233 protein-coding genes, 1 tRNA gene, 2 pseudogenes and 2 riboswitches (2 of these 238 cut by a window edge) are annotated in these 221,955 nt (G+C 74.5%); of the genes and pseudogenes, 135 read left to right on the plus strand and 101 right to left on the minus strand.

What is annotated here, in order from left to right; all coding sequences use genetic code 11:
- From GA0070603_RS02700 to GA0070603_RS02750, 11 genes are all read left to right on the plus strand, one after another.
- Positions 1–170, plus strand: the end of a protein-coding gene (locus tag GA0070603_RS02700) for an MCE family protein (RefSeq protein WP_091306528.1). Its footprint begins 1,075 nt before the window's first position; the window shows 170 of its 1,245 coding nt (coding positions 1,076–1,245); the start codon falls outside the window, past its left edge; it ends in the stop codon at positions 168–170.
- Entirely contained in the window at positions 167–1,615 is a 1,449-nt protein-coding gene (locus GA0070603_RS02705; protein ID WP_244282364.1) for an MCE family protein, read from the plus strand. The genes GA0070603_RS02700 and GA0070603_RS02705 overlap by 4 nt, the downstream gene beginning before the upstream one ends.
- Entirely contained in the window at positions 1,612–2,844 is a 1,233-nt protein-coding gene (locus tag GA0070603_RS02710) for an MCE family protein (protein ID WP_091306531.1), read from the plus strand. Before GA0070603_RS02705 ends, GA0070603_RS02710 begins: the two co-directional genes overlap by 4 nt.
- Positions 2,841–3,632 carry an Rv1363c family protein gene (locus GA0070603_RS02715; RefSeq protein WP_091306534.1) on the plus strand — a complete coding sequence of 264 codons (792 nt, stop codon included), beginning with the start codon at positions 2,841–2,843 and terminating at the stop codon, positions 3,630–3,632. Before GA0070603_RS02710 ends, GA0070603_RS02715 begins: the two co-directional genes overlap by 4 nt.
- Before the next feature lie 17 nt (positions 3,633–3,649).
- Positions 3,650–4,150, plus strand: coding sequence for a hypothetical protein (locus tag GA0070603_RS02720; RefSeq protein WP_091306538.1), 501 nt, complete (start codon positions 3,650–3,652; stop codon positions 4,148–4,150).
- A gap of 36 nt (positions 4,151–4,186) precedes the next feature.
- Entirely contained in the window at positions 4,187–4,393 is a 207-nt protein-coding gene (locus GA0070603_RS02725; protein WP_091306543.1) for a hypothetical protein, read from the plus strand.
- Entirely contained in the window at positions 4,390–6,036 is a 1,647-nt protein-coding gene (locus GA0070603_RS02730; protein WP_091306547.1) for a serine/threonine-protein kinase, read from the plus strand. The genes GA0070603_RS02725 and GA0070603_RS02730 overlap by 4 nt, the downstream gene beginning before the upstream one ends.
- 53 nt (positions 6,037–6,089) lie before the next feature.
- Complete coding sequence (locus GA0070603_RS02735; RefSeq protein ID WP_091306555.1) at positions 6,090–7,085, plus strand: hypothetical protein; 996 nt, start codon at positions 6,090–6,092, stop codon at positions 7,083–7,085.
- 73 nt (positions 7,086–7,158) lie between these two features.
- Positions 7,159–8,124, plus strand: coding sequence for a mechanosensitive ion channel family protein (locus GA0070603_RS02740; protein WP_091306558.1), 966 nt, complete (start codon positions 7,159–7,161; stop codon positions 8,122–8,124).
- A gap of 186 nt (positions 8,125–8,310) precedes the next feature.
- Positions 8,311–9,675 (plus strand): MFS transporter, encoded by a 1,365-nt coding sequence (locus GA0070603_RS02745; protein WP_091306560.1) that lies wholly within the window; start codon positions 8,311–8,313, stop codon positions 9,673–9,675.
- 60 nt (positions 9,676–9,735) lie between these two features.
- Positions 9,736–11,592, plus strand: coding sequence for a transketolase (locus tag GA0070603_RS02750; protein WP_091321438.1), 1,857 nt, complete (start codon positions 9,736–9,738; stop codon positions 11,590–11,592).
- Between the two features lie 40 nt (positions 11,593–11,632).
- Here GA0070603_RS02750 and ligD read toward each other — a convergent pair whose 3' ends face one another.
- Complete coding sequence (gene ligD / locus GA0070603_RS02755) at positions 11,633–12,598, minus strand: non-homologous end-joining DNA ligase (protein WP_425270403.1); 966 nt, start codon at positions 12,596–12,598, stop codon at positions 11,633–11,635.
- 123 nt (positions 12,599–12,721) lie between these two features.
- Here ligD and GA0070603_RS02760 point away from each other — a divergent pair, with 123 nt between their 5' ends.
- Both GA0070603_RS02760 and GA0070603_RS02765 read left to right on the plus strand, forming a co-directional pair.
- Positions 12,722–13,111, plus strand: a complete 390-nt coding sequence (locus tag GA0070603_RS02760) for a DUF2267 domain-containing protein (protein ID WP_091306564.1) — start codon at positions 12,722–12,724, stop codon at positions 13,109–13,111.
- Positions 13,112–13,184: 73 nt separating this feature from the next.
- Positions 13,185–13,979: a maleylpyruvate isomerase family mycothiol-dependent enzyme gene (locus tag GA0070603_RS02765; protein ID WP_091306567.1), complete on the plus strand. Its 795-nt coding sequence runs from the start codon at positions 13,185–13,187 to the stop codon at positions 13,977–13,979.
- Positions 13,980–14,022: 43 nt separating this feature from the next.
- Here the strand turns inward: GA0070603_RS02765 and GA0070603_RS02770 are convergent, their stop codons facing one another.
- The 3 genes from GA0070603_RS02770 to GA0070603_RS02780 form a co-directional block, all read right to left on the minus strand.
- Positions 14,023–14,412: a VOC family protein gene (locus GA0070603_RS02770; protein ID WP_091306570.1), complete on the minus strand. Its 390-nt coding sequence runs from the start codon at positions 14,410–14,412 to the stop codon at positions 14,023–14,025.
- Entirely contained in the window at positions 14,409–15,101 is a 693-nt protein-coding gene (locus GA0070603_RS02775; protein WP_244282365.1) for a hypothetical protein, read from the minus strand. The genes GA0070603_RS02770 and GA0070603_RS02775 overlap by 4 nt, the downstream gene beginning before the upstream one ends.
- 223 nt (positions 15,102–15,324) lie before the next feature.
- On the minus strand, positions 15,325–16,050 hold the full coding sequence (locus tag GA0070603_RS02780; protein WP_244282366.1) for a FadR/GntR family transcriptional regulator: 726 nt from the start codon (positions 16,048–16,050) through the stop codon (positions 15,325–15,327).
- Positions 16,051–16,223: 173 nt separating this feature from the next.
- On the opposite strand from GA0070603_RS02780, the gene GA0070603_RS02785 reads away from it, so the two are divergent.
- The 8 genes from GA0070603_RS02785 (at position 16,224) to GA0070603_RS02820 (ending at position 23,884) form a co-directional block, all read left to right on the plus strand.
- Positions 16,224–17,477 (plus strand): ABC transporter substrate-binding protein, encoded by a 1,254-nt coding sequence (locus GA0070603_RS02785; RefSeq protein WP_208862788.1) that lies wholly within the window; start codon positions 16,224–16,226, stop codon positions 17,475–17,477.
- Between the two features lie 74 nt (positions 17,478–17,551).
- Positions 17,552–18,499, plus strand: coding sequence for a carbohydrate ABC transporter permease (locus GA0070603_RS02790; protein WP_244282367.1), 948 nt, complete (start codon positions 17,552–17,554; stop codon positions 18,497–18,499).
- The gene (locus GA0070603_RS02795; RefSeq protein ID WP_091306581.1) at positions 18,496–19,311 is read left to right on the plus strand and encodes a carbohydrate ABC transporter permease; all 816 of its coding nucleotides are present in this window, start codon (positions 18,496–18,498) and stop codon (positions 19,309–19,311) included. The genes GA0070603_RS02790 and GA0070603_RS02795 overlap by 4 nt, the downstream gene beginning before the upstream one ends.
- 5 nt (positions 19,312–19,316) lie before the next feature.
- Complete coding sequence (dgoD, locus tag GA0070603_RS02800; RefSeq protein WP_091306585.1) at positions 19,317–20,465, plus strand: galactonate dehydratase; 1,149 nt, start codon at positions 19,317–19,319, stop codon at positions 20,463–20,465.
- Positions 20,466–20,467: 2 nt separating this feature from the next.
- Complete coding sequence (locus tag GA0070603_RS02805; protein ID WP_244282368.1) at positions 20,468–21,091, plus strand: bifunctional 4-hydroxy-2-oxoglutarate aldolase/2-dehydro-3-deoxy-phosphogluconate aldolase; 624 nt, start codon at positions 20,468–20,470, stop codon at positions 21,089–21,091.
- A gap of 34 nt (positions 21,092–21,125) precedes the next feature.
- Positions 21,126–22,079 carry a sugar kinase gene (locus GA0070603_RS02810; protein ID WP_091306591.1) on the plus strand — a complete coding sequence of 318 codons (954 nt, stop codon included), beginning with the start codon at positions 21,126–21,128 and terminating at the stop codon, positions 22,077–22,079.
- Between the two features lie 40 nt (positions 22,080–22,119).
- Positions 22,120–23,349, plus strand: a complete 1,230-nt coding sequence (gene manD, locus GA0070603_RS02815; RefSeq protein ID WP_091306594.1) for a D-mannonate dehydratase ManD — start codon at positions 22,120–22,122, stop codon at positions 23,347–23,349.
- Positions 23,339–23,884, plus strand: coding sequence for a gluconokinase (locus tag GA0070603_RS02820; RefSeq protein WP_091306597.1), 546 nt, complete (start codon positions 23,339–23,341; stop codon positions 23,882–23,884). The genes manD and GA0070603_RS02820 overlap by 11 nt, the downstream gene beginning before the upstream one ends.
- 43 nt (positions 23,885–23,927) lie before the next feature.
- On the opposite strand, the gene GA0070603_RS02825 is transcribed toward GA0070603_RS02820, so the two are convergent.
- Positions 23,928–24,347 carry a YchJ family protein gene (locus tag GA0070603_RS02825; protein ID WP_091306601.1) on the minus strand — a complete coding sequence of 140 codons (420 nt, stop codon included), beginning with the start codon at positions 24,345–24,347 and terminating at the stop codon, positions 23,928–23,930.
- Positions 24,348–24,368: 21 nt separating this feature from the next.
- A complete protein-coding gene (locus tag GA0070603_RS31050; RefSeq protein WP_139131790.1) occupies positions 24,369–24,944 on the minus strand; it encodes a histone H1 in 576 nt (191 codons plus the stop codon).
- Positions 24,945–25,157: 213 nt separating this feature from the next.
- Between GA0070603_RS31050 and GA0070603_RS02835 the strand changes: the two genes are divergently transcribed.
- On the plus strand, positions 25,158–25,778 hold the full coding sequence (locus GA0070603_RS02835) for a DsbA family protein (protein ID WP_091321446.1): 621 nt from the start codon (positions 25,158–25,160) through the stop codon (positions 25,776–25,778).
- A 51-nt stretch (positions 25,779–25,829) separates the two neighbouring features.
- Here GA0070603_RS02835 and GA0070603_RS02840 read toward each other — a convergent pair whose 3' ends face one another.
- Positions 25,830–27,305, minus strand: a complete 1,476-nt coding sequence (locus GA0070603_RS02840; protein ID WP_091306608.1) for a PhoX family protein — start codon at positions 27,303–27,305, stop codon at positions 25,830–25,832.
- 146 nt (positions 27,306–27,451) lie between these two features.
- Positions 27,452–28,228 (minus strand): SGNH/GDSL hydrolase family protein, encoded by a 777-nt coding sequence (locus GA0070603_RS02845; RefSeq protein ID WP_091306611.1) that lies wholly within the window; start codon positions 28,226–28,228, stop codon positions 27,452–27,454.
- Between the two features lie 79 nt (positions 28,229–28,307).
- Here GA0070603_RS02845 and GA0070603_RS02850 point away from each other — a divergent pair, with 79 nt between their 5' ends.
- Complete coding sequence (locus tag GA0070603_RS02850; RefSeq protein WP_091306613.1) at positions 28,308–29,306, plus strand: phosphotransferase family protein; 999 nt, start codon at positions 28,308–28,310, stop codon at positions 29,304–29,306.
- A 4-nt stretch (positions 29,307–29,310) separates the two neighbouring features.
- On the opposite strand, the gene GA0070603_RS02855 is transcribed toward GA0070603_RS02850, so the two are convergent.
- The 3 genes from GA0070603_RS02855 to GA0070603_RS02865 form a co-directional block, all read right to left on the minus strand.
- The gene (locus GA0070603_RS02855; RefSeq protein ID WP_091306616.1) at positions 29,311–30,423 is read right to left on the minus strand and encodes a magnesium and cobalt transport protein CorA; all 1,113 of its coding nucleotides are present in this window, start codon (positions 30,421–30,423) and stop codon (positions 29,311–29,313) included.
- A 75-nt stretch (positions 30,424–30,498) separates the two neighbouring features.
- Positions 30,499–31,149, minus strand: coding sequence for a class F sortase (locus GA0070603_RS02860; RefSeq protein ID WP_091306619.1), 651 nt, complete (start codon positions 31,147–31,149; stop codon positions 30,499–30,501).
- An 85-nt stretch (positions 31,150–31,234) separates the two neighbouring features.
- Positions 31,235–31,723 (minus strand): hypothetical protein, encoded by a 489-nt coding sequence (locus tag GA0070603_RS02865; protein ID WP_091306622.1) that lies wholly within the window; start codon positions 31,721–31,723, stop codon positions 31,235–31,237.
- A gap of 368 nt (positions 31,724–32,091) precedes the next feature.
- Here GA0070603_RS02865 and GA0070603_RS32535 point away from each other — a divergent pair.
- A pseudogene (locus GA0070603_RS32535) lies at positions 32,092–32,250 on the plus strand (DUF6767 domain-containing protein); the annotation flags it as partial.
- Positions 32,251–32,354: 104 nt separating this feature from the next.
- Here the strand turns inward: GA0070603_RS32535 and GA0070603_RS02870 are convergent.
- Complete coding sequence (locus tag GA0070603_RS02870) at positions 32,355–33,179, minus strand: ArsR/SmtB family transcription factor (protein WP_091306625.1); 825 nt, start codon at positions 33,177–33,179, stop codon at positions 32,355–32,357.
- A 167-nt stretch (positions 33,180–33,346) separates the two neighbouring features.
- Positions 33,347–34,201 (minus strand): helix-turn-helix transcriptional regulator, encoded by an 855-nt coding sequence (locus tag GA0070603_RS02875; RefSeq protein ID WP_208862789.1) that lies wholly within the window; start codon positions 34,199–34,201, stop codon positions 33,347–33,349.
- A gap of 129 nt (positions 34,202–34,330) precedes the next feature.
- Between GA0070603_RS02875 and GA0070603_RS02880 the strand changes: the two genes are divergently transcribed.
- Entirely contained in the window at positions 34,331–36,022 is a 1,692-nt protein-coding gene (locus GA0070603_RS02880) for an AMP-binding protein (RefSeq protein ID WP_091306627.1), read from the plus strand.
- Positions 36,019–37,626, plus strand: a complete 1,608-nt coding sequence (locus GA0070603_RS02885; protein WP_091306631.1) for an AMP-binding protein — start codon at positions 36,019–36,021, stop codon at positions 37,624–37,626. The genes GA0070603_RS02880 and GA0070603_RS02885 overlap by 4 nt, the downstream gene beginning before the upstream one ends.
- Before the next feature lie 3 nt (positions 37,627–37,629).
- Here the strand turns inward: GA0070603_RS02885 and GA0070603_RS02890 are convergent, their stop codons facing one another.
- Positions 37,630–38,139, minus strand: coding sequence for a DinB family protein (locus GA0070603_RS02890; protein ID WP_091306633.1), 510 nt, complete (start codon positions 38,137–38,139; stop codon positions 37,630–37,632).
- A gap of 140 nt (positions 38,140–38,279) precedes the next feature.
- Between GA0070603_RS02890 and GA0070603_RS02895 the strand changes: the two genes are divergently transcribed.
- Positions 38,280–39,566, plus strand: coding sequence for a vanadium-dependent haloperoxidase (locus GA0070603_RS02895; protein WP_091306640.1), 1,287 nt, complete (start codon positions 38,280–38,282; stop codon positions 39,564–39,566).
- A gap of 37 nt (positions 39,567–39,603) precedes the next feature.
- On the opposite strand, the gene GA0070603_RS02900 is transcribed toward GA0070603_RS02895, so the two are convergent.
- The gene (locus tag GA0070603_RS02900; protein ID WP_091306648.1) at positions 39,604–40,950 is read right to left on the minus strand and encodes a nicotinate phosphoribosyltransferase; all 1,347 of its coding nucleotides are present in this window, start codon (positions 40,948–40,950) and stop codon (positions 39,604–39,606) included.
- Positions 40,951–41,040: 90 nt separating this feature from the next.
- The gene (locus GA0070603_RS02905; RefSeq protein ID WP_091306651.1) at positions 41,041–41,562 is read right to left on the minus strand and encodes a pyridoxamine 5'-phosphate oxidase family protein; all 522 of its coding nucleotides are present in this window, start codon (positions 41,560–41,562) and stop codon (positions 41,041–41,043) included.
- Between the two features lie 154 nt (positions 41,563–41,716).
- Here GA0070603_RS02905 and GA0070603_RS02910 point away from each other — a divergent pair, with 154 nt between their 5' ends.
- Together GA0070603_RS02910 and GA0070603_RS02915 are read left to right on the plus strand one after the other, a co-directional pair.
- Positions 41,717–42,583 carry a hypothetical protein gene (locus GA0070603_RS02910; RefSeq protein WP_139131791.1) on the plus strand — a complete coding sequence of 289 codons (867 nt, stop codon included), beginning with the start codon at positions 41,717–41,719 and terminating at the stop codon, positions 42,581–42,583.
- 64 nt (positions 42,584–42,647) lie between these two features.
- Positions 42,648–43,916 (plus strand): MFS transporter, encoded by a 1,269-nt coding sequence (locus tag GA0070603_RS02915; RefSeq protein WP_091306658.1) that lies wholly within the window; start codon positions 42,648–42,650, stop codon positions 43,914–43,916.
- Between the two features lie 6 nt (positions 43,917–43,922).
- On the opposite strand, the gene GA0070603_RS02920 is transcribed toward GA0070603_RS02915, so the two are convergent.
- Positions 43,923–44,990 (minus strand): Gfo/Idh/MocA family protein, encoded by a 1,068-nt coding sequence (locus GA0070603_RS02920; protein ID WP_091306661.1) that lies wholly within the window; start codon positions 44,988–44,990, stop codon positions 43,923–43,925.
- 91 nt (positions 44,991–45,081) lie between these two features.
- Between GA0070603_RS02920 and GA0070603_RS02925 the strand changes: the two genes are divergently transcribed.
- On the plus strand, positions 45,082–46,341 hold the full coding sequence (locus GA0070603_RS02925; protein WP_091321456.1) for a lycopene cyclase family protein: 1,260 nt from the start codon (positions 45,082–45,084) through the stop codon (positions 46,339–46,341).
- On the opposite strand, the gene GA0070603_RS02930 is transcribed toward GA0070603_RS02925, so the two are convergent.
- Together GA0070603_RS02930 and GA0070603_RS02935 are read right to left on the minus strand one after the other, a co-directional pair.
- Positions 46,326–46,907, minus strand: a complete 582-nt coding sequence (locus tag GA0070603_RS02930; protein WP_091306665.1) for a dihydrofolate reductase family protein — start codon at positions 46,905–46,907, stop codon at positions 46,326–46,328. The two genes, GA0070603_RS02925 and GA0070603_RS02930, sit on opposite strands and share 16 nt — an antisense overlap.
- 82 nt (positions 46,908–46,989) lie before the next feature.
- Positions 46,990–48,102, minus strand: a complete 1,113-nt coding sequence (locus GA0070603_RS02935; protein ID WP_091306667.1) for a serine hydrolase domain-containing protein — start codon at positions 48,100–48,102, stop codon at positions 46,990–46,992.
- Between the two features lie 68 nt (positions 48,103–48,170).
- On the opposite strand from GA0070603_RS02935, the gene rnhA reads away from it, so the two are divergent.
- The 3 genes from rnhA (at position 48,171) to GA0070603_RS02950 (ending at position 50,213) form a co-directional block, all read left to right on the plus strand.
- Positions 48,171–48,647, plus strand: a complete 477-nt coding sequence (rnhA, locus tag GA0070603_RS02940; RefSeq protein ID WP_091306670.1) for a ribonuclease HI — start codon at positions 48,171–48,173, stop codon at positions 48,645–48,647.
- A gap of 88 nt (positions 48,648–48,735) precedes the next feature.
- Positions 48,736–49,959: a cytochrome P450 gene (locus tag GA0070603_RS02945; RefSeq protein ID WP_091306674.1), complete on the plus strand. Its 1,224-nt coding sequence runs from the start codon at positions 48,736–48,738 to the stop codon at positions 49,957–49,959.
- Positions 49,956–50,213, plus strand: coding sequence for a ferredoxin (locus tag GA0070603_RS02950; RefSeq protein WP_425270404.1), 258 nt, complete (start codon positions 49,956–49,958; stop codon positions 50,211–50,213). The genes GA0070603_RS02945 and GA0070603_RS02950 overlap by 4 nt, the downstream gene beginning before the upstream one ends.
- 12 nt (positions 50,214–50,225) lie before the next feature.
- On the opposite strand, the gene GA0070603_RS02955 is transcribed toward GA0070603_RS02950, so the two are convergent.
- The 3 genes from GA0070603_RS02955 to GA0070603_RS02965 form a co-directional block, all read right to left on the minus strand.
- Positions 50,226–50,486 (minus strand): hypothetical protein, encoded by a 261-nt coding sequence (locus tag GA0070603_RS02955; RefSeq protein ID WP_091306676.1) that lies wholly within the window; start codon positions 50,484–50,486, stop codon positions 50,226–50,228.
- A 36-nt stretch (positions 50,487–50,522) separates the two neighbouring features.
- A complete protein-coding gene (locus GA0070603_RS02960; RefSeq protein ID WP_091306679.1) occupies positions 50,523–50,759 on the minus strand; it encodes a preprotein translocase YidC in 237 nt (78 codons plus the stop codon).
- A 114-nt stretch (positions 50,760–50,873) separates the two neighbouring features.
- Positions 50,874–51,761 carry a pentapeptide repeat-containing protein gene (locus GA0070603_RS02965; RefSeq protein WP_244282676.1) on the minus strand — a complete coding sequence of 296 codons (888 nt, stop codon included), beginning with the start codon at positions 51,759–51,761 and terminating at the stop codon, positions 50,874–50,876.
- Positions 51,762–52,022: 261 nt separating this feature from the next.
- Between GA0070603_RS02965 and GA0070603_RS31375 the strand changes: the two genes are divergently transcribed.
- Positions 52,023–52,631: a hypothetical protein gene (locus GA0070603_RS31375; protein ID WP_091306684.1), complete on the plus strand. Its 609-nt coding sequence runs from the start codon at positions 52,023–52,025 to the stop codon at positions 52,629–52,631.
- A gap of 45 nt (positions 52,632–52,676) precedes the next feature.
- Here GA0070603_RS31375 and GA0070603_RS02975 read toward each other — a convergent pair whose 3' ends face one another.
- Positions 52,677–53,087, minus strand: coding sequence for an SSI family serine proteinase inhibitor (locus GA0070603_RS02975; RefSeq protein WP_091306686.1), 411 nt, complete (start codon positions 53,085–53,087; stop codon positions 52,677–52,679).
- Between the two features lie 407 nt (positions 53,088–53,494).
- Between GA0070603_RS02975 and GA0070603_RS02980 the strand changes: the two genes are divergently transcribed.
- From GA0070603_RS02980 to GA0070603_RS03000, 5 genes are all read left to right on the plus strand, one after another.
- Complete coding sequence (locus GA0070603_RS02980) at positions 53,495–54,526, plus strand: ABC transporter permease (RefSeq protein WP_091306689.1); 1,032 nt, start codon at positions 53,495–53,497, stop codon at positions 54,524–54,526.
- Positions 54,527–54,586: 60 nt separating this feature from the next.
- Positions 54,587–56,332, plus strand: coding sequence for an ABC transporter substrate-binding protein (locus GA0070603_RS02985; protein ID WP_091306692.1), 1,746 nt, complete (start codon positions 54,587–54,589; stop codon positions 56,330–56,332).
- Between the two features lie 62 nt (positions 56,333–56,394).
- On the plus strand, positions 56,395–57,384 hold the full coding sequence (locus tag GA0070603_RS02990) for an ABC transporter permease (protein WP_091306695.1): 990 nt from the start codon (positions 56,395–56,397) through the stop codon (positions 57,382–57,384).
- 14 nt (positions 57,385–57,398) lie between these two features.
- Positions 57,399–58,463, plus strand: a complete 1,065-nt coding sequence (locus GA0070603_RS02995) for an ABC transporter ATP-binding protein (protein ID WP_091306698.1) — start codon at positions 57,399–57,401, stop codon at positions 58,461–58,463.
- Positions 58,460–59,464 carry an ABC transporter ATP-binding protein gene (locus GA0070603_RS03000; protein ID WP_091306702.1) on the plus strand — a complete coding sequence of 335 codons (1,005 nt, stop codon included), beginning with the start codon at positions 58,460–58,462 and terminating at the stop codon, positions 59,462–59,464. The genes GA0070603_RS02995 and GA0070603_RS03000 overlap by 4 nt, the downstream gene beginning before the upstream one ends.
- A 9-nt stretch (positions 59,465–59,473) precedes the next feature.
- Here GA0070603_RS03000 and GA0070603_RS03005 read toward each other — a convergent pair whose 3' ends face one another.
- On the minus strand, positions 59,474–60,280 hold the full coding sequence (locus tag GA0070603_RS03005; RefSeq protein WP_091306706.1) for an SDR family oxidoreductase: 807 nt from the start codon (positions 60,278–60,280) through the stop codon (positions 59,474–59,476).
- A gap of 76 nt (positions 60,281–60,356) precedes the next feature.
- Here GA0070603_RS03005 and GA0070603_RS03010 point away from each other — a divergent pair, with 76 nt between their 5' ends.
- The gene (locus GA0070603_RS03010; RefSeq protein WP_091306709.1) at positions 60,357–61,775 is read left to right on the plus strand and encodes an RtcB family protein; all 1,419 of its coding nucleotides are present in this window, start codon (positions 60,357–60,359) and stop codon (positions 61,773–61,775) included.
- Positions 61,776–61,782: 7 nt separating this feature from the next.
- Here GA0070603_RS03010 and GA0070603_RS03015 read toward each other — a convergent pair whose 3' ends face one another.
- On the minus strand, positions 61,783–62,211 hold the full coding sequence (locus GA0070603_RS03015; RefSeq protein ID WP_091306713.1) for an archease: 429 nt from the start codon (positions 62,209–62,211) through the stop codon (positions 61,783–61,785).
- A gap of 70 nt (positions 62,212–62,281) precedes the next feature.
- On the opposite strand from GA0070603_RS03015, the gene GA0070603_RS03020 reads away from it, so the two are divergent.
- On the plus strand, positions 62,282–62,665 hold the full coding sequence (locus GA0070603_RS03020) for a hypothetical protein (protein ID WP_091306716.1): 384 nt from the start codon (positions 62,282–62,284) through the stop codon (positions 62,663–62,665).
- An 84-nt stretch (positions 62,666–62,749) separates the two neighbouring features.
- Here GA0070603_RS03020 and GA0070603_RS03025 read toward each other — a convergent pair whose 3' ends face one another.
- Together GA0070603_RS03025 and GA0070603_RS03030 are read right to left on the minus strand one after the other, a co-directional pair.
- A complete protein-coding gene (locus GA0070603_RS03025; RefSeq protein WP_091306719.1) occupies positions 62,750–63,490 on the minus strand; it encodes a B3/B4 domain-containing protein in 741 nt (246 codons plus the stop codon).
- Positions 63,491–63,499: 9 nt separating this feature from the next.
- Positions 63,500–64,114 (minus strand): LysE family translocator, encoded by a 615-nt coding sequence (locus tag GA0070603_RS03030; RefSeq protein ID WP_091306723.1) that lies wholly within the window; start codon positions 64,112–64,114, stop codon positions 63,500–63,502.
- Positions 64,115–64,143: 29 nt separating this feature from the next.
- Here GA0070603_RS03030 and pdxR point away from each other — a divergent pair, with 29 nt between their 5' ends.
- Positions 64,144–65,625 carry a MocR-like pyridoxine biosynthesis transcription factor PdxR gene (gene pdxR / locus GA0070603_RS03035; protein ID WP_091306726.1) on the plus strand — a complete coding sequence of 494 codons (1,482 nt, stop codon included), beginning with the start codon at positions 64,144–64,146 and terminating at the stop codon, positions 65,623–65,625.
- A 72-nt stretch (positions 65,626–65,697) separates the two neighbouring features.
- Here the strand turns inward: pdxR and GA0070603_RS03040 are convergent, their stop codons facing one another.
- Complete coding sequence (locus tag GA0070603_RS03040; RefSeq protein ID WP_091306730.1) at positions 65,698–66,681, minus strand: helix-turn-helix transcriptional regulator; 984 nt, start codon at positions 66,679–66,681, stop codon at positions 65,698–65,700.
- A 44-nt stretch (positions 66,682–66,725) separates the two neighbouring features.
- Between GA0070603_RS03040 and GA0070603_RS03045 the strand changes: the two genes are divergently transcribed.
- Both GA0070603_RS03045 and GA0070603_RS03050 read left to right on the plus strand, forming a co-directional pair.
- Positions 66,726–67,202 (plus strand): hypothetical protein, encoded by a 477-nt coding sequence (locus GA0070603_RS03045; RefSeq protein WP_091306733.1) that lies wholly within the window; start codon positions 66,726–66,728, stop codon positions 67,200–67,202.
- Positions 67,202–67,657 (plus strand): hypothetical protein, encoded by a 456-nt coding sequence (locus tag GA0070603_RS03050; RefSeq protein ID WP_091306735.1) that lies wholly within the window; start codon positions 67,202–67,204, stop codon positions 67,655–67,657. The genes GA0070603_RS03045 and GA0070603_RS03050 overlap by 1 nt, the downstream gene beginning before the upstream one ends.
- Here the strand turns inward: GA0070603_RS03050 and GA0070603_RS03055 are convergent.
- A complete protein-coding gene (locus GA0070603_RS03055) occupies positions 67,641–68,312 on the minus strand; it encodes a TetR/AcrR family transcriptional regulator (RefSeq protein ID WP_091306738.1) in 672 nt (223 codons plus the stop codon). The two genes, GA0070603_RS03050 and GA0070603_RS03055, sit on opposite strands and share 17 nt — an antisense overlap.
- A gap of 114 nt (positions 68,313–68,426) precedes the next feature.
- On the opposite strand from GA0070603_RS03055, the gene GA0070603_RS03060 reads away from it, so the two are divergent.
- From GA0070603_RS03060 to GA0070603_RS03070, 3 genes are read left to right on the plus strand one after another with little or no spacing between them, the layout of a single operon-like run.
- Complete coding sequence (locus tag GA0070603_RS03060) at positions 68,427–69,923, plus strand: flavin-containing monooxygenase (protein ID WP_091306742.1); 1,497 nt, start codon at positions 68,427–68,429, stop codon at positions 69,921–69,923.
- Positions 69,924–69,939: 16 nt separating this feature from the next.
- Positions 69,940–70,833: an SDR family NAD(P)-dependent oxidoreductase gene (locus GA0070603_RS03065; RefSeq protein ID WP_091306745.1), complete on the plus strand. Its 894-nt coding sequence runs from the start codon at positions 69,940–69,942 to the stop codon at positions 70,831–70,833.
- Positions 70,830–71,693, plus strand: coding sequence for an alpha/beta fold hydrolase (locus GA0070603_RS03070; protein ID WP_091306749.1), 864 nt, complete (start codon positions 70,830–70,832; stop codon positions 71,691–71,693). The genes GA0070603_RS03065 and GA0070603_RS03070 overlap by 4 nt, the downstream gene beginning before the upstream one ends.
- On the opposite strand, the gene GA0070603_RS03075 is transcribed toward GA0070603_RS03070, so the two are convergent.
- Together GA0070603_RS03075 and GA0070603_RS03080 are read right to left on the minus strand one after the other, a co-directional pair.
- Positions 71,650–72,813 (minus strand): low temperature requirement protein A, encoded by a 1,164-nt coding sequence (locus GA0070603_RS03075; RefSeq protein ID WP_244282370.1) that lies wholly within the window; start codon positions 72,811–72,813, stop codon positions 71,650–71,652. The two genes, GA0070603_RS03070 and GA0070603_RS03075, sit on opposite strands and share 44 nt — an antisense overlap.
- A gap of 49 nt (positions 72,814–72,862) precedes the next feature.
- The gene (locus tag GA0070603_RS03080; RefSeq protein WP_091306753.1) at positions 72,863–73,753 is read right to left on the minus strand and encodes a glycosyltransferase family 2 protein; all 891 of its coding nucleotides are present in this window, start codon (positions 73,751–73,753) and stop codon (positions 72,863–72,865) included.
- Positions 73,754–73,820: 67 nt separating this feature from the next.
- On the opposite strand from GA0070603_RS03080, the gene GA0070603_RS03085 reads away from it, so the two are divergent.
- The 3 genes from GA0070603_RS03085 to GA0070603_RS03095 all read left to right on the plus strand — a co-directional run bounded on the left by GA0070603_RS03085 (position 73,821) and on the right by GA0070603_RS03095 (position 76,963).
- Positions 73,821–74,921 carry a CapA family protein gene (locus GA0070603_RS03085; protein ID WP_091321462.1) on the plus strand — a complete coding sequence of 367 codons (1,101 nt, stop codon included), beginning with the start codon at positions 73,821–73,823 and terminating at the stop codon, positions 74,919–74,921.
- A gap of 66 nt (positions 74,922–74,987) precedes the next feature.
- Positions 74,988–75,656, plus strand: a complete 669-nt coding sequence (locus GA0070603_RS03090; protein ID WP_091306757.1) for a GntR family transcriptional regulator — start codon at positions 74,988–74,990, stop codon at positions 75,654–75,656.
- Positions 75,653–76,963 carry an MFS transporter gene (locus GA0070603_RS03095; RefSeq protein ID WP_091306760.1) on the plus strand — a complete coding sequence of 437 codons (1,311 nt, stop codon included), beginning with the start codon at positions 75,653–75,655 and terminating at the stop codon, positions 76,961–76,963. The genes GA0070603_RS03090 and GA0070603_RS03095 overlap by 4 nt, the downstream gene beginning before the upstream one ends.
- Here GA0070603_RS03095 and GA0070603_RS03100 read toward each other — a convergent pair.
- Positions 76,956–77,375 carry a hypothetical protein gene (locus tag GA0070603_RS03100; protein ID WP_091321464.1) on the minus strand — a complete coding sequence of 140 codons (420 nt, stop codon included), beginning with the start codon at positions 77,373–77,375 and terminating at the stop codon, positions 76,956–76,958. The two genes, GA0070603_RS03095 and GA0070603_RS03100, sit on opposite strands and share 8 nt — an antisense overlap.
- Positions 77,376–77,508: 133 nt before the next feature.
- Between GA0070603_RS03100 and GA0070603_RS03105 the strand changes: the two genes are divergently transcribed.
- Together GA0070603_RS03105 and GA0070603_RS03110 are read left to right on the plus strand one after the other, a co-directional pair.
- Entirely contained in the window at positions 77,509–78,597 is a 1,089-nt protein-coding gene (locus GA0070603_RS03105) for an S-(hydroxymethyl)mycothiol dehydrogenase (RefSeq protein ID WP_091306763.1), read from the plus strand.
- The gene (locus tag GA0070603_RS03110; RefSeq protein ID WP_091306767.1) at positions 78,594–79,223 is read left to right on the plus strand and encodes an MBL fold metallo-hydrolase; all 630 of its coding nucleotides are present in this window, start codon (positions 78,594–78,596) and stop codon (positions 79,221–79,223) included. Before GA0070603_RS03105 ends, GA0070603_RS03110 begins: the two co-directional genes overlap by 4 nt.
- 29 nt (positions 79,224–79,252) lie before the next feature.
- Here the strand turns inward: GA0070603_RS03110 and tsaA are convergent, their stop codons facing one another.
- From tsaA to GA0070603_RS31380, 3 genes are read right to left on the minus strand one after another with little or no spacing between them, the layout of a single operon-like run.
- Positions 79,253–79,663, minus strand: a complete 411-nt coding sequence (gene tsaA, locus GA0070603_RS03115) for a tRNA (N6-threonylcarbamoyladenosine(37)-N6)-methyltransferase TrmO (protein WP_091306771.1) — start codon at positions 79,661–79,663, stop codon at positions 79,253–79,255.
- Positions 79,660–80,595, minus strand: a complete 936-nt coding sequence (locus GA0070603_RS03120) for a sensor histidine kinase (RefSeq protein WP_091306775.1) — start codon at positions 80,593–80,595, stop codon at positions 79,660–79,662. The genes tsaA and GA0070603_RS03120 overlap by 4 nt, the downstream gene beginning before the upstream one ends.
- The gene (locus GA0070603_RS31380; protein ID WP_139131792.1) at positions 80,592–81,887 is read right to left on the minus strand and encodes an MEDS domain-containing protein; all 1,296 of its coding nucleotides are present in this window, start codon (positions 81,885–81,887) and stop codon (positions 80,592–80,594) included. Before GA0070603_RS31380 ends, GA0070603_RS03120 begins: the two co-directional genes overlap by 4 nt.
- A 167-nt stretch (positions 81,888–82,054) precedes the next feature.
- Here GA0070603_RS31380 and rho point away from each other — a divergent pair.
- The 5 genes and pseudogenes from rho to GA0070603_RS03150 all read left to right on the plus strand — a co-directional run.
- Positions 82,055–83,161, plus strand: a pseudogene (gene rho / locus GA0070603_RS03130) (transcription termination factor Rho); the annotation flags it as partial.
- 11 nt (positions 83,162–83,172) lie between these two features.
- On the plus strand, positions 83,173–83,637 hold the full coding sequence (locus GA0070603_RS03135) for a VOC family protein (protein WP_091306785.1): 465 nt from the start codon (positions 83,173–83,175) through the stop codon (positions 83,635–83,637).
- A gap of 45 nt (positions 83,638–83,682) precedes the next feature.
- Positions 83,683–84,774, plus strand: coding sequence for a DUF3626 domain-containing protein (locus GA0070603_RS03140; protein WP_244282371.1), 1,092 nt, complete (start codon positions 83,683–83,685; stop codon positions 84,772–84,774).
- A 218-nt stretch (positions 84,775–84,992) separates the two neighbouring features.
- Positions 84,993–85,751, plus strand: coding sequence for a hypothetical protein (locus GA0070603_RS03145; protein ID WP_091306788.1), 759 nt, complete (start codon positions 84,993–84,995; stop codon positions 85,749–85,751).
- Positions 85,752–86,200: 449 nt separating this feature from the next.
- Positions 86,201–86,779, plus strand: a complete 579-nt coding sequence (locus GA0070603_RS03150) for a hypothetical protein (protein WP_091306792.1) — start codon at positions 86,201–86,203, stop codon at positions 86,777–86,779.
- Positions 86,780–86,826: 47 nt separating this feature from the next.
- On the opposite strand, the gene GA0070603_RS03155 is transcribed toward GA0070603_RS03150, so the two are convergent.
- The 3 genes from GA0070603_RS03155 to GA0070603_RS03165 form a co-directional block, all read right to left on the minus strand.
- Positions 86,827–88,449, minus strand: a complete 1,623-nt coding sequence (locus GA0070603_RS03155) for an alkaline phosphatase D family protein (RefSeq protein ID WP_091306795.1) — start codon at positions 88,447–88,449, stop codon at positions 86,827–86,829.
- A gap of 93 nt (positions 88,450–88,542) precedes the next feature.
- Complete coding sequence (locus GA0070603_RS03160; protein ID WP_091306799.1) at positions 88,543–89,997, minus strand: MFS transporter; 1,455 nt, start codon at positions 89,995–89,997, stop codon at positions 88,543–88,545.
- A 71-nt stretch (positions 89,998–90,068) separates the two neighbouring features.
- Entirely contained in the window at positions 90,069–90,305 is a 237-nt protein-coding gene (locus GA0070603_RS03165; RefSeq protein ID WP_091306803.1) for a hypothetical protein, read from the minus strand.
- A 149-nt stretch (positions 90,306–90,454) separates the two neighbouring features.
- On the opposite strand from GA0070603_RS03165, the gene GA0070603_RS03170 reads away from it, so the two are divergent.
- Entirely contained in the window at positions 90,455–91,621 is a 1,167-nt protein-coding gene (locus GA0070603_RS03170) for a geranylgeranyl reductase family protein (RefSeq protein WP_091306806.1), read from the plus strand.
- Here GA0070603_RS03170 and GA0070603_RS03175 read toward each other — a convergent pair.
- Positions 91,608–92,642, minus strand: coding sequence for an NAD(P)-dependent alcohol dehydrogenase (locus GA0070603_RS03175; RefSeq protein ID WP_091306809.1), 1,035 nt, complete (start codon positions 92,640–92,642; stop codon positions 91,608–91,610). The two genes, GA0070603_RS03170 and GA0070603_RS03175, sit on opposite strands and share 14 nt — an antisense overlap.
- Positions 92,643–92,741: 99 nt before the next feature.
- Here GA0070603_RS03175 and GA0070603_RS03180 point away from each other — a divergent pair, with 99 nt between their 5' ends.
- Entirely contained in the window at positions 92,742–92,933 is a 192-nt protein-coding gene (locus GA0070603_RS03180) for a hypothetical protein (RefSeq protein ID WP_212835723.1), read from the plus strand.
- 63 nt (positions 92,934–92,996) lie between these two features.
- On the opposite strand, the gene GA0070603_RS03185 is transcribed toward GA0070603_RS03180, so the two are convergent.
- Entirely contained in the window at positions 92,997–94,787 is a 1,791-nt protein-coding gene (locus tag GA0070603_RS03185; protein WP_091306815.1) for a bifunctional metallophosphatase/5'-nucleotidase, read from the minus strand.
- 201 nt (positions 94,788–94,988) lie between these two features.
- Between GA0070603_RS03185 and GA0070603_RS03190 the strand changes: the two genes are divergently transcribed.
- On the plus strand, positions 94,989–95,891 hold the full coding sequence (locus GA0070603_RS03190) for an SDR family oxidoreductase (protein ID WP_091306818.1): 903 nt from the start codon (positions 94,989–94,991) through the stop codon (positions 95,889–95,891).
- Positions 95,892–95,916: 25 nt separating this feature from the next.
- Here GA0070603_RS03190 and GA0070603_RS03195 read toward each other — a convergent pair whose 3' ends face one another.
- Both GA0070603_RS03195 and GA0070603_RS03200 read right to left on the minus strand, forming a co-directional pair.
- Positions 95,917–96,570 (minus strand): nucleotidyl transferase AbiEii/AbiGii toxin family protein, encoded by a 654-nt coding sequence (locus GA0070603_RS03195; protein WP_091306821.1) that lies wholly within the window; start codon positions 96,568–96,570, stop codon positions 95,917–95,919.
- Complete coding sequence (locus GA0070603_RS03200; protein ID WP_091258112.1) at positions 96,567–96,893, minus strand: hypothetical protein; 327 nt, start codon at positions 96,891–96,893, stop codon at positions 96,567–96,569. Before GA0070603_RS03200 ends, GA0070603_RS03195 begins: the two co-directional genes overlap by 4 nt.
- 425 nt (positions 96,894–97,318) lie before the next feature.
- On the opposite strand from GA0070603_RS03200, the gene GA0070603_RS03205 reads away from it, so the two are divergent.
- The 12 genes from GA0070603_RS03205 (at position 97,319) to GA0070603_RS03260 (ending at position 111,068) form a co-directional block, all read left to right on the plus strand.
- Positions 97,319–97,906, plus strand: a complete 588-nt coding sequence (locus tag GA0070603_RS03205) for a hypothetical protein (RefSeq protein WP_091306824.1) — start codon at positions 97,319–97,321, stop codon at positions 97,904–97,906.
- 412 nt (positions 97,907–98,318) lie between these two features.
- The gene (fdh, locus tag GA0070603_RS03215) at positions 98,319–101,642 is read left to right on the plus strand and encodes a formate dehydrogenase (protein ID WP_244282372.1); all 3,324 of its coding nucleotides are present in this window, start codon (positions 98,319–98,321) and stop codon (positions 101,640–101,642) included.
- A complete protein-coding gene (locus GA0070603_RS03220; protein ID WP_091306832.1) occupies positions 101,635–102,678 on the plus strand; it encodes a 4Fe-4S dicluster domain-containing protein in 1,044 nt (347 codons plus the stop codon). The genes fdh and GA0070603_RS03220 overlap by 8 nt, the downstream gene beginning before the upstream one ends.
- The gene (gene nrfD, locus GA0070603_RS03225) at positions 102,675–103,997 is read left to right on the plus strand and encodes an NrfD/PsrC family molybdoenzyme membrane anchor subunit (protein WP_341864925.1); all 1,323 of its coding nucleotides are present in this window, start codon (positions 102,675–102,677) and stop codon (positions 103,995–103,997) included. Before GA0070603_RS03220 ends, nrfD begins: the two co-directional genes overlap by 4 nt.
- A gap of 44 nt (positions 103,998–104,041) precedes the next feature.
- Positions 104,042–105,331, plus strand: a complete 1,290-nt coding sequence (locus GA0070603_RS03230) for an L-lactate MFS transporter (protein WP_091306836.1) — start codon at positions 104,042–104,044, stop codon at positions 105,329–105,331.
- Between the two features lie 60 nt (positions 105,332–105,391).
- Positions 105,392–105,487, plus strand: a tRNA-Sec gene (locus GA0070603_RS31385).
- A gap of 16 nt (positions 105,488–105,503) precedes the next feature.
- On the plus strand, positions 105,504–106,796 hold the full coding sequence (gene selA, locus GA0070603_RS03235; RefSeq protein WP_091306839.1) for an L-seryl-tRNA(Sec) selenium transferase: 1,293 nt from the start codon (positions 105,504–105,506) through the stop codon (positions 106,794–106,796).
- A gap of 2 nt (positions 106,797–106,798) precedes the next feature.
- Positions 106,799–108,562 (plus strand): selenocysteine-specific translation elongation factor, encoded by a 1,764-nt coding sequence (selB, locus tag GA0070603_RS03240; protein ID WP_091306842.1) that lies wholly within the window; start codon positions 106,799–106,801, stop codon positions 108,560–108,562.
- A 29-nt stretch (positions 108,563–108,591) separates the two neighbouring features.
- Positions 108,592–109,293, plus strand: a complete 702-nt coding sequence (locus GA0070603_RS03245; RefSeq protein WP_091306845.1) for a hypothetical protein — start codon at positions 108,592–108,594, stop codon at positions 109,291–109,293.
- Positions 109,294–109,338: 45 nt separating this feature from the next.
- Positions 109,339–109,536 (plus strand): hypothetical protein, encoded by a 198-nt coding sequence (locus GA0070603_RS03250; protein WP_091306848.1) that lies wholly within the window; start codon positions 109,339–109,341, stop codon positions 109,534–109,536.
- Entirely contained in the window at positions 109,536–110,813 is a 1,278-nt protein-coding gene (locus GA0070603_RS03255; RefSeq protein ID WP_091306851.1) for a hemolysin family protein, read from the plus strand. Before GA0070603_RS03250 ends, GA0070603_RS03255 begins: the two co-directional genes overlap by 1 nt.
- A 69-nt stretch (positions 110,814–110,882) precedes the next feature.
- On the plus strand, positions 110,883–111,068 hold the full coding sequence (locus GA0070603_RS03260) for a hypothetical protein (protein ID WP_091306855.1): 186 nt from the start codon (positions 110,883–110,885) through the stop codon (positions 111,066–111,068).
- 18 nt (positions 111,069–111,086) lie between these two features.
- On the opposite strand, the gene GA0070603_RS03265 is transcribed toward GA0070603_RS03260, so the two are convergent.
- A complete protein-coding gene (locus GA0070603_RS03265) occupies positions 111,087–111,743 on the minus strand; it encodes a hypothetical protein (protein WP_091306857.1) in 657 nt (218 codons plus the stop codon).
- Between the two features lie 126 nt (positions 111,744–111,869).
- On the opposite strand from GA0070603_RS03265, the gene GA0070603_RS03270 reads away from it, so the two are divergent.
- Positions 111,870–112,088 carry a hypothetical protein gene (locus GA0070603_RS03270; RefSeq protein WP_091306860.1) on the plus strand — a complete coding sequence of 73 codons (219 nt, stop codon included), beginning with the start codon at positions 111,870–111,872 and terminating at the stop codon, positions 112,086–112,088.
- A gap of 1 nt (position 112,089) precedes the next feature.
- Here the strand turns inward: GA0070603_RS03270 and GA0070603_RS03275 are convergent, their stop codons facing one another.
- From GA0070603_RS03275 to GA0070603_RS03285, 3 genes are all read right to left on the minus strand, one after another.
- Complete coding sequence (locus GA0070603_RS03275; RefSeq protein WP_091306864.1) at positions 112,090–112,563, minus strand: hypothetical protein; 474 nt, start codon at positions 112,561–112,563, stop codon at positions 112,090–112,092.
- Positions 112,560–112,769, minus strand: coding sequence for a phosphatidylethanolamine-binding protein (locus tag GA0070603_RS03280; protein ID WP_091306867.1), 210 nt, complete (start codon positions 112,767–112,769; stop codon positions 112,560–112,562). Before GA0070603_RS03280 ends, GA0070603_RS03275 begins: the two co-directional genes overlap by 4 nt.
- Before the next feature lie 63 nt (positions 112,770–112,832).
- Positions 112,833–113,714, minus strand: coding sequence for a universal stress protein (locus tag GA0070603_RS03285; protein ID WP_091306869.1), 882 nt, complete (start codon positions 113,712–113,714; stop codon positions 112,833–112,835).
- 127 nt (positions 113,715–113,841) lie between these two features.
- Here GA0070603_RS03285 and GA0070603_RS03290 point away from each other — a divergent pair, with 127 nt between their 5' ends.
- The 15 genes from GA0070603_RS03290 (at position 113,842) to GA0070603_RS03360 (ending at position 125,614) form a co-directional block, all read left to right on the plus strand.
- Complete coding sequence (locus GA0070603_RS03290) at positions 113,842–114,588, plus strand: SAM-dependent methyltransferase (protein WP_091306872.1); 747 nt, start codon at positions 113,842–113,844, stop codon at positions 114,586–114,588.
- 124 nt (positions 114,589–114,712) lie between these two features.
- A complete protein-coding gene (locus GA0070603_RS03295; protein ID WP_091306875.1) occupies positions 114,713–115,900 on the plus strand; it encodes a PP2C family protein-serine/threonine phosphatase in 1,188 nt (395 codons plus the stop codon).
- 47 nt (positions 115,901–115,947) lie between these two features.
- Positions 115,948–116,418, plus strand: coding sequence for a MarR family winged helix-turn-helix transcriptional regulator (locus GA0070603_RS03300; RefSeq protein ID WP_091306879.1), 471 nt, complete (start codon positions 115,948–115,950; stop codon positions 116,416–116,418).
- A gap of 306 nt (positions 116,419–116,724) precedes the next feature.
- Complete coding sequence (gene clsA, locus GA0070603_RS03305; protein ID WP_091306882.1) at positions 116,725–117,363, plus strand: cardiolipin synthase ClsA; 639 nt, start codon at positions 116,725–116,727, stop codon at positions 117,361–117,363.
- Complete coding sequence (locus GA0070603_RS03310) at positions 117,360–118,310, plus strand: DUF881 domain-containing protein (RefSeq protein ID WP_091306885.1); 951 nt, start codon at positions 117,360–117,362, stop codon at positions 118,308–118,310. The genes clsA and GA0070603_RS03310 overlap by 4 nt, the downstream gene beginning before the upstream one ends.
- On the plus strand, positions 118,307–118,639 hold the full coding sequence (locus GA0070603_RS03315) for a small basic family protein (RefSeq protein ID WP_007071104.1): 333 nt from the start codon (positions 118,307–118,309) through the stop codon (positions 118,637–118,639). Before GA0070603_RS03310 ends, GA0070603_RS03315 begins: the two co-directional genes overlap by 4 nt.
- Before the next feature lie 10 nt (positions 118,640–118,649).
- On the plus strand, positions 118,650–119,573 hold the full coding sequence (locus GA0070603_RS03320; protein WP_091306888.1) for a DUF881 domain-containing protein: 924 nt from the start codon (positions 118,650–118,652) through the stop codon (positions 119,571–119,573).
- A 57-nt stretch (positions 119,574–119,630) separates the two neighbouring features.
- On the plus strand, positions 119,631–120,011 hold the full coding sequence (gene gcvH / locus GA0070603_RS03325; RefSeq protein WP_091306890.1) for a glycine cleavage system protein GcvH: 381 nt from the start codon (positions 119,631–119,633) through the stop codon (positions 120,009–120,011).
- Between the two features lie 217 nt (positions 120,012–120,228).
- Positions 120,229–120,681 carry an oxoglutarate dehydrogenase inhibitor Odhl gene (odhI, locus tag GA0070603_RS03330; protein ID WP_007071101.1) on the plus strand — a complete coding sequence of 151 codons (453 nt, stop codon included), beginning with the start codon at positions 120,229–120,231 and terminating at the stop codon, positions 120,679–120,681.
- A 50-nt stretch (positions 120,682–120,731) separates the two neighbouring features.
- A complete protein-coding gene (gene ftsR / locus GA0070603_RS03335; protein WP_187399492.1) occupies positions 120,732–121,433 on the plus strand; it encodes a transcriptional regulator FtsR in 702 nt (233 codons plus the stop codon).
- A 230-nt stretch (positions 121,434–121,663) separates the two neighbouring features.
- The gene (locus GA0070603_RS03340) at positions 121,664–122,128 is read left to right on the plus strand and encodes a bifunctional nuclease family protein (protein ID WP_073833177.1); all 465 of its coding nucleotides are present in this window, start codon (positions 121,664–121,666) and stop codon (positions 122,126–122,128) included.
- A 210-nt stretch (positions 122,129–122,338) separates the two neighbouring features.
- Entirely contained in the window at positions 122,339–122,917 is a 579-nt protein-coding gene (locus tag GA0070603_RS03345) for a MerR family transcriptional regulator (protein ID WP_091306895.1), read from the plus strand.
- 470 nt (positions 122,918–123,387) lie between these two features.
- Positions 123,388–123,777 carry a group I truncated hemoglobin gene (locus tag GA0070603_RS03350; protein WP_091306898.1) on the plus strand — a complete coding sequence of 130 codons (390 nt, stop codon included), beginning with the start codon at positions 123,388–123,390 and terminating at the stop codon, positions 123,775–123,777.
- A 2-nt stretch (positions 123,778–123,779) separates the two neighbouring features.
- On the plus strand, positions 123,780–124,931 hold the full coding sequence (locus GA0070603_RS03355) for a globin domain-containing protein (RefSeq protein ID WP_091306901.1): 1,152 nt from the start codon (positions 123,780–123,782) through the stop codon (positions 124,929–124,931).
- A complete protein-coding gene (locus GA0070603_RS03360; protein ID WP_091306905.1) occupies positions 124,928–125,614 on the plus strand; it encodes a DivIVA domain-containing protein in 687 nt (228 codons plus the stop codon). The genes GA0070603_RS03355 and GA0070603_RS03360 overlap by 4 nt, the downstream gene beginning before the upstream one ends.
- Before the next feature lie 105 nt (positions 125,615–125,719).
- Here GA0070603_RS03360 and GA0070603_RS03365 read toward each other — a convergent pair whose 3' ends face one another.
- Complete coding sequence (locus GA0070603_RS03365) at positions 125,720–126,376, minus strand: NAD(P)H-binding protein (protein WP_091306909.1); 657 nt, start codon at positions 126,374–126,376, stop codon at positions 125,720–125,722.
- 116 nt (positions 126,377–126,492) lie between these two features.
- Between GA0070603_RS03365 and GA0070603_RS03370 the strand changes: the two genes are divergently transcribed.
- Positions 126,493–127,353 (plus strand): NAD-dependent protein deacetylase, encoded by an 861-nt coding sequence (locus GA0070603_RS03370; protein WP_167544475.1) that lies wholly within the window; start codon positions 126,493–126,495, stop codon positions 127,351–127,353.
- A gap of 66 nt (positions 127,354–127,419) precedes the next feature.
- A riboswitch (glycine riboswitch) is annotated at positions 127,420–127,518 on the plus strand.
- A gap of 73 nt (positions 127,519–127,591) precedes the next feature.
- Positions 127,592–130,414, plus strand: coding sequence for an aminomethyl-transferring glycine dehydrogenase (gcvP, locus tag GA0070603_RS03375; RefSeq protein ID WP_091306912.1), 2,823 nt, complete (start codon positions 127,592–127,594; stop codon positions 130,412–130,414).
- Positions 130,415–130,505: 91 nt separating this feature from the next.
- Here gcvP and GA0070603_RS03380 read toward each other — a convergent pair whose 3' ends face one another.
- Positions 130,506–130,706 (minus strand): DUF5999 family protein, encoded by a 201-nt coding sequence (locus tag GA0070603_RS03380; RefSeq protein ID WP_091306916.1) that lies wholly within the window; start codon positions 130,704–130,706, stop codon positions 130,506–130,508.
- 90 nt (positions 130,707–130,796) lie between these two features.
- On the opposite strand from GA0070603_RS03380, the gene GA0070603_RS03385 reads away from it, so the two are divergent.
- The gene (locus GA0070603_RS03385) at positions 130,797–132,026 is read left to right on the plus strand and encodes a chorismate-binding protein (protein WP_208862791.1); all 1,230 of its coding nucleotides are present in this window, start codon (positions 130,797–130,799) and stop codon (positions 132,024–132,026) included.
- Positions 132,027–132,035: 9 nt separating this feature from the next.
- Here the strand turns inward: GA0070603_RS03385 and pip are convergent, their stop codons facing one another.
- The gene (gene pip / locus GA0070603_RS03390) at positions 132,036–132,983 is read right to left on the minus strand and encodes a prolyl aminopeptidase (RefSeq protein WP_091306923.1); all 948 of its coding nucleotides are present in this window, start codon (positions 132,981–132,983) and stop codon (positions 132,036–132,038) included.
- Positions 132,984–133,033: 50 nt separating this feature from the next.
- On the opposite strand from pip, the gene GA0070603_RS03395 reads away from it, so the two are divergent.
- Entirely contained in the window at positions 133,034–133,522 is a 489-nt protein-coding gene (locus tag GA0070603_RS03395) for a MarR family winged helix-turn-helix transcriptional regulator (protein ID WP_091306928.1), read from the plus strand.
- A 27-nt stretch (positions 133,523–133,549) separates the two neighbouring features.
- Here the strand turns inward: GA0070603_RS03395 and GA0070603_RS03400 are convergent, their stop codons facing one another.
- Together GA0070603_RS03400 and GA0070603_RS03405 are read right to left on the minus strand one after the other, a co-directional pair.
- The gene (locus tag GA0070603_RS03400) at positions 133,550–134,356 is read right to left on the minus strand and encodes an ABC transporter permease (RefSeq protein WP_208862792.1); all 807 of its coding nucleotides are present in this window, start codon (positions 134,354–134,356) and stop codon (positions 133,550–133,552) included.
- The gene (locus GA0070603_RS03405) at positions 134,353–135,312 is read right to left on the minus strand and encodes an ATP-binding cassette domain-containing protein (protein ID WP_091306932.1); all 960 of its coding nucleotides are present in this window, start codon (positions 135,310–135,312) and stop codon (positions 134,353–134,355) included. The genes GA0070603_RS03400 and GA0070603_RS03405 overlap by 4 nt, the downstream gene beginning before the upstream one ends.
- 73 nt (positions 135,313–135,385) lie before the next feature.
- Here GA0070603_RS03405 and GA0070603_RS03410 point away from each other — a divergent pair, with 73 nt between their 5' ends.
- Together GA0070603_RS03410 and def are read left to right on the plus strand one after the other, a co-directional pair.
- Positions 135,386–136,174, plus strand: coding sequence for a TetR/AcrR family transcriptional regulator (locus GA0070603_RS03410; RefSeq protein WP_244282373.1), 789 nt, complete (start codon positions 135,386–135,388; stop codon positions 136,172–136,174).
- Positions 136,175–136,184: 10 nt separating this feature from the next.
- Complete coding sequence (gene def / locus GA0070603_RS03415; protein ID WP_091306940.1) at positions 136,185–136,694, plus strand: peptide deformylase; 510 nt, start codon at positions 136,185–136,187, stop codon at positions 136,692–136,694.
- 53 nt (positions 136,695–136,747) lie between these two features.
- On the opposite strand, the gene GA0070603_RS03420 is transcribed toward def, so the two are convergent.
- From GA0070603_RS03420 to GA0070603_RS03430, 3 genes are all read right to left on the minus strand, one after another.
- Entirely contained in the window at positions 136,748–138,322 is a 1,575-nt protein-coding gene (locus GA0070603_RS03420) for a VWA domain-containing protein (RefSeq protein WP_139131793.1), read from the minus strand.
- Between the two features lie 159 nt (positions 138,323–138,481).
- Positions 138,482–139,255, minus strand: a complete 774-nt coding sequence (locus tag GA0070603_RS03425) for a GNAT family N-acetyltransferase (RefSeq protein WP_091306947.1) — start codon at positions 139,253–139,255, stop codon at positions 138,482–138,484.
- A 32-nt stretch (positions 139,256–139,287) separates the two neighbouring features.
- Positions 139,288–140,061, minus strand: a complete 774-nt coding sequence (locus GA0070603_RS03430) for a sulfite exporter TauE/SafE family protein (RefSeq protein ID WP_091321474.1) — start codon at positions 140,059–140,061, stop codon at positions 139,288–139,290.
- A 185-nt stretch (positions 140,062–140,246) separates the two neighbouring features.
- On the opposite strand from GA0070603_RS03430, the gene GA0070603_RS03435 reads away from it, so the two are divergent.
- A complete protein-coding gene (locus GA0070603_RS03435) occupies positions 140,247–141,026 on the plus strand; it encodes an endonuclease/exonuclease/phosphatase family protein (RefSeq protein WP_091321476.1) in 780 nt (259 codons plus the stop codon).
- A 5-nt stretch (positions 141,027–141,031) separates the two neighbouring features.
- On the opposite strand, the gene GA0070603_RS03440 is transcribed toward GA0070603_RS03435, so the two are convergent.
- The 3 genes from GA0070603_RS03440 to GA0070603_RS03450 form a co-directional block, all read right to left on the minus strand.
- Positions 141,032–141,913, minus strand: a complete 882-nt coding sequence (locus tag GA0070603_RS03440) for a bifunctional 5,10-methylenetetrahydrofolate dehydrogenase/5,10-methenyltetrahydrofolate cyclohydrolase (protein WP_091306950.1) — start codon at positions 141,911–141,913, stop codon at positions 141,032–141,034.
- Positions 141,914–141,926: 13 nt separating this feature from the next.
- Positions 141,927–142,010, minus strand: a riboswitch (ZMP/ZTP riboswitch).
- On the minus strand, positions 142,010–143,035 hold the full coding sequence (locus GA0070603_RS32315) for a hypothetical protein (protein ID WP_091306954.1): 1,026 nt from the start codon (positions 143,033–143,035) through the stop codon (positions 142,010–142,012). (Overlaps the previous riboswitch by 1 nt.)
- 39 nt (positions 143,036–143,074) lie before the next feature.
- A complete protein-coding gene (locus tag GA0070603_RS03450) occupies positions 143,075–143,908 on the minus strand; it encodes a sigma-70 family RNA polymerase sigma factor (RefSeq protein WP_279627474.1) in 834 nt (277 codons plus the stop codon).
- Between the two features lie 74 nt (positions 143,909–143,982).
- Here GA0070603_RS03450 and GA0070603_RS03455 point away from each other — a divergent pair, with 74 nt between their 5' ends.
- Complete coding sequence (locus tag GA0070603_RS03455; RefSeq protein WP_091306958.1) at positions 143,983–144,405, plus strand: SRPBCC family protein; 423 nt, start codon at positions 143,983–143,985, stop codon at positions 144,403–144,405.
- A 15-nt stretch (positions 144,406–144,420) separates the two neighbouring features.
- Here the strand turns inward: GA0070603_RS03455 and GA0070603_RS03460 are convergent, their stop codons facing one another.
- Complete coding sequence (locus tag GA0070603_RS03460; protein WP_091306962.1) at positions 144,421–145,434, minus strand: tyrosine-type recombinase/integrase; 1,014 nt, start codon at positions 145,432–145,434, stop codon at positions 144,421–144,423.
- A 95-nt stretch (positions 145,435–145,529) separates the two neighbouring features.
- Here GA0070603_RS03460 and GA0070603_RS03465 point away from each other — a divergent pair, with 95 nt between their 5' ends.
- A complete protein-coding gene (locus GA0070603_RS03465; RefSeq protein WP_091306967.1) occupies positions 145,530–146,396 on the plus strand; it encodes an aminoglycoside phosphotransferase family protein in 867 nt (288 codons plus the stop codon).
- Between the two features lie 71 nt (positions 146,397–146,467).
- Here GA0070603_RS03465 and GA0070603_RS03470 read toward each other — a convergent pair whose 3' ends face one another.
- Positions 146,468–146,908, minus strand: a complete 441-nt coding sequence (locus GA0070603_RS03470) for a YybH family protein (RefSeq protein ID WP_091306971.1) — start codon at positions 146,906–146,908, stop codon at positions 146,468–146,470.
- A 44-nt stretch (positions 146,909–146,952) separates the two neighbouring features.
- Positions 146,953–147,903, minus strand: a complete 951-nt coding sequence (locus GA0070603_RS03475) for an RNA polymerase sigma-70 factor (RefSeq protein WP_425270406.1) — start codon at positions 147,901–147,903, stop codon at positions 146,953–146,955.
- A 143-nt stretch (positions 147,904–148,046) separates the two neighbouring features.
- On the opposite strand from GA0070603_RS03475, the gene GA0070603_RS03480 reads away from it, so the two are divergent.
- Positions 148,047–148,532 (plus strand): carboxymuconolactone decarboxylase family protein, encoded by a 486-nt coding sequence (locus GA0070603_RS03480; protein WP_091306976.1) that lies wholly within the window; start codon positions 148,047–148,049, stop codon positions 148,530–148,532.
- A gap of 81 nt (positions 148,533–148,613) precedes the next feature.
- Here GA0070603_RS03480 and GA0070603_RS03485 read toward each other — a convergent pair whose 3' ends face one another.
- The 5 genes from GA0070603_RS03485 to GA0070603_RS03505 all read right to left on the minus strand — a co-directional run bounded on the left by GA0070603_RS03485 (position 148,614) and on the right by GA0070603_RS03505 (position 154,141).
- Positions 148,614–150,992 (minus strand): ATP-binding cassette domain-containing protein, encoded by a 2,379-nt coding sequence (locus tag GA0070603_RS03485; protein WP_091321482.1) that lies wholly within the window; start codon positions 150,990–150,992, stop codon positions 148,614–148,616.
- Between the two features lie 56 nt (positions 150,993–151,048).
- Complete coding sequence (locus GA0070603_RS03490; protein ID WP_091306983.1) at positions 151,049–151,495, minus strand: helix-turn-helix transcriptional regulator; 447 nt, start codon at positions 151,493–151,495, stop codon at positions 151,049–151,051.
- 83 nt (positions 151,496–151,578) lie between these two features.
- The gene (locus tag GA0070603_RS03495) at positions 151,579–152,523 is read right to left on the minus strand and encodes a TerC family protein (RefSeq protein WP_091306986.1); all 945 of its coding nucleotides are present in this window, start codon (positions 152,521–152,523) and stop codon (positions 151,579–151,581) included.
- A gap of 159 nt (positions 152,524–152,682) precedes the next feature.
- Positions 152,683–153,534, minus strand: a complete 852-nt coding sequence (pdxY, locus tag GA0070603_RS03500) for a pyridoxal kinase PdxY (protein WP_091306990.1) — start codon at positions 153,532–153,534, stop codon at positions 152,683–152,685.
- 34 nt (positions 153,535–153,568) lie between these two features.
- Complete coding sequence (locus GA0070603_RS03505) at positions 153,569–154,141, minus strand: GNAT family N-acetyltransferase (RefSeq protein WP_091307006.1); 573 nt, start codon at positions 154,139–154,141, stop codon at positions 153,569–153,571.
- Positions 154,142–154,321: 180 nt separating this feature from the next.
- On the opposite strand from GA0070603_RS03505, the gene GA0070603_RS03510 reads away from it, so the two are divergent.
- Both GA0070603_RS03510 and GA0070603_RS32320 read left to right on the plus strand, forming a co-directional pair.
- Positions 154,322–155,740, plus strand: a complete 1,419-nt coding sequence (locus GA0070603_RS03510) for an OFA family MFS transporter (protein WP_091307009.1) — start codon at positions 154,322–154,324, stop codon at positions 155,738–155,740.
- A complete protein-coding gene (locus tag GA0070603_RS32320; protein ID WP_255509868.1) occupies positions 155,737–155,862 on the plus strand; it encodes an MFS transporter small subunit in 126 nt (41 codons plus the stop codon). Before GA0070603_RS03510 ends, GA0070603_RS32320 begins: the two co-directional genes overlap by 4 nt.
- A gap of 42 nt (positions 155,863–155,904) precedes the next feature.
- Here the strand turns inward: GA0070603_RS32320 and GA0070603_RS03515 are convergent, their stop codons facing one another.
- Positions 155,905–156,633 (minus strand): SDR family oxidoreductase, encoded by a 729-nt coding sequence (locus GA0070603_RS03515; protein WP_091307011.1) that lies wholly within the window; start codon positions 156,631–156,633, stop codon positions 155,905–155,907.
- A 78-nt stretch (positions 156,634–156,711) separates the two neighbouring features.
- Between GA0070603_RS03515 and GA0070603_RS03520 the strand changes: the two genes are divergently transcribed.
- From GA0070603_RS03520 to GA0070603_RS03530, 3 genes are all read left to right on the plus strand, one after another.
- A complete protein-coding gene (locus GA0070603_RS03520) occupies positions 156,712–157,554 on the plus strand; it encodes a patatin-like phospholipase family protein (RefSeq protein ID WP_091307014.1) in 843 nt (280 codons plus the stop codon).
- Positions 157,555–157,621: 67 nt separating this feature from the next.
- Positions 157,622–158,302, plus strand: coding sequence for a hypothetical protein (locus tag GA0070603_RS03525; RefSeq protein WP_091307017.1), 681 nt, complete (start codon positions 157,622–157,624; stop codon positions 158,300–158,302).
- 195 nt (positions 158,303–158,497) lie between these two features.
- On the plus strand, positions 158,498–159,388 hold the full coding sequence (locus GA0070603_RS03530; protein WP_091307020.1) for a GNAT family N-acetyltransferase: 891 nt from the start codon (positions 158,498–158,500) through the stop codon (positions 159,386–159,388).
- Between the two features lie 64 nt (positions 159,389–159,452).
- On the opposite strand, the gene cydB is transcribed toward GA0070603_RS03530, so the two are convergent.
- Entirely contained in the window at positions 159,453–160,451 is a 999-nt protein-coding gene (gene cydB / locus GA0070603_RS03535; RefSeq protein ID WP_091307023.1) for a cytochrome d ubiquinol oxidase subunit II, read from the minus strand.
- Positions 160,452–160,464: 13 nt separating this feature from the next.
- The gene (locus tag GA0070603_RS03540) at positions 160,465–161,877 is read right to left on the minus strand and encodes a cytochrome ubiquinol oxidase subunit I (RefSeq protein ID WP_091307026.1); all 1,413 of its coding nucleotides are present in this window, start codon (positions 161,875–161,877) and stop codon (positions 160,465–160,467) included.
- A 178-nt stretch (positions 161,878–162,055) separates the two neighbouring features.
- Between GA0070603_RS03540 and GA0070603_RS03545 the strand changes: the two genes are divergently transcribed.
- From GA0070603_RS03545 to GA0070603_RS03555, 3 genes are all read left to right on the plus strand, one after another.
- Positions 162,056–162,832, plus strand: a complete 777-nt coding sequence (locus GA0070603_RS03545; RefSeq protein WP_091307028.1) for a lysophospholipid acyltransferase family protein — start codon at positions 162,056–162,058, stop codon at positions 162,830–162,832.
- A 74-nt stretch (positions 162,833–162,906) separates the two neighbouring features.
- The gene (locus GA0070603_RS03550) at positions 162,907–163,557 is read left to right on the plus strand and encodes a flavodoxin family protein (RefSeq protein WP_091307035.1); all 651 of its coding nucleotides are present in this window, start codon (positions 162,907–162,909) and stop codon (positions 163,555–163,557) included.
- A gap of 81 nt (positions 163,558–163,638) precedes the next feature.
- Entirely contained in the window at positions 163,639–164,481 is an 843-nt protein-coding gene (locus tag GA0070603_RS03555) for an SDR family NAD(P)-dependent oxidoreductase (RefSeq protein ID WP_091307038.1), read from the plus strand.
- A 3-nt stretch (positions 164,482–164,484) separates the two neighbouring features.
- On the opposite strand, the gene GA0070603_RS03560 is transcribed toward GA0070603_RS03555, so the two are convergent.
- Together GA0070603_RS03560 and GA0070603_RS03565 are read right to left on the minus strand one after the other, a co-directional pair.
- The gene (locus GA0070603_RS03560) at positions 164,485–164,853 is read right to left on the minus strand and encodes a DUF4180 domain-containing protein (protein WP_091307042.1); all 369 of its coding nucleotides are present in this window, start codon (positions 164,851–164,853) and stop codon (positions 164,485–164,487) included.
- Positions 164,846–165,298, minus strand: a complete 453-nt coding sequence (locus tag GA0070603_RS03565) for a helix-turn-helix domain-containing protein (protein WP_244282377.1) — start codon at positions 165,296–165,298, stop codon at positions 164,846–164,848. Before GA0070603_RS03565 ends, GA0070603_RS03560 begins: the two co-directional genes overlap by 8 nt.
- 99 nt (positions 165,299–165,397) lie before the next feature.
- Between GA0070603_RS03565 and GA0070603_RS03570 the strand changes: the two genes are divergently transcribed.
- From GA0070603_RS03570 to GA0070603_RS03585, 4 genes are all read left to right on the plus strand, one after another.
- Complete coding sequence (locus GA0070603_RS03570) at positions 165,398–166,165, plus strand: glycerophosphodiester phosphodiesterase family protein (protein WP_091307048.1); 768 nt, start codon at positions 165,398–165,400, stop codon at positions 166,163–166,165.
- A gap of 16 nt (positions 166,166–166,181) precedes the next feature.
- Positions 166,182–167,573: an MFS transporter gene (locus tag GA0070603_RS03575; RefSeq protein ID WP_091307051.1), complete on the plus strand. Its 1,392-nt coding sequence runs from the start codon at positions 166,182–166,184 to the stop codon at positions 167,571–167,573.
- A gap of 63 nt (positions 167,574–167,636) precedes the next feature.
- Positions 167,637–168,350, plus strand: a complete 714-nt coding sequence (locus GA0070603_RS03580) for a thymidine kinase (protein ID WP_091307053.1) — start codon at positions 167,637–167,639, stop codon at positions 168,348–168,350.
- A gap of 27 nt (positions 168,351–168,377) precedes the next feature.
- Complete coding sequence (locus tag GA0070603_RS03585) at positions 168,378–169,169, plus strand: NPCBM/NEW2 domain-containing protein (RefSeq protein ID WP_091307056.1); 792 nt, start codon at positions 168,378–168,380, stop codon at positions 169,167–169,169.
- Between the two features lie 19 nt (positions 169,170–169,188).
- Here GA0070603_RS03585 and GA0070603_RS03590 read toward each other — a convergent pair whose 3' ends face one another.
- On the minus strand, positions 169,189–169,650 hold the full coding sequence (locus tag GA0070603_RS03590; RefSeq protein WP_091307060.1) for an Rv0361 family membrane protein: 462 nt from the start codon (positions 169,648–169,650) through the stop codon (positions 169,189–169,191).
- A 110-nt stretch (positions 169,651–169,760) separates the two neighbouring features.
- On the opposite strand from GA0070603_RS03590, the gene GA0070603_RS03595 reads away from it, so the two are divergent.
- Positions 169,761–170,132, plus strand: coding sequence for a VOC family protein (locus tag GA0070603_RS03595; RefSeq protein WP_091307063.1), 372 nt, complete (start codon positions 169,761–169,763; stop codon positions 170,130–170,132).
- A gap of 48 nt (positions 170,133–170,180) precedes the next feature.
- On the opposite strand, the gene GA0070603_RS03600 is transcribed toward GA0070603_RS03595, so the two are convergent.
- A complete protein-coding gene (locus tag GA0070603_RS03600; protein ID WP_091307066.1) occupies positions 170,181–171,008 on the minus strand; it encodes an SDR family oxidoreductase in 828 nt (275 codons plus the stop codon).
- Between the two features lie 96 nt (positions 171,009–171,104).
- On the opposite strand from GA0070603_RS03600, the gene GA0070603_RS03605 reads away from it, so the two are divergent.
- Entirely contained in the window at positions 171,105–171,506 is a 402-nt protein-coding gene (locus GA0070603_RS03605) for a winged helix-turn-helix transcriptional regulator (protein WP_091307069.1), read from the plus strand.
- A gap of 4 nt (positions 171,507–171,510) precedes the next feature.
- Here GA0070603_RS03605 and GA0070603_RS03610 read toward each other — a convergent pair whose 3' ends face one another.
- Together GA0070603_RS03610 and abc-f are read right to left on the minus strand one after the other, a co-directional pair.
- Complete coding sequence (locus GA0070603_RS03610) at positions 171,511–172,503, minus strand: tyrosine-type recombinase/integrase (protein ID WP_091307072.1); 993 nt, start codon at positions 172,501–172,503, stop codon at positions 171,511–171,513.
- 57 nt (positions 172,504–172,560) lie between these two features.
- Positions 172,561–174,183 (minus strand): ribosomal protection-like ABC-F family protein, encoded by a 1,623-nt coding sequence (gene abc-f / locus GA0070603_RS03615; protein WP_091307075.1) that lies wholly within the window; start codon positions 174,181–174,183, stop codon positions 172,561–172,563.
- 211 nt (positions 174,184–174,394) lie between these two features.
- Between abc-f and GA0070603_RS03620 the strand changes: the two genes are divergently transcribed.
- Positions 174,395–175,429: a helix-turn-helix transcriptional regulator gene (locus GA0070603_RS03620; protein WP_091307078.1), complete on the plus strand. Its 1,035-nt coding sequence runs from the start codon at positions 174,395–174,397 to the stop codon at positions 175,427–175,429.
- A 6-nt stretch (positions 175,430–175,435) separates the two neighbouring features.
- On the opposite strand, the gene GA0070603_RS03625 is transcribed toward GA0070603_RS03620, so the two are convergent.
- The 5 genes from GA0070603_RS03625 to GA0070603_RS03645 all read right to left on the minus strand — a co-directional run bounded on the left by GA0070603_RS03625 (position 175,436) and on the right by GA0070603_RS03645 (position 178,264).
- Positions 175,436–175,861, minus strand: a complete 426-nt coding sequence (locus GA0070603_RS03625) for an Hsp20/alpha crystallin family protein (protein ID WP_091307081.1) — start codon at positions 175,859–175,861, stop codon at positions 175,436–175,438.
- Between the two features lie 44 nt (positions 175,862–175,905).
- Positions 175,906–176,445 carry a GNAT family N-acetyltransferase gene (locus GA0070603_RS03630; protein ID WP_244282378.1) on the minus strand — a complete coding sequence of 180 codons (540 nt, stop codon included), beginning with the start codon at positions 176,443–176,445 and terminating at the stop codon, positions 175,906–175,908.
- A gap of 39 nt (positions 176,446–176,484) precedes the next feature.
- Positions 176,485–177,006 carry a DUF2087 domain-containing protein gene (locus GA0070603_RS03635; RefSeq protein ID WP_091307083.1) on the minus strand — a complete coding sequence of 174 codons (522 nt, stop codon included), beginning with the start codon at positions 177,004–177,006 and terminating at the stop codon, positions 176,485–176,487.
- A gap of 115 nt (positions 177,007–177,121) precedes the next feature.
- A complete protein-coding gene (locus GA0070603_RS03640; protein ID WP_091307087.1) occupies positions 177,122–177,688 on the minus strand; it encodes an isochorismatase family protein in 567 nt (188 codons plus the stop codon).
- A 72-nt stretch (positions 177,689–177,760) separates the two neighbouring features.
- The gene (locus GA0070603_RS03645; RefSeq protein ID WP_091307090.1) at positions 177,761–178,264 is read right to left on the minus strand and encodes a MarR family winged helix-turn-helix transcriptional regulator; all 504 of its coding nucleotides are present in this window, start codon (positions 178,262–178,264) and stop codon (positions 177,761–177,763) included.
- Positions 178,265–178,333: 69 nt separating this feature from the next.
- Here GA0070603_RS03645 and GA0070603_RS03650 point away from each other — a divergent pair, with 69 nt between their 5' ends.
- Positions 178,334–179,569: an MFS transporter gene (locus GA0070603_RS03650; protein ID WP_091307093.1), complete on the plus strand. Its 1,236-nt coding sequence runs from the start codon at positions 178,334–178,336 to the stop codon at positions 179,567–179,569.
- A 7-nt stretch (positions 179,570–179,576) separates the two neighbouring features.
- Here the strand turns inward: GA0070603_RS03650 and GA0070603_RS03655 are convergent, their stop codons facing one another.
- Both GA0070603_RS03655 and GA0070603_RS03660 read right to left on the minus strand, forming a co-directional pair.
- Positions 179,577–179,972 carry a cupin domain-containing protein gene (locus GA0070603_RS03655; protein WP_091307097.1) on the minus strand — a complete coding sequence of 132 codons (396 nt, stop codon included), beginning with the start codon at positions 179,970–179,972 and terminating at the stop codon, positions 179,577–179,579.
- A gap of 27 nt (positions 179,973–179,999) precedes the next feature.
- Positions 180,000–180,485 carry a GNAT family N-acetyltransferase gene (locus GA0070603_RS03660; RefSeq protein WP_091307100.1) on the minus strand — a complete coding sequence of 162 codons (486 nt, stop codon included), beginning with the start codon at positions 180,483–180,485 and terminating at the stop codon, positions 180,000–180,002.
- A 97-nt stretch (positions 180,486–180,582) separates the two neighbouring features.
- On the opposite strand from GA0070603_RS03660, the gene GA0070603_RS03665 reads away from it, so the two are divergent.
- Positions 180,583–182,130 (plus strand): ArnT family glycosyltransferase, encoded by a 1,548-nt coding sequence (locus GA0070603_RS03665; RefSeq protein ID WP_091307104.1) that lies wholly within the window; start codon positions 180,583–180,585, stop codon positions 182,128–182,130.
- A gap of 54 nt (positions 182,131–182,184) precedes the next feature.
- Entirely contained in the window at positions 182,185–183,003 is an 819-nt protein-coding gene (locus GA0070603_RS03670; protein ID WP_091307107.1) for a TIGR04222 domain-containing membrane protein, read from the plus strand.
- Positions 183,004–183,106: 103 nt separating this feature from the next.
- Here GA0070603_RS03670 and GA0070603_RS03675 read toward each other — a convergent pair whose 3' ends face one another.
- Positions 183,107–184,585 (minus strand): vWA domain-containing protein, encoded by a 1,479-nt coding sequence (locus GA0070603_RS03675; protein ID WP_091307110.1) that lies wholly within the window; start codon positions 184,583–184,585, stop codon positions 183,107–183,109.
- 227 nt (positions 184,586–184,812) lie between these two features.
- Here GA0070603_RS03675 and GA0070603_RS03680 point away from each other — a divergent pair, with 227 nt between their 5' ends.
- From GA0070603_RS03680 to rox, 7 genes are all read left to right on the plus strand, one after another.
- The gene (locus tag GA0070603_RS03680) at positions 184,813–186,279 is read left to right on the plus strand and encodes a hypothetical protein (RefSeq protein ID WP_091307113.1); all 1,467 of its coding nucleotides are present in this window, start codon (positions 184,813–184,815) and stop codon (positions 186,277–186,279) included.
- A 121-nt stretch (positions 186,280–186,400) separates the two neighbouring features.
- Positions 186,401–186,898, plus strand: coding sequence for a hypothetical protein (locus tag GA0070603_RS32540; RefSeq protein WP_425270527.1), 498 nt, complete (start codon positions 186,401–186,403; stop codon positions 186,896–186,898).
- Positions 186,899–187,155: 257 nt separating this feature from the next.
- Complete coding sequence (locus GA0070603_RS03690; protein WP_139131794.1) at positions 187,156–187,677, plus strand: hypothetical protein; 522 nt, start codon at positions 187,156–187,158, stop codon at positions 187,675–187,677.
- On the plus strand, positions 187,674–190,886 hold the full coding sequence (locus GA0070603_RS03695; RefSeq protein WP_091307120.1) for a glycosyltransferase: 3,213 nt from the start codon (positions 187,674–187,676) through the stop codon (positions 190,884–190,886). Before GA0070603_RS03690 ends, GA0070603_RS03695 begins: the two co-directional genes overlap by 4 nt.
- A gap of 261 nt (positions 190,887–191,147) precedes the next feature.
- Positions 191,148–191,633, plus strand: a complete 486-nt coding sequence (locus tag GA0070603_RS03700) for a hypothetical protein (protein WP_091307123.1) — start codon at positions 191,148–191,150, stop codon at positions 191,631–191,633.
- 31 nt (positions 191,634–191,664) lie between these two features.
- Positions 191,665–192,123, plus strand: a complete 459-nt coding sequence (locus GA0070603_RS03705) for an HNH endonuclease (RefSeq protein ID WP_091307127.1) — start codon at positions 191,665–191,667, stop codon at positions 192,121–192,123.
- 312 nt (positions 192,124–192,435) lie between these two features.
- Positions 192,436–193,863: a rifampin monooxygenase gene (rox, locus tag GA0070603_RS03710; protein ID WP_091307132.1), complete on the plus strand. Its 1,428-nt coding sequence runs from the start codon at positions 192,436–192,438 to the stop codon at positions 193,861–193,863.
- A 79-nt stretch (positions 193,864–193,942) separates the two neighbouring features.
- Here rox and GA0070603_RS03715 read toward each other — a convergent pair whose 3' ends face one another.
- Positions 193,943–195,145, minus strand: coding sequence for an erythromycin esterase family protein (locus GA0070603_RS03715; RefSeq protein WP_091307135.1), 1,203 nt, complete (start codon positions 195,143–195,145; stop codon positions 193,943–193,945).
- Positions 195,146–195,203: 58 nt separating this feature from the next.
- Here GA0070603_RS03715 and GA0070603_RS03720 point away from each other — a divergent pair, with 58 nt between their 5' ends.
- The 3 genes from GA0070603_RS03720 (at position 195,204) to GA0070603_RS03730 (ending at position 198,069) form a co-directional block, all read left to right on the plus strand.
- A complete protein-coding gene (locus GA0070603_RS03720; protein ID WP_167544476.1) occupies positions 195,204–195,929 on the plus strand; it encodes a TioE family transcriptional regulator in 726 nt (241 codons plus the stop codon).
- A 44-nt stretch (positions 195,930–195,973) separates the two neighbouring features.
- Positions 195,974–196,558, plus strand: coding sequence for a TetR/AcrR family transcriptional regulator (locus tag GA0070603_RS03725; RefSeq protein WP_167544477.1), 585 nt, complete (start codon positions 195,974–195,976; stop codon positions 196,556–196,558).
- Between the two features lie 77 nt (positions 196,559–196,635).
- Complete coding sequence (locus tag GA0070603_RS03730) at positions 196,636–198,069, plus strand: DHA2 family efflux MFS transporter permease subunit (protein WP_091307146.1); 1,434 nt, start codon at positions 196,636–196,638, stop codon at positions 198,067–198,069.
- A 57-nt stretch (positions 198,070–198,126) separates the two neighbouring features.
- On the opposite strand, the gene GA0070603_RS03735 is transcribed toward GA0070603_RS03730, so the two are convergent.
- Positions 198,127–198,603, minus strand: a complete 477-nt coding sequence (locus GA0070603_RS03735) for a DnaJ family domain-containing protein (protein WP_091321486.1) — start codon at positions 198,601–198,603, stop codon at positions 198,127–198,129.
- Between the two features lie 159 nt (positions 198,604–198,762).
- Between GA0070603_RS03735 and GA0070603_RS03740 the strand changes: the two genes are divergently transcribed.
- Positions 198,763–199,188 carry a YkvA family protein gene (locus GA0070603_RS03740; protein ID WP_091307149.1) on the plus strand — a complete coding sequence of 142 codons (426 nt, stop codon included), beginning with the start codon at positions 198,763–198,765 and terminating at the stop codon, positions 199,186–199,188.
- Positions 199,104–199,901: a sulfite exporter TauE/SafE family protein gene (locus tag GA0070603_RS03745; RefSeq protein ID WP_244282380.1), complete on the plus strand. Its 798-nt coding sequence runs from the start codon at positions 199,104–199,106 to the stop codon at positions 199,899–199,901. The genes GA0070603_RS03740 and GA0070603_RS03745 overlap by 85 nt, the downstream gene beginning before the upstream one ends.
- Positions 199,902–199,934: 33 nt before the next feature.
- Here the strand turns inward: GA0070603_RS03745 and GA0070603_RS03750 are convergent, their stop codons facing one another.
- Positions 199,935–200,483: a GNAT family N-acetyltransferase gene (locus tag GA0070603_RS03750; protein ID WP_091307153.1), complete on the minus strand. Its 549-nt coding sequence runs from the start codon at positions 200,481–200,483 to the stop codon at positions 199,935–199,937.
- Between the two features lie 102 nt (positions 200,484–200,585).
- Here GA0070603_RS03750 and GA0070603_RS03755 point away from each other — a divergent pair, with 102 nt between their 5' ends.
- Positions 200,586–201,236 (plus strand): LysE family translocator, encoded by a 651-nt coding sequence (locus GA0070603_RS03755; protein ID WP_091307156.1) that lies wholly within the window; start codon positions 200,586–200,588, stop codon positions 201,234–201,236.
- A gap of 19 nt (positions 201,237–201,255) precedes the next feature.
- Here GA0070603_RS03755 and GA0070603_RS03760 read toward each other — a convergent pair whose 3' ends face one another.
- From GA0070603_RS03760 to GA0070603_RS03775, 4 genes are read right to left on the minus strand one after another with little or no spacing between them, the layout of a single operon-like run.
- Positions 201,256–201,765 carry an NUDIX hydrolase gene (locus GA0070603_RS03760; RefSeq protein ID WP_091307159.1) on the minus strand — a complete coding sequence of 170 codons (510 nt, stop codon included), beginning with the start codon at positions 201,763–201,765 and terminating at the stop codon, positions 201,256–201,258.
- A gap of 9 nt (positions 201,766–201,774) precedes the next feature.
- Complete coding sequence (locus GA0070603_RS03765) at positions 201,775–202,599, minus strand: SDR family NAD(P)-dependent oxidoreductase (RefSeq protein WP_208862793.1); 825 nt, start codon at positions 202,597–202,599, stop codon at positions 201,775–201,777.
- Positions 202,596–203,909 (minus strand): flavin-containing monooxygenase, encoded by a 1,314-nt coding sequence (locus GA0070603_RS03770; protein WP_091307165.1) that lies wholly within the window; start codon positions 203,907–203,909, stop codon positions 202,596–202,598. Before GA0070603_RS03770 ends, GA0070603_RS03765 begins: the two co-directional genes overlap by 4 nt.
- A gap of 53 nt (positions 203,910–203,962) precedes the next feature.
- Positions 203,963–204,607: a TetR/AcrR family transcriptional regulator gene (locus tag GA0070603_RS03775; RefSeq protein ID WP_091321490.1), complete on the minus strand. Its 645-nt coding sequence runs from the start codon at positions 204,605–204,607 to the stop codon at positions 203,963–203,965.
- A gap of 77 nt (positions 204,608–204,684) precedes the next feature.
- On the opposite strand from GA0070603_RS03775, the gene GA0070603_RS03780 reads away from it, so the two are divergent.
- On the plus strand, positions 204,685–206,046 hold the full coding sequence (locus GA0070603_RS03780; protein WP_091307168.1) for an MFS transporter: 1,362 nt from the start codon (positions 204,685–204,687) through the stop codon (positions 206,044–206,046).
- Here GA0070603_RS03780 and GA0070603_RS03785 read toward each other — a convergent pair.
- Positions 205,992–207,419 (minus strand): MFS transporter, encoded by a 1,428-nt coding sequence (locus tag GA0070603_RS03785; RefSeq protein WP_244282383.1) that lies wholly within the window; start codon positions 207,417–207,419, stop codon positions 205,992–205,994. The genes GA0070603_RS03780 and GA0070603_RS03785 overlap by 55 nt on opposite strands.
- A 95-nt stretch (positions 207,420–207,514) precedes the next feature.
- Here GA0070603_RS03785 and GA0070603_RS03790 point away from each other — a divergent pair, with 95 nt between their 5' ends.
- From GA0070603_RS03790 to GA0070603_RS03800, 3 genes are all read left to right on the plus strand, one after another.
- Positions 207,515–208,093 carry an XRE family transcriptional regulator gene (locus GA0070603_RS03790; RefSeq protein ID WP_091321492.1) on the plus strand — a complete coding sequence of 193 codons (579 nt, stop codon included), beginning with the start codon at positions 207,515–207,517 and terminating at the stop codon, positions 208,091–208,093.
- A 26-nt stretch (positions 208,094–208,119) separates the two neighbouring features.
- Complete coding sequence (locus GA0070603_RS03795; protein WP_091307174.1) at positions 208,120–209,238, plus strand: coiled-coil domain-containing protein; 1,119 nt, start codon at positions 208,120–208,122, stop codon at positions 209,236–209,238.
- A 75-nt stretch (positions 209,239–209,313) separates the two neighbouring features.
- Entirely contained in the window at positions 209,314–209,904 is a 591-nt protein-coding gene (locus GA0070603_RS03800; RefSeq protein ID WP_091307177.1) for a pyridoxamine 5'-phosphate oxidase family protein, read from the plus strand.
- Between the two features lie 11 nt (positions 209,905–209,915).
- Here the strand turns inward: GA0070603_RS03800 and GA0070603_RS03805 are convergent, their stop codons facing one another.
- Positions 209,916–211,397, minus strand: coding sequence for a peptide MFS transporter (locus GA0070603_RS03805; RefSeq protein WP_091307181.1), 1,482 nt, complete (start codon positions 211,395–211,397; stop codon positions 209,916–209,918).
- 220 nt (positions 211,398–211,617) lie between these two features.
- Between GA0070603_RS03805 and GA0070603_RS03810 the strand changes: the two genes are divergently transcribed.
- Positions 211,618–211,959: an RNA polymerase-binding protein RbpA gene (locus GA0070603_RS03810; RefSeq protein WP_046564157.1), complete on the plus strand. Its 342-nt coding sequence runs from the start codon at positions 211,618–211,620 to the stop codon at positions 211,957–211,959.
- Positions 211,960–212,021: 62 nt separating this feature from the next.
- Here GA0070603_RS03810 and GA0070603_RS03815 read toward each other — a convergent pair whose 3' ends face one another.
- From GA0070603_RS03815 to GA0070603_RS03835, 5 genes are all read right to left on the minus strand, one after another.
- Positions 212,022–212,537 carry an FxsA family protein gene (locus tag GA0070603_RS03815; RefSeq protein ID WP_091307185.1) on the minus strand — a complete coding sequence of 172 codons (516 nt, stop codon included), beginning with the start codon at positions 212,535–212,537 and terminating at the stop codon, positions 212,022–212,024.
- A gap of 55 nt (positions 212,538–212,592) precedes the next feature.
- A complete protein-coding gene (locus tag GA0070603_RS03820; protein ID WP_091307188.1) occupies positions 212,593–213,381 on the minus strand; it encodes a polyprenol monophosphomannose synthase in 789 nt (262 codons plus the stop codon).
- A 26-nt stretch (positions 213,382–213,407) separates the two neighbouring features.
- On the minus strand, positions 213,408–215,012 hold the full coding sequence (lnt, locus tag GA0070603_RS03825; protein WP_091321494.1) for an apolipoprotein N-acyltransferase: 1,605 nt from the start codon (positions 215,010–215,012) through the stop codon (positions 213,408–213,410).
- 68 nt (positions 215,013–215,080) lie between these two features.
- Positions 215,081–215,479 carry a hypothetical protein gene (locus GA0070603_RS03830; RefSeq protein WP_091307192.1) on the minus strand — a complete coding sequence of 133 codons (399 nt, stop codon included), beginning with the start codon at positions 215,477–215,479 and terminating at the stop codon, positions 215,081–215,083.
- Positions 215,476–215,778 (minus strand): hypothetical protein, encoded by a 303-nt coding sequence (locus GA0070603_RS03835; RefSeq protein WP_091307196.1) that lies wholly within the window; start codon positions 215,776–215,778, stop codon positions 215,476–215,478. Before GA0070603_RS03835 ends, GA0070603_RS03830 begins: the two co-directional genes overlap by 4 nt.
- 124 nt (positions 215,779–215,902) lie before the next feature.
- On the opposite strand from GA0070603_RS03835, the gene GA0070603_RS03840 reads away from it, so the two are divergent.
- Positions 215,903–216,670 carry a hypothetical protein gene (locus GA0070603_RS03840; RefSeq protein ID WP_139131795.1) on the plus strand — a complete coding sequence of 256 codons (768 nt, stop codon included), beginning with the start codon at positions 215,903–215,905 and terminating at the stop codon, positions 216,668–216,670.
- Between the two features lie 445 nt (positions 216,671–217,115).
- Here GA0070603_RS03840 and GA0070603_RS03845 read toward each other — a convergent pair whose 3' ends face one another.
- The 5 genes in view from GA0070603_RS03845 to GA0070603_RS03865 are tightly spaced (at most 53 nt apart) and all read right to left on the minus strand, a layout consistent with a single transcriptional unit that may run on beyond the window.
- Positions 217,116–218,450 (minus strand): glutamate mutase L, encoded by a 1,335-nt coding sequence (locus GA0070603_RS03845; RefSeq protein WP_091307202.1) that lies wholly within the window; start codon positions 218,448–218,450, stop codon positions 217,116–217,118.
- Positions 218,451–218,496: 46 nt separating this feature from the next.
- Positions 218,497–218,889, minus strand: coding sequence for a 3-aminobutyryl-CoA ammonia lyase (kal, locus tag GA0070603_RS03850; RefSeq protein WP_091307206.1), 393 nt, complete (start codon positions 218,887–218,889; stop codon positions 218,497–218,499).
- Positions 218,886–219,638 (minus strand): lysine 5,6-aminomutase subunit beta, encoded by a 753-nt coding sequence (gene kamE / locus GA0070603_RS03855; RefSeq protein ID WP_091321496.1) that lies wholly within the window; start codon positions 219,636–219,638, stop codon positions 218,886–218,888. The genes kal and kamE overlap by 4 nt, the downstream gene beginning before the upstream one ends.
- A gap of 53 nt (positions 219,639–219,691) precedes the next feature.
- On the minus strand, positions 219,692–221,251 hold the full coding sequence (kamD, locus tag GA0070603_RS03860) for a lysine 5,6-aminomutase subunit alpha (protein ID WP_091307208.1): 1,560 nt from the start codon (positions 221,249–221,251) through the stop codon (positions 219,692–219,694).
- A protein-coding gene (locus GA0070603_RS03865; protein WP_091307211.1) for an amidohydrolase crosses the window boundary here: on the minus strand, positions 221,248–221,955 show its final stretch. It continues 867 nt past the right edge of the window; the window shows 708 of its 1,575 coding nt (coding positions 868–1,575); the start codon falls outside the window, past its right edge; its stop codon occupies positions 221,248–221,250. The genes kamD and GA0070603_RS03865 overlap by 4 nt, the downstream gene beginning before the upstream one ends.

Below are 221,955 nucleotides of genomic sequence, written 5' to 3' on the forward strand. Positions count from 1 at the left end.
CCGACCAGCTGCGCAAGCTGCTCAAGCTGCCGCCCGGCGCCCCGGCGGGAAGCGGGTCCTCACCGGGATCCATCAGCTCCCCCGGTGCGCCGACCGCCGACCAGGCGCCGGGCGGCTCTACCATTCCGAGCGACCCCACGCTCGGCGGCATCCTGCGGGGCCCGGCGTGACCGCCCGGCGGTCCGGCGCGCCCGCCGGCACCGGCGCCCGGCGGCTCCGGCTGCTGGCCGGCGCGCTGGCCGTGGCCCTGCTGCCCACCGGCTGCGGCCTGCCCGAGGTCGCCGACCTGCCGCTGCCCGGCGGCCGGCCGGCCGGGCCCGGCTACACGGTCACCGCGGAGTTCACCGACGTGCTGGACCTGGTGCCCCGGGCCGCCGTGAAGGTCGACGACGTCACCGTGGGCAGCGTCGAGAAGATCTCGCTGGACGGCTGGCACGCCCGCGTTCGGCTGCGCATCGACCGGGCGGTCCGGCTGCCGGCGAACGCCACCGCCGCCGTCCGCCAGAGCAGCCTGCTCGGCGAGAAGTACGTGGCGGTGGCCCCGCCCCCGGCCGAGCCGGCCCGCGGCGACCTCGCCGACGGCGATCTCATCCCGCTGTCCCGCACCAGCCGCGGCGCCGAGGTGGAGGAGGTCCTGGCCGCCCTGGGCCTGCTGCTCAACGGCGGTGGCCTGGCCCAGCTGCGCACCATCAACGCCGAGCTGAACCGGGCCCTGGCCGGCCGCGAGCCGGCGCTGCGGGACACCCTCACCCAGCTCGACACCTTCCTCGGCGGGCTCGACCGGCAGAAGGCCGACATCGTCCGCGCCATCGACGCGCTCGACCGGCTCAGCGGCCGGCTGGCCCGGCAGCGGCAGGTCGTCGGCGACGCGCTGGACTCCCTGGCCCCGGGCCTCACCGTCCTGGCCCGGCAGCGGGCACAGCTCACCACGGCGCTCACCGCGCTCGGCCGGCTCGGCACCGTGGGCACCCGGGTGGTGGAGCGCAGCCGGGCGGACACGGTGGCCGCGGTGACGTCCCTGCAACCGATCCTGGAGCAGCTCGCCCGGGCCGGCGACGACCTGCCGAAGTCGCTGGACTTCATGCTGTCGTACCCGTTCCCGCCGAACGTCACGGGCGCGATCGTCGGCGACTTCGTGAACCTGTCCATCACGGCCGACCTGGACGCCGCCAGCATCCTGGCCAACCTCGTGGCCGCGGCGCCCGCCCCGGCACCGCGGGCGTCCCGGCCGGCGGCCCCGGCGGGGCCCCGGGCGCCCGCCACCGGCGGCCCGGCGCGGCCCGGCGCCAAGCCCGGCGGCGTCCTGCCCGGACTGCCCGACCTGCCGCTGCTGAAGTGCCTGCCGGACCTGAAGGACTTTCCGGCCATCTTCACCCCGCCGAAGGAGTGCGGCCTGCCGGAGGGCTGCAAGCTGCTCAAACCCGGCTCCACAGTGCCGCTGGGCGGGCTGCTGCTGCCCACGGGCCTGGTCCCGCAGGGCACGGCGCTCCCCGCCGGCACCGAACTGCCCGACGGCACCGTGCTCACCGCCGAGTGCGTGCTCCCGGTGACCGGCGCCGTCACCGGCCAGATCGGCGGCCTGACCGACGTGCTCGGGGGAGGGCTGATCCCGTGATCGGACGCACCGTGAAGCTCCAGGTGCTCGCCTTCGTGCTGGTGAGCATCCTCGGCGTCGGCTACGTCGGCATCCGCTACGTCGGACTCGGCGACCGGCTGTTCCACACCGGCTACGTCGTCCACGTCGACCTGGCCCGCGCCGGCGGGCTGTTCGCCAACGCCCCGGTGACCTACCGCGGCGTGCCCGTCGGCCGGGTCACCGCCGTCGGCCTGCGCGGCGACGGGGTCCGCGCCGACCTGCGCATCGACCGGGGCGTCCGGGTACCCGACGCGCTGCGCGCCGTTGTCGCCCAGCGCTCCGCCGTCGGCGAGCAGTACCTCGACCTGCGTCCCGACCGCGACGGCGGGCCGTACCTGGCCGACGGGTCGGTCATCCCGGCCGCCCGGACCGGCCTCCCGCTGGCCCCCGAGACCCTGCTCACCAACCTGGACGCGCTGGTCCGCTCGGTCGACCCCGACGACCTGACCGTGCTCATCAGCGAGCTGGGCACCGCGTTCGAGGGCAACGAGCAGGCCCTGGCCCGCCTCCTCGACGCCGGCGACGCCCTGCTGGCCGAGGCGGACCAGCGGCTGCCCGAGACCCTCGCGCTGATCCGCGACGCGCGGACCGTGCTGACCACGCAGGCCGAGTCCGCCGAGGCGCTGCGCCGCTGGTCGGCCGGGCTGGCGCAGCTCGCCGCCACGCTCCGCGCCGCCGACCCGGAGCTGCGCCGGCTGCTCGCCGGCGGACCGCCGGCCGGCGTCGAGCTGCGGGCGCTGCTGCGCGGCCTGGAACCCGACGTGGGGGTGCTGCTCGGCAACCTGGTGACCGTCAACGGGATCGCCGCGCGGCGGCTGCCCGGCATCGAGCAGCTGCTGGTGGTGTACCCGATCGCGGTGGCCGGCGGGTTCACGGTCACCCCCGGCGACGGCACCGCGCACCTCGGCCTCGTGGTGAACGCCGGCAACCCGCCGTCCTGTGTCTACTCCGGCGGTGGCACCCGGTGCGACGCCGGCGAGCGGTCCGCCGGGGCGAGCGTGCGCGGCGCCGGGAACGCCCCCCGGCCGGGCGGCGCCGACCCCGCGCCCCCGCCCGACCGGGCCGGCGACCCCGGGTACGACCCGGCGACCGGCCTGGTCCTCGGCGCCGACGGCCGGCCCCTGCAGTTCGGCGGCACCGGCGGCCAGTACCGCACCGCCGGCGCCCAGTCCTGGAAACAGCTCTTGCTCGCCGGGGTGACCCCGTGACCGGCGTACCCGAGGAGGTGGCGGTGCCCAGCCGTAGGAACACCACGTTGAAGGTCATCAAGGGCGCGAAGGCCGGCGGCCCGACCCCGCCGCGCCGCCGCCTGGTCACCCGGGTGCCCGCACCGGCCGAGCCGATCGAACGGGTGCTGGAACGGCTCGACCGGGAACCCGTCGAGGACCCCACCGAGGGCGGCGACCTGACCGTCGTGGGCGACCCCGCCGAGGTCGAGGACCTGCCCGATCCCCACGCGGAGCCCGCCGAGCCGGACGCCGCCGGTAAGCCGGACGCCGCCGGCCCGCGCCGCCGGACCCGGGCGCTCACCGCGCTGCTCGTGGTGCTGCTCGCCGCCGCCCTGGCCGGCGCGGGCGTGCAGGGCCACCGCTGGTACGTCGACCGCGCCACCGACCAGGCCCGCCGGGCCGCCGTCGCCGCCGCCCGGCAGGCCGCGGTCAACTTCGTCTCGGTCAGCGCGGCCAGCGTCGACCGGGACCTGAGCCGGATCACCGCCGGCGCCACCGGCGACTTCAAGGACGAGTTCACCCGCGGCCAGGCCCAGGTCCGCGCCGCCGTGGTGGAGAACAAGGTCCAGTCGGAGGGCACCGTGCTGCGCGCCGGGATCGTCTCCGGCGACCGGCGGCGCGCCGTGGTGCTGGTCGCTGTCGACGCCACCGTCCGCAACGTCAAGGCCCCCGACGGGCGGCCGTCGCACTACCGGATCCAGCTGGATCTGGTCCGGGACCGGGACTCGGGGGACTGGCTCGTGACCAAGCTCCAGTTCGTCGGATGACCGACAGGAGGAGACCGATGCGCGTACCGACCGTCCTGCGCCGACCCCCGCTGCGGCCCGTGCCGCTGCTCGTCGTCGCGCTGCTGCTGGCCGCCGCCGTGGCGGTGGCCGGCTGGACCGCCGACCGCCGCGCCGGCCAGCGCGACCAGGCCGTCCGGCAGGCCCTGGCCACCGCGCCGGCCGCCGCCAAGGCCCTCTTCTCGTACGACTACCGCACCTTCGACGACAGCGTCGCCAACGGCCGCACCTTCGCCACCGGCGGCTTCGCCGACGAGTACGCGCAGACCACCACCGCGCTCAAGGCGACGGCCACGAAACAGCAGGCCGTGGTGCTCGCCGAGGTCTCCGCCACCGGCGTGGTCAGCGCCGAGCCGGACCGGGTGGAACTGCTGCTCTACCTCAACCAGTACCGGCGCAACGTGACCACGGCGGGGGAGAAGGTGGACCAGAACCGGGTGGTGCTCACCCTGGTGCCGGTGCACGGCGAGTGGAAGGTCGTCCAGGCCACCGCCATCTGACCGGCGGGCTTGCCGGCGTCTGCTAGCTGTGGCGGTGTGTCCGAAACCGACCAGCGGCCCGCCGACCTGGCCGACCCGTCCGCGACCGGCCCCGGACCCGGCCGGCACCCCGGGTCCGGGGTCGCCGTCCGGCGCGCGGAAGCACCCGTTGCGCCGATGGACGGCGACTCCGGCGCGACCAGAATGACCAGCGAGGCGGAGGCCGACACCCGCCCCTGGAACGCCGTGGAGTTCGTCGCATGAGCGGCTGGCAACTGTCCGGCTACACGCCGGTCCGTCGGCTCGGCGCCGGTGCGTCGGGCAGCGTCGTGCTCGCCACCCACGACGCCACCGGCACCCCGGTCGCCATCAAGTACCTGGTACGTGACATCGGCGCGGACTCCTCCTTCCGGACCGCCTTCCGGGAGGAGGCCCGGCTCCTCGGCGAGATCGACGACCGGCACGTGAGCCGCCTCTACGAGTACGTCGAGTCGCCGCACGGCGCGGCCATCGTGATGGAGCTGGTCAACGGGGTGTCGCTGCGCCAGATGCTGCGCGCGCACGGCCCGACCACCCCCGAGGCGGCGCTCTGCGTGCTGAAGGGGTCGCTCGCCGGGCTCGCCGCCGCGCACGCCCACGGTGTGGTGCACCGCGACTACAAGCCGGAGAACGTGCTGGTCACCGGCGAAGGGCTGAGCAAGCTCGCCGACTTCGGCATCGCCATGCCGGTCGGGCAGGGCTCCGACACCACCGTCTCCGGCACGCCCCGCTACATGGCCCCCGAGCAGTGGACGGGCGCGCCGGCCAGCCCGGCCTGCGACATCTACGCGGCCACCGCCACCTTCTTCGAGTGCCTCACCGGCCGGCCCCCGTACCCGGGGCCCGACCTGTTCAGCCTGCGCGACCAGCACGCCTCCGCGCCCATCCCGACCGACCCGGCCCCCGCGCCGGTGCACGAGCTGCTCCGCCACGGCATGGCCAAGCGGCCCGACGAGCGGCCGCAGCCCGCCCAGGTGTTCCTGGAGATCCTCGACCGGGTGGCCGGCACCGGATACGGGGAGGACTGGGAGGAGCGGGGCCTGCGCGAGCTGGCCCGCCGGGCCGCCCTGCTCGCCGCGCTCTGGCCGTTCCCCGACGGCGCGGGCGGCGCCACCAGCCTCGCCAGCACCGCGCTCGGCGAGACGGCGGGCCGCGGCGGCCGGTTCCGCCGGGGCCGCGCCCGGACCGCGCTGGCCGCCGGCGCCCTCGCCGCCGCCCTGCTGGTGGGCGGCGCCGGCTACAGCTACGCCGCGCACGACGACCCGGTGACCGCCGGCGGCCCGACCGGTCCCGCCGTCGCCGACCCCACCACCACCGCCGGTCCGGCCCCCGCCACCCCGACCGGCACGCCGGCGCCGACCGTGACCGCCACCCCGTCCGGGCCGGCCACGCCGTCGGCCACCCCGAGCGCGACCCCGAGCGGCTCCCGCTCCGCGACGCCCAGCCGCTCACCGGTACGCACGAGCGCCCCCGCACCGACCCCGTCGACCAGCACCTCGCCGCCCCCGCCGCCGGACGTCACCGCCCCCACCGTCGGTGGTGTCGCCGCCGACCCCGGCCAGCTCGAACCGAACGGCTGCCCGTACGGCTACAAGACCGCCACGGTCACCGCCACGGTCACCGACGACCGCAGCGGCCCGGCCGCGCTCAAGGTCACCTTCGCCTACACCCTGGAGGGCGTCACCCGGACGGGGTCGATGGCCTCCGCCGGGCGCGGCGTGTTCCGGGGCACGCTCGGCCCGTTGCCGGCGCCGAAGCAGAGCAGCCGCATGCCCGTCCAGGTCACCGCCGTCGACGCCGCCGGCAACGCGACCACCTCGGCGTCGCCGGTGTACGTGACGCTCTACAACTACTGCACCCCCGGCTAGGAGTCGACAGTGCCCGCTGCGCAGACCTGCACCGTGTCCCGGGGACGGCCGGCGTGACCCGGCCCGAGGAGCCGACCGAGGCCCTGCCCACCCGGGCGCTGCCCGCCGACCCCGGCGCGACAGTCGACCTCGGCCGTGGCGGCGACCCGGCGCACCACGCCGACGCCACCGTCCACCTCGGCCCACCGCCGCGGCCGGCCCCGCCGCTCAACCCGGACGCGACCGTGCACCTCGGCGCCCCGCCGCCGCGGCCGGCCCCGCCGCTCAACCCGGACGCGACCGTGCACCTCGGCGCCCCGCCGCTGAGCCCGGACGCGGCCGTGCACCTCGGCGCAGCGACCGTGGGCGGGCCCGGCGCCGCCGAGGCGACCGTGCACTTCGGCGGGGCGCCCGAGCCGACCGCGCGATTCGACGCCCCGGCCGCCGCGGCTCCGTACACCGTCGGGCCGACCGGGCACCGCACCGCGCCGCACCCGGGCGGGGCGACCGCCGGGGCGTACCGCGAGACGACGGCGGGCGCGCGGGCGGTGAGCGGCGGCACGGCGCCCGGCGGGGAACTGCGCTTCGGGCCCGGCGTGCCGGCCACCCCGCCGCCGGCCCCGGCCTGGCCCGCGGCGCCTCCCGCGCGGCGGCGCCGCCCGGTCTGGCGCCGGGTCGTCTCGGTGCTGTCCACAGTGCTCACCGCGGCGCTGCTGGTGGTGGTCGGGCTCTACCTCTGGCAGCGGCTGCGCCCGCTGGAGGTCGAGGCGGTCACCGTGGCGCTGCCCCGGCCTCCCGGTGTGGCCTGCGACGTCACCGTGGACGTGGTGGCCACCGTGCGCACCAACGGGCGCGGCGGCGTGATCCGCTACCAGTGGTTCCGCTCGGACGCGCCGCCGGGCAGCCTGCTCACCGAGCGGGTCGGCCGCGGCCAGCGCACCGCCACCCTCACCCTCAAGTGGACGTTCAGCGGGGTCGGCGCGACCACCGGCACCGCCACCGTCAACATCATCGAGCCGTCGCCGGTGCAGGCCGGCACGCAGGTCCGCTACCGCTGCCCCGGCGGCTGACCGCGTTTCCCGAGCGGCTGGTCAGGGTAGCTCCAGGCGGACGACCCCTGACCATCTGCGTGGAGGCCCTTCGATGAAAGACAACTTCGGGGACGCGGTGGGTGACGCGTTCCGCTCGGTGATGCTGTTCCTGCCCAAGGCGGTCGCCTTCGTCGCCATCCTGGTGGCCGGCTGGCTGATCGCCAAGGCCGTGCTGAAGATCGTGGACAAGGTCCTGGAGCGGGTCCACTTCGACCGCGCCGTCGAGCGCGGCGGCATCAAGACCGCGCTCGCCCGCTCGAAGTACGACGCCAGCGACATCGTCGCGAAGCTGGCCTACTACGCGGTGCTGCTGGTCACCCTCCAGCTCGCCTTCGGCATCTGGGGCCCGAACCCGATCTCGGACCTGATCCACGGCGTGGTGGCCTGGCTGCCCCGGGCGTTCGTGGCCATCGTCATCGTGGTGGTCGCCGCGGCCATCGCCAAGGCGGTCAAGGACATCATCTCCAGCGCCCTCGGCGGCCTCTCCTACGGCCGGGTGCTCGCGAACATCGCCTCCGTGTTCATCCTGGGCCTCGGCATCATCGCCGCGCTCAACCAGATCGGCGTCGCCACCACGGTGACCACCCCGGTGCTGATCGCCGTGCTCGCCACCGTCGGCGGCATCCTCGTCGTCGGCGTCGGCGGCGGCCTGGTCCGCCCGATGCAGAGCCGCTGGGAGAACTGGCTGGCCCGCGCCGAGGAGGAGTCGCGGACCATCGCCACCCACGCCCGGGCGTACCAGGCGGGGCGGCGGGACGTCGAGGCGCGGTTCGCCGGGCCGACCAGCCCGTACGCCGAGGCCGAGCTGACCCGGCCGGTGGCCGGCGAGACCGAGGCGGACCGGACCCAGCCGGTCGCCCCGTACGGTGCCGCGGAGCCGACCCAGCCGGTGCCGCCGTACGGCGACCCGGACCGCACCCAGCCGACCACGCCGCGGCAGCCCACGGCCGAGCAGGCCGCGGACAGCGAGGCCACGATGATCATCCCGCAGGCGGACGTGGACCGGTCCCGCCGCTGACCGACCGCTCACCGACCGGGGTGGGGCCCTGCGGGGTCCCACCCCGGTTCCGTGTGCGGGGGGCCGGACGGCGGCTACCATCGCCGCATGCACTGGCGACATTGATGCCCTGCCGAGGGTCGAGCCCGCGGGCCACCGCGGACACCGCACGTTCCGGTGTCCGTCACGTCCCCGTGGGAAGGCCTCATGCTCATCGTCTCCGCGCGCGTGCCCGCCGAGCGCCGGCTCGCCGCCACCCTCTACGCCTACGCGTTCCTCACCGACCTGGTCCTGCTCTATCCGGTGTACGCGCTGCTCTTCGCCGACACCGGGCTGTCGGTCGGGCAGATCTCCTCGCTCTTCGTGCTCTGGTCGGCCGCCGGCATCCTGCTGGAGGTGCCCTCGGGCGCCTGGGCCGACGCCGTCTCCCGGCGGCGGCTGCTCTGCCTCGCCCCGCTCCTCGCCGCCGCCGGCTTCGCGCTCTGGGTGCTCGTCCCGTCCTACCCGGCGTTCGCCGTCGGCTTCCTGCTCTGGGGCGCGGGCGGCGCGCTGCGCTCCGGCGCCCTGGAGGCGCTGGTCTGGACGGAACTCGACCGGCTCGGCGCCGCCGGCCGGTACGCCCGGCTGACCGGCCGGGCGAAGACCGCCGAGCTGCTCGGTGTGGTCGGCGCCATGGGGCTGGCCGCCCCGGTGCTGGCGCTCGGCGGCTACCCGGCGGTCGGCGCGGCGAGCGTGGCGGTGTGCCTGGCCGCCGCGGCGGTCGCCACCCGTTTTCCCGAGCACCGCGCCCCGGAGCCGCCGGGCCACGACCCGGCCGACGCGGCCCGGCCCGACGCGACCGAGCGTGGCGCGATGCAGCCCGGCCCGGCCGGCGAGACCCCGCCTGCCGCGGCCAGCGCGCCCCAGCCTGGCCCGGCCGGCGAGACCCCGCCCGATCCCGACGAACCGGGCTGGTGGGCCAGCCTGCGGGGCGGGCTGGCCGAGGCCCGTGCGGACCGGTCGGTGCGGGCGGCGCTGCTGCTGGTGCCGGCGGTCGCCGCGGTCTGGGGCGGCCTCGACGAGTACACGCCGCTGCTGGCCCGGGACACCGGGATCCCGGCGGCCGGCGTGCCGTTGCTGCTCCTGCTGGTCTGGGCCGGCACGACGGTGGGCGGGCTGCTGGCCCCGGCGGGGGAGCGGTTGACCGATCGGGGCTTCGCCGCCCTGCTGGCCGGGGCGGCGCTGGCCCTGGCCGTGGGGGCCCTGCTCCGCCACCCGGCCGGGTTCGTCCTGGTCGGCGTCGCGTTCGCGGCGTTCCAGCTCGCCACCGTGCTGGCCGACGTCCGGCTCCAGGCCCGGATCAGCGGGCCGGACCGGGCGACCGTCACCTCGGTGGCGGGGATGGCCACCGACCTGACCATCATCGCGGTCTACGCGGGGTACGGCGTCGTGGCGGGCGTGGCCGGCAACGCGGTCGCCTTCGCGGTGGCCGTGCTGCCGTACCTGCTGGTGGCGGGCCGGATCGCCACCCGCCGTCCCGCCCGTCCGGTTCCAGCGAATAGGTCGTTGCCCGAAAATTCCGGTGTTTCATGATTACCGTATGGGCGGAAGCGGCCCTGTGGCCGGCCCGGACGGAGGCGACGCGGCGTGACGATGGAAGCAGAGCGCACCCTGCGCGAGGAGGACCTGACCGGCCTGGCGGAGCTCGCCGCCCAGCTCCGGGTCGACTCGATCCGGTGCAGCACCCAGGCCGGCTCCGGCCATCCCACGTCCAGCCTGTCCGCCGCCGACCTGCTCGCGGTGCTGATCTCCCGGCACCTGCGCTACGACTGGTCGTACCCGGGCAACCGCGCCAACGACCACCTGATCTTCTCCAAGGGGCACGCCTCGCCGCTGCTGTACGCGGTCTTCCGGGCCACCGGCGCGATCAGCGAGCAGGAGCTGCTGGAGACCTACCGCCAGTCGAACTCCCGCCTCCAGGGCCACCCCACACCCGTCCTGCCCTGGGTGGACACCGCCACCGGCTCGCTCGGCCAGGGGCTGCCGGTCGGCGTCGGCATCGCCCTGGCCGGGCGGTACCTGGACAAGCTGCCGTACCACGTCTGGGTGCTGTGCGGCGACAGCGAGACGGCCGAGGGCTCCATCTGGGAGGCGCTCGACAAGGCCGGCCACTACGGGCTGCGCAACCTCACCGCGATCGTGGACGTGAACCGGTTCGGCCAGCGGGGGCCGACCGAGCTGGAGTGGGACCTGGACACCTACCGCCGGCGGGTCGAGGCGTTCGGCTGCCACCCGCTCGTCGTCGACGGCCACGACCTGGCGGCCATCGACGAGGTGCTCGGGCGGGCCCGCGAGGCGACCGGCCCGACCGTGGTGCTGGCCCGGACGGTCAAGGGCAAGGGCGTGCCGGACATCGAGAACCGGCCGGACTGGCACGGCAAGGCCCTCGAACCGGACCGGGCAGAGCGGGCCGTCCAGGCCCTCGGCGGCGTACGGCAGATCCGGGTCGCCGGCCCCCGGCCCGCCGCCGCGCCGCCGCCGGCGCCCGCCCCCGCCGGGGAGGCGCCGGAACTGCCCCGGTACGAGAAGGGGGCCAAGGTGGCCACCCGCAACGCGTACGGGGACGCGCTGCGCGCGCTGGGCGTCCGGCCGGACGTGGTGGCCCTCGACGGCGAGGTCAGCGACTCCACCCGGGCGGACAAGTTCGGCGAGGCGTACCCGGACCGGTTCTTCGAGATGTTCATCGCGGAGCAGCAGTTGGTCGCCGCCGCGGTGGGGCTCCGGGTCCGCGGCTACCGGCCCTTCGCGGCCACCTTCGCCGCGTTCCTGTCCCGCGCCTACGACTTCATCCGGATGGCCGGCATCTCCCGGGCCGACATCGCCCTCGCGGGCTCGCACGCGGGCGTGGAGATCGGCCCGGACGGCCCCTCCCAGATGGGGCTGGAGGACCTCGCCGCCCTGCGCGCCGTGCACGGGTCGACGGTGCTCTACCCCAGCGACGCCGTCTCCTGCGCGGCCCTGGTCGCCGCCATGGTCGACCGGGAGGGCGTCAGCTACCTGCGCACCACCCGCGGCAAGTACCCGGTGCTCTACGACAACGGGGAGGACTTCCCGATCGGCGGCAGCAAGGTGGTCCGTGACGGCGGCGACGTCGCGCTCATCGGCGCCGGGGTGACCGTGCACAACTGCCTCGCGGCCGCCGACGAACTGGCCCGCGAGGGGATCGACGCGCGGGTCGTCGACCTCTACTCGGTCAAGCCGGTCGACCGGCAGCGGCTGCTCGACGCCGTGCGGGACACCGGCGGCCGGCTGGTGGTGGTCGAGGACCACTACCCGCAGGGCGGCCTGGGCTCCGCCGTGCTGGAGTCACTGGCCGACCTCGCCGAGCCGGTGCGGGTGAACCACCTGGCGGTACGCGGGCTCCCCGGCTCCGGCACCCCGGCACAGCAGATGGACCGGGCGGGCATCGGCGTCCACGCGATCGTCAGCGCGGCGCGTGCCATCGCCTGACCGCCCCGACGCGGCCACGGGTGGCCGGCCGCGGTCCGCGTCACCGCCGCAAGCGGATCTCCGCCGGGTCCCGGTCGCTGCGCAGCCCCTTCCAGGACGGGTGGCGCAGCCGGCGGTCCGGCGTCCAGGACCGGAACGTGACGTCGCCGACCAGCACGGGGTCGACCCAGACGGCGTGGCGGGCCTGGTCGCGCGGGACCGGGTCGGCGAACGGCGGGTCCGGCCGGGCCAGCGGCTCCAGGCGGGCGGCCAGATCGCGTAGCACGGTCTGGGTGAAGCCGGTGCCGACGTGTCCGATGTACTGCAGCCGGTCGTGTTCGTCGTACATGCCGAGCAGCAGGGACCCGATGGCCCCCGCGCGGCGACCGGCGCCCGGCTTCCAGCCGCCCACGATCACCTCGACGGTCTCGTTCAGCGGCACCTTGACCCACGCCGAGCCCCGGCGGCCCGGCTCGTACGCCGATGCGAGCCGCTTGGCGACCACGCCCTCCAGGCCGAGTTCGGCCGCCGCGGTGGCCAGGTCCCGACCGGCCTCGCCGGTCCAGTAGGGCGGCGTCTCGACACTCCCGCCGCTGAGACCCAGCTTCTCCAGCGCCGCGCGGCGTTCCGTGTACGGCAGGCCCGTGGTGTCCCGCCCGTCGAGGTGCAGCAGGTCGAACAGGTAGTACCGGACCGGGGTCGACGCGACCAGCGCGGCGGCCGGCGCCCGGACGTGCATCCGCCGCTGGAGCGCGGAGAAGCTGGGCCGGCCGCCGGCGTCGAGAGCCACGATCTCGCCGTCGAGCACCGCCCTTCGCCCGGCCAGCAGGTCGACCAGCTCGCCCAGCTCCGGGTACGCCCGGGTGACGTCCCGGTCGTTGCGGCTGAGCAGCCGCAGGCCGCGGTCGACGTACGCCACCGCGCGGACGCCGTCCCACTTGAACTCGTACCCCCAGCCGGGCTCGGTCGGCAGCGCACCGGCCCCGGCGAGCATCGGCGGCACGAGCGTCGGCATCCTGGCGGCCACGTCCCGATCCTGGCCGCCGTGGCACGGCACGATGCCGGTTTCCCGGCTTTCGCCCGGGCGGCGGTCGTTTGTGGTGGTCGCCTGCGGGTAGCCACGCGGTCTCCGGGACGGAAGGACCGAGCAATGGCGGAGCTGGAGTTCGTGGCGAAGGTGGCCGAACGGGCGGGCCTCCCGGCGAAGACCGCGCAATCCCTGACCGAGGCCACCCTGCGCACCCTCGCCGAACGGATCAGCGGCGGCGAGGCGGCCGACCTGGCCGACCACGTGGCGCACGAGCTGCGCCCGCTGCTGGCCCGGGCCCGCCCTGAGGAGCCGCAGGTCTTCGGGTACGACGAGTTCCTGCGCCGGGTGGCCGACCGCGCCGGCACCGCGCCGGACATCGCCGAGAAGGGCGCGCGGGCGGTGCTCCAGACCCTGCACCGGGTGGTCGGGCACGCCGAGTTCGAGCAGGCCATGGCGGAGCTGCCGCGGGAGATCGGTGCGCTGGCCCAGCCCGTGCCCCGTACCCCCTGACCGGCGCCGGCCGGGACGAAACGCCCGCCGGCGGCTCCCCTCGCGGTGGCCGGGCGGCCACTAGGTTGGGCTGATGGCCGCTCTGAGCTTCGACCGCCACCGCGCCGAGATCGTCGCCCAGAGCGACAGGCTCCGCACCCACCTCGACGGCGCCGACCTGACCACGCCCGTCGCCTCCTGCCCCGGGTGGAACGTCGGCCAGCTGGCCCGGCACCTCGGGGGCGGCCAGCGCTGGGCGGCCGAGGTGGTCCGCACCCGGGCCGGGCAGCCGCCGTCGGACAACCACTTCCGCGACCTGTCCCCGTACGCCCGGGAGGAGCCGGCGGTGGTCGGCCCGTGGCTGGTGGAGAGCGCCGCCGCGCTCGCCGACGCGCTCGGCGAGGCCGGCCCCGACGTGGCGACCTGGACGCCGATGCCGGTGCCGGCCGCCGGGGCGTTCTGGGCGCGCCGGTTCGCCCACGAGACGCTGCTGCACCGGGCCGACGCCGCCCTCGCCCTGGGCGTGGACTTCGCCGTCGACCCGGCGGTGGCGGTCGACGCGCTTGACGAGTGGATGGAGCTGGGCTCCCTGCCGCAGATGCTGGACATCTTCCCGCACCGGCGCGACCTGCTCGGCCCCGACCGCACCCTCCACCTCCACGCCACCGACGTGCCCGCCGAGCTGGGCGCGGAGTGGCTCGTGGACCTCACGGGGGACACCCTCGCCTGGCGGCGGGCGCACGAGAAGGCCACCGTGGCGGTCCGCGGCCCGGTGACCGAGCTGCTGCTGATGGTCTACCGGCGGCGCCCGGTCGACACCGCGGTGGTCGAGGTGCTCGGCGACGCGACACTGCTGGACCGCTGGCTGGCGGCGGTCGCGTTCGGCTGACGGTGGGGCCGGCGGCCGGACGGCCGCCGGCCCCACCGACGGCTCAGCCCGGCACGTGCAGGAACGACCACTGGTGGCCGTCGAGGTCCCGGAACCCGCGCATGTACCCGAACCCGATGTCCTGACCGGGGCCGAGCGACGTGCCACCCGCGAGGACCGCCGCGTCGACAAGCGCGTCCACCCGCTCCGGCCGGTCGACGCCGAGGCCGACGATCACCTCCCGGCTGGTGGCGGTGTCGCACACCCCGGCGCCGGCGAACGCGGCGAAGGCGGCCGGGGTGTGCAGGATCAGGTGCGTGGCGCCGCCGAGGGTGAGTTGCGCGCTCTCTCCGCCGGGTTGCCGGGGCCCGGCCGTGAACCCGAGGGCGGTGAAGAACTCGACCGCCCGGTCGAGGTCGTCCGCCGGCAGGTTGACGAACGTCCCGGCGCTCATCGGGTCGCCTCCAGCAGCTGCTTCAGGGCGGCGAGACGCTCCCGCCAGTACGCCTTGAGCCGGTCGGCCTCGGCGGCGTCGGTGAGTTTCTCGTGCTGCACGGCCACCCGGGCCTTCGTCCCGCTCACCGGGGTGAAGCCGACCGCGATCCGGCTCGGCCCGCCGGCCCAGTCGGCCCGGAAGCTCTTCGGCGCGGTGGCGGTGCGGACCCGGACCGCCACGTCGGGCAGCCAGCGGCGGCGTACCGCCTCGTCGGCGAACGCCTCGAACAGCACCGCCACCGGCACGGCCACCGTGCGGGTGCCGGTGGCCTCGAAGCCGCCACCGCGCCGTTGGCCGGGGGTGCGCAGTCCGCGTGCCTGCTCGTACCCGACGGTGATGGTCTGCGCCCACCAGCCCGGCACCTCGTGCGCGGTGACCAGCCAGCGCGCGGTCTCGGTGTGGGTCCGGTCGATCGCGCCCCAGGCGTCGAGCCGGCCGAACCACTCGTCCCAGTCGTGGCCGGTGCGCTCGCGCAGCAGCGTGGCGGAGATCCGGTCCATCTGCGTCCGGGCGGGGGAGGAGGGCTCCGGGGCCGCGACGGCGGCTCCGGACCGGGCCAGCAGCTGCCGGCGGGCGGTCGTGTAGCTCTCGCCGGTGCGGGCCATCCGGGTGCGCACCCGGACCTTGAACGACTTGTGACTCGTCATCACATGCTCCCTGTCCACGGGCGTGGTCGCAGGGACTCACGCTCCCGTCGACCCCGCCCAGGGCATGTGGCGTGTCGGTGGGCCTGTCGGCACCGCGTCCCGAGGGCTCGGGGCCCCCTTTGCCTCCGTGGGACCGGTGGCGTGAGCACCGGGATGGAGGTGGGGCGCAGGACTGCGCCGCGCCCAGTCTACGCCCCGGTCCGGTCCCGGTGGGGAGGCCCGCTCAGCCGGTGGTCTGCTCCCACATCGACTTCATCTCGTCGAACGCCTGCTCCATGATCTGCACCATGGCGCGGCGGGCCGCCTCGCCGTCGCGGCGCTGGATCGCCGCGGCCACGTCGGCGTGCAGCTGCAACGCCTGCTGGTCGGGGTGGTGCGGCATGAGGTGGTAATGGTGCCGGCCGGTGAGCACCTCGGCGACGAGTTCCCGGAGCTTGCCGAACATCTCGTTGCCGGAGGCGGCCAGGACCCGCCGGTGGAACTCGATGTCCAGGCGCAGGAACTTGTCCTCGTCCCCGGCCTGCCCGGCGGCCCACATCTTCGCCGCGACCCCGACGAGGTCGCTGGCGTCGTCGGGGGAGATCCGTCCGGCGGCCAGCCAGGCGGCGTGCGGCTCGACCGCGGTCCGCAGCTCGGTGATCGAGCGGAGCTGCGCCATCCGGCCGGCGGAGGCGAGCCGCCAGCGGATCACCTGCGGGTCGAAGACGTTCCACGCCTCGGCGGGTCGGATCAGCACACCGACCCGGCGGCGGGTCTCGATGAGGCCCATGGACGCGAGCACCCGGAGAACCTCGCGGATCACCGACCGGGAGACCGCGTGCCGGTCGACCAGCTCGTCGATGTTGAGCACGGAGCCGGCGGCCAGTTCGCCGCCGCAGACGGCCGTGCCGAGTTCGTCGAGTACGCGGGCGTGCAGCCCGGTCTCGCCCCCGGAGGAGGAGTGATCCACGGGTCGGAGCATATCAGTTGGTGATCGACCCTTGAATAAATCAGCTTTTTCGGCCTAGCATCCCGTGGTTAAGCGGACGTTACAGCGTTGTGGCGCTCTTCCCCCGGGGCGGCGACCACGAGAAAAGGAGAGATGACGTGCGACGTCGATCGATATTCGGTACGTCTCTGGCCGTGGTCGCAGCCATGGGCCTGGCCGCCTGCGGCGGCGGTGGCGACGACAGCGGCGCGTCCAAGACGGTGCGCGTGACCCTGGCGAACCACGTCTGGACCGAGAACATCAAGGCGGCCCTGCCCGAGTTCGAGAAGCAGACCGGGCTCAAGGTCGAGATCACCCAGCTCGGCGAGGACCAGCTCTCCGACCAGTACAACGTGAAGCTCAACGCCGGCTCGTCCGACCTGGACGTCATGATGTACCGGCCCCTCCAGGAGGGGAAGCTCTTCGCCAAGAACAAGTACCTGGCGGACCTCTCCGACCACGTCAAGTCCAGCAAGGACTGGGACTACTCCGACTTCCAGTCCGGCCCGGTCCAGGCCACCACGTACGAGGGCAAGCCGGTGGGCGTCCCCATCATCACCGAGCAGGAGGTCCTCTACTACCGCAAGGACCTGCTGGCCAAGGCCGGCCTGAGCGCCCCGCCGAAGACCCTGGACGAGCTGAAGACCGCCGCCGCGAAGATCAAGGCGAGCCTCCCCGGCACCGCGGGCTTCGTGGCCCGCACCGGCAAGTCGCCTGCGGTCACCCAGTTCTCCAGCTTCCTCTACAGCTTCGGCGGTGACTTCGTCGACGGCAGCGGCAAGGCGACCGTCAACAGCGACGCCGCCAAGCAGGCGTACGCCTTCTACGGCGGGCTCATCAAGGACTCCGGCCCGGCCAACGTCAGCACCGACATGAGCTGGCCCGAGGCGATGGCCATCTTCACCCAGGGCAAGGCCGCCTTCTACACCGAGGCCAACTCGCTCTACAAGAACGCCACCGACCCGGCCAAGTCCAAGGTGTCCGACACCGTCGGCTTCGCGCCGTTCCCGGCCGGCCCGGCCGGCTCCAAGCCGTACAACATCCCGTCGTGGGCGCTGGGCGTCAACGACGCCTCGAAGAACAAGAGCAACGCCTGGAAGTTCGTCGAGTGGGCCACCGGCAAGGAGCAGACCCTCGCCCAGCAGAAGGCCGGTGTGCCGAGCGCCCGTACCTCGGTCTGGGCCAACCCGGAGGGCACCGCGAACTACCCGAAGGACCTGGTCGAGGCCATCAACGCCAGCACGCAGGGCGGCGTCGCCCACGACCGGCCCGTGGTCGTGAAGGTCGGCCAGGCCCGTGAGCTCGTCGGCCAGCCGATCGTCGACGCGATCACCGGCAAGGACCCGGCGGCCGCGGCCGACACCGCCAACGAGGCCTTCCAGAAGTTCCTGGACGACGAGGCCAAGTAGCACGCGCGCGGGTGGTGGGGCGGCTCGCCCCACCACCCGCGTACCCCTGTCGGTCCGCCCACCCCGGAGATCCCATGGCAACCGTCACCACCCTCCGCCGCGCGCCCGGCGGCGCCGGCGTCATGCCCGACACGCCCGGCTGGGCCCGCTGGGCCAACGACCACCGCAAGTGGCTGTTCGCCGCGCCCGCGATGGCCTTCGTCGCCGCCCTGATCGTGATCCCGCTGGGCTGGACCGCCTGGCTCAGCCTCACCGACGCCGAGGGGTCCGTCCGCGCCGAGAGCGAGTTCGTGGGCTTCCAGAACTACCTCGACGTGCTGTCCGACACCGACCGGTTCTGGCCGGCGGTCGGCCGGACCGCCGGCTTCACCCTCGTCGCGCTGCTGTTCGAGGTGGTGCTCGGCATGGCCATCGCGCTGCTGCTGTGGCGGCCGTTCAAGGGCCAGAAGTGGGTCCGGGTCGCCATCCTCATGCCACTGGTCGCCACCCCGGTCGCGGTCGGCATGATGTGGCGGCTCATCTTCGACCCGAACATCGGCCTGGCCAACCAGGTGCTCGGCTGGGTCGGCATCGGCCCGCAGCCCTGGCTCGCCGGCCAGCACTCCGCACTGCCCACCACCATCTTCATCGACGTGTGGCAGTGGACGCCCATGGTGGTGCTGATCCTGCTCGCCGGCCTGACCTCGCTGTCCGAGGAACCCCAGGAGGCGGCCCGGATCGACGGCGCCAGCAGCTGGCAGCGGTTCCGGCACGTCACCCTGCCGCTGCTCATGCCCACGGTGATCGTCGCGATCCTGCTGCGCGGCATCGACGCGCTGAAGACCTTCGACATCCTCTACGCCACCAAGGGCAAGGGCGGCGGTTCCTTCCACGAGGTGGAGACCCTCAACGTGTACGCCTACGGGCTGAGCTTCGACTACAACGAGTACGGCGTCTCGTCCACCGTCCTCATCCTCTTCTTCCTGATCATCATCGGGTCGATGTGGGCACTGACCGCCCGGCGCAAGGAGGCCAAGCGATGAAGGCCGGTCCCGCGTACCGGGTGTTCCGGGTGGTGGCCCTCGTGGTCGTGGTGCTGTCGCTGGTCACGCCGCTGCTCTGGATGATCGCCGCGTCGTTCAAGACAAACGTCGACATCTACGACACCGGCAAGGCGCTGGTCTTCTCGCCCACCCTGGACAACTACGCGACGGTGCTGAAGCAGTCGCACTACGTCCAGTTCATCGGCAACAGCCTGTGGGTGGCGTTCGCCGCCACCGTGCTGTCGCTGATCCTCGGTGTGCCGGCCGCGTACTCGATGAGCCGGTTCAACATGAAGAAGTCGGCCCTCGTGGTGCTGATGGCGCGGGTCATCCCCGGCGTCTCGCTGCTGGTGCCCTGGTACTACGTCTTCTCGAACCTGCAGCTGGTCGGCGGCTTCACCGTGCTGATCCTCAGCCACATGTTCGTCTCGCTGCCGTTGATCGTCTACATCATGATGGGCTTCTTCGACGGCCTGCCCGAGGAACTGGAGGAGGCGGCGCTCGTCGACGGGCTGACGCACATCGGCGCGTTCCGCCGGATCACCCTGCCGCTGTCCGTGCCGGGCATCGCCACCGCGGGCATCCTGTCCTTCATCTTCTCCTGGAACAACTTCATGTTCGCCCTGGTGCTCTCCGGCGCGGACACCAAGACCCTCCCGGTGGCGATCTTCGACTTCGTCGGGTACGCCAGCATCGACTGGGGCGGCCTCATGGCCGCGGCCACCGTGGTGACGCTGCCGATCATGGTGATCGCCCTGTTCGTGCAGAAGTACGTGGTCTCCGGCCTGACCGCCGGCGCGACGAAGGGCTGAGCACCGTGACCACCATCGCGCGCATCGAGACGTTCCTGGTCGCGCCCCGCTGGCTCTTCGTCCGGGTGGAGACCGAATCCGGCATCGTCGGCTGGGGCGAGGCCACCTGCGAGGGCCGCTCGGAGACCGTCCGCGCCGCCGTCGACCAGCTCGCCGAACTGCTGGTCGGCCGGGACGCGCTGCGCATCGAGGACCACTGGCAGGTGCTCACCAAGGGGTCGTTCTACCGGGGCGGGCCGGTCCTGGCCAGCGCCGTGGCCGGCCTCGACCAGGCGCTCTGGGACATCGCCGGCAAGCACTGGGGCGCGCCCGTGCACCAGCTGCTCGGCGGCCCGGTCCGGGACCGGATCCGGGTCTACGGCTGGGTCGGCGGCGACGAGCCGGGCGAGGTCCGCGACCAGATCAGCGCCGCCGTCGAGACCGGCCTCACCGCGGTCAAGATGAACGCCTCCGGCCGGATGAGCGCGGTGGCCTCGGTGGCCGAGCTCGACGGGGTGGTGCAGCGGGTGGCCGCCGCCCGGGAGGTGCTCGGCGAGCACCGGGACGTCGCTGTCGACTTCCACGGGCGGTTCAGCCTGGCCAGCGCCCGCCGGGTCGCCCCGCTGCTGGAGCCGTACCGGCCGTTCTTCTTGGAGGAGCCGGTGGTGCCGGAGAACTCGCACCTGATCGGCGAGTTCGTCCGCTCCACCACCACGCCGGTGTCCACGGGGGAGCGGCTCTACAGCCGGCAGGAGTTCCTGCCCGTCCTCCAGGCCGGCATCGCGGTCGCGCAGCCGGACCTCTCGCACGCCGGCGGCATCACCGAGGTCAGCAAGATCGCCGCGCTGGCCGAGGTGTACGACGTCCAGCTCGCCCCGCACTGCCCGCTCGGCCCGATCGCCCTGGCGGCCTGCCTCCAGGTCGGCTTCGCCACGCCGAACTACCTGATCCAGGAGCAGAGCATCGGCATCCACTACAACCTCGGCGCCGAGGTGCTCGACTACTGCCTCGACAAGACGCCGCTGACCTTCGTGGACGGGTACGTCGAGCGGCTCACGGCGCCCGGCCTGGGCATCGAGATCGACGAGGCGGCGGTGCGCGCCGCCGACAAGCGCGGCCACGCCTGGCGCAGCCCCATGTGGCGGCACCGGGACGGCTCCTACGCGGAATGGTGACCATGACCCTCGACCTCACCGCCGAACTCGCCGCCACCCGCCTGCTGGCGGTCATCCGCGGCACCGACCCGGCCGCCGCCATCGCCGCCGGCACCACCCTGCTCGCCGAGGGCGTCCGCGTTGTCGAGGTGGCCCTGACCACGCCCGGCGCGCTCGACGCCATCGCCGCGATCCGGGCCGCCGCCCCGCCCGGCTCCCTGGTCGGCGCGGGCACCGTGCTCACCACGGCCGCCGTCGCCGACGTGGCCGCGGCCGGCGCGCAGTTCGTCGTCACCCCGGCCGTCGTCGACTCCATCGGCGAGGCGGCCCGCCGCGGGCTGCCGGTGGCCGCGGGCGCGCTGACCCCGACCGAGGCGTACGCGGCCGTCCGGGCGGGAGCCGCCGCCGTGAAGCTCTTCCCGGCCTCCCTGGGCGGCCCGGCGTACCTGAAGGCGCTGCGCGACCCCTTCCCGGACATCCCGTTCGTCGCGGTCGGCGGGGTGGGGCTGGCCGAGCTGCCCGGCTACCTCGCGGCCGGGGCGGTCGCCGTCGGCGTCGGCGGCCCGCTGGTCGGCGACGCCGCCTCCGGTGGCGACCTGGACGCCCTCCGCGAGCGGGCCCGCGCCTACCTGGCCGCCGTCGCATGAGGACGGGACCGCACGCCTACCGCGGAGCCGCCGCATGAGCGGCCTCGACCTGCTCACCTTCGGTGAGGCGCTGGTCTCGCTGCGCTCGACCGGGCCGCTGACGGCCGGCGGCGCGCTCACCCCGCACCTGGCCGGGGCGGAGGCCAACGTGGCGATCGGGCTGGCCCGGCTCGGCCACCGGACGGCCTTCGCCGGCCGGGTCAGCGACGACGAGCTGGGCACCTTCCTGCTGCGCCAGTTGCGCGCCGAGGGCGTCGACGTGAGACACGTGGTCCGCGACGCCGAGCGGCCCGCCGGGCTCATGTTCCTGGAGCGGCGCACCGCCGACCTGACCCGGGTGCTCTACCAGCGGGCCGGCTCGGCCGGGTCGGCGCTCGGCGTCGACGACCTGCGGCCCGCCCTGGGGGCCGGCGCCCGGGTGCTGCACCTGACCGGGATCACCCCGGCGCTCTCGGGCCGCGCCCGGGAGGCCGCCGCCTGGGCGGCCGAGACGGCCGCCCGGGCCGGGACGCTGGTCTGCCTGGACGTCAACCACCGGGCGAAACTGTGGTCCCGGGACGACGCGCGGGCCGTGCTCACCCCGCTCGCCGGGCACGCCTCGGTGGTGGTCGCCTCGTCCGACGAGCTGGACCTGGTCGGCGCGCCCGGCGCCGACGAGGAGACCCTCGTCGCCGGGCTGCTGGCCCGGGGCGTGTCGACAGTGCTGGTGAAGCTCGGCGGTGACGGCGCCCGCGCGTACACCGCCGACGGCCGCCGGGACGCGGCGGCGCTGCCCGTGACGGCGGTCGACACCGTCGGCGCGGGGGACGCCTTCACGGCCGGCTACCTCTCCGGTCACCTCGACGGGCTCGACCTGGCCGGACGGCTGCGCCGCGCGGTCACCCTCGGCGCCTTCGCCGTCGCCGGACACGGCGACTGGGAGACGCTGCCGCGCCGGGACGAGCTGTCTCTCCTGGACTCCCGGCAACCCGGCGACACCCTTCGCTGACCCACCCCGAGAGCCGACCCACCCCGAGAAAGGCACCCGCGTGAAGATCGTCGCAGCGGACGTGATCGTCTCCAGCCCCGACCGCAACTTCGTCACCCTCCGGATCACCACCGACGAGGGCGTCACCGGGCTGGGCGACGGCACCCTCAACGGCCGCGAGCTGGCCGTCGCGTCCTACCTGGCCGACCACGTCGTCCCCCTGCTGATCGGGCGTGACCCGCACCGCATCGAGGACACCTGGCAGTTCCTGTACCGGTCGGCCTACTGGCGGCGGGGACCGGTCACCATGGCCGCCATCGCCGCCGTCGACGTCGCGCTCTGGGACATCAAGGCCAAGGCCGCCGGAATGCCGCTCTACCAGCTCCTCGGCGGCGCGTCCCGCACCGGGATCATGGCGTACGGGCACGCGTCCGGCCGGGACCTGCCCGAGCTGTTCGACTCCATCCGCGCGCACCTGGAGCTGGGCTACCGGTCGATCCGGGTGCAGACCGCGGTGCCCGGCATCAACGCCGTGTACGGTGTCGCCGCCCAGCCCAGCATCGACGGCAAGCGCTACGACTACGAGCCCGCCCAGCGCATCCCGCTGCCCGCCGAGGAGGACTGGGACACCCGCGCCTACCTGCGCCACCTGCCCGCGGTGTTCGAGGCGGTACGCAACGAGTTCGGCCCCGAGCTGCCGCTGCTGCACGACGGCCACCACCGGATGACCCCGATCCAGGCCGCGAAGCTCGGCAAGGCGCTGGAGCCGTACGACCTTTTCTGGCTGGAGGACTGCACCCCGGCGGAGAACCAGGAGGCGCTGCGGCTGGTCCGCCAGCACACCACGACGCCGCTGGCCATCGGCGAGGTCTTCAACACCGTGTGGGACTACCAGACGCTGATCCGGGAACAGCTCATCGACTACGTCCGGTCGGCCGTCACCCACACCGGCGGCATCACCGCGATGCGCAAGCTCCTCGACTACGCGGCCCAGTACCAGATCAAGTCCGGCATCCACGGCCCGACCGACATCTCACCGGTCGGCATGGCCGCCGCGCTCCACCTGGACCTGGCCATCCACAACTTCGGCATCCAGGAGTACATGCAGCACGGCCCGCTCACCAACGAGGTGTTCCGGCAGTCGTTCACCTTCACCGACGGCTACCTGCACCCCGGCGAGCAGCCCGGCCTCGGCGTGGAACTCGACGACGAGGCGGCGGCCCGGTTCCCGTACCAGCCCGCGTACCTGCCGTTCAACCGTCTCAAGGACGGCACCGTCCATGACTGGTGAGCGGTTGCCCACCCGGCACGTCGTCGTGATGGGCGTGTCCGGGGCGGGCAAGACGACGGTGGCCCGGGGGATCAGTGAGCTGACCGGACTGCGGTTCGCCGAGGCCGACGAGTTCCACACCGAGGCGCACGTGGCCCAGATGCGGGCCGGCATTCCGCTGACCGACGCGGACCGGTGGCCCTGGCTGCGCGCCCTGGCCGGGTGGATGGCCGAGCGGCACGCCGAGGGGGTGTCCACCGTGCTGACCTGCTCGGCGTTGAAGCGCGCGTACCGGGACATGCTGCGGCAGGGGCCGGCGGACGTGGAGTTCCTGCACCTCGACGGGGCCGCCCAGCTGATCCGGGACCGGTTGGACCGGCGGGTCGGCCACTACATGCCGGCCAGCCTGTTCGACTCCCAGCGGGCGATCCTGGAGCACCTGGGACCGGACGAGTCGGGCGTGGTGCTGGAGGTGGCGGCGCCGCCGGAGGAACTGGTCCGCAGGGCGGTCGACCTGCTCGGCCTGCGGTCGCGGGCCGCGGTCTCCGGACCCTGACGGGCGTACGCCGGCCGGTGGGCGGATCACCGCCGGCCGGCGGTCACCCGGACAGGGCGTCCAGGTAGACCCAGCGGCCGTCCTCCCGGACGAACCGGCTGTGCTCGGCCACCGCGCCGGGCCGGCCGGCCTCCCGGTAGTGCGCGCGGAACGCGACGGTGCCCTCGGTGTCGAACAACCCGCCCCGGTCCGTGTCGAGGACCTCCAGCCGGGTCCACCGGGTGCCCGGGTCCAGCCCCAGCCGGGGCGGGCGGGTGGTGGAGTGCCAGCTGCGCAGCAGGTAGCCGGCGTCACCCACGGCGAAGGCGCTGTACCGGGAACGCATCAGCGCCTCGGCGGTGGCCGCCGCCGCGACGCCCCGGTGGATCGGCCCGCAGCAGTCCGCGTACGGCAGGCCGGAGCCGCAGGGACAGGGACCGTCGGTCGGGTCGGCCGCGCTCCGGCGGGCACCGCGTTTCGCCACCGGGTCATTCTCGCCGACGGCTCACCGGCCGCTCGCCCGGGCCGTCCGCCGGCTGCCGAACGACTCCATGGTCGTCGCCTTCCTCGCCGGCGTCCGCGTCGCGGCGACCCGCTGGGCCTTGGCGCCGGCAGCGGCCTTCTTCGCGGTGGCCGCGCGGGCCGTGCCCTTCGCGGCCGGCGCCTTCTTCGCCGTGGTCCGCGTGGCCGGGGCCTTCTTCACCGTTCTCCGGGTGCCGGGCGCCTTCTTGGCCACGGCCTTCTTGGCGGGGGCCTTCTTCGCCGCGGCCTTCGTGGCGGGCGCCTTCTTGGCGGGGGCCTTCTTGACCACGGCCTTCGTGGCGGGGGCCTTCTTCGCGGCGACCGCCTTGGCGGTGGGCTTCCGGGTGGGCGTCGCGGTGGTGGCCGAGGTGGCCTTCTTCCGCGCCACCCGCGCGGTGGTCGGTGTCGGCTTCCCGCCGGGGGTCTTGGCGGCGGTGGCCCCCGTCGCCCGCCTGGTGGCGGTCGCGGCCTTCTTCGCCGCGACCTTGTTCGGCATCGGGGCCTTGCGGGCCCCGGTGGCTTTCCTGGCGCTGCTCGGTCTGGTGGCCGCCTGGGCCATCGTTCCTCCTCGCGGTCCGCCGCGGCCCGGACGGGTGCGTCCGGCGACGTCGGGCCGGCCGGCCCGCGCGGCGCGCGTGTCTTCCCGTCGCGCCGGTGGTCAAACACGGCGGTGGATTGGCCCAACAAAACACGTGCGGATCGGCACTGCTGGTGGGCCGATCGTCCGCCTAGCGTCGGACGGGCAACGGAGAACGAGAGGACCTGGACGACCATGACGACCGCCGACATGTGGTTCGACCCGCGCTGCCCGTGGGCCTGGAACGCCTCCCGCTGGCTGCTGGAGGTGGCGCGGGTCCGCGACGTGCCGATCCGCTTCCACGTAATGAGCCTGTCCCTGCTCAACGAGGGCCGCGAGGACCTGGAGGAGTGGTACCGGGAATGGCTGAAGCCCGGCCTCGGCCCGGTGCGGGTCTGCGTGTCCGCCGCGCAGAAGTACGGCCCCGAGGTGCTGGGCGACCTCTACACCGCGCTCGGGGAGCGGATCCACCACGGGCGCGTCCCCGTCGGCCGGGAGCTGTACACGGCGGCGCTGGGCGAGGTCGGTCTCTCCGTCGACCTGGCCGACGCGGCCGACACCACCGACCACGACGAGGCCCTGCTGGCCAGCCACCGGGCCGGGTTGGCGCCGGTCGGCGAGGACCTCGGCACGCCGACCATCCACGTCACCGGCGCCGACGGGCGGACCCACGCGTTCTTCGGGCCGGTGGTCGCGCCGATCCCGCGCGGCGAGGACGCCGGCCGGCTCTGGGACGGGGTGCTGCTGGTCTCCGGCACCGACGGGTTCTTCGAACTGAAGCGGGGGCGCACCCGCCGGCCGATCGAGCGCGCCTGAGCCCGGCCGTGCCGCGGCGGGTGGGCCGCCCCACCCGCCGCGGCCGGCGTCTCAGACCCCGATCCGGGACCAGTCACCCCAGATCGCGAACGTCATCCCGCGGCTCGCCTGGATGTTGACGAACAGGGTGTGCCCGTCCGGGCTGAAGGTGGAGCCCGCGAACTCGTCGTTGGACCGGTCCGCTCCGGTGCTGCTGACCAACCGGTTCAACGCGATGTCGAACAACTCGCCGCGCGGGGTGAGCCCGCGCACGTAGTTGTCGTCCACGTTGTCCTCGCAGACCACCAGCGTGCCGCGCGGGCTGGTGGTCACGTTGTCCGGGAAGTCCAGCACGTCCGGCCCGGGCGACTCGTACACCAACCGCAGCACCTCCGCCCGGCAGTCGTACGCCCACACCTGGCCGTGCCCGTTGCCGAACCCGTCGGCGATCGGGCCGGTCGACGTCTCGGCGGGGCCACCGCCCTGGGTGGCGGTGAAGTAGACGACGCCGTCGTCGTACGCCGACCCTTCCAGCCGGGAGAAGTAGGCGGCGCCCCGGTCCCAGCCCTGCCGCGAGACGTACGTCAGCGCCTGGTCGTTCGTCGTCGGCGCGGTCTGGCCCGGGGTGTACGGGAACCGCGGCGCCGGGTCGTCGATGTCCACCCACTGCACCGGGTACGTCGCGTGGCGCCGCTGCGCCGCGGCCAGGTTCAGGTTGCGGCGGCCGCGCACCGCGAGCATCTGGAGCCGGCCCCCGTCGGCCAGCCGGCCGGACCTCATCGGGTCCACGGGAGGCGTGTACCGGTAGAAGCCGGACGGGAAGCCGAAGTTGTCCTCGGTCAGGTACAGGTGCCCGCCGCGCGGGTCGTACGCCACCGACTCGTGCGCGAACCGGCCGGCCGCGGTGATCGGCGCGCGGTCCGACCGCCCGTCCGCGGGCACCTCGTAGACGAAGCCGTGCGGCTGGGTGAGCGGCACGTTGGAGGTGCCGGTGAAGTCCGGGCCGACGTCCGGCCCGTTGACCGTCTCCTCGCAGGTGATCCAGCTGCCCCACGGCATCCGGCCGCCGGAGCAGTTCATCATGGTGCCGTTCAGGCTGGTCCACGAGCGCCGGACCTCGCCGTGGCGGGTGACCTCGACAGTGGTGGTGCCGCCCTGCGCCATCGGGTCGTACGCCGCGGCGGCGTCCCCGAAGGCGGGGCCGGGGTTGTTCACCTCGTGGTTCCGGACCAGCCGGACGGTGCCGTCCGGCCCGCGGAAGGCGCCCATGCCGTCGTGCCGGCCGGGCAGCCGCGTGCCGTCGTCCAGCGTCACGGGGAACTCGGTGTCGTGGAACGAGCGGTACTGGAAGCCCTCGGGCAGGTGCAGGCGGACCTTGCCGTCGCGCAGGTCCGGCACGGGCCCGAGGGTCGGGTGGGGCGCCGGACGCCGGCCGACCGCGCCGGCCTCGCCACGCGCCACGAACCCGATGAACGGGCCGCCGAGGACCGCGCCGCCGGCGGCGACGGCGGCGCCGCGCAGCAGGGTGCGCCGGTGGAGATCAGGCATCGGGGGACTCCTTTGTCGCCAGGTCTCCGTCCATGAAGGCCGGAGACCGATCCTCCGAGTGATCCTCGTCACCCGTTCACCGCATGGCAACCTCTCGGCCGGGTTGCGGCCGGGTTCGGTACCTCAGGTCGGCCTGCGCGGACTGTTCAGTCCGCCGGCAGGTCCACCGGCAGGGGCACCGGCCGCTTCGCCACCCGGTCGTCGCCGGAGGAACGCCCGCGCACGTGCCGGCCCAGCCACGGCAGCAGGTGCCGCCGTATCCAGGCCAGCTCGGCCCGGACCGCCTCGTGGCGGGGCCGGCGGGCGGCCGGCGGGAGGGGGAGCGACCACGAGTCGTCGTACCCGGGCAGGCCGGCGGTGTGGGCGAGCGCCGCGGCGATCCGCTCGTGGCCGGCGGAGTTGGCGTGCAGCCGGTCGTCGCTCCACAGCCGCGGGTCGGAGGCGACCGGATGCGCGCCGAGGTCGAGCAGCGTGGCACCGGTCTCGGCGGTGGCCGCGCGGACCGCCTCGTTCAGCGCCAGCACCCGGCCCCGCAGCGGGCGGGCCAGCGGCATGACCGGCGCCGGGTCGGGCAGGGTGAAGGTGAGCACGGTGGCGCCCTGGCCGACAAGCGCCCGCTGCATGGCGCGTACGTCCTCGACCACCCGGTCGGCGTCGAAGGACGGGCGCAGCACGTCGTTCATGCCGGCCACCACTGTCGCCAGGTCGGGGGCCAGCTCCAGCGCCACCGGCAGCTGCTCGGCGCGGATCCGCGCGGTGGTGCGCCCGCGGATGGCGAGGTTGGCGTACTCCAGGCCGCCCTGGGCGCGGGCCACCGCGAGGGCGAACCGGTCGGCCCAGCCCCGGTAGCCGCCCGCCTCGTCCGGGTCGTCCAGCCCCTCGGTGGTGCTGTCGCCGATCGCCACATATCGCCGCCACATCATGCGGGCCAGCCTACGGAACCCCGCCCGGCCGTTTCCGGGACAGCGCCCGCACGGCCCGGCCGCTAGCGTGGTGCGGGACATGAGCCCGACGCAACGCCGCCTCGACCCCGACCAGGTCCGGCGCTACCTGGCCGCGTCGCTCGGCCCCCACCCCGGGGTGGCCGACTGCGGGCCGCTGGACGGCGGCGGATTCGCCGCCGTCTGGTGGGTCACCCTCGACGACGGGCGGGCCGTGGTGCTCAAGGTGGGGCCGCCGCCGCAGGTGCCGCTGCTGCGCTACGAGCGCGACATGATCGGGGCGGAGGCTCGCTACCTGCGGCTGGTCGCCGCGCGGGCGCCCGCCGTGCCGGTGCCGCCGCTGCTGCACCACGGCCACGACCCGGTGCTCGGCGACTGGCTGCTCACGGGCCTGCTGCCCGGCCGCACCCTGTGGGACCTGACCCGGGCGGGCGCCGAGGTGGGTCCGGTCCGGGCCGAGTTCGGCCGCGCGCTCGCCACGCTGCACGGCGTCACCGGCGACCGCTACGGCTACGACGGCGGCCGGACCGGCGCGTCCACGTGGCGGGGCGCGTACACGGCAATGCTGGACGACCTGCTCGCCGACGCGGCGGACTGGTCCGTGCCGCTGCCCGTGCCGGCGGCCCGGATCCGCGAGCTGGTCGACCGGCACGCCCACGTCCTCGACGCGGTCCGCCGCCCGGCGCTGCTGCACTTCGACGGCTGGGCCGGCAACGTCCTGGCGGTCGACGGCCCCGACGGGACGCCCCGGCTCAGCGGGCTTGTCGACGGCGAGCGCCACCTCTGGGGCGACCCGCTGCTGGACCTCGTGTCGCCGCTGCTGTTCCGGCGCGCCGAGGACGAGCCGGACGACCCGCTCGTGCGGGCGTACCGGGCGGTCGCGCCGTTCTCGCTGGACGCCGGGGCGCGCCGCCGGCTCGGGCTCTACCGGCTGCACCTCTACCTGCTCATGACCGTGGAGATGCCCAGCCGGGGCATCACGGCCGAGTCCGACCCGTGGCGGGTGGACCGCCTCGCCGAGCTGCTCGACGCCGAACTGTCCGACCTGGGCGGTCCCTGACCGCTCAGAGCCAGCCGGAGCGCCGGAACAGCCGGTGCAGGGTGACCGCGGCGGTCGCCATGAGCAGCAGGGCGCCCGCGTAGCCGTACCGCCAGCCCAGCTCGGGCATGTGCGCGAAGTTCATCCCGTAGACCCCGGCCACCGCCGTCTGCGTGGCCGCGATGGCCGCCCAGGCCGCGATCTTGCGCATGTCGTTGTTCTGCTCCACGGCGAGCTGCGCCAGCCGCGACTGGAGGATCGAGTTCAACAGCTCGTCGTACGCGCCGATCCGGTCCACGGCCCTGGTGAGCCGGCTCTCCACGTCGGCGAACCAGCGGTGCAGCGCCGGCGGCGGACCCTCGCCCCGCTGCTCCAGCAGCGCGCGCATCGGCGCCTGCAACGGCAGCACCGCCCGCTTGAACTCCACCACCTCCCGCTTGAGCTGGTAGATGTGCTGGATGTCGGCGTCCCGGTCACGGGCGAAGACGCTCTCCTCGACCCGTTCCAGGTCCCGTTCCAGATGACCGGCGACCTCCAGGTAGAGGTCGACCATCCGGGCGCAGACCGCGTACGCCACCGCCCACGGCCCCTCGGCCAGCACGCCCGGCCGGCGCTGCACGTCCTCCCGCACCGGGGTCAGCGCGCCCGTCGCGCCGTGCCGGACGGTGAGCGCGAACCGGTCGCCGAGGAACACCATCACGTCCCCGGTGTCGATCACCTCGGAGGTGGCGGTCAGCTCGGTGTGCTCCACATAGCCCGCCGTGCGCAGCACCAGCAGCGTCACCTCGCCGTGCCGCTGCACGGTGGGCCGGTGCCCGTCGGCGAGGGCCTGCGCCACGGCCAGCTCGTCCAGCCCGAAGGTCCGCCCGACCGCGGCCATCACGGCGGGGCCCGGCTCGTGCAGGCCGAGCCAGACGAAGGCGCGGCGGGTGCGGCGGGCCCGGTCGTACGCGTCGGCGTAGTGCGGCCGGCCCGGCTCCCGGCGGCCGGCCACGTAGACCGCGCAGTCCACCACGGCGTCCGGGTTGGCCCGGCGCGGCGCCGGCCCGGCCTCCTCCTCGGCGCGCCCGAGCAGGCGGGCGACGAGACCGGGCAACAGCCGCCCGCGCCGCCGGGTCCGTACCGCCGACCGGTCCACCGCGCACCTCCACCCGCCGAGGAACTGACGGCCCACCGTACGGCCTGCCGGCGCTCCGGCGGTGTCCGGCCCGCGTCAGCGGGCGGCGGTGGCGAAGACCACGATGTTGTCCGGGTAGTTGCCGGTGCGCGGGTCGAACCGGCCGCCGCAGGTGATAAGCCGGAGCCGGGCCTCGGCGCCACCGCCGTACACCCGCTCGGTGGGGAAGCGCTCCTTCGGGTACGCCCCGACGCCGTCCACCGTGAACACCGCGACCCGGCCGTCGGCCCGGGTGACCTCGACGGTGTCCCCGGGGCGCAGCCGGCCGAGGTCGAAGAAGACCGCCGGGCCGCGCAGCGAGTCGACGTGTCCCACCAGCACGGCGTTGCCGGCCTCGCCAGGGGTGGGGCCGCGCCGGTACCAGCCGGCGATCTCGGGGTGGTCCAGCGGCGGCACCTCCAGCGCGCCGCCGGCGTCGGTGGCGACGGGGACGATGTCGGCGTCGACGTGGATGCGGGGGATGGCGACGCGGACCGGCTCGGAGCGGGGGAGCACCGGGCCGGGCGAGCCCGAGCGTTCCGCGGTCGGCGCGGCCGAGGCTCCCGGCTGGGGCGGTGGGTGGGCGGTGGTGCCGAGGCCGGCGGCGACCAGCCCGGCGCCGGTGGCGCCGGCCACTGTGAGCGCGGCGACGACGGCCGCCGTGCGGGTCCGCGACGGCCGGCCCGCCGGGTGGCGCTGCGACGACAGGGTTCCACCTCCGTCCGTCGTGGACGCGGTGCCCGCGCCGGTCCGACCGGCGCGGGCACCCGCTCAGGGATGGTGTGGCGGGCCGTCAGGCGACGGCGGTCGCGCGCCGGCGGCGGCGCACCAGCACGTACGTCCCGCCGGCGACCGCCGCGGCCGCCAGCGCGCCGCCCGCGACCAGCACGCCGGTGTCGCCGTCCCGGCCACCGGCCCCGGCCTGGGCGCCGCCGATCGGGGTGACCGTGAAGCTGGCCGTGCCGCCGTTGGTGCCGTCGCCGCAGGTGGCGGTGACCGTGTACGTGCCGAGGGTGAACCCGGCCGTGAAGAGTTCGGCGCTCAGGCCGCCGCCCGCCGCGGCGGTCGTGGATCTGACGTTCTGGTCCCGGTTGGGACCGGTGACGCGGAAGAGCGCGTCACCCGCCTTCGGGTTGCACGACGTCGTGGTGAGCACGACGGTCCCGCCGACCGGAGTGGTGGCCGGTGAGACGGTGGTGTCCGCGAGGGCGGCGGCCGGGAGCAGCAGTGTGCCGAGGCCCACGCCGACCGCCGCCGATCCGAGAACTGTCTTTGCCTTCATCCGCGTCTTCCCTCACTTTTCGTCCGCTGTCTGCGTGGGACGTCGTTCGGGTGGCCAACTCCGTGACTAGCACCGGTGTGGCCAACACTAGGAGGGTTGCGGCGGTCACTAGGCGTAATTGAGAAATCTTCGGTGCCGTCACCTGTTCCCGGTCGCTCCCGGGTGCGACGGACATGCCCGCCCAGCCCGGACGGTCGGGCGGGACGGAACGGGCCGCACCGCGTGGGACGTCCCGTCCGGACGGTCCCCGTCCTGTCTGTCCGGTTCGACCCGGCGGAGGCCGTCCCGTCCGGGTCGGCTCCGGGACGGTCCCGGGTGGGGACCAACGGCCCTGACGGGCGCCCGGGCGGGCGCGGCACCCTGGAAGCGTGAGCACCGCGACCCGGCCGGCGGCGAGCTGCCCGATCCGCCCCGGCGAACCGTGCACCCTCTGCCAGGTCGACGTCACCGGCCCCCAGGACTGCGGCCTGGTGTGGCTCGTGATGGGGGACGACGAGCTGCGTGACGGCGTGCACCGCACCCGGCTCGACCGGCGGGCGGGTCAGCGGGGGCGGCGGCTCGCGTCTGCACGGTGGCGGTGCTCGGGAACAGCCGTGACATCCACAGTGGACAGTGCCCGGCGGGCTCCTGCTCAGCCGGCGGGGACCGGCTCCGGCAGCGGCTGGCCCGTCTCCAGCAGGCTCTTGAGGCTGGCCAGCAGCTCCGGCCAGCCGCCGCTGCCGTCGAGCTGGCCGCTGATCGCCCGGTGCATCTCGCTGTCCGGGGAGAAGTCGTCGTGGGTCACCGTCAGCCGGACCGTCTCGCCGTGCGGGGTGAGGTCGAAGGTGACCTTCGAGCGGCGCTCGCCGAGCCGGGCGGCCAGTTCCTCGTCGGACCAGCCGAAGTGCGCGGCGTGCTCCGGTTGGAAGCCGTGCCAGGTGTACGCGAGCCGCCGGTGGGGCTCGGCCTCCAGCACCCGCTGCCCGAGGTCCTTCGGCTCGCCGTCGGGGGAGTCCTGCCAGAGCAGGGGCGAGCCGGGCCGCCAGTCGGAGACCAGGGTGACGCCGCCCCAGTAGCGGCGGGTGAACTCGGGCGCGGTGAGTGCGGTCCAGAGCCGTTCCGGGGTGGTGCGGACGTAGGTGGTGTAGACGAACGTCGGGCCCTCCATGGGCTGCCCCTCCAATGCTGCCTGCAGGTCGGCGAGCGCCTGCGCCCGGGCCCGGTCGTACCGGCCGATCCACCGGTCGGCCACGGCGTTGATCGGGGCGGCGTTGAGGTGGTGCAGCTTCTCCCGCCCGCGCCGTGTGGTGGTGACGAGGCCGGCCGCCTCCAGCACCGCGAGGTGCTTGCTCACCGACTGTCGGGTCATGTCGAGCCCGGCGCACAGCTCGCGCAGGCTCTGTCCGTTGCGGACGTTCAGGCGGTCGAGGAGCCGGCGGCGGCTGGCGTCGGCCAACGCCCGGAAGACCTCGTCCACCCGTCCTCCCCTCGGGACCGGCAACCTCCTGGTTGCCTGTCCCGAGGATAAGCAACCAGGCGGTTGCCTGTCCAGCGGAACCTGGAAACTAGCCTCCTAGGATGACCTAGGCGGTGTGCGGCCCGGCACCACGGAGAAGCGAAGGCCACGAAGACCGTCGCCTGGCGTCAGGGGAGGAGACCGGCGCGGCGGGCGGCCACCACGACCTCCAGCCGGGTGTGCGCGCCGAGCTTGCGCATGGCCGAGCGCAGGTAGCTCTTCACCGTCTCGGGACGCAGCCCGAGCTGCCCGGCCACGTCCGCGTTCGTGCAGCCCAGGGCCACGCAGGCCAGCACGTCGGTCTCCCGGGGCGACAGGGCCACCGCCGCCGTCGACCCGGGCCGGCGTGCCGCGCCGGCGAGCCGGTCGGCCACGGCGTCGAGGCGGTCGCGCAGCTCGGGGTCGGTGATCCGGGTCAGCAGGCCGCGCAGCTCGGCGTGCGCCCGCCGGACCTGCTCCCACTCCGGCCCGGCCGGGTCCGGACGGGACGGCACGGCCGGCAGGGCGGCCAGCGCCGTGCGGGCGGCGTCCCGGTCCGCGAGGCGGCGTTCCAGGTCCCGGCCGGCGTCGACGGCGGCGGCCACCAGGCGGTCACCGAGGGGCAGGCGCTGGCGCACGGCGCCGTAGAGAACCGCGCGGACCTCGCGGCGCACCACCACGGGCACGGCGACCACCGAGCGCAGCCCCTCGGCGGACACCGGGGCGTCGTACTCGTGGCTGATCGAGCGCGCCACCGGGTAGTCGTCGACCCGCAGCGGCAGCCCGAGGGCCAGCGCCTTGCCGCCCAGGCCGGCGCCGGCGTGGATGGCGAGGCCGCGCAGCGCCGTCGTGCTGGTGCCGGCCAGCTCCGTGATGGTCATCCGGGCCGGGCCGCCCGGCGCGACCAGCCCGCCGAAGGCGACCGGCAGGCCGGTGCCGCGGCGCAGGGTCAGCAGGCCGCGCCGGACCTCGTCGGCGTCGTCGCGCGGGTAGAGCCCCTCCACCTGGCCACCTCCCCGCCGGCCACCCCCGTCCGGGGGTGGTGAGACCTGCGTCACCCGATCGAGGATCAGCGTACTGCGCGCGGCGCCGTCCCCTCCCGGCCGCGCGCTCCGGATCAGGAAGGACACCCCATGGCCACCGCCGGCACCCAGGCCTTCCGCGAGGCGCGCGACTTCCTGCTCGCGCACCGGACGGACCACGAGACCGCGTACGAGAAGTTCCGCTGGCCCCGGCTGGACGAGTTCAACTGGGCGCTGGACTGGTTCGACGTGCTCGCCGAGGGCAACGACGACACCGCACTGCGGATCGTCGAGGCGGACGGCGGCGAGGGGAGCTGGTCGTACGCCGAGCTGTCCCGCCGCTCGAACCAGGTGGCGAACTGGCTGCGCACCCGCGGCGTACGGGCCGGAGACCGGCTCATCCTCATGCTCGGCAACCAGCTCGAACTCTGGGAGACCATCCTCGCCGCGATCAAGCTGCGCGCCGTGATCATCCCGGCCACGCCGCTGCTCGGCCCCGCGGACCTGGCCGACCGGCTGGCGCGCGGCGCGGCTCGGCACGTGGTGGTCGGCGCGGAGCACGCCGGCAAGTTCGCCGAGGTGGCCGGCGACTACACCCGCATCGCGGTCGGCGCCCCGGTCGACGGCTGGCACGACCACGCCGACGCGTACGGCGCGGACGAGGTCTTCACCCCGGACGGTCCGACCCGGGCCGACGACCCGCTGCTGCTCTACTTCACCTCGGGCACCACGGCCCGGCCGAAGCTTGTCGAGCACACCCACGCCTCGTACCCGGTGGGGCACCTGTCCACGATGTACTGGATCGGGCTGCGCCCCGGCGACGTGCACCTGAACATCTCCTCGCCGGGCTGGGCGAAGCACGCGTGGAGCAACGTGTTCGCACCGTGGAACGCCGGCGCCCAGGTGTTCGTCTACAACTACTCGCGCTTCGACCCGGCCGGGCTGATGGCTGCCATGGACCGGTGCGGGGTGACCAGCTTCTGCGCGCCGCCGACGGTGTGGCGGATGCTGATCCAGGCCGACCTGACCCAGCTCGCCCGCCCGCCGCGCAGCGTGGTGGGCGCGGGGGAGCCCCTGAACCCCGAGGTGATCGAGCAGGTCGAGGCGGCCTGGGGGGTGACGGTCCGGGACGGGTACGGGCAGACCGAGACCACCGCGCAGATCGGCAACCCGCCCGGCGCGCCCGTGAAGCCCGGCTCGATGGGGCGTCCGCTGCCCGGCTACGTGGTGCGCCTCGTCGACCCGGTCACCGGAAAGGTCGGCGACGACGGGGAGGTCTGCCTGGACCTGGCGCACCGGCCCACCGCGCTCATGGTGGGCTACCACGGCGACGCGGAGCTGACGGCCACGGCGATGCGGGACGGCTGGTACCACACCGGGGACCTCGCCTCCCGGGACGCCGACGGCTACCTCACCTACGTGGGCCGCACCGACGACGTGTTCAAGGCGTCGGACTACCGGGTGTCGCCGTTCGAGCTGGAGAGCGTCCTGCTGGAGCACGAGGCGGTGGCCGAGGCGGCCGTGGTGCCGTCACCGGACCCGGTGCGGCTGGCCGTGCCGAAGGCGTACGTGGTGCTCGCGCCGGGCTGGACGCCGGGTCCGGAGACCGCGGCGGCGCTGTTCGCGCACTCGCGGGACCGGTTGGCCCCGTACCTGCGGGTGCGGCGGTTGGAGTTCGCCGACCTGCCGAAGACCATCTCCGGCAAGATCCGCCGGACCGAGCTGCGCGCCGCCGAGCGGGACAAGCACGCCGCCGCCGAGGCGCGGCCGGCCGGCGAGTACCGCGAGGAGGACTTCCGATGAGCCTGCCCTCGTACGCCAGCGGGACCTCCGACGCGCCGCTGCTCGGCGACACCATCGGCGCGAACCTGGCCCGCGCCGTGGAGGCGTACCCGGACCGGGAGGCCCTGGTCGACTGCCCGAGCGGCCGGCGGTGGACGTACGCCGAACTCGGCCGCGCGGTGGACGACCTGGCCCGCGGCCTGCTGGCGGCGGGGGTGGCCAAGGGCGACCGGGTCGGCATCTGGGCGCCGAACTGCGCGGAGTGGGTCCTCGTGCAGTACGCCACCGCCACCGTCGGGGCGATCATGGTGAACATCAACCCGGCCTACCGGCGGCACGAGCTGGAGTACGTGCTGAACCAGTCGGGGGTGAGCCTGCTGGTGTCCTCGCCCGGCTACCGGAGCAGCGACTACCGCGGCATGGTCGCCCAGGTCCGCGACGCCTGCCCGGCGCTGGGCACGGTGGTCTGGCTCGGCGAGTCGAGCTGGGACGACCTGGTGGCCGCCGGCGCGTCGGTGCCGGTCGAGCGGCTGGCCGCGCGGGCGGCGGAGCTGAGCTGCGACGACCCGATCAACATCCAGTACACCTCGGGCACCACCGGGTTCCCGAAGGGCGCGACGCTGTCGCACCACAACATCCTCAACAACGGCTACTTCGTGGGCGAGCTGGTCCGCTACACCGGGCGGGACCGGATCTGCCTGCCGGTGCCGTTCTACCACTGCTTCGGCATGGTGATGGGCAACCTGGCGGCCACCAGCCACGGCGCCTGCGTGATCATCCCGGCGCCGACCTTCGACCCGGCCGCGACGCTGCGCGCGGTCGCGGCCGAGCGGGCCACCTCGCTGTACGGGGTGCCGACCATGTTCATCGCCGAACTGGCCCTGCCCGACTTCGCCGATCACGACCTGTCCAGCCTGCGTACCGGCATCATGGCCGGCTCGCCGTGCCCCGTGGAGGTGATGAAGCGGGTCATCGACGGGATGCACATGGCCGAGGTGGCGATCTGCTACGGCATGACGGAGACCTCACCGGTGTCCACCCAGACCCGGCACGACGACGACCTGGACCGGCGTACCGCCACGGTGGGGCGGGTGCTGCCGCACGTCGAGGTGAAGGTGGTCGACCCGGCGACCGGGGTGACCGTGCCGCGGGGCGAGCCGGGGGAGCTGTGCACCCGGGGCTACTCGGTGATGCTGGGCTACTGGGACGAGCCGGAGCGCACGGCCGAGGCGATCGACCCGGCGCGCTGGATGCACACCGGCGACCTGGCGGTGATGCGCGAGGACGGCTACCTGACCATCGTCGGCCGGATCAAGGACATGATCATCCGGGGCGGGGAGAACGTCTACCCGCGCGAGATCGAGGAGTTCCTCTACCGGCACCCGAAGATCTCCGACGTGCAGGTGGTCGGCGTCCCCGACGAGCGCTACGGCGAGGAGATCCTTGCCTGCGTGATCCTGCGCGACGGGCACGACACGCTCACCGTGGAGGAGGTCGCGGAGTTCTGCCGGGACCGGCTGGCGCACTACAAGATCCCGCGGCACGTACGGGTGATGGACGCCTTCCCCATGACGGTCAGCGGCAAGGTACGCAAGGTCGAGCTGCGTCACGCCGGCCCCGCCTGACCGTCACTCCCCGGTGCGGCCGTCGGCCAGCTCGCGCACGATGTCGAGGTGGCCGGCGTGCCGGGCGTACTCCTGGAGGACGTGGAAGAGGATCGCGGTGAGGGTGGGCCGCCGCGCCAGGTCGGTGAACCGGCCGCCCAGCGCGGCGGCCGTGTCCGGCGGGGTCGCCTCGACGATCTCCCGGGTCCGCCGCCCGCCCCGGTGCAGGGCGGCCACGAGGTCGGCCACCGTCTCGTCCGGTCCGACGTGCCAGCGGTCCTCGGCGCGGTCGCCCCACGGGTCCGGCACCGGCTCGCCGAGGAACCCCCAGACCAGCCAGCGCCGCTCCATGAAGGCCAGGTGCTTCAGCAGCTCGACCGGTGTCCAGCCGGACGGCACCAGGGCGGTGCGGGCCTGCGCGTCGGTCAGCCCGGCGACCCGGTCGGCGACCGTGTCCCGGTAGTAGTCGAGGTAGGTGAGGAACAGCGCCGGCACGTCCGCCGACGGGCCGGGCTCGGGGAACGGCACGCGCATGCCGGGCAGTATGCCGGACGGTACCGCCGATCGGTCTATCGACCGATGGGAATCCCGCCGCTTATAGTCAGCTTGCTCAATGCTGTGACCTCGTTACACGGGGTGAATCGACGGGTCGGAAGCAGCGGGGGAGAGACTTCATGGCAAGCAGAATTCGCACCGTGCGCCGCGCCACCTGCGCGGCCGTCGTCGGCGTCCTGGCCACCGGCCTGCCACTGGCGGTCACGCCGTCGGCAGCCCAGGCCTCCGCCGGCGCCGTGTCCGCCGAGTCCGTCCTCACCTGGGACCTGCACGCCGAGACGGCGATCTGGGACGTCGCGCGCCAGGCACCGCAGGTCCAGTCGCGGGGTGCCGCCATGGTGCACGGGGCGATCTACGACGCGGTCAACGCCATCGCCGGCACGCCGTACCAGCCGTACCTGACCGCGCCGGCCGCCGACGGGTCCGAGTCCGTCGACGCCGCGGTGGCCGCGGCCGCGTACCGGGTGCTCGACGCGATCTTCCCGGACCAGCACGACGCCCTCACCGCCCGGTACGCCGAGTCGCTCGCCGCGATCCCCGACGGCCGCGCCGAGCGCCGTGGGATCGAGGTCGGCACGCGGGCCGCCACCGCGATGATCGCCGCCCGCCGCGACGACGGCGCGTTCGGACCGCAGACCTTCCCGGTGGGGACCGAGCCCGGCCAGTGGCGCCCCACCCCGCCGGCCTACGCCAACGACGGCGGCTGGGTCGGCCACATGAGGCCCTTCGTGCTGCCCAGCGCGTCGATCTTCCGCACGTCCGGTCCGCCGGCGCTCACCAGCGCGCAGTACGCCCGGGACTACGACGAGATCAAGGCGGTGGGCTCGGCCAACAGCACGGTCCGCACCGCCGACCAGACCGAGGCGGCGATCTGGTGGCACGACCGCCGGCTCGGCGAGTGGGAGATCAAACGCCAGCTCGTGACGACGCAGCGACTCACGGCCCTGCAGGCCGCCCGGATGTTCGCCATGGTGGACGTCGCCGAGGCGGACGCGGTCATCGCCTGCTTCAACGAGAAGGAAGCCTGGAACCGGTGGCGGCCGATCACCGCGATCCGGCTCGGCGACACCGACCGCAACCCCGCCACCGCCGCCGATCCCGACTGGACGCCCCTGCTGGTCACGCCGCCCCACCCCGACTACACGTCCGGGCACACCTGCAACACCGGCGCCACCATGTCGGCGCTGGCGTACTTCTTCGGCCGCGACGACATCCCGTTCGACGCCTACAGCGCCGACTCCGGCACCCGGCGGTACTTCAGCAGCTTCTCCCAGGCCCTCACCGAGGTGATCAACGCCCGGGTGTGGGGCGGCATCCACACCCGCACCGCCGACGTGCAGGGCGCGCGGATCGGCCTCGCGACCACCGCGTACCTGGTCCGGCACCAGTTCCGGCCCCGATCCTGAGGCGGTCACTCGGGCGGTCGGTCCGCGCCGGGCAGGCTCATGGGCCACCCGTCGGGGCGCCCCCGAGCCGCGCGGCCACCCGCTCGTGCAGCGCCGCCAGTGCCGGGCTGACCGTCACGGCCGGCGGCGTCGGATCGGCCAGCCGGGTGGCCGGCTCGGGCAGCCAGGCGAGATCGGCGTCGAAGCGGCCACGGGCGGCGCGTACCGCCTCCGCGGGGTCGGCGGGGTCGAGGCGGCGGCCACCGCGCACGACCGGCACCAGCAGCGGCTCCCGGCCACCCGGTGGTGGCTCGTCACGCAACCCCACCACGTCCCCGGCCGCGCCGGTCGGATCGCGGAAGACCTGCTTGGCGGCGGGCAGCGTGGCCTTGCCGGGGGACAGCTTCAGCACCGGCCGGTCGCCGTAGGCGACCAGCTTGTAGGCGCTGTCCAGCGACGGCGCGTCGTACGAGACGCCCATCTTCGTGCCGACGCCGTACCCGTCGATCGGGGCGCCCTGCGCCACGAGCCCCGCGATGACGTTCTCGTCGAGGCTGCCGCTGGCGATGATCGTGGCCTGCCGCAGGCCGGCGTCGTCCAGGATCGCCCGGGCCTGCCGGGCCAGCGCCCCGAGGTCGCCGGAGTCGAGCCGTACGCCGAACGGGCCGGTCAACCCCAGTTCGGTGACGACGTCGACGGCGGCCCGGACTCCCGCCGGCGTGTCGTAGGTGTCGACCAGGAAGATCGGGTTCGTGGGGAAGTCGGCGGCGAACGCGCGGAACGCCGCCCGCTCGTCGGGGAACGCCTCCACGTACGAGTGGGCCATCGTCCCGGACGGGGGGATCCCGTACCGCATGGCGGCCTCGACGTCGCTGGTCGCGGCGAAGCCGGCGATGGCCGACGCCCGCGCCACCGCCGCGCCGGCCTCGATGCCGTGGGTGCGGCGGAACGCGAAGTCGACCAGCTGCGCGCCGCCGGCGGCGAGCCGGCAGCGGGCCGCCTTGGTGGCCACCGTGGTGTGGAAGGTGATCAGGTTCAGCACGCCCGTCTCCACGAGCTGCGCCTCCGCGATCGGCGCGGTGACCTCCAGCAGCGGCTCGTCGGCGAACACCACGCGGCCCTCCGGTACGGCCCACACGTCCCCGGTGAACCGCAGCCCGGCCAGCGCCGCCAGGGCCGGCTCGTCGAACCCGACGGCGTCGCGCAGGTAGCCCAGCTCGGCGTCGTCGAAGGCGAAGCCTTCCAGGAACGCCAGCGCCTCGGCCAGCCCGGCGGCGACCAGGAACCCGCGCCCGGGCGGCAACCGGCGGACGAAGAGGCTGAACGTGGCGCGCTCCGTCATGTCCCGGCGCAGGTAGCTGGCCGCCATCCGCAGCTCGTACAGGTCGGTACGCAGTCCCGTCATGCCGTCACCTCCACCACGTCACCACTGTGATCCGTCCGGATGCGGGGCGTACGGGAAACGGGGGATCCGCCCCGGGCGGCGTCGCGCGGCTCAGCGCGGGCCGGCGGCCCGCCAGAACTGGCGCGGCGCGTACCCCTCGCGGCGCAGCCAGTGTTCGGTGTAGACGATCCGTTCCGCCGGCACCACCACGAGCGGCCCGGTCGGCGGCTCGTCCAGCGACCGGGACCGCTCCACGTGGTCGGACTGCCACCGGTACGCCGGCCAGTGCTCGTCGAAGTCCGGGTCGCCCGGGTGCAGCACCCGCGCCCGGCCGAAGACCTGCGCGCCGCGGCTGCTGGCCTGGCCGACCAGGGGCGCGAAGATCCCGATCGAGACGCGGGGGTCGGCGGCGAGGTTGCGCATCTTCGGTGAGTCGGCGACCGCCGTGAACATCAGGGTGAAGTCCAGGTGGAAGTAGCGCACGGGGGTGGCGAGCGGGCCGCCCGGTCCGGTGGTGGCCAGCACGCACATGTTCTGCGTGGAGAGCAGGTGGAGGATGCGTTCCTCCAGCCGGTCGCGGTCGAGGCGGGCGGTGGGCGCGGGTCCGGCGAGCCAGGGATTGGTGACAGGCATGCGAGATGATCTCATCAAGCCGGCCGATAAGGGGTCGCGGGTCTGGCCGCCGAGCGGCCATCCTGACCCCATGTCGCCCCACGGAACGGTTCGGTCGCCGCTGCCCGCGCCAGGAGGCGGTGGGGACGGACTGGCCCTGGAGGTGGAGACGCCCGTGCGTCCCGGTCTGCGGCTGGAGGTGGCGGGCGCTCGGCGGTTCCTGATCCGCCAGGCCGACCGGGTCGTCCTGCTGGCCCGACAACATCCCTGGCATCACGGCGTCCACTACGTCCGGATCGCGGGCTACCGATCGCCGGTACCACCGATCAGCGCCGCCCAGGCCCGCCGGGTCGGGGACACCGGCGGCGACGGGGACCGGGCAGCGCGCTGGGCCCACCGGTTCGTCAGTTGGCTCGCCGAGGCCGAGGACGGGCCGTTGCACCGGGGACGGTGGCACCTCACGCCCGGCATGCCGCACTGGGCGGTCCCGGGCCACTGGCCGCGGCTGCCGGTGGTCGATCCGGACCGTGGCCACATCACCTGGTTCGGCTACGGCCACCCCGTCGAGGACCAGCGCGACATCCTCCCGCTGCGCCGCCTCGCCCCGCCGGACAGCTCCCGGGTGCGGGCGTGGCGCCGGCAGGTCCGCGAGGGGACGCTGCCGCCCGTGCTGCTCTGGTGGGTCAGCGGCCTCCAGACACTGCTGGTCCTCGACGGCCACGACCGGATCGTCGCCGCGCTCGCCGAGGGGACCCGACCGCCGGTGCTGGTTCTCGCGCCTCCTGTCGACCCCGCGACGGTCGCCGCCGGGGAACGACGGGAACTGCGCGCGTACTCCGAGCGGATGGCCGCCCTCGCGGGCCGCAGCGATGTCGCGCCCGCTCGGGTGGCCGCCGCGTCGCAGCAGTTCGCCGCCGCGCTGCGCCAGACCGCAGGCGACCTGGGCCGGAACCGGGCCTGGCCGCTGCGCGGCGGCGTCGGAGCATGGGAGTGGCTCGCGGCGGACCTCGCGCCCGGCTGGCCCCCGGCTGAGCAACGGTGAGCTGGTCCTCCCGCTGCGGTAACCCGGTCGGCCCGGCGTCCGATCCCTGGTAGGTTCGCTCGCCGTGACGACGGGGACCGCGGGGGATCGGCTTGACGGGCGTTTCGCGCGGCTCTGGACCGCCAGCACCCTGTCGGCGCTGGGCAGCGGCATGGCCACGGTGGCCGCCCCGCTCTACGTGGCCTCCCAGACCGACGACCCGCTGACCGTGTCGGCGGGCGCCGCGGTGGCCTGGCTGCCCTGGCTGCTGTTCGCGCTGCCCGGCGGGGTGCTGGTGGACCGGGTCGACAGGCGCCGGCTCATGGTGGTCATCGACTGGTTGCGGGTGGCCGTGCTGGCCGTGCTGGCCGCCGCGATGGTCACCGACCGGGCCGGGGTGCCGCTGCTCTACGCGGTGCTGTTCGTGGTCAACACCGGCGAGGTGGTGTTCCGCACCGCCGCGCAGGCGGTCGTGCCCGCGGTGGTGCCGCGGTCCCGGCTGGAACGGGCCAACGGCTGGCTGGGCGGCGGCACCCAGATCATGCAGAACATGGTCGCCGGCCCGCTCGGCGGCTTCCTCTTCGTGGTGGCCGCGGCCATCCCGTTCGCCGCCAACGCCGGCACGTACGCGCTCAGCGCCGTCCTCGTCGGCCTCCTCGCCGGGTCGTACCGGGGTTCGCCCGGGGCGGGCGGGCGCCGCTCGGTGCGCGCGGACGTCGCCGAGGGGTTCCGCTGGCTGCTGTCCCAGCGGCTGCTGCGCACCATGACCCTGCTCATCGGGCTGCTCAACGTCACCCTGACCGCCGCCCTCGCGGTGCTCGTGCTGCTCGCCACCGACCGGCTGGGCCTCGGCTCGGTCGGCTACGGCGCGCTGTTCACCTGCATGGCCGTGGGCGGGCTGCTCGGCTCGGCGGTCGGCGACCGGCTGGTCGCCACCATCACCGCGACCTGGACCGTCCGGGTCGGCCTGCTCGTCGAGGCCGGCCTGCACCTGGCCCTGGCCGCCTCGCGCAGCGCCGTGGTGGTCGGGCTGGCGCTGTTCGCCTTCGGCGTGCACGGCGCGCTGTGGAACATGGTCGCCAACTCGCTGCGCCAGCGGCTCACCCCGCCCGCGCTGATGGGCCGGGTGGGCAGCACCACGCTGTTCATCGCCGCGGGCGGCAACTGCGTCGGCGCGCTGCTGGGCGGCCTGGTCGCCGACCGGTACGGGATCACCGCGCCCTACTGGGTGGGGTTCGTAGTGGCCGTGGCGGTGATCGCCGCGACCTGGCGGGTGTTCGACCGGGCCACCGTGGCCACCGCGTACGCCGACCCGGCCCCGGACGGCCGGGAGACCCCGGCGTCGGTCGCCTGAGCGCGCTCAGGACAGCGGCGGCACCGGCAGGGTGACGCCCTGCGCGGCCGCCTGGTGCGCCAGTTCGATCAGCTCCACCACGCCGACCGACTCGGCCGGGTCCACGGGCAGCGGCGCGCCCTCCCGCAGCGCGTCCGCGAGCTGCGCGTAGAAGTCCTGGTAGCGGCCCGCCTCGGTGGGCACCGACCGCAGCTCGCCGTCGGCGCCGAGCCCGCCGTACCGGTCGGGGTCGACCTCGCCCCAGCCCGGGGTGCCCGGCCGGCCGCCGTCGCGCAGCGCCGCCTCCTGCGGGTCCAGCCCGTACGAGGTGTAGGCGGCCCGGTCGCCGAGCACCCGGAAGCGCGGGCCGAGCTGCGCGGTGACCGCGCTCATCCACAGGTGGGAACGGACTCCGCCGGCGTGGGTGAGCGCCACGAACGCGTCGTCGTCGACCTCGGCGCCCGGCCGCCGCCGGTCCACCTCGGCGTAGACCCGCTGCACCGGCCCGAACAGCCGTACCGCCTGGTCGACCAGGTGGGCGCCCAGGTCGAACAGGGCGCCGCCGGCCTCGCCGGGTGCGGCGCTCTCCCGCCAGCCCGGCTTGATGGCCGGCCGCCACCGCTCGAACCGCGACTCGAAGCGGGCCACCCGGCCCAGCTCGCCGGCCTCGACCAGCCGGCGCACGGTCAGGAAGTCACCGTCCCAGCGGCGGTTCTGGAAGACGGTGAGCGGCACACCGGCGGCGGCCGCCTCCGCGACCAGCGCCCGCCCCTCGGCGGCGGTCGGCGCGAGCGGCTTGTCCACCACGACCGGCAGCCCGGCCGCCACCGCGGCCCGGGCCATGGGCACGTGCTGCCGGTTGGGCGTGGCCACCACGACCAGGTCGACGGTGTCGGCGGCCTGCCAGAGCTGGTCGGCGTCGTCGAGCACCCGGGCGTCGGGGTGCTCGGCGTTCACCTGCGCGCGGCGCTCCGGGTCCCGGGTGACCACCGCGTCCAGCCGGAGGCCGGGCGTGGCGGCGACCAGCGGGGCGTGGAACACCCGCCCCGCGATCCCGTACCCCAGCAGCCCCACCCGCAGCGGCGCCCGCCCCATGTCCGTCCCCCCGTCGTCGGTGATCCACCTGCGAATCTACGCGGCCCACCCGGGGCGGGACGGCGGGTCCCCGGCGGCGGCCGTTCCCGGGGTGTGGCAGCGTGGGCGGGTGCACCCAACCCCGGTCGAGGTCGACCTCGCGCTGGTGGGCGGCGGCGGGGCCGCCTCCCTGGTTCTGGCCGCCCTGGACCGGCACGACCTGACCGGCCTGCGGGTCGCCGTGGTCGACCCGGTGCGCAAGCGCGGCCAGGACCGCACCTGGGCGTTCTGGGGCGCACCCGGCGGCGACCTGGACCCGCTGCTGAGCGCGAGCTGGTCGCAGGTCGACGTGGTCACGCCCGCCGGCCGCCGCGTCCTGCCGCTCGCCCCGCTGCGGTACGCCATGCTCCGCTCCGGCCCGGTCTACGACCGGGCTGCCGCGGCCGAACAGCGGCTGGGCGCGGTGCGGATCGGCGCGCCGGCCGGCGCGCTCGCCGACGACGGTGACCGGGTGACCGTGCACGACCCCGAGGGGCGGCCGCTGGTCCGGGCCGGCTGGGTGCTCGACTCCCGGCCCCGCCCGCCAGCCCGGCCGGGGCGGACCAGGTGGCTGCAGCACTTCCGCGGCTGGTGGCTGGCCGCCGACCGGCCCACCTTCGACCCGGGCCGCGCCGTGCTCATGGACTTCCGCACCCCGCAGCCCGCCCGGGGGGTCTCCTTCGGCTACGTGCTGCCGGTCGACGAGCGCTACGCCCTGGTCGAGTACACCGAGTTCGGTCCCGCCGTGCTCACCGACGCGGAGTACGACGCGGCGCTGCGCGGCTACGCCGGCCTGCTCGACCTGGACCTGGGCCGGCTGCGGGTACGGGAGGTGGAGAACGGGGTGATCCCGATGACCGACGGCCCGTTCGTCACCCGCCCCTCGCCGCGGGTGGTCCGGCTCGGCACGGCCGGCGGCGCCACCCGCCCGTCCACCGGGTTCACCTTCTCCGCGATGCTCCGCCAGGCCGAGCAGGTCGCCGGGGCCCTCGCGGCGGGCCGGCCGCCGGTGCCGTCGCCCGCGTACCCCCGGCGTCACCTCTGGATGGACGCCGTGGCGCTGCGCGCCCTGGACCGGGGGCACGTCGGCGGGGTGGAGTTCTTCGAGCGGCTCTTCGACCGCAACCCGCCGGAGCGGGTGCTGCGCTTCCTCGACGGCGCCACCGCACCGGCCGAGGACCTGGCCGTGATGCGGTCCAGCCCGCTGCTGCCGATGACCGGCGCGGTGCTGGGCGACGCCGTCGACCGGCTGCGCGCCCGGGTGCGCCGCGGCACGGCCCCCGCCCCCGTGCCGGAGGCCGGGCCGCGGGCCGCCGGTCAGGCCGGCTCGTAGCGGGCGATCACCACGCCGGTGGTCGTGGTGACGCTGTCGGTCAGCCGCAGCTCGCCCGGCTCGTCGCCCGGGTCGAACAGCCGCCGCCCGCCGCCGAGCACCACCGGGTGGACCAGCAGCACGTACGCGTCGACCAGCCCGTGCCGGCGCAGCGACCGGACCAGCTCACCGCTGCCCAGCACGGCGATGTCCGGCCCGGGCCGCGCCTTGAGTTCCCGCACCGCCTCGATCACGTCGCCCTTCAGCAGGTGGGAGTTCACCCACGGCAGCGGCTCGTCCAGCGTGGTCGAGGCGACGTGCTTGGGCAGCGCGTCGAGCACCGGCGTGAACGGGTTGCCGGTCTGCCGGGGCCAGTAGCCGGCGAAGTCGGCCCAGGTGCGGCGGCCGAGCAGCAGCGCACCGGTCGAGGCCATGCCCTCGCCCATCTTCCGCCCCAGGACCGGGTCGTTGTGGGGCACCGCCCAGCCACCCCGGGTGAAGCCGTCCCGGGTGTCCTCGTCGGGACGTCCGGGTGCCTGCATCACGCCGTCCAGGCTGACGTTCTCGGTGACGATGATCTTCGGCATGCCGCTCCTCGGGGGTTCGGGGCCGGCCCGCTGCCGGCCCTCCACCCCTGACACGTTCGGCGACCGCCGGATTCGACAGCGGTCAGCGGCCGAGTTCCGCGCCCACCCGGTCGCGGACCAGCACCCGCAGGCCCTCCATCGGGTCGCCGTCGCCCGCGCCGAGCCGGTTGCGCACCGCCGCCACCGTCAGCCCCAGATCGGGGTACGCGAACGCGAGGCTGCCGCCGCTGCCCGCGGTGCCGAACGAGCCGTCCGCGTCGACCGCGTAGCCGAGGCCGAAGGTCACCTCCGCGCCGAACACCCAGTCCTCGCCCCGCACCGCCACCGCCGACACCTCGGCGAGGCGGTCCGGCGAGATCAGCCGCACCCCGTCGACAGGGCCGAGCAGCGCCGCGTACATCCGGGCGACCGCGCGGGCCGACATCGTGCCGACCGACGGCACGTCGGCGCGCAGCACCTCGGGGCGGCTGCCGGTGGTGACGTCCGGGCGGACGTGCGGCGGCGCCACCGCGTCGAAGTTCGGCAGGTTCGCGCTGGCGTACGTCAGGAGGGCGGACAGGCCGGCGTCCTCCAGCCGGGCCAGCCGGGGCAGGTCGGCCTCGGGCACGCCGAGGAACAGCTCGCGGGTCAGGCCGAGCGGCCCGGCCACCTCCTCGGCCAGCACCTGCGACACCGGCTTCCCGGTCACCCGCCGGACCACCTCGCCGACCAGCCAGCCCCACGTCCAGGCGTGGTACGCCAACCGCTCGCCGGGCGCCCAGAGCGGCTCGGCGTCGGCGAGCAGCCCGCACATCCGGTCCCAGTCGGCGAAGTCCGCCGGGGTGACGTCGGCGGGCAGGGCGGGCAGCCCGGCCGTGTGGGTGAGCGCGTGCCGCAGGGTGATGCCGTCCTTGCCGTGCCGGGCGAACTCCGGCCACACGTCGGCGACGCGCAGGTCGTAGTCGAGCCGCCCCTGCTCGGCCAGCGTGTGCACCACGGTGGCGGTGAGTCCCTTGCCGGTGGAGACGGCGTGCACCGGGGTGTCGGCGGTCAGCGGCCGGCCGGTGGTGGCGTCGGCCACGCCGGCCTGCTCCTCGACGATCGGCGCCCCGTCCAGGTACGCGGCCACCTGCACGCCGGCCTCCCGCCCGGAGGTCACGAGATCGTCGATCGTGGCGCGTACCTCGGCCCGCAGGCCGTCCCACCGTCCGTCCATGATCGGTGACCCTGCCAGACCGCCCCGGTGGTGTCGTGCGGTTTTCCGTCGCCGGGTAGGTTGCCGGCATGGCGGAGGCGGCGACCGGCGGGGTCGTGGAGATCTGGACCGACGGAGCGTGCAGCGGCAATCCCGGCCCCGGTGGCTGGGGCGTGCTGCTGCGCTGGGGCGGGCACGAGCGCGAGCTGTGCGGCGGCGAGGCGACCCCGACCACGAACAACCGGATGGAGCTGACCGCCGCGATCCGGGCGTTGGAGAGCCTGACCCGCCCGGTCGCCGTGCGGCTGCACACCGACAGCACGTACGTGCGCAACGGCATCACGAGCTGGCTGGCCTCGTGGAAGCGCAACGGCTGGCTGACCGCGGCGAAGCAGCCGGTGAAGAACGCCGACCTGTGGCAGCGGCTGGAGGCCGCCTGCGGCCGGCACGACGTGACCTGGCTCTGGGTGAAGGGCCACAACGGACACCCGGAGAACGAGCGGGCCGACGCGCTGGCCAACCGGGGGATGGTCGAGGCGCGGGCGGCGGCGCCGGCGGCCCGCTGAGCCCGGTGCGGGTTGTGTCGACAGCTGTCGATGGGTAACGTAGCGGATCGATGCCGTCACGGACAGTCGCCCTCCTGGAGGTGTCCGCGTGACCGTTGCGCCCCTCACCGACCTGCCGCTCTGGCCCCCGACCAACCTCGACCGTGACCCGCTCGTCCCGCTCGACGCGGGGGAGCGGCGACGGTTCGCCGGCCCGGTCACCCGGGTCCGGCTCCCCACCGACGCGACGGCCTGGCTGGTCACCCGGCACGCCGACGTCAGGCAGATGCTGCGCCACCCCGGCTTCAGCGCCGACCTGACCCGGCCGGGCTTCCCGCTGCTGCGCCGGATAGCGCCCGGCGCGTTCGGCGACCGCCGGGGCGGGTTCATCCGGATGGACGGCGCCGAGCACGCCCGGTTGCGCCGGATGCTCACCGCCGAATTCATGATCAGGAACGTGCGGCGGATCGAGCCGCTGATCCGGCAGACCGTCGACCGGGCGCTGGACGAGCTGCACGCCGCCGGCCCGCCCGCCGACCTGGTCGCGCACGTCGCCCTGCCGGTGCCGTCGATGGTGATCTGCCACCTGCTCGGCGTCCCGTACGCCGACCACGACTTCTTCCAGGAGCGCAGCCGGACGCTCATCGACCGGGACGCCCCGCCGGAGCGGGTCCAGCGGCACGTGCGGGAGCTGCGCGACTACCTGCACCGGCTGGTCGAGGCGAAGGTGGCCACCGGTGAGCGCGCCGACGACCTGCTCAGCCGGCTCGCCCGTGACCGGGTGGACGCCGGGGACCTGGCCGTCGACGAACTGGTCGGCATGGCCGTGCTGCTGCTCATCGCGGGCCACGAGACGACGGCGAACATGATCGGGCTGAGCACCCTGCTGCTGCTGCGCCACCCCGCCCGGTACGCCGCTCTCCGCGACGACCCGGGGCACGCCGACGGGCTGGTCGACGAACTGCTGCGCTACCTCAGCATCGTGCGCACCGGGCTGCCCCGCCTGGCCACCGAGGACGTCGAGATCGGCGGGCAGCTGATCCGGGCCGGGGAGGGCGCCATCGCGGTGCTCTCCCTGGCCAACCGGGACGGGGCGACCTTCGACCGGCCGGACGAGTTCGACCCGTACCGGGCGGCGCAGCACCACGTGGCGTTCGGCTTCGGGGTGCACCAGTGCATCGGCCAGCCCCTCGCCCGCGCGGAGCTGCGGATCGCCCTCGTGGAGCTGGCCCGCCGGTTCCCCCGGCTGCGCCCGGCCGCCACGGCGGGCCGGCTGCCCACCCGGGACAGCTCGGTCGTCTACGGCCTCGACGCGCTGCCGGTGACCTGGTGAGCGCGGCCGTGCGGGTGGGCGTGGACCGGGACCGCTGCTGCGGCGCGGGCAACTGCGTGGTGACCGCGCCGGAGGTCTTCGACCAGGACGACGAGGACGGCCTCGTGCTGCTGCGCCGTGCCGAGCCGCCGGCCGACGTCCTCGACCGGGTGCGACTCGCCGTGGAGCTCTGCCCGGCCGGGGCGATAAGCGTCGCGTCCCGGCCGGAGCGCTCCGCGGTCGCCGGCTCCCCGGAGGCGTCCGCGGCGCCGTGACCGCGGGGCCGCTCACCGCTCCGGGCGGCCCTCCTCGATCTCCTCCGGCTCGTTCGCCGGGTCCGCGGTGCCGGAGACCGCGTCGACGTCGTAGCCGGCCCGGCTGACCTCCCGGGCGGAACGGCGCTCCTCGGCCGGCAGGTCGGCGAAGTCGTCGCCGGTGTCGTCGGTGCTGTGCAGTGACTCGCCCGGCGGGCGCAGCGACGCCTCGTACGCGGTCGCGCCGTCGGGCTCGTCGGTGGTGGCGCGGCCGAAGGACTCTTCACTCGTCATGTGGCACTCCTGCCCGTCCCGTCCGGAGGCAAACGCTCAGCGGGCCGCGTCCGGGTGCGTCGGCATCGAGGAGCCGCCGGAACTGCTGCCCGAGGAGCCGCCGGCCATGCCGGAACCGTCGTCCTCGGTCACCTCGTCCGGTTTCGGCGCACCCGGCTCCGGCGCCGGCACGTCGGTGTCCGCCTCGACCTGGACCAGCCGGGCCTGGCCCGCCTCGTCCTCGGCGTGCGCCGGGTCGACCGGCTGCCTGCTCTGCCGTGTCTCGTATTTCACTGGCCGTGTCTCGGGCTTCACCGGTCCGCCTCCCGTCCGTCGCGCGGTGACGCCGCCTACCCGGCGCGCCCGACGCGAAACCCTGCCGTTCGGCCGCGGCGGGCGGGAGTGTCGTCAGCGGCGGCGTCGGCCCCCCGAGCGGCCACCGGCCGGGCGCCCGCCCGCCGACCGCCCGCCGGACGACCGCGTGACCCCGGGGGACCCGGCCGGGGTGACGGTCAGGGACCAGTGCGTCGGGCGGCGCAGGCCCCCGGGCAGGACCGTCCGGTGGTCGCCGCGGGCCGCGTCGAGCTGGGACTGGTGCACGAACAGGCAGTCGCCGAGATCGGCGCCGCGCAGGTCCGCGCCGCGCAGGTCCGCCCCGGTCAGGTCGGCGGCGCCGAGGTCCACCCCGCGCAGGTCCGCGCCGATGAGGCAGGCGCCGCGCAGGTTCGCGCCCGCCAGGTCGGACCGGCGCAGGTCCACGCCGATCAGCGCGGCGCCGCGCCGGTCCGCGCCGGCCCGGCCGGCCCGCGCCTGCTCGCCGGCCCGCGACAGCAGCCGGTTGACCCGGTCCCGCTGCGCGTCGACGTCGACGGCGAGCAGCTCCTCCGGGGTGCCGTCGGTGAGCCGTCCGGTCTCGGCGCGGGCGGCGGCCAGCTCGTCCCGCAGCGGCCCGGCCGGGGTCAGCGCCAGGGCCTCGGTCAGATACCAGAGCAGCTCGTGCAGCTGTCGCATGACTGCGAAGGTGTCGAACATCAGCCGCGCGGTCGCCGGGTCGGCCCGCCAGTCGCGCCCGGCGAAGGTGCCCTGGGCGACGTGCTGGCCGGCGCCGAAGCAGTCGAAGACGGTGCAGCCGGGGAAGCCGCGCTGCCGCAGATCCCGGTGGATGCCGCAGCGGGAGTCGGCGCGCAGGTTCGGGCAGGGCTGCCCGGCGGGCTTGTCGAGGGCGAAGTCGGCGGAGGCGGCGAACGCCGGCGCGACGCAGCAGATCCCGAAGCAGCGCGCGCAGTCGGCGCGCAGCTCCCGGTCGCCGCCGCCCGCGCCGCGCGCCTCGCCGTGCTGGGCCGCGGGCCCGCGCCGCTGGTCATCCGCCTCGGACACGCCTCCCGGCCTCCCGCCCCGTCACCGCCGGCCGCGACCGTCGCGCCCGCCGCCATTCTCCGCCCGGGCCACCCGGTACGGCCGGCGGGGCGCGCGAGTGTGACGGGGCCGCCCGGTTCCGGCCCGGCGGCGCCGTCGCTCTCCGTATGGTGGCGGTGACCAGGACCGGAGGGCGGAGGGATGGACGACGACGCACGGGAGCAGGCGCTGCTCACCGCCCTCACCACCGAGCACTTCGTGCTCCAGACCGGCCGCGGCGCCACGGTCGCCGAGTCGGTGGGCCGCACCACCGTCTTCCTGTCGTTGCTCTCCGCCGCGCTCATCGGGCTGGGCTTCGTCTCCGGCAACGGCTCGCTGCTCCGGCCGTACCTGGGCGCGGTGCTGCCCACCCTGGTGGTCACCGGGCTGCTCACCTTCGGCCGGCTGGTGCAGAACATGGTGGAGAACTCCCTGGACCTGCAACGGATGCAGCGGATCCGGGCCTGGTACCACCAGCGGCTCGCCGGCGACCAGGACTTCTTCGCCGACGTGATGACGCCCGGTGGGGAGATGCGGTCCGCCTGGACGGCGGTGGGCGCCCGGCCCGGCCGGTGGCAGCTCCTGCTGACCGCCGCCGCGCTGGTCGGCGCGGTCAACGCGCTGCTGCTCGGCCTGGGCGCCGCCCTGCTGGCCGGGTTGGCCGGCCTGTCGACCGGCCCGGCCGTGCTGGTGGGCGTGCCGGTCGCGCTGGTGGCCTTCGCGGCGCAACTCGCGTACATCAGCCGGGCCTCGATCTCGATGACCCACTGACCGGGGCGCGGCGCCCGCACACGGCGGGCGCCGCCCGGGTCCGGCTCAGAAGTCGAACAGCGCGTCGGTGCCCCGGCGCAGCTCGCACCGGTTGTCGAAGGTGCGGGTGTACGCGACCGGCCGGTCCTGCCAGAAGCCCACGGCCCGGGCGGTGACCGGGGCGTACTCGCGGGTGCACGGGCCGGGCCGCACGTCGAGAGCGTCGAGGTGGCCGTCGACGCGGGCGACGAGCCGGCACGCGGTCGCCGGGTCGGGGTGCAGCCCGCCCGCGGGGCCGCAGACCAGCAGCGTGGCGCGCGGGTCGTCGCCGCCGCCCTCGACGGTGAGCAGCAGCGCCGAGGGGGTCTCCGGACCGGGGCGCGGCGCCGCGCCGGCCGCCGCCGGTGCGGCCGTCGCGGCGAGGCCGCCGAGCGCGGCGGCCAGGGCCAGGGCGGCGGTACGTCGGGCGAAGGGCATCTGTCGTCCTTCCGTCGGGGCCCCGGGTCGGGGCCGGGTGTCGGCCCGGGCGTCGTGCGACCGGGCCGACGAGAACCCTAGGTGGACGGTGTGAACGCGAAGCGTCACGAAGTGTTACACCGCCCGGCCTCCTCCGACGGCGGGTGTGACATCGGCCCCGGGAAATGACCGATCGGTTGACAACCGGGTTCGGACCTTGCGGAAAACCATTGCGGAACTGTCGGGGGAATGGCCGAACGGATGACAACCGAAGCCGTCCGTTATTGCGACGACGCTTTCCCTAAACCGTATCGTTGTCGATTCCTGACAACCGATCCGACCGTTACCGTAACGATTCGAAGTGCTGTTGATGTGCGGTTTACCGTCGAGTGGCAGGACGTTTCTCGTCGCCGTCGGGAGGACTCCTCATGAGCGACCTGTCCCACCCACCGTCGTTGACCGCACCCGGCGATCCGGCCACGCCGGACCCCGCCGTCAGCGCCACCGCCCCGCCCGGCGACGACCGCCGGGAGATCGTCGGCCGATCGCCCAACCAGCTCGCCTGGCTGCGTCTCAAGCGCGACCGGACGGCCCGGGTCAGCGCCTTGACGCTGGCCGCCGCCGGCCTCGTGGCGCTCGGCGCGCCGCTGCTCGGCCGGCTCACCGGAATCGACCCCACCGACAAGTTCGTCGGCCGCCTCAACGATTTCGGAATGCCGATCGGCTACGCCGGCGGCATCAGCGCCGACCACTGGCTCGGGCTCGAACCCGGCAGCGGCCGGGACATCCTGCTCCAGTTGGTGTACGGCCTGCGCACCTCATTGTTCATTGCCTTCGCCTCGGCCCTGCTGGCGTCGTTCATCGGGGTCGCGGTCGGCGTGCTGGCCGGCTGGGCGCGGGGCTGGCTGGACAGCGCGGTCAACTGGTTGATCGACCTCACCCTGGCGTTTCCGTTCCTCATTTTCGCCCTCGCCGTGATCCCGATCCTTCAGGACCGCTTCTACACCGAGCGGGAGGCGCCGCCGCCGGCCTTCCGGGTCGCCCTGATCATCGCCACCTTCGGCCTGTTCAGCTGGACCTACACGGCGCGGCTGGTCCGCGGCCAGGTGATCTCGCTGCGCGAGCGGGAGTTCGTCGAGGCCGCCCGAGCCGCCGGCGCGGGCACCGGGCACCTGCTGTTCCGCCAGCTGCTGCCGAACATCTGGGCGCCGATCCTGGTCACCGTCTCGCTGAACGTGCCGCAGTTCATCGCCATCGAGGCGGCGCTGGCCTTCGTCAACATCGGCGTCACCGAACCCACGCCCGACCTCGGCCGCATGATCTACAACAGCATCGGCTACGTCGCGAGCGACCCCTGGTACACCCTGTTCCCCGGGTTGACGATCTTCCTGCTGGTCCTGGCGTTCAACCTCCTCGGTGACGCGCTGCGCGACTCGCTGGATCCCCGGTCCACCCGGTAACCCCACGGCCATCGACACGCCCGGCCGGCGGGGGCCGCCGGGCGGGAAGGGAGCACACCCGTGCGTACACGAACCCGGACACTGACCGGTGTCCTGGCCGCGGCGGCGCTCGTCGCCGCCGGTTGCAGCCCCACCACCGACGGCGGAGGCGGCGGCGACGAGAAGGCGAAGACCCAGACCGGCTCGATCTCCTACGAGGCGGCCGACAACCAGGGGCCGGCGAAGGCGGTCGACGGCGCCAAGGCCGGCGGCACGCTCACCGTCATGCAGAACACCGACTTCGAGCACCTCGACCCGGCCCGCAACTACGTCAACACCCAGCAGGTGACCGGCGGGCTGCTCTACCGGGCGCTCAACGGCTACAAGGAGGACGGCAGCGGCAGGCTGCTGCTCGTCGGCGACCTGGCCACCAACCCCGGCAAGGACGTCAACAACGACTGCAAGGTCTGGGAGTTCACCCTGCGCGACGGGGTGAAGTACGAGGACGGTTCCGCGGTGACCAGCAAGGACGTCGCGTACGGCGTGGCCCGCTCGTTCGCCGCGAACCTCAACGAGGGGCCGCACTACATCCAGCAGTGGCTCTACCCGGACGGCGCGTACAACGCCACCTACAAGGGACCCTACGACGGTGGCAGGGCGACGCCGGACGGCGTCGAGACGCCCGACGACCGGACCATCCGGTTCACCTTCCCGCAGCCGCACTGCGACCTGCCGTACGCGGCCGCGCTGCCCACCACCGCCCCGGTGCCCGCCGCCAAGGACACCCGGGCCAACTACGACCTGCGGCCGTTCTCGTCCGGCCCGTACAAGGTGAAGTCGTACGAGCGGGACGTGGCGCTGGAGCTGGACCGCAACCCCAACTGGGACCCGAAGACCGACCCGATCCGCAACGCGTACCCGGACGCCATCCGGGTCACCTTCGGCCTGGAGCAGGCGCAGATCGCCGAGCGGCTGGTCGCCGACGCACCGGCCGACCAGGCGGCGCTGAGCTGGACCGACGTGCCGCCGGCCGTCCTGCCCCGGACCACCGCCGCCGGGGTGGCCGATCGGGTGGTCAAGGGCCCGACCCAGTACACGTGGGTGCTCAGCATCAACACCCAGCGGGTCACCGACCTGACCGTCCGCCGCGCGTTGAACTACGCCGTGGACAAGGACGCGGCGCTGAAGGCGATCGGCGGGCAGGCCGCCGGCAGCCCGGCCACCACGCTGATGTCGCCGACCACGGCCGGCTGGCAGAAGTACGACGTGTTCAACGCCCCGGTCACCGGGGACAAGGCAAAGGTCACCGAGCTGCTGGCCGGGAAGAAGCCGAAGCTGGTGCTCGCCCACTCCAACACCGAGCTGCGCACCCAGCAGGCCGAGGCGATCCGGAAGAACCTCACCGACATGGGCTTCGACATCGTCATGAAGCCGATCGACAGCACCAGCTACTACGACGAGATCGGCCGCAGGAACAACCCGTACGACCTCTACCTCAGCGGCTGGGGCTCGGACTGGCCGACCGGCTCCACCGTCATCCCGCCGGTCTACGACGGCCGGGAGATCGTCGACGAGGGCAACAACAACGTCTCGTACCTCAACGAGCCGTCGGTCAGCGCGGAGGTCGACCGGGTGCGCAAGCTGCCCGCCGCCCAGCAGGACGCCGGCTGGATGGCCCTGGACGAGAAGATCATGCGGGAGTACGCCCCGGTCGTGCCCTGCTACTACGACGCCACATACGAGCTGCACGGCTCGAAGGTCGGCAACGCGTTCCTCAGCGACGCCTTCGGCATCATCTCGCTCAACGGCATCCACGTGAAGCAGTGACCGTCCCGTGGGGGCGGTCCACGCCGGACCGCCCCCACCCGTCCACCGGGGGAGGTGCTCCCGTGCTCCGATTCGTCGTCCGGCGGCTGCTCGTCGCCGCGGTCACCCTCGCCGTGATCAGCCTCGTCACCTTCGGTCTCTTCTTCGCGGTGCCGAGCAGCCCGGCCAAGGTGATGTGCGGCAAGAACTGCACCGCCGCGGACATCGCCCAGGTCGAGCGGCGGCTCGGCATCGACCAGCCGCTGCCGCGCCAGTACACGGAATTCGTCAAGGGCGTCTTCGTCGGCCGCACGTACGGCGAGGGAGACTTCCGCCAGGACTGCCCCGCGCCCTGCCTGGGCTACTCGTTCCGCAACAACCAGCCGGTCACCACGATCATCGTCCAGCGGGCCCCGGTGACCTTCAGCATCGTCCTCGGCGGCGCGGTGCTGTGGCTGACCCTGGGCGTCTCGCTGGGCATGGTGTCGGCGTTGCGCCGGGGCACCGCCCTCGACCGGGCCGCCATCGGGGTCACCCTGGCCGGCGCGTCCATGCAGGTCTACTTCTTCGGCCTGATCCTGCTCTACCTGCTGGTCTACGCCACCGGGCTGCTGCCGTTCCCCAGCTACACCCCGTTGACCGAGAACCCGGTCCGCTGGGCGGTGGGGCTGCTGCTGCCCTGGATGACGCTCGGCTTCCTCAACTCGGCGCTCTACGCCCGGCTGGCCCGGGCCCAGATGCTGGAGACCCTGTCGGAGGACTTCGTCCGGACCGCCCGGGCGAAGGGACTGTCCGCGCGGCAGGTGCACACCCGGCACGCGCTGCGCGCCGCGGTGACGCCGATCGTCACGATCGCCGGCCTGGACATCGGCACCAGCCTCGGCGGCACCTTCATCACCGAGACGATCTTCGGCCTCCAGGGGCTGGGCAAGGCCACCGTGGAGGCGGTGCAGTTCCTCAACCTGCCGGTGGTCATGGCGACCGTGCTGCTGGCGGCGGTGTTCATCGTGGTCGCCAACATCGTTGTCGACGTGCTCTACGCGGTCATCGACCCGCGGGTCCGGCTGAGCTGACGGGAGGTATCGACATGGTGGAGCTTCCGGCGCCACGTCCGGGGGGAGGGCCCTATCTCCAGGTCAGGGACCTGCGGGTGCGGTTCGACACCGAGGACGGCGTGGTTCGCGCGGTGGACGGGGTGTCGTTCTCGGTGGAGCGGGGTCGGACCCTGGGGATCGTGGGGGAGTCGGGGTCGGGTAAGAGCGTGACGTCGCTGGCGATCCTGGGTCTGCACAACGCCAAACGGGCCGCCATCACCGGGGAGATCTCGGTGGGTGGTCGTCAGGTGGTGGGGCTGCCGGAGGAGGAGGTGCGGCGGCTGCGGGGCCGGGACATGGCGATGATCTTCCAGGATCCGCTGTCGGCGCTGCACCCGTACTACACGGTGGGGAAGCAGATCGCGGAGGCGTACCGGGTGCACCACCCGCGGGCGGGGAAGCGGGAGGCGCGGACCCGGGCGGTGGACATGTTGGGTCGGGTGGGGATTCCGCAGCCGGGGAAGCGGTTCGATCAGTATCCGCACGAGTTCTCCGGGGGTATGCGGCAGCGGGCGATGATCGCGATGGCGCTGGTGAACGATCCGGATCTGTTGATCGCCGATGAGCCGACCACGGCGTTGGATGTGACGGTGCAGGCGCAGATCCTGGATCTGCTCAGCGATCTCCAGGCGGAGTTCCGGTCGGCGATCATCCTGATCACCCACGACCTGGGCGTGGTCAGCCAGGTGGCTGATGACGTGCTGGTGATGTACGGGGGTCGGGCGGTCGAGCACGGGAGTGTGGAGCAGGTGTTGCGGCGGCCGCAGCATCCGTACACGTGGGGGTTGTTGTCGAGTGTGCCGTCGTTGCACGGTGACGCCGACGCGGACCTGATCCCGATCAAGGGCAACCCGCCGTCGTTGATCAATCTGCCGTCGGGGTGCGCGTTCCACCCCCGCTGCCGGTACGCCGGCCGCAACGGTGACCGCTCCCGCACCGAGGTGCCCGACCTGCTTCCGGCGACCGAGCGCGGGCACCTGGTCGCCTGTCACCTGCCGGAGGCCGCCCGCCAGCGCCTCTACCGTGACGAGATCGCCCAGGTGGGGGTGGCCCGATGAGCGAGCCGCTGCTCAAGGTCCGTGACCTCGCCAAGCACTTCCCGGTGCGCGGCGGTCTCCGCGCCGGCGGCCTGGTCCGGGCCGTCGACGGTGTGGACTTCGACGTCCGGCCGGGGGAGACCCTCGGTCTGGTCGGGGAGTCCGGCTGTGGGAAGACCACCACCGGTCGGATGCTGGTGCGGTTGCTGGAGCCGACCTCCGGCAGGATCGAGTTCGCGGGGCGGGACATCACGCACGCCCGGCGGGGTGCGTTGCGGCCGTTGCGGCAGGACCTGCAGATCATCTTCCAGGACCCGTACGCCTCGTTGAACCCGCGGCACACCGTCGGGCGGATCGTGGCCATGCCGTTGCAGGTCAACGGCATCAACCCGCCCGGCGGAATCAAGAAGCGGGTCCAGGAGTTGCTGGAACTGGTCGGGTTGAACCCGGAGCACTACAACCGCTACCCCCACGAGTTCTCCGGCGGGCAACGCCAACGCATCGGCATCGCCCGCGCCCTCGCGTTGCGCCCGAAGCTGATCGTCGCCGACGAACCCGTGAGCGCGCTCGACGTGTCCATCCAGGCCCAGGTCATCAACCTGCTACGCGACCTGCAACGCGACCTCGACCTGGCCTTCGTCTTCATCGCCCACGACCTGGCCGTCGTGCGGCACTTCTGCCACCGCGTCGCCGTCATGTACCTCGGCACAATCGTCGAGATCGGCGACCGCGACGACATCTACACCCGCCCCCAGCACCCCTACACCCGGGCCCTGCTGTCCGCGATCCCCGACGTCACCACCCTCGGGCCCGCCGGGCGCATCCGCCTCACCGGAGACGTGCCCACCCCACTCAACCCACCGTCGGGCTGCCGCTTCCGCACCCGCTGCTGGAAAGCCCAGGAACGCTGCGCCACCGACGAACCCGCCCTCATCAACCGGGACGGCGGCAACCAGGCCACCGCCTGCCACTACCCCGAGAGAGGAGCGCTGTCAGAAACCAAGGAGGCGGTGCCGGGCTGACCCATCCCCTCAGACCGACCGCCACGAATTGTCCGGCAGCGACGACGCCTGCGGGCCCATCATCAACATCCCCCCGTCCACCGGCCAGGACGCCCCGGTGACGTAGGCGGCGGCGGGCGAGGCGAGCAGGGCGACGACCGCCGCCACCTCCCGGGCGTCCCCGGGCCGGCCCACCGGGACCCCCGGGCGTTCCTGGGTGAACGGGTCCACGTCCTCCTGGCCGGTCATCGGCGTGGCGATCTCACCGGGCGCGACCGCGTTCACGGTGATCCCGTCCGCCGCCAACTCCTGCGCCATCACCTGCGTGAGCAGCCCCAGCCCGCCCTTCGCCGCGCAGTACGCCGACGAGCCGACCCGCGGAGCGTGCTCGTGCACGCTGGTGATGCTGATGATCCGGCCGCCCCGGCCGGCCGCCCGCATCCGCCGGGCCGCCCGCTGGGAGCAGAGGAACGGCCCGTCCAGGTCCACGGCGAGCACCTCCCGCCACTGCTCCCAGGCCACCTCGACGAAGGGCGTGGACAGGCCGGTGCCGGCGTTGTTGACCAGCACGCCGAGCCCGCCGAGCCGGTCGGCCAGCTCGTCGACCACCGCCGCCGCACCGGGCAGCCGGGTCAGGTCCAGCTCGGCCACCTCGCAACGGCGGCCGGTGGCGCGTACCTCGGTGGCGGTGCGGTCGGCGCCGTCCCGGTCGCCGTACCAGGTGATGCCGATGTCGAAACCGGCCTCGGCGAGCGCCACCGCACACGCCTTGCCGATGCCGGAGTCCGCGCCGGTGATCACGGCGATCCGGTCGTACTCCTCGTATCGCTGGGGCATGCTGCCGCACTACCCGGATCGGGCGGATCGAACCAGACCGGGTGTAACCGCTCCGGCCCGGGGTAGCCGGGCGGGCATGGACCTGGTCGAGGAGTCGCCGTACCGGTTCCGGATCGACCGGCACGACCCCATGCGGGTGCCGGGGGTGGTCTTCGCGTCCCGCGATCTGCTGCCCGACGCCGGGGCGGACAAGTCGCTGGAGCAGGTGGCGAACGTGGCCACCCTGCCCGGCATCGTGCGCGCCTCCTACGCCATGCCGGACGTGCACTGGGGCTACGGCTTCCCGATCGGCGGGGTCGCCGCCACCGACGTCGAGGACGGGGGAGTGGTCTCGCCCGGCGGGGTCGGCTTCGACATCTCCTGCGGGGTCCGGCTGCTCACCGCCGACCTGGACCGGGCCGCGCTGCGCCCCCGGCTGGACGCCGTCATGGACGGCCTCAGCGAGTCCACCCCACGGGGCATGGGCAAGGGCGCCGTGTGGCACCTCACCGACGGGGCCGAACTCGACGCGGTGCTCCGCGGCGGCTCCCGGTACGCCGTCGAGCGCGGCTTCGGCGTCCAGCGGGACCTGGACCGCTGCGAGGACTACGGCGCGGTGGACGACGCGAACCCGGCCCAGGTGAGCGAGCGGGCGGTGGAGCGGGGCGCCCGCCAGGTCGGCAGCCTCGGCTCCGGCAACCACTTCCTCGAGGTGCAGGCGGTGGAGGAGGTCTACGACGAGGCCGTGGCGGCTGCCTTCGGGCTCCGCGCCGGCCAGGTCAGCGTCATGATCCACTGTGGGTCGCGGGGGCTGGGCCACCAGATCTGCACGGACTACGTCCGCGGCATGGAGAAGGTGATGCCCAGGTACGGCATCCACGTCCCCGACCGGCAGCTCGCCTGCGCGCCGGTCTCCTCGCACGAGGGCCGGGCCTACCTGGGGGCGATGGCCGCCGCGGCCAACTACGCCCGGGCCAACCGGCAGCTGCTCGCCCACGCCGCCCGGCAGGTCTTCGCCCGGGTCACCGGCTGCGACCTCGACCTGGTGTACGACATCTCGCACAACCTCGCCAAGATCGAGACGCACGAGGTGGACGGGACGCCCCGCCCGCTCTGCGTGCACCGTAAGGGGGCCACCCGGGCCCTCCCGCCGGGGCACCCCGACCTGCCCGACGACCTGCGCCCGGTCGGGCAGCCGGTGCTCATCCCCGGCTCGATGGGCACCGGCTCGTACGTGCTCACCGGCGTGGCCGGCGCGCCGGCCTGGGCGTCCACCTGCCACGGCGCCGGCCGGGTGCAGAGCCGCAAGCAGGCCACCAAGGCGGTACGCGGGCACGACCCCCGCCGCGAGCTGGAGGCGCAGGACATCGCGGTGCGGGGCGTCAGCCGGCGCGGGCTGGCCGAGGAGATGCCGGCCGCGTACAAGGACGTGGCCGCCGTGGTGGCGGCGGCGGAGGGCGCCGGCCTGTGCCGCAAGGTGGCCCGGCTGGTCCCGCTCGGCGTGGTGAAGGGCTGAGCCCCGCTCAGACGTCCAGCGTCACCGCACAGCGCCAGCCGACGGATTCCGCGGCAAAGCACAGCTCGTGCAGGGACACCGCCTTGGGGACCGCGCCGACCAGCTCCACGGCGTCCGTGCCGGTGGTCCGCCAGCGCACCGCCAGGCCGCCGTCGTCGGCCGCCCGCACCTCGGTCTCCAGCGGCAGCTCACCAGCCGTGTCCATCCGGAAGATGACCTCGTCGAGGACGCCGACCAGCAGGTCCGTGTCGGCGCCCGGCGGCACCCGGAAGGCGGTCTCCCCGCCGGCGGCGGCCCCGGTGGTGTCCACGAAGGTGTCCACGAGGGCCGTGACGGCCTCGGCCACGCAGCCCTCCCGGTCCGGCGCCCACGCCTCGATGCGGACGTCGGCGGTGTGCGGGATGTTCCGGTGCCCCCGGGCCGGTCGTCGCTCCATGCCCCGATCATGCCCCCGCCGGTCGGACGCCCCACCGGTTTTGTCGCAGCCGGTCGCTAGGGTGCGAGGCATGATCGCCGATGACTCCGACGCCGTCACCGTCACCTTCCTGAGCATGATGCGGGCCGCGCTGCGGGCCGAGCGGGTGGGCGACGACAGCCTCGGCCGCACCGTCGAGCTGGCCCGGCGCTGGTGGGGCGCCGGCGCCGCGCAGGACGCCCGGCTCGCCGCCGCGCTGCGCGAGTTGCACGGCGAGCCCGACGACCCCCGCCGGGCGGCCGACGCGGCGACCGCGCCCACAGTCGACACCGGCCTGCCGACCCCGCCCGACCCGCGGGGCGCCGCGATCGCCCGCTTCGCCGCGAACGCCCGCCGGCTGCGCACCGGCGAGATCACCCCGGCCGAGTTCGACGAGTTCATGGCGACCGACGACCGGGACCGCCCCGACGCCTGACCCGCACCGCCCGTCGGCGACGTGCGGACGGGTCGTCGGGACCGGCGGCGCCGCCGAGGTGAGCCGGGGCGGCGGCCGCACCGCTCACCGCGGGGCGATGAGGCCGCAGGAATCTCCGACGGCGCGTGCGACGGGCGTCGCGAACTCGGGCGCCTCGGGGGTCAGCACCCGCGTCACGGCCGGCGCTCCCCACTCCTCGGCCAGCGCGGCGGCCAGGTCGGTGAGCATCCGGGGCACCGTCTCCGCGCCGCCCGGGTGCATCGCCTCGATCACCACCAGCACCTCGGCGGTGTCGGCGCGCACCGCCGACGCGCCGCTCTGCCGGTGGGTCCAGCGCCGGGAGTGGGCGTGGCCCGCCTCGTCCGCGAAGATCAGCTCACCGGGCTCGGGGTGCTCCTCCTCCCCGCCGAGGGTCAGGTAGGTCTCGGTGCCGGTGGCCGGGCGCACGGTCAGGTCCCCGTCGATCCGGTCGAGGTCGAGCACGGCCACCGGCACGGCGTACCCGAGGGAGAGGGCGTTGCCCAGGTCGACCAGCGGGTGCAGCCGGGGCAGCGACCCGTCGCGGCGGAACCGGCGCAGCAGCGACTCGGCGGCGCACCGGTAGCGGGTGGGCGGCGAACCCATCCGGGCGAAGGCCCGCCGCCACGCCTGGATCTCCGGGAAGCCGCCCTCCGGGCCGCCGGCGAGGCGGGCGCGGGCGGTCTCGGCGTACCGGTCGAGCCGTGGGGTGACGTCGACGCCGGGCGTGATGCCGGTGGCGTGCAGGACGCCGCAGGTCAGCTCGGGGAAGGTCGACCGGACGTGCGGGGAGTGCCGGAAGCGCACGGGAGGCTCCTAACGGGCGGTGAGGGCCAGGCCGAGGCCCAGGGCGAGGAAGCTGCCGGCGAAGCCGTGCCGCAGCAGGGCGGTCAGCCGGGGCCGGGCCAGCACCCGGCGACGCAGCGCGCCGGCCAGCAGCGCGTACCCGGCGAAGACGACGAGGGTGGCCAGCATGAACACCGCGCCGCAGGCCAGCATCCGGGCCGGCGCGTCCGGCGCGTCCGGCGGGACGAACTGCGGCAGGAACGCCACGAAGAAGACGGTGACCTTGGGGTTGAGCAGGTTCAGCAGCACCCCGTCGCGGAACAGCCGCCCGGCCGGGCGCGGCGGGTGGTCCCCGTCGACCGGCAGCAGCGGGCCGCGGTCGCGCAGCGCCGCCCAGGCCATCCAGAGCAGGTACGCCACCCCCAGCCAGGTCACCACCCGGAACGCCGGTGTGCCGGCGCGGAGGAGGGCCGCCAGCCCGGTCACCGCGGCGACCAGGTGCGGGACGAGGCTGACGGTGGAGCCGGCGGCGGCCACCAGACCGGCCCGGCGGCCGGCGGAGAGCCCGGTGGCGAGGGTGTAGATGACCCCGGTGCCCGGGGTGATCACCACGACGAGCGTGGTCAGCAGGAAGGCGATGGTCATGTGGTCCAGCCTGCGACCATAATGGTCCGATGGACAGGGCCAAACCAGCGGTGGCAGGGAGGTCCATAACGGCCGGCGCGGACTTCCTCCAACTGGACGTCGGCGAGGCCCCACCGGGTGGGCGGGCCGACTGGCTGGCCGCCCGGCTGCGGGCCGCCATCGCCGACGGCCGGGTGCCGGTCGGCGCCCGGCTGCCAGCCAGCCGGGTGCTCGCCGCCGAGCTGGGCGTGTCCCGGGGCGTGGTCACCGAGGCGTACCAGCGGCTCACCGAGGACGGGCAGGTGGTCGGGCGGGGCCGGGCCGGCACCGTCGTGGTCGCCACCCCGGCCGCCGTGGTCACCCGCCCGCCGGCGCCGCCGCCCCGCCCGCCGGAGGTGTTCGCCGCGCGGTCGCCGGGCACCGAGGTCTTCGACGCGCTGCGCACCGCTCCGGCGGAACTGGACCTGACGCCCGGCGTACCCGATCTGGCGGCCTTTCCCCGCGCGGCCTGGCTGCGCGCGGAACGCGCCGTGCTGCACCGCCTGGCGCCCGCCGACTTCGGGTACGGCGACCCGACCGGCACTCCGGCGCTGCGGCTCGCCGTCGCCACCTGGCTGGCCCGCAACCGCGGCATCCGGGTGGACCCGGCCGAGGTGGTGGTCGTGGCCGGGGTGTCCCAGGCGCTCGGCCTGCTCGCCCAGGTGCTGCACGCCGACGGCGTGCACACGGTCGCCGTGGAGGATCCCGGCTCGCTCGGCGTACGCCAGCACCTGAACAACTGGCGGCTGGACACCCCGCCGATCCCGGTCGACGCCCACGGCCTGCGCGTCGACCGGTTGGAGGAAAGCGGCGCCCCGGCCGTGATGCTCACCCCGGCGCACCAGTTCCCGACCGGGGTGGTGCTCGACGGCGACCGGCGTCGCCGGCTGCTGCGCTGGGCGCGGCGCGGCGGCGTGGTGATCGAGGACGACTACGACGCCGAGCACCGCTACGACCGCCCGCCGGTGCCGGCGCTGCGCGGGATGCTGCCGGACGCGGTCTGCTACACCGGCAGCGTCTCCAAGCTGCTCGCCCCGGCGCTGCGGATCGGCTGGGTGCTGGTGCCGCCCCGGTGGCACGCCGACCTGGTGGCGGCCAAGCGGATGGCCGACCTCGGCAACGCGGCGCTGCCGCAACTGGTCCTGGCCGAGCTGATGGACTCCGGCGCGCTGGAACGCCACCTGCGGCTGCTGCGCCGCCGGCACGTCCGCCGCCGGGACGCGATGATCCGGGCGCTCCGCGAACACCTGCCTGGTGCGGTGGTGCACGGCGCCGCGGCCGGCCTGCACCTGCTGGTGACGTTGCCCCGCGAGGTCGACGACACCGCCCTCGCGGCGGCGGCGCTGCGCCGTGGCGTGAAGGTCCAGCCCCTCTCGTGGCACGCGCAGCACCCGCAACCCCCCGGCCTGGTCCTGGGCTACGCCGCCAACCCACCCTCCGAGATCGACCGCGCCCTGAGAACCCTGGCCACCACCCTCCACGACCTGAGGTGACGCGCCCCCGTCGCCGCGTTGATCAAGAGGTTTGCGTCTCCAGGGAGATCGATCCGGACGCAAACCTCTTGATCAACGGGAGGCGGGCGGGTGGTAGAGGGCGGCGAGGGCGGTGGCCGTCTCCGCGAGGCGGGCGCGGAGGGTGGCGGGGGTCAGGACCTCCACCTCGGCGCCGAGGCGCAGCAGGTCGCCGTGCGCGTGGGTGAGCGACTCGATGGGTACGACGGCCCGGACCCAGCCCGCCGCGTCGGGCGGGCCGGCGCTCGCGTCCACCGCCGCGACCACGGCGTCGCTCGCGACCTCCCGCAGCCGTTCCCGGCCCCGGGGCGAGAGCCGGATGGTCGCCTCGTCCCGGTGCAGCCCGGCCCGGAAGGCGACCACGTGCGCCCGCCACCAGGCCGGCAGGTCGAACTCGGGGCGGTCGAACGGCTCGTCCAGCGGGGTCAGGTCGAGGATCTGGTTGACCCGGTAGGTGGCCGGGTCGGCACGGTCCGGCCGGGCGGCCACCACGTACCAGCGGCCGCCCTTGAGCACCAGCCCGTACGGTTCGAGGACCCGGGTCACCTCCCCGGTCCAGCTCCGGTAGCGGACCCGGATCCGGTGCTCCCGCCACACCGCCTCGGCCGCGGCGGCCAGGTACGGCGACGGGTCGCCGTCGGAGTACCAGCCCGGGGTGTCCAGGTGGAACCGTTGCTGGAGCCGGTCGGCGCGGTCGGCGAGCGGCGGCGGCAGCGCGGCGCGCAGCTTGAGTTGCAGGGTGGCCACGACCGACTGGTAGCCCAGCTCGGCGGCCGGCCCGGGCAGCCCGGCGAACAGCAGCCGGTCGGCCTCCTCGGCGGTGAGCCCGGTGAGCCGGGTCCGCCAGCCGTCGACGAGCCGGTAGCCGCCGGCGTGCCCGGCCTCGCCGTAGAGCGGGATGCCGGCGGCGTGCAGCGACTCGACGTCGCGGTAGACGGTGCGGACGGACACCTCCAGCCGGCGGGCCAGCTCGGCGGCGGTGAGCCGGCCGTGGGCCTGGAGCAGCAGCAGGAGGGAGAGGAGGCGACTGGCCCGCATTCCACTGACACTAGCTGTCAGGGGAGCGGTCCTACCGTCCCGGCATGGCATTCCAGAACAAGGAACTGACCGTGCCGGGGGCCGTCGAGGTCGCCGGACGGCACGTCAAGCGCTACCACATCGACCAGCCGGACCGCCGCCTCGAACCGGAGGTGGTCGAGGCCGCGTACGCGTACCTGCCGAAGCTGCTGCCCGATCCGGACGGCAGCACCCCGCCGGCCGGCTGGGTGGTGCTGCACCGGGGCGCGGACACGGGCGCGTACCTGCTGGCGTACAGCTGGTTCTTCGACAACGTGGTGGAGTGCCGGATCGCGATCGCCGGCCAGCCCGCGCTGGACTGCCCGGACGACGATCCGGCGCACTTCGTCCCGCTGGACCGGCCCGGCGTGGGCTGCGTCTGGGAGCTGGGCGTGCTGGAGCACGAGCGGACGGCCTGGGTGCGGCACGTCCTCGCTCCCGACCCTCCGGACCTGGCCGGCTACCTGGCCGACAGCCGGGCCGAGGGAGAGGTGGGCTTCTGATGGGCGACTTCGACTTCTTCGTCGGCAAGTGGGACGTGACAAACCGGCGGCTGCGGAAGCGACACGTCGGCAGCGACGACTGGGACGAGTTTCCCGGCACGAGCGTGGCGCACTCGTTCTTCGACGGCGCCGGCAGCTTCGACGAGATCCGCTTCCCGACCCGGGGCTTCTCCGGCTCGACGGTCCGCATCCGCGACGCGGAGACCGGGCTCTGGTCGATCTACTGGATGAACAGCCGGCGCGGGGTGCTCGAACAGCCGCCGATGGTGGGCCGGTTCGTCGACGGCGTGGGCACGTTCTACGCCGACGACACCGACGAGGGGCGGCCGATCCGCTGCCGGTTCATCTGGTCGCGCATCACGCCCACCTCGTGCCGCTGGGAGCAGGCGTTCTCCACCGACGGCGAACGCACCTGGGAGACCAACTGGGTCATGGACTTCACGCGGACGGGCTGACCGGCGGCGTGGTGGTCCGGTAGATCGCGGTCAGCCACACGTCGAGCAGCACGTCGACGACGTCCCGCTCGGCGACCGCCGGGCCGTCACCGGCGAAGGTCGCGTACCAGACCCGCTCGTTCATGGAGTTCAGCGCGATGGCGAGGTCCCGGGCGGGCAACCCGTCCGGGGCCGCGCCACGCGCGCGTTCGCCCTCGATGGCCGCCTCGACGGCGCGTACCCAGCGTTCGAGGACCTCGGCCCAGAGCCGGCGCACCTCGGCGTTGGTGCCGCGCACCTGGGCGCAGGCCAGCACCACGTCCCGGTGGCCGCCGAAGGTGGCGTGGAACCGGGCGATCAGCTCCCGCCAGCGGGCCCGCGGGTCGTCGGCGAGCCGGACCAGCACGTCGCCCGCGGCCGCGTTCGCCTCGTCGGTCACCCGGTCGAGCAGGGTGAGCAGCACGGCGTCCTTGGACGGGAAGTAGAAGTAGAAGGTGGGCCGGGAGATGCCGGCGCCCCGGGCCAGGTCGTCGATCGAGATGTCGCCGAACGGCCGCTCCCGCAACAGCGTCTCCGCGGTGGCGAGGATCGCCAGCTCCCGGTCGTCGCCGGTGGAGCGGCCGGAGCGCCGCCCGCGCGTCGGCGCGGCGCCTGTCGACGTACGGGCGGGGCTCATGTCGGCCGATGGTACACCCGGTCGACACCATGTCGATTCCACTCGACAGGGTGTTGACTGACGTCGACGGCGGTGGATAGTGTCCGGTCCACTGCCGCGCGAACGGGAGATGCCATGGCCTCCGACCACGTCGACGTCCTCATCGTCGGTGCCGGGCTCTCCGGCGTCGGCGCCGCCGTCCACCTGCAACTCCAGTGCCCCGGGAAGACGTACGCGGTGCTGGAGGCCCGGGGCGCCGTCGGCGGCACCTGGGACCTGTTCCGCTACCCGGGCATCCGCTCCGACTCCGACATGTTCACCCTCGGCTACTCGTTCAAGCCGTGGACCAACCCCAAGGCGATCGCCGACGGCGACGCCATCCGGTCCTACGTCCGGGAGACCGCCCGCGAGTACGGCGTGCAGGAGCACATCCGCTTCCACCACCGGGTGCTGCGTGCCGAGTGGGACACCGCCACCGCCCGCTGGACGGTGCACGCCCACCGTGACGACACCGGCGACGAAGTGGTCCTGACCTGCGGGTTCCTGTTCACCAACTCCGGCTACTACCGCTACGACGAGGGCTACACGCCCGAGTTCCCCGGCATCGAGCGGTACGCCGGCCGGCTCGTGCACCCGCAGCACTGGCCCGAGGACCTGGACTACGCCGGCAAGCGGGTGGTGGTGATCGGCAGCGGCGCCACGGCGGTCACCCTGGTCCCGGCCATGGCCGAGCGGGCCGGCCACGTCACCATGCTCCAGCGCTCACCCACGTACGTCATCGCGCTGCCCTCGCGCGACCCGCTCGCCGACGCGGCGCGGCGCTGGCTCCCGGCGAAGGCCGCGTACGCGGTGACCCGCTGGAAGAACGTGGCGCTCGGGGTGGCCAACTTCCAGCTCAGCCGGCGCGCCCCGGGCGTGGTGAAGAGGTTCCTCCGCCGGGCCGCCAAGGGCCAACTTCCGGTCGGCTACGACCTCGACCGGCACTTCTCGCCCCGCTACAACCCCTGGGACCAGCGGCTCTGCGTGGTGCCCGACGGGGATCTGTTCGCCGCTCTCAGCGCCGGGACGGCGTCGGTCGTCACCGACACCATCGACACCTTCACCGAGCGGGGCATCCGACTCAGCTCCGGCGAGGAACTGCCCGCCGACGTCGTGGTCACGGCCACCGGCCTCAACCTGCTGGCCCTCGGGGGGATGACCCTCACCGTGGACGGCGCCGAGGTCGACCTCGCCTCGACCGTCGCCTACAAGGGCATGATGCTCTCCGGCGTGCCGAACTTCGCCATGACCATCGGCTACACCAACGCCTCCTGGACGCTCAAGGCCGACCTCGTCGCCACGTACGTGTGCCGGCTGCTGCGCCACCTCGACGACACCGGCCAGCAGATCGTCACCCCGCTCGCCCCGGACACGGACGACCTGGTGCCGATCATCGACCTCCAGTCCGGGTACGTGCTGCGGGCGGTCGACCGGCTGCCCAAGCAGGGCCCTGCGGCGCCCTGGCGGCTGCACCAGAACTATCCCCGCGACGTGCTGCTGATGCGGCACGGCCGGCTCACCGACTCCGGCGTGCGCTTCTCCCGCGCGGGCACGCCGGCCACCGTCCCCGACCGTCCCGCGCCCGTGGCCTGAGCACCGAGGAGCACCCATGCGTGACTTCGTCTTCCCCGGCGGCACCGCGGTGCTGACCGGTGCGGCCAGCGGCATCGGTGAGGCCCTGGCGCACGGGCTGGCCCGCCGCGGCGCCGACCTGGTCCTGCTCGACCGCGACGCCGAGCGGTTGGACGCGGTGGTCGCCGCGATCCGCGCCGCGTACCCCGGCCGGCGCGTCGAGACCCACCTGGTCGACCTCGCCGACGCCGACGCCACCGACCGGGTCGCCGCCCAGATCCTCGGCGCGCACCCGCGGATCCGGCTGCTGGTCAACAACGCCGGGGTGGCGCTGGGCGGCCGGTTCGACCAGGTCACCCTGGACGAGTTCCTCTGGGTCATCGAGATCAACTTCCGGGCCGTGGTGCGGCTGACCCACGCGCTGCTGCCCGCGCTCAAGGCCGAGCCCGGCGCCCACCTGGTCAACGTCTCCAGCCTCTTCGGGCTGATCGCGCCCGCCGGGCAGGCCGCCTACTCGGCCAGCAAGTTCGCGGTGCGCGGCTTCACCGAGGCGCTGAAGCACGAGCTGGTCGACGACGGGGTCGGGGTCACCTCGGTGCACCCGGGCGGCATCCGCACCCGGATCGCGAGCAGCGCCCGGGTGGGCAGCGGCGTCTCGACCGAGGAGTACGAGGCCGGCCGGAAGCAGTTCGAGAAGCTGCTCTCCATCGACCCGGCGAAGGCCGCCGAGGTGATCCTGCGGGGGGTCGAGCGCCGCCGCGGCCGGGTGCTGATCGGCTGGTCGGCGAAGCTGCCCGACCTGCTGGCCCGGGTCGCCCCCGCCGGGTACGGGAAGGTGCTGGCCCTCGGGATGCGGCCACGCCCGGCCCGGGTGCCGGCCCCGCGACCCGCCGCGGACCCCGTCCCGTCGGACCCGCGGCGGCCGGCGTGACCCTCGCCCTGCCGCCGGCCGAGGAGCTGACGGTCGCGGGGCGCCGGATGCGCTGCCGGATCGACGGCCACGGCACGACAGTCGTGCTCCTGCACGGCATCGGCCGGACCCTCGAGGACTTCGCCGCCGTGCACGCGGGGCTGGCCCGCGACCACCGGGTGCTCTCCGTGGACCTGCCCGGGCACGGCGGCTCCGCCCCGCTGGACGACCCGCACACCCTGCCGGCCCTGGCCGCGGCCGTCGCCGGGTTCCTCGACGCCGCCGGCGTCACCGGCCCCGCGCACCTGGTCGGCAACTCCATGGGCGGGGCGGTGGCCATGCGGCTCGCCGCCGACGCGCCGGAGCGGGCGGCCAGCCTCGTGCTGGTCAACAGCGCCGGCTTCGGCAAGGAGGTGACCTTCGCGCTGCGGCTGCTCGCCGTGCGGCCCCTCGCCCGGCTGCTGCTGCGCCCCCACCCGGCCGTCGCCCGCCGCAGCGAGCGGGCCATCTTCCACGACCCGGCGTACGTCACCGAGGCGCGGATCGCCACCGCCCTGGCCGCGGCCCGGCAGCCGCACGCCGCCCGGGTGATGCTGGAACTGGTGCGCAGCCTCGGCACCTGGCGCGGCGTACGCCCCGAGTGGCGGGCCGAGCTGCTCGACACGGTGGCCGCGCTCGACCTGCCCACCCTTGTCGTCTGGGGCGACCGGGACCTGATCCTGCCCGCCGCCCACCTCTCGTTCGCGCGGTCGCGGCTGCCGACCGCGCAGGGCCACCTGTTCCGGGACACCGGCCACATGCCGCAGATCGAGCGGGCCGCCGAGTTCGAGGCCCTGGTCAGGCGGTTCTGGTCGCCGTCCGGTGCCGCAGCACCAGCGTGACGGCCACCAGGGCGACGAGCACCCCGGCGATGAGGTCGACAGGCGCGAACAGCCACGGCGCCAGGAGCACCAGCGCCGCCGCGGCGGGGAACAGCACCCGCCCGACGCCCCGCTTGGCCGGCAGGTGCAGCGCCCAGAGGGCGACCAGGTAGACCGCGACCGGCACGGCCACCGCGTAGCCGGCCACCCGGGCGGAGGCGTGGCCGGCGTGCAGGTCGTGGTCGACCGCCACGGCCAGCCCGGCGCCCACGGCCGCGATGGAGCTGAAGACGAAGTAGTGGCCGTAGCCCCAGGTCAGCGCCCCGCGCACCGACGCCGGCGGCAGCGGGTCGGGCCGGTCGAAGTAGAGCCACCAGATCGCGAAGACGATCAGCGTGCCGGCGGCGGCCAGCGACCACAGCTGCCCGTTGCCCGCGTCCACCCCGCGCTGGATCGCCACCGACGTGGAGAGCACCGCCTCGCCCAGCACGATCAGGGTGAACAGCTGGTACCGCTCGGCGATGTGGTGCGGGTGCCAGCTGGTCTGCCGGCGCCGCTCGCCCAGCACCGGCACCAGGAGATCGGCGACGACCAGCACCACGAAGGCGGGCATGAGCCAGGCGGGCGGCAGGAGGAGCCGGAGCAACCAGCCGGCCTGCACCACGCCCACGCCGACCGCGAACGTCAGCGCCGTGGCGCGGTGCGCCGGATCGCCGGCGGCCGCCCGCAGCCAGTTCACCATGGCGGCCAGCCGCATCACCACGTACCCGTAGGTGATCGTGGTGAAGTCGGCCTCGCCGAAGGCGCGCGGCACGCCGGCGGCGAGGATCAGCGCCCCGGCGATCTGCACCAGCGCGGTCAGCCGGTAGACGTCGTCGTCGGTGTCGTAGGCGGAGGCGAACCAGGTGAAGTTCACCCAGGCCCACCAGATCGCGAAGAAGACGCTCAGGTAGCTGACCAGGCCATGCCCGACGTGCCCCTCCGCGACGTCGTGGTGCAGGCCCTCCGACGCCAGCGCCACCGCGACCACGAAGCACAGGTCGAAGAAGAGCTCCAGCGGGGTGGCGGCCCGGTGTGCCTCGTCCCGCCGGCGCGCCCGCATGGGGCGGTACCAGGCCCGGACGGACGCGTCGCTCTTCACCCGGTGCTCCTCGCCGACGGCCGGTCAGCTGCACCACACGATAACCAGCTCAGGCCGCCGCGGACGGGACCGGCTCCGGAACTCCGGCGGAAAGGGGAGCGGTGGCGTGGGAAAGCGTCACCAGCGCCGCCTCCACGTCGCCCGGCAGCCGCCGCCGGTGCCGCAGCACCCAGCCGGCCTGCCGGGCCGCGTCGCGCAGCCCGGCCCGCCCGGCCGGGTCCCGCCAGGCGTCGGCCACCACCTCCCGCAGCACCCGTCCCGGCCGGCGCAGCGCCGCGGTGAGCACCCGGTTGCGAGCCTCCACCCGCCGGCGCGCCCGGGGATCGCGGCCCGCCGGCACCGGCAGGTGGTGGGCCACCAGCTCCGGCACGTACGCGAGGTTCCAGCCCGCCGCGGCCAGGTCCATGGCGAGCAGCGCCTCCTCGCCGTACGTGCCGAGCCGCTCGGTGAAGCCCCCGACCTGCCGGTACGCGTCGCGGCGCAGCACCACGGCGCAGGCCAGGAACCCGAGCACCGTGGGCCCCGGGGCGTCCGGCTCCGTGCCCAGCGGCGCCCGGGCCATCGCGGCCGAGACCGGGTCCCGGCGGGCCGCCGCGCCGACCCGCACCTCCCCGGTGAGCAGGGCCGTACGCGGGTGCCGGCGCAGCAGCGCGGCCGCCCGGCCCAGCGCGTCCGGCGCCCAGTACGAGTCGTCGTCGGCGAACGCCACGTACGGCGTGCGGGCCAGGCCCACCCCCACGTTGCGCGCCGCCCCGGCGCCCGCGTTGCGGCCCAGCTCCACCACCCGCGCCCGGGGGAACTCCCGGGCCACGGCGGCCGGCGTGCCGTCCTCGGAGCCGTTGTCCACCACGATCACCGGGGCGGTGTGCCGGGGCAGCAGGGCGAGAAGCTGCTCCCGCCGGTTGCGGGTGGCCACCACGATCGTCACGTCGGTCGTCATGGCCGCCCTGGTACCCCGGCCGGCCGGACTCACGCGTGGCGCGGCGAACGGCGGGAACATCCCCGGCATGGCCGAGGTGACGCTCTTCCTCGCCGGTGACGTGATGACCGGGCGCGGCGTGGACCAGATCCTGCCCCATCCCGGGTCGCCCGCGCTGCGGGAGGAACTGGTCACCGACGCCCGCCGGTACGTGGCGCTGGCCGAGGCCGTGGCCGGCCGGGTGCCACGTCCGGCCCCGCCGGAGTGGCCGTGGGGCGACGCGCTGCGGATGCTCGACGCGGAACGCCCGGACGTGCGCGTCGTCAACCTGGAGACGGCGGTGACCGCCCGCGGCGAGCACATCCCCGGCAAGGGCATCCACTACCGGATGCACCCGGCCAACGTGCCCTGCCTGACCGCCGCCCAGCTCGACGTCTGCGCGCTGGGCAACAACCACGTGCTCGACTTCGGCCCGACCGGGCTGGCCGACACCCTGGACACGCTGCGCGCCGCGGGCATCCGGACCGCCGGCGCGGGCCGGGACGCCGCGGAGGCGTGGCGGCCGGCCATCGTGCCGCTGGCCGGCGGACGCCGGCTGCTGGTCTGGTCCGTGGGCGCGGTGTCCAGCGGGGTGTTCCCGCAGTGGGCCGCGCGGGACGGGCGGCCCGGGGTGGCGTACCTGCCGGACGTGTCCACGGCCACGGCCGCCGCGCTCGCCGAGCGGATCGCCGGGACCGCGCGGCCCCCGGACCTCGTGGTGGTCTCGGTGCACTGGGGGAGCAACTGGGGCCACGAGGTGCCGGACGAGCACGTCGCGTTCGCGCACGCGCTCGTGGACGCCGGCGTGCACGTCGTGCACGGGCACTCCTCGCACCACCCCCGCCCGGTCGAGCGCTACCGGGACCGGCTGATCCTCTACGGCTGCGGCGACCTGATCGACGACTACGAGGGGATCGGCGGGCAGGAGGCGTACCGGCCGGAGCTGCGGTTGCTGCACCTGCCCACCCTCGACGCGGCCACGGGCGAGCTGCGGCGGCTCCGCCTGGTCCCGATCCGGATGCGCCGGATGCGGCTCCAGCCCGCCACGCCGGCCGAGGCCGGGTGGCTCGCCGACCTCCTCGACACCCTCGGCCGGTCCTCCGGCACCCGCTTCGCCCCCGGCCCCGACGGCGCGATCACGCTCCGCTGACGTGGCCCGGGCCACGTTCGCGGCGGCCGGCGGCGGCCTTCCGCCGGGTCGGCGCATCATAGATACATGACGCATCCCACCCCCGTGCCCAGCGCCCGGCCGACCGCGCCGTCCGCCGCCGAGCGGGCCTACCAGCACCTCAAGCGGGCCGTCCTCGAGCAGGTGTACCCGGGCGGGCTGCTGGTCAGCGAGGGGGAGATCGCCGAGGCGACCGGGGTGTCCCGGACGCCGGTCCGCGAGGCGCTGCTGCGCCTGGAGGCCGAGGGCCTGGTCAAGCTCTACCCCAAGCGCGGCGCCCTGATCCGGCCGGTCTCCGCGCGGGAGATCGCCGACGTCGTCGAGGCCCGCCGCCTGGTCGAGCTGCACGCCGCCCGGCAGGTCTGGCCGCGCCGGGCCGCCATCCGCGACGACCTGGCCCGCTGGCTCGACGAGATGCGCCGGGCGCACGCCGCCGGCGACGTCACCGCGCTGATGGCCGCCGACCGGGCGTTCCACGCCACAGTGGTCGAGGCGGCCGGCAACGAGATCCTCGCCGAGCTCTACCACCGCCTGCGCGACCGGCAGCTGCGGATGGGCGAGGCGAGCTTCCGGCTGTCGCCCGGCTGGGCCGAGGTGGCCCTCACCGAGCACGCCGGCCAGCTCGCCGCCCTCGACGGCGACGACGAGCAGGCCTGGCTCGACGCGATCGGCGCGCACATCGACAACGCGGCGACCGTGCTGCGGACGCTGCGGTGAGCGGCACCGCCCCCAGGGTCGCCCCGCGCCGCTCCGCCGCCCTGGTCTTCGCGGTGGCCGTCACCGCGTACGTGGCCGCCGTCTTCCACCGCAGCTCGCTCGGCGTCACCGGGGTCGACGCGGCGGACCGCTTCCACATCAACGCCGCCGCGCTGGCCACCTTCAGCGTCGCCCAGCTCGCCGTCTACGCGGCCATGCAGATCCCCGTCGGGGTGCTGCTCGACCGGTACGGCTCGCGCCGGCTGCTGCTGGCCGGCGCCGCGCTCATGGTGGCCGGGCAGCTCTGCTTCGCCGTCGCCACCGACGTCCGGCTCGCCGTCGCCGCCCGGGTGCTCGTCGGCCTCGGCGACGCCATGACCTTCATCAGCGTGCTGCGGATCGTCGCGTTCTGGTTCCCCGGCCGGCGCAACCCGCTGCTCGTGCAGCTGACCGGCACCATCGGGCAGCTCGGTGCGGTGCTCGGCGCCGTACCCCTGGTGGCGCTGCTGCACCACGCCGGCTGGACGCCCGCGTTCCTCACCGCGGCGGCACTCGGCGCCACCGTGCTGCTGCTGGTGCTCGTCGCGGTCCGGGACACCCCGCACGCCGAGCACACCGGCGCGCTCGCCCCCGACCTGGCCGCCGTACGCCGGCAGCTCGCCGACGCCTGGGCCCAGCCCGGCACCCGGCTCGGCCTCTGGACGCACTTCGTCACCCAGTTCTCCGGCTCGGTGTTCGCCCTGCTCTGGGGCTACCCGTTCCTCGTGCAGGGGCAGGGCTTCGCGCCGACCGCGGCGGCCGCCCTGCTCACGCTGATGACCGTGGTGACCCTGGTCTGCGGCCCGGTCATCGCGCACCTGTGCGCCCGGCACCCCTTCCACCGCTCGGCGGTGGTCTTCGCCATCACGGGGGCCACCGCGGCGGTCTGGGCGGTCGTGTTGGCCTGGCCCGGCCGCGCCCCGCACGGCCTGCTGGTGGCCCTCGTGGTGGTCCTCGCGGTCAACGGCCCCGGCTCGGTGATCGGCTTCGACTACGCGCGCACGTTCAACCCGGTGCACCGCATCGGCAGCGCCACCGGCATCGTCAACGTGGGCGGCTTCGTGGCCTCGATCCTGCTGATCCTGGCCGTCGGCGTGGTGCTCGACCTGGCCACCCCGGCCGGCCGGAGCACCCCGCCGCTGTCCGCGTTCCGCTGGGCGTTCGCCGTGCAGTACCTGCTCTGGGGGCTCGGCGCGGTGCAGGTGCTGCGCTACCGCAACGCCGCCCGCCGCCGCCACGCCGCGGAGGCCGTGCCGGTGGCCGCCGCCGTGGCCGGCCCGGTCACGTGAACCGGCGCTTGTGGGCCAGCGAGTCCAGCACCAGCGTCAGCCCGGCAGCGAGCAGCCAGCTGTCCTTGGCCAGGCCGATGCCGGCCTGGGACGGCTTGAGGCTGTTCGCCTCCCGCATGCCGGGCGTCTTGAGGTACAGCTGCACCAGGCCGGCCCCGAAGGCGGTCAGCCCGGCGCCGGCCAGTAGCGACGGCACGAACGGGGTGAGCAGCGCGGCGCCCAGAGCGATCTCGGAACGGGACAGCAGCTTCGCGAACTGGTCGGGCGGGAACTGCCGCAGCTGGGGGATCGCCCCGACCGCCATGCCGTGCATGCCGGCGGCGGCCTCGCCCTCCAGGGAGCGCTTGGACAGCCCGGAATTCAGGAAGAACGCGCCGATGATGATCCGTAGTGGCGCATGGGTCAACCTCATGATCACTCCCGTTCGGTGCCGGAGAACCGGGCCCCCGCGTACCCCGCGACGCGCCGGATAACCGCCCCCTCGACGGTGGGCCGCCGACGATGATCGGCGGTAGGTTCGGCTGGAGCCGAGCGAGGGAGGGACCGTGGGTCAGGAAGTCCGGGGAGTCGTGTCGCGGCGCAAGGGCGCGCCCGTGGAGGTCACCACGATCGTGGTGCCCGACCCGGGGCCGGGCGAGGCGGTGGTCCGCGTCCAGTCCTGCGGGGTGTGCCACACCGACCTGCACTACCGCGAGGGCGGGATCAACGACGACTACCCGTTCCTGCTCGGCCACGAGGCCGCCGGCATCGTGGAGCAGGTGGGGGAGGGGGTCACCGACGTGGCCCCCGGCGACTTCGTGGTGCTCAACTGGCGGGCGGTCTGCGGGCAGTGCCGCGCCTGCCGGCGGGGCCGTCCGTGGTACTGCTTCAACACCCACAACGCGGCGCGGAAGATGACGCTCACCGACGGCACCGAGCTGGCCCCCGCCCTGGGCATCGGCGCGTTCGCCGAGAAGACCCTGGTGCACGCCGGCCAGTGCACCAAGGTCGACCCGTCCGCCCGTCCCGCCGCCGTCGGCCTGCTGGGCTGCGGCGTGATGGCCGGCCTCGGCGCGGCCATGAACACCGGCGGCGTGACCCGGGGCGACTCGGTGGCGGTGATCGGCTGCGGCGGCGTCGGCGACGCGGCGGTGGCGGGCGCGGCCCTGGCCGGGGCGACCACCGTCATCGCCGTGGACACCGACTCCCGGAAGCTCGACTGGGCGCGGAAGTTCGGCGCCACGCACACCGTCAACGCCTCCGACGAGGACCCGGTCGAGGCGATCCGCGCCGCCACCGGAGGATTCGGCGCCGACGTGGTCATCGACGCGGTGGGCCGCCCGGAGACCTGGAAGCAGGCCTTCTACGCCCGCGACCTCGCCGGCACCGTCGTGCTGGTCGGCGTACCCACCCCGGAGATGCGCATCGAGCTGCCGCTGCTCGACGTCTTCGGCCGGGGCGGCGCCCTCAAGTCCAGCTGGTACGGCGACTGCCTGCCCAGCCGCGACTTCCCGATGCTCACCGAGCTGTACCGGCAGGGCCGCCTCGACCTGGACGCCTTCGTCACCGAGGAGATCGCGCTCGACCAGGTCGAGGAGGCGTTCACCCGGATGCACCACGGCGACGTGCTCCGGTCGGTGGTGGTCTTCCCGTGACGGTCCGCGTCGACCACGCCGTCACCTCCGGCACGTTCTCCCTCGACGGGCAGACCTTCGACGTCGACAACAACGTCTGGGTGGTGGGCGACGACGCCGAGTGCGTGGTCGTCGACGCCCCGCACGACGTCGACGCCATCCGCGCCGTGATCGGCGGCCGCCGGGTGGTCGCCATCCTGGCCACCCACGCCCACGACGACCACGTCCGGGTGGCGCCCGAGCTGGCCCGGGCCACCGGCGCGCCGGTGCTGCTGCACCCGGCCGACCGGGTGCTCTGGGACCAGGTCCACCCGGACACCCCGCCCGACGGCGAACTCACCGACGGGCAGGCCGTCGAGGTCGGCGGCACCATCCTGCGGGTGCTGCACACCCCCGGCCACAGCCCGGGCGCGTGCAGCCTCCACGCCCCCGACCTGGGCGCGGTCTTCACCGGGGACACCCTCTTCGTGGGCGGTCCCGGCGCCACCGGCCGCTCCTTCAGCGACTTCGGCACGATCATCGAGTCGATCCGGACCCGGCTGCTCACCCTGCCGCCGCAGACCGTGGTCCACACCGGACACGGCGACGACACCACCATCGCCGCGGAGGCGCCCCACCTCGACGAGTGGATCGCCCGCGGGCACTGAGCCGACCACCCGGCCGGGCGTCGCCGGCCTCAGCGCTCGCCGTCGAGCACCGGCTTGATGTCGAGTACGGGGGTGCCGTCGACCGCCTCCAGGTCGGCCACCCGCAGCCGCACGCCGTCCACGTCGAGCACCCGCACCCGGTGCAACCCGATGGGGTTGGGCCGGTGCGGCGAGCGCGTGGCGAACACGCCGGTCGCCGGGCGGGACACGTCACCGCGCGGGTGCACGGCGAGCACGTCCCGCCGGGCCCGGTCCAACCAGGTCAGCACCAGCACGTCCGCGCCCGGCCGCAACCCGTCCAGCGCCGGGGCGTACGCCGCGTCGAAGACCAGCCACGCCTCCGGCGCCCCCTCGTCGCCCTGCTTCGGCGCCGCCGCCGGATCGCTCAGCGGCGACTCGACCCGGCCGACCGCGCGCAGCGCCGGTTCCGTTCCCGTCATGGAGCCTCCCGCAGCATGTGCAGCCGGACCGTCGTGCCGGCCGCGGTGGTGTGCACCAGCACCAGGTCGCACAGGGCGTGCACGATGACCAGTCCCCGCCCGCCGATGCCGTCGTGCGCCGGGGCGAGCCGCCCGGCGAGCGGGTCGGCCAGCCAGCCGTCGTCGTGGACCTCGCACACGAGGTGCCGGTCGGTGCACCACGCCTGCACGGTGCCGGCGCCGCCGGCGTGCGCCACGCTGTTCGTGGCCAGCTCGGTGACCGCGATCTGGAGGTCGGCCACCCGGTCGCCGGCCAGCCCGGCGGCAACCGCATGATCGGCGACGAACCGCCGCACCCGCGGCAGGGTGTCCAGGTCGTAGCGCAGGACGGCGACCGGCTCGGCCGGGGTGGGCAGCGGCTTGTTGTGCCGTTCGGTGACCGCCGCCGGCGAGTAGCCGGCGATGGGGCGGCATCCGTCACCGTCGACCAGCAGCGGGTGCGTGCAGCGGGCCTCGGCGAGCACGCCGGGCTCGAGCCGCCCCGCGTCGTACGGGCACAGGATGCTCGCCGCCCGGCCGGCGAAGGCCCAGTTGATCGCGGCCTCGTGCTGGGCGCAGGCCCGGTACTCCTCGGCGGTGCGGCCGGCCCAGATCGGCTCGCCGATGATCCGGACCCGCCGGTCGGGATGCCGGTCGGCGAACGCCTGGAGCACGCACGGGATGATCCGGCCGGGGTTGCGCCCCGCCTCGGTCATGTCGGCCCACCCCACGGAGTCACCGGCCGCGCCGAGCGCCGCGCGGATCAGCGCCAGCTGCGGCCCGGGGGTGGCCACCAGCACCGGATCGCCCGCGGCGAGTCCCGCCCGGACGAACGGCACGGTGACCGCGAGCAGGCTCACGGCGTCGGTGTAGAAGGCCAGCTCGTGACGGAACCCGGCGGCTGTCGCGCTCACGCCGGGTCCTCCGCCGGCACGCCGTCGAGCAGGTGCAGAAGCCGGTGCAGCGCCGGCCGGCACCCGATCAGCCGGATGCCCGTGGCGCTGGTCCGGTCCGCCCGGACCAGCGCGGTGGCGGCGCCCACGTCGGCGAAGCTCAGCTCGGAGACGTCCAGCACCGGCGGTCGGTCCGCCGCCCGCCGGTCGGCCGTCACGTGGCCCAGCACCGCGGTGAACGCCTCCCGGTTGCTCCGGTCCACCTGCCCCACCAGACGCAACCCCGGCGGGTCCGTCGTCCGGTACGCCCGCAGCAGCGGCACCCAGGTCCGCGCGGTGCCCGGCCCGGCCGTACCCGGGTGGGCGGCCGCGACGGCGCGCATCGAGTCGGCCGGGAAGATCCGCCGGTCGTACAGGCACAGGCCGGCGACGCGGGCGTCCAGGAAGAGCGGGTTGAGCGCGGTCTCGTACCGGCGCAGGTCGTCCAGGGTGGTGCCGCTGCGCAGCACCCACGTCATGTCACCGCTCAGCCGGATCCCCGGGTAGCCCTCGTGCCGCGCGCGGTCCACCTCCTCGACCACCGTGGCGACCATGCGTTCCGGCGCCGGTGGGCCACCGGTCGGATAGACCTCCATGGCCGGCACGATGCGCAGCTGGCCGGCCGCCACGGCGGCCTCCGTCGGCACGCCGACGGCGTCGACCCGGGCGCGCACCGCCTGCGGCGGTGAGGACTCGGTGAAGCAGACGACCTTGTGACCGAGGCGCAGGCCGGCGGCGGCGAAACGGCCGACGGCGTCGAGGGCGTCACCCTCGTCGCCGTGCATCCAACAGACGTGGTCACCAAGGTGAACCTGGTCGACCACGGTCGTAGCAGTCACGGTGCTGGCCTTCCGATCGGCGCGTCCCTCACTGTAACGCCGGCCCGGGTTGCGGCCGAACCGGCGGCGATCCGCTTGCCCGCGACGGCATCGCGGGGTTAACGTGGCGAACGACCCGGATGCCGGCGCACCGCGCCACCCGGAGTCACTCTCCCGAACGCGGCAGCCCGCCCGGGCGCACCGCATCGCACCGATCCGGCCGCCGGCACACGTCCCGACCAGCCCCGGCCGACAGCTCCGCAGGAGTGGCCCCGTCGTCCGCTGTCGGCAGCGCCTCGGCCGGCCCGCTCGCGGGTCCTCGGCACGCCTGGTGCCGCGAGCCCTGGCGGACGGTCTTCCGTCGCCCGTCCACCCAGGCGAGCCGGCGAGGCGCTCGGCCGCCGAGCCCGCCGCCTCCCTCTCCGGGCCGGCGAGCTGTTCGGCCGCCGAGCCCATCGCCTTCGCCTCCACCTCTGCGGGGCGGCGAACCGTCCGGACCGTGAGCCCGTCGCGGATCCCACGGAACGAGGCCGCTCGGGTCCCGAACCAACCCTCCTTCGTCCGTCCCGACCGGGGAACGGCAACACACCGAAAGGCACTCGATGACCGACACCTCCGCGCCGCTCCCGGTGAGCGGCATCGTCGACACGGTCGACGACCACGCGCTGCTGCGGGTGGACGGCTACCTGCCCTCCGCCGCCGACGCCCATCTCACCGCCGGCCAGCTCCGCCGGTACGGCCTGCGCCGCGGCGACCTCGTCACCGGCGCGGTCGCCACCACACCCCGCAAGGGCCGGCACGCCCCGCTCATCCGGGTCGACACCGTCAACGGAACGACCCCCGAGCAGGCGCGCCACCGCCCGGACTTCCACCGGCTGACGCCGGTCCACCCGTACGAGCGGCTGCGGCTGGAGACCGAGCCGCACATCCTGACCACCCGGGTCATCGACCTGGTCATGCCGATCGGCAAGGGCCAGCGGGCGCTGATCGTCTCGCCGCCGAAGGCGGGTAAGACGATGGTGCTGCAGGCGATCGCGAACGCGATCACCCGCAACAACCCGGAGTGCCACCTCATGGTGGTGCTGGTCGACGAGCGGCCGGAAGAGGTCACCGACTTTTCTCGGTCGGTGAAGGGCGAGGTCGTCGCGGCCACGTTCGACCGTCCGCCGCAGGACCACACCACGGTGGCGGAGCTGGCGATCGAGCGGGCGAAGCGCCTGGTCGAGCTGGGCCACGACGTGGTCGTGCTGCTCGACTCGCTGACCCGGCTGGGCCGCGCCTACAACCTGACCGTCCGCTCGGCCGGGCGCACCCTCTCCGGCGGTGTCGACGTGGCCGCGCTCACCCCGCCCAAGCAGCTGCTCGCGGCCGCACGGTCGATCGAGGAGGGCGGCTCGCTGACCGTCATCGCCTCGGCCCTGGTGGAGACCGGCTCCGCCGCCGACGGCCTCATCTTCGAGGAGTTCAAGAGCACCGGCAACGCCGAACTGAGGCTGGACCGGGCGCTGGCCGACCGGCGTACCTTTCCCGCCGTCGACGTGCGCGCCTCCGGCACCCGCCGGGAGGAGCTGCTGCTCACCGACGTCGAGCGGGACCGCCTGCGGGCACTGCGTTCCGCGCTGTCCGCACTGGACCGGCACGCGGCCCTGGACCAGCTGCTCCGCCAGCTCGCCACCACCGGCGGCAACGCGCACTTCCTCGCCCGCCTCGGCGCCACCGCACGCGGCTAGGATCACGCCTCATGGACGATTCCCGGGCCGACGGGCCGCCGACCGTACGCCAGCTGCGCCTGGTCGTGGAGGCCGAGGACTACGACGCCGCGGTCGCCTTCTTCCGCGACGCGCTGGGCCTGCCCGAGCAGGCGGCGTACTCGGGCGGCGACGGCGCCCGGGTGGTGATCCTGGAGGCGGGACGGGCCACGCTGGAGCTGGCGAACCCCGCGCAGAAGCGGCTGATCGACGAGGTGGAGGTCGGTCGCCAGGTCGCGCCCCGGCTGCGGGTCGCGTTCGAGGTGGACGACAGCCGGGCGGCCACCGAGCGCCTCGTCGCGGCGGGCGCCACCGAGGTCGCCCCGCCGACGGTCACCCCGTGGCAGTCGCTCAACGCCCGCCTCGACGGCCCGGCGGGCCTGCACCTCACCGTGTTCCAGGAGTTGCGCAGCCCGGAGGAGCGGGAGGCCCTCGACGGCTTCGGCACCGACGCCTGAAATCCGCGTGGCGCACCGCCGGCGGCCCCGGCGATACTCGGGCCCGTGCCCGACGTGATGTTGACCCCCGCCCAGGCCGCCGCCCTCCGGCACGTCCGCGACGCCGCCCTCCGGGACCGGCCGGCGGCGCTCGCCGTCATCGAGGGGTACCTCGCCGGCTCGGGCGCCGCGTACCGGGCGGAGGAGGTCGTCGCGGCGGTGGCCGCGCACGGCCGGCTCACCCTCAACTTCCACCCCGACCGGCTGCTGCGCGACGGCCGGACGGTGGCCGAGGCGCTCGACCGGGAGGGCGTGTACCGCAGCCAGTTCGAGACGGGCATCTCCAACGGCGGCCTCACCGCGTTTCCCGGCGGCGACCGGGACCGGTGGGAGGAGGCGCTGTTCGGCGGGGCGTACCAGCGGCCCGGCGTGCCACCCACGGAGCGCCCGAAGTACGGGGGCCTCAACCTGCTCGACCACCCGGACGGCGCCTGCCCCCGGTTCGGCTCCTGCCACCTGCGGCTGCGCCCCGCGGCGCTCGCGCGGGCCACCTTCTGCTTCGGCGACAGCCACCTGGGGCCGAAGGACCTCGGCACGACGACGGTGTTCGAGCCGGTGCTCGCCGCGCTGCTGGCGGCCACCGCCGAGACCGGGATCAGCCTGGGCGTGGCCGGCATGAACACCGGCACCCTCCTGCGGACGCTGCTGCGCCGGCGCGAGCGCGCGTCCGACGCGGCCGGCCGGGCGCTGGACGACTACATCGAGGCGCAGGTGCACGGCGAGGTGAGCCTGGCCCGGGACGTCGAGGCGGTGGTGGTCGACCCCTCGTTCCGGGGCACCGTGGAGGGCCGGATCCTCGCCGGGCTGGCCCGGCGGCACGGTTTCGCGCTGTGCTGGCACACCGGGTTCGAGCTGCCGGTCGACGGCGTCGACGCCGAGTTCCGGGGGCCGGCCATCCCGCCGCTCGCCGCCCGGGTCCACGCCGAGTTCGCGCGACCGGGGGAGCCGGTGCACGCGGCGCTGATCGGGCGGGCCGCCGCCTCGGTGGTACGCGAGCCGCAGCGCTGGGCCGACCGGGGCCCGACGGAGGTGACCCTCCAGCACCTCAAGCAGCTCTGGCACGTCCTGGTCCGGTTCGGCGTCCCGGCGGCCGGCTAGCCCGGTTCCCGCCTCCCCGTACGCCTCGTCCCGCTCGTCCCGATTCCCGGGTGACCTGGGCCGCAGCTTCCGCTGCACCCGGCATATCCGGAATGCCCGACAGGCCGAAGCTGGTTGTGTCCCCCGTACCGCCGGAACGCAAACCCCGTACCGGCGAGTAGTTCCCCCGAGGGGCGCTCACCCGGGAGCGCGTCGTAACGATCGAAAGGGCAACCATCGTGAAGCAGCACTTCACTCGATGGCTCCCCGCCATCGCGAAGACCGCCGTCGCCAAGACCGCCGTCGCGAAGACCGCCGCCGTGAAGGCTGCCGCCACGGCCCCCAACCGCCGGACCGCGCTGACCGTCGCGGGCGTGGCCTGCCTGGGCGGGCTGGCGTTCGGCCCCACCGCCGTCGCCGCCCCGCTGACCAGCGGCCCGCACTCCGGCGCGCTGGCCGCCATCGACCTGGCCACCGGCAAGAAGCGGACCGGCACCGAGTCGGTGAAGTCCGGCCTGACCACCGGCAGTGACAAGGTCCCGACCAAGGCCGACCGGCCCAGCCGGGAGGAGCTCATGCCGCACGGCGCCGAGGGCGCCCAGTCGCGCATCCCGCTCGACAACGCCCAGCTCGACAACGCCAAGGCCATCGTGAAGGCGGCCAAGGAGACCGGCGTTGGTGAGCGGGGCGCCGTGATCGGCGTCGCCACCTCGCTCCAGGAGTCGAAGCTGTACAACCTCGGCCACCTCGGCGACTACAACGACCACGACTCGGAGGGCCTGTTCCAGCAGCGCCCGTCGTCCGGTTGGGGTACGCCCGAGCAGGTCACGAACCCGGACTACGCCAGCAAGGCGTTCTTCAACGCGCTGAAGAACGTCGGCGGCTGGCACGACCTGCCGCTGACCGCCGCGGCCCAGACGGTCCAGGTGTCCGCCTTCCCGTACGCGTACGCGCAGTGGGAGGAGCAGGCCGCGGACATCGTCCAGCAGCTCTGGTGACACAACCCGCGAACTCGGCCGGCCCCGCCAGGGGCCGGCCGTTTTCCGTCCGCGAGGTGTGTCCGGTTCCCGCCGGCGCCGACAGGCTCGGTGGAACGCCATTGTGTGTCTCCGGCGCCCGGATACCCACATGGCGTTCCACCGACCGGGGTCGTCTGGGCCGGATTGTCCGGTTCGCCGGTGGTCTGCGGCACTCCGGCGGCGGAATGGTCGGCGGGTGGGCGTCGTTGTATCCCCGTGAACGATCGAGGAGGACGGCCCGCCGAGGTGGGTGTCCCGGGCCCCGGAATGATGGCGGGCCGGCGGTCGTTGTACATGGTCCCGGCGCGACGAAGAGGCCCCGCCCCGCACGCCGGATCCCCCCAAGACTTCTTTTGAGCGCCTGACGGTGCTTGCGCGCCGCCGACCTCCCCCGTCGGCGTGTGCGCCAACCCCCAAGGAGCTTTGTCATGAACACGATGCTGCGGAAGAGCGTTCTTGGTATTGCTGGTCTGGCCTTCACCGGTGGTGTGTTCGCCGGTCCGATCGCCGCCCACGCCGACGCCGCCCCCGTGCAGGGCAGCAAGCCGGTCGCGGTGAGCGTGCAGGGTGACAAGCTGATCCCGCACGGTGTGCAGGGCGCGCAGTCGCACATCGACCTGAACGATGAGCAGACCGCCAACGCCAAGGCGATCATCGCCGCGACGAAGAAGGCCGGTCTGCCGGAGCGGGCCGCGGTCATCTCGATCGCCACGTCGCTGCAGGAGTCGAAGCTGGAGAACCTGGGTCACCTCGGCGACCGCAACGACCATGACTCGCTGGGCCTGTTCCAGCAGCGCCCGTCCTCGGGTTGGGGCACGCCGGAGCAGATCACCGACCCGGAGTACTCGACGCTGGCGTTCCTGAAGGGTCTGAAGCAGGTTGACGGGTGGCAGGACATGCCGCTGACCGAGGCCGCCCAGACCGTGCAGGTCTCGGCCTACCCGGATGCGTACGCGCAGTGGGAGCAGCAGGCCGCCGACATCGTCGCCCACAACTGGAACAGCTGACATGACGAAGGCCGGTACCCCGAGCGGGTGCCGGCCTTCGTGTGTCTTCACACCGGCGCGCTCTCGGCCCGCAGGCGGGAGGAACCCGTCCCCACCGACCAGCCCGCCACCCACCGGCTGCCGCTGGTGCTGCTGGTCCGGTCGGCGAGGTGGTACCAGTCCATCCGGCAGCGCTGCGGCGTCACGTCGAGGACCCCGTACCCGTGCCCGTCCAGCTCGGCCCACCGTACGTGCGGGTTGGTGGAGCGGAGCAGCCCGGCGCCGAGCCGGCTCAGCGCGTTGCCGGCCGGCAGCTTGAGGAAGTCGTTGACGTTGTCGCTGGTCACCGACGGTACGACGAACTCCGCCGCGGCCGGCTCGAACAGCGTCGTCCGGGTGGTCACCTCGTTGGCCCACGAGGTGTGGATGTCGCCGGTCAGGAACACCACGTCCCGGGTGCCGGTGGCCCGGAGGTGGTCGACCAGTTCGTTGCGGTCGGCGTTGTAGCCGTCCCACTGGTCGGCGTTGAGCACCGCGCCGTTCTCGGGGATGCCGAGCAGCTTCCCGAGCGGGCCGAGCAGCCAGGACGGCAGGGCGCCGACGTCCAGGCGGGCGATCATCACGGGGTTGCCGACCAGCTTCCACCGGGCGGCGGAGCCGGACAGCCCGGCCTTCAGCCAGGTCATCTGCGCGTCACCGGTGATGGTCCGGTTCGGGTCGTCGACGTCGGGGCCGGAGACCTGCGCCGACCGGTACGAGCGCAGGTCCAGCATGGACAGCTCGGCCAGCCGGCCGAAGCGGAACCTCCGGTAGATCGTCCCGTCCGCGCCGACCCGGACCGGCATCCACTCCAGGTACGCCTGCCGCGCGGCGGCCAGCCGGTCGGCGAACGGGCCCTCGGTGCCGGGGGTGTGGTTCTCCGCGCCGCCGGACCACTCGTCGTTGGCGACCTCGTGGTCGTCCCAGGTGATCACCCAGGGCACGGCGGCGTGCAGCGCCTGCAGGTCCGGGTCGGTCTTGTAGAGCGCGTGCCGGATCCGGTAGTCGGCCAGGGTGAGCACCTCGTGCGCGGGCTGGGTCGGCCGGACCACGCGGCCGGCGGCGGCGAACTCGCCGGTGCCGTACTCGTAGAGGTAGTCGCCGAGGTGGACGACGAGGTTGAGGTCGCCCCGGTCGGCCAGCCGCCGGTACGCGGCGAAGTAGCCGGCCTCCCAGTTCGCGCAGGAGACCACGCCCATCCGCAGCCTGTCGACGGCCGCGTCCGCGGGCGGTGCGGTCATGGTCCGGCCCGTCGGGGACCATTCACCGGCGTGGCCGAAGCGGTACCAGTAGGTGGTGGCGGCGGCGAGCCCGGACACGGCGATCTTCACCGTGTGGTCGCGGGCCGGTCCGGTGGTGAGCGTGCCGGCGGCGACCGGCGCCCGGAAGTCGGGCTCGGCGGCGACCTGCCAGCTGACCTCCACGTCGGGGCCGGCGGCGGAGCCGGGCAGGGCGTCGGGTGTGGGGGTGACCCGGGTCCAGAGCAGGATCCCGTCCGGCAGCGGGTCACCGGAGGCGACGCCGTGCCGGAAGGCGGCGGTGGCCGCGCCGGCGGGGGACGGTCCGGCGAGGGTGGCGCCGGCCAGGACGGCGGTGCCGGCGGATGCCCCGGCGAGGCGCAGGAGGGTACGACGGTCGAGGGTGTTCGTCATGACCCATGTATCTACCGCCGTCTACGTCTCCGGCGCACCCCTCAGGACGGCGAATTCGCAAGCTGTTCCGCGCCGGTTCTCAATTGGCGCAGTTCAGGAGGGGGCGCCGGAGTGGCGGCGGCCGGCCACGACGTCGACGAGCGCCGCCACGAGGGCCAGCGCGATGATCCCCACGGCCAGCAGCAGCGAGTGCCGGTAGGCGACGGAGAAGTCGCCCCTGCTGTCGGCCAGCGAGGAGAAGAACAGCGCGCCGACCCCGGCGATGCCGGCCGCCGAGCCGATCCGCTGCCCGGTCTGCAGCATGCCGGCTCCGCTGCCGGCCTGCGGGACCGGCACCTCGGAGAGGGTCAGCGTCTGGTTCGGCGCGATGACCAGGCCGCTGCCCAGCCCGGCGAGCAGGAACGGCACGGCGGTCAGCAGCGGCACCGAGCGGTGCGGCGAGTCCCGCAGCACCCACACGGTGGCGAGCAGGCCGAGCACCACGACCAGCAGCCCGGCGGCGACCAGTGGCCGGCCGTACCGGGTGACGACCCGGCCGCCCAGCGCCGAGGCGGCCGCCGAGCCGAGCGCGAACGGGGTGATGGCCAGGCCGGCGGCGAGCGCGCTGTAGCCGAGCCCGACCTGGATGTAGAGCGTGAAGATGAAGAAGATGGCGGTGAACCCGGCGAAGTAGACCAGGCCGATCAGCGAGCCCAGGGTGTACGAGCGCAGCCGGAACAGCCGCAGGTCGAACAGCGGCGGCCGGTGCTGCGCGTACCACCGTTCCCAGAACGCGAAGCCGGCCAGGAAGAGCAGGCCGACGGGAATCAGCACCCACTTGCCGGGGCCGCGCCACTGCTCGCGCTGCACCAGCGGCAGCAGCACCGAGGTGACCCCGAGGCCGAGCAGCAGCACCCCGACCGGGTCCAGCCGGTGCCGGTCCGGTTGGCCGGCCGGGCGGGCCGGGATGAGCCGCCAGCCGAGCACCACGGCGAGGATCCCGACGGGGATGTTCACGAAGAAGACCCAGCGCCAACCGTGCTCCTCACCGCCGAGTTCGATGAGCAGCCCGCCGAGCAGCGGGCCGATCGCGGTGGAGATGCCGATGGTGGCGCCGAGCAGGCCGAACGCCCGGCCCCGGTCGGCGCCCCGGAACAACTGCTGGATCATGCCGCTCACCTGGGGGTTGACGATGCCGGCGGCGGCGCCCTGGACGAGCCGCGCGGCGATCAGCCATTCCGGCGAGCGGGCCAGCCCGGCCAGCGCGCTGGTCACGGTGAACAGGGCCACCCCGACCACGAAGGCGGTACGCCGGCCCCGCGCGTCGCCGAACCGCCCGGCCGGCACCAGCACCAGCCCGAAGGTGAGCGCGTACCCGGACAGCACCCACTGCAGGTCGCTGGGGGTGGCGTGGATCGCGCGATCGATCGACGGCACGGCGACGTTGACGATGCTGACGTCCAGCAGGGTCATGAACGCCGCGACCAGGCCGACGCTGAGCGCCTTCCAGCGGCGCCGGTCGTCGGACCCGGCGGTGTCCACCGGTGTCGACGACCGGTCCGTGCTCATCGTGCCCCCCGAAGACCGTCGATCACGCATCACCGATCGCTACCCGGCCCCCGATGGGGCAAACGACGCTGTCACGCCATCTGGCGCGCGCACCACCGTGGTCCGAAGTCCAGCCCGGACATCGGGGAGTCCTCCCGGTGCAGCAGCCCCCGCTCGGTGAGCAGGTGCAGCGGCTCGCTGAGTTCCTCCTCGGTCATGCCGGTCTCCTGGGCGATCAGGTCCGGGTAGGGGACGTGTCCCCGCACCTCCAGCGCGGTCACCGCCTGGTACACCCGTTCCTCGACCGCAGACAGCTGTACCTGCTGCATCGCTTCCCTCCTCGGCGTGGACCGCCCGACCGGCGGGCGGCCTGCGCCCGGCGGTTACCCGGGCGGCGTCCGATGATGCCCACCCGATCGGGGGGTCGCGCGCGGCGCGTGCCGGGCGGGCCGAGGGCACGGTGCCCTAGGCTGCTCCAGTGATCATCTGGGACCTCGTCGTCGTCGGTGGCGGTCCGGCCGGCCTCTCCGCCGCGCACGCGGCGGCCCGGGCCGGTGCGCGCACCCTGGTGGTCGAGCGGGCCACCCACCCCCGGTACAAGACCTGCGGCGGCGGGCTGATCGGCACCTCGCTGGCCGAGGTCGCCAACCGGATCGAGGTGCCCGCGCACGACCGGGTCGACCGGGTCACGTTCACCCGGGACGGGCGACGCGGCTTCACCCGCCGGCACTCCGCGCCCCTGGTGGCCATGGTCCGCCGGGAGGAGTTCGACGACCGGCTGCGTGCCGCCGCGGTCGCCGCCGGGGCCGAGGTCCGCGAGGGCGTCGCCGTCCGCGCCGTCGAGCAGGACCCCGACGAGGTACGCCTGCGGCTGGCCGACGGCGACACGGTACGCGCCCGCGCGGTGATCGGCGCCGACGGCTCCTCCGGCGTGACGGCCCGCCACGTCGGGGTGACCTGGCGGCAGGTCGACCTGGGGCTGGAGCTGGAGCTGCCGGTCCCGCCCGCCGAGCAGGACCGCTGGCGCGGGCGGGTGCTCCTCGACTGGGGCCCGGTCCCCGGCTCGTACGCCTGGGTCTTCCCGAAGGGTGACCGGCTCACGGTCGGGGTCATCGCGGGCCGAGGCGAGGGTGAACGGACCCGCGCCTACCTGCGCGACTTCGTGGCCCGGCTGGGCCTGTCCGGGGTCGTCCCGCAGCACGACTCGGGGCACCTGACCCGGTGCCGGGCGGAGGACTCGCCGCTGCGCCGCGGCCGGGTGCTGGTCGCCGGCGACGCGGCGGGCCTGCTGGAGCCGTGGAGCCGGGAGGGCATCAGCTTCGCCCTGCGGTCGGGCCGGCTGGCCGGGGAGGCGGTGGCCGGCGGCGACCTCGACGCCTACGAGCGGGAGGTCCGCCTCCGGCTGGTGCCGGAGATGCGGGCGGGGCACCGGCTGCTGGAGGTCTTCGAACGGCGGCCCGAGGTGTTCCACGCGCTGCTGGCCACCCCGCCCGGCTGGCGGATGTTCGTCCGCTTCTGCCTGGGTCAGGCCAGCTTCGAGCGGACCCTCGCCCGCCGCCCGGTGCGGGCCGGCCTGGCGCTGCTGGACCGGCTGCCGGCGCGACGGCCGAGCGCCACGGCCGCGGGCCAGGTCAGGGGACGATGACGGCGCGGCCGTGGATCTCCCCGCGGCGCAGCATCTCGTACGCCTCCGGCGCCTCCGTCAGCGGGAAGGTCTGCACGTCGGCCTGGAGCTGACCGGACCGGGCCAGCGCGATCACCTCCTGGAGTTCCGCCCGGGTGCCCCAGAACGGCACCTCGACCGCGGTCTCCAGCGGCACCGTCGGCGGCTCGTCGGCGACCGGCCGGACCGGCAGGGTCCCGCCGGCCAGGCCGACCAGCAGCACCTGACCGCCTGTCGCGACCACCTGCCGGGCCGTGGTGACGGTGGGGTCGGCCCCGACGAAGTCGAGCACCACGTCGGCGCCGTCCGGCGGCGGGCCCACCAGGGCCCGGATCCGGTCCACGCTGTCCGGCCCGGCCTGCACCACGTCGTGCGCGCCCAACCGGCTGGCCAGGTCCAGGGCCGCGACGCTGGTGTCCACCGCGATGATCCGTACCGCGGTGGTCGCGACCAGGATCTGCAGTGCCATGTGGCCGAGCCCGCCGATCCCGATCACCACGCACGACGTGCCCGGACGCAGCCGGTCCCGGGCCAGCTCGACGGCGTGGTACGGGGTCAGCCCGGCGTCGGTGAGCGGGGCCGCCTGGGTCAGGTCGATCTCCCCGACGTGCAGCAGCCGGGACGCCGGCACCACGACGTGTTCGGCCAGGCCGCCGTCGCGGCTGAGCCCGATCCCGCCGACCGGCACCACGCGGCACGCGTTCTCGGCGCCCCGCAGGCAGGCCCGGCAGCGGCCGCAGCCGATGATCCCGTAGACCGCCGCGCGGTCGCCGCTCGACCAGCCGGTGACACCGGGTCCGAGCTGGTCGACGGTGCCGGCGATCTCGTGCCCGAGGGTCATGGGCACCGGGAAGAGTCCGGCCGGGGCGTCGAGGATGTGCAGGTCGGAGTGGCAGGCGCCGACCGCGCCGACGCGCAGCAGCACCTCGCCCGGTCCGGCGGTCGGGGTGGGCACCTCCACCTGCTCCAGCACCCCCGGGGCGGTCATCCGGATCGCGCGCATGGTCGTCCTCCACCTCGTCGCCGGACGGGTCGTCGCGGCGGCTTACCCGCGCCGGATCGGTTGATGCGACGGGTGGCCGGCGGGGCGCACAATGCGGTCATGAGCGAACCGCGCGAGTCGTTCACCGACGAGGAGTACGCCTTCCTCCGGCACGTCCGCTTCGGCGAGCTGCCGCCCGGGGTGCGGCCGGAGGAGCGGGTGGAGTCGACCGAGAGCGAGACCGAGCCGCGCCGGGACCGGCCCGACCCCACCGGTGGGCAGCACGAGTGGGACCTGCGCGCCGGCGGCTGACCGGCCCGGAGACGCGGACGGGCCCCGGGTGGGAACACCCGGGGCCCGTCGCGGTGGTACGGGTCAGAAGACGGGCACGCCGTCGCGGACCAGCTTCCAGTTGTCGACGAAGAAGTCGCCCGGCCGGATCTCGCCCTTGGCCTGCGCCCAGTCGATCAGCAGCTGGCGGATCTCCTGCTGCTGGTTGTAGACCTGGGTCTTCACGATGCCCGGGAAGTTGCCGCCCCCGCTGCGCCGGTAGTTGTTGACCGCCACGACGAACTGGGCGTCCGCGGCGACCGGGGTGTCGGTGCCCGGCAGGACCAGGCGGGTGATCCGCTGCCCGACCGGCTTGGCGATGTCGATGTCGTACTCGAGCCCCGAGATGACGTCGTAGTTGTAGTCCGGGACGTTCGGGTCGTTGATGTTCGGCAGGTCGATGGTGTCCCCGGCCGCCCAGGTCTTGAAGTACTTCGCCGAGTACTCCAGGTACGCCTTCACCTCGGCGCCGGTCATGACGACCGCCTCGAGGGTGTTGTCGAAGACGTACAGGCCGGCGACGTCGCGGATCCGCACGTCACCGGCCGGGAAGACGGCGGTCCGGCTGAACGGCGACGCCTGCGACAGCACCGGCAGGCCCGCGTACGCGGTGCCGGCCAGCGCCTTGCTGACCACCTCGGCCTGGACGTGGTTGATGAAGTCCAGGATCGGGGTGTCCTTGTACCGCGACTCGACGGTCGACAGTTCCTCCGTGGACTGCGCCACGACCTGGTTGACGTACCCGACGGTCGTGTCGTGCTGGCCGCGCACGGCCGCGAGCACCGCCGGGTCCTCGACCACGGTGTTCGTGTTCAGCGTGGTGGCGGACTTGCTGACCACCTGCCACCGGCCCTTGACCTTGGTGACGGTGAAGTCCATCCGGGTCAGCCGCTGGCCCCACTTCGACGGCTCCGAGGTGAGCACCTGCACGCCGGTGGCCTTGTTGGTGACGAACTTCTGCGGCACCTCGTTGTGGGCGTGGCCGAAGAGGATGGCGTCGATGCCGGGCACCTGCTCGGCGATCAGCGCCACCGGGTTCTCGTTCGGCAGCTCCGGCCCGTAGCTGGAGGTGCCGCTGTCGCCGCCGTGGGCGGAGATGATGACCAGGTCGGCGCCGCGCTCCCGCATCACCGGCACCCACTTGGCGGCGGTGGCCACCATGTCGGCGAAGACCAGCCGGCCCTCGACGTTGGCCTTGTCCCAGATGGCCACGCCGGGGTTGGTCAGGCCGAGGATGCCGACCTTCAGAGTGGGGGAGTCGTAGCCGCCGAGCGCGACCTCCTTGATCACGTACGGCAGGAAGGCCGGCTTGCCGGTCTTCTCGTTGATCGCGTTCGCGGCCAGGGCCGGGAAGCCGAGCTGGCCGATCCAGGTGGCGAGCAGCGGCAGGCCGTAGTTGAACTCGTGGTTGCCGAGCGTGACGGCGTCGTACTTCAGCACGTTCATGGCGTTGGCCATCGGGTGCGTCGCGCCGGTCTCGGTGATCGGCTCCTGCTTGGCGTAGTACGTGGCCAGCGGGGTGCCCTGGATGGTGTCGCCGGCGTCCAGCACCAGGGTCGCCTTGCCCTTGCGCTCCGCGCGGATCTGGTTGACCAGGGTGGCCAGCTTCGCGACGCCGACGTCGTTGTGCTTGCTGTCGTCGAACTCCGCGTCGCGGTAGTAGTCCCAGTTGTAGACGTTGCCGTGGGTGTCCGAGGTGCCGAGGACGGTGAGGTCCCAGGTCTTCGACGGCTTCGACGCGGCCTCGGCGGGAGCGCCGGCGATCAGGGGGGCGGTCGCGGCGGCGGCCGCGACGGCCAGCACCTGGCGGCGCGAGGCGCCGGAGGAGGTGGTCATGAGGTGCCCTTCCATGGGGGTGGACGCGCCTCGTGGGCGCCGCTGCGCACCATAACGACCGGCTGTCACAGACGCCACATCGCCCCGAGGTATCTCACACCACAAGCGCCGTGGGCCTCCGGCGTGTAACACCGCCGTTTCCGGTCCCGGTCCACGGGTAGGGCGGCAGGGGAGCGTGAACGACGGCACGAGGGAGACCCGGTGAGCGAGGACCAGTACACCCAGCAGGACCCCACCCGCCAGTACGGCCAGCAGCAGGGCCAGCCCGGCCAGCAGCAGTCCGCGCCCGGCACCGAGCGGGAGATGGGCCCGAAGCCGGACCACGGCGAGGAGTCGTACCGGGGCAGCGACCGGCTCTCCGGCAAGCGGGCGGTGATCACCGGCGGTGACTCCGGGATCGGCCGGGCGGTCGCCCTCGCGTACGCCCGGGAGGGCGCCGACGTGCTCATCTCCTACCTCGGCGAGGAGGAGGAGGCGGACGCCCGGGAGACCGTCAGCCTGGTCGAGCAGGCCGGCCGCAAGGGCGTCGCCGTGCGGTGCGACCTGCGTGAGGAGGCGAACTGCCGGGCGCTGATCGAGCGGGCGCTGTCCGACCTCGGCGGCATCGACATCCTGGTCAACAACGCGGCCTTCCAGATGTCGCAGGACAACGGCATCCTCGACATCACCACCGCGCAGTTCGACCGGGTCTTCAAGACCAACGTGTACGCCATGTTCTGGCTCTGCAAGTTCGCCGTGCCGCACCTGCCCGAGGGCTCCGCGATCGTCAACAGCTCGTCGATCCAGGCGTTCAACCCGGCGCCGCAACTGCTCGACTACGCCACCACCAAGGCGGCCATCGCCAACTTCACCAAGGCCCTCGCGCTGAACCTGGCCGACCGGGGCATCCGGGTCAACGCCGTGGCGCCCGGCCCGGTCTGGACCCCGCTCATCCCGGCCACCATGCCCGAGGAGAAGGTGAAGCAGTTCGGCACCGACACGCCCCTGGGCCGCCCCGCCCAGCCGGCCGAGCTCGCCCCCGCGTACGTCTTCTTCGCCTCGCAGGAGTCCAGCTACGTGACCGGGGAGATCCTCGGCGTGACCGGCGGCAAGCCGACCAAGTGAGCCCGGCCGCCGGCCGCGTTCACCGTCAGCGCGGCCAGGCGGCCATCCGGCGGCGGACCCCGGCGATCTGACCGGGGTCCAGGCCGTAGCGGGCGAACCGGCGGTCCGGCACCCGGTCCAGGTAGCGGCCCGCCGCCCGGACGTCGTCGGTGTCCAGCGCCGGGTCGACCTGCCGGGCCAGCTCCAGCAGCTCGGTCACCGTGTACCGGTCCAGCGCGGCCGACACGTCGATGTAGTCGCGGACCTCGCGGCGGTTGACCAGCGCGGCCGTCTTGTTGGCGATCAGGTCCCGGACGTCCATCACCGGCCCCAGGTCCATCACAACGGGGCTGCGGTAGCGGTCGAGCCGCGCCAGGCTGAGGCGGATCTCCCGGCCGTCCCGGCTGACCACGAAGTCCCGCAGGTCCCGGTCGTAGCCGTCGAAGAGCTCACCCAGCTCGCTGTCCGGATCGGCCTCGACCACCCGGTAGCCGGCCCGCTCCAGGGCGGCCCGCACCCCGGCCGCCGCGGCGGCGGCGGCGCCCTCCACGTCGGCGAAGAGGTCCACGTCCTCGGTGGGGCGGGTGACCAGGCCGTGCGCCGCCCAGGCCACCCCGCCGCCGAGCACGAACCGGTGAGGGCCGGCGGCCGCGAGGGCCACCCGGGCCACCTCCCGGTAGAAGTCGTGCAGATGGGTCACGCGGTGCGCAGGCCCCGGTGCCGGCTCTCCCACGCCAGGCGGACGCCCCGGGGCAGGTTCAACAGCGGCCACACCCGGCGCAGCGTCCCCCCGTCGATCAGCTCGCGGAGGTCCTCGACCCGGCTGGTCTCGCGCAGCACGTTCTCGTACATCCAGAGCAGGTCGTCGGGGTCGGCCAGGTCGAAGGCGCGCTCGCTGCTCCACATCAGGCGCACCGGCAGCTCGACGATGCCCCGGGTGGGCCCGGTCAGCTCGCCGAGGGTGCGCGCCACCACGGCGGGTCGCCCGGGCCGGGCGAGGTACGCGGTGCTGGTGGCCGACATGGTGTCAGGGTAACCCCTGTCCCGCGTTTTCCCATCGCCCTGACCTCGCACCCACCGAGCCCGTGCCTCCTCGTCGGGCGGGAAGCTAGCCTCCTAGGACGCTCTAGGCGGTGTGCGCCCGACCGTGCCGCCTGCGCGCGAAGTCCGGTTCGCCGGGGTGGCCGGCGCCACCCCGGCGGCGGAATGACGGGTGGGCGGGGGTCGTTGTATCCCCGTGAACGGCCGAGGAAGGCGCCCGCCCGACGGGTGGCCGGGCCCGGAATGACGGCGGGTCGCCGGTCGTTGTACATGGTCCCGGCGCGACGAAGCGGCTCCCCGGCCCGCGCCGATGATCCCCCCGAAGACTTCTGAGCGCCTGACGTGGTGCTTGCGCACGGCCGACCCCCATCGGCCGGTGCGCCGACCCCCGAATGGAGCTTTCCCCCATGAACACGATGCTGCGTAAGAGCGTGCTCGGTATTGCTGGTCTGGCTGTCGCCGGTGGTCTGGCCGCCGGTCCGCTGAACCACCACGAGGCGGCGCCGGTGACGGGGCTGTCCGAGGCGGCGGTCGTGCAGGCCGACAAGCCGGACACCGCGAAGCTGATCCCGCATGGTGTGCAGGGTGCGCAGTCGAAGATCGACCTGAACGATGAGCAGACTGCCAACGCCAAGGCGATCATCGCCGCGACGAAGAAGGCCGGTCTGCCGGAGCGGGCGGCGGTCATCTCGATCGCCACGTCGCTGCAGGAGTCGAAGCTGGAGAACCTGGGTCACCTCGGCGACCGCAACGACCACGACTCGCTGGGCCTGTTCCAGCAGCGCCCGTCCAGTGGTTGGGGCACGCCGGAGCAGATCACCGACCCCGAGTACTCCACCCTCGCCTTCCTCAAGGGTCTCAAGCAGGTCGACGGCTGGCAGGACATGCCGCTGACCGAGGCCGCCCAGACCGTGCAGGTCTCGGCCTACCCGGACGCGTACGCGCAGTGGGAGCAGCAGGCCGCCGACATCGTCGCCCACAACTGGAACAGCTGACACACGCACGAAGGCCGGCACCCCGAACCACGGGGTGCCGGCCAGCGGCATCTCGGTGACAGCGGTCACCGAGACCGCGCGGAAGAACCGGCGACCCAGTACCGTTGTGCAGAGCGTCGGTGTGTCCAGTGTCCCCGGGCCTCACCTAAATTGCCTTCGCGGAATACCGTTCGGCTGGAGCCGCGTCGCGCCACTCGCCGAGAGGCGACCTGCACACCGACGCCCAGCGGCGCCCCGGCCACAAGGCCGGGGCGCCGCTGTTTCCGCGCCCCGGGCTCGTGAACCCCACCGGCCGGGCGCCACTGTTTCCGGCCGGGCGCCACTGTTTCCGCGCCTCGGGTCGCGGGCACCACGCGGCTGGCCTAATGTTCAAAAGGTCAGCTACCCGCCAGCCGGGAGGGGGTGCGCCGCGATGGGCCTCAAGACCTTCATCCAGGGTTGGCCGGTCTACCGGCAGCTCACCGGCACCGACCCGCTGGGCCGGGGCGCCGCCGCCCAGTCGGCCCGCTCGGCGGCGCTGACCGCGCGCACCGAGACCGCCGACAGCATGGCCCGGTCGGTCTGCCCCTACTGCGCGGTGGGTTGCGGGCAGCGGGTGTTCGTGAAGGACGGGCAGGTCACCCAGATCGAGGGCGACCCGGACAGCCCGATCTCCCGCGGCCGGCTCTGCCCGAAGGGCTCGGCCAGCAAGAGCCTGGTGACGAGCCCGCTGCGGCAGACCAAGGTCCGCTACCGCCGGCCGTACGGCACGGAGTGGGAGGACCTGGACCTCGACGTCGCGCTCGACATGATCGCCGACCGGGTCCTCGCCGCCCGCGACGAGACCTGGGAGGACGTCGACGACCAGGGCCGCCCGCTGAACCGCACGCTGGGCATCTCCAGCCTGGGCGGGGCGACGCTGGACAACGAGGAGAACTACCTCATCAAGAAGCTGTTCACAGCGATGGGGGCGCTCCAGATCGAGAACCAGGCCCGTATTTGACACTCCGCCACCGTCCCCGGTCTGGGGACCAGCTTCGGTCGCGGCGGCGCGACGGACTTCCAGCAGGACCTGGTCAACGCTGACGTCATCGTCATCCAGGGCTCCAACATGGCCGAGGCCCACCCGGTGGGCTTCCAGTGGGTGATGGAGGCCAAGAAGCGGGGCGCCAAGGTCTTCCACGTGGACCCCCGGTTCACCCGGACCAGCGCGCTCGCCGACACGTACCTGCCGATCCGGGCGGGCACCGACATCGCGCTGCTCGGCGGCGTGGTGCGGTACATCCTGGAGAACGAGCTGGACTTCCGGGAGTACGTGCTGGCGTACACCAACGCGGCCACCATCGTCAGCGAGCAGTTCGCCGACACCGAGGACCTCGACGGCCTGTTCTCCGGCTACAACCCGGAGACCGGCTCGTACGACCAGACCACCTGGCAGTACGAGGGGCACGAGGGCGAGTCCGCGGAGCGGGGCACCGGCAAGGAGCGCGACAGCGCGGCCGGCCTGCGGCACGAGTCGCACGGCATGCCCGTGGCGGCGCAGACCCAGCGGGACGAGACGTTGCAGCACCCGCGCTGCGTCTACCAGATCCTCAAGCGGCACTTCGCCCGCTACACCCCGGACATGGTGGCCCGGGTGTGCGGCATCCCCGAGGAGAAGTTCCTGGAGCTGGCCCGCGCCTGGACGGAGAACTCGGGCCGGGAGCGGACCGGCGCGCTCGTCTACTCGGTCGGCTGGACCCAGCACAGCGTCGGCGTGCAGTACATCCGCACCGGCGCGATCATCCAGACCCTGCTCGGCAACATGGGCCGGCCGGGCGGCGGCATCCTGGCGCTGCGCGGGCACGCCAGCATCCAGGGCTCGACCGACATCCCGACCCTGTTCAACCTGCTGCCCGGCTACCTGCCGATGCCGCACCACGCCGACCACCCGACGTTCGACGAGTGGGTGGACAGCATCCGGCATCCCGGCCAGAAGGGGTTCTGGGGCAACTCCCGGGCCTTCGCGGCCAGCCTACTCAAGGCGTACTGGGGGGACGCGGCGACGCCGGAGAACGACTTCTGTTACGGCTACCTGCCCCGGATGACCGGCGACCACGGCACGTACCAGCAGGTGCTGAACATGATCGACGGCAAGGTGAAGGGCTACTTCCTGCTCGGCCAGAACCCCGCCGTCGGCTCGGCGCACGGGCGGGCCCAGCGGCTCGGCATGGCCAACCTGGACTGGCTGGTGGTCCGCGACCTGTTCATGATCGAGAGCGCCACGTTCTGGCGGAACAGCCCGGAGATCGCCACCGGCGAGATCGTGCCGGAGGAGTGCCGCACCGAGGTGTTCTTCCTGCCCGCCGCGTCGCACGTGGAGAAGGAGGGCACCTTCACCCAGACCCAGCGGCTGCTCCAGTGGCGCGAGAAGGCGCTCGACCCGCCGGGCGACTGCCGTTCCGAGCTGTGGTTCTTCTACCACCTGGGCCGGGTGCTGCGGGAGAAGCTGGCCCGCTCCACCAAGCCCCGCGACCGGGCGCTGCTCGACCTGGCCTGGGACTACCCGACGCACGGCCCGGACGCCGAGCCGAGCGCCGAGGCGGTGCTCAAGGAGATCAACGGCTACGAGGTGGCCACCGGCCGCCCGCTGTCGGCGTTCGCCGAGGCCAAGCCGGACGGCTCCACGGCGGTCGGCTGCTGGATCTACTCCGGTGTCTACGCCGACGGGGTCAACCAGGCCGCGCGCCGCAGGTCCCGGCACGAGCAGGACTGGGTGGCGGCCGAGTGGGGCTGGGCCTGGCCGGCGAACCGGCGCATCCTCTACAACCGCGCCTCCGCCGACCCGGACGGCCGGCCGTGGAGCGAGCGCAAGAAGTACGTCTGGTGGGACCCGGACCGGGCCGAGTGGACCGGCTACGACGTGCCGGACTTCGAGAAGACCAAGCCACCGACCTACCGGGCGCCCGACGGCGCCTCGGGTCCGGAGGCCCTCGCCGGCGACGACCCGTTCGTCATGCAGGGCGACGGCAAGGCCTGGCTGTACGCGCCCACCGGCGTGCTCGACGGGCCGCTGCCGACGCACTACGAGCCGGCCGAGTCGCCGATGCGCAACCCGCTCTACGGGCAGCAGGCCAACCCGACCCGCAAGGTCTACGAGCACCCGGTGAACCGGATGAATCCGAGCCCGCCGGAGCCGCACAGCGAGGTGTTCCCGTACGTGTTCACGGTCAGCCGGCTCACCGAGCACCACACTGCCGGCGGGATGAGCCGTACCGTGCCCCGCCTGGCCGAGCTGCAGCCGGAGATGTTCGTCGAGGTGTCCCCGGAGCTGGCCGTCGAGGTGGGGCTGGTGAACCTCGGCTGGGCGCACCTGGTCAGCGGCCGCGCGGTGATCGAGGCGCGGGTGCTGGTGACCGACCGGCTCACCCCGCTGCGGATCGACGGCCGCGTGATCCACCAGGTGTGGATGCCGTACCACTTCGGCAGCGAGGGCCTGGTGACCGGCGACTCGGCCAACGACCTGTTCGGCATCACCCTGGACCCGAACGTGCTCATCCAGGAGAGCAAGGTGGGCACCTGCGACGTGCGGCCGGGCCGGCGGCCCACCGGGCCGGCCCTGCTCGATCTGGTCGGCGAATACCAGCGCCGGGCCGGGATGACGCCGGACCGGCGGGTGCCGATGGTCACCACCGGCGCGGCCGGCGGGGACGACGCCGCGAGCAGCACCGACGAGCGGTCCGCGGACGCGGCACGGGACGGGGGCGGGGATGCCTGACGCCAACAGCCTCTACGGCCCGCTCGACCCGGCCCCGGACGCCGGCTGGGTCGAGGCCGGCCCGCGGGTGGGCTTCTTCACCGACACCAGCGTCTGCATCGGCTGCAAGGCCTGCGAGGTGGCCTGCAAGGAGTGGAACGGCGTCCCGGACTCCGGCTTCGACCTGCTCGGCATGTCGTACGACAACACCGGCGCGCTGACCGCCAACTCCTGGCGGCACGTCGCCTTCATCGAGCAGCCCCGCCCGGCCGGTCACCGGGCACCGCCCTTCGCGGACACTCCGACCGGCCCGCCGGCCAGCCCGGAGAGCGCGGCGACCGCCGCCGGGACGGTCACCGACACCGGCACCGACCCGGGGTTGCCCCCGGGCCGGGCGGAGGCGGCGGCGCGGATGGCGGCCGGCCCGGAGTTCCTCGGCATGCCCGGTGCCCAGCCGCCCGGACGGGCCACCGGCGCCGACACCCGGACCGACTTCCGCTGGCTGATGATGTCGGACGTCTGCAAGCACTGCACCCACGCCGCCTGCCTGGACGTCTGTCCCACCGGGTCGCTGTTCCGCACCGAGTTCGGCACCGTCGTGGTGCAGGAGGACATCTGCAACGGCTGCGGCTACTGCATCTCCGCCTGCCCGTACGGCGTGATCGACCAGCGCAAGGGCGACGGGCGGGCGTGGAAGTGCACGCTCTGCTACGACCGGCTGGGCGCCGGGAAGACGCCGGCCTGCGCGCAGGCCTGCCCGACCGAGTCGATCCAGTTCGGGCCCCTGGACGAGCTGCGGGAACGCGCCGCCCAGCGGGTGGCGCAGCTGCACGACCGGGGTGTGCCGGAGGCCCGCCTCTACGGCCACGACCCGACCGACGGCGTCGGCGGCGACGGGGCGTTCTTCCTGCTCCTCGACGAGCCGGAGGTCTACGGCCTGCCGCCGGACCCGGTGGTCACCACCCGGGACCTGCCGAAGATGTGGAAGCGGGCCGGGTTGGCCGCCCTGGCCATGGCCGCGGCGGCCGTCGCCGCGTTCGTCGGAGGTTCATCGTGAGTCCGGACCGCCCGGTGGGCGACAGGTTCCGCCGCTTCCGCGAGCGGCTCGCCGCCGAGGGCCCGCACCGCCTCGGCGGCCCGGGCGGGCACACCGGCCACGGCGCGAAGGTGACGCCCACGCCGGACCCGGCGCGCGGCGCCGGTGGGGGGTGGCCGGGCGCGAACGGCGGCCCGGTCCCGGCCGGCCCGGACGGCGGCAGCCGGGCCACCGCTTTCGACCCCGGCCCGGCCCGGACCGACGCCGGGGCCGGGCAGGCCGGCCTCGCCCCGTATCCGCCGCGCGACGTCGAGCCGGCCGGGCGACCGCGCCGACGGGGCGGCCGGGGCGGCGAGCAGCTCAATGTTCCGCCGGCGACGTTCACCTCCTACTACGGGCGGCCGATCCTGAAGGCGCCGGTGTGGAAGTGGGACATCGCCGCGTACCTGTTCACCGGCGGGCTGGCGGCCGGGTCGTCGCTGCTGGCCGCCGGCGGGCAGCTCACCGGGCGGCCCGCGTTGCGCCGCGCCGGCCGGGTCACCTCGCTGGCGGCGGTCAGCGCCAGCGCGTACTTCCTCGTCAACGACCTGGGCAAGCCCAGCCGGTTCCACCACATGCTGCGGGTGGCGAAGCTGACCTCGCCGATGTCCATGGGCACCTGGATCCTCACCGCCTTCGGGCCGGCCGCCGGTGTGGCCGCGGTCGCCGAGGCCGCGCCCTGGCTGCCGGAGCGCGGGCTGCTCGGGCTCGGCCGGAGGCTGCTGCCGCCGGCGGGCAACGCCGCCGGTCTGGTCGCCGCGGTCACCGCACCCGCTCTGGCCACGTACACCGGGGTGCTGCTCGCCGACACGGCGGTGCCGGCGTGGCACGAGGCGTACCCGGAACTGCCGACCATCTTCGCGGGCAGCGCGCTGGCCAGCGGCGCCGGTGTCGGGCTGCTCGCCGCGCCGCCGGCTCAGGCCGGCCCGGCGCGACGCTTCGCGGTCGCCGGCGCGGCGCTGGAGCTGTGGGGTTCGCACCGGGTGGAGAACCGGCTCGGCCTGCTCAGCGAGCCCTACGCGGCGGGCACCGCCGGCCGGCTGCTGCGCGCCGGGCGCGCGCTGACCGCCGCCGGGGTGGCCGGCGCCCTGGTCGGGCGGCGCAGCCGGGTGCTGTCCGCGCTGTCCGGCGGCGCGCTGCTCGCCGCCTCCGTCTGCACCCGGTTCGGCATCTTCCACGGCGGGGTCGCCTCGGCGAAGGACCCGAAGTACACCGTGGTGCCGCAGCGGGAACGCGCGCAGCGGCGGGAGAGCCCGGGACCAGACATCAGCGGGCCGGGCGCCGGCCCGAACGGGGGATAGGCAGGACAGGCGCCGGCCCATGAGCCGATACGGGGGTACCGCTCATGGCCACAACAGCCGCTCGTTCGCGGGGAAATCCACCACCGACACGGGGCCGGTGGGGCCTCGTCGTCGCGGCCGTTCTCGTCCAGCTCGCGCTGGGCGCCGTCTACGCGTGGAGCGTGTTCAACAAGCCGCTGCAGGCCGAGTTCGGGTGGAGCAAGGCCGAGGTGGTGCTGCCGTTCGAGGTGGCCATCGGGACCATCTTCATCGGCAGCCTGGTGGGCGGGCGCATCCAGGACCGGCGCGGGCCGCGGCCGGTGGCGCTGGGCGGCGGCGTCCTCTACGCCGTCGGGACCATGCTCGCGTCGCTGGTGTCGTCCAGCGACCAGCTGTGGCTGCTGCTGCTCACCTACGGCGTGCTGGGCGGCATCGGTCTGGGGGCCGCCTACATCACGCCGATCGCCATGCTCAGCAAGTGGTTCCCGGACAAGCGCGGGCTGATCACCGGGATCGCCGTCGCCGGTTTCGGCTTCGGAGCGGTGATCACCGCGCCGGTGGCGAAGGCGCTGCTGGCCGGCACCGACCACAAGACCGGCGTCTTCCTGCCGTTGGGCATCGCCTACCTGGTCGCGGTGCTGCTGGGCGCGTCCTTCTTCCGCGACCCGCCGGCCGGCTACCAGGTGCCGGGCTTCACGCCCGCGGTCGGCGGCCGGGCCGTCGCCGGCACCCGCGTCTACACCTTCGGCGAGGCGCTGCGCACCCGGCAGTGGTACCTGCTCACGCTGATCCTGACGCTCAACGTGACGTGCGGCATCGCGCTGATCTCCCAGGCCGCCGACGCCGCGCAGGCGGTCGCCGGGGTCGGCGCCGCGACCGCCGCCGGCCTGGTCGGCGTCCTGGGCCTGTTCAACGGCGGCGGACGGGTGGCCTGGGCGTGGCTGTCGGACCGGATCGGCCGGATGCCGGCGTTCATCGGCATGCTCGCCCTGCAGGGCGTCTGCTTCCTGATCCTGCCGCACGCCTCCGCGTTCTGGCTCTTCGCGGCCCTCGCCGCACTGGTCTACCTCGCGTACGGCGGCGGCTTCGGCACCATGCCGGCGACCGCCGCCGACTACTTCGGCACGCCGAACGCCGGCGCCATTTACGGCGCGATGATCGTGGCCTGGAGCATCGGGGGAGTGGTGGGTCCGCTGCTCACGGCGCTGCTCTACGACGCCAGCGGCAAGAGCTACACCCTGCCCTTCACGGTGATCGGCATCCTCGCCTTCGTCGCGCTGGTGCTCCCGCCGATCACCCGCCTGCCCACCGCACCCGGCGAGCCACGACCCCACTTCCAGACGCCCGGGCCCTGATCCGGTGCCGGTCCGCCCCTCGGCGGGCGGCCGGAGATCACATGTGGTTAGGTGCTGGTTGGAGGCGTTCAGGCGGCTGGTGCCCCTCCCGGTCTTCAAAACCGGTGTGGTCCGGGACCCGGGCCAGGCGGGTTCGATTCCCGTCCGTCTCCGCCAAGCCCTGGGAGACCCGATGCGTGACGTCGACCCGCGGCGGCGGGTGCCGCGTACCGACGCGCTGCTCGCCGACCCGGCGTTGGCCGCCGCGGCCGGCACGCTCGGCCGCGACCGGGTCAAGGCCGCGATCGTCCGGGCGCAGCGGCGGGCCCGCGCCGGCGAGCTCACCCCCGAGCAGGTACGCGACGCCGCGCTTGCCGACCTGCCCGCGCCGACCCCACGGGCGGTGCTCAACGCCACCGGCGTCGTGCTGCACACCAACCTGGGCCGGGCCCCCCTCGCGGCCGCCGCGGTCGACGCGCTGGTGGCCGCGGCCGGGCACACCGACGTGGAACTGGACCTGCGCACCGGGCGGCGGGCCCGGCGCGGCCGGGACGCGCTCGACGCGCTCGCCGCCGCCGTGCCCGACGCGCCGGCCGTGCACGTGGTCAACAACGGCGCCGCCGCCCTCGTCCTCGCCGCCACCGCGCTCGCCGCGGACCGGGAGATCGTGGTGAGCCGCGGTGAACTCGTCGAGATCGGCGACGGGTTCCGCCTGCCCGACCTGCTGGAGAGCACCGGCGCCCGGCTCCGCGAGGTCGGCACCACCAACCGCACCGCCCTCGCCGACTACGCCGCCGCCGTCGGCCCGCGCACCGGGTTCGTGCTGAAGGTGCACCCGTCGAACTTCCGGGTCACCGGCTTCACCTCGACGGTGCCCGTCGCCGACCTGGCCACCCTCGGCGTGCCGGTGGTCGCCGACATCGGCTCCGGGCTGCTCGCCCCCGACCCGCTGCTGCCCGACGAGCCGGACGCCGCCACCACGCTGCGCGCCGGCGCGCACCTGGTGACCGCCAGCGGCGACAAGCTGCTCGGCGGGCCGCAGGCCGGGCTGCTGCTCGGCGCGGCCGACCTGGTCGAGCGCCTGCGCCGGCACCCCCTGGCCCGGGCGCTGCGGGTCGACAAGCTGACCCTGGCCGCGCTCGCCGCCACCCTGCACGCGTCGACCACGCCGACCCGGGAGGCGCTGCACGCCGACCCGGGAGCGCTGCGCGCCCGCACCGAACGGCTCCGCGACCGGCTCGGCGAGGACGGCTGCAAGGCCGAGGTGGTGCCCAGCGCCGCGGTGGTCGGCGGCGGTGGCGCCCCCGGGGTCGAACTCGACTCCTGGGCGCTGAGCCTGCCCGAGCGGTACGCCGAGCCGCTGCGCACCGGCGCGCCGCCGATCCTCGGCCGGGTGCTGCACGGCCGGCTCCTGCTCGACCTGCGGTGCGTGCCCGCCGACGCGGACCCGGACGTGCGGGCCGCCATCCTGCGGGCGGGGGCCTGAGCGTGCGGGTGGTGGCCACCGCCGGGCACGTCGACCACGGCAAGTCCACCCTGGTCCGGGCGCTGACCGGGATGGAACCGGACCGGTGGGCGGAGGAACGCCGCCGGGGCATGACGATCGACCTGGGTTTCGCCTGGACCACGCTGCCCGCCGGCGGCACGATCGCGTTCGTCGACGTGCCCGGGCACGAGCGGTTCGTGCCGAACATGCTCGCCGGCGTCGGGCCGGTCCCGGCCGCGCTCGTCGTGGTCGGCGCCGACGAGGGCTGGATGCCGCAGTCCGCGGAGCACCTGGCCGCCCTGGACGCGCTGGGGGTGTCGTACGGGCTGCTGGCGGTGACCCGCGCCGACCTGGCCGACCCGGGACCGGCGCTGGCCCGGGCGCGCACGGAGATCGCCGCGACGTCGCTCGGCGCGGTGGAGGCGGTGCCGGTCAGCGCGGTCACCGGCGCCGGCCTGCCCGAGCTGCGGGCCGCGCTGGGCCGGCTGGTCGCCCGGCTGCCCGACCCGGCCCGCGACGTCCCGGTCCGGCTCTGGGTGGACCGCTCGTTCACGATCCGGGGCAGCGGCACGGTGGTGACCGGCACCCTCGGCGGCGGCCGGCTGCGCGTCGGTGACCAGCTCGAACTCGCCACGACCGGTGAGCCGGTCCGGGTCCGCGGCCTGCACGCGCTGAACACCGCCCACGACGAGGTCGACGCGGTGGCGCGGGTGGCGGTGAACTTGCGCGGGGTGTCCCGGGACCGGGTGGCCCGCGGCGACGCCCTGCTCAGCCCGGGCCGGTTCCACCGCACCGACCTGCTCGACGTGCGGCTCGCCGGTGACCCGGCCGCCGACCTGCCGGCCACCCTCACCCTGCACGTCGGCTCGGCCGCGGTGCCCGTCCGCGTACGCCCCCTGGGCCCGGACACCGTCCGGCTGCGGCTGGCCCGCCCGCTGCCGCTGCTGATCGGGGACCGGGCGCTGCTGCGCGACCCCGGCCGGCACCACGTGGCCGGTGGGGCGACGGTGCTGGACGTGGACCCGCCGCCGCTGCGTCGCCGGGGCGCCGCCGTGGCCCGGGCCGTCGTGCTGGCGGGGCTGGACGGCCGGCCCGACCTGGCCGGGGAGCTGCGCCGGCGGCGCCTGGCCCGGGCCGGCGAGCTGACCCGGATGGGTGTGCCGGTCACCGCCGCCCCGGTCGCCGGGGACTGGCTGGCCGACCCCGACCACTGGCGGGACCTGGGCCGCCGGCTCGCCGAGGAGGTCGCCCGGCACGCCCGCGAGCATCCCCTGGAGGCCGGTGTGCCGGTCGACGTGCTGCGCCACCGCCTCGGCCTGCCCGACCGGGCGCTCGTGGAGGCGCTGCTGCGCCCGCCGCTGCGGCTGCGTGCCGGCCGGGTCACCGCCGCGCCGGCCGACACGCTGCCCGAACCGGTGGCCCGGGCGGTGGCCCGGGTCCGCGCCGAGTACGGCGACCGTCCGTTCCAGGCCCCCGAGGCCCACCGTCTCGCCGACCTCGGCCTCGGCCCCCGGGAGATCGGGGCGGCCGTGCGCGCCGGCGCCCTGCTGAAGCTCGCCGACAACGTGGTGCTGCTGCCCGGCGCCCTGGACGACGCGGTGCGGGTCCTCGCCGGGCTGCCCCAGCCGTTCACGCTCAGCGCCGCCCGCCAGGCGCTGGACACCACCCGCCGGGTGGCGGTGCCGCTGCTGGAGCTGCTCGACCGCCGGGGCGCCACAAGGCGGCTGCCCGACGATGCCCGCGAGGTGGTCGTCCCGCCCGGCTGAGCGTTGCGCCGGGATGCGAGGGTGACCACATGATCGACCGGCCGGGCGCCGCCCTCCTGGACCGGGCGTGGCTGCGCCGCCGCGCCCTGCCCCTCGCCGTGGTGCTGTGCTGGCTGGTCTGGGCCGCCCTGGCCTGGTGGACGGCGCCGCGCGCCGCCGACGAGGCGGAGCTGGAGCGCGACCTCGCCGCCGGCCGGGTCGTCACCATGGCGCGGGCCGACGGGTGGCAGACCGGCGGCACGTGGGGCCGGCGCCCCGAGCCCCGCTACGGCGAGGGCGCCTGGATGCTCGTCTGGACCCGCCCGGACGGCCAGATCCGCTACGCCGCCGTGCCTGTCGAAGATCCGGAGACCGGGGCCGACCCGCTGGCCGACCCGCGTGCCCGGGACGCCACCACCCACTACGGGGACACGCTGGCCGACGCGCTCGCCAACGCGGCCGGGCTGCTGGCCCTGGTCATCGGGGCCGGCTGGCTGCTCATGCTGGTGGCCGGGCCGCCGCCGGTGGTCGGGACCCGCTGGTTCTGGTTCTGGATCGGCCTGCTCCCGTTCGGTCTGGGCGTGCTGGCCTGGCTGCACCGGGAACGCTGGCGGGGCGACCTGCCGGCGGCCCGGCCGCGCCGCTCGGGTTGGTCCGGCCTGGGCGGCCTGCTGCTCGGCGGGATCGTCGTGTCGGTCGCGGTGGCCGTCCTCGCCGCCCTGTTCGGCGGGTACGTGGTTCCCGGCGGCTGAGGCAAGCGGCACCGGGAGCCGCGCCCGGTCACCTACGGTGACGCCATGGACCCTTCCGCGGTCTGGCGGGACCGGAACCACCGGTGGCGGATCGAGGCGTACCGGGCACCGGACCTGCGGTTCGCCATCTTCGCCACGAACGGCACCACCGAGTCGGCGCCGCTGTGGCTGTTCGGGATGGCCGCGCTGGCCCGGTGGCTGATGACCCACGCCATCTCCCTCGACGACCTGGAGACCGACTGATGGCCGGCCAGCTCGTCCTGGTGGCGGTCCTGGTGCTGATCAACGCGGCGCTCTCGGGCAGCGAGATGGCCATCGTGACCCTGCGGGAGGGGCAGCTGCGGCGGCTGGGCCGGTCGGGGCGTACCGGGGCGCGGCTGATCCGGCTGGCCCGGGAGCCGAACCGCTACCTGGCCACCATCCAGCTCGGCATCACCCTGGCCGGGTTCCTCGCCTCGGCGGCCGCCGCCGTGTCGCTGGCGGAGCCGCTGGTGGGCCCGCTGGGCTTCCTCGGCCGGGCCGCCCGCCCGGTGGCCGTGGTGCTGGTGACAGTGGTGCTGACCTTCGTGACGCTTGTCGTGGGCGAGCTGGCCCCGAAGCGGCTGGCCATGCAGTCGGCGGAACGCTGGGCTCTGCTCAGCGCCGCGCCACTGGACCTGCTCGCCCGGGTGTCCCGGCCCGCGGTGTGGCTGCTCGGCCGGGCCACCGACCTGCTGGTCCGGCTGGCCGGCGGCGACCCGCGGGCCAACCGGCAGGAGGTGACCGAGGAGGAGCTGCGCGAGATGCTGGTCAGCCAGCGAGGGCTGTCCGCGCAGCAGCGGGAGATCCTGGCCGGGGCGTTCGACATCGCCGGCCGTACCCTCCGGCAGATCCTGGTGGCCCGCCGGGACGTGACGTTCCTGTCGGCGGAGCTGACCGCCGCGGAGGCCATGCGCCGGCTGGCCGCCACGGGGCGCTCGCGGGCGCCGGTGACCGGCCCCGGCGGGCTCGACGACGTGTGCGGGGTGGTGCACATCCGCGACCTCGTCGACGCCGACGGGCAGAGCGTCGGGCAGCGCGTCCGCCCGCCGGTGCTGCTGCCCGGCACGCTGCCGGTCGCCGACGCCATGCGGCAGCTGCGCCAGCGCCACGAGCAGCTCGCCCTGGTGATCGACGAGTACGGCGGCGTGGACGGCCTGGTCACCATGGAGGACCTGCTCGAGGAGGTCGTCGGGGAGCTGTACGACGAGACCGACCGGGACGTGCGCGAGGCGGTCCGGGAGCCGGACGGCGCGCTGCTGCTCCCGGGCGACTTCCCGCTGCACGACCTGCCCGACGCCGGCGTGCAGCTGACCTTCCCGCTGACCCGGGAGTACACCACTGTCGCCGGGCTGGTCCTGGCCGGGCTGGGCCACCTGCCGGCCGGGCCGGGGGAGCGCATCCGGTTGCCCGGGCTCACCGTCGAGGTGGTGGAGGTCGAGGACCGGGCGATCCGCCGGGTACGGCTGCGCGGTCCGGCCGCGGGCTGCCGGGCGGAGTGACCCCCCGACCGGGGGACAAGCGGGCGAAACGGGCCTTTCGCGGCGCCCGGGGGCCGTACCGTGCGGACTGTGAAGGACCGAGGACTGCGGACGTTCGTCACCGTGCTCGCCGGGCTGGCCGTGATCTATTTCGGCGCCACCGGGCATCGCAGCAGCGGCGGGGAGGGCGAGGGCATCTCCGGCGGCGTGGTGCTCCTGGCCCTGCTCGCCTCCGCGCTGGCCTGGAACCTGACCAAGCCCGGCCCGGCCAAGTGAGGACCCGTCAGGGCCGGGTCAGCGGGCCGCCGCGGCGGAGCGGCTGACCTCGCCGGCCGACTCCTCGCCGAGCGCCACCCGCACCAGCGCCGACGCCAGCCGCCCGAAGTCGGCCTCGCCGACCAGCCCGGCCAGGCCGCCCGGGTTCGCGGGCAGGCCCAGCCGGCGCGCCCCGGCCAGGGTCCGGCGGTCGGCGTACGGGCGCACGTCCGGCCAGACCGCCTGCACCTCGCGCAGGAAGATGTCCGCCCCGGTCGGCCCGATGCCGGGGAACTCGGTGAGCAGCCGGCGCAGCACGGCCCGGTCGCCGTCGGCCTCCTTGTGCATCCGGCGCAGGTCCCCGTGCCACCGGTCCAGGCAGAGCCGGGCCCCGGTGCCGAGCATGGTTGCGGTCCGCTCGTCGTAGCGCCGGTAGTGGCCCCGGCCGAGCGCGTCGACCCGGTCCTGCCAGCTCGCCGCCTCCATGGCCTGCGGGGTGCGCCAGCCGGCCGCGAAGAGTTCGCGTGCCGCGGCGACCGCCACGCAGGCCCGGATCCGGGTGCTCAGCAGCGTGGTGAGCACCAGCAGCTGGTAGAGCGGTCCCGGCCGGTCGGCGATGGTGATCCCGGCCTCCTCCGCGTAGGTGCGGTTCTGCCGGTCCAGCAGCGCCCGCGCCACGTTCCGATCGTCTGGCATCCGGTCGGGGTACCCGCCCGGCGCCGGACCAGACGCCCGGGCCGGGCCGGAATGCGCCCGGCGGCGGCGGGTACCCGAACCACGTGCGCGGCCCACGCCGTGCGCCGCCACCGGAAGGAGAGACCTGTGGTCAAGCCGCAGCAGGAGGAACTGCGCCGCAACGACAAGGGCGCGACCAGCCAGGACAGCCGGGAACTCATTCCCCAGGCCGGGAGCCGGGGGCCCCACGGCAAGGGCGGCACCTCGAACGCGGACACCGGGCGGCCGGTCCCCAAGGGGCAGGTCTCGCCGTACGGGCCGGCCGGCGCGCCGGTGAGCGACGACGAGAGCGAGCGGCGGGGCTGAGTCAGCCCCGCCGTGACGGCGGCCGCAGCCTCCACCAGGTGGCTGCGGCCGCCGCTCCGTACGCCAGGTGCGGCACGATGTCGGAGACCCAGTCCGTGGCGCTCCACGTCCGCGGGTCGCTGATACGCAGCGCCGCGATCGAGCCGTCGGAGGTGGCCATCACCCCGCCGCCCAGCAGCCCCACGGCCAGCGGCAGCGGGACCCGGCGGCGGGCGGCCAGGATGCCGAACAGCGCGCCGGCGGCGATCCCCGTGCCGTAACCGATGACGGGCCCGAGGCCGGAGCGGCGGTTCGCCGCCTTCTCCTCGGGCCCGAGATCCACATGCGCCGCGTCGGCGAACTTCCCGGCGGTCTGTTCGGGGGTGCTGCTCGCCGGGCGGCCCCGCACCGCCATGTCCAGGAAGCTGACGACGTTCAACGCGGCGCTGCCGACGGCGCCCGCGATGGCGCCGTCGACAGCTGGTGCCGCCCTCACTTCGGGTCGCCCGGTTCGCGCTCACCCTTGGGGCCGAACGTCCGTTCGCCCCGCACCACGCCCCGCTGGCCGCGGTCGTCCTGGAGAATCCGGTTCGCGACCTGGTTCGCCTCCTGGTCGGCGGCCCGCCCGGACTGTTCGATCAGATCCCGCAGCCGCGCCCGCTCCTTGTCGTAGGCGTTGCTGCCCGGCCGTGGTCCTGGCATCGCTGCCTCCTCCGGTGCTGTGGATGTCCGTACCGTCTACCCGCCCGGGCCGGGGCCAACCGTTCACTCCGCGGCGCGGACCACGGCCACCGGGCAGTCGGCGTGGTGCAGCACCCCCTGGCTGACCGAGCCGAGCAGCAGGCCGGTCAGCTCGCCCCGGCCCCGCCGGCCGACGACAAGCAGCTGGGCCTCGCGGGACGCCTCGGTGAGCGCCGCGACCGGCCGGCCGTGCACCGCCTGCCGGGTCACCGGCACCTCCCGCCGGCGCTCGGCCAGCCCGCTGAGCGCGTCGGCCAGCACCCGGTCCTCCTCGTCGCGCAGCTGGCTCTCCTCGTACACCAGGGGTTGCATGTCGCCGGGGCCGGCGGAGGCCGGGTGGGTGTAGGCGTGCACGGCGTGCAGCCGGGCGCCGCGGAGCGCGGCCTCGTCGGCGGCGAACTCGACCGCGGCGCGGGACAGCCCGGAGCCGTCCACCCCGACCACCACCGGGCCGGCCGGGCGCGGCGTGCCGCGGGCGACGAGCACCGGGCAGTCGGCGTACGAGGCGACCTGGATCGCCACCGAGCCGACCACCAGGGCGGCGAACCCGCCCAGGCCCCGGTCGCCGAGCACGATGAGGACGGCGGTCGGGGACTCGCCGAGCAGCACCGCCGCGGCCTCCCCGTCGATGATCTCGCCGGAGACCCGCAGCCCGGGCGCGGCCGCCTGGGCCTCCGCGACCGCCGTGGCGACCAGCTGCTCGGCCTGGTGCCGCAGGCCCCCGCCGGGTGGCCCCTCGGCGGACGGCGTCAGCGGTACGCGCAGCAGCGGCCAGATGAACCCGTGCACCACCCGCAGCGGCCGCTGCCGGCGGGCCGCCTCCCGCGCGGCGAGGCGCACCGCCGCCAGGGCGGGCTCGGAGCCGTCCACCCCGACCACCACGGCCGCGCCGTTCGCCGAGTTCATGCCGTACCTCCTCGCCGTCGGCCGCCGCGGCCAGTATCGCGGCAGGTGGGTGGCCGCCGGGGCGATACCGCGTGAGCCGACCCCTGGGTACGCTGGCGACCATCGCGTGAGAGAGGGAGCCTCGTCGATGGCCGAGCCCGACCAGCCGAGCACCGCCCGCATGATCGACTACTGGCTCGGCGGCGAGCATCACTACCCGGTCGACGTGGCCGCGGCCGGCGCTTTCGAGGGCACGTACGGGCCCTGCGCGGCGATCTTCCGCGCGCTGCGCGACTTCCTGGGCCGGGCGGTCCGGTCGATCGCCGACGCCGGGGTGGACGGCTTCCTGGTCTTCGGGGCGGGTGTGCCCACCCGCGGCAACGTGCACGAGGTGGCCCCGGACGCCACGGTGCTCTACACCGACGTCGACCCGGTGACGGTCCGGCTGGGCCAGCGCCTGCTCGCCGACAGCGACCGGGCCGGCTACGGCTACGGCGACGCCACCGACATCGGCACCGTCGACCCGGCCCAGCTGCACCGGTTCGTGCCGGGGTGGGGGAGGAGGCCGGTCGGGGTGGTCTTCCTCGGGCTGGCCGCGTTCCTGGACGACGACACCCTGGCCCGCACCCTCGACGAGCTGTACGAGGCGGTGGCGCCGGGCAGCTTCCTGGCCATCGACTTCGACAGCGAGGAACTGGCCGCGTACCCGGAGGCGCTGGCCATGATGGGGCCGGCGTTCCGGATGCGGGCGCCCGAGCGGTTCGCGCCGCTGCTGGGCCGCTGGCAGCCGACGGCGGACGGCATCGTGCCGGTGGCGCGGTGGCGGCCGGCCGGCACACCGGAGCCGGTGCCGGACGCCTTCTACGGCGGGCTGGCCACCAAACCGGCCGGCTGAGCAGCCGGGCCGTCCATCCGGGACCGGCGCCGCCGCCCGTGGCCGGAGCCGGGGCGCGCCGCTGTCCGCGGCCCTCCGTATGATGCTTGCTCTACAGCAATAGTCGTCATCGGAGGATGTCAGCATGCCGGACGCGTCCGGAGCGGTGTCGCGCGCCCTGCGCGCCGCGCCCCCCGACCAGTTGGTGGAGGCCGCCGACGCGGTGGTCCGCCGGGTGTTCGGGGCGTCGCGGACCGAGGTGTTCGTCGCCGACTACCGGTTCACGGGTCTCTGGCCGGTGCTCGACGCGGACCTGCCCGAGGGCGGCTTCCTCGCCTGCCAGGGTGTCGCGCAGCGCTGCTTCCGCAGCCAGCAACCGGTGCTGGACGCCGCCGAGGACGGGCGCTGCCGGGCCTACCTGCCGCTGACGGCGTGGGGGGAGCGGCTCGGCGTGCTGCTGGTCGAGCTGCCGGCCGGGCCGGACGCGGCGACCGTGGCGACGGCCCGGGAGGTCGCGGGCGACCTGGCGGTGGCGCTGCGGGCGGCCGACCGGGAGACCGACCGCTACCGGCGGGTGCGCCGGCGGGAACGGCTGAGCATGGCCGCCGAGATGCAGTGGGACCTGCTGCCCGGGCGCAGCGTCGCGCACGGCGACTTCGTGCTGGCCGGGCAGCTCGAACCGGCGTACACGGTGGGCGGCGACCACTTCGACTGGTCGGTCGACGGCGACCGGCTCACCGTCACGGTGCTCAACGGCGCCGGCAACGGCCTGGCCGCCTCGCTGCTGACCGCGGTGACCGTCAACGCCATGCGCAACGCGCGGCGCTCCGGCGGCAGCCTGGTGGAGCAGGCCGAGCTGGCCTCGGACACCATCTTCTACCAGCACCGGGGGAGCCGGCACGTGGCCACGCTGCTGCTGGAGCTGGACACCCGGCGGGGCGTCGTGCGGGCCGTGGACGCGGGCTCGCCGCACGTGCTGCGGCTGCGCGGCGGCACGGTCACCCCGATCGCGCTGGAGCAGCAACTGCCGCTGGGCATGTTCGCCGAGACCCGCTACGACGTGCAGGAGTTCACCGTGCAGCCGGGCGACCGGCTCTTCGTGGTCAGCGACGGGGTGTACGCGGCGGAGCCGGCCGGGCAGGAGCCGTACGGGGAACGGGCCATGGCGCGCGCGATGCGGTCCACTCGGCTGCAACCGGCGACCGAGGCAGTTGGTACGGTGATGCGCGAACTGCACGCGTACCACGCCGACGCGGATCTCCGCGACGACGCGGTCGTTGTCTGCCTGGACTGGCGCGGTTCCAGCCCTCCGGACGACGCCGGCGGGCGGTGACGGACCGGCGGAGCGAACACGAGCGGGACGATCGCAGGGGACAGCTGGTGGAGCGACCTCCGAATCTTGCCGCGGCCATCGATGCGGCGGCCGAGGCGCTCATCGGTGTGCTCGACTCCGCCACCTCCCGGCACAACGTCAGCGTCTCGCCGACGCAGCTGCGGGTGCTGTCGCTGATCATGGCCCACCCGCACACCAACGTGAACCGCCTGGCCGAGCTGCTCGACGTGGTCCCCTCGTCGGCGAGTCGGCTCTGCGACCGGCTGGAGGCGGTCGGGCTGCTGCGGCGCGCGGCCGACCCCCGCGACCGGCGCGAGGTGCGGCTGGTCCCCACGGCCGCGGCGGAGACCCTGCTGCGTGAGCTGACCGAGCGGCGGCACCGGGCGGTCCAGGCGGTGCTGGACCGGATGCCCAACCGCGTGCAGCACGAACTGCTGCTGGCGCTGCTGGCGTTCGGCCAGGCCGCGTCGGCGAACGTCCCGCAGGCCGCGGCCGACTCCACCGCCCGCACGGCCTGATCCGCCGAGCCGATCGGCACCCCGTTGGCACTCAGCTAGTGTCCTAGGATGCACTACGGGTGGTGCCGGCCCGCACAACAGCCGAAGCTGAGCACCCACGCAGCGCTCGGTCCGGGACGGGCCGGGGGAGCCCGATATAGTGGCAGCGCAACTCACCGGCCCGTGATCGACACGATCGCGGGCCGCAACGGGGAGGTCCCAGCCCGGGATCGCAGAGGGCGCCGGCGTCTGACCGGCCGGCAACGCGCACGTGCCCACGGCGGCTGATCACTCGGCCGCCGGACCGTGCTGCGGAGGGAGGGTTCGGTGTCGCGTCGGCCGGCTCCATCGGAGCACCCGGCTCCCGGCGGTGCGGCGGTCGTGGGGGATCGGGTCCTCACCCTGCCGAACATGATCAGCTTCGTCCGGCTCGTCGGTGTGCCGCTCTTCCTCTACCTGTTCCTCGTGGTCAAGGCCGACGTGGCCGCCATCGTGGTGCTGGCCATCGGCGGCACCAGCGACTGGGTGGACGGCTGGATCGCCCGCCGCCTCCAGCAGGTCAGCCGGCTGGGCGAGCTGCTCGACCCGCTGGCCGACCGGCTCTACATCCTGGCCACGCTGCTGGCGTTCACCGCCCGCGAGGTGGTGCCGTGGCAGTTCACCGGGGCGCTGCTGGCCCGGGAGCTGCTGCTGCTCGGGTCGCTCGCGGTGCTGCGCCGCTACGGCTACGGTCCGCCGCCCGTGCACTACGTGGGCAAGACCGCCACGTTCCTGCTACTGGCCGCGTTCCCGATCCTGCTGCTGGCGGCCGCCGCCCCGGGCGTGGCCACCGCGGCCGGCGCGATCGGCTGGGGCCTGGCCTGGTGGGGTCTGGTGCTCTACTGGGTGGCCGGAGCCATGTACGTGGTGCAGGCCGGCCGCCTGGTCCGCGCCATGCGGGCGCGGCGCGCGGGAGCGGCGGCGTGACGGCGACTCCGCCTCGGGACCGGGACAAGGGCCGCGACCCGTCGGCGCGGGTGTACGCGCCGGACTTCCTGACCGAGCTGTTCCGCAACCCCCTCGATCCGGGGTACGCCGACGCGGCGGCCCGCCGGGCGGTGGTGCCGCCGTCGCGGGCGCGGCGGGTGTTGGGCCGGCCGGTGGGCCTGGTGGTGCTGCTGGTGATCGGATTCCTGTTCGCGGTGGCCTACCGGGAGACGATGGCGGAGGAGCCGGGCCGGGCGAAGGCGCGGGCCGGGCTGGTCGCCGAGATCAAGCAGCGCGAGGCGGAGACGGACCGGTTGACGGCGCGGGCGGATCAACTGCGCGAGGAGGTCAGCCGGCAGCGGGACGCGGCCCTGAGCGGGTCGCAGGCGTCGCGGCTGCGCAACCTGGAGGCGGGCACGGGCCTGGGCCGGGTGCGCGGTGACGGTGTGGTGGTGCGCCTGGCGGACGCGCCGCGGGATCAGGACGCGGTGACCGGTGCGGACGCGGGGCCGTCGCGGGTGTTGTACTCCGACCTGCAGAAGGTGGCGAACGCGCTGTGGGCGGCGGGCGCGGAGGCGGTGGCCGTCAACGGGCAGCGGTTGACGGCGACGTCGACGATCCGCCAGGCGGGCGAGGCGATCCTGGTGGACTACCGGCCGGTGACGGGTCCGTACGAGGTGGCGGCGATCGGGCCGGGGTCGATGCGGGAGCGCTTCGACGACAGTGAGGCGGCCGAGCTGATGCGCTACGTGGCGCGGACGAACGGGTTGTCGTTCGGGGTGAAGGACGCGGACAAGCTCACCCTGCCGGCGGCTCCGGAGCCACGGCTACGCTACGCCGAGCCTTCGGTGAGTCCGAGCCCCTCGGGTTCGGGTGTCGCCGGTTCGACAAGTCCCGGGCCGTCCGGTCCGGGGTCCTCTTCCAGCCCCTCCGGAGGTGGCCGATGATCGCGGTGCTGGCGTTGCTCGCCGGTGTGGTGCTCGGGGTGTATCTGGATCCCACGGTGCCCGCGGCGTTGCAGCCGTACCTGCCGATCGCCGTGGTGGCGGCGCTCGACGCCGTGTTCGGCGGGGTGCGGGCGAAGCTGGACCGGATCTTCGACGACAAGCAGTTCGTGGTGTCGTTCATCTCGAACGTGCTGGTGGCGGGTCTGATCGTGTACCTGGGTGACCAGTTGGGTGTGGGCGGTCAGTTGTCCACCGGTGTGGTGGTCGTGCTGGGGGTGCGCATCTTCGGAAACGTGGCGGCGATCCGCCGGCACCTGTTCCGGGCGTAGGTTTGTGGCGATGAGCGAGGAGCACAGGGAGACGGGCACGGGCTGGCCGCAGCCGGCGGAGCCGGGGCGGCCGTCGGGTCCGGCCGGTGAGCCGGATCCGCGCCCGGACGCGCCCGATCCGGATGAGTTGAGCCCGTTGGCGCCGGTCGAGCCGGCGGCGCCGGAGCAGGAGGGCGTGCCGGAGCCGGCGGAGGAACCGGGGGCGTCGGCGGCCGGGGCGGAGCCGGCGCCGGTGTCGCGGCGGTTGACGTCGGCGGGCGCGATGATCGCGGTGTTGCTGGCGTTGCTGGGGTTCACGCTCGTGGTGCAGTTGAAGACGACGTCGACCGATCCGACTCTCGCGGCGACGCGGGAGGAGGACCTGGTCCGGATCTCGTCGGATCTGGATTCGCGGGAGCGGCGGCTGCGGCAGGACATCGAGGCGCTGGAGGAGAGCCAGCGGCAGCTGCGTTCGGGTGAGCAGGGCCGGCAGGCGGCGCTGGAGGAGGCGACGCGGCGGGCGGACGAGCTGGGCATCCTGGCGGGCACGTTGCCGGCGGTGGGGCCGGGTCTGTCGGTGCGGTTCGAGGGGCCGGAGAAGGCTGTCGAGTCGGAGCGGATCCTGGACGCGGTGCAGGAGTTGCGGGGCGCGGGCGCGGAGGCGATGCAGATCGCGGGCGCGGACGGGACGGCGGTGCGGATCATCGCGTCGACGTATTTCGTGGACGCGCCGGGTGGTGGCCTGGTGGTGGACGGGCGGCGGTTGACCGGCCCGTACGTGATCTCGGTGATCGGTGATCCGGCGACGCTGCGTACGGCGTTGAACATTCCCGGCGGGGTGGTCGCATCGGTGGAGGAGGCCGGCGGTAACGTGACGCCGGTGGACAGTGAGGCTGTGGAGGTTTCGCAGCTGCACGCGCCGATCAAGCTGGAACACGCCCGGCCGGTCTCCTGACTGGTCGCGGCCGGCGCCGGTTTCCCCCCGGTGCACTGATGACGAAGGACGCAGCTGGTGATTCCTGAGGATCTGCGGTACACCGCCGAGCACGAGTGGGTGGCTGGTGGGGACGGCGGCGCCGTCCGGGTCGGTATCACGCACTTCGCGCAGGATGCCCTGGGTGACATCGTGTTCGTCCAGTTGCCGGACGAGGGCGCGGTGGTGGCGGCGGGTGAGTCGCTGGGTGAGATCGAGTCGACGAAGAGCGTGTCGGAGATCTACGCGCCGTTGAGCGGCACGGTGGCGGCGCGCAACGAGGCGTTGTCCGACACCCCTGAGGTGATCAACACGGATCCGTACGGTGCGGGGTGGTTGGTGGAGATCACTCCGGATGATCCGGCGGCGGTCGAGGGTTTGTTGACCGCTGGTGCGTACCGCGAGCTCACCGAGAGCTGAGTTCGTCCGTTCCGGGCGGCGGGGTTGTCTCCGCGCGTCCGGTTGCCCTGTTTTTCGGCGCTGGCTAGGCTCGCCCAGTTGACCGAGAACCCATAGTTTGAGCGTTGCGGAATGCGCCTTCCCGGCACGGGGAGCCAGCCGCCGGGTGTGTGTCTGCCCGGCGGCCATTCCCGCCATTGCCCGACGCCGACCGAAACAGATCCGTGAGGTGGTCCCCATGACGCGCCCAGACGACGAGTTCCCCCCGCTCGACGTCACTTCGACGCTCAATCTCGGTTCGCTCGACGAAGTGCTGGAGGGCCCGGACACCGATGTGGTGCCGAGCCGGATGTCCGGTTCGTTGCCGCCGGGGATGGCGCTGCTGGTGGTTCGCCGGGGTCCGAACGCGGGCGCCCGGTTCCTGTTGGACCACGATGTGACGACGAGTGGCCGGCACCCGGACAGTGACATTTTCCTCGACGACGTGACGGTGTCGCGGCGGCACGCCGAGTTCCACCGGGATGGTGGCACGTTCACGGTGCGGGACGTGGGCAGCCTGAACGGCACGTACGTGAACCGGGAGCGGGTCGAGGCGGCGACGCTGAGCAACGGCGACGAGGTGCAGATCGGTAAGTTCCGGGTGGTGTTCATCGCTGGTCCGCGTCCGGAGGAGGAGGCCGGCCGGGGGTGAACGGGCCTGCGGCTTCGACGCCGCCCGGGGAGGCGCGTGGGCCTGCGCTGATGAGCATCGGCGAGGTGTTGGCGCAGTTGCGGGTGGAGTTTCCGGACGTCACGATCTCGAAGTTGCGGTTCCTGGAGGCCGAGGGCCTGGTGGAGCCGGAGCGGACGCCGGCGGGGTACCGGAAGTACAGCTGGGACGATGTGGCGCGGTTGCGGTTCGTGTTGACCGCGCAGCGGGACCAGTACCTGCCGTTGCGGGTGATCCGGGACCAGTTGGCGGAGTGGGACTCCTCGGGTGCGGCGCCGGGGCGGCAGCGGCCGAATCTGGTGGCGGTCGGTCCGGGTGGTGAGGTGCCGGGCCGGGAGGTGGCGGAGTCCGCCGAGCCGTCGGAGGTGCGGCTGGGGCGTGCGGAGCTGATCTCCCGCAGTGGTGTCGACGAGTCGACGTTGGCGGAGTTGGAGCGGCTCGGTGTGCTGGTGCCGGATCCGCCGGGCTGGTACGACGCGGACGCGTTGATCATCGCGCGGGCGGTGGCGGGGCTGGCGGCGTACGGGTTGGAGCCGCGGCACCTGCGGGCGTACCGGACGGCGGCGGACCGGGAGGTCGGTCTGTTCGCGCAGTTGGTGGCGCCGTTGGCGCGGCAGTCGGATCCGGCGGCGCGGGCCCGGGCGGCGGAGACGGCGCGGGAGTTGGTGGCGTTGTCGCAGCAGTTGCACGCGGCGTTGGTGCGGGTGGGGCTGCGGTCGACGTTGGGCCGGTGAGGTGTGGTGTGGGGCCGGGTGTCGTGGGGGCGCCCGGCCTTCGCCGTGTGTGGGGGTCGTCCGGTGGCGCGTGAAAGATCTGCGCCGGGAAGCGTGTCGTAGGCTTGCCGGGGTAACCCTTTCCGGCGAGGCGTGGTGCACGTAGCGCATGGGACTCCCGTGTCGCGGTCCGTGTACCGTGCAGGGAAGGGCGCGGTGCGGGCGTAGGTGACAACGACACGGAGGCGGCGGTGCGCGAGCTGAGCGTGGTCGGAGTTCGGGTGGAGCTGCCCAGCAACCAGCCGATCGTCCTGCTGCGGGAGGTCGAGGGGGACCGCTATCTGCCGATCTGGATCGGTGCGGTCGAGGCGACGGCGATCGCCTACGAGCAGCAGGGTGTGAAGCCGGCGCGTCCGTTGACGCACGATCTGCTGCGGGACGTGTTGGCGGCGTTGCAGGCGCCGTTGCGGGCGGTGGAGATCACCGAGTTGAAGGAGAACGTCTTCTACGCCGATCTGTTGATCGGTGACGGCGTTCGGGTGTCGGCGCGGCCGAGCGATTCGATCGCGTTGGCGTTGCGGGTCGGGGCTCCGATTCGTTGTGCCGAGCAGGTCCTCTCCGAGGCGGGGATCGTGATCCCGGACGAGCAGGAGGACGAGGTGGAGAAGTTCCGGGAGTTCCTGGAGCAGGTGCGTCCGGAGGACTTCGCGGGTTGAGGTGGCCGGCCGGTGGGTCGGTCGGCGGCGCGGCGGCGGTGGTCACGGTGGGTGACGGCTGGCCGCCGTCGGTGATCTTCCGGGTGGCGGTGCGGCGTGTCGCGATGTGTCCTGCGGGTCGACTCCCGGTGTCGGCGCTAGGGTTGCGGTGTCGAGGGGTGCACGCACGGGGAGACGGCGTGTCACCGCACGGGCGGGGAGGTTGTCCGGATGCACGAGCCGCGAGATCCTGGTCCGAGTACGGAGCAGCAGCCTGACCCGGTCGTTGACGGCGAGGTGGGCTACCGGGGTGTGACCGCGTGTCCCGCGGTGGGCATAAGCTACCGGCAGTTGGACTACTGGGCCCGGACGGGTCTGGTGGTGCCGAGCGTGCGGGACGCGTCCGGGTCGGGGACGTCGAGGTTGTACTCCTTCCGCGACCTGGTGGTGTTGAAGGTCGTGAAGCGGTTGTTGGACGCCGGGGTGTCGTTGCAGAACATCCGGAAGGCCATCGACGCGCTGCGGTCGCGTGGGGTGGAGGACCTGGCGGGCATCACGTTGATCTCGGACGGGACGACGGTGTACGAGTGCCGGTCCCCGGAGGAGGTCGTCGACCTGTTGCAGGGCGGCCAGGGGGTGTTCGGCATCGCGATCGGCGGCGCGTTCAAGGAGATCCAGGGTTCGCTGTCGCACCTGCCGGCGGAGCCGGTGGGTGGGCAGCCGGAGCCGGCCGGCCCGCCGGTGGAGTCGGAGTCCGAGTCGGTGGGGGACGAGTTGGCGGCGCGGCGGGCGCGCCGCCGGGCGGGCTGACCGCCCGGGTCGCTGCTTCGGGTCCGCGCCACGCCCAGATCGGGCATGGCGCGGTCCCCTTTTTTTGTTCACAGCGCGTGTCGGCCGGCCGGCGGGGCGGTGACCGGCCCCGGGTGGTGGTTGCCGCCGGTCGGGTGGGGCGGTCGTGACTTGCGGAAACGGCGGGCCGGTGGACGGCGGACCGGTGGTGTCCGAAAGGGACCGTCTCCGGCGGTGCGCGGCGCGGCTGTCCACCGTGCGTGGCGGTGTGGTCGCGGGACGCGAGCGCCGCGGCAGCATAGCTGACTGTCCGTGATCGACAGTTGTCGGGAATCGGATAGGGCAGGGCTGACCCGTTCCGGCGGGCACGCTATGGTCCGACACGGTCGTCTGCGCGTGGCCGTTCGGTGGAGCGGGTGCGACGCGCGTGGGCTTCCGGTTGCCCCTCCGCGGCGCTGCCCGCGTGACCCCCCTGTTCGGAAGGAACCACCATGACGGTGACCGAAGAGACCACCCCGATCTCCCACTACGAGCGCATCGGCGGCGCCGCCGCGGTGAAGGCCGCGGTGGAGCTGTTCTACGACAAGGTGCTGGCCGACCCGGACCTGGCCGGCTACTTCACCGACGTGAACATGCCCGAGCAGCGGCGGCACCTGGCGTTGATGCTGGCGGTGGTGCTGGGCGGCCCGAACGAGTACGCCGGTCGGGGGCTCGCCGAGGCGCACCAGCCGCTGAACATCCCGGTGGCGCACTACGTGAAGGTCGGTGAGCACCTGACGGCGACCCTTGTGGAGCTGGGCGTGCCGGCCGACGTGATCGCCGACGTGCACGTGGTGCTCGGCCAGGTGCAGGACCAGGTCGTGTCCGCGGGGAACGCCTGAGCGTGGACGCGGCGCGGCTCAAGCAGAGCTGGTCCCTGGTCGCCGCGCACGGCGACCAGGTTCCGCTCTACTTCTATTCGACGCTGTTCCTGGCGCATCCGGAGACCCGGCAGATGTTCCCCACGAACATGGCGGGGCAGCGGGACCGCCTGGTGAACGCGCTGGGGCACATCGTGTCGCACGTGGATCAGGTGGACCGGCTGGTCGGGTTCCTCCAGGACCTCGGCGCGGATCACCGCAAGTTCGCGGTGCGCGCCGAGCACTACCCGGCGGTCGGTGAGGCGCTGCTGGCGACGTTGCGGCACTTCAGCGGCGAGGCGTGGACCGATGAGCTGGCGGCCGACTGGGCGGCCGCGTACGGGTTGGTCGCGCAGGTGATGATGGACTCGGCGCAGGCGGCGGAGGCGAAGTCGCCGCCGTGGTGGGTGGCGGAGATTCTCGCGCACGAGCGGCGTACGTTCGACGTGGCGGTGTTGACGGTGCGGCCGCAGTACCTGCTGCCGTTCAACCCGGGCCAGTCGATCGGGGTGTCCCACCCGGCGGTGCGGTCGTGGCGGTACTACTCCCCGGCGAACGCGCCCCGCCCGGACGGGACGTTGGAGCTGCACGTGCGGGCCGCGCCGGGTGGCGCGGTGTCGTCGCGGCTGGTGTACGGGTGCGCGGTCGGCGACCAGTTGCACCTGGCCGCGCCGGTGGGTGACCGGTTGACGTTGTGGCAGGCCGGGTCGTCGGATCTGCTGCTGCTGGCCGGTGGCACCGGCTGGGCGCCGGTGAAGGCCCTGCTGGAGCAGGTCGCGGCGGAGGGTGCGGGCCGCCGGGTGGACCTGTACGTGGGGGCCCGGTCCCGGCTGGAGTTCTACGACAGCGAGGCGATCGACAAGTTCGCTGCCTCGTACCCGTGGCTGCGGGTGACGTACGTGGCCGGGTCGGATCCGCGCCGGCCGGGTGAGTTCATGCAGGTCGCCGACCAGGTTCTCGCCGACGGGGACTGGCGGTCCCGGCACGTGTTCGTGTGCGGCTCCGACGAGATGGTGAGCCATTCGGTGGCCGCGCTGACCGGTGCCGGCTATCAGCCGGGTCAGCTGCACCACGAGGGTTTCGGCAAGCACTGGTACGGGCCGGCCTGGCGGACGGCGACGGAGGTGACTCAATGAGTGCGAGCCCGATCAGCAGGTACGAGGCGGGTCAGGTGACCGGTGGTGGGGCGCAGGTGCGTCTCACCGCGGACCGGGTGCGCCGGTGGGAGTTCGGGTCGGCGTCGTTCACCCGCCGCGGCTACGACCACGCCGACGTGGACCGGTTCCGGATGCAGGTGGCCGACGAGCTGGATCTGCTGGCCACGCAGCTGGCGAATCTGCGGGCGGAGAACGAGCGGCTCAACGACCACCTGGAGCTGCACCGGCACGGGGTGATCCCGAGCGCCGACAACGCGGCGGCGGTGCCGGCGGCGAAGGAGGTGAACCTGCTGTCGGCGGCGCAGCGGGAGGCCGAGCAGATCATCGCGCAGGCCCACGACTACGCCCGCCGGGTCGCCGAGTACGCCCGGATGCAGTACGAGAGCTACATGCGGGCCGCGGCGGAGGAGGCGAAGCAGGAGGCCGAGCGGGCCGTGACGGAGTACCGCAGCTCCGCCGGGGTGAACTTCGACGACTCGGTGGCGACCCGGGAGGCGCTGCGGATCTTCGGCGAGATGATGATCTCGCACATGCAGGCGGCGGCCCGGCATCTGGACGACGGCAGCGAGCAGTTGGCGCGGACGATGGAGCGGATCGCCCGGGAGGCCCCGGGCGTCGGCGCGGGCCAGCCGCAGGCGGCGCTGCCGCGCCACCACCGCTGAGCCGCCCCCGCTCATGCGGGCGGCGGTCCGGCCCGACCGGGGGGCGACCCGGGAGGGCCGGACCGTCACCGCGGCGCGGGCGGCGCGGGCGGCTCCGCCGGCCGGTCAGCCGGCGGCGCCGCGGACCGCCTCGGCCAGCGGGGTTTCCCCGCCGACCAGCTCCAGGGTGAGCCCGGCGGTGTCCGGGGCGTCCAGCAGGGCCAGCAGCACCCGGGCCACGTCGGCGCGGGTGACCGCGCCGGGGTCGACGTGCCGGGCCAGGGTGATCCGGCCGACCGCCGTGTCGTCGGTGAGCCGGCCGGGGCGCAGCACTGTCACGTCGAGGTCCCGGGCCGTGACGTCGTCCTCGGCGGCCTTCTTCGCCCGCAGGTAGGCCGCCCACACCTCGTCGGTGCCGGCCCTCGGGGGCCGGTCCACGCCCATCGAGGAGACCAGCAGGTAGCGGCGGACCCCGGCGCGTTGCGCGGCGTCGGCGAGCAGCACGGCCGCGGCCCGGTCGACGGTGTCCTTGCGGGCGGCGCCGCTGCCCGGGCCCGCCCCGGCGGCGAAGACCACCGCGTCGGCGCCCGTCAGGTGCCCGGCGACGGTGTCGACGTCGGTGTGCTCCAGGTCGCAGACGACGGGTTCCGCTCCGGCGGCGCGCAGCGCGGCCGCGTGGTCGGGGTTGCGGATCAACCCGACGGCGGTGTCGCCGCGGCCGGCGAGTTCCCGCTCCAGCAGTTTGGCGATCTTCCCGTGGCCTCCGGCGATGACGACGCGCATGCCCTCAACCTAGTCGCGGGACGGGCCGCCCGCCGGGTCCCGCCGGTCGTGGGCGGTGCGGTGACGGCGGTCACCGCCGGTGCCGGTGGTCGCCGCGCGGCGGCGGGCGAGGCAGCATGGACACCGTGACCGAGACGTTCGACGCGTTGACCCGGCTGGTGGGCGCCGGGGACGTGGTGGTGCTCAGCGGCGCCGGCCTGTCCACCGAGTCGGGCATCCCGGACTACCGGGGGCCCTCCGGCGCGGCCCGCCGGCACACCCCGATGACCTACCAGGCGTTCACCCGCGACCCGCACGCCCGGCGGCGGTACTGGGCGCGCAGCCACCTGGGCTGGCGGATGATCGCCCGGGCCGCCCCGAACGACGGGCACCGGGCGGTGGCCCGGCTGCAGCGCGCCGGGCTGCTCGGCGGGATCATCACCCAGAACGTCGACGGCCTGCACACCGCCGCCGGCGCCACCGGGGTCATCGAGTTGCACGGCCGTCTCGACGAGGTGACCTGCCTGGACTGCGGCAACCTGACCTCCCGCGACGAGCTGCACCGGCGGCTCACCGAGGCGAACCCGGGGTTCGACGCGCGGGTCGCGCACGTCAACCCCGACGGCGACGTGGAGCTGCCCGACGAGGCGGTGTCCCGGTTCCGCACCGTCGACTGCGGCATCTGCGGCGCCGGCATGCTGAAGCCCGACGTGGTGTTCTTCGGTGAGACGGTGCCCGCGCCCCGGGTCGCCGACTGCTTCGCCCACGTCGAGCGGGCCCGGGCGCTGCTGGTGCTCGGCTCGTCCCTGACCGTCATGTCGGGGCGGCGGTTCGTGCTGCGCGCGGCGAAGCTCGGCATCCCCGTGGCCATCGTCAACCAGGGCCCCACCCGCGGCGACGGGTACGCCTCGCTCACCCTCGACGCGCCGCTGGGCGCGACCCTGACCGCCCTGGCCGACCGGGTCGCCGCCGGGCCGGTTCCCGCCGCCGCGGTGTGACCGACCCCGCGGCGGGGTACGACATGAGCCGGAAACATGGTCGCTGGTAGCGTTGACCATGCCGGTACCACCCACGTGGGAGAGACCGTCCGGGAACCACCCGGACGGCGCCGAAGGGGCAGATTCTCCCCGGAACCTCTCAGGCAAAAGGACCACGTGGGCAGGCGCTGTGGAGCGCGTCAGCGCGACTCAGGGGGAGGCCGACCCGTCGACCTCGCCCCCACAAGGAGCGCAGCGCATGACCGCAGAGCAGTTCGCCGACCGGCACATCGGCCCCGGCCCGGACGACGAGCGCCGGATGCTGGAGACCGTCGGGCACAGCTCCATCGACGAGCTGATGGACGCCGCGATCCCCGAGGTGATCCGCTGGCACGGCGCCCTGGACCTGCCCGCCCCGGCCACCGAGCGGGAGGCCATCGCCGAGCTGCGCGCCCTGGCCGCCCGCAACACCGTGGCCGTGTCGATGATCGGGCTGGGCTACCACGGCACGCACACCCCGGCGGTGATCCGCCGCAACGTGCTGGAGAACCCCGCCTGGTACACCGCGTACACGCCGTACCAGCCGGAGATCAGCCAGGGCCGCCTCGAGGCGCTGCTGAACTTCCAGACCATGGTCACCGACCTGACCGGGCTGGCCACCGCCAACGCCTCCATGCTCGACGAGGGCACCGCCGCGGCCGAGGCGATGACCCTCGCCCGCCGCGCCTCGAAGAGCAAGAGCCCGGTGTACGTGGTCGACGCCGACACCCTGCCGCAGACCATCGCCGTGATCGCCAGCCGCGCGGAGCCGCTCGGCATCGACGTGCGGGTCCTCGACGTCGAGCGCGACGAGCTGCCGGGCGAGTTCTTCGGCCTGCACCTGCAGTACCCGGGGGCGTCCGGGGCGGTCCGTGACCACAGCGGGCTCGTGGCGGCCGCGCACGCCGCCGGTGCCCTCGTGACGGTCGCCGCGGACCTGCTGGCGTTGACGCTGCTGCGCCCGCCCGGCGAGATCGGCGCCGACATCGCCGCCGGCACCACCCAGCGTTTCGGCGTGCCCATGGGCTTCGGCGGCCCGCACGCCGGCTACCTGGCCGTCCGCTCCGGGCTGGAGCGGATGCTGCCGGGCCGCCTCGTCGGGGTGTCCAAGGACGCCGACGGCAACCCCGCGTACCGGCTGGCGTTGCAGACCCGCGAGCAGCACATCCGCCGGGAGAAGGCGACCAGCAACATCTGCACCGCCCAGGTGCTGCTGGCCGTGATGGCCGGCATGTACGCCGTCTACCACGGCCCGGACGGGCTGCGGGCCATCGCCGCGCGTACCCACGAGGCGGCGGCGCGGCTCGCGGCCGGGCTGCGCGCCGGGGGCGTGCAGGTCGCGGACGTCGCGTTCTTCGACACCGTCACCGCCACCGTGCCGGGGCGGGCCGCCGAGGTGGTGGCCGCCGCCGCGGCGCGCAACGTGAACCTGCGGCTGGTCGACGCCGACCGGGTCGGCATCTCCTGCGACGAGACCACCACGGCCGCGCACCTGGCGGCCGTGTGGGCGGCGTTCGGGGTGGCCGGGGTCGACGGGGAGGTGGACGCTGACCTGCCGGCGGAGTTCCACCGCACCAGCGACTTCCTCACCCACCCGGTGTTCCGCACCCACCACTCGGAGACGGCGATGCTGCGCTACCTGCGCCGGCTGTCGGATTTCGACTACGCCCTGGACCGGGGCATGATCCCGCTCGGGTCGTGCACCATGAAGCTGAACGCCACCACCGAGATGGAGCCGGTGACCTGGCCGGAGTTCGCGCACCTGCACCCGTTCGCCCCGGCCGAGCAGACCGCCGGCTACCGGGAGCTGATCGCGCAGCTGGAGGGCTGGCTGGCCGAGGTCACCGGCTACGACGCGGTAAGTGTGCAGCCCAACGCCGGGTCGCAGGGTGAGCTGGCCGGGCTGCTGGCCATCCGGGCCTATCACCGGCAGCGCGGCGAGGGCCACCGCGACGTGTGCCTGATCCCGTCGTCGGCGCACGGCACCAACGCCGCCTCGGCGGTGATGGCCGGCATGCGGGTCGTCGTGGTCGGCTGCGACGCCGACGGCAACGTCGACCTGGTCGACCTCGACGCGAAGATCGACAAGCACCGGGACGCGCTCGCCGCGATCATGGTGACCTACCCGTCCACCCACGGGGTGTACGAGACGGGCATCGCGCAGCTGTGCGCGAAGGTGCACGACGCCGGCGGGCAGGTGTACGTCGACGGCGCGAACCTCAACGCGCTGGTCGGCTTCGCCAAGCCGGGCCGGTTCGGCGCGGACGTGTCGCACCTGAACCTGCACAAGACGTTCTGCATCCCGCACGGCGGCGGCGGCCCCGGCGTGGGCCCGGTGGCGGTGCGGGCGCACCTGGCGCCGTTCCTGCCCGGCGACCCGCTCGGCGCGCACGAGGACGGGCGGCCGGCGATCTCCGCGGCCAACCACGGGTCGGCGGGGATCCTGCCGATCCCGTGGGCGTACCTGCGGATGATGGGCGCCGAGGGGCTGGCCCGCGCCACCGGCGTGGCGGTCCTCGCCGCGAACTACGTGGCGGCGCGGCTGCGGCAGCACTACCCGGTGCTGTACGCCGGCAACAAGGGCCTCGTGGCGCACGAGTGCATCCTGGACCTGCGGCCGCTGACGAAGGCCACCGGCGTGACCGTCGACGACGTGGCGAAGCGGCTGATCGACTACGGCTTCCACGCGCCGACGATGTCGTTCCCCGTGGCGGGGACGCTCATGGTGGAGCCGACCGAGAGCGAGGACCTGGCCGAGCTGGACCGGTTCTGCGACGCGATGATCGCCATCCGCGAGGAGATCGACAAGGTCGGCTCGGGGGAGTGGCCGGCGGGCGACAACCCCCTGGCCAACGCGCCGCACACCGCGGCCATGGTGTCGGGTGACGAGTGGCCGCACCCGTACCCGCGGTCGGTGGGCGCGTACCCGGCCGGGATCGACCGGGCGGGGAAGTACTGGCCGCCGGTGCGGCGGATCGACGGCGCGTACGGCGACCGGAACTTGGTCTGCTCGTGTCCCGCGCCGGAGGCGTTCGAGAACTGACGCGGTACGCCGGGGCGGTGCAGTGCCGCCGCCCCGGCCGGGCGCGTCGACCGGTGGCCGACGCGTAGGCTCCTTGACGGAGCGTGATCGTCTAGGCGACGAGGGCGTGCCGGGCGGGGCCGCGGTGCGGGGCGATGGTGCTGCCGTCGGGGAGCAGCTCACCGGTGTCCTCGAAGACGATGACACCGTTGCAGAGCAGGCTCCAGCCCTGCTCAGGGAAGCAGGCGAGGACGCGTGCGGCTTCGCGATCCGTCGCCTCGGCGGAGGGGCAGGTGGGTAGGTGCTGGCACATCGGGTTCTCCGGACTGTGGGGGCACTGTGTCATGGTTCACATGACCAGTGACGCACAGTACCAAGCGCAAGCGCGCGCTATCGAGCAAGGATGCGGCTTGTTCACCCGAAATCGGCTGAACGGATGAGTGTGAACCGACCGGACGGCGTGGAAGCGCTCCCAATCATGGGGGTCGACGCACCCGGATCCCCGCCCGAGTGCCGGGACCGGCTCGTGGAACGGGCCCGCCTCGAATGGTGGCTCGCCGACGGCGGCGACCCCGCCGCGCTCGCCGAGGACTTCCTGGCCGCGCACGGCGTCGCCCTGTCCGACCTGGCCCGCCCGACCGCCCACGACCCGCACGGGACCTGCGGCGCCGCCCTGTTCCTGTCCGCCGCGGCCGGGGCCCGGGCCGCCGGCGGCCCGGCGGGCGCCCCCACCCCGGCGCCGGCGCTGCCCGACCTCGTGGTGGTGGTCTACGGACACGCCGACCGGCCCGCCCCGCCGCCGCCCGCCGCACGGGCCGGCGGCTGGTGGCTCGGGCCGTGGCACGACAGCTGGACCCCCGCCGCGCACGCCCACGCCGTGACGGCCGTCCGCGCGGCCATCGGGCGCGGCGACGTCTACCAGGTCAACCTGGTCGGCCACGCCGCCGCCGGCTACGCCGGGGACCCCCTGCCCGCCCTGGCGCGGCTGGCCGCGCTGCCCGGCGCCCGCTACGGCGGCACCCTGTCCGGGCTGGGCTGGGCGATCGGCTGCGCCTCCCCGGAGACCCTGATCGCTGTCGAACACGGCCGCCTGGTCACCAGGCCGATCAAGGGCACCCGCCCGGCCACCCCGGCCGGCCGGCGGGAACTGCTCGCCTCGGCCAAGGAACGCGCCGAACACGTGATGATCGTCGACCTGGAACGCAACGACCTGGCGCGGGTGGCCCGCACCGGCTCGGTGCGGGTGGACGAGCTGTTCGCCGTACACCGGTGGTGCGATCTGTGGCAGGCCGAGTCGACGGTGTCGGCCGCGCCCGCCGACGGGCTGGGCCTGGCCGACCTGCTGCGCGCGGTCTGCCCCGGCGGCTCGGTGACCGGCGCCCCGAAGCTCGCCGCGCTCGACCAGGTCGCCGCCCTGGAGCCGGTGGGCCGCGGCGCGAGCATGGGCGCGCTCGGCTGGGTCGGGCCGGGCCGCGTCGACCTCGGGTTGACCATCCGCACCGCCGCGGCGGACGCCGAACGGCTGCACCTGTGGGCCGGCGGCGGCATCACCTGGGGCAGCGACCCGGCCGCCGAGGTCGCCGAGGCCGCCGCGAAGGCCGCTCCGATCCGCGCCCTGCTCGCCGCCACCTGAGACGGCCGGTCAGGCGCGGGCGAAGTCGTCCAGGGCGGCGACGACCCGCTCGCCCACGCCGTGGCCGCTGCCGTGGCCGCCGGACTCGACGATCTCCAGGCGGGCGTCGGGCCACGCCCGGGTGAGCTGCCAGGCGATGTCGGGCGGACCGCTGACGTCCAGGCGGCCCTGCAGCAGCACGCCGGGGATGCCGGCGAGCCTGCCGGCGTCGCGCAGCAGCTGCCCGTCGGGCAGGAACCCCAGGTTGCTGAAGTAGTGGGTGACCAGCCGGGTGAAGCCGGCCCGGAACACCGGGTCGGCGTAGCGGGGACTGGCCTGGTACCCGCCGGCCAGGGAGACGTGCACGTCCTCCCAGGCGCACCAGTCCCGGGCGGCCTGGTCGCGCACCCGCGGGTCCGGGTCGTTGACCAGCCGGGCGTACGCGGCGGACAGGTCACCGTCGCGCTCGGCCGCCGGCACGCCGTCGCGGAACCGGGCCCACTCCTGCGGGAAGATCCGGCCCATGTCCCGGGTCACCCAGTCGATCTCCCGGCGGGTGTTGGCGACCACGCTGAACAGCACCAGCGCGGTGACCCGCTCCGGGTGGCGCTGGGCGTACGCCAGGGACAGCGACGAGCCCCAGGACGCGCCGCAGAGCAGCCACCGGTCGACGCCCAGGTGCGCGCGCAGCCGTTCCATGTCGGCCAGCAGGTGCGCGGTCGTGTTGACCGACAGGTCGGTGGCCGGGTCGCTGGCGGGCGGGGTGCTGCGGCCGCAGCCGCGCTGGTCGAACAGGATGATCCGGTAGGCGGCCGGGTCGAACAGCTGCCGCCAGGAGGGGCCGGCGCCGGAGCCGGGGCCGCCGTGCACCACGAGGGCGGGCCGGCCGCCGGGGTTGCCGCTGGTCTCCCAGTGGATCCGCTGGCCGTCGCCGACGTCGAGCTGGCCCTGCGCGTACGGCTCGATCGGTGGATACATCGGGTGCCCTCCCACGGCCCGGATACAACAGCGCTGTTACATTAGCGGACGTGACCGCCACCCCCGACCGCGAGGCCCTCGGCACCCTCCTGCGCCACGTCCTGGAGGTGCTCGACGGCGACGTCGCCGCGGTCTACGCAGACCTCGACCTGGCCGACTACCGGCCCCGCTACTCGCCCCTGGTGCGGGTGCTGGTCGCCGACGGGCCCCTGGCGATCCGCGACCTGGCCGCCCGCGTCGGTGTCACCCACTCCGCGGCCAGCCAGACCGTCGCCCAGATGGCCCGCGCCGGACTGGTCGACCTCGCCCCCGGCGCGGACGCCCGGCAGCGCATCGTCACCCTCACCGACCGGGCGCGCGCCCTGCTGCCGGTCATCGAGGCCGAGTGGGCGGCCACCACCACCGCCATACGCCGGCTCGACGCCGAGCTGCCCGTACCCCTGGCCGACGAGCTGTACGCGGTGCTCGCCGCGCTGCGCCGCCGCCCGCTGCGCGACCGGATCGCCGACACCGGCCTGACGCCCACCCGGCCGGCCTGACCTCGACCGGGCCGGCGGCCGGGACCGTCAGCGGCCCAGGCGCTGCCAGCGGCGCACGGACAGCGGCAGGAACACGGCGACCAGCAGCACCGGCCAGGCCACCGCCAGGGCCACGGCGTGCTCGGCCGGCCAGGAGTCGGCGCCCCAGCCGGGGTTGCCGAACAGCTCCCGGCCGGCGGCGACGGTGGCCGACAGCGGGTTCCAGGCCGCGACCGCGGCGAGCCAGCCCGGCATGGTGGCCGGGGCGACGAACGCGTTGGAGGCGAAGCCCAGCGGCCACACCAGGATCTGCAGCGCGGCCACCGTCTCGGGGCGGCGCAGCAGCAGCGCCAGGTACACCCCGAGCCAGATCATCGCGAAGCGCAGGAGCAGCAGCAGCGCCACGGCGGCCAGGGCGCGCAGCGGGCCGCGGTGCGGCTGCCAGCCGACCAGGACGCCGCAGCCGAGCACCACGGCCAGGGCCGCCGCGGAGTGCAGCAGGTCGGCCACGGCCCGGCCGGTGACCACGGCGGCGCGGCTCATCGGTAGCGACCGGAACCGGTCGGTCACGCCGCGCGCGGTGTCCAGGGCCACCGCCGTGTAGGTGGTCTCCACGCCGAAGAGCATGGTCATGGCCACCATGCCGGGCAGCAGGAACTCCCGGTAGCCGGCGCCGTCGGGGACGGCCATGGCGCCGCCGAAGAGGTAGCCGAACATCAGCAGCAGCAGGACGGGGAAGAGCAGGCCCACCAGCACCTCGCCGGGGCGGCGCGCCCAGTGGGCGAGGGTGCGGCCGGTCAGGGTGGCGGTGTCGGCGACGGCCCAGCGGGCCCGGGACAGCGGCAGGACGGTCACGCGGGCACCTCCGTGCGGGAGTCGGTGAGGCGCAGGAACACCTCGTCGAGGGTGGGGCGGCGGACCGCCACGTCGCCGGCGCGCAGGCCGGCGGCCTCCACGGCGCGCAGCACCGCGGCCAGGGCCGCGACCCGGTCGGTGACCGGGACGCTGAGCCGCAGCGCGGCACGGTCGACGGTGGGCGCGGCGCCGGTGGCGGCGGTGATCGCGGCCGCGGCCGGTGCCAGGTCGTCGGGGTGGTGCAGCACCACGTCGACGCGGTCGCCGCCGAGGGTGGACTTCAGTTCCTCCGGGGTGCCGGCCGCGGTGACCCGGCCGTGGTCGAGCACCCGCACGGTGTCGGCGAGCCGGTCGGCCTCCTCCAGGTACTGGGTGGTCAGCAGGACGGTGGCGCCGGCGTCGACCAGGCCGCGCACGGCGTCCCAGACGTCGCTGCGGGCGCGGGGGTCCAGGCCGGTGGTGGGCTCGTCGAGGAACAGCACCGGCGGGTCGACGATCAGGGCGGCGGCCAGGTCCAGCCGGCGGCGCATCCCGCCGGACCAGGTGGCCACCGGCCGGTCGGCGGCCGCGCGCAGGTCGAAGCGGTCGAGCAGCTCGTCGGCGCGGGCCGCCGCCCGGCCGGGGGAGAGGTGGTGCAGCCGGCCGAAGAGCACCAGGTTCTGCCGGCCGCTGAGGATCTCGTCGACCGCCGCGTGCTGGCCGACCAGGCCGAGGTGCGCGCGGGCCCGGTCGGCCTGCCGGCGGACGTCGAACCCGGCGACCCGGGCCACGCCGGCGTCGGCGCGCAGCAGGGTGGTCAGGATGCGCACCAGGGTGCTCTTGCCGGCCCCGTTCACGCCGAGCACGGCGCAGACCGTGCCGGACGGCACGGCCAGGTCGATCCCGTCCAGGGCGACCAGGTCGCCGTAGCGCTTGCGCAGGCCCTCCGCCTCGATCGCCGGTCCGTCGCGTCCCATGCGCCCCTCCGATCATCGTTCCGGTACGCCGTACCGTACACCATACGACAAGGGGGGTCGGTACAGTCGGCGGGTGACCACCGAGTACAGCGGCACCGGGGACCCGGCGCGCAGCCTCGCCCTGCTCTGGCGTACCCGGGAGAAGGTCAGCCGCAAGGGCGGCGACCTGTCCGTGGAGCGGATCGTGCGGGCGGCCATCGAGGTCGCCGACGCCGAGGGGCTGGGCGCGCTGTCCATGCGCCGGGTCGCCGAGCGGCTCGGGGTGGGCACCATGACCCTCTACACGCACGTGCCCGGCAAGGGTGAACTGCTCGACGTCATGCTCGACACCGTCTACGGCGAGACCGCCCGCCCCGACGAGGTGCCGGGCGGGTGGCGGGGCCGGCTGGCGCAGATCGCCCGGGAGAACTTCGCCCTCTACCTGCGCCACCCGTGGCTGCTGCAGGTCGCCACCACCCGGCCGCCGCTGGGCCCGAACGTGATCGCCAAGTACGAGTACGAGCTGCGCGCCGTCGACGGGATCGGCCTGACCGACCTGGAGATGGACGCCGTGGTCACCCTCGTCACCGGGTACGTCCACGGCGCGGCCCGCCCCGCCGTGGAGACGGCCCAGGCCAGCCGGGACACCGGGATGACCGAGCAGCAGTGGTGGCACGCGCACGCCCCGTACCTGGAGAAGGTCCTCGACCCGGGCCGGTTCCCGCTCGCCGCCCGGGTGGGCACCACCGCCGGCCAGGAGTACCAGGCCGCCGGGGACCCGGCCCGCGCCTTCGAGTTCGGGCTGGCCCGCCTGCTCGACGGCATCGAGGTCCTGGTCCGGGACCGGGCGGGTGCGCCACCGGCCGCCGTAACGGGCGGCTAGCCTTCCCGGCATGACTATGCGCCCGATCCGGATCATCGGCGACCCCGTGCTGCGCACCCCGTCCGAGCCGGTGACCAGTTTCGACGCCGAGCTGCGCGCGCTCGTGCAGGACCTCATGGACACGCTGCTCGGCGCGCCCGGCCGGGCCGGGGTGGCGGCGCCGCAGATCGGGGTGAACGCGCAGGTGTTCGTCTACGACGCCGACGGGCACCGCGGCCACCTGATCAACCCGACGCTGGAGCTGTCCGAGGAGCGCCAGGACGACGACGAGGGCTGCCTGTCGATCCCGGGGCTGTACTTCCCGACGCCGCGGGCCATGCACGCCACGGCGCACGGCGTCGACCAGCACGGCCAGCCGCTGACCATCAGCGGCAGCGGGTTCCTGGCCCGCGCGTTGCAGCACGAGACCGACCACCTGCACGGCCGCCTGTACGTGGACACCCTGCGCGGCGACACCCGCCGCCGGGCGCTGCGGGAGATCCGCGCCGGCCGGTTCGACTCGCCCAGCCGGGGCCGCTGACCGCGGTGCGGGGGTGGCGCGACGGCCACCCCCGCACGGTCGGTCGCGACGGGTCACTTCGGCGGCGGAGCCACCAGGCAGGTCGCGGTGGAGGTGTTACCGGAGTCGTCCACGCCGGTGATGATCGCGTCGCCGCGCAGCGTCACCTTGTAGTCGATGTCGCCGGTGCCGTCCTTCACCCGGGACTGCGCGCCCGGCGCCTGCACCAGCTTGATCTTCGTGCCGGCCGGGAACGGGCCGAACCGCACCGACGGGTCGGCGGCGTCGGAGATGTACACCTGGACCGCCGTGTCGACGATGTCGGTGGAGGTCAGCTGGTAGAAGCCGTCCGGGTTGTACGAGCCGGGGGTGTTGTCGCCGCTCGGGTTGTTGGTCGGCACGCACCGGGTGTCCGGCGCGGTGGTGTCGACCACCCGCATCACCGCGGTGTCGCTGCCGGTGTTGCCGGCGGCGTCGGTGGCGGTGCAGGTGACCGTGGTGGCCCCCAGCGGGAAGGTGCTGCCGGGCGGCGGCGCGCACGTCGGGGTGAGCGGACCGTCGACGTTGTCGGTGGCGCTCGCCGGATAGTTGATCACCGCGCCGGCGGGGCTGGTGGCCTCCACGGTCCGGTCGTCCACGACCACCGTCGGCGGGGTCACGTCGTTGACCGTCACCGCGATGTGCTCGACGAACGCCGGCCCGCCGGAGAGGCCGTTGAGCAGGAAGTCCACCGTGCAGTGCAGGGTGGCGCCCTGCGGGGCGTCGCCGGCGACCGTGATGGTCTCGGCGAACGGCACGTCGGTGCCGCTCTGCTGGGTCTTCGACGGCGCGTCGAAGCTCACCGACAGGCCCGGGTCGCAGACCACCTGCGGGGTGACGGTCACGTCGAGGTCCCGCAGCCCGGACAGGATCGCCGCGGTGACGGTGTCCGGGGCGCTGCCGACCACCTGACCGCCGGTGGCGGCGGCCACGGCGGTGGCCTGGCCGAGCGCGTCCAGGCCGCCGCCCCCGCCGGTGACGTCGACCGCGAGCACGCGGGCGTCGTCGGCCTGCAGCGCGGCGGTGGCCTGCGCCAGGGTGTGCCCGGCGCTCGGGTCGTGGCTGGGCGCGTCACCGACCAGCACCACGATCCGGCTGCTGCCCGAGCGGTAGGCGATGCCCCCGTCGGAGACCTGGAACAGCCCGTTCACCCACGCCTCCGGGACGTCACCGCCGCCCCCGGCGGCCAGCCCGTCGACCGCGGTCTGCAACGCGGTGGCGTCACCGGTCAGGTTCTGCCGGACCCGGAACAGCTCCGCGCCGTCACCCTCGTCCCGGTAGGAGGCCACCGCGAACTGTGCGCTGGGCTGCGCCCCGCGCACGTTGGTGATCACCTGCTGCAGGTTCGTGCGGACGTTGGCGATCGCCGCGCCCATGCTGCCGGTCGTGTCGACCAGCAGCACCACGTCCGGGTTCGGCGGGATCGGCGGCGTCGAGACCACCTTGCTGATCGGAATGGTGGCGCCGGGGTCCGCGGACCGGTCCACGGTGGCCGGGTCGACCCCGGGCGCCGCCCAGGCGGGCGTGGCCACCGCGGTCAGCACCGCGGTCACGGCGGCGGCCACGGTCACCGCCGTTCTTCGCCCGGGGGGCACTGCTGTGAAACCCATCGTGTCTCCTTCAGCTCCGCCGCGCCCGCCCCGGGCGCGGCCTCGACAGCAGACGCTAGGGGCTGGGCCGCGCCGCGCCGGTCAGACACAAGCCCAGGTCAGGGTCGGGTTGTTGACCCGGCGTGGCGGCTGGACACGACAGACTGACCGGTCAGGCGGTCACGGAAGGCGATGCAACGCGCACTCGGTGAAGTCGGCCACCCGGGTGAATCCGAGCCGCTCGTAGAGGCGTACCGCGGGGAGGTTGTCGGCCTTCACGTTGAGCGTCACGTGATCGACGACGCCCCGCATCCCCGCGCACAACGCTGCCACGGCCGCCCCGGCCAGACCCCGGCCCCGCACGTCCGGGTGGGTGGTCACGTTGCCCAGGGCGGCCACCCGCCACGTCGGCGACCACACGTGCACCCCGGCCACCGCGACCAGCCGGCCGGCCTCCCGCACCCCCACGTACCGGCCGGTGTCCAGCATCCGCGGGTCGAACCAGTTCCCCGGGTACGCGGCCGCGTACAACTCCCGCAGCTCCGGCAGGTCGGCGCGGCCCAGCGGCACCCCGGCCCGGGGCACCGCCGCCAGCCGCGCCGGATCGGTCAACGCCATCCGGTGATGCACCGCCGCGTCGGACACGGCGTACCAGCGGGCCACCGTCGCCTCCAGGCCGGGGGAGAGGTGCGCCCACAGCCGGGCCGGCAACACCGGCGCCGCCTCGGTCAGCAGCGCCGCCAGGTCCCCGGCGCGCTCCGGCGGCGCGAACGCCAGCAGCGTGGGCAGCTCGACCCCGTGGTAGAGCAGCACCACCTCGTCGCCGCGGCGGAACCACGAGGTGTACGGCCAGAAGAAGTCGTCCAGGTCACCCAGCTGGTACGCGTGCAGCACCGGGTCCCGGCCCAGCAGCTCGGCGAGGACGGCGCGGTCGTGTTCGGCGCGGACAGCCACCCGCCGATGATCACACGGTGGCGCTCAGCGCCTCACGCCGCCATCCACTGGTCGTAACCCAGCTTGCCCACCAGCGCCAGCACCACGACCAGCAGCACCACCCGCACGAAACCCGCACCGCGGCGCAACGCCATCCGCGCGCCCACCGCCGCCCCGGCGATGTTGCACACCGCCATGGCCGCGCCCAGCAGCCACCACACGTGCCCGGTCGCCGCGAACACCACCAGCGCCCCCAGGTTCGTGCCCGCGTTGACCACCTTCGCCATCGCCGAGGCGTGCACGAAATCCGACCCCAGCAGCGCGGTGAACGCCAACACCAGGAACGTGCCGGTGCCCGGACCGATCAACCCGTCGTACAGGGCGATGCCCAACCCGGCCACCGCCACGGCCACCACCACCCGCGTCGGCGTCCGCCGCTCCGGACGCGACACCACACCCAACCGCGGCCGGGTCAGCACGAACACCGCCACCGACACCAGCACCACCAGCACCACCGGCCGGTACGCGCCCGCCGGCACCGCCCCCGCCAGGGCCGCGCCCAACCCGGCCGTCAGCACCGCCAACCCCGCCGCTGGACCCGCCACCGCCCAGTCCAACTTCGTGCGCCGCGCGTACGTCACCGCCGCCGTCGACGTACCGAAGATCGCCGCCAGCTTGTTCGTGCCCAACGCCGTCGCCACCGGCACCCCCGGCGCGCCCAGCAGCAACGCCGGCAACAGCAACAGGCCACCGCCGCCCACCACGGCGTCCACCCAGCCCGCCAGGGCGGCCGCGCTCAACAGGGTCGTCAGCGACAGAGGATCCACGGGCCGCATTCTGCCCAGCCCCACCGCCCCGACGAGACCGGCTGTGGCCAGCCTCACCGCAGCTCAGCGCCCCCGACGCCGCCGCAACCACAACCCCACCGACGCCACCGCCACGAACACCAGCATCGAACACAGCAACGCCCTCAGCACCCGGCAAGCCTGCCACGCGGACGTAGGGTGTGCTGGTGCGCCTGGCCACCTTCAACCTGCTGCACGGGCGGTCCCTCACCGACGGTCTCGTCGACCCCGACCGGCTCGCCGCCGCCGTCACCGCCCTCGACGCCGACGTCCTCGCCCTGCAGGAGGTCGACCGCGACCAGTCCCGCAGCGGCAACCTCGACCTCACCGCCATCGCCGCCCGCGCCCTCGACGCCCCCGAACACCGCTTCGCCGCCGCCGTCGTGGGCACCCCCGGGGAACAGTTCCGCCCCCTCACCCACGACGACGACGGCCACGGCGAACCCCTCTACGGCATCGGCCTGGTCAGCCGCCACCCCGTCCGCTCCTGGCAGGTCACCCGGCTGCGGCCCGCCCCCGTCCGGTCACCCATCTACGTGCCCGGCCCCGGCGGCGGGCTCGTCCTGCTCCGCGACGAACCCCGCGTCGTCCTCGCCGCCGTCCTCGACACCCCGCACGGGCCGCTCACCGTCGCCGCCACCCACCTGTCCTTCGTGCCCGGCTGGAACATCCTGCAACTGCGCCGCGTCGTCCGCGCCCTGCGCACCCTGCCCGCACCCCGGATCCTCCTCGGCGACCTCAACCTGCCCGCCGGACCCGCCGCCCTGCTGTCCCGCTGGCGACCGCTGGGCCGCCGCCCCACCTACCCGGCCGGGCAACCCCGGGTGCAGCTCGACCACATCCTCGCCGACCGGCGCGGCCTGGACCGGCTACCGCCGGTCACCGCCGTCGACACCCCGCTGTCCACCATCTCCGACCACCGGCCGCTCCTGGTCGACCTCGGCTGACCGCCTCAGCCCAGCCCGGACGCCCGCTGCGCCGCCCGCACCGCGTTGCGGAACAACATCGCCACCGTCGTCGGACCCACCCCACCGACCCGCGGCGTGATCGCCCCCGCCACCTCGGCACACGACTCGTCCACGTCCGGCAGCAGCCGCCGCCCCTCGTACCGCACCCCGCCGCCGATCACCACACCACCCGGACGCACATGCTCCGGCTGGATGATCCCCGGCACCCCGGCCGCCGCCACCAGGATCTCCGCCCGCCGCGTGTACCGCGCCCAGTCCGGCACCCCCGTGTGCACCACCGTCACCGCCGCGTTCGCCGTCGGCCGCTTCTGCGCCAGCAGCATCGCCAACGGACGGCCCAACGTGGCGCCCCGACCGAGGATCACCACCTCCCGGCCCGCCACCGGCACCCCGTGGAACGCCAGCAACGCCTCGATCCCCGCCGGCGTACACGGCAACGGACCCGGCAACCCCAACGCCAACCGGCCCATGTTCACCGGATGCATCCCGTCCACGTCCTTGTCCGGGTCCAACTCCGCCAGGGCCCGGTCGTAGTCCAGGTGCCCCGGGATCGGATACTGCACCAGCACCCCGTGCACGGCCTTGTCCGCGTTGAAATCCGCCAGCACCGCGTGCAGATCCGCCTGCGACGCCGACGCCGCCAGATGCACGTGCGGCGACACGAAACCCAACTCCGCCGCCTGCCGCTGCTTGATCCGGATGTAACCCGCGCTCGCGTCGTCGTCGCCCACCAGCACCGTGGCCAACGCCGGCGTGACCCCTGCCGCCCGCAACGCCACCACCGACTCGGCGACCTCCGCCAACACCTGCTCCGCCACCGGCGCACCCGGCAGCAGCCGCGCCGTCGTCGTACCCGAAGAAGACATGCCGCACCCCGCCCGCGGAGGCCCAGGCGGTCGACCCCCGCGACGAGAGCTCCCCGATGGTTGCCCATCCTCGGTGCCGCCAGTCGCGTTCACCCCTCAGCCTGCCACAGCGCGCTCCGCGACCGCACCCGCCACCGCCTGCCACCGCGGCAACGACCCCAGCAGCTCCGCGGCCCGCCGCCGCCGGTCCGCCGCCGACGCCGCCCGAAGATCCGCCACCGCCGCCTCGAAGGCCGGCCGCAACACCCGCTCCCGCCCCGGCGCGTCGGCCGCCAGCACCGCGTGACAGCGCGCGTACGTCACCACCACCCAGAACATCGCCTCCCGGTGGGCGCCCGCCGCCACCAGCTCCGCGCTCCCGTCCAGCACCACCGGCCGCCCCGCCGCCGACAGGTCCGCCACGAACGGAAACGGGGTACGCGCCACCCGTGCCGCCTCGTCGAACGTCACCGCCAACCCCGCCAGGTGCTCCCGCACCCGATCCGGCCCCACCCCGCCACCGTCCAGCGACGCCAGCAACTCCTCGTACCGGTCACCGAACCCGTAGGCGGTCAGCACCTCCCGCGCCCGCACGTACCGCCGCCGCACCGTCGGATCCCGCAACCCCGCCACCGCCGGCCACACCGCCAGCAGCGACGTCGGGAACACCCACCCCAGCACCTGCTCCGCCAGCGACGCCCGCTCATCCAGGCGCGCCAACCCGTCCTCGATACGCCGCCGCACCCCGGCACACCGCCGCCGCACCCACACCGGATCCGCGAACCCCGCCGCCACCCGGTCCCGGATCGCCGCCAGCCGACCCGACGGATCCGCGATCACCGCGCCCGCCCGGAACATCGGCGCGAACACCCACGACCCCAGCACGTCCTCCGGCGACCCCAGCTCCGCCCAGGTCAGCGCCGAGACCTCCAACAGCACCCCACGGTGAACGAACTTGCCCACCTTCGCCGCCGGCGCGTCCCGCACCAGCAGCACGTCCACGTCCGAGGAAGCCGGCAGCACCGCGTCGTCCGGCAGACCCACCGTCGACCCGCTGAAGAACGCGCCCCCGACCGACGGGTCCCGGCGCATCTCCTCGCGCACCCACCCGACCGCCACCGCCCGCGCGTGACCGACCCGCACCGCCCGGATCCTGCCACCACCGCCCGCGCCCGGCGACCCTCACACCCCGACGGCCAGCCGACTCAACCGGCCCGGATCCGCCACCACGTCGACCGCCACGATCGCACCACCGGCCACCTGGAACGTCAGGACCGTCACCAGCCGCCCCCGCGGCGCCACGAGAATCGCCGCCGCCCCGTCGACCAGCCCCACCCGGCCATACGGCGCCCGCTGCGAGAACAGCAGCGCCTGCCGGGCGACGACATCGGCGCCACGCAGCCGCACCGGCCCGGGGGAGCCGGCCGCGACGGCGTCCGCGCTCACCGTCACCTCCGGATGCAGCACCGCGAGCAGCGCTGCGAAATCACCGGCACGCGCGGCCCTGAGGAACGCCTCGACCAGCTCACGCTGCCGAACCGGATCCCCGTCGGGAAGATCCGCCGCACGAACCCGGCGGCGCCCACGACTGGCCAGCATCTTCGTCGCATCGCTCGACCGGCCGAGGATCGACGCGATCTCCGGGTACGACACGCCGAACAGGTCGTGCAGCACGAACGCCAGCCGCTCGGCCGGCGTCAACGTGTCCAGAACCACCAGCAGCGCCAGACCCACCGACTCGGCCAGCACCGTCTCCTGCTCCGGATCCGGGCCGGCCAACGGCGGCGCCACGGTGAGCGGAACCTCCCGACGCGCCCTCCGCGACCGCAGCATGTCCAGACAGACCCGCGCCACCACCGTGGTCAGCCAACCACGCGGATTCGTCAACGCACCCAGGTCCGCCCGCGCCGCCCGCAGCCACGCCTCCTGGACGGCGTCGTCGGCCTCACCACCGGAACCCAGCATCCGGTAGGCCACCGCGTACAGATGACCGCGATGCGCCTCGAAGTCCTCCACCGTTACCCTCCCGCCGCGCCGACCGTCATAACCCTGACGGAACAGACCCGCCGCCCGTAACGAAAGGAGCAACCATGGCAGCTCAGCAGTCCACCATCGAGATCGCCCGCCCCCCACACGACGTCTTCGCCTACGCCACCGACCCGTCCCGGTTCGCCGAGTGGCAGGCCGACGTCGTCGGCGTACAGGTCGGCGACGCCGAGTTCACCACCACCCGCCGCATCAACGGCACCGAACGCGCCATGCGCCAACGGATCACTCACAACGACCCACCGCACCGCTGGGCCGCCCAGGGAATCGACGGGCCGGTCCGCCCGCACGCCACCATCACCGTCGAACCCCTCGACGGCGGCACCCGTTCCCGCGTCACCTTCACCCTCGACTTCGAAGGTCACGGCATCGGCGTCGCCCTGCTGCCCCTGGTGCGCCGGCAGTCCCGACGCGCCGCGCCGGTCAGCTACCAGAAGCTGAGGCAGCTGCTCGAACGCCGCCACTGACCGCCCCCGCCCCGATCAACCACCGCCCCCCGCGGGCCCGTCCACCAGCGCCGCGACCGCCCGGTTGGTCCGGTTGGCATGCACCGCCGCGCGCTGCTGACCCGCCGTCACCTCGATGTACGTCTGCGACGACGCCAACGACGCGTGCCCCAGCAACCGCATGATCTCCGCCGCGCTCGCCCCGTCCTCGGCCAACCGGGTCGCGAACGTGTGCCGCAACGCGTGCAGCCGCGCCCCCCGCGGCACCCGGTCACCGATCCCCGCCCGCCGGTAACAGGACTCCACCAGATACTGCAGGCCACCCCGCCGCAGCGGCTCACCCCGCCGGTCCACCAGCAGCGGCGAGTCCGGCCGGACACTGCGCGATCCGAACCGCCGCCGCCGACTGTCCAGGTAGTCCGCCAGCACCCGGTCCACACCCGCCTCGATCGGCACCGTCCGCGGCCGCCCACCCTTGCCCGCCACGTCGACCCGGCGCTCGCCGGGCCGGCCCGCCACCGACGCCACCCGCAGCGCCAGCAGCTCCGACAGCCGCAGCCCCGCGCACAACGCCAGCGCCAGCACGGCCAGGTCCCGCTCCGGCCACGGGTCGCGCTGCCGGCCGTCCTCCCGGGCCACCGCGGCCAGCAGTTCCTCCGGGGTGTCCTCGCCCCGCAACGGCTTGGGCTGGGGGAGCGGGGTGCGGGGCCGCCCCACCGCCGGCATCGGATTCCCGGGTACGACCCCCTCGGCGACCAGGAACGTGAAGAAGCTGTTCCACGTCGACCAGGCACGGTGGACCGACGCGGCGGCTCGGGGCGTGGCGAAGCGGGCGAACGCCGCGCGCATGACCCGGGGGGACAGGGCGGAGACCGGAAGCTGGTCGAGGGGGAGGGGAGTGGTGCCGCCGTCCGCCGCCACCAGGCTCGCCACCGTGGCGAGGTCCCGCCGGTAGGCGGCCAGGGTGTGGGGGGAGGGCTTGCGGGTGGCCCGGGCGGTCAGGAACTCCTCGATCAACCGCCCTACCGGTTCGTCCGGTTTGTCATGCATAAGGCATATTATGCATGATTTTCGCGTTCCCGCCAGCGGTCGATGCGGGGGAGCGACGCCGGTAAACCACTTGTCGCGGCACCCAGACTGGGTGCGTGGTGGACATCGAAGAGGAACTCGTACGCCGGCTGGTCGCCGAACAGTTCCCGCGGTGGGCGCACCTGCCGGTCGCCGCCGTGGCCCGGCAGGGGTGGGACAACCGGACCTTCCGCCTCGGCGAGCACCTCGTCGTGCGGCTGCCCAGCGCCGAGGGCTACGTGCCCGGCGTCGCGAAGGAGGACCGCTACCTGCCCGTGCTGGCCCGCCACCTGCCGCTGCCCGTACCCGAACCAGTGGCCACCGGAGCGCCCGGCGCCGGTTACCCGTACCCCTGGTCGGTGCGGCGCTGGCTGCCCGGCGACACCCTCGCGGCCGCCGCGGAGGTCGACCGGCCGGCCGTGGCGCGCGACCTCGGCGCGTTCCTTACCGCGCTGCGGTCCGCGCCCACCACCGGAGGTCCGGCGGCCGGGCGGCATTCCTGCTTCCGGGGCTGCCACCCGAGCGCCTACGGCGACGAGGTCGAACAGGCCCTCCAGGTGCTGGGCGGCCGGGTGGACACGGCCGCCTGCCGGGAGGTGTGGGCGCGGGCGCTGACCTCGGCCTGGCCGGTGGCGCCGGTCTGGTTCCACGGCGACGTGGCCGCCGGCAACCTGCTCGTGGCGCAGGGGCGGCTGTCGGCGGTCATCGACTTCGGCACCTGCGGCGTCGGGGATCCCGCCTGCGACCTGGTGGCGGCGTGGACCTGGTTCGCCGGTGCGGAGCGCCGGGTGTTCCGGGAGTCGGCCGGCCTGCCCGACGACACCTGGCGGCGTGCCCGGGGCTGGGCGCTGTGGAAGGCCCTCATCACCCTCGCGACCGACGACGGGGACGAGGAGCAGTGGCGGGCCCTCGCCGCGGTCCTCGTCGACCCCGTCGTGGACTGAGGCCCGGGGAGGGCCGGAATCTGCTTACTTGACATAATGTGCATTATCGACGTTACGGGAACGGCGGCCGGTCAGGGCTGGAGGTCGACAACTCCCTTGCCGCTGCGGACGTCGAGCGGCACCGAGACCTGGTCGTGCGCGATGAGCCACGTGTCGCCGGTCTTCTCGAAGCCGTAGGTGACCCGCACCCACATGCCGGTGGTGGCCCTCCCGTCCCTCATCGTGCCGCTGAGCCGGCCGAACGCGTGTCCGAACGCCACGTCCTCGCCCACGGTGAGGGTCAGGTCGCGGACCTCGTAGTCCACCGTCTCGAAGACCGCGAACACGTTCGCCCAGTTCCTCAGCTTCGCGTCCACGCCGACGTGCTGCAGCGGCGGCTCGATGTCGAAGGACACGACGTTGGTGGTGTAGCGCTGTCTGAGGCTGTCGAGATCCTTGTCCCGGAGCCCTTCGATGATCTTGTTGATCTGCTGGCGGATCGTGGCTTCGTCCGCGTCACGCTGACCGGGCATTCTTCCCGTACCTCTCCCCCGTGCTGGGATCTTGACGGCTCGACTCAGCGACTCAGGGTGATCTCCCGCTCCATGTGCGACAGCTTGTGCGGGTTGCGCACGGCGTAGAGGCCGGTGACGAGGCCGTCGTCGATGCGTACCGCCAGGACGGCTTCGATCTCGTCGCCCTGCTCCATGATCAGCGCCGGGAAGCCGTTGACCTGGGCCGGCCGCAGCGACATCAGCTCAGCGATCTTGCCCAGCCCGGCAGCCAGCAGCCGGGCCACCTTGTCGGCGCCGACGACCGGGCGCGGGACGGCCTGCCGGACTCCCCCGCCGTCGCCCAGGAACACGACGTCCGGCGCGAGGATGTCGAGCAGGCTCTGCAGGTCGCCGGTCTCGGTCGCCTTGCGGAACGCCTCGAGGGCGTCGCGGGTCTCGGCCGGGGACGTGACCCCGCGGGGCCGGCGTGCGGCGACGTGGCCGCGGGCGCGGTGGGCGATCTGGCGGACCGCGGCCTCGTTCTTGTCGACGGCCTCGGCGATCTCCTCGTAGGGCAGGTCGAACACCTCGCGCAGGACGAACACGGCCCGCTCGGTCGGCGTGAGGGTCTCCAGCACGAGCAGCATCGCCATCGAGACGCTGTCGGCCAGCTCGACGTCCTCGGCCACGTCGGGTGCGGTCAGCAGCGGCTCGGGCAGCCAGGGGCCGACGTAGGACTCCTTGCGGCGGCCGAGTGTGCGCAGCCGGGCGAGGGCCTGGCGGGTGGTGATGCGGACCAGGTAGGCCCGCTGTTCGCGCACGGTGGCAAGGTCGACGCGTACCCAGCGCAGCCAGGTCTCCTGGAGGACGTCCTCGGCGTCGGCGGCCGAGCCGAGCATCTCGTAGGCGACGGTGAACAGCAGGTTGCGGTGGGTGAGGAACGCCTCGGTGGCGGGGTCCGGGCGGTCGTCGCGTGCGGTCTGCGCCGTGCCGGCCATGGGTGGCTCCTGTTCGTTCTCGACGGTGTCGTCCATGGGATGCCGGTGGGGGCCGTCGTGTGACAGCGACGGGCGTACGGATGGTTGTGGCGGTCGTCACGTGGTCGTGGTGTCACGGGGTCGGGGGCCGGCGGCATCTCGTGGTCGTCCGGTGCGACACCATCAAGGAGGGACGAGCCATGGATGCTCGGTTCGACATGTTCGCCAACGAGACCGCCGTCAAGTTCGCCAAGCGATTCGCCAACGCCGGCCTGGTCATCCACCAGTCGTCGCTGCCGAGGTCCACGCAGGAGCTGGTGTCGCTGCGCGCGAGCCAGATCAACGGGTGCGGCTGGTGCATCGACATGCACACGAAGGAGGCCGCGGCGGCCGGCGAGTCGGCGGTGCGGCTGCACCTGGTCGCGGCCTGGCGGGAGTCGACGGTCTTCAGCGAGGCCGAGCAGGCGGCGTTGGCGCTCGCCGAGGAGGGCACCCGGCTCGCCGACGCCCACGAGGGGGTGTCGGACGAGACCTGGGCGGCGGTCCGCAAGCACTACGACGACGACCAGATCGCGGCGCTGGTGGCCCTGGTGGCGCTGATCAACGCGGCGAACCGGATGGCCGTGATCGTGCACCAGCGGGGTGGTTCGTACGAGCCGGGGATGTTCGCGGCCGCGTTGGGCTGACCGGTCGGCGGGTCCGGCCCGGACCGTTCCGGTCCGGGCCGGGCGCTCGGTGGCGCTCGCTCGCCTCAGGAGGGCACCCGCTCAGGCGCCGATGTAGGCGGCGAGGTGTTCGCCGGTGAGGGTGGAGCGGGCGGCGACGAGATCGGCGGGGGTCCCCTCGAAGACGATCCGGCCGCCGTCGTGGCCGGCGCCGGGACCGAGGTCGATGATCCAGTCGGCGTGTGCCATGACCGCCTGGTGGTGCTCGATGACGATGACGGACTTGCCGGAGTCGACGAGCCGGTCGAGCAGGGCGAGGAGGTGCTCGACGTCGGCGAGGTGCAGGCCGGTGGTCGGTTCGTCGAGGACGTAGACGCCGCCGCTGGTGGCCATCTGGGTGGCGAGCTTGAGCCGCTGCCGCTCGCCGCCGGACAGGGTGGTGAGGGGCTGGCCGAGGGTGAGGTAGCCGAGCCCGACGTCGGCGAGCCGGTCGAGGATCTTGTGGGCGGCCGGGGTGCGGGCCTCGCCGGCGCCGAAGAACTCCTCGGCCTCGGTGACGGACATGGCGAGCACCTCGCTGATGTCGCGGCCGCCGAGGTGGTATTCGAGGACGGAGGCCTGGAACCGCTTGCCTTCGCACTCCTCGCAGGTGGTGGCGACGCCGGCCATCATGGCGAGGTCGGTGTAGATGACGCCGGCGCCGTTGCAGGCGGGGCAGGCGCCCTCGGAGTTGGCGCTGAACAGGGCGGGTTTCACGCCGTTGGCCTTGGCGAATGCCTTGCGGATGGGGTCGAGCAGCCCGGTGTAGGTGGCGGGGTTGCTGCGGCGGGAGCCGCGGATGGCGGCCTGGTCGACGGTGACCACGCCGTCGCGTCCGGACACGGAGCCGTGGATGAGTGAGCTCTTGCCGGAGCCGGCCACGCCGGTGACGACGGTCAGCACGCCGAGGGGGATGTCGACGTCGACGTTCTGGAGGTTGTGGGTGTCGGCGCCGCGTACCTCCAGCCGGCCGGAGGGGGTGCGGACCGAGGGCTTCAGGTGGGCCCGGTCGTCGAGGTGGCGGCCGGTGCGGGTGCCGCTGGCCCGCAGGCCCTCGACGGTGCCCTCGAAGACGACCTCGCCGCCGGCGGTGCCGGCGCCGGGGCCGAGGTCGACGACGTGGTCGGCGATGGCGATGGTTTCGGGCTTGTGTTCCACGACGAGCACGGTGTTGCCCTTGTTGCGCAGTTGGAGCAGCAGTTCGTTCATCCGTTGGATGTCGTGGGGGTGCAGGCCGATGGTGGGCTCGTCGAAGACGTAGGTCACGTCGGTGAGTGAGGAGCCGAGGTGGCGGATCATCTTGGTGCGCTGCGCCTCGCCGCCGGACAGGGTGCCGGAGGGGCGGTTGAGGGAGAGGTAGCCCAGTCCGATCTTCACGAACGAGTCGAGGGTGTGTTGCAGCTTCGCGAGCAGGGGCGCCACCGAGGGCTCGTCGAGGCCGCGTACCCAGTCGGCGAGGTCGCTGATCTGCATGGCGCAGGCGTCGGCGATGCTGATCCCGGCGATCTTCGACGAGCGGGCGGCCTCGTTGAGCCGGGTGCCGTCGCAGTCGGGGCAGGTGGTGAAGGTGACGACCCGTTCCACGAAGGCGCGGATGTGCGGCTGCATCGAGTCGACGTCCTTGGCCAGCATCGACTTCTGGATCTTGGGGATGAGGCCCTCGTACGTGAGGTTGATGCCCTCGACCTTGATCTTGACCGGCTCCTTGTAGAGCAGGTCGTGCAGTTCCTTCCTGGTGAACTCGCGGATCGGCTTGTCGGGGTCGAAGAAGCCGCAGCCGCTGAAGATGCGCCCGTACCAGCCGTCCATGCTGTAGCCGGGGATGGTGAGCGCGCCCTCGTTGAGCGACTTGCTGTCGTCGTACAGCTGGGTCAGGTCGAAGTCGGTGACCGAGCCCGTCCCCTCGCAGCGCGGGCACATGCCGCCGGTGATGCTGAACTCGCGCCGCTCCTTGACGGCCTGCCCGCCGCGTTCGATGGTGACCGCGCCGGCGCCGCTGATCGAGGCGACGTTGAAGGAGAAGGCCTGCGCCGAGCCGATGTGCGGCTGGCCGAGGCGGCTGAAGAGGATGCGCAGCATCGCGTTGGCGTCGGTGGCGGTGCCGACGGTGGAGCGGGGGTTGCCGCCCATCCGCTCCTGGTCGACGATGATCGCCGTGGTCAGCCCGTCGAGCACGTCGACCTCGGGGCGGGCCAGGGTCGGCATGAAGCCCTGCACGAAGGCGCTGTAGGTCTCGTTGATCAGGCGCTGGGACTCCGCGGCGATGGTGCCGAACACCAGGGAGCTCTTGCCGGAGCCGGAGACGCCGGTGAACACCGTCAGGCGGCGCTTCGGGATCTCGATGCTGACGTCCTTGAGGTTGTTCTCGCGGGCGCCCTGCACGCGGATCATGTCGTGGGTGTCGGCGGCGTGCGGCGCGGGCGACGGGGTGTCCGTCCTCATCGTGTCTCCGTCGGTGGGCGGGAGGGAGGCGTGGTGGTGGGTGACGGCCATGGCGGTCACGCTAGTTGCGGCCCCGTGGCCTTCGCTTCTCGATTTCTGACCGGCCTGGTGACCTGCTTGGCGAGGCACGCGGGCGGCTCGGCGCCGCCGGCCGCCTGGGCCCGGTAGGTGCTGGGCGGCATCCCGACCAGCTCGGTGAAGCGGGTGCTGAAGGTGCCCAGCGAGGAGCAGCCCACCGCGAAACAGACGTCGGTGACGCTGAGGTCGCCGCGGCGCAGCAGGGCCATGGCGCGTTCGATGCGGCGGGTCATGAGGTAGGAGTACGGGGATTCGCCGTAGGCGAGCCGGAACTGGCGGCTGAGGTGCCCGGCCGACATGTTCACCCCGCGCGCGAGCGCCTCGACGTCCAGCGGCTGCGTGTACTCGCGGTCGATGCGGTCCCGGACGCGGCGCAGCCGGGCGAGGTCGCGCAGGTGCTGCGCGGCGGCGGTGCTGCTGGTCACCTGCCCGATCGTGCCATGTCGCCGCGGGGGTTGCCCAGCACCGCCGCACCGCTACGGCGTCGCCCCGGCTCGGCGGCGGTCGGTCACCGCGCCGGGACGTTCCGGCGCGCGGCCACCGCGCTCCAGGTGATGGCGACGGCCAGGGTCAGGACCACCACGGCGAGGGTGAGCCAGACCGGCAGCTTGCCCACGGGGGTCTCGGCCAGGATCAACTTCACTCCGGCGAACGCGAGCAGCACGGCCAGGCCGTAGCGCAGGTAGCTGAAGTGCCTCAGCAGGCCGGCCAGGCAGAAGTACAGGCTGCGCAGCCCGAGCACGGCGAAGGCGTTCGCCGTCCAGACCAGGAACGTGTTGGTGGTGACGGCCAGGATCGCCGCGACCGAGTCGATCGCGAAGATGACGTCGGTGGCCTCGATCGCCACCAGCGCGACCAGCAGCACCGTGCCGGTGCGGCGGCCGTCGGCCCGGACGGTGAAGCGGCCGTCGTGGTAGCGGGGCACGGTCGGCACCAGCCGGCGGAAGATCCGGACGGCGATGTTGCGGTCGGGGTCGACGTCCGGCTCGCCGCGGACCGCGAGGCGCCAGCCGGTCCAGATCAGGAACGCGCCGAGGACGAGCCCGGCCCAGGTCAGCCGGTCCAGTAGTTGCGCGCCGGCGAAGATGAAGACCAGCCGGAAGCCGAGTGCCCCGAGCACTCCCCAGAAGAGCACCTTGTGCTGGTACTCGGCGGGTACCCGGAAGTAGGTGAACAGCAGTGCGAAGACGAAGACGTTGTCGACGGACAGCGCCTTCTCCAGCAGGTAACCGGAGAAGTACGCCACCGCGGGCCCGCTGCCGCGCCACAGCCAGATCACCAGGCCGAAGGCGACCCCCGTGGTGATCCACACCGCGCTCCAGAGCAGCGCCTCGCGGAGCTCGACGACGTGATGGTCGCGGTGGGAGAACAGGTCCACCGCGAGCATGACGGCGATGACAGCGCCGACCGCCAGCCAGGCCCAGGCCGGTGCCGCGAACGTGGTCTCGTCCATCCGGCGTCCTCCGCATCCGCGCCGGGGCGCGGCCGGGCGCCCGTTCCGGCCGGTACGTGGCAGCGGCGGAACCGGACTGTGTCGCTGTCGAGCCTAGGCGAGTCGTCGGTGGGGAGACGGTGGTCCGGTCAAGTCCGCGGTCGGCGCGCGGTGGTCGGCTCAGCGCAGCCGGCGGGCGCCGAAGCGGGTGGGCGGATCGGCGATGGCGTCCTGGGCGGCGACGATCTGCAGCTCCCGGGTGCCCGCCGCGAGGGTCGCCTCCAGAATGGCGAAGATGGAGTTGGTGGTGCGCTCCAGCGCCGTCTCGGGCGACCCGGACGTGGCGAGGTGGGCCAGGTAGAGCGCGGCGGTGACGTCGCCGCCGCCGTTCGGGCTGATCGGCAGCAGCGGGGTGGTGACCGCCCAGGCGCCGGCGTCGGAGACCGCGACGACCTCCAGCGACCCGGCCGGCACGTCGCCGTGCAGGACGCTGGTGACCAGCACGTGCCGGGGCCCGGTGGCGCGCACGACGTCCACGGCGGCGAGCAGGTCGTCCAGGGTGTCGGTGCGGCGGCCGGCCAGGAACTCCAGCTCGAACTGGTTCGGGGTGACGATGTCGGCGCGCGGCACGACGGTGTCGCGCAGGTACTCGGGGATGCCGGGCCGGACGAACATGCCGCGGCCGACGTCGCCCATCACCGGGTCGCAGCAGTACAGCGCGTCCGGGTTGGCGGCCTTCACCCGATCGACCGCGTCGAGGATGACCGCGCCCATGGCCGGGTCGCCCTGGTAGCCGGAGAGCACGGCGTCGGCGGTGCCGAGCACGCCGCGGTCCTCGATGCCGGCGATCACCTCGGCGACGTCGGCCGGGGGCAGCAGCGGGCCGCGCCAGGCGCCGTAGCCGGTGTGGTTGGAGAAGTGCACGGTCAGCACCGGCCAGACCTCGTGCCGGAGCCGTTGCAGCGGGAACACGGCGGCGGAGTTGCCGACGTGGCCGTAGGCGACCGAGGACTGGATGGACAGGATCTTCACGGGCTCATCGTCGCATCCGCGCGCGCAGCCCAGGTCAGGTGTCGGCGCGCAGGCGGGCGTGCAGGTGCATGTCGTGCCAGCCGTCGGTGTGCCGGGCGGCGCCGCGCTGGGTGCCCTCGGCGGTGAGGCCGGCCCGTTCGGCCACCCGGCAGGAGGCCGGGTTGGCGGTGGAGTGGCGCAGCCAGACGCGGTGCAGGCCGAGCCGGTCGAAGCCGAAGGCGGTGAGGGCGGTCAGGGCGCGGGCGGCGACGTGCCGGCCGCGGGCGGCGGGCAGCACCCAGTACGACACCTCGGCCTGGGCCTCGGGCAGGTCGAGGGCGCGCAGGCTGATCTGTCCGAGCACCCCGGCGCCGTCGGTGACCGCCCAGCCGGCGCCGGTCTCCCGCCGCCAGCGGACGGGCCAGGAGGCGATCCAGTCGCGGGCCTCGTCGTCGGTCATGGCGCGGCAGTGCCAGCGCCGGATGGCGGGGTCGGCGTACGCGGTGAGGACGGCGGGCCGGTCCTCGGGTCGCCAGGGGCGCAGGCGCAGGTCGCCGGCGTCGAGGTCGGGTTGGGGGTGGCGGGCGAGGGCGCCGGGGCGCAGGGCCGGGGTGGTGAGCAGCGGCATGCGCCCATGATCCGCCACGACGGGCGGTGACGGCGGGGCGACGCCGGGTGCGGGGCCGCGAGCTGCGCGGACCGTTCGGCTCAGGGTTTCGACCGCCCGGCGCGGGACGGGTTTCGGCGCAGCGTGCGGCGGGGGCATGAACGGGTGGGTTTTCCGCCATTCTCCGGAGAGGAAGCAGGCATGCTTTCCGCACTCGATCGTCGGCACACCGTCGCGCCGCCGGGCTACAGCCGGTGGCTGATCCCGCCGGCGGCGCTGGCCATCCATCTCTGCATCGGGCAGGTGTACGCGACAAGCGTGTACAAGAACTCCCTGATCGCGCACTTCGACACGGGACAGACGGCGATCGGGGTGATCTTCAGCATCGCCATCGTGATGCTGGGGTTGTCGGCCGCGGTGGCGGGCACGTGGGTGGAGGCGAACGGGCCGCGGAAGGCGATGTTCGTCTCGGCGTGCTTCTGGGCGGCGGGCTTCCTGGTCGGCGCGCTCGGCATCGCCACGAAGCAGCTGTGGCTGCTGTACCTGGGGTACGGGGTGCTCGGCGGGATCGGGCTGGGGATCGGGTACATCTCCCCCGTCTCCACGTTGATCAAGTGGTTCCCGGACCGGCCCGGGCTGGCGACCGGGCTGGCGATCATGGGCTTCGGTGGTGGAGCCATGGTGGCCTCTCCTCTGTCCCGGCAGCTGCTGTCGTTCTACGACTCCGGGTACGACCCGGCGAACGCGGGCTCGACGGCGTCGGGCAGCGCGCTGGTGTGGCTGTTCCTGACGTTGGGCGTCGGCTACTTCGTGATCATGATGTTCGGGGTGTTCAACGTGCGGGTGCCGGCGGCCGACTGGCGGCCGGCGGGCTTCGACCCGGCGCGGGTGGCGGCGAAGCCGCTGGTGACCACGGCGAACGTGTCGGCGGCCAACGCGGTGAAGACCCGCTCGTTCTGGCTGCTGTGGGTGGTGCTGTTCTGCAACGTGACGGCGGGCATCGGGATCCTGGAGCAGGCCAGCCCGATGATCCAGGACTTCTTCCGCGACAACGGCACGTCGGCGGTGTCCGTGGCCGCGGCCGGCGGGTTCGTGGGGCTGCTGTCGCTGTTCAACATGGCCGGCCGGTTCGTGTGGTCCTCGACGTCGGACGTGATCGGCCGCAAGCCCATCTACCTGCTGTACCTGGGTGTCGGCATGGTGCTGTACGTGCTGCTGGCCCTGTTCGGGCAGACCGCGACGGCGCTGTTCGTGCTGCTGGCGTGCGTGATCCTGTCGTTCTACGGCGGCGGGTTCGCCACCGTGCCGGCATACCTGCGGGACCTGTTCGGCACGTACGAGGTGGGCGCGATCCACGGCCGGTTGCTGACGGCGTGGTCGGCGGCGGGGGTGGCCGGCCCGCTGATCGTGAACGCGTTCCTGGACGCGCAGGGCAAGCCGGGCACGTTGACGGCAGCGGCGTACCGGCCGGCGCTGTTCACGATGGTCGGGGTGCTGGCGGTCGGTTTCGTGGCGAACCTGCTGATCCGGCCGGTGCCGGAACGGTTCCACGAGCCGGCGTCGGGCCGGGACGGTGTCGAGGATGCGCAGCCGGTGACGGCGGAGAGGAGCGGGTCGTGAACGAGCGGGTCGGTGGCGGGCAGCGGGTCCGCCTGGTGGTGTCCTGGGTGGTGGTGTCGGCGCTGCTGGGCTACGGGGTGGTGCAGACGCTGATCACGGCGGCGAAGCTGTTCACCCACTGAAGGAGCGCGGCCCGGGGATGCGATCCCCGGGCCGCCGCCGGGTCAGAGGCCGCCGGCGATGCGCAGGACCGCGCCGGTGGTGTACGAGGCGTCGGGGCCGAGGAGGAACGCGATCGCCCCGGCGACCTCGTCGGGTTCGCCCGCGCGGCCCAGCGGGATGCGCCCGGCCGCGGTGTCCGGGCGGTCGGGCGCGCCGGACAGGGCGTGGATGTCGGTGCGGATGATTCCGGGGGCGACGGCGTTGACCCGGATGCCGTGCGGGGCGAGTTCCTTGGCGAGGCCGACGGTGAGGGTGTCGGTGGCGGCCTTCACGGCCGCGTAGTGGACGTACTCGCCGGGACTGCCGAGGGTGGCGGCCGCCGAGGACACGTTGACGATGGCGCCGCCGCGGGTCATCCGGCGGGCGGCCTGCTGGGCGCACAGGACGTAGCCGACGAGGTTGACGTCGACGACCCGGCGCAGGTCGTCCACGCGAAGGTCGGCGAAGGGGCCGATCGGGCTGGTGATGCCGGCGTTGTTGACCAGGCCGGTCAGCGGGCCCAGGTCGGCGGCCGCGTCGAAGAGCCGCTGCACCTGGTCGGGGTCGGCGGTGTCGGCGGGGACGGCGACACCGCGGTGGCCGGCCGCGCGCACGTCGGCGACGACGGCCTCGGCGGCCGCCTGGTCGTTGCGGTAGCCGACGACGACGTCGTGGCCGGCGGCGGCGAGCCGGCGGGCGGTGGCCGCGCCGATCCCGCGCCCCCCACCGGTGACGATGGTGACGGAGGTCAATGTTTTCTCCCCTGCCCTGCTGGTGGCGCTGACGTTACCGTGATCGGCGCGGGACCTGGACGGAGAGGACGGTCACACATGACGCGGGCGCTGGTGCTGGGTGGCGGTGGGGTGACCGGGGTGGCCTGGGAGTTGGGGCTGCTGGCCGGCCTGGCCGCACGCGGGGTGGACCTGACCGGGGCGGAGCTGGTGGTGGGCACCTCGGCCGGTTCGGTGGTGGGCGCGCAGGTGTGCTCGGGCACCCCCGTGGAGGAGCTGTACGCGGCGCAGTTGCGGCCGGCGGGCACCGAGGTGGCGGCCCGGCTGGGGGTGGGGGTGCTGGCCCGCTGGGCTTGGGCGGGCACCCGCGGCCGGGACGCGGTGCGGGCGCGGGCCCGGGTCGGGGCGATGGCACTGGCCGCGCGTACCCCGTCGGAGCAGTCGCGGCGGGCGGTCATCGCGGCGCGGCTGCCGGTGCACGGGTGGCCGGCGCGGCGGCTGCTGGTGACGGCGGTCGACGCGGCCTCCGGTGAGTTCGTGGTCTTCGACGCCGGCTCGCAGGTGCCGCTGGTGGACGCGGTGGGGGCCAGCTGCGCGGTGCCCGGGGTGTGGCCGCCGGTCACCATCGGCGGCCGGCGTTACGTCGACGGTGGGGTGCGCTCGGCGGTGAACGCGGACCTGGCGCGGGGCGCGCGGCGGGTGGTGGTGCTGGCGCCGACGCGCGCCGGGTTCGGGCCGATGCCGCGGCTGTCCGCGCAGGTCGCGGAGTTGCGGTCGGCGGGCGCGCGGGTGGCGGTGGTGTCGCCGGACCGGGCGGCGCGGGCGGCCATCGGGCGCAACGTGCTGGATCCGGCGCGGCGGGCCGCGTCGGCGCGGGCCGGGTTCGCGCAGGCGGCCGCGGTGGCCGACGAGGTGGCGGCCGTCTGGAGCGCCGGGGGTTGATCTTTCGCGTGTCGGTGCCGGCTGGTATCAAGGCAGGCATCAGACACGTGTACGGAAGAGGGCTGTGATGGCGGGCCAGGGTTTGTCCACTGACGAGGTACAGGGCATCCGGGAGGCGTTGGCGGCCGGCCGCAAGCCCAAGGTGGTGTTCACGGCGGCGGCCGGGCAGATGGCGGGCCAGCTCGGGCAGGTGGTGGAGCTGACCGACCCGGAGGTGTCCGAGGAGTTCGTGGTGGTCCGCTTCGGCCGCGACGAGCTGCCCTTCTCCCCCACCGACGTGGCGATCGCCCCGAAGGGCGCCGGGCGGCGGCCGGCGGAGCCGAAGCCGGAACCCCCGGCCGAGGCGGCGCCGGCGGAGCCGGAGTTCGTGCTGGACACGCCGGCGGTGCCGGCGCCGCGACGGGAGGAGCCGAGGGTGGCGCAACAGGTGGAGCCGAAGCCGGCGCGGCGGGCGGTGAAGGCGGTGAAGCCGAAGGGCCCGGCCGGGCTGACCGTGACGCTGGCCTACGCCGACGGCGAGTGGACGGTGGCGGCGCAGCAGGGCGCCAAGGCCCTCGCCAGGCCGTACGTGGTGAAGCCGGCCGAGGCGCTGCGGATGGTGGCACTCGTCGACGTGCCCGGGGTGCAGGAGGCGGTGGAGCAGATCCTCGCCGCGGAACGGGCCGAGGCCGAACAGCAGGCGGAGAACCTGCGCGCCGAGCTGGCCGAGATCGAGGCCCGGCTGGCGGAGCTGCGCGAGGCCCGCTGAGCCCTGCCGCGCGCCCCGGCCGGAAAACGCCTCGGCCGGGGCGCGCGGCGTCTGCTACGGTTCCGCGGCGTCCTCGACCGGGGCCGGAGGGAGGTGAGTGCCATGACATGCACGACTGTCATGCGCTCCCACCCGGCCGCGAGGACGCCCGGGTCCTGAAACCGGGGAGCGCGCCGCTTCCTGGAAGGACCTTTCATGACCGATCTGGTCGTTCGCCCGCTCGTCGCGGGCGAGGAACACCTCTTCGACTCGCTGCCCGACCCCGGGCTGGTCGGGCGCGCCGTGCTCGGCGAGACCTACGCCGGCGGCGGCTTCCGCCCCGAGTGGACCTGGGTGGCCCTGCGCGACGGGAAGGTCGTCGCCCGGGCCGCCTGGTGGGCCGGGCCGGACGACCCGGCGCCGCTGGCGCTGGACTGGTTCGACTTCACCGACGCGCAGGCGGCGGTGACGTTGCTGCGCACCGCGCCGCTGCGCGCCGAGTACTCGATCCTGCTCCCCCACCGGTGGCGGGACGATCCCGCGGTGCGCGCCCAGGCGCAGGCCCGCATCGACGCCGCGACGGCGGCCGGCATGCGGGTGCTTGTCGAGCGGTACCGCTACCGCTGGACGCCCGGCTGCGGTCTGCCCGCCCGGCCGGGGCGGCTGGAGTTCCGGCCCGAGCCCGACGACGCGGTGATCCTGGACGCCCTGTGCCGCATCGGCGAGGGCAGCCTGGACGCCCACTTCCGGGCCGCGGCCGCAGCCCACGGCCCGCTCGCCGCGGCACGGGAGGACCTGGACCTGCTGCGCTGGATGCCCAGCCCTCGGGACTGGTGGCGGATGGCGTACATCCCCGGCGGCGAGCCCGTCGGCCTGGTCGTGCCGGCCCGCAACCCCACCGACCACGTCGTGGGGTTCGTCGGCGTGCTGCCCGGACAGCGCGGCCACGGCTACGCCTACGACCTGCTGGTCGAGGGCACCTACCTGCTGGTCGAGGCCGGCGCCGAGGAGATCGTGGCCGCCACCGACCAGGGCAACGCGCCGATGGTCGCCACGTTCGCCCGGGCCGGCTACCCGGTCGAGTGGGAACGGATCGATCTGGTGTGAACGCCCCGCGGGGCCGGTGCGACCCCCTCGCACCGGCCCCGCGTCACCCGCGCCCGCAGGCTCGTCAGTGTTGCGGAATGTTCTGTACCCCGATCCGCTTGCGGAACACCCAGTAGGTCCAACCCTGGTAGGCCAGCACGATCGGGGTGAACACCACGGCCACCCAGGTCATGATCTTCAGGGTGTAGGGGGTGGAGGCGGCGTTTGTCGCGGTGAGCGTGCCGGCGGCGTCGAGGGTGGACGGCAGCACGTTCGGGAACAGCGCGGCGAACAGGGTCGCCACGGCCAGGGCGATGGCCACGGCGGTGCCGGCGAACGCCCAGCCCTCCCGGCGTACCCGGGCGGCGGCGAGACCGCCGAGCAGGGCGAGGGCGGCGCCCACGGCGAGCACGACGGCGGCCGCGCTGGAGCGGATGGTCAGCGTCCACGACAGGAAGGCCACGGCCACCACGGCGGTGCCGACACCGAGCTTGACGGCCAGCGCGCCGGCCCGCTCCCGGATGTCGCCGCTGGTCTTCAGGGCGACGAACACCGCGCCGTGGGTCAGGAACAGGCCCAGGGTGGTCACCCCGCCGAGCAGGGCGTACGGGTTGAGCAGGTCGAACAGGCCGCCGGCGTACTCGTGGTCGGCCGACAGCGGCACGCCGCGGAGGATGTTGGCGAAGGCCACGCCCCACAGCACCGCCGGCACCGCCGAACCCCAGAAGATGGCCTGGTCCCAGCGGCGCTTCCAGGTCGCCTCGGTGCGCTTGTGCCGGTACTCGAAGGCCACCCCGCGGGCGATCAGGGCGAGCAGGATCAGCAGCAGCGGCAGGTAGAAGCCGGAGAAGAGGGTGGCGTACCACTCGGGGAAGGCGGCGAACATGGCCCCGCCGGCGGTGATCAGCCAGACCTCGTTGCCGTCCCAGACCGGGCCGATGGTGTTGATGAGGACGCGGCGTTCCCGGTCGTCGCGGCCCAGCACGGGCAGCAGCATGCCGACGCCGAAGTCGAAGCCTTCGAGGATGAAGTAGCCGGTGAAGAGCACGGCGACGAGGAGAAACCAGACGGTCGTCAGTTCCACGGTGGGCTCCGGGTCAGTAGGCGAACGCCAGCGGGCGGTCGGCGTCGTCGGTGTCGGCGGGTTCGGGGGCCGGGGTCACGTCGGGCACGCCGGCCTTGGCGTAGCGGACCAGCAGCTTGAACTCGATCACCGCGAGGGTGGCGTAGATCAGGGTGAAGGCGGTGAACGAGGTGAGGACCTCGGTCAGCGAGACGCTGCGGGACACGCCGTCGCGGGTGAGCATCTCGCCGAAGACGATCCACGGCTGGCGGCCCATCTCGGTGAAGATCCAGCCGAAGGAGTTGGCCAGCAGCGGCAGGGCCGGCATGACCAGGCCGGCGCGCAGCAGCCACCGGCTCGACGGGGTGCGGCCCTTGCGCTGGGTCCAGAGCACGATCAGGGCGATCGCGGCGGCGGCCAGCCCGAGGCCGATCATGAATCGGAAGCTCCAGTAGGTGACCGGGATGATCGGGGTGTAGCTGCCGGCGCCGTACTGGCTGGCGTACTGGGCCTGGAGGTCGTTGATGCCCTGCACGGTGCCGTTCGGGTCGCCGGTGCCGAGGAACGACAGCAGGTACGGGATCTTGAGGGCGAAGACCTCGCGGCTGCCGTCGAGGCTGCCGACGGTGAGCACGGAGAACGAGGCGGGGCTCTCGGTGGTGTAGAGGCCCTCGGCGGCGGCCATCTTCATCGGCTGCACCTCGGTCATGATCTTGCCCTGGATGTCGCCGGTGAACAGCACCAGCGCCGAGGAGACCAGCACCACCCAGGAGCCGAACTTCGTGGCGAAGCGGTACGCGTCGGTGTCGGCGCTGTCGCGGTTGCGGATGACGTGCCACAGCCCGACGGCGACGATCAGCGACCCGGCGACGAGGAACGCGCCGGAGAGGGTGTGCGGGAAGGTGACCAGGGCGACCTTGTTGGTGAGCACGGCGAGGAAGTCGGTCAGCTCGGCGCGGCCGGTGTCCGGGTTGATCCGGAAGCCGACCGGGTTCTGCATGAACGAGTTCGCGGCGAGGATGAAGTACGCGGACAGGTTCGTGCCGATCGCCGCGGCCCAGATGGCGGCCAGGTGCAGGCGCTTGGGCAGCCGGTCCCAGCCGAAGATCCACAGGCCGATGAATGTCGACTCCAGGAAGAACGCGACCAGGGCCTCGATCGCCAGCGGGGCGCCGAAGATGTCGCCGACGAAGCGCGAGTAGTCCGACCAGTTCATGCCGAACTGGAACTCCTGCACGATGCCGGTGACCACGCCCATCGCGAAGTTGATGAGGAAGAGCTTGCCGTAGAACTTGGTGAGCTTGAGGTAGCGCTCCCTGCCGGTGCGGTGCCACATCGTCTGGAGGATGGCCACCAGCACGGACAGGCCGATGGTCAAGGGCACGAAGAGAAAGTGGTAGACGGTGGTGACACCGAACTGCCAGCGGGCGACGTCCAACGCGTCCACCTGAAAACCCCCAGCTGTGCATACTACGAGACGTAGTAAATACTACTCGGCGTCGTAGAAGATTGGGCAGGGCCGCACGGCCCGAAGCGGCCCGGGACCAATGACCCTGATCACCTCTGCCGGTCGGCCCGGGATCGGGTCCCGGGCTCACCCGCGCGCGTGCGACCATCCAGCACTGATGGACACCCCGATCACCCACTGGCGGGCGCCCCTGCTGTGGCGCGCCGCGCAACTGGCCGCCCGCGGCCTCGTCGCACTCGTCGGCCGGCTCGAGGTCAGCGGCGACGTGCCGGAGGACCTGCGGCGCGGGCCGCTGGTCCTGGCCGCCAACCACATCAGCCCCTTCGACCCCGTGGTGCTCGCCGCCGCCTGCCAGGTCCGCGGCATCCACCCGCGGATCATGGCCACCGGCGGGCTGTTCCGCGCCCCGGTGATCGGCCCGCTGATGCGCCGCGCCGGGCACATCCGCGTCGACCGCGGCACCAGTTCGGTGCACCACTCGCTGGAGATGGCCGCCGGCGCGGTGGCCGGCGGCTCGGTGGTGCTGGTCTACCCCGAGGGGCGCATCGGGCTGGACCCCGGCATGTGGCCCGAGCGGGGCAAGACCGGCGCCGCCCGGCTCGCCTTCGCCAGCGGCGCCCCCGTCCTCCCGGTCGCCCAGTGGGGATCCCACGAGGTGCTGCCCTACCGGGCGCCCAAGGGCATGCTGCCCGCCCTGGCCCGGGCGGTGTGGCGCCGCCCCGTCATCCGGGTGCGGTTCGGCACCCCGGTGCTGCTGCGCGACCTGCACCCCGGCACGCCCGGCGCGGCCCGGCGGGCCACCGACCGGATCATCGACGCGATCACCGACGACCTGGCGCCGCTGCGCCCCGACGAGCCCGACCGGCCCCGCCACGTCGACCCCGGCCGGCCCACCGAGACGACCCGGTCGCACCGCCGCCGGCCGGCGAGCTGACCGGTCAGGCATCGCCGGCCACCCACCGGGGTATGCCAGGGCGGTCACCGCCGGCCGGCCGAGAGGAAACGACAGTGGCGTCCATCCGGGCCCTGGTGCTCAACTGCACGCTGAAGCCGTCCCCCGCCCCGTCCAGCTCGGAGGTGCTCGGCCAGGAGGTCCTCGACGCGCTGGGCGACCAGGGGGTGTCCGGGGAGATGATCCGCGTCGTCGACCACTCGGTGCGCTTCGGCGTCTCCACCGACGAGGGTGACGGGGACGGGTGGCCGGCCATCCGCGCGAAGCTCCTCGACGCGCAGATCCTGGTGATCGCCACCCCGATCTGGCTGGGCCAGCCGTCGGCGGTCTGCAAGATGGTCCTGGAACGCCTGGACGCCGAACTGTCCGAGACCGACGCCGAGGGCCGGCTGCGCACGTACGGCAAGGTGGCCGGCGTCGCCGTGGTCGGCAACGAGGACGGCGCCCACCACACCATCGGCCAGGTGCAGCAGGCGCTCAACGAGGTCGGCTTCACCTGCCCCGCCGCGGGCGCCACCTACTGGGTCGGCGAGGCGCTGCACAAGACCGACTACATCGACGCCCGCCCGAAACCGGACACCACGGGCCGCACCACCACGGCGCTGGCCCTCAACAGCGCGCACCTGGCGCGGCTGCTGGCCGAGCAGCCGTACCCGCCGCCGCAGACCCGCGACGTGGGCGTCGGTCCGAGCCGGCAGCCGGGCTGACGTCGCGCGTTCCGCTGCGGTGACCGGCCGCCCGGTGCGACCCTGCGAGCGGAACCCGGGCAGCCGAGGGCGGAGGCGGGGATGAGCGCACCAACGGTCCTGATCACCGGCACGTCCACCGGGATCGGCCTGGAGACCGCCGTGGGCGCGGCCCGCGCCGGCTGGCGGACCGTGGCCACCCTGCGCGACCTCGCCCGCGCCGACCGGCTGCGCGCCGCCGCCGACGCCGCCGGGGTCGCCGACCTGCTCGACGTACGCCTGCTCGACGTCGTCGACCAGGCCGAGGTGGCCGCCTGCGTGGCCGACGTCGTGGCCCGCCACGGCCGGCTCGACGCGGTGATCAACAACGCCGGCGCCGGGCACGTCGGCACCCTCGAACAGGAGACCGTCGAGGACGTCCGGGCCGTCATGGAGGTCAACTTCTTCGGCGTCCTGCACGTCACCCGCGCCGCGCTGCCGCACCTGCGCGCCACCCGGGGCCGGCTCATCACCGTGACCAGCGTCGGCGGGGTGGTCGGGCAGCCGTTCAACGAGGCGTACTGTGCGGCGAAGTTCGCCGTCGAGGGGTTCATGGAGAGCCTCGCCCCGGTCGCCGCCACCGTCGGGGTCAGCGTCACCGTGGTCGAGCCCGGCGCCGTGGCCAGCGAGTTCGTCGCCAACGTCGGCCTCGACCCGGAGGCCGCGATCGCCGCCGCCGGGGTGTACGGGCCGGCGCTGCGCGCGTACCTGGACCGCACCGCCGCCGCGTTCGCCACCGCGCAGTCGCCGGCGGACGCCGCCGCGGCGGTGGTGGCGACACTCGTCGACCCGGAGCCCGCGCCCCGGGTGCAGACCTCCCCCGCCGCCCGGCAGTTCGTCGGCGTCAAGCTGGCCGACCCCGACGGGCTCGGGGTGACCTCGTTGACCGCGGGCTGGGTGCGCTGACGCTCAGCCGGTGGCGGCCAGCCGGGCGTCCAGCGCGGCCAGGTCGGGCACGAACCAGATGTGGTCGTGCCGGTTGGACTCGGCCACCAGCGCCCGCAGCGCGCCGCTCTCGGCCAGGTGCGCGGAGATGTCGCCGACGACGACCAGCCGCAGCCGGTAGTTGACGAACTTCTGCATGATCTCCCCGGCGAAGCGGGTGCCCAGGGAGAAGAAGCTCGGGTCGAGCCGGCCGGCGGGCACCGCGACCACCTCGGCACCGCCGAAGGCCGCGCCGATCAGGTCGAGGGCCGCCTCGGTGGTGGCCACCGGCGGGCCGGCCGGGTCGCAGACCAGCACCGGCACCCCGGCCCGCTCCTCCAGCACGTCAGGCATCGCCGGTCTCCTTCCCGGTGAGCAGGCCGTTGTCGCCGGCCAGCACGGCGTCGACCAGGTGCAGCAGGTCGGCGGTGGCGGCGGCGTCGCCCAGGATCACGATCTTCATGCGGTGGCGTTCCTCGTCGTGGACGGTCTGCACGCGCAGGGGGCGCGCGGGGTCGTGGTGGGTGTTGACGCCGGCCAGCACGAGCGTGGCGAGGCGGTCGGCCGCCGCCCGGTCGACGCCGTCGACCTGCACGATGCTCGACACCTCCGCCGCCCGCGCGCCGGCGGCGGGCGCGGGCCGGCCGGTCAGCGCGTCGAGGTCGGCGCGGGCGATCCGGTACTGCTTGCCGATCCGCACCGCGCGCAGCCGGCCGGCGCGGATGTAGCCGCGCACGGTGCGTACGTGCAGGCCGAGCAGCTCCGCCACTTGCTCCACCGAGTACATGTCATTACCCATCGCACCTCATCGTAGCGACAAAAGGGAACGATAGGGAAGTTGGTTGCGGCGACGGCGGCCGGTCACCCGGACGTCACGCGGGCCCGGCATACTTCCGGCGTGCAGCCCCGACACGGCTACCTCGACGCCCCCGCACCCCTCGCGTTCGCCCACCGCGGCGGCGCGGCCGAGGGCGACGAGAACACCGCCGCCGCGTTCGCCCGCGCCGTCGCCCTCGGCTACCGGTACGTGGAGACCGACGTGCACGCCACCGCCGACGGCGTGCCGGTGATCTTCCACGACGCCACCCTGCGCCGGGTCACCGGCGAGCGCGGCCGCATCGCCGACCTGCGCTGGGCCGACCTGGCCTCGGTGCGCGTCGGCGGCGCCGCCGTGGTCCCCCGCCTCGACGAGGTCCTCGCCGCCTGGCCCGAGGTCCGGTTCAACGTCGACGTCAAGGCCGACGGTGGCGTCGTGCCGACCGTCGACACGGTCACCCGGACCGGCGCCGGCGAGCGGGTGCTGCTCGCCTCGTTCAGCGACGCCCGGCTGGCCCGGCTGCGCGCCCTGGCCGGGGCCAAGGTCGCCACCAGCCTCGGCATGCGCGGGGTGGCCCGGCTGCGGATGGCCTCCCTGCACGGACGGCCGATGCGGCTGCCCCCGTCCGTGGTCGCCGCCCAGGTCCCCGTCCGCTACGGGCGCGTGCCCGTGGTCGACCGCCGGTTCCTCGACTACTGCCACCGGCTCGGGTTGCAGGTGCACGTCTGGACGATCGACGATCCCGCCGAAATGCACGACTTACTTGATCTTGGTGTGGATGGCATCATGACCGATCACGTCGGCGTGCTGCGCGACGTCTACCGCAGCCGCGGCCACTGGGCCGCCTGAACCTCCGAGGACCCCGATGGCCGAAACGGTCGCCCCCGCCGTCGCCGAGCCCGCCCGCCCGGGCAGCACCCGCCGCGAACGCACCGGCTGGTACTTCTACGACTGGGCGAACTCCGCCTTCCAGACCACGGTGATCACGGTCTTCCTCGGCCCGTTCCTCACCACCGTCACCGAGCTGGCCGCCGGCTGCGAGCTGGGCGCCGACAGCTGCGACGGGGCCGTGCACCCGCTAGGCATCCGCGTCGCGGCCGGCTCCTACTACCCGTACCTGATCTCGCTGTCGGTATTCCTCACCGTGTTCGTGCTGCCGGTCGTCGGGGCGATCGCCGACCGGTCGGCGCACAAGAAGCGGCTGCTCGCCGCGGCGGCGTTCACCGGCGCCGGCGCGACCATCGCGTTCGCGTTCGTCACCGGCGAGCGCTACCTGCTCGGCGGGGCGCTGTTCCTGGTCGCCAACATCTCCTTCGGCGCCGCCGTGGTCGTCTACAACTCGTTCCTGCCGCAGCTCGGGGGCCCCGACGACCGGGACGCCATCTCCAGCCGCGGCTGGGCCATCGGCTACCTCGGCGGCGGGCTGCTGCTCGCGCTGAACCTGGTCGCGGTCACCATGCTCAGCGAGGAGGGCAACCCGCAGCGCACCCTCGACCTGGCCCGCTGGTCGATCGTCTCGGCCGGCGTCTGGTGGGCGGCGTTCACCCTGCTGCCGCTGCGCTGGCTGCGCGAACACCCCACCGCCGCGGCGCTGCACGGCAACGGTCACGTGCTCACCGACGGGTTCCGGCAGCTCGGCCGCACCCTGCGGGAGATCAAGGCGTACCCGCTGACGCTGTTCTTCCTGCTCGCCTTCCTGGTCTTCAACGACGGCATCCAGACCGTCATCACCCTGGCCAGCCAGTACGGCACCGAGGAACTGCGGCTGGAGCAGAGCACCCTGATCGTGACGATCCTGCTGGTGCAGTTCCTGGCCTTCGGCGGCGCGCTCGCCCTCGGTGCCCTGGCCCGGCGCATCGGCGCCTGGAAGACCGTGCTGCTGTCCCTGGTGCTCTGGACCGGCGTGATCATCGCCGCATTCCGGCTGCCCGCCGAGGCGCCGCTGCCGTTCATGGTGCTCGGCGGGTGCATCGGCCTGGTGCTCGGCGGCAGCCAGGCGCTCAGCCGGTCGCTGTTCAGCCAGCTCATCCCCGCCGGCAAGGAGGGCGAGTACTACGGCTTCTACGAGATCAGCGACAAGGGCACCAGCTGGCTCGGGCCGCTCGCGTTCGGCCTGGTGTTCCAGCTCACCTCCTCGTACCGGGTGGGCCTGGTCTCCCTGCTGATCTTCTTCGTGGTCGGGTTCGCGCTGCTGGCGGCCGTGCCGATCCGCCGGGCCATCGTCGCCGCCGGCAACACCCCGCCCCGGGTGCTGTGAGCCGTGCCCGCGCGGGCCGCGCGGGCAAGATCCTTCCGTGTCGATGGGCTAGGCTGCCGCGACGTGACCGACGACGCCGCCCCGATCTGCCTGGCCCGTCCCCTGCCGGGCCCCGGCGACGACCGTGCCGGCGGCTGCGCCGCCGCCCGTGCCGTCGACGGCCGGCCGCTGCACGCCGCCGCGCTGAAGTTCTTCTGGGGGCCGATGGACTGCGGCAAGTCCACGATGGCACTGCAGATGAACTACAACCACTCCCGGCAGGGCCGCCGCGGCCTGGTCACCACCCGCATCGACCGCTCGCTCGGCCCGCAGGTCACCACCCGCATCGGGCTGGCCCACTCCGCCGTCGAGGTGACCGACGAGCTGGACCTGCGCGACCTGGTGCGCGACGCCTGGGCCGAGGGGGTCCGCGTCGACTACCTGATCTGCGACGAGGCGTCCTTCTACAACCTGGCGCACATCGAGCAGATGGCCGACCTGGTCGACAACTTCGACGTCGACGTGTACGCCTTCGGCCTGGCCACCGACTTCCGCTCCTGCCTGTTCCCCGCCGCGCAGCGGCTGTTCGAACTCGCCGACGAGGTGGCCCGCATCCAGGTCGAGGTGCTCTGCTGGTGTGGCCGGGAGGGGCGGCTCAACGCCCGGGTCGTCGAGGGGCGGGTCGTGCGCGAGGGCGAGCAGGTCGTCATCGGCGACACCGTGGACACCGCCGACGTGCGCTACCAGGTGCTGTGCCGGCGCCACTACCGCTCCGGCGACCTCGGCCCGCGGGCCTGACGGGCGCGCGCCTGATACAAACGGCCCGTGCGCACGGACGGGATCACCACGGCACCGGTGGAAGGCACGGCCCCGCGACCCGCGCGCCTGCTGCCGCAGGGCGTGGGCGTGGTCGCCGACGTGGCGGCGGTGGCCGCGCTGCTCGCCGGCGGCGGCCGGCCCATCGTCCTGGCGGCCAGCGCGGGCGCCGTCCTGACCGGCGGCTACCTCCTGGTACGCCGCCTGGGGCAGCCCGTCGACCGGACCGCGCTGGTGGGCCTGGCCGTCGCGGTCGCCGGAGCGGCAATCTTCGGCTACGCCCTGCGGACCGCACCCGGACCGGCGGCGGACGCGGCCGCGGGTGAGGGTGGGGTGGCGGCACGCGACGGCGGGGCGGCGGCACCGGCCACCGCCACGACCAGCGCCGTGCCGCCGCCCGACGGCGCCACGACCTGGCTGTTCGACCTGCCGCCCGTCGAGGGCGGCCAGGGCTGGCGGCAGCGGGCGGCGACGGTGTCCGGCACACGGCACGAGCAGAGCGTCGTCGCCTCGACCTGCTACGCCACCAACGACGAGGCGGAGTCGTTCAACCTCGGCAAGCGCTACACCCGCTTCACGGCCACGGTGGGGGTGGCCGACGGCGCCCCGGACGACTACCGCACCCGCTTCACCGTGCTGGTCGACGGCGAGACCGTCTTCCGCCGGGAGTTGGGGCTCGGGGACAGCGCACCGGTGGAGGTGCCGCTCACCGGCGCGCTCCGGCTGATGCTGAAGGTCGAGAGCGTCGGCCTCACCTCCTGCGACGACGCCGCCGTGTGGGCCGAGCCGGCCCTGCGGTGAGGTCCCCGGCGAGCGGTGGTCAGAACGGGTCGCCGCAGACCCGCCACTTCCCGTCCTCCTGCACGATCGGCAGCTCCCGCTCCTCGCTGCCGCCGCCGTCGCGGGTGAGCCGCACCGTCACCGTGCCGCGCGGCCGGCCGCCCCGGGTCTGCACCGACACGTCGACGATCTCGTAGCCGCTGACCTGCGGCGGGGTGCGCACCCAGCTGCCGAAGCCGACCTGGCTCCACTTCCCGCGCGCCTCCCGGCACAGCTTGTCGTACGCCTGGTCGGTCTCCCCGGCGGCCACATCGCGGAAGAACGCGTCGGCGGTGTCGCGAACCGGGCCGTTGGCCTGGAGCACCACCTGCACGTTCCAGACGCCGAGCCCGGCCACGCCGACCAGGCAGGTGCCCAGCCCGAGGACGGCGACCAGCACGCCGGCGCGTACCGGCCGGCGGCGGCGCCGGGCCGGCCGGCTCCCCGCCCGTTCCCTGCCCATCACCATCGACGGTAGGAGACCGGCGGGCCGGCCCGCAGGAACTTGTGCCGCTGCGATCCGCCCGGTCAATCCTGACAGAAGATGGCAGGTACCTTCGGCAGACTGCCGGCATGACAGTGCACGCCGACCTCGCGATGGTCAACCTCGACAGCTCCGACCCGGTCGCCCACGCCGCGTTCTACTCGCGCGCCCTCGGCTGGGAGGTCACCCACAGCCAGGCCGAATACGCCATGATCAGCAAGGACGGGACGTCGGTCGGCTTCGGCCTCGTGCCCGGATACGTGCCGCCGGCCTGGCCGGACGAGACCGCCGGCAAGCGCTACCACCTCGACCTCTACGTCGACGACGTGACCGTCGCCGAGAAGGACCTCGTCGCGGCCGGCGCGACGCGCCCGGAGTTCCAGCCGGGCGGCGAGCGGTGGACCGTGCTGCTCGACCCGATCGGCCAGCCGTTCTGCCTCTGCCCCCGCCCGCAGGGCTGAGCACCGCCGCCGGCCCGCCGGGGTTGCCCGGCGGGCCGGCGGGACCGGTCAGCGGAAGTCGGCGACGTGCCGCGCCGCCCAGTCGGCGAAGTCGCGCGGCTCCCGGCCGAGCAGCCGCGCCACGTCCGGGCTGACCCGCTGCTCCGCCGGGAACGGCGTGCCCAGGATGCTTAGGGTCGCCGCCACCACCGGCTCGGGCATGAACGCGCGCATCTGCTCCCGCGCCTGCTGCGGGGTCTGCTCGACGAACCGGACCGGCTCGCCGAGCGCCGCCGCGAGCGCCGCCGCCTGCTGCCGCGGCGAGACCGCCGCCGGCCCGGTCAGCTCGTACGTGCCGCCGGCGTGGGCGCCGTCGCGCAGCGCGAGCGCCGCCACCTCGGCGATGTCGGCCGGGTCGACGCTCGGCAGCGCCACGTCGCCGAACGGCGCGTGCACGACCCGCCCGGCGCGCACCCCGGGCGCCCAGGCGAGGGCGTTGGAGTGGAAGCCGCCCGGCCGCAGCACCGTCCACTCCAGCCCGGACGCGCGGACCGCCTCCTCCTGCCCCGGCGGATGGCGCTTGGTCGCCACGCCCTGCGAGGACAGCAGGACCACCCGGCGTACGCCGGCCTGCCGCGCGGTGTCGAGGATGGCGCCGGGGTCCGCCCCGCCGGCCAACTGTTCGCCGGTGAACAGCAGGAACAGCGCCTCGGCGCCGTCGAACGCCGCCTTCAGCCCGGTCGGGTCGGCCAGGTCGGCGCGGACCGCCCGTACGCCCGGCGGCAGGTCGGTCGGCGAGACGCGCCGGGACACGGCCGTCACCGGCTCACCCGCCCCGGCCAGCGCCCGCACCAACGGCCGTCCCACGTTCCCCGTCGCGCCGGTAACCACGATCATGACGTGCCCCTCTCGATGTGCGTTGTGGACACCGAGCACGGTAATCGCCTGCGTATAGTAGGTACCTAGAGGAAAGTATCGGCCTCGGGAGGGTTTGTGAGCAGCACCACCTGGCGCTCCGGGGTGGACGGTGACCCGGAGCAGGCCTGCCCGATCGCCCCGGTGGTCGACCTCGTGTTCAGCCGCTGGACCACGCCGATCCTCTGGGCCCTGCACGAGTACGGCCGCCAGCGCTTCGTCGAGCTGGAACGGCGGCTGGCCACCATCACCCCGAAGGTGCTCACCCAGCGGCTGCGGCAACTCGAACGCGACGGCCTCGTGCGGCGCACCTACCACGCCGAGGTGCCGCCCCGGGTGGAATACGAGATCACCGAGCTGGGGAGCAGCCTGGCCCCGCTCTTCGCCCACCTGGCGCAGTGGTCCGCCGGCAACCTCGACCGGGTCGAGCAGGCCCGCCAGGACTACGACGCCCGCCAGCGGCCGACGCGCGGGCGCTGAACGGTCATCCCCTGCGCCGCGCCCGGGCCGCCCAGATGGCGTACGCCGGGTCGCGGTCCAGGTTGTGCCGGTCCCGGTCGTAGCGGCGGGTGGTCCGCGGGTCGGCGTGCCCCATGGCGTCCTGCACGTCCTCCAGCGGCACCCCCTCGGCCCGGGCCGTGGTGGCGAACGCGTGCCGCAGCGAGTGCGGGGACAGCTTCGCCCACGCGGGGATGCCGGCGGCCTGGGCGAGCCGGCGCACCAGCCGGAACACCGCGTGCCGGTCCAGCCGCCCGCCGGTCGCGGTCACCAGCAGCGGACCGGTCAGCTCCGCCACCGTCACCCCCTGGGCGGCGGCCCGCGCCGCCAGGTAGGCGTCGATCGCGTACGCGGTGCCGGGCGTGAGCGCCCGCCGGCGGACCTTGCCGCCCTTGCCGACGAACCGGATGCTGCGGTGCCCGCGCTCGGCGCCCAGGTCGGCGAGGTCCAGCGAGACCAGCTCGCCGACCCGCAGCCCCAGGTCGGCCAGGAGGGCGATGGCGGCCCGGTTGCGGGCGGCGGTCGCGCCCGTGTCCGCGTCGGCGGCGGCGAGCAGTGCGTCCACCTCGTCCGGGGTGAGCCCCACCGTGGCGGAATGGTCCCGGTCGACGCGGGGGCGGTCCGCCGCGGCGACCGGGTTGGCGTCGACCGCGCGCAGCTTGACCAGGAAGTCGTACCAGCTCGACAGGGCCGACAGGCGGCGGGCCACGGTCGCCGGGGTGAGCGGCCGGCCGCCGCGCCCGCACGGCGTGGCCTCCAGCTCCCGGCCGTAGGCGTTGACGTCGAGGAAGCTCGCCCGCAGCGGGTCGAGGTCCCGGGCGGCGCACCAGCTCAGCCAGCCCGTGACGTCCCGCCGGTACGCGTCGCGGGTGTGCTCGGACAGCCGGCGGTTGCGCAGCCACGCCTCGGTGAAGTCGGTCGGCCCGCCGGGCAGGGCGGCGGCGGCCGACCCGCGGGGCAGCACCTCGGGACGCAGCATGTGAGAAAGGCTCTCAGCCGCCCGGGCGTTTCGCGACGAGGCGCGCCCGGGGATGTCTCACTCCGCCTCCTCCACCAACCTGCCGTCACCGAGCCGCCACCGCCGGTCGACACCCACCGCCTCGGCGAACCACGTGTCGTGGCTGACCATCACGACAGTGCCGCGGAACTCGCGCAGCGCCGCCTCGACCACCTCCAGGGAGTCGAAGTCCAGGTAGTTCGTCGGCTCGTCGAGCAGCAGCACCCGGGCCGGGCTGTTCACCAGCACGGCGAGCAGCAGCCGGCGGAGCTCCCCGGCCGACAGGGTCCGCAGCCGCGCGCCCCACTGGTCCGGCCCGAACAGGTGCCCGTCGAGCAGCCGTTCGGCGTCGTCGGCGTACACCGGGACGTGGGCGCGGAAGTGGTCGAGGACGGTGACGTCGGTGCGCAGCGCGTCGTGGGTCTGCGGCAGCAGCGCGACGCCCGCGGCGGCCTCGACCCGGCCGCCGTCGGGGTCGCGCCGGCCCGCGAGGACCCGCAGCAGGGTGGTCTTGCCGGCCCCGTTGGGGCCGGTGAGCAGGATCCGGTCGCCGCCGCGCACACCCAGGTCGGCCCGGTCCAGCAGCGTGCGGCCGCCGGCGGTCAGGGTCAGGTCGCGGGCCCGCAGCACCTCGCCGTCCGCCGGCACGGCCTCGGGAAACGCCAGCGTCAGACCCGGTCGGGTACGCGGCTGCGCCAGCCAGCGGATCGAGTCCATCTGCCGGCGCAGCCGCCGCTCCCGCGTCTTCGCCTTCTTCGCCACCTTCTTGGCGTAGCGGCGCTGCTGGTCGGCGCCCAGGCCGCTGCGCACCGACTCCTCCACCCCGCGGGCCTGCTCCTTCGTGCGGGCGATGTCGGCCAGCCAGCGCCGGTGGTCCTTCTGCTGGGCCTCGTAGTCCAGCAGCAGCCGCTGCCAGCGGCGGACCTTCTCGGCCCGGTAGTCGGTGTAGCCGCCGGAGTAGGTCTGCGGCTCGTCGTGGATGCCGTCCAGCTCCACCACCCGCTGCACCGTGCGGTCCAGGAACGCCCGGTCGTGGCTGACCACCAGCACCCCACCGGGGAAGGCGGCCAGCCACTCCCCGAGCCACGCGATGCCCTCGGCGTCGAGGTGGTTCGTCGGCTCGTCCAGCACCAGCAGGTCCGGGGCGTCGAGCAGCACCCGGGCCAGGGTGAGCCGGGCCTGCTCGCCGCCGCTGACCCGGTGCAGCGGGGTGTCGTCGGCCAGGTGGTCGACGTCGAGGCGCTGCCGGACCTCGGTGAGCCGGGCCTGCGCCCGCCACCCGTCCAGCGCCGCCCACCGGTCCTGCGCCTCCCCGTACGGGTCCAGTGCCGCGGTGTCGCCGCCGGCCAGCCGGCGCTCCAGCTCGCGCAGCTCGGCGGCGAGCGGGTGCAGCTCGCCGAGCCCGGCCGCGAGGAACTCGCCGACCGTGGCGTCCGGATCGGGGACCTGCTGGGCGAAGTAGCCGACGGTGGTGCCGGGCGCGCGGTCGACGTGGCCCGCCGACGGCGGCTCCTCGCCGATGAGCACCCGCAGCAGGGTGGACTTGCCCACCCCGTTCGGGCCGACCAGCCCGACCCGGTCACCGGCGTTGACGACCAGGTCCAGGCCGGCGAAGAGCGGCTCGGAGTCGTAGTGCTTGCTGACGGCGACGGCTTTCAACACGGGCGATCCTCCGCGGGACGACGGGCGGGACCGCGGCCGGCGCTGCGGCGGCGGTCGGGGGCCGTGGCGGCGGGGCGGTGCGCCCGGCCGCGTCCTCGCGGATCACATGTGTCGGTCGGCTCCTGCTGGGTCGGCGACGCTGACGCAGGAGACCCTGCCAGCCGGCGGACCGGCCCGCCACCGGATTACCGGCGCGGGTTACCGTCACGGCGTGCGTGCCAGCCGCCTGGTCTCCCTGCTGCTGCTCCTGCAGACCCGCGGCCGGATGACCGCCCAGGAGCTCGCCGACGCCCTGGAGGTGTCGGTCCGGACCGTCTACCGGGACGTCGAGTCGCTCGGCGCCGCCGGCGTCCCGGTGTACGCCGACCGCGGCCCGGCCGGCGGCTACCGGCTGCTGGAGGGCTACCGGACCCGGCTGACCGGGTTGACCGCGCCGGAGGCCGAGGCGCTGTTCCTGGCCGGCATGCCCGGCCCGGCCGCCGACCTGGGCCTCGGGCCGGTGGTGGCGGCCGCCGAGCTGAAGGTGCTCGCCGCGCTCCCCGACGAGCTGGCCGACCGGGGAGGCCGGGCCCGGCAGCGGTTCCACCTGGACGCGCCGGGCTGGTTCCGGCACCCCGAAGCCACCCCGCACCTAGCCGCGCTGGCCCGGGCCGTGTGGGAGGACCGGCTGGTCGAGATGCGCTACCGCCGCTGGCGCGCACCGCGCGAGGTGACCCGGGTGGTCGCCCCGCTGGGCGTGGTGCTCAAGGCCGGCCGGTGGTATCTCGTGGCCCGCTGCGACGGGCAGCTGCGCACCTACCGGGTCGGCGCGGTCCTCGACGTGGTGGTCTCCGACGAGCGCTACGAGCGGCCCGCCGACTTCGACCTGGCCGACTACTGGCGGGAGTGGACCGAGCGCTACGAGCGCGACGTCTACCGCGGCCGGGCCCGCATCCGGCTGACCGTGGCCGCGCTGGAGTTCATGCCGTACGTCTTCCCGCCGGAGATGAGCCGGGCGGCCCGGGCGGCGGCCGGCGAGCCCGGCCCGGACGGCTGGCTGGAGACGACCGTGCCGATCGAGTCGGTGAAGCACGCCCACACCGAGCTGCTCAAGCTGGGCGCGGAGGTGGAGGTGCTGGAGCCGGCCGAGCTGCGGGACCGCCTCACTGCCACGGCGCACGCCCTGGCGCGGCTTTACCCCGTCGTTCTGGAGACGCCGGCGGGGGTGGCCGGCGTCCCGGCCACCCCCGCCGCCACGTCGCCGTGACCTGGCTCAGGCGCTGATCTCGCGCCGGCCGTTGCCGGGCGCGGTGACCGCGATCCGGCGCGGCTTGGCCCGCTCGGAGATCGGGATGCGCAGGGTCAGCACCCCGTTCTCGTAGCCGGCCTCCAGCTTGTCGGTGTCGAGGGTGTCGCCCAGGAAGAGCTGACGGGTGAAGGTGCCCATCGGCCGCTCGGCGGCGACCAGCTCGACGTTGTCGCCGGCCGCCCGGCGCCGCTCCGCGCGGACGGTCAGCACGTTGCGCTCCACCGTGCAGTCGATGCTGTCCGGGTCGACGCCGGGCAGGTCGAAGGCGGCGTAGAAGTAGTCGCCGTCGCGGTAGGCGTCGAGGTGCATGACCGCCGGCCGAGCCGTGGTGCCGAAGAACTGCTCGGCGAGCCGGTCGATCTCGCGGAAGGGGTCGGTACGCATCAACATGGCCGTGCCTCCTCGGTTCTCCTGGCCGAAGGTTTCAAGTTGAGTCAGGTTGACTCAAGTTCTCGATTCCTGTTGTAGCGCGGCGCGGCGGCGTCGTCAACTCGGGCCGGCAGCGTCTTCTCGAACCAGTGCTGGGCGTAGCGGTCGGCGTTGAAGGCGGGGATCTCCCGGTAGCCGTGGCGGGCGTACAGGGCGCGCGCCTCGACCAGGTCGGTGCGGGTGTCCAGCCGGATCCGGTCCGCCCCGGCACCGCGCGCGTACGTCTCGACGGCGGCGAGCAGGGCCGCTCCGCCGCCGGTGCCACGGTGTGCCGGACGGACGTAGACCCGGGTCAGCTCCGCCCAGCCCGGCCGCCAGCGCAGCCCCGCGCAGCCGGCCAGGCGCCCGTCGTGGCGGGCCAGCAGAAGCAGCCCGGTGGGTGCGGCGAGGTCTTCGCTCGGCGACTCGAGCAGGGCGGCGCTCACCTCCCCCGGCCGCTCGGGCCGGCCGTGCCAGCGGCGGACCATCTCGGCCATGTACTCGCGCAGCACCACCCTGGCGTCGTCGGTGTCCGGGGCGGTGCGGTGGATGCTCCAGGTCGTCACCGCCCGATCCTCGCCGGCCGGTCAACGGCTTTTCCGGGCTCAGGGTCGCCAGTAGACGCCGTGGTCGCGGGCGAGCAGCCGGTCGTCGATCAGGTAGCGGCGCAGCGTGACGTGGTCGGCCTCGCCGCCCTCGCACCAGCGGCGCAGCGCCTCGTCGACGGCCCGTTCCGGATACCGCACGCCGGGCGTGAAGGAGCGCTCGGTGATGTGTTCCAGCAGCACCCGGCGGCGGCCCCGCTGGGCGGGCAGCCGGGTCAGCGCCCCGTCCCGGAGGAAGGTGCGCAGGATCGTCTCGCGGGGGTCCGCCGCCGGGGCCGGCGCGGGCGGGCCGCCCGCACGGGCGAAGTCACGCAGCCGCTCACCGTCGACGCGCAGCCCGGTCCCGTCGTCGGTCAGCACGCCGACGTCGGTGAGCCGGCGCACCGCGGTGGCGGCGTCCCGTGCGGACAGCCCCGTGCGGGAGACCACGGCGGGGATGTCCCCGGCGCCGAGGACGATCGCGGCGAACACGGCGCGGCGGCGCTCGTCGGCGAGTGCCCCCGCCAGTGCCTGTGAGCTCATGACCGGCAGCCTGCCAGCGCCCACCCCGGGCGGCCACGGGTTTTCCGCGGCGCCGGGTGGCCGCCGGCCGTGGAGCCTGCGCGAGCTGCGGGCGCGGGCGCCGCGGCGGCTCGGCTCAGGCGGGGACCGGGGCGGCGAAGTCGACGTCGGCGGTGTCGACGGTGCCGGCGGTGCGGCCGGGCGCGGAGTGGTAGCGCCAGTAGAGGTTGGTGTGGGCGATCACCTGCTCGGGCGCGGGCGCCCCGTAGGCGGAGAGGTCCTCGGTGGTGTGGGCGTCGGCGACAAGCGTCGCGTCGTAGCCCCGGGTGATCGCGCCGTGCAGCGTCGAGCGGATGCACGCGTCGGTCTGCGCGCCCGTGACGACGAGCCGGCCGACGCCCCGCGTGGCGAGGACGGACTCCAGGTCGGTCTCCTCGAACGAGTCGCCGTAGGCCTTGTGCACCAGCGCCTCGTCGTCGCGGCGCGCCAGCTCGGGCACATACTGCCACTGCTCGCTGCCGGTGGGCAGCTCCTCGCTGCGGTGCTGCACCCACACCACCTCGACCCCGGCCGCCCGGGCCCGGTCGACGAGTGCGGCGATGTTGCCCACCACCCGGTCCCGGTCGTACGCGTGCTGGACCACGCCGTTCTGCACGTCGATGACGAGCAGGGCGGTGTGCGGTCGGTCGACGAGCGTGCTCATGTGGGGCCTCCCTGGAACGGGCGTCGGCTGGTCGATGGCCAACCTAGCCCCGGCCACCGACATTCCGGCCGCTCAGATCCGGCCCGCCGGCGGGTGCGCCGCCACGGTGACCCGGCGGAGCAGGTCGGACAGGACCCGCCGTTCGTCCGGGGTCAGGGCGCCGAGGACGCGGTGCTCCTCGTCGCCGACGACCCGCATGGCGCGCTGCCACGCGGTCCGGCCGGCGTCGGTGAGTTCCACGTCGATGCGGCGGCGGTCCACCTCGGACGGGATCCGCCGGACGAAGCCCCGCCGGACCAGCGCGTCGACCCGGGCGGTGATCGAGGCGGGTGCCATCCGCAGGTCACCGGCGATCTCGGAGGGGGCGGCCCGGCCGCCCCGGCCGGCGAGGGCGTGCAGGGTGCCGTACTCCTTCTCCTGGAGGTCCAGCTCGGCCAGCGCCCGGTCCTTTACGGCGCGCAGGTGCCGGGTCAGCAGCGACATCCGGACGACGGCGCCCTCCACGTCGGGGTCCAGGTCGGGCAGCACGGGCAGCCAGCGGGCGACGTGCTGGTCGACGGGATCGCGGTCGGTCACCCGACCCACGGTACGCCGACGACGAAATATTCGCTGTCGAAATGTTCGACGTCGAAGTAGTCTGCCGGAGTGACGCATCCTCTCCGGCTCCGCCCGTTCCGACTGCTGTTCCTCGGCCGTACCGTCTCCGCGGTCGGCGACGCCGTGGTGCCCACCGCGCTGGCCCTGGCCGTGCTGCGGGCGACCGGCTCGACCGCCGCGCTGGCCACGGTCCTCGCCTGCGCGATGGTGCCCCGGCTGCTGCTGCTCCCCCTCGGCGGCGTGGTCGCCGACCGCTTCGCCGCCCGCCGCGTCGCCCTCGCCACCGACCTGGTGCGCTGCGCCGCCCAACTGGCCGTCGGCGTGGAACTGCTCGGCGGCGCCCCCACGTCGGCCCACCTCGCGGTGGCCTCCGCCGTCGGCGGCGCGGCCTCGGCGTTCGCCATCCCCACGGCCTCCCCGCTGGTCGCCGGCACCGTCGACGGCGACGGCCGGCAACGCGCCAACGCCCTCCTGGGCGCCACCGCCAACGCCAGCCGGCTGGCCGGCCCCGCCCTGGCCGGGCTGCTGATCTGGACCGTCGGGCCGGGCTGGGCGTTCGTGCTGGACGCGGCGTCGTTCGCGGTGAGCGCCGCGCTGCTGGCCGTCATCCAGGTGCGGCACGTGCCGGTCCCGCACCGCTCGCTCCGCGCCGACCTGGTCCTCGGGTGGCGGGAGGTGCGGTCCCGCGACTGGTACTGGACCAGCCTGCTCGCCCACGGCGTCTGGAACGGCGCCGCCGCGGTGCTGCTCACCCTCGGCCCGGTGATCGCCGTCGACCGCCTCGGCGGCGAGGGCGTCTGGGTGCTGCTCCAGCAGGCCGGCGCGGTCGGCCTGCTGGCCGGGTCGCTGCTCGCCGCGCGGGCCCGCCCCCGCCGCCCGGTGCTGCTGGGCAACCTGGCCCTCGCGGCGTACGCGGCCCCGCTGCTGCTGCTCGCCGGCGCCGCGCCCGCCCCGGTGACCGTCACCGCCTACTGCCTCGCCCTGGTCGCCCTCGGCTTCCTCAACCCGGTCTGGGAGACCGTCGTGCAGGGCCAGTTCCCGCCCGAGGTGCTCGCCCGGGTCACCTCGTACGACTGGTTGATGTCGCTGGGCGCCATGCCGCTCGGCTACGCCCTCGCCCCGCTCGCCGCCCGGGCCTGGGGTGCGCCGGCCCCGCTCGCGGTGGCCGGCGTGCTGGTCCTGCTCGCCTGCGTCGGGACGGCCGCCGTCCCCGGCGTACGCCGGCTGGGCTGGCCCGTCCCGACCCCGGCGGCCGCCGCGGAGCCGGCGCCGGCCGGGCGCTGACGCGGCGTCAGAGGCGGTGCCCGGTGGTCGCGTCCACGTGCCCGGGCACCTCGTCGTGCCGCTCCCCGACGCTGGACGTGCCGGACGGCTCGAACATGAGGATCGACGCGCCGTCCGGCGCGGACGGCCGGTGCTCGACCCCGCGCGGCACCACGAACACGGCGCCGCGCGGCAGCACCACCTCGCGTTCCGCGCCGTCCGCGCCGTCGCGCAGGGCGATCCGCAGCTCACCGTCGAGCACCAGGAAGAACTCGTCGGTGTGGTCGTGGGCGTGCCAGACGTGCTCGCCGGCCACCTTGGCGATCCGGACGTCGTAGTCGTTGACGGTGGTGACGATGCGCGGACTCCACAGCTGGTCGAAGCGCGCCAGGGCGGCGGCCAGCTCGATCGGCTCAGGCTTCATCGGCCCATCCTCGCGCAGACCCGCCGCTCACAGGGGACGGTGCATGACGTGCAGGCCCACCCGCCCGAGCGTGGGGTGCGCGAACGACTCCGGCACGGTGCCGAGCACCGTGAAGCCGAGCCGCCGGTACAGCTCCACGGCCGCCGTGTTGGTCTCCACCACGGCGTTGAACTGCATCGCGGCGAACCCCTGCCGACGGGCCCAGTCCAGGGCGTCCTCACACAGGGCGCGGCCGACGCCGCGACCGCGGGCCGCGGCGGACACCATGAAGCTGGCGGTGGCCACGTGCGCGCCGGGACCCGGCCGGTTGGCGCCCATCTTGGCGGTGCCGAGCACCGTGCCGTCCTCCTCGGCGACCACGGTGCGGCCGGGTGGCCGTTCCACCCACACCTCGCGGGCCACCTCGGCCGGCCACGCCGGGTCGTAGGGGAAGGTCTCCTGGGCGACGATGACGTCCTCGACGATCGGCCAGACCTGGGCCCAGTCGGCAGGCGTGTAGTCCCGGATGCGCATCCCGGGCACGCTAGCGGCGCGGCCGCCCGTCGGGTACCGATTTCCGTCCGGCCGCACGGGGCAGCGCGAGGTGGCGTGGCCGGACCATCATGGGCACGTGGCCGAACCCGTCACCGACCTGGAGCGCCCCGACGCCGGGGCGCCCACCGCGCCGACGACCCCGCCACCCGGGCCGCGCACCGCCGCGCCCTGGCTGGTCGGCGGGGCCGTCACCGCCGTGCTGCTGCTGCTCGCCGGCCGGTACGGCTACCACCGCGACGAGCTCTACTTCCTGCTCTGCGGCCGGCACCTCGACTGGGGCTACGTCGACCAGGGCCCGCTCGTGCCGGCCCTCGCCCGGCTGGCAGACACCGTCGCACCGGGCAACCTGGTGCTGCTGCGCACCCCGTCGGCCCTGATCGGCGGCGCCTCGGTGGTGCTGGTCGCGGCGCTCGCCCGGGAGTTCGGCGCGGGGCGCACCGCCCAGGTGGCCGCCGCCGTGCTCGCCGCCGCGGCCGGGGTGGTGCTCGCCGCCGGCCACCTGCTCAGCACCACCACCGTCGACATGCTGGTCTGGCTCGCCGCCGCCTGGTGCGCGGTGCGGATGCTGCGCACCGGCGACACCCGCTGGGCGCTCGGCATCGGGCTGGCGCTCGGCGTGGGCATGCTGAACAAGCTGCTGCCCGCGCTGCTCGGCGTCGGGCTGCTGGCCGGGGTGCTGATCGCCGGCCCCCGCCGGCTGCCGCGCGACAGGTGGGTGCTGGCCGGCGCCGGGGTCGCCGCACTGCTCGCCGTGCCGTACGTGGCCTGGCAGGCCGCGCACGGCTTCCCCCAGCTCTCGGTGGCGTCGTCGATCGCCGGCGGCGACAGCTCCTACAGCGGCCGGCTGGACGCGGTCGTGCTGCAACTGATCATCATCAGCCCGTTCGCCACCCCGGTCTGGATCGCCGGCCTCGTCGCGCTGCTGCGCCGGCCCGCCTGGGCGGCGTACCGGGCGATCGGCTGGGCCTGGCTCGTGGTGTTCGCGATCGTCCTGCTCGCCGGCGGCAAGGGCTACTACGACGCCCCGCTGCTGCTGGTGCTCACCGCGGCCGGCGCGGTGGTCACCGTCGACTGGGCCCGGCGTGGCGCCGCCCGGGCCCGGCAGGCGCTGCTCGCCACCGCCGCCGTCCTGATGACGGCCAGCAGCGCGGTCCTGCTGCTGCCCACCCTGCCGGCCGACCGGCTGCCCGGCTTCGTGGCCGAGGTCAACTACGACGCGGGCGAGACCATCGGTTGGCCCGCGTTCGCCGACTCGGTCGCCGCCGTGCACCGCGGCCTGCCGCCGCAGGAGCGCGCCCGGGCGGTCGTGCTCACCGGCAACTACGGCGAGGCCGGCGCCCTGGCCCGCTACGGCCCGGCCCGGGACCTGCCCCGGGCCTACTCCGGGCACAACAGCGTGGCCCGGTTCGGTCGCCCGCCCGACGACGCCGACGTGGTGATCGCCGTCGGCTGGGAGCGCCCCGGCCAGCTACGTGCCTGGTTCACCGAGGTCACCGAGGCCGGCCGGGTCGACCAGCGGGTCGACGTCGACAACGACGAGAACGGCGGGCCGATCTTCGTCTGCCGCGGGCTGCGCCGCCCCTGGTCGCAGATCTGGGACAGTGAGGTGAGCCACGCCTCCTGAGCGGCGGCCACGGGGCGGTCGGCCGACCCGCGCGGCCGGGCCATACTTGTCGCCATGCTCTGGGGTGTCAGCGGACCGCTCTTCCTCCTCGACTACCTGGGGGCGGTCGCCGTGGCCCTCGCCGTGGCGCTGGCGGCCCGCGAGCTGACCGGCCGTCGGGCGCGGGGCGCGACCCCGGACCCCGTCGAGCTGGCCTACCTCACCGACCGGGCCCTGCTGGCCTGCCAGGTGGGCATGGCCGCGCTGCACCGTGCCGGCGTGGTGCGACGCGGGGAACTGGCCACCCTGTCCGTGGACGGCCCGCCGCCACCCCGGTCACCCGCTCTCGTCCGCGCCCTGCACGCCGCGCTGCGCCGGCCGCAGACGTGGGCCGCCGTGCTCGCCGACCCCGGCGTCGGCCGGGCGCTGCGCCGGCTGGTCGGCCGGCTCGTCCGGGACGGCTGGCTGCTCACCCCGGCGCAGCGGCGGCGTATCGCGCTGGGCACCCTGCCGCTGTTCGCGGTCGCCGTGGTCGGGGTGACCCGGCTCGTGGAGAGCGCCGTCGAGGGGCGCGACGCCGGTGGCCCGGCCTCCGTGGTGGGGCTGCTGCTGTGCTGCCTGGCCACCGCCCTGGGCGGCTGGTGGCTGTGCGAGGTGCCGGAGACCGGTGCCGCCGCCCGCCGCCTGCTGCGCCGGCAGCGCCGGCAGCACGCCGCGCTGGACCCCCAGCGGCGGCCCGCCTGGCGCGAGCGGAGCACCGACGAGCTGCTCACCGCCATGGCGCTGTTCGGGCCGCGCCCGCTGCTCGCCGTCGACCCCGGCCTCGCCGTGCAGGTCGGCGTCGACCCGGAGCGCGGCCGCCCGACGCCGGAACCGAAACCGGCCCGCCGCTGACCCGCCGCGGGGCCGGCCGGGCCGGCGCGGGCCCTGCCGGCCGCTGACCAGAAATTGGCCGGTGCGGGCCGGCGCCTCCCCTGCCGGCGCCGGCCCGCACCGGTCACCGCAGCTCGTCGGCGGAGCGGATCACCCGGGCGAGGTCCCGCACCTCGGCGTCCTCGGTGGCGGCGGCCGCACCGTCGGCGATGCTGGCCAGGTCGGTCAGCCGGACCTGCCCGTCGGACCGGCCGTCCCGCAGCGCCTCGGCGAACCAGGCCGCCGCGTAGCAGGCCCGCAACCGAGGCGACGCCGCCGTGAAGGCGCCGTCGACGTCGGCGACGGTCACCGACCCGTACGTCTCGGCCGGCGTACGGGCCGCCGGGTCGGTCCAGCGCACCTGCACCTGGGCGATCCGGGCCGACGGCGACACGTCCTCGGCGAGCCGGACCGCGTACAGCGCCGTCACGCTGTGCCCCGGGCCCACCTCGCCGCCGTCGACGCGGTCGTCGCGGAAGTCCTCGTCGGCCACCGCCCGGTTGTCGTAGCCCACCAGCCGGTAGGAGCGCACCGCCTGCGGCGCGAACGTCACCTGCACCTTGGCGTCCAGCGCCCGCACGCTCAGCGTCGCCGGCAACTGCCGTACGAACACCTTGCGGGCCTGCTCCCGTTCGCTGACGTAGACCGCGAAGCCGTCGCCCCGGTCGGCCAGCTGCTCCATCAACTCGTCGCCGTAGTCACTGCCCACCCCCACGCCGAGCAGGGCGATCTGCTTCTCCGCCTCGGCGCGTACCCGGCGCAGGATCGGCTCGGCGTCGGTGCTGCCGACGTTCGCCAGCCCGTCGGAGAGCACGATCACCCGGTTCGTCCGGCCGGGCCGGAAGCCGTCCCGGGCCACCCGGTAGCCGAGCACCAGGCCGGCCTCCAGGTTGGTGCTGCTGCGGGTGTGCAGCGATTCGATCGCCGCGTGCAGCGGCCGGGCGTCGGCCACCGGCGTCATCTCCCGGGCCACCCGGGCCTTGTCACTGAACTCGACCACGGCGATGGAGTCGGTGGGGCGCAGCTGGTCGACCAGCGTGTGCAGGGCGTCGCGCACCAGGTCCAGCCGGCCGGGCTCGCCCATCGACCCGGAGACGTCGATGACGAAGGTGAGTGCCGCGTCCGGGCGGCGCTCCTCGTCCTCGGCCCGGGTCTGCAGGCCGACCCGCAGCAGCCGCTCGTCACCGCCGGCGTCGTGGGTCCGCGGCAGGCGGGCGCCGTCGACGTGCACGGCGAAGCCGTCGCCCGCGGGCTGCGGGTAGTCCTGGCGGAACGAGTTGACGAACTCCTCCGGCCGTACCGTGCTGGGCTCCGGCAGGCGGCCATCCATGATGAGCCGGCGGGCGTAGCCGTACGACGCGGTGTCGACGTCCACGGCGAAGGTGGAGAGCGGGTCGTCCGACGTCCGGGTCTCGTCACCGGACCAGGGGATGCCGCCGTTCGGGCGGACCGGCCCGGGGGCCGCGTCGGTGCGCCGCGCGCCGCCGTCGGAGCCGCAGGCGCTGACCGCCATGGCGGTGGCGATCGCCACCAGCAGCAGCGCCGATCGTCTGATGTGGACCATGGCTTCCTCCGAGGGGCCGGGGACGGGTCATGGTCATTGACGCAGACCGGCGTCGTCGCGGACCCCGCCGTGGCCGGACCGATACCCAAGCGCGACCGTCGTGACCGAACCGTGCGCGGGGCGTGACCTGAGCGGGCGGCGGGCGGCCCCTCGGCGGGCGTCGGCGCGGCCGATGGGGCAGAGTGGGCCCACGGCCGGCGGCGGCCGGGACGAGCAGGAGGTGAGCCGTGGACGGCCCGACCGGGGTGGTGTTCCCCGCGACCGGCGACGGCCGGCGCAGCACGACCGCGCTGGGACGGGCGGTGGTGGCCGACGCCCTGCGGGCGGTGGACCCGGTCGGCGCCCGCTCGGCCGAGCACGAGACGAACTGGCGGCACGGCTACCTGGGCCACTTCCGCCGGCTCGTCGAGGCGGGCCTGCTGTCCCGGGAGGCCGCGCTCACCGTCGCCCGGGACGGGCTCGCCGCCCTGCACGCCCGGATGCGCTACGTCCCCGCCGACGGCGCCGAGGTGGCGCTGGACGACGTGTTCGCGCTGCCGGACCGGGAGCCGCCGCTGGAGACCGCCACGGTGACCGGGGCCGGCGAGGTGGAGCGCGAGCTGTCCCTGCCGTACCGGGGACAGCGCCTGCGCGGCGACGACCTGCGCCGGCGCCTCGACGCCTGGGTGGACGCGGGCGTCGTCGAGCCGAGCTGCGCCGAGGCGGTCCGCGCGGTGCAGGCCAACCCGGACTGGCTGGACCTGAGCGACCAGCGGATCGTGGTGCTCGGCGCGGGCGCCGAGATGGGACCGCTGCCGTCCGTGCTGCGCTGGGGCGGGGCGGTGGTCGCGGTCGACCTGCCCCGCCCGGAGATCTGGCGCCGCCTGCTGCGCACCGCCCACCGGTACGGCGGCCGGCTGCACCTGCCGGTGCGGCCCGGCACCGCGACCGACGACGACGCCCTCGCCGCCGGGGCGGGCGCCGACCTGCTGCACCGCCTGCCGCAGGCCGCCCGCTGGCTGGGCGGCCTGGACGGTCGCCTGGTGCTCGGCAACTACGTGTACGCCGACGGCGCGACGAACGTCCGGGTCGCCACCGCGGTCGACGCCCTGACCGCCCACCTGGGACGGCGCCGCCCGGACGCCGCGCTGGCCTTCCTGGCCACCCCCACCGACGTGTACGCCGTGCCCGCCGAGGCCGTCGCCCACGCCGAACGCGGGTACGCCGCCCGCGGTCCGGCGCGCCGGACGCTGCGGCTGCTGTCCGGCGGCCGGCTGCTGCACCGCAACTATCCGCCCGGGGCGGACCCGGGGATCAACGACAGCCTGGTGCCGCAGCAGGGACCGAACTACGCCCTGGCGAAGCGGCTGCAACGCTGGCGGGCGGCGGTGGCCCGGGACGCCGGCGCGACCGTCTCGTTCACCGTGGCCCCGCCCACCCGGACCCGCTCGGTGCTGCGCAACCGCGCCCTCGCGGCCGCGTACGCCGGGGCGCACCGGTTCGGCATCGAGGTGTTCGAGCCGGCCACCAGCAACACCCTGATGGCCGCGCTGCTCGTGCACGACCTGCGCACCGGCGGCGGCCCGGCGCAGGAGCACCCGTGGCGGGACGAGGCGTACGCGGCGGCGCACGGCGGCCTGTGGCGGGTGCCCTACGCCCCGCGCAGCGCGCTCGGTCTGGCCGTGCTGCTGGGACTGGGTGGCGCGCGGGCCTGAGCACAGGTTTCCTTCTCTCGGGCACCGGGAACGCACCGGCATGGCCGAGACCTTCGCAGACCAGGACCTGACGACCCTGCGGTCCATCGCGCGCGGGGCCGGAATAACGGACACCGAGCGCATGCCGCACGACGAGCTCGTCGACATGTTGCGCCGGGCGGGGCTGGCCGACCCGGACGCCAGGCCGGTCGACACCAGCCTGGCCGATCCGGGTGACCCCGGCGTGCCCGGCGCCTACCACGGGCAGGGCGTCGGGCGGCGGGAGTCGGCCGGCGGCGCTGGCGCCGAGACCGCGGGCTGGCCGGACCAGCCCACCCAGGACCCGGCGCGGCTGTCCGGGCTGCCCCGGAGCAGCCTGACCCTGGGTGACGAGAGTACCGGCGGGCAGGCCGCCGAGGAGGCGATCGGCGCCCGGCCCGGTGAGACGCAGATCGACGACCGCACCCAGGACAGCCGGGGCGTCCAGGGCGAGATCCGGGATCCGGCCGGGCTGTCCGGGCTGCCTCGCAGCAGCCTGACCCTGGGTGACGAGAGTACCGGCGGGCAGGCCGCCGAGGAGGCGATCGGCGCCCGGCCCGGGGAGTCCGGCACCGAGATCGACGACCGCACCGAATCCTGAGCGAGCAACGCCGCGAGCCATCCCCGACCCGGGGGTGGCTCGCGGAACATTGTGGACCTTAATCCTGTTTCGCCGCTCAATGCCCGGTTGCTCCGTTTGGGGCGAGCATGCCTGCTGTTCCGGATATGCGAATGGTGAAACAACGACTCCTCGCCTCACCTTCAAATCGGGACATACGCTCACAAGCTCCCCAATAGCCTCAGCCGGTGGCTTCTCGCATTTCGTTCGATCGGCTCCCCGGCGGCCCGCACTCTCCCGTGACGACGGTTCCGCCCCGGCCCGCCCGACCGGTCTTCGTGGACGCCACCGGCACCCGCCGCCAACGGATCCGGCGCGCCGGCGTCCTCATGGCACTGGCCTCACTGGGCTACCTGCCGATGGCCGGGAGCGCCCTGCTCCCCGGCCCGGCGACGCCGCTGCTGCCCGGCCCGGCCCCGGTCGGCGGCGCCCCGAGCGGCGGCACCGACAACCCACCCGTCCTCGCCCCCTCGCCCGGACCGACGCACCAGCGCCCGGCTCCACGGTCCACCGGCGTCGTGGACGCGCCACCGGCGGCGGCCGCCCCGCAACGCCCCACCCGCAGCCCGCGACCGGCGCCGCGGCGCGTCGACCCCGCACCGGTGGACAACCGGCCCACCGGCCCGGCCCCGACACCGTCGCCGCTCCCGTCCTCGCCGGGCCCGACGGCGCCCGCCACACCGACGCCCTCCGCCACCACGACGGGGCCGGGCGTCAGCCTGCCCGCCCTGCCCGGACCCGGGCCGGAGGTGGACGGATGAGCACGCCGAGCCGGCGCGCCGGCCGGTTCGTCGTCGCGTCCCTGGCCCTGGTGGTCGGGTCCGTGCTGCTGGTCGAGGCGTACGCCAACGCCCGCTTCCGCCCCGACCACGTCCGCGGCGCCGAGGACCAGGTCACCGTGCCCACGGAGATCCTGAGCGGCGGTCCGGTGCTCGACGCCCGCGGCGACCAGCCCCGCACCTACCGGCTGCCCGCGCGGACGATCGCTCTCACCTTCGACGACGGGCCGGACCCGACCTGGACCCCGCGGGTTCTCGACGTCCTGCGCCGGCACGACACCCCGGCCACCTTCTTCGTCATCGGGTCGGAGGTGGCCCGCCACCCGGACCTGGCCCGGCGCGCCGTGGCCGAGGGGCACGAACTCGGCGTGCACACCTTCACCCACCCCGACGCCAGCCTGCTGCCCGCCTGGCGGCAACGGATGGAGTACGCGCAGACCCAGATGGCGATCGTGCACGCCGCGGGGATTCGCACGAGCCTGCTGCGTTTCCCGTACTCCTCGGTTCCCAGCGCCGTGGACGACGCCAACTGGCCGGTGATCCGGCGGGCCGCCGGGCAGGGCTACCTGACCGTGGTCAACGACCTCGACGGCGAGGACTGGGCCCGGCCCGGGGTGGACACCATCGTGCGGAACCTGACGCCGGCCGGCGACGCGGGCGTCGTGGTGCTGCTGCACGACGCCGGCGGGGACCGGTCGCAGACCCTCGCGGCCCTGGACCGGTTCATCCCGCTGATGCGCGCCCGCGGCTACACCTTCACGACCGTCAGCGGCGGGATCAACCGCGCCCGACCGGACGCGCCCCCGTATGCCGGCAACGTCGCGGCGTCCACCGGCGACCGCTGGCGGGCCGCACCGGTCTGCTGGGCGATCCGGCTGGCCGACGGCGTCCTGCGCGGGCTCGCCCTGATCTTCGTGGTGGTCGGCCTGCTCATGCTGACCCGCACCGTGATGCTGCTCCTGCTCGCCCGCCGGCTGGCCCGCCGCCGACGGACCCAGCGCTGGCCGTGGGGGGTGACGACCGCGCCGGTCTCGGTCATCGTGCCCGCCTACAACGAGCGGGCCGGCATCGTCGCCACCGTCCGGTCCCTGGTCGCCAACGACCACCCCGGGATCGAGGTGATCGTGGTCGACGACGGCTCGACCGACGGCACCGCCGACCTCGTCGACTCGCTCGGCCTGCCCGGTGTCCGGGTCATCCGCAAACCCAACGGCGGCAAGGCGACAGCCCTCAACACCGGACTCCTGTACGCCTCGCACGACATCATCGTCACCGCGGACGCGGACACCGTTTTCGAGCCGGACGCGATCCGGCGGCTCGTCGAGCCGTTCACCGACCCCGGGATCGGCGCGGTGGCCGGGAACGTCAAGGTCGCCAACCGGCGCCGCCTGCTCGGCCAGTGGCAGCACATCGAGTACGTCATCGGCTTCAGCCTGGACCGGCGGTTCTACGAGAAGCTCGGCTGCATCCCGACGGTGCCCGGCGCGATCGGCGCGTTCCGGCGCCGCGCCCTGACGACTGTCGGCGGGATGAGCCGCGACACCCTGGCCGAGGACACCGACGTCACCATGGCGGTGCTGCGGGCCGGCTGGCGGGTGGTCTACCAGGACCGGGCCCGCGCCTGGACGGAGGCGCCCGCCTCGGTGGGCGACCTGTGGCGGCAGCGCTACCGCTGGAGCTACGGCACCCTCCAGTCGATGTGGAAGCACCGCGGCGCCGTCCGCGACCGGGGCGCCGGCGCCCGGTTCGGCCGCTTCGGGCTGCCCATGCTCGCCCTGTTCGGCGTGCTGCTCCCCCTGCTCGGGCCGGTGCTCGACCTGCTGGCCGTCTACGGACTGTTCTTCCTGGACACCACGAAGACGGCGGTGGCCTGGCTGGTCATGCTGGCCGTGCAACTGCTCACCGCGGCGGTGGCCTTCAAACTCGACCGGGAGCCGCTGCGCCCGCTGCTCACCCTGCCGTTCCAGCAGTTCGCCTACCGCCAGATGATGTACCTGGTGCTGGCCCGCTCCATGGTGACCGCGCTGACCGGCGCCCGGCTGGGCTGGCGCCGGGTGAAACGGGCCGGCGAGCCGGTCGCGGGGACGCCGGTTGCGCCGGAGGCCGCGGCGCCGCCGGGCCGGGACCGCTGGTTCGACACTCTGCGGGCGCTCGCGCTGGGCCGGGTCATCGCGTACCACATGTTCGGCGCCGCCTGGCTGAGCCTCGTCTTCCCCGCCATGGGGGTGATGTTCGCCCTCGGCGGCGCGCTGATGGCCCGCTCGCTGGACCGTACGCCCGAGCGGGCGGTCAGCGGCCGGCTGCGCCGCCTGCTCCCCGGGCTGTGGGCCCTCGGCCTCGTGCTGGTGCCGCTGATGCTCTGGCACGGCTGGTCCGACCGGCCCGCCTGGCCGGTGCTGCTGAGCTGGGTGGTGCCGCTGGTGCAGCCGCCCGGCGACGCGTGGGCAGCGGACGTGACAGGGGTGCTCTGGTACCTGGTGACGTACCTCTGGCTGGTGCTGCTCTCCCCCGCGATGCTGGCGCTGCACCGGCGGTGGCCGGTGTGGTCGGTGCTCGTGCCGCTGGCCGGCGTGGTGCTGTTGCAGACCGCGGCGCCCGGGTTCGACGGGCCGGTGGAGTCGGTGCTGACCGACCTGGCCATGTTCACCGCCTGCTGGCTGGTCGGCTTCGCGCACCAGGACCGCCGCTTGCGGCGGCTCTCGCTGCCGGCGCTGCTGGGCCTGGCGGCGCTCTGCCTGGGGGTCGCGGTCGGCTGGCTGGTGACCCACCCGGAGGCGGGCCGCGATCTCAACGACATCCCGGTGGCGCAGGCGTTCTGGTCGCTCGGGTTCGTGCTGGTGCTGCTGCGCGTCGCGCCGCCGATGGGCTGGCTCGCCCGCGTCCGGCCGCTGGACCGGCTGGTGACCGCGCTGAACAGCCGGGCGCTGACCATCTACCTCTGGCACAACGCCGCCATCGCGGTCTGTTTCGCCGTGGGTGACCTGATCGGTGTCTGGCGGGTCGGCCAGGTCGGCTACCTGGCGGTGGCCCTCGTGCTGCTCATCGGGCTGGTGCTCGCCCTCGGCTGGATCGAGGACCTCAGCGCCCGTCGGCCACCCCGACTGCTGCCCTGGCCCGGGCGCACCACCGCGCGGCTTCCCGTGGCGCGTCCCGCTGCCGCCGAACGCCAAGGAACTCCAGTGAGGACGTGAACACGTGCAACACGAACATTCAAATCGTCATAATCAGGCAAATTTATCGCATACTTGACTCACGTTGGCGGGCGTACCCGGACCGGGCCGCCCACCTCGGAGACGACGTCATGGCGGGCGGCCGCCCGCGGTGGCGCGAAGGCGGTGATTGGGGTGATCACCGCGGCCGGCACGGGTCTCGCCCTCCTACGGGCCCGTGCCGGCCACCCCCGACCCGAACACTCGATGCCTGATCCCTCGCAGGTCAGAAGCGGAGCGCAGATGGCGATGTGGCACCCGCCGACCCCGGCGGAGCAGGAACTGTGGAACGCGGTGGTGGCCGGGGTCCGGGCGGCCGACGAGTCGGACCTGGCGGGCGTCGAGGCCGCTGTCGAGCGGCTGTCGCGGCTGCCCCACCCGTGGGCGTACCACGTCCTCGGCGACACGGCCGGGCTGCTCATCGAGGAGCTCGACCCGGACGGCCAGGACGTCTGGCCGCTGCTGGCGGCCCAGCTCGACGACGAGGGTCCGGCGGACCGGACGGCGCGCCGGCGCCGGGCGTCGCTGCATCCGGCCGGCCGACGGCCCGCGGTGCCCGAGACCGGCGAGCCCGAGACGCTGCGACGACGCCTGCTGCTCATCGCCCGGCTCGCCGACGCCACCCAGGTCGGAGTCGGCGCGTTCCTGGACGTCGCGCTGGCCGACAACGGCGACCGCGCCCCGCGGGCCCCGTCCAACTCGCTCCCGCACTGCCGCCTGGGCCAGTGAGCCTGTCGGCGCCCCTTTCTATGCTTCCGGAATGCTGTCGCAGGTGACCGGCCTCTCCCGGCACTTCACCGAGGAGTCTCTGAAGGCGTACCTGCTCGCGCGGTCGGAACGGCTGCCGACCGGCTGTCTCATCGTGCGGGGCTACGGCAGCCGGCGCGGGGTTCACCAGAAGGTCGCCGGCCGGGCGTGGGCCCACGTCGCCGCCTACGCGGTCTTCGTCGGCGGCTACCGGCCCGACCTGGACGTGCACCACGTCTGCGACGTCGCCGACTGCATCGAGCCGACCCACCTCCGCCAGCTCAGCCACGCCGAGAACTGCCGTCGGCGCAGGCAGCAGCCCCGGTGCCGCAACGGGCACGACCGCGAGGTGGACCCGGCCACCGGCCGCTTCCGGAGGGTCTGCCGGCGCTGCAACAGCGACGCGCAGAAGCGCTGGCGGGAGCGCCGGGCCGCCGAGGTGGCCGAGGCCAGGGCGAGCTACCGGCCTTAGGCCGCCGGATACAACAGCGTAAAGCCTTACGCACAGGAACTGTCATTATGATGCATCGAGCTTGTGTCCCCTTTGTCCGGACAGATTGCTGGATTGGTGTAACCAGTAATCCGTTAATCGGACCGCGGAAAGCGCTGGACGGCGTGGTGGCCGGCTTGTAGCTTGCAGGTGCCCGTGACACCGCCCGAGGAGGTGAGACCCATGAACGCTGTATCGATGTGGGTGCTCCCCCTTCCCGTCACGGCCGGGCGATCGACGTAGGTGTCGCCGGGAGCGCCTCGCCACAGAGGCACTCCCGGAAAGGCACCACCAATGCACTTCGACGTGATCATTGCCGGCTGCGGGCCGACGGGCGCCATGCTGGCCGCCGAACTACGGCTGCACGACGTGCGGGTACTCGTCCTGGAGAAGGAGACCGAGCCCCCGTCGTTCGTCCGCATCGTCGGCCTGCACATCCGCAGCATCGAGCTGATGGCGATGCGCGGGCTGCTGGAGCGCATCCTCGAACGCGGCAGACGGCGTCCGGCCGGCGCCTACTTCGCCGCCATCGACAAGCCCGCGCCCGAGGGCCTGGATTCCCCGTACGCCTACCTGCTGGGCATCCCCCAGCCCGTCATCGTTCACCTGCTCGAAGAACATGCGGTCGAACTGGGTGCGCAGGTCCGCCACGGCTGCGCGGTGGTCGGCTTCGAGCAGGACGACGACGGGGTGACCGTCGAGCTGGCCGACGGCGAACGGCTGCGTTCGCGCTACCTGGTCGGCTGTGACGGCGCGCGCAGCACGGTGCGCAAACTGCTCGGCGTCGCCTTCCCCGGCGAGCCCTCGCGGAACGAGACGCTGATGGGCGAGATGGCAGTGGGTGCGCCGCAGGACGAGATCGCCGCCAAGGTGTCCGAACTCCGCGTGACCGACAGGCGATTCAGTCTCGCTCCCGCGGGTGTCGGGGTCTATCGCGTGGTGGTACCCGCCGGAGGAGTCAGCGACCGTGCGGCACCGCCCACGCTCGACGACTTCCGACGACAGCTGCGCGCCGTCGCCGGCACCGATTTCGGCGTGCACTCCCCGCGCTGGTTGTCCCGCTTCGGCGACGCGACCCGGCTGGCCGAACGGTATCGGGTCGGGCGGGTGCTGCTGGCCGGCGACGCGGCACACGTCCACCCACCCATCGGCGGACAGGGCCTCAACCTCGGCGTCCAGGACGCGGTGAACCTCGGCTGGAAACTGGCCGCACAGGTCCGCGGCCGGGCGCCGCAGACACTGCTGGACACCTACCACGCCGAACGTCATCCGGTCGCTGAGGACGTGCTGGACAACACCCGCGCCCAGATGGAACTGCTGTCCACCGAACCGGGCGCGCGGGCCGTGCGCAGGCTGCTCACCGAACTGATGGACTTCGAGGAGGTGAACCGCCGTCTGATCGAGAAGATCACCGGGATCGGCATCCGCTACGACTTCGGCGCCGGCCCCGACCTGCTCGGCCGCCGGCTGCCCGACATCGACCTGAAAGAGGGCCGCCTCTACGGTCTGCTGCGTCGCGGCCGCGGCCTGCTGCTGGACCGCACCGGAGGCCTGACCGCCGGCGGCTGGTCCGACCGGGTCGATCACCTCGCGGATCCCACCGCCGCACTGGACGCTCCCTGCGTCCTGCTGCGCCCCGACGGTCACGTCGCCTGGATCGGCGACGATCAGCGCGACCTGGACGACCACCTCGCCCGCTGGTTCGGCAGGCCCATCACCTGACGTCGGGTGCGGTCGGGGTTCACCCGCCGCCCGCCGGCCTGACGAGACCGCCATGCCGGCGGGCGGTAGCCGGCGGACGCTAGTTCCGCACGGCGTCCTTCACGAACACGAGCCCGTCGATGCCGGTCAGGTGCGCCGGATCGAGGGGGGCGTAACCGAACCAGGGGGACACCCGCGGAGCGGGTGCCGCCTCGCCGAGGGCCGCGGCCAGTCGCCGGGGGTCGACGACGTACCGGTCCTGCGGGAGCGCGTACAGGTGCCCTTCGAGGGTGTCCGGGGGTGGGGTCTCCACGCCGTGGTGGCGGATCGTGCCGAGGGCGGTGGCCAGGAAGGCGTACCCGTCGCCCAGGTGAGGGCTGACGAGCGCGCCGGCGCTCCACCATGCCACCGGCAGGCCGCCCATCCGCATCGTGCTCCTCTCCCGCTGGAGGTGGCTGTTGTGGGCGTGCACGAGCGTCGGACCGCGTTCGGCGAGTGCGAGCAGGTTGGCGGCCATCATGGAGTCCCGCACGGCGAGCAGCCGCGCCATCCGGGTGGGTGACGTGTCGGCCATCGAGAAGTGGTAGCGCAGCAGGCCGGCGGCCGTGCGCCCGTACAGGCGCGCCCGCTCCCACTCGTCGGGTGTGGACGTCGCGATCAGGTGGGGCGTCTGCGCGTCGAGCAGGGCCACCAGGTCGTCGGCCACCAGTCGTAGTTCCCTGGCCTCGGGCGTCCGGCCCACCGACCGGGTCGGGTCCATCATGGCGGCCGGTTCGGTCCACCTGTCGTCGGCCCCGAGCAGGCGGTCGAGCGTCTCGGCGGTGCAGGGAAGCAGGCCGGCGTCGACCCGGGCCGCGAGGTAGCCGTGCAGAGCGGTGAGGGCCTGCCGGGGGCTCGCCGCGGCGGTGATCTCCAGCGGGCCGTCGAAACCGGCGAACCGCACCCGCTCGGACGCGGGCCGGCCCTCGTTGTAGGCCCGCATCCAGCGCACCAGGTCGCGGTTGCCCGGGAAGGCGCCCCACTCGTGGCTGAAGCCGCGGTCCATGACCTCGTCGAGGTCGCCCGCGCCCGACGTGACGTGGTCGTCCACCACGAGGCCCATCAGGCAGTCGCTCTCGATGGCGATCGTCCGGTAGCCCTCCCGCTCCACGAGTTGCCGGAAGAGGTCGTTGCGCACGTCGAGGAGAACCTTCTCGCCGTGGGTGGGCTCGCCCAGGGCGAGCAACCGGGGCCGGCCCGGGAGCAGCCCCATGACGGCAGCGGCGTCGACGGCATGGACGGTGTCGGTGATACCAGCAGTCATGCCCTCAACGCTATCGTTGAACCGTCGGTGGAAACTTCTCAGTGAAACTGGGCAGGCAGTGCGGCAAAACTCTCAACACGGTGGTCGGCTGAGGCCGGTCGACCTGGCGCGCCGGCACGGTCTGTCGACGCAGGCGATCCGGAACTACGAGGCGGCCGGCGTCCTTCCGGAGGCGGAACGCACCCTCCACGGCTACCGCACCTACACACCGCTGCACGCGAGCGCGCTGAACGCGTTCCTGGCCCTCGTGCCCGGCCACGGTCACGCGACGGCCACGTCGATCATGCGGGCGGTCAACCGGGAGGCGACCGGGGAAGCTCTCCACCTCATCGACGAGAGCCACGCCCAGCTTCTCGACGACCGCCGCACCCTCCAGGCCGTCGAGGCCGCGCTGCGCGACCTCGAGCCCGTGCCGCCGGAACGCGGTGACACCTTCGTGGGCCCGCTGTCGAGAAGGCTCGGTATCCGCCCGGCCACCCTGCGCAAGTGGGAACGTGCGGGCGTGGTCCAGCCGCGCCGCGACCCGCGGACGGGCTACCGGGTCTACAGCGCCGCCGACGTCCGCGATGCCCTGCTGGTTCACCAGCTCAGGCGGGGCGGCCACCTGCTGGAGCAGATCGCCCCGCTGATCGCCCAGGTCCGCTCGGCCGGGGGCGTCGCACCCCTCGAATCGACGCTGCGCGACTGGCACGCCCGTCTCGTGGCCCGCAGCCGCGCGATGCTGAGCGGCGCCGCGGCGCTGGACGCCTACCTGGACTGCCGGTCGGCTTCCGAGGCGGGATGACCACCGGGGTTGCCGGCACGGGTTGCTCGGTAAATACTTACTGCATGAGTGACAGCCGGGCCGCCCTGCTCGACGCCGCGGCGGAGGAGTTCGCCCGCACCGGCCTGCACGGCACCCGGGTGCAGGCGGTGGTCCGGCGCGCCGGCGTCAACGAGCGCATGATCTACCACCACTTCGGCAGCAAGGAAGGGCTCTACGCGGCCGTCATCGACGAGCAGCGCGCGGGGCTGGCCGCCGCCTGGGCGCCGGTGCTCGACCGGGCCACCACCCTCGACCCGTACGCGGGGATGCGCGCCGCCTTCGCCGGCTTCTACGACATCCTGCGGGCCCGCCCCCGGCTGCTCGCGCTGATGCTGCACGAGTCGCTGAGCGGGTCCGGCGCGCTGTCCCTGCCCACCGCCGACCAGCTCCCCGCGGCGATCCGCCACCTGTACGAGCGCGGCCAGTCCGAGGGCGCGTTCCGCGCCGACTGCCCGTTCGAGGTGGCGTACGCGACCGCGATGGGGGCGCTCGTGGCGTTGCAGGTCTTCGCTCCCCCGTTCGCCGTCGACGCCGGCACGCCGGAGCTGCGGGACCGGGTGGTCGGGCAGCTGCTCGACGGGATGACCGGGCCGGTTCCCGGCCGCTGAACCAGCACACGGTGACAACCTGCGGAGCCCGGGCCTCCGCAGTAAGCATTTACCGCAGGTCGAGGAAAGGGGCCGGAATGGATCGGACCATCGAGCCGCCCGCGCCGGCACCCGGGGTCTCCCCGGCGCTGCGCCGGCTGGTCGGCGTGATCATGCTCGGCGCGCTCGCCGTGCAGCTCGACGCCACCATGACCAACGTCGCCATCCACACGCTGCTCCGCGAGTTCGACGCGACCCTGTCCACCGTGCAGTGGGTCGGCACCGGCTACCTGCTGGCGATGACCGCGATGATCCCGCTGACCGGCTGGGCCGCCGACCGGTTCGGCACCCGCACGCTCTGGACGCTCAGCCTCGCCGGGTTCCTGCTGGGCTCCCTGCTGTCCGGGCTGGCCTGGTCCGCCGGCAGCCTCATCGCGTTCCGGGTCGTGCAGGGCGCGGGCGGCGGGATGCTCGTACCCCTGGCGCAGACCATCCTGGCCCGCGCCGCCGGCCCGGACCGGCTCGGCCGGGTGATGGCCGCCATCGGCGTCCCCGCCATGCTGGGCCCGGTCCTCGGGCCGGTGCTCGGCGGCCTGATCGTCGACGACCTGGGCTGGCGGTGGATCTTCTTCGTCAACCTGCCGGTCGGCCTGGCCGGGCTGCTCCTGGCCCGCCGGGTGGTGCCCGCCGACCGGCCGGCGACCGCCGCCCCGCTGGACCTGACCGGGCTGGCCCTGCTGCCGCCCGGCTGCGCCGCCGTGGTCTACGGCCTGGCCGAGGCCGGCCGGCACGGCCGGTTCGACGCCCCGGCCGTGCTCGTCGCGGTGGCGCTCGGCGGGGTGCTGCTGGCCGGATTCGCGGGGCACGCGCTGCGGACCCGGCGGGAGCCGCTGATCGACCTGCGGCTGCTGGCCGACCGGACGTTCGCGGCCTGCGCGGCGGTGGTGTTCCTGTCCGGCGTCGCCCTGTTCGGGGCGATCATCCTGCTGCCGCTCTACCAGCAGCAGGTGCGGGGCGCGTCCGCCCTGGCCGCCGGGCTGCTGCTGGCCCCGCAGGGCGTGGGCATGGCGATCGGGCTGGTGGCCGCCGGGCGGCTCACCGACCGGATCGGCCCCCGGCCGATCGTGCTGGTCGGCCTCGTGGTGGCCGCCGCCGGCACGCTCACCTACACGCAGGTGGCGGCCGACACCGCGCAGCCGGTGCTCGCCGCCGCGTTGCTCGTCAGCGGCGCCGGCATGGGCGCCACCGTGGTGCCGGTACTGGCCAGCCCGTACCGGGGACTGTCGCCGGCGGCGATCCCGCGGGCGACCAGCGCCATCCGGATCTTCCAGCAGCTCGGCGGGGCGTTCGGCGGGGCGGTCCTGGCCGTCGTGCTCCAGCGGCAGCTCGCCGGGCAGGCCGACGCGGCGGAGCGGGCGGCCGCGTTCGGGGCGACCTTCTGGTGGGTGCTCGGTTTCACGCTGCTGGGGGTGCTCCCGGCCCTGCTGCTGCCGGCCACCCGGGCGCCGCGGCCCGGCGCCGGGTCGGCCTGAGCAGCCGTCGTCGGGGGACCACCGGCTCGGGGGTGGTGGTCCCCCGACGACGGCCGATCAGCGGCGCCGCCAGGGCCACCACCGGCGGCGCGGCGGAGCGGAAAGCGGGACGGGCGCGGGGTCGGCCGCCACCCGCTCGGCCGCGGCCCGCTCCCGGCCGGCCCGCCAGTCGCGGACCACGTCGTCGGCGTTGACCGGCCGGACCACCACCCGCGGACCGGTGGGCGTGCGCAGCCAGGCCACCACCTCGGTGTTGAGGGCGGCCACGTACGCCCGTACCGACTCCTCGGTGGGCAGGTCGCGCACCTCGTCGGGGACCTTCTCGATGCGGCGGCGCAGTTGCAGCGGGGTGGGCAGGAGCAGGTCACCGGGAAGCTGTTCGCGCTCCAGGAAGCTGCGGATCCACCAGCCCTCGTCGTAGGGCAGGTCCCGGCCCGGGATGGGCTTGCCGGCCCCCGGCAGGTTGTCGAACTCGCCACGCTCCTGGGCCGAGCGGATCTGCGCCTCGACCGCGGCCTCCCAGCCTGTCGTCACCGCCGTCACCTCCCGTCCTCACCGTATCCGCGGATCACCGACCTGGTTCAGCGCCGGCCGGCACCGGGCTGTTCCCGTCCGGCGGCCGGCGGCGGCGGGGCGTACATTCCTGGTGGGCCGGCGGGCGGCCCGTACCCCAGGGCGGGAGGAACCACCGGCGTGCGTGACTGGCTCATCGGCCTCGGCGTCGCGGTGGCCTGCCTGCTGGCCAGCTGGGCGCTGCTGGTGCTGCTGGCCCGGCGGCTGCCGCCGGGCATCCTGCGGGACCTGGCCGCCTTCATCCCGGACTGCCTGACCACCGTGCGCCGGCTGCGCCGCGACCCCCGGGTGCCGCGCCGGGCCAAGGTCGCGATCGTGTTCGCCGGGCTCTGGCTGGCCAGCCCCATCGACCTGATCCCGGAGTTCCTGCCGGTCATCGGCCCACTCGACGACATCGTGGTGGTCGCGCTGGCGCTGCGCTACGCCGGCAGGCAGGTGCCCCGGCAGGTGCTGCTCGACGCGTGGCCCGGCGAGCCGCGGCTGCTGCTGCGCCTGCTCGGCCCGGCGCCGGCGGCCGGGCCGGGCGTCGAGGAACCCACGCGCTGAGCACGCTGCTGGTCGCCTCGGCAGCGGCGTTCCTGCTGGCCGTGCTGTCCGCGGTGACCGGTTTCGGCGGCGGGGTGCTGTTGCTGCCGGTCTTCACCGCGCTGTTCGGGCTGCGCGTCGCGGTGCCCGTGCTCACCCTCACCCAGCTCGCCAGCAACGCCGCCCGGGTCTGGCTCAACCGGCGGGAGCTGCACGCCGCCCTCGCCCGCCGGTTCGCGCTCGGCGCGGTGCCGTTCGCCCTGGCCGGGGCGCTGCTGCTGGCGCACGCGCCGCTGGCCGCCCTCAAGCGGCTGCTCGGGGTGTTCCTGCTGGGCGTGGTGGCGTGGCGTCGCCTCGGCCGGCCGCCGGGACGGCCCGGCGCGCGGACGTTCGTGGCGGTCGGCGCGGCCTCCGGGCTCGGGTCGGCGCTGCTCGGCTCCGTCGGCCCGCTCACCGCGCCGTTCTTCCTGGCCTACGGGCTGACCCGGGCCGCGTACGTGGGCACCGAGGCGGCCGCCGCGCTCACCCTGCACCTGGCCAAGACCGCCGGGTACGCCGGGGCCGGGCTGCTCGGCCGGCAGGTGCTGCTGCTCGGGGCGGCGCTCACCCCGGCCACCCTGGCCGGCGCGTGGGTGGGGCGGCGGATCGTCGGCCGGATCAGCGACCGGACCTTCGTCGCCCTGGTGGAGGCGGGACTTGTCGCGGCCGCCCTGCTCTTCCTGGCCGGCCGCTGACGCCGGCCCGGCGCTCGATGGCGGTGGCCCGGCTCAGGGCCGGTGGCGGACGTGGCGGTGACCGTCGCGCGGGAACGGCGGCCGGGCCCGCAGCACCTCCGCGAAGGCGTACCCGCTCTTCTCCGCCACCCGGCAGGAGGCCGGGTTGTCCACCTGGTGCAGCAGCTCCAGGCGGGTCAGGCCGCCCGCGGCGAACCGGGCGAACGCCCAGTCGGTGACCGCCGCCACGGCCCGCGGCGCGACACCGCGGCCCCGGGCGGGCGCGGCCGTCCAGTAGCCCACCTCGGCTGCCGGCCGCCCGGGGGTGACCTCCTTGAGCACGACGTTGGCCACCAGCCGCTCCCCCTCGGCCGTGGGCTCCAGGACGGCGAAGCTGAACCGGCGGTCGGCCGCCCAGCCCTGCCGGCTGCGGCGCAGGAACGCGCGGGCCTCGGCCCGGGTGGTCACCGGGAGCCGGGTCCAGGAGCGCAGCACCGGATCCCGGTACGCGGCCAGCAGTGCCTCGGCGTCGTCGTCGCGCCACGGGCGCAGCAGCAGGCCGGGGGCGGAGGGGGTGGCGGCGGCGTGGAGCACGATCGACATCCCGGTAGTGTCGCCCGTCACGCCCCCGTCCGGCGAGCCCGGCCCCACGGCGCCGGAGCGCGGGCGTAGGGTCCGGGCAGGACCGACGGGCGGGGAGGCGACGTGGTCACGGTCGGCGCGCTGGTGGGTATCGCCCTGGTGGCGTTGGGTCTGGTGCTCACGCCCGGCCCGAACATGGTCTACCTGGTGTCCCGGTCGGTCACCCAGGGCCGGCGGGCCGGGCTGGTGTCGCTGCTCGGCGTGGCCGTCGGCTTCCTGGTCTACCTGGCCGCCGCGGTGGCCGGCATCGCCACGGTCTTCGTGCTGGTCCCCCCGCTGTACACCGCGGTGAAGCTGGGCGGCGCGGCCTACCTGCTGTGGCTGGCCTGGCGGATCCTGCGCCCGGGCGGCCGGTCGGCGTTCACCCCGGCCGCGCTGCCCCCGGACCGGCCGCGGCGGCTGTTCACCATGGGCCTGGTCACCAACCTGCTGAACCCGAAGATCGCCATCCTCTACGTGTCGCTGCTGCCGCAGTTCGTCGACCCGGCGCGCGGGCACGTGGCGGTGCAGAGCCTGCTGCTCGGGCTGACCCAGATCGGCATCGCGCTGACCGTGAACGGGCTCATCGTCCTCACCGCCGGCACCGTGTCGGCGTTCCTCACCCGGCGGCCGGCCTGGGCGCGGGCCCAGCGCTACGTGATGGGCACGGTGCTGGCCGGTCTCGCGGTCCGCATCGCCGTGGACCGCTCGCGGGCCGCCGTGGCCACCCCCTGACCGGCACGGCCGGGCGCGTTCAGAGGTTGTCGGGCCGGCTGAGCGCCGGGTGGCGTTCGCCCGGCGCCGCGTACCAGGGTTCGATGTCCTCGCGCAGCGCGGTGGCGATCCGCAGGTGCGACCAGTCGTCCAGGTCGGGCAGCTCGTCGGGCGCGAACCAGCCGACCGCGAGGGATTCGTCGCCGTCGGCGGTGGCGGTGCCGCCGACGGCCCGGCAGCGGAACCAGACGTTGAGGAACTCGCAGGTGTCCCCGTTGGGGTAGACGACCGGATGGGTGGCCACCCCGCCGATCCGTTCGATCTCGACCTCGATGCCGGTCTCCTCGCGGACCTCGCGGACCAGCGCGTCGGCGGGCTGCTCGCCCGGGTCGACAGTGCCGGCCGGCACCGACCAGCGGCCGTTGTCGCCGCGGCGGGCCAGCAGCACCCGCCCGGCCCCGTCGGTCACCACCCCGCTGACGCCGTACAGCATCAGCAGGTCGGATCCGATGTGCCGGCGCATCCGCGCGATGTAGGGCGAGACAGGCATGGCGGCACCCTACCGGCGGCCGTCCCGGTGCCGCCGGAGCATGCCGGCGGCCAGCGGCGCGCCGTCGAGGTCACCGGCGGCGATCCGCCCCGCGACGGTACGGCGCACCAGCCGGTCGGCCAGCGCCGGCGCGTGCCGGGCCAGGGCCAGCTCCAGCCGCCCCCGGGCCGTGGTGGCCACGTCCCGGGGCGCCCGGCGGGCGGTGGCGGCGCGCATGATCGCGGCGACGACCCCCTCGACGGGTTCCAGCCGGGACACCCCGCTCAGCGACAGGCCGGCCTCGGCGGTGCTGTCGTGGATCGGGGAGGCGACCATGCTTGGGTAGACGACGCTGACGCCGACGTGGGTGCCGACCTCGTGGCGCAGCGCGTCGGCGTACGCGACGACCGCCCGCTTGCTCACCCCGTATGCGGCCGCGAGGGGCAGCGGCAGCACGGCCATCCGGCTGGCCACGAAGACCACCCGGCCGCGCGCCGCCTCCAGGGCGGGCAGCGCCGCCGCCGTGGTGCGCCAGGCGGCGAGCAGGTTGACCTCAAGCTGCCGGCGGACCACCTCGTCGGGGGCCAGCTCGGCCGGGGCGGGCCCGCCGACGCCGGCGTTGTTGACCAGCAGGTCCAGCCCGCCGAGCCGGTCCACGGCGGCGGCCACCGCGGCCGGCACGGCGGCCGGGTTGGTCAGGTCGCAGCCGAGCACCGGCACCGGGCCGTCCTCGTCCGGGCGCAGGTCGAGCCCCACGACGTGGGCGCCCGCGCCGGTCAGCGCGGCGCACAGGTGCCGCCCGAAGGTGCCGCTCGCGCCGGTGACCAGCACGCGCCGTCCCGCCAGCCCGCTCACCGCCGCACCTCCGCCCGGCGCCGCCCGGCCGCCAGTTCCCGCTCCAGTTCGGCCAGGTACGCGTCGAAGTCGACCCGCATGTGCGGCCGGCGCTGCCCCCACCGGGTGGTGGCGGCGCGCAGCTCGGCCCGGCAGGCGGCCTCCTGCCGGGCCCGGTCCGGTGGCGACCAGGTGCCGGCGAGCCAGCCGGCGACGAGCCGGGCCTGGGCCTCGAACAGCGGGAACGCCGCGCCGGTGGACTGCATCAGCCCGACGAAGGCCAGCCCGGGGGCGTCCAGGTGGAACACGTGCCGGTACAGCGGCAGCCGGTCGGCGCCGTCGCCGAGCAGTCCCGGGTCGAGGAAGGGGACCTCCACCCGGTAGCCGGTGCACCAGATCACCAGGTCCACCTCGTCGCAGCGGCCGTCGGTGAACTCGACCCGCTCGCCGGCGAACCGGGCGATCCCGGGACGGGCCTGGATGTCGCCGTGGGTGAGCCGGGACAGCAGCCCGTCGGAGAGGGTGGGGTGGTCCTGGAGGAAGCCGTGGGCGGGGGTGGGCAGCCCGTACCGGGCGGGTGGGCCGACGGTGGCGGTGAGCATGGTCTGGCTGATCCGCTGCCGCAGCCGCCAGGGCAGCCGGCGGGCGAGCGCACCGTTGAGGGTGTCGGAGGGGCGGCCGAGCAGGTACTTGGGCACCACCCAGACCCCGCGGCGCAGCGACAGCAGGGTCCGCGTGGCGGCGTACGAGGCGTCGACGGCGATGTCCATGGCGGAGTTGCCGCCCCCGACCACCAGCACCCGCCGGCCGGCGAGCTGTTCCGGGCCGCGGTAGTCGTGGCTGTGCAGTTGCTCGGCGGCGCAGTCACCCGGGTACGGGTCGGGCCACTTCGGCGCCCGGTTGTGCCCGTTGGCCACCACCACCGCCTCGACGTCGAGGTGGACCGGCCCGTCGGGTCCGGTGGCGTGCACGGCCCAGCCGCCGTCGGCGGTCCGGGTGACCCGTTCGACGGTGTGCCGCAGCCGCACGGCGTCACGCAGGCCGAACCGGTCGGCGTAGTCGGCGAGGTAGCCGGCGATGCGGTCGTGGCCCGGGTAGTCGGGCCAGTCCTCCGGCATCGGGTGGTCGGCGAACTGGGTGCGCCCCTTGCTGGTGTTCAGGTGCAGCGTCCGGTACGCCGGCGAGCCGGGTGACCCGTACACCCAGAGGCCGCCGACGGTGTCGGTGGTCTCGAACGCGACCGCCGGCACGCCGGCGTCGGCGAGCGCCTTGAGGGTGGCCAGTCCGGCCGCGCCGGCGCCGATGACCGCCACCCTGGGTCGTGCCGTCATGCCCGCCTCCTAATCCAACGACTGCTGGATAATCCCCGGCGGGCGGCGGCCCGTCAAGGGGTGGCCGGCGGGTACAGCCCGTCGAGGAAGCGGTGCACGAAGGCCCGGAACTCGCGGCGCTCGCGGGCGCCGGAGCCGTCCTGCGCGGCGAGGGCCACCACGTGCCCGTGCACCGCCCAGACCAGGCTGCGCACGGTGACGTGCGGGGCCGGCTCGACAAGCGCCCCGCCCGCGGCCGCGGCGGCGAGCAGGTCCTCGACCAGCGCGTACAGCGGGGCCGCGTACCGCTGGTCCAGGTCGGCGTGCCGGTGCGGCTCCAGCCAGCGGCGCAGCCACAGCGCGGTGGTCTCCGGCCGGTCCTCCAGGAAGTCCACGAACACGTCGACCAGGTCGTGCAGCGCCCGCAGCGCCTCGCCGCGCCCGGCCGCCAGGGCCGCCCGGGCGCGCTCGCCGGCCGCCACGAGGACCTCCCGCTCGGCGGTGAAGACCCGGGCGAAGCAGGCGTCGTAGAGCTCGGCCTTCGTGCCCGTGTGGTGGGCGACGGTGGCCACATCGACGCCGGCCGCGGCGGCGACGTCGCGCAGGCCGACGGCGTCGAAGCCACGCTCGGCGAACAGCGCGGTGGCGGCGGCGAGCACCAGGTCGCGGGTGGGCCGCTGGTCGTCGCGGCGCGGCCGGCCGGGTCGGCGGCGGGGCATGGTCATCCCGCCATTGTTCCCCCTACAATCCAGCATCCGTTGGATTGGGGGCGGCGTGCCCCGAGGAGGGGGCGACCATGACCGGGCTCGACCAGCGGCGGCAGGCCGCGGCCCTGCCGCGCGGCCCGCTGGCCGGCTTCGCCGCCGGCTCGCTCGGCATGGGCGTCTGGGTCACCGTGCCCGGGCTGCTGCTGCTCTACTTCCTCACCGACGTCCTCGCGGTCGCCCCGTGGCTGGCCGGGCTGACCCTGCTGCTGCCGAAGATCGCCGACGTGCTGCTGCACCCCTGGGTCGGGCACCGCTGCGACGTCGAGCAGGCCCGCCGCGGCCACCGGCGGCGGCTGCTGCTGGTCGGCTGCGCGCTGCCGCTGGCCTTCGCCGCGCTGTTCGCGGTGCCCGGCGGGTGGCGCGGGGCGTCGGCCGCGGCCTGGGTGGCGCTGTTCTTCGTCGCCGGGAACCTGCTGTTCGCCGCGTACCAGGTGCCCTACCTGGCCACCCCCGCGGACCTGCGGATCGGCTACCACGAGCGCACCCGGCTGATGGCCTTCCGGATGGTCGTGCTCACCCTCGGCATTCTGGTCTCCGGGCTGCTCGCGCCGCTGCTGGCCGGCGGCGACGACGCCACCCGCGCCGGCTACCTGCGGATGGCGGCGCTGCTCGCGGTGGGGATGCTCGCCGCCATGGCGGTGGGCGTCGCCGGGATCGACCGGCTGCGCCGCACCGCCGCCGTGGCGGCGCCGCCGCACCGGGCGGGCGGGTGGTCGACCCTCGTGGCGAGCCTGCGCGACCGGCAGTTCCGCTGGCTGGTCGGCGCGTACCTGGCCATGTCGACCACCACCCACCTGGTGCTGGCCGGGGTGCCCTACTACGCCGAGTACGAGCTGGGCCGCCCGAAACTCACCACCGTGCTGGTCGCCGCGTTCGTCGCGCCGGCGCTGCTGGTCACCCCGGCCTGGCTGGCGGTGTCCCGGCGGGTCGGCAAGCAGCGGGCGCTGCTCGCCGCGCAGCTCGCGTTCGCCGTCGGCGCGCTGGTGCTGGCCGTCGGTCGCCCGGCCGGGCTGCCGGTGCTGGTCGGCGCGGTGGCGGTGCTCGGGGTGGCGTTCGCCGGGATGCAGCTGCTGCCGTTCTCGATGCTGCCCGACGTGATCCGCGCCGCCGACACCGACCGGGCCGGCACCTACACCGGGGTGTGGACCGCCACCGAGGCCACCGGCGCGGCGCTCGGCCCGTACGCCTACGCGCTCTGCCTGGCCGCCGGTGGTTTCGTGGCCTCGACGGCCGGGCAGGCGGTCACCCAGTCGGCGGGCGCGCTGGCGGCGATCCGGTACGGCTTCGGCCTGCTGCCGGCCGCCGTCATGGTGGTCGCGGTGCTGCTGCAACGCCGCTACACCCTCGACGCTGCCGCCCGCGCGGACGCCGGCCGCGACGGCGCCGCCTGACGGGCGGCGTGCGCCACGACGAAGAGGAACAGGCCACAGGCCGCGACGAGGAGCCAGCCCGGGCGGGACGCCCGGGCCAGACCCGCCGGGCCGACCTCGGCGACGAGGCCCCCGGCGACGGCGATGCCGATGGCCGACCCGACCTGCCGGGCGGTGGACGTGATCGCCCCGGCGACGCCGGCCCGCGCCTGCGGCAGGCCGCTCACCGCGGTGTTGGTGATCGGCGCGTTGGCGAAGCCGAAGCCGATGCCGATGAGCAGGTAGGCCGGCAGGAGCTGCCGGAGATCCGGGTCGGGACGCAGGTCGACAAGGCTGAGCCCGCCGACCGTGAGGAACGCGCCGGCGAACAGGAGCGGCCGCCGCGCCCCGTACCGCCCGGCCAGCCGGCCCGACAGCGGCGCGCAGACGGCCGCTCCCAGCGCCAGGGGCAGGGTCGCGGTCCCCGCGGCGAGCGGGGTCCAACCGTGCCCGTGCTGCAGGTACAGCGTGGTGAGCAGCAGGCTGACGGTCAACGCCACGAACACGGCCACCGCGCCGAGCACCGCCGTGGCGAAGGCCGGCCGCCGGAACAGCGCCAGCTCCATGAGGGGTTCGCGGCGACGCCGCTCGACCGCCACGAACCCCGCGGCGGCAGCGGCGGCGACCACGTACGCGGCCCACGCCGGCGGCGACGTCCAGCCGATGCGTGGGCCCTCGATGAGCACGGCGACGCAGAGGCTCACCACGACGGTGAGGAGGACCTGGCCGGGCAGGTCGAGCCGCCGGGCCCGGGGCGCGCGGGACTCCGGCACGAACCGCGCGGTCAGCACGAGCGCGGCGACGATGACCGGGACGTTGACCCAGAACACCGACCGCCAGCCGAACGCCGCGATGAGCGCGCCACCGGCGACCGGCCCGGCCGCCATGCTGAGCCCGAAGACCGAGGCCCAGATCCCGATGGCCTGGGCCCGTTCCCGCGGGTCGGGCATCGCGTTCACCACGATGGCCAGGGCCACGGGGTTGAGCATCGACGCGCCGACCCCCTGGACGGCCCGCGCCGCGACGAGCGCGCCCAGCGACGGGGCCACCGCGCAGGCCACCGACGCGACGCCGAAGACGACCAGCCCCCACCGGAAGACCCGGCGGCGGCCCAGCCGGTCGGCCAACGCGCCCGCCGAGATCAGCAGGCTGGCCAGGATCACGGTGTAGGCGTCCGGGACCCATTCCAGGCTCCGGGTGCCCACCCCGAGGCCCCGCCCGATGGCCGGCAGGCCCACGTTGACGATCGTGGTGTCCAGCCCGACGAGCAGCATGCTCAGCGCGCAGATCGCCAGCACCGCCCACCGCCGGCGCGTGCTGAGCTCGGGTCGCACGGTCAGGGATGTCGCGGCCACGCGCTCACCTCCGGGTCGGGGAACATGCCCCGCCATGCTCCGGTCGGGCCACCCCCGGGGACCAGCGTCCTTGCGGAAACCGCAAAATGGCCGGTGTGGAAGACGATCTCGCGGAACTCCTCGACGGCATCGGGCCGCGGCTGCGCGCGCTGCGCCGCGACCGCGGCCTGACCCTGGAGACCCTCGCGGAGCGGACCGGCATCTCGGTGACCAAGCTGTCCCGCCTGGAGTCGGGCAAGCGGCGCCCCACCCTGGAGCTGCTCATACCGCTGGCCCGCGCGCACCGCGTCGCGCTGGACCAACTGGTGGCGGCGCCGCCCACCGGCGATCCCCGCGTCCATCTGCGGCCGCACCCGCGACGGCGCGGCGGCGTGGTGGTGCCCCTGACCCAGTACCCGGGACGGGTGCAGGTCTTCAAGCAGGTCCTCGCGCCCCGGGAGCCGGCGCTCGTCACCCACGCCGGCTACGAGTGGCTCTACGTCCTCGCCGGCCGGCTCCGCCTCGTCCTCGGCGACCGCGAGTTCGTCCTGCGCCCCGGCGAGGTGGCCGAGTTCGACACCGGCGAACCGCACTGGTTCGGCCCGGCCGACACGGACACCGTCGAGATCCTGCACCTGTTCGGACCGCACGGCGACCAGGCCGTCGTGCGCACCGGGCCGTCGACACCGTCGTGACCCGCGGCAACTAGACTTCGCCGCCGATGGACGCCCAGCCCGCCCCCGAGACCCGTCCCTGCGCCCACTGTGGACGCGAGGTGCCGCAGCGCGCCGGCGCGGGCCGGCCGTTCCGGTACTGCCGGGACAACGACGGCGCCTGCCAGCGCGCCTCGCGCAACTCCCGGATGCGCCACCGCAACTCCCCCGGCCTGCCCGGGCAGGTGGCCCGCACCTGGGAGGCGGTGGACCGGCTCGACCAGATCGTCGAGACGCTCACCGAGGCGCTGCACGCCGAGCTGTCCCCCGCCGGCGTGGAGCGGCAGCTCGCCGAGGTCCGCGCCGAGACGGCCGCCCAGGTGGCGGCGGCGCACACCGAACGCGACGAGGCCCGCCGCGACGCCGAGGACGCCGCCGCGGCCGCCGCCCGGGCCCGCCAGGACACCCAGGCCGCGCTGGCCGAGCGCGACGCCGCCCGGGAGCGGGCCGACCGCGCCGAGGCGGCCTCCACGGCGGCCGCCGACCGGGCCCGGCACGCCGAGGCGGCCCGGGACGAGGCCCGCGGCGAGGCCGGGGCAGCGCAGGCGCTGCGCGTGCAGGCCGAACGGGACCGCGACGCCGCCCGCCACGAGCTGCGTACCGTGCGGGCCGAACGCGACGCCGAGCGCCGGCGGGTCACCGACCTGACCGCCGAGCGGGACGCCGCCCGGGTCGACGCCGAGCGGGCCACCCGCTCGGCCGGCGAGGCGCTGGAGCGGGCCGAGCGGCTGGGCGCCGAGGCCGACCGGGCCCGCGCCGACGCCGAGGCCGCCCGGGGCGCGGCCGAGCAGGCCCGCACGGAAGCCGCCGAGGCGCGGCGGGCCGGGCAGGAGGCGCACGTCGCCCGGGAGCGGGCCGAGGCCGCGCGGGCGGAGGCCGTCGCGCAGGCCGCGGCGGCCCGGGAGGAGCTGGCGGCCCGCGCCGCCGAGCGGGACGCCCTCGCCGTCGACCTGGCCGCCGCGCGGCAGGCCGCCGCCGCCGTCGAGGCCCGGCTTGCCGAGCTGACGGTACGGCTCGCCGCCGCCGAGACCGACCGCGACGCCGCCCAGCGGCGGGCCGGTCAGCTCGCCGACCAGGTGAGCGATCTGGCGACCGCCCTGGCCCGGCTCGGCTCCCGCACCGGCTGACACCGCCGGCCGACCGCCGGGCCACGGGCTGGGACGGGGCAGCGGGAGGCGGCGGCCGGCGAGGATGATCAGGGCGTGGGAAAGACGTACGAGCGCATCGACGGCCGGCTGCGGACCTTCATCGAGGCGCAGCCGATGTTCTTCACGGCCACCGCCCCCCTGGCCGGCGACGGCACCATCAACCTGTCCCCCAAGGGCCTGCGCGGCTCCTTCGCGGTGCTCGACGAGCTGACCGTCGCCTACCTGGACTTCGCCGGCAGCAACGCCGAGACCGTCGCGCACCTGCGGGAGAACGGCCGGATCACCCTGATGTGGTGCGCGTTCACCGGCCCGCCGAACATCGTCCGGGTGCACGGGCGGGGCGAGCCGGTGTTCCGCGACGATCCCCGCTGGCCGGAGCTGCTGGGCCACTTCCCCGACATCGACCCGGGCCCGCACGGCCTGCGGGCCGTCGTCGTGGTCCACGCCGAGCTGATCCGCGACACCTGCGGCTACGCCGTGCCGTTGATGACCTACGAGGCCGACCGCGACCTGCACGGGCGGCGGTTCGCCCGGGAGGACGACGCGTCGCTGAGCGCGTACTTCGAAGGCAAGGAGCACGTGGCGACCAGCATCGACGGGCTGCCCGGCCTGCCGCTGCCGCTGCCGCCGACCCCGGCGCGGTGAGGTGGGGCCGGTCAGTGGATGCCGGCCATCAGTCCCCGGATCTGCCGGGTGAACATCACCGCGGCCAGCCCCAGCACCACCGAGGCCAGGCCGAAGGTCAGGAAGTACGCCGGCTCGGACCAGCTCTCCGCCAGCCGGGCCACCTGGCCACCGATGGCGTCGCCGACGGCGGTGGCGAGGAACCACAGGCCCAGCATCTGGCTGGCGTACTTGACCGGGGCGAGTTTCGTGGTGGCCGACAGGCCGACCGGGCTCAGCGCCAGCTCACCGGCGACCTGGATGGCGTACACGGCGACCAGCCACCACGGCGACACCAGGTCGCCGCCGACGGCGGCCTGCGCGGCGGCGGCCATCAGCACGAACGACAGGCCGTTGAGCACCAGGCCGACGGCGAACTTCGTCGGCGTGGACACCCGGTGCCCGAGCTTCAGCCACAGCGCGGCGGCCAGCGGCGCCCCGATGATGATCAGGATCGGGTTCACCGACTGGAGCCAGGACGCCGGGAAGGTGAAGCCGCCCACGTTCCGGTCGGTCCGGTCGGCGGCGAAGATGTTCAGCACCGATCCGGCCTGGTCGTAGATCAGCCAGAACGCGGCGGCGAAGACGAACAGCCACACGTACGCCTTCATCCGGCTGCGTTCGGTGGCGCTGATCTCCCGGTCGGTGAGGATCCGCGCGAAGTACGCGATGGTGACCAGCACGGTGACCAGGGTGAGCAGGTTGACCACGGTGTCGACGGTGAACAGCCCGATGAGGGCGAGCACGGCCAGCACCACGAGCACCACCACGGTGACCACGGCGATGCGGGTCAGCGCCCGCCGCCGGTCCGCGCCGAGCAGGGGGTCGGCCGGCCGGTCGCCGGCGTCGCCGAGGTTGCGGCGGCCGAGCACGTACTGGATCACGCCGAAGGTCATGCCGATGGCGGCGGCGCCGAACCCCAGATGCCAGTTGATCTTCTCGCCGAGGAAGCCGGTGATCAGCGGGGCGATGAACGCGCCCAGGTTGATGCCCATGTAGAAGATGGAGAACCCGGCGTCGCGGCGCGGGGAGTCCCGGTCGTAGAGGTCGCCGACCATGGTGGAGATGTTGGGCTTGAGCAGGCCGGTGCCGAGCACGATGAGCGTCATGCCGGCGAACACGCTCCACCGGGCCGGGACGGCCATCACGTAGTGCCCGGCGGCGATCACCACGCCGCCCCACAGCACGCTGCGGCGCGCGCCGATCAACCGGTCGGCCACCCAGCCGCCGGGCAGCGCCATGAGGTAGACCATGGCGTTGTAGGTGCCGTAGACGGCGTTGGCGGTGGACTCCCCGATGTCCAGCCCCTCGTCGGCGACCGACGCGGTCAGGTACAGCACCAGGATGGCCCGCATGCCGTAGAAGCTGAACCGCTCCCACATCTCGGTGAGGAACAGCGTGGACAGCGCCCGGGGGTGACCGAAGAAGGTCTTCCCGCCGGGCGGCCGGGCCTCGACCGGCGCGTCACTGGTCATCGTCACCTCCGCACACCTGGGGGCGGCTAACATCCCCGTTGACAGGCGAAACACTCCACCGATTCGGCCCGGCCGGGGACGACCCCGCCGGGCAGCCGTCATGACCGGCTACCCTTGAGGACCCCGACCCCGCGCCGGGCTTTCGGCGTGGCCGGGAATGGGGCGGCGGTGACGGGCCGTTACACCTGAAGACAGCACCACGAACGAGGGGAAGTCGATCATGGGCGAGCGTATGCTGCGCGGTAGCCGGCTGGGCGCGGTCAGCTACGAATCCGACCGCAACACGGAGCTCGCGCCGCGTCAGACCCGCGAGTACCTCTGCGCGAAGGGGCACCAGTTCGAGGTGCCGTTCGCCGTCGACGCCGAGGTCCCGACGACCTGGGAGTGCAAGTTCGACGGCAGCGTCGCCCGCCTGGTCGACGGCAGCGAGCCGGAGCAGAAGAAGGCCAAGCCGCCGCGCACCCACTGGGACATGCTGCTGGAGCGGCGCTCCATCGCCGAGCTGGAGGACATCCTGGCCGAGCGGCTCCAGGAGGTCCGCACCCGCCGCGGTCGCGCCTGAGCATCCGTAACGACGCAAACGCCCCCGGGGATCACCCGGGGGCGTTTCGTCATGTCCGTCCCCTACCGGCCGGGTTCGACGATCTCCCCCTCGATGGCCCGGCCCGGCTCGGTCACCGGCGGCTGCTGCGGGGCCGGGGTGGGCTGCGGCGCGCCCCGGCGCACCCGCACCCGCCGCGGCCCGAACAGGTCGCCGGCGACCATCGACGACACCCGCCGCTCGGTGGCCCGACGCACCCCGACGCCGGCCAGCCGCCGCAGCGGCGGCACCAGCAACAGCAGCCCCACCACGCCGCTGACCAGGCCGGGCAGCGCCAGCAGCAGCGCACCCAGCAGCCCCACGAGACCGTCGGTCACCTGCCGCCCCGGCGGCTGCCCGGACTCCACGGCGGCCCGGAAACCGCGCCAGGCCCGCATGCCCTCCCGGCGCAGCAGCACCAGGCCCAGCAGCGACGCCGCGAACACCAGCAGCACCGCGAACCCGAACCCGACGCCCCGGCCCACCAGGACGAACACGGTCAGCTCCAGCAGCGCGAGCAGCAGCAGAGCCGGTGGTACGTACTTCAGTCCTCGGCGCATCTCACCTCATCCGCAGGCGGTGTCATCACGCCCTTCCAGCATGACACGCCTGCGCTCACGGCCACCGGGCCAACGCGTCGGGGCGGCGCGCCGCGGCCCGCCGGTCCCGCAGCCCCCACGTGGTGATCCGCCACAGCGCCTCCGCCACGATCAGCGGGCTCATCTTGCTGTCGCCGTGCTCCCGCTCGGCGAAGGTGATCGGCACCTCGACCATGCGCACCCCGGCGCGGTGCGCCAGCCGGGACAGCTCCACCTGGAACGCGTACCCCTGCGAGCGCACCGAGGCCAGGTCGATGGCGTCCAGCGCGGCCGCCCGGTACACCCGGTAGCCGCCCGTGGCGTCGGAGACGGGCACGCCCAGCGCGAGCCGCGCGTACAGGTTCCCGGCCCGGGACAGCAGCAGCCGCCGCAGCGGCCAGTTCAGCACCCGCGCCCCGCGCGTCCACCGGGAGCCGATCACCATGTCGGCGTCGCGGGCGGCGTCCAGCAGCGCGGGCAGGTCCTCCGGGGCGTGCGAGCCGTCGGCGTCCATCTCCACCACGGCGTCGTAGCCGCGCCGGCGGGCCCAGGCGAAACCGGCCAGGTAGGCCGCGCCGAGCCCTTCCTTGCCGGGACGGTGCAGGACGTGCACCTGCGGGTCGGCGCCGGCCAGCCCGTCGGCGATCGCGCCGGTGCCGTCGGGGCTGTTGTCGTCGGCGACGAGGACGTCCACCGCCGGGGCGGCCTCCCGTACCCGGGCGACGATCCGGTCGACGTTGTCGGCCTCGTTGTAGGTGGGAATGACCACGAGGACCCGTCCCACCCCGGGATGGCCGACCGTGCGCCTGTCGGCTGTCACGCCCACCGTGTACCGCCTCCCCGCTCGTCGTCCTAGCCCGGGTCGACCTCCCGGCGGCGGCGCAGCACGGCCGCGCCGGCCAGGGCCGCGACGGCCAGCGCCGCGAGGGCCACCTCGGGCCACACCCCCGCCGTGGTGGCCGGGGTACGCCCGTCGCCGAGCCGCATCTGCCGCACCACCACCGCGGCGGTGTTGAACCCGGTCGCCCCGTCTACCCGCCCGTCGGGGGAAACGAACCCGGACACCCCGACCGTGGAGGCCATCAGGGCGGCGCGACCGTGCTCGACGGCACGCAGCCGCACCATGGCCAACTGCTGGCGGGCCTCGGCCACGTCGAAGGTGGCGTTGTTGGTCTGCACCACGAGCAGCTGCGCGCCGCCGGTGACGGTGTCCCGGACGATGCCGTCGTAGGCGACCTCGAAGCAGATCACGTCGCCGAGGGTGGCCACGCCGGTGTCCAGCACGCCGGGGGTGCTGCCGGGGACGAAGTCGGAGCGGACCCGGTCGACCTCGGAGCTGACCATCCGGGCGATCTCGCGCAGCGGCACGTACTCGGCGAACGGCACGGGGTGCCGCTTGGTGTAGAGCTGCTCCAGGTCGGCGCCGCTGCCGGGCCGCCACAGCAGGCCGGCGTTGCGGACCTGACCCTCGCCGGGGCCGAGGAGCACGGCGCCGACCAGGATCGGCGCGCCGATCGCGTCGGCGGCCTGGGAGATGCGCTCGCCGGCGCCGGGGTTGCGCAGCGGGTCGATGTCGCTGGAGTTCTCCGGCCACACCACCAGGTCGGGGCGGCGTTGTGTCCCGGCGGCGACCTGTTCGGCCAGTTTCAGGGTGGCGTCGACGTGGTTGTTCAGCACCGCCTGCCGTTGGGCGTTGAAGTCCAGCCCGAGGCGGGGCACGTTGCCCTGGACGATGGCGACGGTGACGGTGTCGCCGCCGCCGCGTACCCCGGTCGGGACGGCGGTGCCGGCGGCGAGCACCGCGGCGAGGGCGGCCGCCAGCCCGGCCACCGGCCGCCACAGCCCGGCGGGACTACGCCAGTCCCGCCACGCCAGGGCGAGCAGGATCCCGCCCGCGACGGCGACGGCGAACGTGACCAGCGGGGCGCCGCCGAGCGCGGCCAGCCGCAGCAGCGGGGACGTGTCCTGGCTGAACGCCAGCCGCCCCCACGGGAACCCGCCGAACGGGGTGCGGTCGCGCAGCGCCTCCTGGCCCACCCACAGCACACCGGTGACCAGGGGCCATACCGCGCGGTGCCGGTCGACAAGCGGGGACACCCAGGCGGTGGCGGCGCCGAGCAGCGCCAGGTAGCCGGCCTGGAGCAGGGACAGCAGCAGCCACGGCAGGTAGCCGGTGTGCAGGTTGGTCCACTCCAGCAGCGGCGCGAACAGCGCCACACCGGCGAGGAAGCCCAGCCCGGCGCCGGCGCGCAGCCGCCGCCGGTGCGCCGCGGCGGCGAGCAGCGCCACACCGACCGGGGCGAGGGGCCACAGCCCGTACGGGGGGAAGGCGACAAGAAGCGCCAGACCGGCCAGCAGGGCCGCCGGGACGGCCAGTTTCAGCGGCAGGGGACGCCCGCCGTCGCCCGGGCGTGCCCCGTCGGTGGCACGCGTCTCTTCCCGGTCCAGCGTCGTCACCGGCACCTCACCACGATCACGCGCCGAAGGCTACCCGGCGGGGACGCCCGTCGGCCCGTCCGGGCCGGTCAGTGCGGCAGCCGGATGACCGGCAGGTCGTCGTCGCCGTAGCGGGTCTCACCGGTGAGGATGGGGGCGTCGTGGTCGAGGCAGGCCAGCACGGTGGCGGCCAGGTCGGCGCGGCCGGTGAAGCCCCGCCAGTACGCCAGCTCCTGCCACGACCCGCCCGCGGTGCCCAGCACGGCGCAGGCGTCGAGGGCGAGCAGCCGACGCAACGCGGCCCGGTCCTTCGGGTCGTCCACGGCCGCGTACGCCTCGGCGGCGGCGACCGCGCTCACCCCGAAGCGCACCCCGTCGGCGATCACCTCGTGCAGGGTCTCCCCCACGTGCACCGACCCGGCCAGGTAGGCGAGCAGCGCCGACCGGTCGAGGATCAGCCGCACGGGCGGGAGGTCCGCGTCGCTCATGCGGCGCTTACCCGCCCGGCGTGGTCCTCGTCGTCGGCGTGCCGCACCCGCTCACGGGTCGCCTCGTAGCGCTCGGCCGGCCAGGCGACGTCGACGGCGGCGCGCGCCGCCCGGGCGCGGGCGACGCCCTCCTCGGCGACCGGGATGCCCTGGTGGGCCAGTTCGGCGTCGAGGGCTTCCCGGCGCATCAGCGCCCGTGCGGCGTCGACCAGGAAGGCACTGGCGTTGGGTTCACGTTCGAGGCGCTCGGCGACGTCCGGGGGAACCGAGATCGAAAGTTTCCGCACCGCTCCGGTCATACCACGCAGCATAGCCGGTAGCACCGGATGTCGAGGGCCGTCCGCGGTGGCTGTCGCATCCAGGGATTTACCTGGTTGAGCGGTGGGTACATCGGCGGGCGGGCCGACCCGAGGGAGGTGCCCGGTGAGACTGCGTCTGTCGGTGGCGACCATGCTCGCCCTCCAACTCACCCTGACCGGTTGCGGTGTGGCGTGGGACCTCGCCGGCGGCGGCGCCGAGGCGTCCCCGACGCCGGACTCGGCCGGGGCGCTGCGCACCGCCGCCGAGGCGCTGGACCGCGGCCCGTACAGCTTCCAGTTCCGCACCCACGACACCATCGGGGTGGGCGCGGTGGACGGCGCCAACGGCTGGCTGCGGTTGCGGGCCGTCGGGGGCGACGCCGGCAAGGCCCGCGTGACGTTCGAGGTGCTGCACCGCGACGGCGTGCACCTGGCGCGCAGCAACCCGCTGACCGGGGACCGGTGGACCCGGATCGACGTACGCAAGGTCGACCCGGCGGCCCGCGCCCGCCTGGAGCGGTTCGGCGACCCGGCGCACGCGACCGACCTGTTCGCCGGCGTCGTGTCCGCCGAGCCGACCGGGACCGGCCGCTACCGCGGCACCCTGGACCTCACGCGGGTCCCGGGTGTGGAGCACAACGGGCTGGTGGACGAGAAGCGCCTCGCCGCGCTCACCGCGCAGCAGCGGGCGGCCGTCGCGTTCGAGGCGTCGGTGGACGACCAGCAACGGCTGCTCGGCCTGCGGTTCACGCTGCCGGCCGCCGGCGGTGAGCCGGAGCAGCCGTCGGAGATCAGCTACTCGCAGCACGGGTTCAAGCCGGATCTCGGCGCGCCGTTCGAGGGACGGATCGATCCCGCCCCGGCCGCCGTCTACGAGGTCCTCAACGGCTGATCCGGGGGAACGAAAATCGGGGCGCGGCTCGCGCCGCGCCCCGATGCTCCCAGGCCCTTCCCGGCCGGTGGGGCGAGGGCGATCGGCGCCGACCTTCGGACCGACCCGACGTGGACTGGCTGCCCCCGCCTGGCCGTTGTCTACTGGCCGTTCCTCTCACCCTGCCCGTACACCGGTAACCGCGGCCGGTTCGCGCCGCCCCGCCGACCCCCGCCCGCTGGACCTGGCCGCCGCAACCTTCCGGTCGCTCGGCCAGCGGACGAAGGGACGAAGCGAACAGCAGCCGCTTCCCGTGGTAGGACTCAAAGACGGTACGGCGTGCACCCCCGCCGCTGTCAACCCACCCGGGCCTGTCGTGTGTTGCGACACGGCGTGTCGCGTCGGCGAGTCTCGATACGCGTCAGGCGTCGGCGACCGGCTCCCCACCGAACAGTTCCCGGCGCGCTCAGCCGGCCAGGTGCCGGCGCAGCAGCGTGGCCGCCGCGTCGGGGTGGTCGGCGGCGAGCAGCCCACCGGCGGCCAGGACGTAGTCGACGTCGACGACGGCGCGGGCGGCCCGGGGCAGCGGCCACCCACCGGCGTGGTCGCCGAGCACCGCGGCGAGCACCGCGGCGGCGTCGCCGGGCGCGGCGTGCCGCAGCACCCCGCCGGAACCGACCATGACCTTGATGTCGCGCAGGTCCCGGCCGGCGCGTTCGCCGGTGGCGGCGCCGCGGGCGTGCCGGCGCAGCGCCACCGTCGCGGCGAGCGCGGCGATGCGCCGGTCGGCGGCCCGGTCGGCGTCGCCGGCGGGCAGGAACCCGGGGTCGGCGGCCCGCACGGCCGCCGCGGCCGCCAGGTCGTCGGCCTCCCCCGCGGCGAGCAGCCGCTCCTCGGCGGCGGCGCGGACCACGCCGGGGGCGCTCCACCGCATGCCGAGGTCCCCCTCGACGGTGCGGGCCCGCCACAGCGTGCCGGCGACCTCCTGGCTGGGGCCGCTGTCCCGCTCGTCGGGGGTGAGCACCGAGTACACGTCGGTGGTGGCCCCGCCGACGTCGACGACGGCCAGGTCCCCGCCGAGGGCGTCGGCGAGGACCTCCACGCCGGTGAGCACCGCGTCGGGGGTGGCGGCCCGCACCAGCCGCGCGAACCGGCCGCCGCGGGACAGTTTCTTGCCGCCGATGACGTGCCGCAGGAACACCTCCCGGATCGCGGCGCGGGCCGGCGCGGGGGTGAGCACCCCGATGCGGGGCAGCACGTTGTCGGCGGCGGTGACCGGCACCTTCGCCGCGGCCAGCAGGGCGTGCAGGTCGTCGCGGACGTCGGCGTTGCCGGCGAGGACCACCGGCACCCGCCAGCGCGCCCGCGCCAGCCGGGTGGCGTTGTGGGTGAGGGTGTCCGCGTCGCCGCCGTCGGTGCCGCCCACGAGCAGCACCACGTCGGGGCGGGCGGCGCGCAGCGCGGTCAGGTCGGCCTGACCGAGGCGCCCGGCGGCCACGTGCACCACGTTTGCCCCCGCGGACAGCCCGACCCGCCGGCCGGCCTGCGCGGTCACGAGGGGCTCGTAGCCGATGACGGCCAGGCGCAGGCCACCGCCGGCCGACGAGCAGACGTACCAGGGCAGGTCCCCGGCGGCCAGTCCGGCGGTGGCGGCGCCGACGGCGGCGTCCAGGCCGTGCAGCACGTCGGTGCCCACGGTGGTCGGGGCGGCCGCCGCGCCGACCAGGCGGCCGCCGTCGAGGTCGACCACCGCGGCCTTGGTGTACGTCGACCCGACGTCGGCGCAGACGGCGAGGTTCACGCGGAGTTGTCCTTCGTTCGCGACCGCGCGGCTCGCAAACCCGCGCTCACGCCGCCGGGGGGACGACAACCGTGCCGGTCGCGGTGACCGCCACGATCGGCTCGGCGAGGACCTCGGCGGCCGACTCGGACTTGTCGGGGCGGCCCCGGCACACCACCCGGGCGGCGAAGTCGATGGTGCGGCTGCGGGTGCCGACCCGGGTGACGGTGGCGACCACCTCCAGCACGTCACCGGCCTTCATGGGCGCCTTGAACTGCACGTCGGAGTAGGAGGCGAACAACCCCTCGTCGCCGTCGGTGCGGATGCACACCTCGGTGGCGACGTCCCCGAACAACCCCAGCGCGTACGCGCCGTCGACCAGGTTGCCCGCGTAGTGGGCGTGGGAGTACGGCACGTACCGGCGGTGGGTGACGGTCAGGCCGACCCGGGAGTCGCTCATGCTCTCGCCTTCTTCTCGGTGATCAGGGCGTGCACCAGGTAGCTGGCGACCTCGCCGGGGGTGGTGCCGCGACCGAAGATCCGGTCGACGCCCAGCTCCCCGGTCATGGTCTCGTCGAAGCGGGGCCCGCCGACGATCAGCAGGGGCCGCTTGCCGGCGGGCATGGCCTCCCGGAACGCGGCGGACATCTCCCGGGTGTTGTGCAGGTGCGCGTCGCGTTGCGTGACGACCTGGGAGACCAGCACGGCGTCGGCCTTCTCCCGCCGGGCCGCCTCCACCAGCTCCGGGACGCTGACCTGCGCGCCCAGGTTGGTGACCTTCAGCTCCCGGTAGTACTCCAGGCCCTTCTCCCCGGCAATGCCCTTCACGTTGAGGATCGCGTCGATGCCGACGGTGTGCGCGTCGGTGCCGATGCAGGCGCCCACCACGGACAGCTTGCGGCGCATCTTCTGCTTCACCACCGTGTTGACCTCCTTGGCCGACAGCAGCGGGAAGTCCCGTTCCACCACCTGCACCTTGTCGAGGTCGACGAGGTGGTTCACCCGCCCGTAGACGACGAAGAAGGTGAACCCGTCGCCCATCTGCTTGGCGTGGACCAGCATCGCCGGGTCGATGCCCATCTTGTTGGCCAGCTGCACGGCGGCGCCCTCGGCGCGCTTGTCGTGCGGCACCGGCAACGTGAACGACACCTGCACCATGCCGTCGCCGGTGGTGTCCCCGTACGGCCGGACGATCTTCTTCTCCGTCATGGCGCGCTGGCCGGGCATGCCCTCACGGCCCTCGCTTCGCTCGGTGCGTTCGCTCATGCCGCCTGCTCCAGGATGTCCGTGGCCGGGTTGTAGTAGTCGGCCTCGTGCTTCGCGACGCCGTCGAGGCCCTTGCCCCGGTCCGCGGGCCGCTTCATGATCCCGAACGTGCCCTCGGCGATCGCCGTCAGCAGCGACTGGTCACCGATGCGGTCCAGCAGGTCCACGGCCTCGCCGAGCACCCGGTGGGCGCGCTGCTGGATGAACCCGCCCGGCGCCGGCACGAAGTCCTCGTGCAGCCCGCCGGCGGCGCCCAGCACGTACCGCACGTTCTGCAGGGCGATGTCCCGGTCGGACAGCCACGGGGTGACCACCGCCTCGGTCATCATGCCGACCAGCAGGATGCCCTGCCCGGTCATGGTGCCGACCAGGTTGAAGAACCCGTCGAGCAGGTTCCCGCGGAACACGTCCCCGGTCATGTGCTTCGTCGGCGGCATCCACTTCAACGGCGCGTCGGGGAACAGCTCCCGGGCCAGCAGCGCGTGGGCCAACTCCAGGCGGAACGACTCCGGCACGTCCGGGTTGATCTCGAACGCGTGCCCCAGCCCCAGCTGCCAGTCCGCCAGGCCCGCCTCGTGGGCGAAGTACTCGTTGAGCAGCTGCGACACCGTCACCGTGTGCGCCTCGTCCACCGCGTCGGCGGTGGTGAGGTAGTTGTCCTCACCGGTGTTGATGATGATCCCCGCGCGGGCGTGCACCTGCCGGGAGAACCGCTGGTCCACGAACGTGCGGATCGGGTTGATGTCGCGGAACAGGATCCCGTACATCGAGTCGTTCAGCATCATGTCGAGCCGTTCCAGGCCCGCCAGGGTGGCCATCTCCGGCATGCACAGGCCCGACGCGTAGTTCGTCAGCCGCACGTACCGGCCCAGCTCCCGCGACGACTCGTCCAGCGCCGCCCGCATCAGCCGGAAGTTCTCCTGCGTCGCGTACGTGCCCGCGAAGCCCTCCCGGGTGGCGCCCTCCGGCACGTAGTCCAGCAGCGACTGCCCGGTGGAGCGGATCACCGCGATGATGTCCGCGCCCGCCCGCGCCGCCGCCTGCGCCTGCGGGATGTCCTCGTAGATGTCGCCGGTGGCCACGATCAGGTAGATCCACGGCCGCTGCTTCGGATCCCCGTACCGCTTGACGAGCCGGTCCCGCTCGGCGCGGCGCCGGTCGATCTGCCGCACACCCGCCGCGACCGCCTTCCGGGCGGCCCGCCGGGCCGCCGTCGCGGCCTTTCCCGTGGGCAGCGTGAACCGCACCGACCCGGCGGCGGCCTTCTGCGCCAGCAGCGTCACGTCGGCGATCTGCTCCCGCGCCAGCGCGTCGAACACCGGCACCGCCACCCCGTGCCCCAGACCCACGTCCGCGACGACCGCGTCCACGAGGCGGTTCACCCACGGGATGCCGTCCGGGTCGGCGCCGGTCACCCCGGCCAACCGCAGCACCGCCCGCTCCACCGACACCGTCGTGTGGCTGCGCGCCAGATCCACCACCGGCTGCCCGGCCCGGCGCGCCAACTCCCGCGCCCGCGCCACCAGCGCCGGATCCAACCCAAGCTTGCCTGTCACTCGAGAGAGCCTTCCTGATAGATCACGTCACCGCGCAGCACCGTCGCCCGGCACACCGGCAGCGGCGTCGGGTCCTCCGCGCCACGCGCCTCCGGGTCCTCGGCCTGCAACACCGGCAGGCCCCGCTCCACCCCGGCCGGGGTGTCCCACACCGCGAACGTCGCCGGCGCGCCCAGAGCGAGGACACCCTCGTTGTCCAGGTGCACCGCCCGCCACCCGCCGCGGGTGTGCGCCGCGAACGCCGCCCGCACACTCATCCGCTGCACCGGGTTGTGATGCGCCGCCGCCGCCCGCACCGACCCCCACGGGTCCAGCGGCGTCACCGGCGAATCCGACCCGAACGCCAACGCCACCCCCACCCCGTGCATGGCGCCCATCGGGTTCGACTCCAACGACCGGGACAACCCCAGCCGCGACTCGTACATCCGGCCCGCGCCACCCCACAACCGGTCGAACGCCGGCTGCATCGACGCCACGATCCCGTACTCCACGAACCCGGCGATCAACCGCTTGCTCATGATCTCCGCGTGCTCGATCCGGTGCCGGGCCGCCCGCAACCGGTCCACGCCCACCTTCTGCGCCGCCTGCGCGAACCCCTCCAGCACCGTGCCGATCGCCGCGTCCCCGATCGCGTGGAAACCGCCCTGCAACCCGTGCGCCGCACAGTCCAGCAGATGGTCACGCACCTGCTCCGCGCTCACGTA

The sequence above is a fragment of the Micromonospora chersina genome (assembly GCF_900091475.1).
Classification (GTDB): Bacteria; Actinomycetota; Actinomycetes; order Mycobacteriales; family Micromonosporaceae; genus Micromonospora; species Micromonospora chersina.

Coding starts and splice junctions, on each gene's coding strand:
- GA0070603_RS02720 (WP_091306538.1), top strand. CDS start 3,650: ATGCGCGTACCGACCGTCCTGCGCCGACCCCCGCTGCGGCCCGTGCCG.
- GA0070603_RS02730 (WP_091306547.1), top strand. CDS start 4,390: ATGAGCGGCTGGCAACTGTCCGGCTACACGCCGGTCCGTCGGCTCGGC.
- GA0070603_RS02740 (WP_091306558.1), top strand. CDS start 7,159: ATGAAAGACAACTTCGGGGACGCGGTGGGTGACGCGTTCCGCTCGGTG.
- GA0070603_RS02745 (WP_091306560.1), top strand. CDS start 8,311: ATGCTCATCGTCTCCGCGCGCGTGCCCGCCGAGCGCCGGCTCGCCGCC.
- GA0070603_RS02750 (WP_091321438.1), top strand. CDS start 9,736: ATGGAAGCAGAGCGCACCCTGCGCGAGGAGGACCTGACCGGCCTGGCG.
- GA0070603_RS02760 (WP_091306564.1), top strand. CDS start 12,722: ATGGCGGAGCTGGAGTTCGTGGCGAAGGTGGCCGAACGGGCGGGCCTC.
- GA0070603_RS02765 (WP_091306567.1), top strand. CDS start 13,185: ATGGCCGCTCTGAGCTTCGACCGCCACCGCGCCGAGATCGTCGCCCAG.
- GA0070603_RS02770 (WP_091306570.1), bottom strand. CDS start 14,412: ATGAGCGCCGGGACGTTCGTCAACCTGCCGGCGGACGACCTCGACCGG.
- GA0070603_RS02775 (WP_244282365.1), bottom strand. CDS start 15,101: ATGACGAGTCACAAGTCGTTCAAGGTCCGGGTGCGCACCCGGATGGCC.
- GA0070603_RS02790 (WP_244282367.1), top strand. CDS start 17,552: ATGGCAACCGTCACCACCCTCCGCCGCGCGCCCGGCGGCGCCGGCGTC.
- GA0070603_RS02795 (WP_091306581.1), top strand. CDS start 18,496: ATGAAGGCCGGTCCCGCGTACCGGGTGTTCCGGGTGGTGGCCCTCGTG.
- GA0070603_RS02805 (WP_244282368.1), top strand. CDS start 20,468: ATGACCCTCGACCTCACCGCCGAACTCGCCGCCACCCGCCTGCTGGCG.
- GA0070603_RS02810 (WP_091306591.1), top strand. CDS start 21,126: ATGAGCGGCCTCGACCTGCTCACCTTCGGTGAGGCGCTGGTCTCGCTG.
- GA0070603_RS02820 (WP_091306597.1), top strand. CDS start 23,339: ATGACTGGTGAGCGGTTGCCCACCCGGCACGTCGTCGTGATGGGCGTG.
- GA0070603_RS31050 (WP_139131790.1), bottom strand. CDS start 24,944: ATGGCCCAGGCGGCCACCAGACCGAGCAGCGCCAGGAAAGCCACCGGG.
- GA0070603_RS02835 (WP_091321446.1), top strand. CDS start 25,158: ATGACGACCGCCGACATGTGGTTCGACCCGCGCTGCCCGTGGGCCTGG.
- GA0070603_RS02840 (WP_091306608.1), bottom strand. CDS start 27,305: ATGCCTGATCTCCACCGGCGCACCCTGCTGCGCGGCGCCGCCGTCGCC.
- GA0070603_RS02845 (WP_091306611.1), bottom strand. CDS start 28,228: ATGATGTGGCGGCGATATGTGGCGATCGGCGACAGCACCACCGAGGGG.
- GA0070603_RS02850 (WP_091306613.1), top strand. CDS start 28,308: ATGAGCCCGACGCAACGCCGCCTCGACCCCGACCAGGTCCGGCGCTAC.
- GA0070603_RS02865 (WP_091306622.1), bottom strand. CDS start 31,723: ATGAAGGCAAAGACAGTTCTCGGATCGGCGGCGGTCGGCGTGGGCCTC.
- GA0070603_RS02880 (WP_091306627.1), top strand. CDS start 34,331: ATGGCCACCGCCGGCACCCAGGCCTTCCGCGAGGCGCGCGACTTCCTG.
- GA0070603_RS02885 (WP_091306631.1), top strand. CDS start 36,019: ATGAGCCTGCCCTCGTACGCCAGCGGGACCTCCGACGCGCCGCTGCTC.
- GA0070603_RS02890 (WP_091306633.1), bottom strand. CDS start 38,139: ATGCGCGTGCCGTTCCCCGAGCCCGGCCCGTCGGCGGACGTGCCGGCG.
- GA0070603_RS02895 (WP_091306640.1), top strand. CDS start 38,280: ATGGCAAGCAGAATTCGCACCGTGCGCCGCGCCACCTGCGCGGCCGTC.
- GA0070603_RS02900 (WP_091306648.1), bottom strand. CDS start 40,950: ATGACGGGACTGCGTACCGACCTGTACGAGCTGCGGATGGCGGCCAGC.
- GA0070603_RS02905 (WP_091306651.1), bottom strand. CDS start 41,562: ATGCCTGTCACCAATCCCTGGCTCGCCGGACCCGCGCCCACCGCCCGC.
- GA0070603_RS02920 (WP_091306661.1), bottom strand. CDS start 44,990: ATGGGGCGGGCGCCGCTGCGGGTGGGGCTGCTGGGGTACGGGATCGCG.
- GA0070603_RS02930 (WP_091306665.1), bottom strand. CDS start 46,907: ATGCCGAAGATCATCGTCACCGAGAACGTCAGCCTGGACGGCGTGATG.
- GA0070603_RS02935 (WP_091306667.1), bottom strand. CDS start 48,102: ATGGACGGACGGTGGGACGGCCTGCGGGCCGAGGTACGCGCCACGATC.
- rnhA (WP_091306670.1), top strand. CDS start 48,171: ATGGCGGAGGCGGCGACCGGCGGGGTCGTGGAGATCTGGACCGACGGA.
- GA0070603_RS02955 (WP_091306676.1), bottom strand. CDS start 50,486: ATGACGAGTGAAGAGTCCTTCGGCCGCGCCACCACCGACGAGCCCGAC.
- GA0070603_RS31375 (WP_091306684.1), top strand. CDS start 52,023: ATGGACGACGACGCACGGGAGCAGGCGCTGCTCACCGCCCTCACCACC.
- GA0070603_RS02975 (WP_091306686.1), bottom strand. CDS start 53,087: ATGCCCTTCGCCCGACGTACCGCCGCCCTGGCCCTGGCCGCCGCGCTC.
- GA0070603_RS02980 (WP_091306689.1), top strand. CDS start 53,495: ATGAGCGACCTGTCCCACCCACCGTCGTTGACCGCACCCGGCGATCCG.
- GA0070603_RS02995 (WP_091306698.1), top strand. CDS start 57,399: ATGGTGGAGCTTCCGGCGCCACGTCCGGGGGGAGGGCCCTATCTCCAG.
- GA0070603_RS03000 (WP_091306702.1), top strand. CDS start 58,460: ATGAGCGAGCCGCTGCTCAAGGTCCGTGACCTCGCCAAGCACTTCCCG.
- GA0070603_RS03005 (WP_091306706.1), bottom strand. CDS start 60,280: ATGCCCCAGCGATACGAGGAGTACGACCGGATCGCCGTGATCACCGGC.
- GA0070603_RS03010 (WP_091306709.1), top strand. CDS start 60,357: ATGGACCTGGTCGAGGAGTCGCCGTACCGGTTCCGGATCGACCGGCAC.
- GA0070603_RS03015 (WP_091306713.1), bottom strand. CDS start 62,211: ATGGAGCGACGACCGGCCCGGGGGCACCGGAACATCCCGCACACCGCC.
- GA0070603_RS03020 (WP_091306716.1), top strand. CDS start 62,282: ATGATCGCCGATGACTCCGACGCCGTCACCGTCACCTTCCTGAGCATG.
- GA0070603_RS03030 (WP_091306723.1), bottom strand. CDS start 64,114: ATGACCATCGCCTTCCTGCTGACCACGCTCGTCGTGGTGATCACCCCG.
- pdxR (WP_091306726.1), top strand. CDS start 64,144: ATGGACAGGGCCAAACCAGCGGTGGCAGGGAGGTCCATAACGGCCGGC.
- GA0070603_RS03040 (WP_091306730.1), bottom strand. CDS start 66,681: ATGCGGGCCAGTCGCCTCCTCTCCCTCCTGCTGCTGCTCCAGGCCCAC.
- GA0070603_RS03045 (WP_091306733.1), top strand. CDS start 66,726: ATGGCATTCCAGAACAAGGAACTGACCGTGCCGGGGGCCGTCGAGGTC.
- GA0070603_RS03050 (WP_091306735.1), top strand. CDS start 67,202: ATGGGCGACTTCGACTTCTTCGTCGGCAAGTGGGACGTGACAAACCGG.
- GA0070603_RS03055 (WP_091306738.1), bottom strand. CDS start 68,312: ATGAGCCCCGCCCGTACGTCGACAGGCGCCGCGCCGACGCGCGGGCGG.
- GA0070603_RS03060 (WP_091306742.1), top strand. CDS start 68,427: ATGGCCTCCGACCACGTCGACGTCCTCATCGTCGGTGCCGGGCTCTCC.
- GA0070603_RS03065 (WP_091306745.1), top strand. CDS start 69,940: ATGCGTGACTTCGTCTTCCCCGGCGGCACCGCGGTGCTGACCGGTGCG.
- GA0070603_RS03080 (WP_091306753.1), bottom strand. CDS start 73,753: ATGACGACCGACGTGACGATCGTGGTGGCCACCCGCAACCGGCGGGAG.
- GA0070603_RS03085 (WP_091321462.1), top strand. CDS start 73,821: ATGGCCGAGGTGACGCTCTTCCTCGCCGGTGACGTGATGACCGGGCGC.
- GA0070603_RS03090 (WP_091306757.1), top strand. CDS start 74,988: ATGACGCATCCCACCCCCGTGCCCAGCGCCCGGCCGACCGCGCCGTCC.
- GA0070603_RS03100 (WP_091321464.1), bottom strand. CDS start 77,375: ATGAGGTTGACCCATGCGCCACTACGGATCATCATCGGCGCGTTCTTC.
- tsaA (WP_091306771.1), bottom strand. CDS start 79,663: ATGACGGGAACGGAACCGGCGCTGCGCGCGGTCGGCCGGGTCGAGTCG.
- GA0070603_RS31380 (WP_139131792.1), bottom strand. CDS start 81,887: ATGGGCTCGGCGGCCGAACAGCTCGCCGGCCCGGAGAGGGAGGCGGCG.
- GA0070603_RS03135 (WP_091306785.1), top strand. CDS start 83,173: ATGGACGATTCCCGGGCCGACGGGCCGCCGACCGTACGCCAGCTGCGC.
- GA0070603_RS03150 (WP_091306792.1), top strand. CDS start 86,201: ATGAACACGATGCTGCGGAAGAGCGTTCTTGGTATTGCTGGTCTGGCC.
- GA0070603_RS03155 (WP_091306795.1), bottom strand. CDS start 88,449: ATGACGAACACCCTCGACCGTCGTACCCTCCTGCGCCTCGCCGGGGCA.
- GA0070603_RS03160 (WP_091306799.1), bottom strand. CDS start 89,997: ATGAGCACGGACCGGTCGTCGACACCGGTGGACACCGCCGGGTCCGAC.
- GA0070603_RS03165 (WP_091306803.1), bottom strand. CDS start 90,305: ATGCAGCAGGTACAGCTGTCTGCGGTCGAGGAACGGGTGTACCAGGCG.
- GA0070603_RS03175 (WP_091306809.1), bottom strand. CDS start 92,642: ATGCGCGCGATCCGGATGACCGCCCCGGGGGTGCTGGAGCAGGTGGAG.
- GA0070603_RS03180 (WP_212835723.1), top strand. CDS start 92,742: ATGAGCGAACCGCGCGAGTCGTTCACCGACGAGGAGTACGCCTTCCTC.
- GA0070603_RS03185 (WP_091306815.1), bottom strand. CDS start 94,787: ATGACCACCTCCTCCGGCGCCTCGCGCCGCCAGGTGCTGGCCGTCGCG.
- GA0070603_RS03200 (WP_091258112.1), bottom strand. CDS start 96,893: ATGTCGGCCACCAGCACCGCGTACCTCGCCCGGCCCGGGCGACCCGCC.
- GA0070603_RS03205 (WP_091306824.1), top strand. CDS start 97,319: ATGAACACGATGCTGCGTAAGAGCGTGCTCGGTATTGCTGGTCTGGCT.
- GA0070603_RS03220 (WP_091306832.1), top strand. CDS start 101,635: ATGCCTGACGCCAACAGCCTCTACGGCCCGCTCGACCCGGCCCCGGAC.
- GA0070603_RS03230 (WP_091306836.1), top strand. CDS start 104,042: ATGGCCACAACAGCCGCTCGTTCGCGGGGAAATCCACCACCGACACGG.
- selA (WP_091306839.1), top strand. CDS start 105,504: ATGCGTGACGTCGACCCGCGGCGGCGGGTGCCGCGTACCGACGCGCTG.
- GA0070603_RS03245 (WP_091306845.1), top strand. CDS start 108,592: ATGATCGACCGGCCGGGCGCCGCCCTCCTGGACCGGGCGTGGCTGCGC.
- GA0070603_RS03250 (WP_091306848.1), top strand. CDS start 109,339: ATGGACCCTTCCGCGGTCTGGCGGGACCGGAACCACCGGTGGCGGATC.
- GA0070603_RS03255 (WP_091306851.1), top strand. CDS start 109,536: ATGGCCGGCCAGCTCGTCCTGGTGGCGGTCCTGGTGCTGATCAACGCG.
- GA0070603_RS03265 (WP_091306857.1), bottom strand. CDS start 111,743: ATGCCAGACGATCGGAACGTGGCGCGGGCGCTGCTGGACCGGCAGAAC.
- GA0070603_RS03280 (WP_091306867.1), bottom strand. CDS start 112,769: ATGCCAGGACCACGGCCGGGCAGCAACGCCTACGACAAGGAGCGGGCG.
- GA0070603_RS03285 (WP_091306869.1), bottom strand. CDS start 113,714: ATGAACTCGGCGAACGGCGCGGCCGTGGTGGTCGGGGTGGACGGCTCC.
- GA0070603_RS03290 (WP_091306872.1), top strand. CDS start 113,842: ATGGCCGAGCCCGACCAGCCGAGCACCGCCCGCATGATCGACTACTGG.
- GA0070603_RS03295 (WP_091306875.1), top strand. CDS start 114,713: ATGCCGGACGCGTCCGGAGCGGTGTCGCGCGCCCTGCGCGCCGCGCCC.
- GA0070603_RS03315 (WP_007071104.1), top strand. CDS start 118,307: ATGATCGCGGTGCTGGCGTTGCTCGCCGGTGTGGTGCTCGGGGTGTAT.
- GA0070603_RS03320 (WP_091306888.1), top strand. CDS start 118,650: ATGAGCGAGGAGCACAGGGAGACGGGCACGGGCTGGCCGCAGCCGGCG.
- odhI (WP_007071101.1), top strand. CDS start 120,229: ATGACGCGCCCAGACGACGAGTTCCCCCCGCTCGACGTCACTTCGACG.
- ftsR (WP_187399492.1), top strand. CDS start 120,732: ATGAGCATCGGCGAGGTGTTGGCGCAGTTGCGGGTGGAGTTTCCGGAC.
- GA0070603_RS03345 (WP_091306895.1), top strand. CDS start 122,339: ATGCACGAGCCGCGAGATCCTGGTCCGAGTACGGAGCAGCAGCCTGAC.
- GA0070603_RS03350 (WP_091306898.1), top strand. CDS start 123,388: ATGACGGTGACCGAAGAGACCACCCCGATCTCCCACTACGAGCGCATC.
- GA0070603_RS03360 (WP_091306905.1), top strand. CDS start 124,928: ATGAGTGCGAGCCCGATCAGCAGGTACGAGGCGGGTCAGGTGACCGGT.
- GA0070603_RS03365 (WP_091306909.1), bottom strand. CDS start 126,376: ATGCGCGTCGTCATCGCCGGAGGCCACGGGAAGATCGCCAAACTGCTG.
- GA0070603_RS03370 (WP_167544475.1), top strand. CDS start 126,493: ATGGACACCGTGACCGAGACGTTCGACGCGTTGACCCGGCTGGTGGGC.
- gcvP (WP_091306912.1), top strand. CDS start 127,592: ATGACCGCAGAGCAGTTCGCCGACCGGCACATCGGCCCCGGCCCGGAC.
- GA0070603_RS03380 (WP_091306916.1), bottom strand. CDS start 130,706: ATGTGCCAGCACCTACCCACCTGCCCCTCCGCCGAGGCGACGGATCGC.
- GA0070603_RS03385 (WP_208862791.1), top strand. CDS start 130,797: ATGCGGCTTGTTCACCCGAAATCGGCTGAACGGATGAGTGTGAACCGA.
- pip (WP_091306923.1), bottom strand. CDS start 132,983: ATGTATCCACCGATCGAGCCGTACGCGCAGGGCCAGCTCGACGTCGGC.
- GA0070603_RS03405 (WP_091306932.1), bottom strand. CDS start 135,312: ATGGGACGCGACGGACCGGCGATCGAGGCGGAGGGCCTGCGCAAGCGC.
- def (WP_091306940.1), top strand. CDS start 136,185: ATGACTATGCGCCCGATCCGGATCATCGGCGACCCCGTGCTGCGCACC.
- GA0070603_RS03420 (WP_139131793.1), bottom strand. CDS start 138,322: ATGGGTTTCACAGCAGTGCCCCCCGGGCGAAGAACGGCGGTGACCGTG.
- GA0070603_RS03440 (WP_091306950.1), bottom strand. CDS start 141,913: ATGTCTTCTTCGGGTACGACGACGGCGCGGCTGCTGCCGGGTGCGCCG.
- GA0070603_RS03455 (WP_091306958.1), top strand. CDS start 143,983: ATGGCAGCTCAGCAGTCCACCATCGAGATCGCCCGCCCCCCACACGAC.
- GA0070603_RS03460 (WP_091306962.1), bottom strand. CDS start 145,434: ATGCATGACAAACCGGACGAACCGGTAGGGCGGTTGATCGAGGAGTTC.
- GA0070603_RS03470 (WP_091306971.1), bottom strand. CDS start 146,908: ATGCCCGGTCAGCGTGACGCGGACGAAGCCACGATCCGCCAGCAGATC.
- GA0070603_RS03475 (WP_425270406.1), bottom strand. CDS start 147,903: ATGGACGACACCGTCGAGAACGAACAGGAGCCACCCATGGCCGGCACG.
- GA0070603_RS03480 (WP_091306976.1), top strand. CDS start 148,047: ATGGATGCTCGGTTCGACATGTTCGCCAACGAGACCGCCGTCAAGTTC.
- GA0070603_RS03485 (WP_091321482.1), bottom strand. CDS start 150,992: ATGAGGACGGACACCCCGTCGCCCGCGCCGCACGCCGCCGACACCCAC.
- GA0070603_RS03495 (WP_091306986.1), bottom strand. CDS start 152,523: ATGGACGAGACCACGTTCGCGGCACCGGCCTGGGCCTGGCTGGCGGTC.
- GA0070603_RS03505 (WP_091307006.1), bottom strand. CDS start 154,141: ATGCCGCTGCTCACCACCCCGGCCCTGCGCCCCGGCGCCCTCGCCCGC.
- GA0070603_RS03510 (WP_091307009.1), top strand. CDS start 154,322: ATGCTTTCCGCACTCGATCGTCGGCACACCGTCGCGCCGCCGGGCTAC.
- GA0070603_RS03520 (WP_091307014.1), top strand. CDS start 156,712: ATGACGCGGGCGCTGGTGCTGGGTGGCGGTGGGGTGACCGGGGTGGCC.
- GA0070603_RS03525 (WP_091307017.1), top strand. CDS start 157,622: ATGGCGGGCCAGGGTTTGTCCACTGACGAGGTACAGGGCATCCGGGAG.
- GA0070603_RS03530 (WP_091307020.1), top strand. CDS start 158,498: ATGACCGATCTGGTCGTTCGCCCGCTCGTCGCGGGCGAGGAACACCTC.
- GA0070603_RS03545 (WP_091307028.1), top strand. CDS start 162,056: ATGGACACCCCGATCACCCACTGGCGGGCGCCCCTGCTGTGGCGCGCC.
- GA0070603_RS03555 (WP_091307038.1), top strand. CDS start 163,639: ATGAGCGCACCAACGGTCCTGATCACCGGCACGTCCACCGGGATCGGC.
- GA0070603_RS03560 (WP_091307042.1), bottom strand. CDS start 164,853: ATGCCTGACGTGCTGGAGGAGCGGGCCGGGGTGCCGGTGCTGGTCTGC.
- GA0070603_RS03565 (WP_244282377.1), bottom strand. CDS start 165,298: ATGGGTAATGACATGTACTCGGTGGAGCAAGTGGCGGAGCTGCTCGGC.
- GA0070603_RS03575 (WP_091307051.1), top strand. CDS start 166,182: ATGGCCGAAACGGTCGCCCCCGCCGTCGCCGAGCCCGCCCGCCCGGGC.
- GA0070603_RS03590 (WP_091307060.1), bottom strand. CDS start 169,650: ATGGGCAGGGAACGGGCGGGGAGCCGGCCGGCCCGGCGCCGCCGCCGG.
- GA0070603_RS03595 (WP_091307063.1), top strand. CDS start 169,761: ATGACAGTGCACGCCGACCTCGCGATGGTCAACCTCGACAGCTCCGAC.
- GA0070603_RS03600 (WP_091307066.1), bottom strand. CDS start 171,008: ATGATCGTGGTTACCGGCGCGACGGGGAACGTGGGACGGCCGTTGGTG.
- GA0070603_RS03610 (WP_091307072.1), bottom strand. CDS start 172,503: ATGCTGCGTCCCGAGGTGCTGCCCCGCGGGTCGGCCGCCGCCGCCCTG.
- GA0070603_RS03625 (WP_091307081.1), bottom strand. CDS start 175,861: ATGTTGATGCGTACCGACCCCTTCCGCGAGATCGACCGGCTCGCCGAG.
- GA0070603_RS03635 (WP_091307083.1), bottom strand. CDS start 177,006: ATGAGCTCACAGGCACTGGCGGGGGCACTCGCCGACGAGCGCCGCCGC.
- GA0070603_RS03640 (WP_091307087.1), bottom strand. CDS start 177,688: ATGAGCACGCTCGTCGACCGACCGCACACCGCCCTGCTCGTCATCGAC.
- GA0070603_RS03655 (WP_091307097.1), bottom strand. CDS start 179,972: ATGAAGCCTGAGCCGATCGAGCTGGCCGCCGCCCTGGCGCGCTTCGAC.
- GA0070603_RS03660 (WP_091307100.1), bottom strand. CDS start 180,485: ATGCGCATCCGGGACTACACGCCTGCCGACTGGGCCCAGGTCTGGCCG.
- GA0070603_RS03670 (WP_091307107.1), top strand. CDS start 182,185: ATGCTCTGGGGTGTCAGCGGACCGCTCTTCCTCCTCGACTACCTGGGG.
- GA0070603_RS03675 (WP_091307110.1), bottom strand. CDS start 184,585: ATGGTCCACATCAGACGATCGGCGCTGCTGCTGGTGGCGATCGCCACC.
- GA0070603_RS32540 (WP_425270527.1), top strand. CDS start 186,401: ATGCCGCACGACGAGCTCGTCGACATGTTGCGCCGGGCGGGGCTGGCC.
- GA0070603_RS03695 (WP_091307120.1), top strand. CDS start 187,674: ATGAGCACGCCGAGCCGGCGCGCCGGCCGGTTCGTCGTCGCGTCCCTG.
- GA0070603_RS03700 (WP_091307123.1), top strand. CDS start 191,148: ATGGCGATGTGGCACCCGCCGACCCCGGCGGAGCAGGAACTGTGGAAC.
- GA0070603_RS03705 (WP_091307127.1), top strand. CDS start 191,665: ATGCTGTCGCAGGTGACCGGCCTCTCCCGGCACTTCACCGAGGAGTCT.
- rox (WP_091307132.1), top strand. CDS start 192,436: ATGCACTTCGACGTGATCATTGCCGGCTGCGGGCCGACGGGCGCCATG.
- GA0070603_RS03715 (WP_091307135.1), bottom strand. CDS start 195,145: ATGACTGCTGGTATCACCGACACCGTCCATGCCGTCGACGCCGCTGCC.
- GA0070603_RS03725 (WP_167544477.1), top strand. CDS start 195,974: ATGAGTGACAGCCGGGCCGCCCTGCTCGACGCCGCGGCGGAGGAGTTC.
- GA0070603_RS03730 (WP_091307146.1), top strand. CDS start 196,636: ATGGATCGGACCATCGAGCCGCCCGCGCCGGCACCCGGGGTCTCCCCG.
- GA0070603_RS03750 (WP_091307153.1), bottom strand. CDS start 200,483: ATGTCGATCGTGCTCCACGCCGCCGCCACCCCCTCCGCCCCCGGCCTG.
- GA0070603_RS03760 (WP_091307159.1), bottom strand. CDS start 201,765: ATGCCTGTCTCGCCCTACATCGCGCGGATGCGCCGGCACATCGGATCC.
- GA0070603_RS03770 (WP_091307165.1), bottom strand. CDS start 203,909: ATGACGGCACGACCCAGGGTGGCGGTCATCGGCGCCGGCGCGGCCGGA.
- GA0070603_RS03775 (WP_091321490.1), bottom strand. CDS start 204,607: ATGCCCCGCCGCCGACCCGGCCGGCCGCGCCGCGACGACCAGCGGCCC.
- GA0070603_RS03780 (WP_091307168.1), top strand. CDS start 204,685: ATGACCGGGCTCGACCAGCGGCGGCAGGCCGCGGCCCTGCCGCGCGGC.
- GA0070603_RS03795 (WP_091307174.1), top strand. CDS start 208,120: ATGGACGCCCAGCCCGCCCCCGAGACCCGTCCCTGCGCCCACTGTGGA.
- GA0070603_RS03805 (WP_091307181.1), bottom strand. CDS start 211,397: ATGACCAGTGACGCGCCGGTCGAGGCCCGGCCGCCCGGCGGGAAGACC.
- GA0070603_RS03810 (WP_046564157.1), top strand. CDS start 211,618: ATGGGCGAGCGTATGCTGCGCGGTAGCCGGCTGGGCGCGGTCAGCTAC.
- GA0070603_RS03815 (WP_091307185.1), bottom strand. CDS start 212,537: ATGCGCCGAGGACTGAAGTACGTACCACCGGCTCTGCTGCTGCTCGCG.
- GA0070603_RS03830 (WP_091307192.1), bottom strand. CDS start 215,479: ATGAGCGACGCGGACCTCCCGCCCGTGCGGCTGATCCTCGACCGGTCG.
- GA0070603_RS03835 (WP_091307196.1), bottom strand. CDS start 215,778: ATGACCGGAGCGGTGCGGAAACTTTCGATCTCGGTTCCCCCGGACGTC.
- kal (WP_091307206.1), bottom strand. CDS start 218,889: ATGAGCGACTCCCGGGTCGGCCTGACCGTCACCCACCGCCGGTACGTG.
- kamE (WP_091321496.1), bottom strand. CDS start 219,638: ATGACGGAGAAGAAGATCGTCCGGCCGTACGGGGACACCACCGGCGAC.